General features: G+C 70.0%; 176 protein-coding genes, 2 tRNA genes and 1 riboswitch (1 of these 179 cut by a window edge). Of the genes, 67 read left to right on the forward strand and 111 right to left on the reverse strand.

Annotated features, from left to right (window positions below; all coding sequences use genetic code 11):
- Positions 1–121: 121 nt before the first annotated feature.
- Positions 122–586: a metallophosphoesterase family protein gene (locus tag ABIC63_RS14965; protein WP_294373579.1), complete on the reverse strand. Its 465-nt coding sequence runs from the start codon at positions 584–586 to the stop codon at positions 122–124.
- A gap of 141 nt (positions 587–727) precedes the next feature.
- On the opposite strand from ABIC63_RS14965, the gene ABIC63_RS14970 reads away from it, so the two are divergent.
- Genes ABIC63_RS14970 through ABIC63_RS14980 form a run of 3 tightly spaced genes read left to right on the forward strand, consistent with a single transcriptional unit; the run spans position 728 to position 3,679 of the window.
- The gene (locus tag ABIC63_RS14970; RefSeq protein ID WP_354320359.1) at positions 728–1,294 is read left to right on the forward strand and encodes a TRAP transporter small permease; all 567 of its coding nucleotides are present in this window, start codon (positions 728–730) and stop codon (positions 1,292–1,294) included.
- Positions 1,291–2,589 carry a TRAP transporter large permease gene (locus ABIC63_RS14975; RefSeq protein WP_294373584.1) on the forward strand — a complete coding sequence of 433 codons (1,299 nt, stop codon included), beginning with the start codon at positions 1,291–1,293 and terminating at the stop codon, positions 2,587–2,589. Before ABIC63_RS14970 ends, ABIC63_RS14975 begins: the two co-directional genes overlap by 4 nt.
- Positions 2,590–2,632: 43 nt before the next feature.
- A complete protein-coding gene (locus tag ABIC63_RS14980; RefSeq protein WP_294373587.1) occupies positions 2,633–3,679 on the forward strand; it encodes a DctP family TRAP transporter solute-binding subunit in 1,047 nt (348 codons plus the stop codon).
- A 6-nt stretch (positions 3,680–3,685) separates the two neighbouring features.
- Here ABIC63_RS14980 and ABIC63_RS14985 read toward each other — a convergent pair whose 3' ends face one another.
- From ABIC63_RS14985 to ABIC63_RS15015, 7 genes are all read right to left on the reverse strand, one after another.
- Positions 3,686–4,069: an HdeA/HdeB family chaperone gene (locus ABIC63_RS14985; protein WP_294373589.1), complete on the reverse strand. Its 384-nt coding sequence runs from the start codon at positions 4,067–4,069 to the stop codon at positions 3,686–3,688.
- A 159-nt stretch (positions 4,070–4,228) separates the two neighbouring features.
- Positions 4,229–4,675: a nucleoside diphosphate kinase regulator gene (gene rnk, locus ABIC63_RS14990; protein WP_354320360.1), complete on the reverse strand. Its 447-nt coding sequence runs from the start codon at positions 4,673–4,675 to the stop codon at positions 4,229–4,231.
- A gap of 221 nt (positions 4,676–4,896) precedes the next feature.
- Positions 4,897–5,634, reverse strand: coding sequence for an amino acid ABC transporter ATP-binding protein (locus ABIC63_RS14995; protein WP_017758520.1), 738 nt, complete (start codon positions 5,632–5,634; stop codon positions 4,897–4,899).
- A gap of 24 nt (positions 5,635–5,658) precedes the next feature.
- A complete protein-coding gene (locus ABIC63_RS15000; RefSeq protein ID WP_017758519.1) occupies positions 5,659–6,327 on the reverse strand; it encodes an amino acid ABC transporter permease in 669 nt (222 codons plus the stop codon).
- Position 6,328: 1 nt separating this feature from the next.
- Positions 6,329–7,084, reverse strand: coding sequence for an amino acid ABC transporter permease (locus ABIC63_RS15005; RefSeq protein WP_234193711.1), 756 nt, complete (start codon positions 7,082–7,084; stop codon positions 6,329–6,331).
- A gap of 102 nt (positions 7,085–7,186) precedes the next feature.
- Positions 7,187–8,083: an amino acid ABC transporter substrate-binding protein gene (locus tag ABIC63_RS15010; protein ID WP_294373594.1), complete on the reverse strand. Its 897-nt coding sequence runs from the start codon at positions 8,081–8,083 to the stop codon at positions 7,187–7,189.
- 321 nt (positions 8,084–8,404) lie between these two features.
- Positions 8,405–9,361 carry a LysR substrate-binding domain-containing protein gene (locus ABIC63_RS15015; protein WP_294373597.1) on the reverse strand — a complete coding sequence of 319 codons (957 nt, stop codon included), beginning with the start codon at positions 9,359–9,361 and terminating at the stop codon, positions 8,405–8,407.
- Between the two features lie 71 nt (positions 9,362–9,432).
- Here ABIC63_RS15015 and ABIC63_RS15020 point away from each other — a divergent pair, with 71 nt between their 5' ends.
- Positions 9,433–10,890: an amidase gene (locus ABIC63_RS15020; protein ID WP_354320361.1), complete on the forward strand. Its 1,458-nt coding sequence runs from the start codon at positions 9,433–9,435 to the stop codon at positions 10,888–10,890.
- A gap of 42 nt (positions 10,891–10,932) precedes the next feature.
- Here ABIC63_RS15020 and ABIC63_RS15025 read toward each other — a convergent pair whose 3' ends face one another.
- From ABIC63_RS15025 to ABIC63_RS15035, 3 genes are all read right to left on the reverse strand, one after another.
- On the reverse strand, positions 10,933–12,435 hold the full coding sequence (locus ABIC63_RS15025; protein ID WP_354320362.1) for a M81 family metallopeptidase: 1,503 nt from the start codon (positions 12,433–12,435) through the stop codon (positions 10,933–10,935).
- A 67-nt stretch (positions 12,436–12,502) separates the two neighbouring features.
- Positions 12,503–13,441, reverse strand: a complete 939-nt coding sequence (locus ABIC63_RS15030; protein WP_354320363.1) for a 2-hydroxyacid dehydrogenase — start codon at positions 13,439–13,441, stop codon at positions 12,503–12,505.
- 26 nt (positions 13,442–13,467) lie between these two features.
- Positions 13,468–15,357 carry an ABCB family ABC transporter ATP-binding protein/permease gene (locus ABIC63_RS15035; RefSeq protein WP_354320364.1) on the reverse strand — a complete coding sequence of 630 codons (1,890 nt, stop codon included), beginning with the start codon at positions 15,355–15,357 and terminating at the stop codon, positions 13,468–13,470.
- Between the two features lie 77 nt (positions 15,358–15,434).
- On the opposite strand from ABIC63_RS15035, the gene ABIC63_RS15040 reads away from it, so the two are divergent.
- On the forward strand, positions 15,435–15,857 hold the full coding sequence (locus tag ABIC63_RS15040) for an acyl-CoA thioesterase (RefSeq protein WP_234193044.1): 423 nt from the start codon (positions 15,435–15,437) through the stop codon (positions 15,855–15,857).
- Positions 15,858–15,935: 78 nt separating this feature from the next.
- Here ABIC63_RS15040 and ABIC63_RS15045 read toward each other — a convergent pair whose 3' ends face one another.
- The 15 genes from ABIC63_RS15045 to ABIC63_RS15115 all read right to left on the reverse strand — a co-directional run bounded on the left by ABIC63_RS15045 (position 15,936) and on the right by ABIC63_RS15115 (position 32,668).
- Complete coding sequence (locus ABIC63_RS15045) at positions 15,936–16,700, reverse strand: enoyl-CoA hydratase (RefSeq protein ID WP_354320365.1); 765 nt, start codon at positions 16,698–16,700, stop codon at positions 15,936–15,938.
- A gap of 25 nt (positions 16,701–16,725) precedes the next feature.
- The gene (locus tag ABIC63_RS15050) at positions 16,726–17,328 is read right to left on the reverse strand and encodes a 2-hydroxychromene-2-carboxylate isomerase (RefSeq protein WP_294373617.1); all 603 of its coding nucleotides are present in this window, start codon (positions 17,326–17,328) and stop codon (positions 16,726–16,728) included.
- 73 nt (positions 17,329–17,401) lie between these two features.
- Positions 17,402–18,145, reverse strand: a complete 744-nt coding sequence (locus tag ABIC63_RS15055) for an SDR family oxidoreductase (RefSeq protein ID WP_354320366.1) — start codon at positions 18,143–18,145, stop codon at positions 17,402–17,404.
- Positions 18,146–18,194: 49 nt separating this feature from the next.
- A complete protein-coding gene (locus tag ABIC63_RS15060) occupies positions 18,195–19,025 on the reverse strand; it encodes an acyl-CoA thioesterase (protein ID WP_294373621.1) in 831 nt (276 codons plus the stop codon).
- Positions 19,026–19,142: 117 nt separating this feature from the next.
- Positions 19,143–20,345, reverse strand: coding sequence for an acetyl-CoA C-acyltransferase (locus ABIC63_RS15065; protein WP_294373623.1), 1,203 nt, complete (start codon positions 20,343–20,345; stop codon positions 19,143–19,145).
- Positions 20,342–20,764 (reverse strand): endonuclease domain-containing protein, encoded by a 423-nt coding sequence (locus ABIC63_RS15070; RefSeq protein ID WP_354320367.1) that lies wholly within the window; start codon positions 20,762–20,764, stop codon positions 20,342–20,344. Before ABIC63_RS15070 ends, ABIC63_RS15065 begins: the two co-directional genes overlap by 4 nt.
- 64 nt (positions 20,765–20,828) lie before the next feature.
- On the reverse strand, positions 20,829–23,240 hold the full coding sequence (locus ABIC63_RS15075) for a 3-hydroxyacyl-CoA dehydrogenase/enoyl-CoA hydratase family protein (RefSeq protein WP_354320368.1): 2,412 nt from the start codon (positions 23,238–23,240) through the stop codon (positions 20,829–20,831).
- A 59-nt stretch (positions 23,241–23,299) separates the two neighbouring features.
- Complete coding sequence (locus tag ABIC63_RS15080) at positions 23,300–23,731, reverse strand: DUF2147 domain-containing protein (RefSeq protein ID WP_354320369.1); 432 nt, start codon at positions 23,729–23,731, stop codon at positions 23,300–23,302.
- Between the two features lie 40 nt (positions 23,732–23,771).
- Positions 23,772–25,568 carry an acyl-CoA dehydrogenase C-terminal domain-containing protein gene (locus ABIC63_RS15085; protein WP_354320370.1) on the reverse strand — a complete coding sequence of 599 codons (1,797 nt, stop codon included), beginning with the start codon at positions 25,566–25,568 and terminating at the stop codon, positions 23,772–23,774.
- 66 nt (positions 25,569–25,634) lie between these two features.
- Positions 25,635–26,315, reverse strand: coding sequence for a TetR/AcrR family transcriptional regulator (locus ABIC63_RS15090; protein WP_354320371.1), 681 nt, complete (start codon positions 26,313–26,315; stop codon positions 25,635–25,637).
- Between the two features lie 129 nt (positions 26,316–26,444).
- A complete protein-coding gene (locus ABIC63_RS15095; RefSeq protein WP_354320372.1) occupies positions 26,445–27,293 on the reverse strand; it encodes a fumarylacetoacetate hydrolase family protein in 849 nt (282 codons plus the stop codon).
- 120 nt (positions 27,294–27,413) lie between these two features.
- Complete coding sequence (katG, locus tag ABIC63_RS15100) at positions 27,414–29,657, reverse strand: catalase/peroxidase HPI (RefSeq protein ID WP_354320373.1); 2,244 nt, start codon at positions 29,655–29,657, stop codon at positions 27,414–27,416.
- A gap of 212 nt (positions 29,658–29,869) precedes the next feature.
- Entirely contained in the window at positions 29,870–30,547 is a 678-nt protein-coding gene (gene slmA, locus ABIC63_RS15105) for a nucleoid occlusion factor SlmA (protein WP_354320374.1), read from the reverse strand.
- Between the two features lie 80 nt (positions 30,548–30,627).
- Positions 30,628–31,521 (reverse strand): acetylglutamate kinase, encoded by an 894-nt coding sequence (gene argB / locus ABIC63_RS15110; RefSeq protein ID WP_234193059.1) that lies wholly within the window; start codon positions 31,519–31,521, stop codon positions 30,628–30,630.
- Positions 31,522–31,570: 49 nt separating this feature from the next.
- Entirely contained in the window at positions 31,571–32,668 is a 1,098-nt protein-coding gene (locus ABIC63_RS15115) for a glycosyltransferase family 4 protein (RefSeq protein ID WP_294373650.1), read from the reverse strand.
- Between the two features lie 71 nt (positions 32,669–32,739).
- Between ABIC63_RS15115 and ABIC63_RS15120 the strand changes: the two genes are divergently transcribed.
- Positions 32,740–33,513, forward strand: coding sequence for a glycosyltransferase family 2 protein (locus ABIC63_RS15120; protein WP_354320375.1), 774 nt, complete (start codon positions 32,740–32,742; stop codon positions 33,511–33,513).
- 58 nt (positions 33,514–33,571) lie between these two features.
- Here ABIC63_RS15120 and ABIC63_RS15125 read toward each other — a convergent pair whose 3' ends face one another.
- From ABIC63_RS15125 to ABIC63_RS15135, 3 genes are all read right to left on the reverse strand, one after another.
- Positions 33,572–34,537 (reverse strand): glycosyltransferase, encoded by a 966-nt coding sequence (locus ABIC63_RS15125; RefSeq protein WP_294373655.1) that lies wholly within the window; start codon positions 34,535–34,537, stop codon positions 33,572–33,574.
- A 74-nt stretch (positions 34,538–34,611) separates the two neighbouring features.
- A complete protein-coding gene (locus tag ABIC63_RS15130; RefSeq protein WP_354320465.1) occupies positions 34,612–36,438 on the reverse strand; it encodes a glycosyltransferase family 2 protein in 1,827 nt (608 codons plus the stop codon).
- 61 nt (positions 36,439–36,499) lie between these two features.
- Entirely contained in the window at positions 36,500–38,521 is a 2,022-nt protein-coding gene (locus ABIC63_RS15135; RefSeq protein WP_354320376.1) for an acyltransferase family protein, read from the reverse strand.
- Positions 38,522–38,675: 154 nt separating this feature from the next.
- On the opposite strand from ABIC63_RS15135, the gene ABIC63_RS15140 reads away from it, so the two are divergent.
- Both ABIC63_RS15140 and ABIC63_RS15145 read left to right on the forward strand, forming a co-directional pair.
- Positions 38,676–39,482 (forward strand): ABC transporter permease, encoded by an 807-nt coding sequence (locus tag ABIC63_RS15140; protein ID WP_017757218.1) that lies wholly within the window; start codon positions 38,676–38,678, stop codon positions 39,480–39,482.
- Between the two features lie 7 nt (positions 39,483–39,489).
- A complete protein-coding gene (locus ABIC63_RS15145; protein ID WP_114801380.1) occupies positions 39,490–40,221 on the forward strand; it encodes an ABC transporter ATP-binding protein in 732 nt (243 codons plus the stop codon).
- On the opposite strand, the gene ABIC63_RS15150 is transcribed toward ABIC63_RS15145, so the two are convergent.
- From ABIC63_RS15150 to rfbB, 10 genes are all read right to left on the reverse strand, one after another.
- Positions 40,218–42,149 (reverse strand): glycosyltransferase family protein, encoded by a 1,932-nt coding sequence (locus ABIC63_RS15150; protein ID WP_354320377.1) that lies wholly within the window; start codon positions 42,147–42,149, stop codon positions 40,218–40,220. The genes ABIC63_RS15145 and ABIC63_RS15150 overlap by 4 nt on opposite strands.
- 122 nt (positions 42,150–42,271) lie before the next feature.
- Positions 42,272–42,841: a D-glycero-beta-D-manno-heptose 1,7-bisphosphate 7-phosphatase gene (gene gmhB, locus ABIC63_RS15155; RefSeq protein WP_354320378.1), complete on the reverse strand. Its 570-nt coding sequence runs from the start codon at positions 42,839–42,841 to the stop codon at positions 42,272–42,274.
- The gene (locus tag ABIC63_RS15160) at positions 42,838–43,551 is read right to left on the reverse strand and encodes a nucleotidyltransferase family protein (RefSeq protein WP_354320379.1); all 714 of its coding nucleotides are present in this window, start codon (positions 43,549–43,551) and stop codon (positions 42,838–42,840) included. Before ABIC63_RS15160 ends, gmhB begins: the two co-directional genes overlap by 4 nt.
- Complete coding sequence (locus tag ABIC63_RS15165) at positions 43,551–44,147, reverse strand: D-sedoheptulose 7-phosphate isomerase (RefSeq protein WP_502935879.1); 597 nt, start codon at positions 44,145–44,147, stop codon at positions 43,551–43,553. Before ABIC63_RS15165 ends, ABIC63_RS15160 begins: the two co-directional genes overlap by 1 nt.
- Positions 44,132–45,184, reverse strand: coding sequence for a GHMP family kinase ATP-binding protein (locus ABIC63_RS15170; RefSeq protein WP_114801385.1), 1,053 nt, complete (start codon positions 45,182–45,184; stop codon positions 44,132–44,134). The genes ABIC63_RS15165 and ABIC63_RS15170 overlap by 16 nt, the downstream gene beginning before the upstream one ends.
- Positions 45,181–48,405 (reverse strand): glycosyltransferase, encoded by a 3,225-nt coding sequence (locus tag ABIC63_RS15175; protein ID WP_354320380.1) that lies wholly within the window; start codon positions 48,403–48,405, stop codon positions 45,181–45,183. Before ABIC63_RS15175 ends, ABIC63_RS15170 begins: the two co-directional genes overlap by 4 nt.
- Before the next feature lie 60 nt (positions 48,406–48,465).
- Positions 48,466–49,014, reverse strand: a complete 549-nt coding sequence (gene rfbC / locus ABIC63_RS15180) for a dTDP-4-dehydrorhamnose 3,5-epimerase (RefSeq protein ID WP_354320381.1) — start codon at positions 49,012–49,014, stop codon at positions 48,466–48,468.
- Positions 49,011–49,901 (reverse strand): glucose-1-phosphate thymidylyltransferase RfbA, encoded by an 891-nt coding sequence (gene rfbA, locus ABIC63_RS15185; protein ID WP_354320382.1) that lies wholly within the window; start codon positions 49,899–49,901, stop codon positions 49,011–49,013. The genes rfbC and rfbA overlap by 4 nt, the downstream gene beginning before the upstream one ends.
- Before the next feature lie 75 nt (positions 49,902–49,976).
- Positions 49,977–50,867 (reverse strand): dTDP-4-dehydrorhamnose reductase, encoded by an 891-nt coding sequence (rfbD, locus tag ABIC63_RS15190; protein ID WP_354320383.1) that lies wholly within the window; start codon positions 50,865–50,867, stop codon positions 49,977–49,979.
- The gene (gene rfbB, locus ABIC63_RS15195; RefSeq protein ID WP_354320384.1) at positions 50,864–51,940 is read right to left on the reverse strand and encodes a dTDP-glucose 4,6-dehydratase; all 1,077 of its coding nucleotides are present in this window, start codon (positions 51,938–51,940) and stop codon (positions 50,864–50,866) included. The genes rfbD and rfbB overlap by 4 nt, the downstream gene beginning before the upstream one ends.
- A 238-nt stretch (positions 51,941–52,178) precedes the next feature.
- On the opposite strand from rfbB, the gene ABIC63_RS15200 reads away from it, so the two are divergent.
- From ABIC63_RS15200 to ABIC63_RS15210, 3 genes are all read left to right on the forward strand, one after another.
- Positions 52,179–52,853 carry a TetR/AcrR family transcriptional regulator gene (locus ABIC63_RS15200; protein ID WP_234193074.1) on the forward strand — a complete coding sequence of 225 codons (675 nt, stop codon included), beginning with the start codon at positions 52,179–52,181 and terminating at the stop codon, positions 52,851–52,853.
- A gap of 14 nt (positions 52,854–52,867) precedes the next feature.
- On the forward strand, positions 52,868–53,674 hold the full coding sequence (locus ABIC63_RS15205; protein ID WP_294368381.1) for a tetratricopeptide repeat protein: 807 nt from the start codon (positions 52,868–52,870) through the stop codon (positions 53,672–53,674).
- A 62-nt stretch (positions 53,675–53,736) separates the two neighbouring features.
- Positions 53,737–53,997 carry an acyl-CoA-binding protein gene (locus ABIC63_RS15210; RefSeq protein ID WP_294368379.1) on the forward strand — a complete coding sequence of 87 codons (261 nt, stop codon included), beginning with the start codon at positions 53,737–53,739 and terminating at the stop codon, positions 53,995–53,997.
- A 64-nt stretch (positions 53,998–54,061) separates the two neighbouring features.
- On the opposite strand, the gene ABIC63_RS15215 is transcribed toward ABIC63_RS15210, so the two are convergent.
- The 4 genes from ABIC63_RS15215 to argE all read right to left on the reverse strand — a co-directional run bounded on the left by ABIC63_RS15215 (position 54,062) and on the right by argE (position 59,815).
- Complete coding sequence (locus ABIC63_RS15215; protein ID WP_502935880.1) at positions 54,062–55,114, reverse strand: aminopeptidase; 1,053 nt, start codon at positions 55,112–55,114, stop codon at positions 54,062–54,064.
- A gap of 104 nt (positions 55,115–55,218) precedes the next feature.
- Positions 55,219–57,273: a molybdopterin-containing oxidoreductase family protein gene (locus tag ABIC63_RS15220; RefSeq protein WP_354320386.1), complete on the reverse strand. Its 2,055-nt coding sequence runs from the start codon at positions 57,271–57,273 to the stop codon at positions 55,219–55,221.
- A gap of 96 nt (positions 57,274–57,369) precedes the next feature.
- Complete coding sequence (locus tag ABIC63_RS15225; protein ID WP_354320387.1) at positions 57,370–58,623, reverse strand: DUF445 domain-containing protein; 1,254 nt, start codon at positions 58,621–58,623, stop codon at positions 57,370–57,372.
- A gap of 10 nt (positions 58,624–58,633) precedes the next feature.
- The gene (argE, locus tag ABIC63_RS15230; protein WP_354320388.1) at positions 58,634–59,815 is read right to left on the reverse strand and encodes an acetylornithine deacetylase; all 1,182 of its coding nucleotides are present in this window, start codon (positions 59,813–59,815) and stop codon (positions 58,634–58,636) included.
- 153 nt (positions 59,816–59,968) lie between these two features.
- On the opposite strand from argE, the gene ABIC63_RS15235 reads away from it, so the two are divergent.
- The gene (locus ABIC63_RS15235; protein ID WP_354320389.1) at positions 59,969–61,174 is read left to right on the forward strand and encodes a M20 aminoacylase family protein; all 1,206 of its coding nucleotides are present in this window, start codon (positions 59,969–59,971) and stop codon (positions 61,172–61,174) included.
- The gene (locus ABIC63_RS15240; RefSeq protein WP_476348321.1) at positions 61,174–62,268 is read left to right on the forward strand and encodes a M14 family metallopeptidase; all 1,095 of its coding nucleotides are present in this window, start codon (positions 61,174–61,176) and stop codon (positions 62,266–62,268) included. Before ABIC63_RS15235 ends, ABIC63_RS15240 begins: the two co-directional genes overlap by 1 nt.
- A 79-nt stretch (positions 62,269–62,347) precedes the next feature.
- Here the strand turns inward: ABIC63_RS15240 and ABIC63_RS15245 are convergent, their stop codons facing one another.
- On the reverse strand, positions 62,348–63,142 hold the full coding sequence (locus ABIC63_RS15245; protein ID WP_294368363.1) for a type III pantothenate kinase: 795 nt from the start codon (positions 63,140–63,142) through the stop codon (positions 62,348–62,350).
- Positions 63,143–63,300: 158 nt separating this feature from the next.
- Here ABIC63_RS15245 and ABIC63_RS15250 point away from each other — a divergent pair, with 158 nt between their 5' ends.
- Positions 63,301–64,275 (forward strand): tripartite tricarboxylate transporter substrate-binding protein, encoded by a 975-nt coding sequence (locus ABIC63_RS15250; protein WP_294368361.1) that lies wholly within the window; start codon positions 63,301–63,303, stop codon positions 64,273–64,275.
- Positions 64,276–64,377: 102 nt separating this feature from the next.
- Here the strand turns inward: ABIC63_RS15250 and ABIC63_RS15255 are convergent, their stop codons facing one another.
- Positions 64,378–66,459 (reverse strand): PQQ-dependent dehydrogenase, methanol/ethanol family, encoded by a 2,082-nt coding sequence (locus ABIC63_RS15255; protein WP_354320391.1) that lies wholly within the window; start codon positions 66,457–66,459, stop codon positions 64,378–64,380.
- A 144-nt stretch (positions 66,460–66,603) separates the two neighbouring features.
- Between ABIC63_RS15255 and ABIC63_RS15260 the strand changes: the two genes are divergently transcribed.
- From ABIC63_RS15260 to ABIC63_RS15270, 3 genes are all read left to right on the forward strand, one after another.
- Positions 66,604–67,806: a helix-turn-helix domain-containing protein gene (locus tag ABIC63_RS15260; RefSeq protein WP_294368356.1), complete on the forward strand. Its 1,203-nt coding sequence runs from the start codon at positions 66,604–66,606 to the stop codon at positions 67,804–67,806.
- A gap of 189 nt (positions 67,807–67,995) precedes the next feature.
- Positions 67,996–69,012, forward strand: a complete 1,017-nt coding sequence (locus ABIC63_RS15265) for a thiamine pyrophosphate-dependent dehydrogenase E1 component subunit alpha (protein ID WP_354320467.1) — start codon at positions 67,996–67,998, stop codon at positions 69,010–69,012.
- Positions 69,003–69,995 (forward strand): alpha-ketoacid dehydrogenase subunit beta, encoded by a 993-nt coding sequence (locus tag ABIC63_RS15270; RefSeq protein ID WP_295371019.1) that lies wholly within the window; start codon positions 69,003–69,005, stop codon positions 69,993–69,995. Before ABIC63_RS15265 ends, ABIC63_RS15270 begins: the two co-directional genes overlap by 10 nt.
- Before the next feature lie 118 nt (positions 69,996–70,113).
- On the opposite strand, the gene ABIC63_RS15275 is transcribed toward ABIC63_RS15270, so the two are convergent.
- Complete coding sequence (locus ABIC63_RS15275; RefSeq protein WP_155947342.1) at positions 70,114–70,551, reverse strand: hypothetical protein; 438 nt, start codon at positions 70,549–70,551, stop codon at positions 70,114–70,116.
- 270 nt (positions 70,552–70,821) lie between these two features.
- Here ABIC63_RS15275 and ABIC63_RS15280 point away from each other — a divergent pair, with 270 nt between their 5' ends.
- Positions 70,822–71,832: a Bug family tripartite tricarboxylate transporter substrate binding protein gene (locus tag ABIC63_RS15280; protein ID WP_354320392.1), complete on the forward strand. Its 1,011-nt coding sequence runs from the start codon at positions 70,822–70,824 to the stop codon at positions 71,830–71,832.
- Positions 71,833–71,904: 72 nt separating this feature from the next.
- Here the strand turns inward: ABIC63_RS15280 and ABIC63_RS15285 are convergent, their stop codons facing one another.
- The 24 genes from ABIC63_RS15285 to recG form a co-directional block, all read right to left on the reverse strand.
- On the reverse strand, positions 71,905–72,234 hold the full coding sequence (locus tag ABIC63_RS15285; RefSeq protein WP_354320393.1) for a DUF1840 domain-containing protein: 330 nt from the start codon (positions 72,232–72,234) through the stop codon (positions 71,905–71,907).
- Positions 72,235–72,316: 82 nt separating this feature from the next.
- Positions 72,317–73,585 (reverse strand): class I SAM-dependent methyltransferase, encoded by a 1,269-nt coding sequence (locus ABIC63_RS15290; protein WP_354320394.1) that lies wholly within the window; start codon positions 73,583–73,585, stop codon positions 72,317–72,319.
- A 110-nt stretch (positions 73,586–73,695) separates the two neighbouring features.
- A tRNA-Met gene (locus ABIC63_RS15295) sits at positions 73,696–73,772 on the reverse strand.
- 19 nt (positions 73,773–73,791) lie between these two features.
- Entirely contained in the window at positions 73,792–74,190 is a 399-nt protein-coding gene (gene rplQ / locus ABIC63_RS15300) for a 50S ribosomal protein L17 (protein ID WP_294368205.1), read from the reverse strand.
- Positions 74,191–74,269: 79 nt separating this feature from the next.
- Positions 74,270–75,262 carry a DNA-directed RNA polymerase subunit alpha gene (locus tag ABIC63_RS15305; RefSeq protein WP_017758445.1) on the reverse strand — a complete coding sequence of 331 codons (993 nt, stop codon included), beginning with the start codon at positions 75,260–75,262 and terminating at the stop codon, positions 74,270–74,272.
- A gap of 140 nt (positions 75,263–75,402) precedes the next feature.
- On the reverse strand, positions 75,403–76,026 hold the full coding sequence (gene rpsD, locus ABIC63_RS15310) for a 30S ribosomal protein S4 (protein ID WP_017758444.1): 624 nt from the start codon (positions 76,024–76,026) through the stop codon (positions 75,403–75,405).
- 143 nt (positions 76,027–76,169) lie between these two features.
- Positions 76,170–76,574, reverse strand: coding sequence for a 30S ribosomal protein S11 (gene rpsK, locus ABIC63_RS15315; protein WP_017760904.1), 405 nt, complete (start codon positions 76,572–76,574; stop codon positions 76,170–76,172).
- Positions 76,575–76,586: 12 nt separating this feature from the next.
- The gene (rpsM, locus tag ABIC63_RS15320; RefSeq protein WP_017760905.1) at positions 76,587–76,952 is read right to left on the reverse strand and encodes a 30S ribosomal protein S13; all 366 of its coding nucleotides are present in this window, start codon (positions 76,950–76,952) and stop codon (positions 76,587–76,589) included.
- Positions 76,953–76,975: 23 nt separating this feature from the next.
- A complete protein-coding gene (gene rpmJ / locus ABIC63_RS15325; protein ID WP_017760906.1) occupies positions 76,976–77,089 on the reverse strand; it encodes a 50S ribosomal protein L36 in 114 nt (37 codons plus the stop codon).
- A 98-nt stretch (positions 77,090–77,187) separates the two neighbouring features.
- Entirely contained in the window at positions 77,188–78,507 is a 1,320-nt protein-coding gene (secY, locus tag ABIC63_RS15330) for a preprotein translocase subunit SecY (protein WP_017760907.1), read from the reverse strand.
- 26 nt (positions 78,508–78,533) lie between these two features.
- The gene (rplO, locus tag ABIC63_RS15335; RefSeq protein ID WP_017760908.1) at positions 78,534–78,965 is read right to left on the reverse strand and encodes a 50S ribosomal protein L15; all 432 of its coding nucleotides are present in this window, start codon (positions 78,963–78,965) and stop codon (positions 78,534–78,536) included.
- Between the two features lies 1 nt (position 78,966).
- Positions 78,967–79,152, reverse strand: coding sequence for a 50S ribosomal protein L30 (gene rpmD / locus ABIC63_RS15340; RefSeq protein ID WP_017760909.1), 186 nt, complete (start codon positions 79,150–79,152; stop codon positions 78,967–78,969).
- A 14-nt stretch (positions 79,153–79,166) separates the two neighbouring features.
- The gene (gene rpsE, locus ABIC63_RS15345; protein ID WP_017760910.1) at positions 79,167–79,685 is read right to left on the reverse strand and encodes a 30S ribosomal protein S5; all 519 of its coding nucleotides are present in this window, start codon (positions 79,683–79,685) and stop codon (positions 79,167–79,169) included.
- Between the two features lie 26 nt (positions 79,686–79,711).
- Positions 79,712–80,077, reverse strand: a complete 366-nt coding sequence (gene rplR, locus ABIC63_RS15350) for a 50S ribosomal protein L18 (protein ID WP_043117689.1) — start codon at positions 80,075–80,077, stop codon at positions 79,712–79,714.
- An 11-nt stretch (positions 80,078–80,088) separates the two neighbouring features.
- Positions 80,089–80,622 carry a 50S ribosomal protein L6 gene (rplF, locus tag ABIC63_RS15355; RefSeq protein ID WP_234193091.1) on the reverse strand — a complete coding sequence of 178 codons (534 nt, stop codon included), beginning with the start codon at positions 80,620–80,622 and terminating at the stop codon, positions 80,089–80,091.
- Positions 80,623–80,639: 17 nt separating this feature from the next.
- A complete protein-coding gene (rpsH, locus tag ABIC63_RS15360) occupies positions 80,640–81,035 on the reverse strand; it encodes a 30S ribosomal protein S8 (RefSeq protein ID WP_017760913.1) in 396 nt (131 codons plus the stop codon).
- A gap of 20 nt (positions 81,036–81,055) precedes the next feature.
- Positions 81,056–81,361: a 30S ribosomal protein S14 gene (gene rpsN, locus ABIC63_RS15365; RefSeq protein ID WP_043117682.1), complete on the reverse strand. Its 306-nt coding sequence runs from the start codon at positions 81,359–81,361 to the stop codon at positions 81,056–81,058.
- Between the two features lie 10 nt (positions 81,362–81,371).
- Positions 81,372–81,911 carry a 50S ribosomal protein L5 gene (gene rplE, locus ABIC63_RS15370; RefSeq protein ID WP_234193092.1) on the reverse strand — a complete coding sequence of 180 codons (540 nt, stop codon included), beginning with the start codon at positions 81,909–81,911 and terminating at the stop codon, positions 81,372–81,374.
- Positions 81,912–81,919: 8 nt separating this feature from the next.
- A complete protein-coding gene (rplX, locus tag ABIC63_RS15375; protein WP_017760916.1) occupies positions 81,920–82,237 on the reverse strand; it encodes a 50S ribosomal protein L24 in 318 nt (105 codons plus the stop codon).
- A 13-nt stretch (positions 82,238–82,250) separates the two neighbouring features.
- Positions 82,251–82,619 (reverse strand): 50S ribosomal protein L14, encoded by a 369-nt coding sequence (gene rplN, locus ABIC63_RS15380; protein WP_017760917.1) that lies wholly within the window; start codon positions 82,617–82,619, stop codon positions 82,251–82,253.
- Positions 82,620–82,869: 250 nt separating this feature from the next.
- On the reverse strand, positions 82,870–83,763 hold the full coding sequence (ubiA, locus tag ABIC63_RS15385; RefSeq protein ID WP_354320395.1) for a 4-hydroxybenzoate octaprenyltransferase: 894 nt from the start codon (positions 83,761–83,763) through the stop codon (positions 82,870–82,872).
- A complete protein-coding gene (locus ABIC63_RS15390) occupies positions 83,760–84,365 on the reverse strand; it encodes a Dps family protein (protein WP_354320396.1) in 606 nt (201 codons plus the stop codon). The genes ubiA and ABIC63_RS15390 overlap by 4 nt, the downstream gene beginning before the upstream one ends.
- A gap of 149 nt (positions 84,366–84,514) precedes the next feature.
- The gene (locus ABIC63_RS15395; RefSeq protein ID WP_114801399.1) at positions 84,515–85,480 is read right to left on the reverse strand and encodes a LysR substrate-binding domain-containing protein; all 966 of its coding nucleotides are present in this window, start codon (positions 85,478–85,480) and stop codon (positions 84,515–84,517) included.
- Between the two features lie 61 nt (positions 85,481–85,541).
- Entirely contained in the window at positions 85,542–87,668 is a 2,127-nt protein-coding gene (gene recG, locus ABIC63_RS15400) for an ATP-dependent DNA helicase RecG (RefSeq protein WP_354320397.1), read from the reverse strand.
- A 116-nt stretch (positions 87,669–87,784) separates the two neighbouring features.
- Between recG and queA the strand changes: the two genes are divergently transcribed.
- Genes queA through tgt form a run of 3 tightly spaced genes read left to right on the forward strand, consistent with a single transcriptional unit; the run spans position 87,785 to position 91,355 of the window.
- A complete protein-coding gene (queA, locus tag ABIC63_RS15405) occupies positions 87,785–88,867 on the forward strand; it encodes a tRNA preQ1(34) S-adenosylmethionine ribosyltransferase-isomerase QueA (protein ID WP_354320398.1) in 1,083 nt (360 codons plus the stop codon).
- Complete coding sequence (locus ABIC63_RS15410) at positions 88,864–90,180, forward strand: PQQ-dependent sugar dehydrogenase (protein ID WP_354320399.1); 1,317 nt, start codon at positions 88,864–88,866, stop codon at positions 90,178–90,180. The genes queA and ABIC63_RS15410 overlap by 4 nt, the downstream gene beginning before the upstream one ends.
- Entirely contained in the window at positions 90,177–91,355 is a 1,179-nt protein-coding gene (tgt, locus tag ABIC63_RS15415) for a tRNA guanosine(34) transglycosylase Tgt (protein ID WP_354320400.1), read from the forward strand. Before ABIC63_RS15410 ends, tgt begins: the two co-directional genes overlap by 4 nt.
- Positions 91,356–91,422: 67 nt before the next feature.
- Here the strand turns inward: tgt and ABIC63_RS15420 are convergent, their stop codons facing one another.
- The 4 genes from ABIC63_RS15420 to ABIC63_RS15435 all read right to left on the reverse strand — a co-directional run bounded on the left by ABIC63_RS15420 (position 91,423) and on the right by ABIC63_RS15435 (position 95,824).
- A complete protein-coding gene (locus ABIC63_RS15420; protein WP_354320401.1) occupies positions 91,423–91,824 on the reverse strand; it encodes a DUF3597 domain-containing protein in 402 nt (133 codons plus the stop codon).
- A gap of 88 nt (positions 91,825–91,912) precedes the next feature.
- Positions 91,913–93,037 carry a serine endopeptidase gene (locus ABIC63_RS15425; protein ID WP_294368142.1) on the reverse strand — a complete coding sequence of 375 codons (1,125 nt, stop codon included), beginning with the start codon at positions 93,035–93,037 and terminating at the stop codon, positions 91,913–91,915.
- Positions 93,038–93,216: 179 nt separating this feature from the next.
- The gene (locus ABIC63_RS15430; RefSeq protein ID WP_294368138.1) at positions 93,217–93,870 is read right to left on the reverse strand and encodes a phosphatase PAP2 family protein; all 654 of its coding nucleotides are present in this window, start codon (positions 93,868–93,870) and stop codon (positions 93,217–93,219) included.
- Positions 93,871–93,880: 10 nt separating this feature from the next.
- Complete coding sequence (locus ABIC63_RS15435) at positions 93,881–95,824, reverse strand: MFS transporter (protein ID WP_294368411.1); 1,944 nt, start codon at positions 95,822–95,824, stop codon at positions 93,881–93,883.
- A gap of 1,038 nt (positions 95,825–96,862) precedes the next feature.
- On the opposite strand from ABIC63_RS15435, the gene ABIC63_RS15440 reads away from it, so the two are divergent.
- From ABIC63_RS15440 to ABIC63_RS15475, 8 genes are all read left to right on the forward strand, one after another.
- Positions 96,863–97,594 carry a helix-turn-helix domain-containing protein gene (locus ABIC63_RS15440; RefSeq protein WP_354320402.1) on the forward strand — a complete coding sequence of 244 codons (732 nt, stop codon included), beginning with the start codon at positions 96,863–96,865 and terminating at the stop codon, positions 97,592–97,594.
- Positions 97,595–97,743: 149 nt separating this feature from the next.
- A riboswitch (glycine riboswitch) is annotated at positions 97,744–97,849 on the forward strand.
- A 95-nt stretch (positions 97,850–97,944) separates the two neighbouring features.
- Complete coding sequence (locus ABIC63_RS15445; RefSeq protein ID WP_354320403.1) at positions 97,945–99,255, forward strand: D-amino acid dehydrogenase; 1,311 nt, start codon at positions 97,945–97,947, stop codon at positions 99,253–99,255.
- Positions 99,256–99,291: 36 nt separating this feature from the next.
- Positions 99,292–99,903 (forward strand): flavin reductase family protein, encoded by a 612-nt coding sequence (locus ABIC63_RS15450; protein ID WP_294368130.1) that lies wholly within the window; start codon positions 99,292–99,294, stop codon positions 99,901–99,903.
- A gap of 107 nt (positions 99,904–100,010) precedes the next feature.
- Positions 100,011–101,042 (forward strand): ABC transporter ATP-binding protein, encoded by a 1,032-nt coding sequence (locus ABIC63_RS15455; RefSeq protein ID WP_294368127.1) that lies wholly within the window; start codon positions 100,011–100,013, stop codon positions 101,040–101,042.
- An 83-nt stretch (positions 101,043–101,125) separates the two neighbouring features.
- Positions 101,126–102,406, forward strand: a complete 1,281-nt coding sequence (locus ABIC63_RS15460; protein WP_114801404.1) for an ABC transporter substrate-binding protein — start codon at positions 101,126–101,128, stop codon at positions 102,404–102,406.
- Between the two features lie 259 nt (positions 102,407–102,665).
- Positions 102,666–103,583 (forward strand): ABC transporter permease, encoded by a 918-nt coding sequence (locus ABIC63_RS15465; RefSeq protein WP_354320404.1) that lies wholly within the window; start codon positions 102,666–102,668, stop codon positions 103,581–103,583.
- Positions 103,584–103,727: 144 nt separating this feature from the next.
- The gene (locus ABIC63_RS15470; RefSeq protein ID WP_294368117.1) at positions 103,728–104,621 is read left to right on the forward strand and encodes an ABC transporter permease; all 894 of its coding nucleotides are present in this window, start codon (positions 103,728–103,730) and stop codon (positions 104,619–104,621) included.
- Positions 104,618–105,346 carry a GntR family transcriptional regulator gene (locus ABIC63_RS15475; protein WP_294368114.1) on the forward strand — a complete coding sequence of 243 codons (729 nt, stop codon included), beginning with the start codon at positions 104,618–104,620 and terminating at the stop codon, positions 105,344–105,346. Before ABIC63_RS15470 ends, ABIC63_RS15475 begins: the two co-directional genes overlap by 4 nt.
- Before the next feature lie 99 nt (positions 105,347–105,445).
- Here ABIC63_RS15475 and ABIC63_RS15480 read toward each other — a convergent pair whose 3' ends face one another.
- Together ABIC63_RS15480 and ABIC63_RS15485 are read right to left on the reverse strand one after the other, a co-directional pair.
- The gene (locus ABIC63_RS15480) at positions 105,446–105,934 is read right to left on the reverse strand and encodes a DUF2127 domain-containing protein (protein ID WP_294368110.1); all 489 of its coding nucleotides are present in this window, start codon (positions 105,932–105,934) and stop codon (positions 105,446–105,448) included.
- 55 nt (positions 105,935–105,989) lie between these two features.
- Positions 105,990–106,610 (reverse strand): glutathione S-transferase family protein, encoded by a 621-nt coding sequence (locus ABIC63_RS15485; protein WP_354320468.1) that lies wholly within the window; start codon positions 106,608–106,610, stop codon positions 105,990–105,992.
- A gap of 133 nt (positions 106,611–106,743) precedes the next feature.
- Between ABIC63_RS15485 and ABIC63_RS15490 the strand changes: the two genes are divergently transcribed.
- Entirely contained in the window at positions 106,744–107,640 is an 897-nt protein-coding gene (locus tag ABIC63_RS15490) for a LysR substrate-binding domain-containing protein (protein WP_354320405.1), read from the forward strand.
- 28 nt (positions 107,641–107,668) lie between these two features.
- Here ABIC63_RS15490 and ABIC63_RS15495 read toward each other — a convergent pair whose 3' ends face one another.
- From ABIC63_RS15495 to ABIC63_RS15510, 4 genes are all read right to left on the reverse strand, one after another.
- Complete coding sequence (locus ABIC63_RS15495) at positions 107,669–108,958, reverse strand: FIST signal transduction protein (RefSeq protein ID WP_354320406.1); 1,290 nt, start codon at positions 108,956–108,958, stop codon at positions 107,669–107,671.
- Positions 108,955–109,743, reverse strand: coding sequence for a PhaM family polyhydroxyalkanoate granule multifunctional regulatory protein (locus ABIC63_RS15500; RefSeq protein ID WP_354320407.1), 789 nt, complete (start codon positions 109,741–109,743; stop codon positions 108,955–108,957). Before ABIC63_RS15500 ends, ABIC63_RS15495 begins: the two co-directional genes overlap by 4 nt.
- A 236-nt stretch (positions 109,744–109,979) precedes the next feature.
- Positions 109,980–110,504, reverse strand: a complete 525-nt coding sequence (locus ABIC63_RS15505; RefSeq protein ID WP_294368101.1) for a TspO/MBR family protein — start codon at positions 110,502–110,504, stop codon at positions 109,980–109,982.
- 90 nt (positions 110,505–110,594) lie between these two features.
- A complete protein-coding gene (locus tag ABIC63_RS15510) occupies positions 110,595–111,653 on the reverse strand; it encodes a fumarylacetoacetate hydrolase family protein (RefSeq protein WP_354320408.1) in 1,059 nt (352 codons plus the stop codon).
- Between the two features lie 180 nt (positions 111,654–111,833).
- Here ABIC63_RS15510 and ABIC63_RS15515 point away from each other — a divergent pair, with 180 nt between their 5' ends.
- Together ABIC63_RS15515 and ABIC63_RS15520 are read left to right on the forward strand one after the other, a co-directional pair.
- Entirely contained in the window at positions 111,834–113,027 is a 1,194-nt protein-coding gene (locus ABIC63_RS15515; RefSeq protein WP_354320409.1) for a DUF3108 domain-containing protein, read from the forward strand.
- A 176-nt stretch (positions 113,028–113,203) separates the two neighbouring features.
- Positions 113,204–113,479 (forward strand): BTH_I0359 family protein, encoded by a 276-nt coding sequence (locus ABIC63_RS15520; protein ID WP_076507731.1) that lies wholly within the window; start codon positions 113,204–113,206, stop codon positions 113,477–113,479.
- 92 nt (positions 113,480–113,571) lie between these two features.
- Here the strand turns inward: ABIC63_RS15520 and ABIC63_RS15525 are convergent, their stop codons facing one another.
- Positions 113,572–114,660 (reverse strand): AbrB family transcriptional regulator, encoded by a 1,089-nt coding sequence (locus ABIC63_RS15525; RefSeq protein ID WP_354320410.1) that lies wholly within the window; start codon positions 114,658–114,660, stop codon positions 113,572–113,574.
- Between the two features lie 85 nt (positions 114,661–114,745).
- Here ABIC63_RS15525 and ABIC63_RS15530 point away from each other — a divergent pair, with 85 nt between their 5' ends.
- Positions 114,746–115,600 (forward strand): ChaN family lipoprotein, encoded by an 855-nt coding sequence (locus ABIC63_RS15530; RefSeq protein ID WP_354320411.1) that lies wholly within the window; start codon positions 114,746–114,748, stop codon positions 115,598–115,600.
- Between the two features lie 18 nt (positions 115,601–115,618).
- On the opposite strand, the gene ABIC63_RS15535 is transcribed toward ABIC63_RS15530, so the two are convergent.
- The 3 genes from ABIC63_RS15535 to ABIC63_RS15545 form a co-directional block, all read right to left on the reverse strand.
- The gene (locus tag ABIC63_RS15535; RefSeq protein WP_354320412.1) at positions 115,619–116,395 is read right to left on the reverse strand and encodes a citryl-CoA lyase; all 777 of its coding nucleotides are present in this window, start codon (positions 116,393–116,395) and stop codon (positions 115,619–115,621) included.
- 19 nt (positions 116,396–116,414) lie between these two features.
- Positions 116,415–117,926 (reverse strand): class I adenylate-forming enzyme family protein, encoded by a 1,512-nt coding sequence (locus ABIC63_RS15540; RefSeq protein ID WP_354320413.1) that lies wholly within the window; start codon positions 117,924–117,926, stop codon positions 116,415–116,417.
- Between the two features lie 73 nt (positions 117,927–117,999).
- A complete protein-coding gene (locus ABIC63_RS15545) occupies positions 118,000–119,037 on the reverse strand; it encodes a Bug family tripartite tricarboxylate transporter substrate binding protein (protein ID WP_354320414.1) in 1,038 nt (345 codons plus the stop codon).
- A 96-nt stretch (positions 119,038–119,133) separates the two neighbouring features.
- Here ABIC63_RS15545 and ABIC63_RS15550 point away from each other — a divergent pair, with 96 nt between their 5' ends.
- The 5 genes from ABIC63_RS15550 (at position 119,134) to ABIC63_RS15570 (ending at position 123,462) form a co-directional block, all read left to right on the forward strand.
- Positions 119,134–119,940 (forward strand): IclR family transcriptional regulator, encoded by an 807-nt coding sequence (locus tag ABIC63_RS15550; protein ID WP_354320415.1) that lies wholly within the window; start codon positions 119,134–119,136, stop codon positions 119,938–119,940.
- A gap of 67 nt (positions 119,941–120,007) precedes the next feature.
- Positions 120,008–120,853, forward strand: a complete 846-nt coding sequence (gene purU / locus ABIC63_RS15555) for a formyltetrahydrofolate deformylase (protein ID WP_354320416.1) — start codon at positions 120,008–120,010, stop codon at positions 120,851–120,853.
- Between the two features lie 22 nt (positions 120,854–120,875).
- Positions 120,876–122,378: an FAD-linked oxidase C-terminal domain-containing protein gene (locus ABIC63_RS15560; RefSeq protein ID WP_354320417.1), complete on the forward strand. Its 1,503-nt coding sequence runs from the start codon at positions 120,876–120,878 to the stop codon at positions 122,376–122,378.
- A complete protein-coding gene (locus ABIC63_RS15565) occupies positions 122,378–122,734 on the forward strand; it encodes a CidA/LrgA family protein (RefSeq protein ID WP_017757071.1) in 357 nt (118 codons plus the stop codon). Before ABIC63_RS15560 ends, ABIC63_RS15565 begins: the two co-directional genes overlap by 1 nt.
- Positions 122,734–123,462, forward strand: coding sequence for an LrgB family protein (locus tag ABIC63_RS15570; protein ID WP_114801418.1), 729 nt, complete (start codon positions 122,734–122,736; stop codon positions 123,460–123,462). The genes ABIC63_RS15565 and ABIC63_RS15570 overlap by 1 nt, the downstream gene beginning before the upstream one ends.
- Before the next feature lie 141 nt (positions 123,463–123,603).
- On the opposite strand, the gene ABIC63_RS15575 is transcribed toward ABIC63_RS15570, so the two are convergent.
- From ABIC63_RS15575 to ABIC63_RS15590, 4 genes are all read right to left on the reverse strand, one after another.
- Positions 123,604–123,990: a YXWGXW repeat-containing protein gene (locus ABIC63_RS15575; protein WP_017757069.1), complete on the reverse strand. Its 387-nt coding sequence runs from the start codon at positions 123,988–123,990 to the stop codon at positions 123,604–123,606.
- A 135-nt stretch (positions 123,991–124,125) separates the two neighbouring features.
- The gene (locus ABIC63_RS15580; RefSeq protein ID WP_354320418.1) at positions 124,126–125,307 is read right to left on the reverse strand and encodes an SGNH/GDSL hydrolase family protein; all 1,182 of its coding nucleotides are present in this window, start codon (positions 125,305–125,307) and stop codon (positions 124,126–124,128) included.
- A 121-nt stretch (positions 125,308–125,428) separates the two neighbouring features.
- Positions 125,429–128,719 (reverse strand): carboxyl transferase domain-containing protein, encoded by a 3,291-nt coding sequence (locus ABIC63_RS15585; protein WP_354320419.1) that lies wholly within the window; start codon positions 128,717–128,719, stop codon positions 125,429–125,431.
- A 28-nt stretch (positions 128,720–128,747) separates the two neighbouring features.
- Complete coding sequence (locus ABIC63_RS15590; RefSeq protein ID WP_354320420.1) at positions 128,748–130,394, reverse strand: AMP-binding protein; 1,647 nt, start codon at positions 130,392–130,394, stop codon at positions 128,748–128,750.
- Positions 130,395–130,492: 98 nt separating this feature from the next.
- On the opposite strand from ABIC63_RS15590, the gene ABIC63_RS15595 reads away from it, so the two are divergent.
- The 4 genes from ABIC63_RS15595 to ABIC63_RS15610 all read left to right on the forward strand — a co-directional run bounded on the left by ABIC63_RS15595 (position 130,493) and on the right by ABIC63_RS15610 (position 134,083).
- Positions 130,493–131,203, forward strand: coding sequence for a TetR/AcrR family transcriptional regulator (locus ABIC63_RS15595; protein ID WP_354320421.1), 711 nt, complete (start codon positions 130,493–130,495; stop codon positions 131,201–131,203).
- Positions 131,204–131,239: 36 nt separating this feature from the next.
- The gene (locus ABIC63_RS15600; RefSeq protein ID WP_354320422.1) at positions 131,240–132,502 is read left to right on the forward strand and encodes a branched-chain amino acid ABC transporter substrate-binding protein; all 1,263 of its coding nucleotides are present in this window, start codon (positions 131,240–131,242) and stop codon (positions 132,500–132,502) included.
- A gap of 84 nt (positions 132,503–132,586) precedes the next feature.
- Positions 132,587–133,534, forward strand: coding sequence for an arginase (gene rocF / locus ABIC63_RS15605; protein ID WP_354320423.1), 948 nt, complete (start codon positions 132,587–132,589; stop codon positions 133,532–133,534).
- 147 nt (positions 133,535–133,681) lie between these two features.
- On the forward strand, positions 133,682–134,083 hold the full coding sequence (locus tag ABIC63_RS15610) for a response regulator (protein ID WP_294368047.1): 402 nt from the start codon (positions 133,682–133,684) through the stop codon (positions 134,081–134,083).
- Here ABIC63_RS15610 and ABIC63_RS15615 read toward each other — a convergent pair.
- From ABIC63_RS15615 to ABIC63_RS15625, 3 genes are all read right to left on the reverse strand, one after another.
- Positions 134,043–134,657, reverse strand: a complete 615-nt coding sequence (locus ABIC63_RS15615) for a DUF2242 domain-containing protein (protein ID WP_354320424.1) — start codon at positions 134,655–134,657, stop codon at positions 134,043–134,045. The genes ABIC63_RS15610 and ABIC63_RS15615 overlap by 41 nt on opposite strands.
- Before the next feature lie 291 nt (positions 134,658–134,948).
- Positions 134,949–136,229, reverse strand: coding sequence for a Glu/Leu/Phe/Val family dehydrogenase (locus ABIC63_RS15620; protein ID WP_354320425.1), 1,281 nt, complete (start codon positions 136,227–136,229; stop codon positions 134,949–134,951).
- 158 nt (positions 136,230–136,387) lie between these two features.
- Positions 136,388–137,110 (reverse strand): YggS family pyridoxal phosphate-dependent enzyme, encoded by a 723-nt coding sequence (locus ABIC63_RS15625; RefSeq protein ID WP_354320426.1) that lies wholly within the window; start codon positions 137,108–137,110, stop codon positions 136,388–136,390.
- 48 nt (positions 137,111–137,158) lie between these two features.
- Here ABIC63_RS15625 and ABIC63_RS15630 point away from each other — a divergent pair, with 48 nt between their 5' ends.
- The 3 genes from ABIC63_RS15630 to ABIC63_RS15640 all read left to right on the forward strand — a co-directional run bounded on the left by ABIC63_RS15630 (position 137,159) and on the right by ABIC63_RS15640 (position 140,393).
- Entirely contained in the window at positions 137,159–138,202 is a 1,044-nt protein-coding gene (locus ABIC63_RS15630; protein ID WP_234193132.1) for a type IV pilus twitching motility protein PilT, read from the forward strand.
- Between the two features lie 85 nt (positions 138,203–138,287).
- Entirely contained in the window at positions 138,288–139,424 is a 1,137-nt protein-coding gene (locus tag ABIC63_RS15635; RefSeq protein ID WP_234193133.1) for a PilT/PilU family type 4a pilus ATPase, read from the forward strand.
- Between the two features lie 48 nt (positions 139,425–139,472).
- Positions 139,473–140,393: an NAD(P)-dependent oxidoreductase gene (locus ABIC63_RS15640; protein ID WP_354320427.1), complete on the forward strand. Its 921-nt coding sequence runs from the start codon at positions 139,473–139,475 to the stop codon at positions 140,391–140,393.
- 249 nt (positions 140,394–140,642) lie between these two features.
- Here the strand turns inward: ABIC63_RS15640 and ABIC63_RS15645 are convergent, their stop codons facing one another.
- The 3 genes from ABIC63_RS15645 to ABIC63_RS15655 form a co-directional block, all read right to left on the reverse strand.
- Positions 140,643–141,416, reverse strand: coding sequence for a BON domain-containing protein (locus ABIC63_RS15645; RefSeq protein ID WP_294368031.1), 774 nt, complete (start codon positions 141,414–141,416; stop codon positions 140,643–140,645).
- On the reverse strand, positions 141,413–142,024 hold the full coding sequence (locus ABIC63_RS15650; RefSeq protein WP_234193136.1) for an SIS domain-containing protein: 612 nt from the start codon (positions 142,022–142,024) through the stop codon (positions 141,413–141,415). The genes ABIC63_RS15645 and ABIC63_RS15650 overlap by 4 nt, the downstream gene beginning before the upstream one ends.
- A gap of 223 nt (positions 142,025–142,247) precedes the next feature.
- Complete coding sequence (locus tag ABIC63_RS15655) at positions 142,248–142,640, reverse strand: YraN family protein (protein WP_234193137.1); 393 nt, start codon at positions 142,638–142,640, stop codon at positions 142,248–142,250.
- 1 nt (position 142,641) lies between these two features.
- Here ABIC63_RS15655 and rsmI point away from each other — a divergent pair, with 1 nt between their 5' ends.
- The 3 genes from rsmI to zigA all read left to right on the forward strand — a co-directional run bounded on the left by rsmI (position 142,642) and on the right by zigA (position 145,544).
- Entirely contained in the window at positions 142,642–143,583 is a 942-nt protein-coding gene (gene rsmI, locus ABIC63_RS15660; protein ID WP_354320428.1) for a 16S rRNA (cytidine(1402)-2'-O)-methyltransferase, read from the forward strand.
- Between the two features lie 10 nt (positions 143,584–143,593).
- On the forward strand, positions 143,594–144,148 hold the full coding sequence (locus ABIC63_RS15665) for a hypothetical protein (protein ID WP_354320429.1): 555 nt from the start codon (positions 143,594–143,596) through the stop codon (positions 144,146–144,148).
- 184 nt (positions 144,149–144,332) lie between these two features.
- Positions 144,333–145,544 carry a zinc metallochaperone GTPase ZigA gene (zigA, locus tag ABIC63_RS15670; RefSeq protein WP_354320430.1) on the forward strand — a complete coding sequence of 404 codons (1,212 nt, stop codon included), beginning with the start codon at positions 144,333–144,335 and terminating at the stop codon, positions 145,542–145,544.
- Positions 145,545–145,592: 48 nt separating this feature from the next.
- Here the strand turns inward: zigA and ABIC63_RS15675 are convergent, their stop codons facing one another.
- The 10 genes from ABIC63_RS15675 to ABIC63_RS15720 all read right to left on the reverse strand — a co-directional run bounded on the left by ABIC63_RS15675 (position 145,593) and on the right by ABIC63_RS15720 (position 204,560).
- The gene (locus ABIC63_RS15675; RefSeq protein ID WP_234193141.1) at positions 145,593–146,042 is read right to left on the reverse strand and encodes a Fur family transcriptional regulator; all 450 of its coding nucleotides are present in this window, start codon (positions 146,040–146,042) and stop codon (positions 145,593–145,595) included.
- A 74-nt stretch (positions 146,043–146,116) separates the two neighbouring features.
- Positions 146,117–146,392, reverse strand: a complete 276-nt coding sequence (locus ABIC63_RS15680; protein ID WP_017757757.1) for a hypothetical protein — start codon at positions 146,390–146,392, stop codon at positions 146,117–146,119.
- 245 nt (positions 146,393–146,637) lie between these two features.
- Positions 146,638–193,665: an LEPR-XLL domain-containing protein gene (locus ABIC63_RS15685; RefSeq protein WP_354320431.1), complete on the reverse strand. Its 47,028-nt coding sequence runs from the start codon at positions 193,663–193,665 to the stop codon at positions 146,638–146,640.
- A 171-nt stretch (positions 193,666–193,836) separates the two neighbouring features.
- A complete protein-coding gene (locus ABIC63_RS15690; protein ID WP_354320432.1) occupies positions 193,837–195,426 on the reverse strand; it encodes an Lcl C-terminal domain-containing protein in 1,590 nt (529 codons plus the stop codon).
- On the reverse strand, positions 195,410–197,365 hold the full coding sequence (locus tag ABIC63_RS15695; protein WP_354320433.1) for a preprotein translocase subunit SecA: 1,956 nt from the start codon (positions 197,363–197,365) through the stop codon (positions 195,410–195,412). The genes ABIC63_RS15690 and ABIC63_RS15695 overlap by 17 nt, the downstream gene beginning before the upstream one ends.
- Complete coding sequence (locus ABIC63_RS15700; RefSeq protein WP_354320434.1) at positions 197,362–199,509, reverse strand: biotin/lipoyl-binding protein; 2,148 nt, start codon at positions 199,507–199,509, stop codon at positions 197,362–197,364. The genes ABIC63_RS15695 and ABIC63_RS15700 overlap by 4 nt, the downstream gene beginning before the upstream one ends.
- Before the next feature lie 15 nt (positions 199,510–199,524).
- The gene (locus ABIC63_RS15705; protein WP_354320435.1) at positions 199,525–201,405 is read right to left on the reverse strand and encodes an efflux RND transporter periplasmic adaptor subunit; all 1,881 of its coding nucleotides are present in this window, start codon (positions 201,403–201,405) and stop codon (positions 199,525–199,527) included.
- Positions 201,405–202,271, reverse strand: coding sequence for an efflux RND transporter periplasmic adaptor subunit (locus ABIC63_RS15710; protein ID WP_294368002.1), 867 nt, complete (start codon positions 202,269–202,271; stop codon positions 201,405–201,407). The genes ABIC63_RS15705 and ABIC63_RS15710 overlap by 1 nt, the downstream gene beginning before the upstream one ends.
- Complete coding sequence (locus ABIC63_RS15715) at positions 202,268–203,803, reverse strand: TolC family protein (RefSeq protein WP_354320436.1); 1,536 nt, start codon at positions 203,801–203,803, stop codon at positions 202,268–202,270. The genes ABIC63_RS15710 and ABIC63_RS15715 overlap by 4 nt, the downstream gene beginning before the upstream one ends.
- A gap of 43 nt (positions 203,804–203,846) precedes the next feature.
- On the reverse strand, positions 203,847–204,560 hold the full coding sequence (locus tag ABIC63_RS15720) for a SapC family protein (RefSeq protein ID WP_114801439.1): 714 nt from the start codon (positions 204,558–204,560) through the stop codon (positions 203,847–203,849).
- A gap of 345 nt (positions 204,561–204,905) precedes the next feature.
- Between ABIC63_RS15720 and ABIC63_RS15725 the strand changes: the two genes are divergently transcribed.
- Positions 204,906–205,547 (forward strand): hypothetical protein, encoded by a 642-nt coding sequence (locus ABIC63_RS15725; RefSeq protein ID WP_294367994.1) that lies wholly within the window; start codon positions 204,906–204,908, stop codon positions 205,545–205,547.
- 49 nt (positions 205,548–205,596) lie between these two features.
- On the opposite strand, the gene ABIC63_RS15730 is transcribed toward ABIC63_RS15725, so the two are convergent.
- The 3 genes from ABIC63_RS15730 to ABIC63_RS29930 form a co-directional block, all read right to left on the reverse strand.
- Positions 205,597–206,490 carry a LysR family transcriptional regulator gene (locus ABIC63_RS15730; protein WP_294367990.1) on the reverse strand — a complete coding sequence of 298 codons (894 nt, stop codon included), beginning with the start codon at positions 206,488–206,490 and terminating at the stop codon, positions 205,597–205,599.
- A gap of 242 nt (positions 206,491–206,732) precedes the next feature.
- Positions 206,733–206,807 (reverse strand) — tRNA-Arg (locus tag ABIC63_RS15735).
- The gene (locus ABIC63_RS29930; RefSeq protein ID WP_476347109.1) at positions 206,764–207,732 is read right to left on the reverse strand and encodes a TetR family transcriptional regulator; all 969 of its coding nucleotides are present in this window, start codon (positions 207,730–207,732) and stop codon (positions 206,764–206,766) included. Before ABIC63_RS29930 ends, ABIC63_RS15735 begins: the two co-directional genes overlap by 44 nt.
- Here ABIC63_RS29930 and ABIC63_RS15745 point away from each other — a divergent pair.
- The 4 genes from ABIC63_RS15745 to ABIC63_RS15760 all read left to right on the forward strand — a co-directional run bounded on the left by ABIC63_RS15745 (position 207,723) and on the right by ABIC63_RS15760 (position 214,523).
- Entirely contained in the window at positions 207,723–209,000 is a 1,278-nt protein-coding gene (locus tag ABIC63_RS15745) for an efflux RND transporter periplasmic adaptor subunit (RefSeq protein ID WP_354320437.1), read from the forward strand. The two genes, ABIC63_RS29930 and ABIC63_RS15745, sit on opposite strands and share 10 nt — an antisense overlap.
- Positions 209,001–209,050: 50 nt before the next feature.
- Positions 209,051–212,224, forward strand: coding sequence for an efflux RND transporter permease subunit (locus ABIC63_RS15750; RefSeq protein WP_294367987.1), 3,174 nt, complete (start codon positions 209,051–209,053; stop codon positions 212,222–212,224).
- The gene (locus ABIC63_RS15755; protein ID WP_354320438.1) at positions 212,217–213,695 is read left to right on the forward strand and encodes an efflux transporter outer membrane subunit; all 1,479 of its coding nucleotides are present in this window, start codon (positions 212,217–212,219) and stop codon (positions 213,693–213,695) included. Before ABIC63_RS15750 ends, ABIC63_RS15755 begins: the two co-directional genes overlap by 8 nt.
- 192 nt (positions 213,696–213,887) lie before the next feature.
- A complete protein-coding gene (locus ABIC63_RS15760; RefSeq protein ID WP_354320439.1) occupies positions 213,888–214,523 on the forward strand; it encodes a c-type cytochrome in 636 nt (211 codons plus the stop codon).
- 141 nt (positions 214,524–214,664) lie between these two features.
- Here ABIC63_RS15760 and ABIC63_RS15765 read toward each other — a convergent pair whose 3' ends face one another.
- From ABIC63_RS15765 to ABIC63_RS15775, 3 genes are all read right to left on the reverse strand, one after another.
- Positions 214,665–215,198, reverse strand: a complete 534-nt coding sequence (locus tag ABIC63_RS15765; protein WP_354320440.1) for a DUF2946 family protein — start codon at positions 215,196–215,198, stop codon at positions 214,665–214,667.
- A 138-nt stretch (positions 215,199–215,336) separates the two neighbouring features.
- A complete protein-coding gene (locus tag ABIC63_RS15770) occupies positions 215,337–216,311 on the reverse strand; it encodes a YheT family hydrolase (RefSeq protein WP_354320441.1) in 975 nt (324 codons plus the stop codon).
- 8 nt (positions 216,312–216,319) lie between these two features.
- Positions 216,320–216,772 (reverse strand): YybH family protein, encoded by a 453-nt coding sequence (locus ABIC63_RS15775; protein ID WP_354320442.1) that lies wholly within the window; start codon positions 216,770–216,772, stop codon positions 216,320–216,322.
- 212 nt (positions 216,773–216,984) lie between these two features.
- On the opposite strand from ABIC63_RS15775, the gene rutA reads away from it, so the two are divergent.
- The 5 genes from rutA to rutF are packed head-to-tail and all read left to right on the forward strand — an operon-like array spanning position 216,985 to position 220,714.
- Complete coding sequence (gene rutA / locus ABIC63_RS15780; RefSeq protein WP_294367972.1) at positions 216,985–218,106, forward strand: pyrimidine utilization protein A; 1,122 nt, start codon at positions 216,985–216,987, stop codon at positions 218,104–218,106.
- 14 nt (positions 218,107–218,120) lie between these two features.
- On the forward strand, positions 218,121–218,912 hold the full coding sequence (gene rutB, locus ABIC63_RS15785; RefSeq protein ID WP_354320443.1) for a pyrimidine utilization protein B: 792 nt from the start codon (positions 218,121–218,123) through the stop codon (positions 218,910–218,912).
- 31 nt (positions 218,913–218,943) lie between these two features.
- The gene (rutC, locus tag ABIC63_RS15790; protein ID WP_294367964.1) at positions 218,944–219,336 is read left to right on the forward strand and encodes a pyrimidine utilization protein C; all 393 of its coding nucleotides are present in this window, start codon (positions 218,944–218,946) and stop codon (positions 219,334–219,336) included.
- An 8-nt stretch (positions 219,337–219,344) separates the two neighbouring features.
- Entirely contained in the window at positions 219,345–220,133 is a 789-nt protein-coding gene (gene rutD / locus ABIC63_RS15795) for a pyrimidine utilization protein D (protein WP_354320444.1), read from the forward strand.
- 26 nt (positions 220,134–220,159) lie between these two features.
- Positions 220,160–220,714 (forward strand): NADH-dependent FMN reductase RutF, encoded by a 555-nt coding sequence (gene rutF, locus ABIC63_RS15800; RefSeq protein WP_476347111.1) that lies wholly within the window; start codon positions 220,160–220,162, stop codon positions 220,712–220,714.
- A 12-nt stretch (positions 220,715–220,726) separates the two neighbouring features.
- Here rutF and rutR read toward each other — a convergent pair whose 3' ends face one another.
- Positions 220,727–221,476, reverse strand: coding sequence for an HTH-type transcriptional regulator RutR (rutR, locus tag ABIC63_RS15805; protein WP_354320446.1), 750 nt, complete (start codon positions 221,474–221,476; stop codon positions 220,727–220,729).
- A 282-nt stretch (positions 221,477–221,758) separates the two neighbouring features.
- On the opposite strand from rutR, the gene ABIC63_RS15810 reads away from it, so the two are divergent.
- The 9 genes from ABIC63_RS15810 to ABIC63_RS15850 form a co-directional block, all read left to right on the forward strand.
- Positions 221,759–222,751, forward strand: a complete 993-nt coding sequence (locus ABIC63_RS15810) for an isopenicillin N synthase family dioxygenase (protein ID WP_354320447.1) — start codon at positions 221,759–221,761, stop codon at positions 222,749–222,751.
- Positions 222,751–223,137: a VOC family protein gene (locus ABIC63_RS15815; protein WP_043113989.1), complete on the forward strand. Its 387-nt coding sequence runs from the start codon at positions 222,751–222,753 to the stop codon at positions 223,135–223,137. Before ABIC63_RS15810 ends, ABIC63_RS15815 begins: the two co-directional genes overlap by 1 nt.
- A 104-nt stretch (positions 223,138–223,241) precedes the next feature.
- Positions 223,242–224,339 carry a BMP family ABC transporter substrate-binding protein gene (locus tag ABIC63_RS15820; RefSeq protein ID WP_354320448.1) on the forward strand — a complete coding sequence of 366 codons (1,098 nt, stop codon included), beginning with the start codon at positions 223,242–223,244 and terminating at the stop codon, positions 224,337–224,339.
- Between the two features lie 118 nt (positions 224,340–224,457).
- Entirely contained in the window at positions 224,458–225,963 is a 1,506-nt protein-coding gene (locus tag ABIC63_RS15825; protein WP_354320449.1) for an ABC transporter ATP-binding protein, read from the forward strand.
- Positions 225,956–227,086 carry an ABC transporter permease gene (locus ABIC63_RS15830; RefSeq protein WP_354320450.1) on the forward strand — a complete coding sequence of 377 codons (1,131 nt, stop codon included), beginning with the start codon at positions 225,956–225,958 and terminating at the stop codon, positions 227,084–227,086. Before ABIC63_RS15825 ends, ABIC63_RS15830 begins: the two co-directional genes overlap by 8 nt.
- Position 227,087: 1 nt before the next feature.
- Entirely contained in the window at positions 227,088–228,032 is a 945-nt protein-coding gene (locus ABIC63_RS15835; protein ID WP_354320451.1) for an ABC transporter permease, read from the forward strand.
- Positions 228,032–228,739, forward strand: coding sequence for a cysteine hydrolase family protein (locus tag ABIC63_RS15840; protein ID WP_354320452.1), 708 nt, complete (start codon positions 228,032–228,034; stop codon positions 228,737–228,739). The genes ABIC63_RS15835 and ABIC63_RS15840 overlap by 1 nt, the downstream gene beginning before the upstream one ends.
- The gene (locus ABIC63_RS15845) at positions 228,736–229,719 is read left to right on the forward strand and encodes an isopenicillin N synthase family dioxygenase (RefSeq protein ID WP_354320453.1); all 984 of its coding nucleotides are present in this window, start codon (positions 228,736–228,738) and stop codon (positions 229,717–229,719) included. The genes ABIC63_RS15840 and ABIC63_RS15845 overlap by 4 nt, the downstream gene beginning before the upstream one ends.
- Positions 229,720–229,762: 43 nt before the next feature.
- On the forward strand, positions 229,763–230,686 hold the 5' portion of the coding sequence (locus ABIC63_RS15850; RefSeq protein WP_295523849.1) for an ABC transporter substrate-binding protein. Its footprint extends 123 nt past the window's final position; 924 of the gene's 1,047 nt are visible here — the first part of the coding sequence; it begins with the start codon at positions 229,763–229,765; the stop codon falls past the right edge of the window.

A 230,686-nucleotide genomic window follows, 5' to 3' on the forward strand; every position in this document is an offset into this window, starting at 1 on the left:
TGCGGTTATCAAATCGGGCGTGCCCTGGCAGCCTGGTTATCCACAGCACGCCACTGCATGAACTAACCATTGACTTTGAACACAGTTGCTCTCCCGCAGGGGGAGAGGGAGCACAAGACCGTCACACCTCCAACAGCATCTTCACCCGCGCCTGCACCCGGCCCTCGCGCACCTGCAGTTCGGCCGCCGACACCGGCAGCTTGAAGCGCCGCGGCCCGGCGCTGCCCGGGTTCACGTAGAGCACTGCTCCCCGCATTTCCACGTGCGGTCGGTGCGAATGGCCGGTGACCACCACCTGCGTGCCGAGGGCCGGCGGCTCGGCCACCAGGTCGGCGATGTCGTGCACCACGCACAGCCGCACGCCGTGCAGCTCGCAGTCCAGCCGCTTGGGGAGCGCCTCGGCCCAGGGGCCGATGTCGTTGTTGCCGCGCACGGCCAGCGTGGGCGCGATGGCGTCCAGCGTCTGCAGCACCTCGGCGCCGCAGATGTCGCCGGCATGCACGATGGCGTCGCTGCCATGCAGCCATTCGAGCGTCTCGGGACGCAGCAGGTTGTGGGTGTCGGAGATGAGGGCGATGCGGGGCATGGCCCGACTGTCGCCAATGTGCGTGTCGCCCGTGCCGTTCATGGAAAGCCCCCATGCGCTCCAGGGACGTCGCCCCCTACGATCCGACGTCGTTTTCCTCCCCGGTGCGGCGCGCGCAAGGCCCGGCCGCCCCCGCCTCCCATGTCCTCCGCCCCCGAGCCCGGCGCCCAGCTGGACGCTGCCAGCCCCCTCCCCCCCGACATCGCCGCTGCCGACGAGCCCGTGAAGGTGCCGCTGGCCATCGAGGACTGGGCCACCGTGGTCATCATGGCGCTGCTGGCCTGCATCACCTTCGCCAATGTGCTGGTGCGCTACTTCACCGATTCGTCCTTCGCCTGGACGGAGGAGTTCTCGGTCTTCCTGATGATCCTGCTGGCCATGGTGGGCGGCTGCGCCGCCGTGGCGCGCGACCGGCACATCCGCATCGAATACTTCAGCGAGGCCGGCTCCCTGAACCGCCGTCGGCGCCTCGCGCAGTTCGGCGCGGCCATGGTGGCACTGCTGTTCTTCCTGATCACGGCGCTGTCGGTGCGCGTAGTGTGGGACGACTGGCGCTTCGAGGAGACCTCGCCCGGCATCGGCGTGCCGCAGTGGTGGTACTCGATCTGGCTGCCCATCGTGTGCACCGGCATCGGCCTGCGTGCCGTGGGCCTGTTCATCCGCCGCGGCCGGCGCCCCGCCGATGGCGGTGAAGGGAGCGACGCATGATCGCCACCCTGCTCTTCGTCGGCTTCGTGGCCATGATGCTGATCGGCGTGCCGATCGGCGCGGCGCTGGGCCTGGCCGGCGCGGCCTGCATCGCGCTGGCCAATGCCGATGCGCAGTGGTTCGGCCTGCTGGCCGTGCCGCAGAACTTCTATGCGGGCCTGGGCAAGTACCCGCTGCTGGCCATTCCGATGTTCGTGCTGGTGGGCTCCATCTTCGACCGCTCGGGCGTCGCACTGCGGCTGGTGAACTTCGCCATCGCCATCGTGGGCCGCGGGCCCGGCATGCTGCCGCTGGTGGCCATCGTGGTGGCCATGTTCCTGGGCGGCATCTCGGGCTCGGGCCCGGCCAATGCCGCCGCCGTGGGCGCGGTGATGATCGCGGCCATGTCGCGCGCCGGCTACCCGGCGGCCTACTCGGCCAGCGTGGTCGGCGCGGCGGCCGCCACCGACATCCTGATCCCACCCTCGGTGGCTTTCATCGTGTATTCGGTGCTGGTGCCGGGCGCCTCGGTGCCGGCGCTGTTCGCGGCCGGCATGGTGCCGGGCATCCTCGCCGGGCTGGCGCTGATCGTGCCGGCGGTGTGGATGGCCCGCCGCCACAAGATGGGCGCGCTGGAGGCCACGCTGCCCCGCCCGCCCTTCTGGCAGAGCCTGCGCGAGGCGGTGTGGGGCCTGGCGGCGCCGGTGCTGATCCTGGGCGGCATGCGCGCCGGCTGGTTCACGCCCACCGAGGCGGCGGTGGTGGCCGTGTTCTACGGCCTCTTCGTGGGCATGGCAATCCATCGCACCATCAAGGTCCGCGACCTGTTCCCGATCCTGCGCGAATCGGGCGAGCTGTCGGCGGTGATCCTGATCGTGGTGTCGCTGGCGGGCATCTTTGCCTATTCGCTCTCCACGCTGGGTGTGATCGACCCGGTGGCCAAGGCCATCGTCAATTCGGGCCTGGGCGAATACGGCGTGCTGTCGCTGGTCATCCTCATGCTGATCACGGTGGGCATGTTCCTGGACGGCGTGTCGATCTTCCTGATCTTCGTTCCGCTGCTGTGGCCCATCGTGCAGCACTACAACTGGGACCCGGTGTGGTTCGGCGTGCTGCTCACGCTCAAGGTGGCGCTGGGCCAGTTCACGCCGCCGCTGGCGGTGAACCTGATGGTGTCCTGCCGCATCGCCGGCGTGCGCATGGAGTCCACCGTGCGCTGGGTGGGCTGGATGCTGTTCGCCATGTTCCTGGTGATGGTGGCCGTGATCATCTGGCCGCAGCTGGCGCTGTGGCTGCCGCGCTACCTGGGCTACTGACGACGCCGGAGCCCCCGACAAGACAACCCAAAGGAGACGAAGCATGACCCCATCCACCTTCCGCCGCAGCCTCATCGGCCTGGCCGCCGCCGCCGTGGCCCTCGCCACCTTCTCGACCGGCGCCGCCGCGCAGTCGGCCTACAAGGCCGAATACAAGATGTCCCTGGTGCTGGGCCCGCCCACGCCCTGGGGCATGGCCGGCAAGCTCTGGGCCGACATGGTCAAGGAGCGCACGCAGGGCCGCATCAACATCAAGCTCTATCCCGGCGTCTCGCTGATCCAGGGCGACCAGACGCGCGAATTCAGCGCGCTGCGCCAGGGCGTGATCGACATGGCGGTGGGCTCGACCATCAACTGGTCGCCGCAGGTGAAGGAGCTCAACCTCTTCTCCATGCCCTTCCTGATGCCCGACTACGCCGCCATCGACGCGCTGACGCAGGGCGAGGTGGGCAAGGACATCTTCGCGCGCCTGGACAAGGCAGGCGTCGTGCCGCTGGCCTGGGGCGAGAACGGCTTCCGCGAGGTGACCAATTCCAAGCGCCCCATCAAGACGCCCGAAGACCTCAAGGGCATGAAGCTGCGCGTGGTGGGTTCACCCATCTATTCCGACACCTTCAGCGCCCTGGGCGCCAACCCCACGCAGATGAGCTGGGCCGATGCGCAGCCGGCACTGGCCAGCGGCGCGGTGGACGGGCAGGAGAACCCGCTGTTCCTGTTCACCGTGCTGAAGATGCACACCGTGGGCCAGAAGTACGTGACCACCTGGGGCTACGTGGCCGACCCGCTGATCTTCGTGGTCAACAAGGAGATCTGGGCCAGCTGGACGCCCGCCGACCAGGCCATCGTGCGTCAGGCCGCCATCGATGCGGGCAAGCAGGAAATCGCCCTGGCCCGCAAGGGCCTGACCGAGGCCGACAAGCCCCTGCTCAAGGAGATCGCCGGCATGGGCGTGACGGTGACCCAGCTCACGCCGGCCGAGCGGGACGCCTTCGTGAAGGCCACGCGGCCGGTCTACGCCAAGTGGAAGGGCACCATCGGCGCCGGCCTGGTCGACAAGGCCGAGAAGGCCATCGCGGCGCGGCAGAAGTAAGGCGGCTTACTTGGCCTTTTGCATCCCGGCCCCATGCACGGGGTCGGAGGCCATGCTGCTGGCCATCACCTGCCTGTAGGCCGACTTGGTGAGGTTGATCTTGCAGAACTCGTCGAGCTGCGGCTTGATCTTCTCGACCGCCACCTCGTCGAACACCGCGTCCTTCTTGCCGTGCGTGCCGTGGCCCACGGCGTAGTAGATGAACTTGGGCTTCACGGTCTCGTCGAGCGCCACGTAGTCGGAGCAGCGCATCTTGACGATGGGCTTGGCGGTGGCCGTGGCTTGCACCGGAGCGGGAGCAGCCGGGGCAGGCGGCGGCGTCTGTGCCATCGCGGCCGAGGCGGCCAGGGTCGACAAGGTCAGGACGGAGAGGGCTGCGAGAACTTTCATGGGGACACTCCTGGGGCAAGAACATGGGTGAGGGCATGGCCGGTCACCACGGACCGGCCACGTCCACGGCCTATCGCCCGGACACCGCAGGTGTCGGAGGGCGATGGGTTCATCCTAGGAATGGGCGCTTAGAAGGTTCTTAAACAGGCACAGGCCCGGTCAGCGCAGCAACTCGCCGCTGGCCTCGGGCTGAAAGGTGATGGCCTCCACCTGCAGCACGGCCGCGCGCCCGTCGGGAGCACGCCAGCGTGCCTCCTGACCCGCCCGCAGGCCCAGCAAGGCGATGCCCACGGGCGACAGCACGGAGATGCGGCCCTGGCCCGCATCGGCCTCGTCAGGATAGACCAGCGCGATCTCGCGGGCGGTGGACGCGCCGGCCTGGGCCACACGCAGGCGCGAGCGCATCGTCACCACGTCGGGCGCCACCTGTGCGGAAGGCACCAGCTCGGCGCTGTCGAGCACATCCTGCAGCGCATCGGCCGCCGCGGACGGGGCCTGCAGCCATTTGCCGAGACGCACATGGTCCAGCTCGGTCAGCACACGCACCGGCGCGGCCGTGGCGGACGAGGACGTGGTCGGGGAAGAAGAGGAAGAAGAAAAAGACATCGCACGACTCCTGAAAAACAATCGCCGGGTGCAAGCCCGGCGATGCGATTGGCGAGGAGGATGGATGCGTGCTCGCCGGGCTCAGGAGGGTGCGGCCAGGCACTGGCCGCGCAGGCGCCGCTGGACGCCCACGCGCGTGCACGCCCGCAAGACGGGGCGGTGCGCAGCGAAGGGGCAGAAGCGGAACATGCGGGGCCGGTCGGTGCGATCGCAGACGGGACTCAGTGCTGCAGGATCTTGTTGAGGAAGTCCTTGGTGCGCGGCTGGCGGTTCTCCGGATGGCCGAAGAACTCTTCCTTGGAGCAGTCTTCCAGGATGCGGCCGCCCACGTCGATGAAGATCACGCGGCTGGCCACCTTGCGCGCGAAGCCCATCTCATGGGTCACGCACATCATGGTCATGCCTTCCTTGGCCAGGCTCACCATCACGTCCAGCACCTCGCCGACCATCTCGGGGTCCAGCGCCGAGGTGGGCTCGTCGAAGAGCATGACGATGGGGTCCATCGACAGGGCGCGGGCGATGGCCACGCGCTGCTGCTGACCACCGGAGAGCTGGCCGGGGAACTTGTCCTTGTGCGCCATCAGGCCCACGCGGTCGAGCATCTTGAGGCCGCGGGTCTTGGCCTCGTCCGCACTGCGGCCCAGCACCTTCATCTGCGCGATGGTGAGGTTCTCGGTCACCGACAGGTGCGGGAACAGCTCGAAGTGCTGGAACACCATGCCCACCTTGGAGCGCAGCTTGGGCAGGTTGGTCTTGGGGTCGTTGACCTTGATGCCGTTGACGACGATCTCGCCCTTCTGGATCGGCTCCAGCGCGTTCACCGTCTTGATCAGCGTGGACTTGCCCGAGCCCGACGGGCCGCACACCACCACCACATCGCCCTTGTCGATGCTCACCGAGCAGTCGTGCAGCACCTGGACGGGGCCGTACCACTTCGAGACGTTCTTGATTTCGATCATTTTTTCAGCCATGGCTTGAACCCTTCATCGGATGATGGCGATTTTCTTGTGCAGTCGCTTGACCATGTAGGACAGCGAATAGCAGAGGACGAAATAGACGACGGCGGCCAGCAGGTAGGCCTCCTCGGGACGGCCGAAGTTCTTGCCTGCCGTCTCGAAGCCCTTGAGCAGGTCGTAGGCGCCGATGGCATAGACCAGCGAGGTGTCCTGGAACAGGATGATGGTCTGCGTCAACAGCACCGGCAGCATGTTGCGGAAGGCCTGCGGCAGGATCACCAGTGTCATGTTCTGCTTGTAGGTCATGCCCACCGCCATGCCCGCGAACACCTGGCCGCGCGGGATCGACTGGATGCCGGCGCGCATGATCTCCGAGAAGTAGGCGGCCTCGAAGCAGATGAAGGTGACGATGGCCGAGGTCTCGGCACCGATGGGCCGGCCGATGACGAAAGGCACCAGCAGGAAGAAGCCCAGGATCACCATCACCAGCGGCACCGAACGCATGCCGTTGACGTACACCGCCGCCGGGAAGTCCAGCCACTTCTTGCCCGACAGCCGCATGAGCGCCAGCAGCGTGCCGAAGAAGATGCCGCCCAGCGTGGCGACCACGGTGAGCATCACGCTGAAGTACAGGCCCTTCAGCACATAGGTGCTGATGAGGTTCCAGCTGTAGAAGGAAAAGTCGAGGCCCAACATGTCAGTGGCCTCCCGTCCCGCCCGCGGCCACGAAGCCCGGCACGCGGATCCTGCGCTCGATGAAGGTCATGATGCGGTTGATCAGCATGGCGCTGATGACATAGAGGATGACGACCCCGACGTAGATCGGGATCTGGGCCGAGGTTTCCTCGCCGGCCTGCAGGTAGAACTGCGTGAGCTCGGGGATCGACACCGCGAAGGCGACGGAGGAGTTCTTGAAGATGTTCATCGACTCGCTGGTCAGCGGCGGCATGATGATCCGGTAGGCCATCGGCAGCAGCACGAAGCGGTAGTACTGGAAGGTGGTGAAGCCCACCGCCATGCCCGCGTAGCGCTGACCGCGCGGCAGCGCCTGGATGCCCGAGCGCAATTGCTCGGCGATCCGCGCCGAGGTGAAGAAACCGAGGGCGCACACCACCAGCACCAGCGGCGGCAGGTCACGCATCGCCGGAATCATCTTGGGCAGCACGAAGTACCAGATGAACACCTGCACCAGCAGCGGGATGTTGCGGAACAGCTCCACCCACGCATTGCCGAAGCGCACCAGCCAGGGACTGTCCGGCAGGGTACGCAAGGTGCCGATGATCGAGCCGACCACCAGCGCCAGCAGCAGGGCCGCGAGCGCGACGCTCACGGTCCAGCCCCAGGCATTGAGCATCCACTGCAGATAGGTCTGGTCGCGCCCGTGTGCAAAACAGCTGGCGACCGCCTCATTGGTGAGCGTGTCCTGGCAGAAAACCGACATATCCAGGCTCAGCATCCATCCTCCTCCGCGGGTCAGGCCCCGCGCTCATTCCATCGAAAAGCCCGCGTCGGCAGGCGTGCCGCGCGGGCTTGGCTATTGAGGTCGACAGAGACCTTACTTGTTGGCGTAGGCTTCCATCGGCTTGTCGTTCGGGTTGGCCCAGGCGTCCTTGGTGCTCTGCGACGCGGGCATGTTCAGGTTGACGTTGTTCGGCGGGATCGGCTGCATGAACCACTTGTCGTACAGCTTGGCCAGCGAGCCATCCTTGATCTGGCGGACGATGCTGTCGTCGACGGCCTTCTTCAGCTTGGCATCGCCCTTGGGCAGCATGCAGGCGATCGGCTCGACCGACAGCACTTCGCCGACGAGCTTGAAGTCCTTCGGGTTCTTCGACTTGGCGGCGTTGGCGGCCAGGATGGAGCCGTCCATCACGAAGGCGTCGGCGCGGCCCGACTCGAGCAGCAGGAAGCTGTCGGCGTGGTCCTTGCCCATGACTTCCTTGAAGTCGATGCCTTCGGCGCGCTTGTTCTTGCGCAGCGTCTGGACCGAGGTGGTGCCCGTGGTCGTGGCGACGGTCTTGCCCTTCAGGTCGGCGATGCCGTTGATGCCGGAGTCGGCCTTGGTCAGGATGCGGACTTCTTCCACGTAGGTCGTGTAGGCGAAGTCGACGTCCTTCTGACGCGCGGTGTTGTTGGTGGTGGAGCCGCACTCGAAGTCGATGGTGCCGTTCTGCACCAGCGGCACGCGGTTCTGCGAGGTGATGACCTGGTAGTTGATGGTCAGGGGCTTGCCCAGGTCCTTGCCGATGTCCTTGATGATGTTCTCGGCCATTTCGGTGTGGAAGCCGACGTACTTGCCGCCGCCCAGCGTGAAGGCCAGGCCGGACGAATCGCGCACGCCGAGGTTGACCGCGCCGCGCTCCTTGATCTTGGCCAGGGTGTCGGTGGCCTGCGCGAACGCTGCGCTGGTGGCGAGCGCCGCGATGGCGATGAGCGTGAGTTGCTTCTTCATGAATGTTCCTTGGGAGGGGTCGGGGACGGGCGAAATTCTAGACACACACCTTTTTCGGGATAACCCGAACCAAGAGGGTGCAGAACCCACCAACATTGGGCATTAAAACAGCGCGCTGCGCACCACAAAGTGAGGCGTGCGCCCTCTGTGTCAGGGCTTTGCAAGGGTTAGCAGTCTCCATGCCCAAGCTGTGGCAGGCCCATGTGCATCAGGGATGGAGGCATGCATACACGGCATCGCAAATGCATGGCTCGCAGCGACCCCCGCGCTGAAGGCGGGGACAGATGCGCTGCGCAGCGCCGCGGGAAGGCGCCGGACCGGTCAATCGGCGGCCGGTTGCGCGTTGGTCAGGTAGGCCCAGAGCAGATCGGCCGCGCGCTTGGGCGTGGAGCCGCCGTCGCCGCCGCGGGCCGGGGCCGCCGGGCGCTCGCGGTAGGCACGGATCTCCATCGTGGCCTCCAGCGGCGCCATGTCCGGTCCGTTGGCGCTGACCAGCTTGCGCGAGCGCACCTCGTTGCGCACGGCGCTCTGCGGCAGGAAGGCGATGCCATGGCCTTCGAGGGCCATGACCTTCAGGCCCTCGGCCATGTCGGTCTCGTAGACGCGGTCCAGGTGGATGGGCACGGAGGACGACTTGAGCAGTTGGTCGACCACGCCGCCCAGGTAGGCCCCCGGTGCATAGCCCAGGTAGGGCAGCGGCCAGCCGGGCTGCCCCGGCAGGCGGTGGCGCGGCTGGCCTTCCGCGTCGGGCCTCACCCACGGTGCGACCACCTCTTCGCCGAGGTGGACCATTTCGTAGCGGTGGGTGTCCAGCTGCAGCGGCTGGGAGGGATGCTGATAGGCGATCAGCAGGTCGCAGTTGCCTTCCACCAGCCGCATCATGGCGTCGTGCACGTTCAGGGCGATCAGCCGGCTCTTGAGCGGACCGAACTCCTGCCGCAGCCGCGTGACCCAGCTCGGGAAGAAGGTGAAGGCCAGCGTGTGCGGCACGGCGAACTCGATCACGTCCTGCGCCACGGCCGAATGGCCGCGCAGCATGGCCCGGGTGCTCTGCAGCGACTGCAGGATCTCCAGCGCCTGGGTGTAGAGGGTCTGGCCGGCGGCCGTGAGCCGCGTGGGATAGCTGCTGCGGTCCACCAGGTCGGTGCCGGCCCAGCTCTCGAGGGCCTGGATGCGGCGCGAGAAGGCCGGCTGGGTCACGTGCCGCAACTGGGCCGAGCGGCTGAAGCTGCGGGTTTCGGCGAGGCTCACGAAGTCCTCCAGCCATTTGGTTTCCATGGCGCGCGATTATGGTCCTGGGTACGCTCCAGGCCCGGCCTGCCTGTCCCGCATTTCCTGTCCACCTGCCCATGACCGCCTCCGACCTCCTCGACCTCGATGCCACCACCCTGTCGCGCCGCATCGCCGACCGCAGCCTCTCGTGCCGCGAGTTGATGCAGGCCACGCTGGCGCGCATCGACGCGCTCAACGCGCGCTTCAACGCCCTGGTCTCGCTGCGCGATGCCGACGCCGTGCTGGCCGAGGCCGATGCCCGCGATGCCCAGCTCGCGCGCGGCGAGCGCCTGGGCTGGATGCACGGCTTTCCACTGGCCGTGAAGGACCTGAGCCACGCCGCGGGCCTGCCCACCTCCATGGGCTCGCCGCTGGCGCCGAAGAGCCCGGCGAGGCAGGACAGCCTGCACGTGGCCCGCGCCCGGGCCGCAGGCGCCATCGTCATCGGCAAGAGCAACACGCCCGAGTTCGGCCTGGGCTCGCACACCTACAACACCGTCTTCGGCACCACCCGCAATGCCTGGGACGACGGCAAGTCCGCCGGTGGCAGCAGCGGCGGTGCGGCGGTGGCGCTGGCACTGGGCATGCTGCCGGTGGCCGACGGCAGCGACATGATGGGCTCGCTGCGCAACCCCGCGGCCTTCAACAACGTCATCGGCTTCCGGCCGTCGCGCGGACGTGTGCCGGGCTCGCCGGACGAGGACCTGTTCTTCCAGCAGTTGGGCACCGAAGGCCCCATGGCGCGAACGGTGGAGGATGCCGCCCGCCTGCTGTGCGTGCAGGCGGGCGTCGATGCGCGCGTGCCGCTCTCGCTGCCGCAGGCGCTGCCGGATGCCGATGCGCTCGACCTGCGCACCGAGGTGAAGGGCCGGCGCATCGGCTGGCTGGGCAGCCTCTGGCCCGAGCTGCCGGTGGACCCGGCCGTGATGGCCACCTGCGAGCAGGCGCTGTCCGTGTTCCGCACGCTGGGCTGCGAGGTCGAGGCCTGCCAGCTCGACGTGCCCCGCGAGCAGAACTGGCAGGCCTGGTTGCGCCTGCGCCAGCTGCTGGTGGGCGGCAAGCTGGGCGCGCTGGCGGCCGACCCGCGCAACCATGCGCGCATCAAGCCGGAGGCGCTGTGGGAGATCGAACAGGCCCGCCACCTCGACGCCGCCTCGCTCTACCAGGCCTCGATCTGGCGCTCGAACGTCTACCGCGCCTTCGTGCGGCTCTTCGAGCGCTTCGACGCGGTGGTGGCGCCGACGGCACAGGTCTTTCCCTTCGATGCCGACCTCCACTGGCCCGACGAGGTGGCCGGCGTGAAGAGCCAGACCTACCACCACTGGATGGAGATCGTCACGCCCTTCACGCTGGCCGGGCTGCCCACGCTCAATGTGCGCGCGGGCTTCGGGCCGCAAGGCCTGCCGATGGGACTGCAGCTGGCCGGGCCGGCCAACGCCGACCTCGCAGTCCTGCAGCTGGGCCATGCCTACGACCAGGCCTGCCCGTGGTCGGCGCTGCGGCCGCCTGTGCTGACGCCGCGCGAATCGCGCTGAGGCGCCTGCAACGCCCGGGGACCGTGCGATGAAGCGGCGGCGTCAGGGCCGCGGCGACATGCCTGCCGGCAGCTTCGTCCACGGCAGGTCGGCCGGGTCGGCAGCCATGGGGCCCGGCGCCTTGGCCACCAGGATGTGGCTGGCGATGGGCGCGAAGTCGGCGCGGAAGTGCACCGAGCTCTTGTTGACCAGCAGCTTCATGGCCTCGGGCGCGATGCCGAGGAAGCGGTAGAGCTCGCGGTCCAGCATCTGCGTCTTGAGCGTGCAGACACCGACCAGCACGCCCTCCACCTCCAGGCAGGCGCTGGGGCCGAGGCGGACCTCACCGCCCATGCCCATCGGCCCCTTGAGCACCACATGGCCATCCCGCAGCGCACGCACCGTGGCCCGCGCGCGCACCGGCTCATCGCTGAACTGGCCGCCCCAGGTGGGCACGCGCCGGCCGAGCTGCACCTCGATCTGCGCGCCCTCCCCCGCCGCATGGGCCGCAGCGGCCGCCTCCGGGTCGGCCAGCAGGCCCAGCGCCACCTGCCCCGGAAAGCGCCGGCCTGCGCCCGCGGCCAGCAGCGCATGGAGCATGCCGGTGGTGTTGCTGTCGCCCCCGGCGCCAGGGTTGTCCTGCGTATCGGCGATGACCACCGGTGCCGAGACGTCCGCGGCCAGCGCCAGGGCCTCGGTCACCGCGGCTTCGGGCGTCTTCAGGTCCAGCCGCCATTGGCTGCGCGGCTGGTCCACGCGCGCGAAGAGCGCGTCGACGGCCGCCTGGGCCTGCTCGCCATGGGCCCAGATCACCGGGCCGCATTCGGCGATGTCCGCCGCCGGAAAGCCCATGGCGAAGCTGAGGACCGTGCCCTGCGCGGCGTCCAGGTGCAGCAGTTCGTCGTAGACGGCGTCGGCCGGGGCGGTCATGGTGCTCTGCGCATTGAGCGGCAGCAGGAAGTCGAGCCGGCGCACGGCCAGCGGCTCGCGGCTGCCGCGGGCCAGGCGACGTGCCAGCAGCATGGCCGCCAGCGCGCCGGTGTCCTTCATGTCCACATGCGGATAGGTGCGGTAGGCCACCAGCGCATCGGCCACCGTGAGCATGGCCTGGGTCACGTTGGCATGCAGATCCAGGCTGGCGACGATGGGCACCTGCGGGCCCACCACGGCACGGATACGCGCCAGCAATTCGCCCTCGGGGTCGTCCAGATGCTGGGTGACGGCGGCGCCGTGCAGGTCGAGGTAGACCGCATCGACGCCCGGACCGGCCAGCGCGGCGCGCAGGTCGGCATCGATGTCGCCGGCGATGCGCTCGAAGGCCTCGCGCGTGACATGGGCCGAGGGATTGGCGCCGGCCCAGCCCGAGGCGGTGAGCGTCCAGCCCTGGGCTTCGGCCGCCTCGATGAAGCCGCCGATGGGAATGGCCTTGCCGCGATAGGCCTCGATGACCACCGGCCCCCGCCGGTAGGCCGGAAAGCCCGAGCCCGCCTCGAAGGCGGCCCAGTCGGCCAGGGTGGGCGCGAAGGTGTTGGTCTCGTGCTGGAAGCCGGCGATGAAGACGTTCATGGGACGATGCCGTGGGCGGCCTGGGAAAGGGAATCGGTGCCGGGTGACGGGTTCGTTCACACCTTCTTCAGATCGGCGACACCACGCCACGGCCCGCGAAATGGCCTTCGGCATTGGCCATGAAGCGGTCCACGCTGCATTGCACGGCCTCGGGCGACCAGCCGGCCATGTGGGGCGACAGCACGATGTTGGCGAGGCCCACCAGCGGCTCGGGCCGCCTGGGCTCGCTCTCGTACACGTCGAGCGCGGCGCCCGCGATGGTCTCGCTGCGCAAGGCTTCGGCCAGCGCCTCGGTATCGACCAGGCTGCCGCGGCCCACGTTGACCAGGTAGCCCTGCGGGCCCAGCGCCTGCAGCACCTGCGCATTCACCTTGTGCCGTGTGGCCGCGCCGCCCGGCGCCGCGCACACCAGCACGTCGCACCAGCGTGCGAGCTCGGCCAGATCGTCGAAGTAGCGGTGCGGCGAGCCTTTGACCGGCTTGCGGTTGTGGTAGCCCACCGGCATGTCGAAGCCGGCGGCGCGGCGCACCAGCTTGGCACCGATGGCGCCCATGCCGAAGATGCCCAGGCGCCGGCCTTCGAGCTGCGGCGGCATGGTGAGCACGTCGCGCCACACGCCCTCGCGGCACAGCCGGTCGCGCTCCGGGATGCGGCGCACGATGGCCAGGATCAGGCCGAAGGCATGGTCGGCCACCGTGCTGTCGTTGGTGCCGGCGCCGTTGGCCGTGACGATGCCGCGCGCCCGCAGCGCGTCCATCGGCAGGCCCTCGTAGCCCACGCCCATGCAGCACACCAGCTCCAGCGCCGGCATCGCCGCGACCTCCTCGGGCGTCAGGCCCACGGTGCCGATGGTGAGCACGGCGCGGAAGTCGCGGCCCCGGCTGGCGATGGCGGCGGCACGCTCTGCCGGCGTCGGTGCGTAGACGAGGTCGTAGACGGCGCCGATCTGCTGCACATGCGCGGGCGTCTGCTGGTTGAGGACGAGAAGAGGGATCTTGGCGGACATGGAAGCGAAGGGAAGCAAGAAACGGGTCAGGCGGGCTGCGCGGCGCCGTCGGGCGAGGCGATCAACGGAACAGGCGAGGCCTCGGCCGGGCGCTCGTTCTGCTGCAGCGACCACATGCGCGCGTACACGCCGCCTCGCGCCAGCAGCTCGGCATGGGTGCCGCGCTCGACCACCTGGCCGGCGTCGAGCACCAGGATCTCGTGCGCGTCGACCACCGTCGACAGGCGGTGCGCAATCACCAGCGTGGTCTTGCCGCGCGCAGCGCTGGCCAGCTCGGCCTGGATGGCGCGCTCGTTGGCGGAGTCGAGCGCCGAGGTGGCCTCGTCGAAGATCAGGATGGGTGGGTTCTTGAGCAGCGTGCGGGCGATGGCCACGCGCTGCTTCTCGCCGCCCGAGAGCTTGAGGCCGCGCTCGCCCACCGTGGTTTCGTAGCCCTTGGGCGTGGCGGCGATGAAGGCATGGATGCGGGCCGCGCGCGCCGCCGCCTCCACCTCGGCCTGGCTGGCGTCGGGCCGGCCGTAGGCGATGTTGTAGCCGATGGTGTCGTTGAAGAGCACCGTGTCCTGCGGCACGATGCCGATGGCCGCGCGCAGGCTGTGCTGGGTCACCTCGCGGATGTCCTGCCCACCGATGCGGATGGCGCCACCGCCGGTGCCGGCCGAGGCCGGATCGACGTCGTAGAAGCGGTACAGCAGCCGCGCCAGCGTGGACTTGCCCGCGCCCGAGGGGCCGACCACCGCGACCGTTTTGCCGGCCGGGATGGTGAAACTCAGGCCGCGCAGGATGGGCCGCGCCGGCTCGTAGGCGAAGTGCACGTCGTCGAACTGCACGTCGCCCTCCGGATGGCGCAGCGGCCGGGCGCCGGGTGCGTCAGCCACCTCGCGCTCGCGCTCCAGCAGGGCGAACATCTTCTCCAGGTCCACCAGGCTCTGCTTGATCTCGCGGTAGAGCACGCCCAGGAAGTTGAGCGGGATGTACAGCTGGATCATGAAGGCATTGACCATGACCAGATCGCCCAGCGTCATGCGCCCGTCCACCACGCCCTGCGTGGCACGCCACAGCATGGCCACCAGACTGAGCGCGATCAGCATCTGCTGGCCGGTGTTGAGCAGCGACAGCGTGGTCTGGCTGCGCACGGCGGCGCGGCGGTAGCGCTCCAGCTGCTCGTCGTAGCGACGGGCCTCGAAACCCTCGTTGTTGAAGTACTTGACCGTCTCGTAGTTCAGCAGCGAATCCACGGCTCGGCTCTGCGCCTTGGCGCCCAGCTCGTTCATGCTGCGCCGGAACTGCGTGCGCCATTCGGTCACCCACACGGTGAAGCCGATGTACACCACCAGCGCGGAGCCCGTGATGGCGACGAACCACCAGTCGAAGCGCACGCCCAGGATGCCGAGCACCAGCACCAGCTCGATCAGCGTGGGCACGATGCTGTAGAGCGAATAGGAGATGAGCGAATGCACCGCCTGACTGCCGCGCTCGATGTCGCGCGTCATGCCGCCCGTCTGCCGCTCCAGATGGAAGCGCAGCGACAGCCCGTGCAGGTGCCGGAACACCTCCAGCGAGATGCGCCGCGCCGCACCCTCGGTGGCGCGGGCGAAGACCAGCTCGCGCAGCTCGGTGAAGAGCGAGGTGGAAAAGCGCAGCAGCCCGTAGCCCACCAGCAGCGCAGCCGGCACCACCAGCAGCGCGCGCGGGTCGCCGGGCTGCAGCGTCATCGCATCGACGAGGTGCTTGAGCAGCACCGGCACGCTCACGTTGGCCAGCTTGGCGCCCACCATGAACAGCAGGGCCGCCAGCACCCGCCACTTGTAGGCCCACAGGTAGGGGAACAGGCGCCGCAGCGTGGCGGCATCGCTGCGCGCGGGCGCAGGCGCGCCCGGCTCGGCAGCGGGCGGCAAGGAGTGGACAGGTCTCATGGGGGCTTGTGTCGCGACAGGCGATCGGCCATGTCGCATGCGGGACAATCCGCGGCGTTGTTTTCCCGGATTGTCCAATGACCGCCCCGACCGCCGCCCCCGCCGTCCTCAAAAGCCTGCCCGCCGATATGGAGCTGGTGCTCAAGGTGATCCCGATGCCGGCCGACACCAATGGCAACGGCGACATCTTCGGCGGCTGGGTCATGGCCCAGGTCGACCTGGCCGGCTCGGTGATCCCGGCCCGCTATGCGCAGGGCCGCATGGCCACCGTGGCGGTCAACGAATTCATCTTCAAGCAGCCGGTGCGCGTGGGCGACCTGCTGTCCTTCTATGCGGCCGTCACGCGCGTGGGCCGCACCTCGGTCACGGTGAAGGTCGAGGTCTTCGCCGAGCGCATCCGCCAGCAGGGCGAGTACGTCAAGGTGACCGAGGCGTCCCTCACCTACGTGGCCATCGACGAGAACGGCCGGCCGCGCCCGGTCGTGACGCCCAAGGGCTGAGGGCCGTCGATCCCGGCCCGCTTGCCAGATGGTGCGCGGGCTCCGGGCACGCTGCGCCGCCGGCCGGGCCCTGCGGCCTCAGACCTTGCTGAAGTCCGGCCGACGCTTTTCCATGAAGGCCGTGAAGGCCTCGCGGGCCGCGGGCTCGCGCAGCATGCGGCCGAAGCTCGCGCCCTCCTCGTCCATGCGCTCGACCACGGCGGCGGACTGCGTCTTCTTGAGCAGGCGCTTGGTCTCGATCAGCGCCGACAGCGGCTTGGCCGCCAATTTGCGGGCCTGCTGCTGCGCGTAGGCATTGCACTCGGTGGGTGGCAGCACGCGGTTGACCAGGCCCACTTCGAGCGCGGCCTCGGCCATGAAGGGTTCACCCAGCAGCAGCGCCTCGGCCGCGCGGTGGTAGCCGAACATCTGGGGCACCAGCAGGCTGGACGCCGCCTCGGGGCACAGGCCGAGGTTGACGAAGGGCATCGAGAACGCCGCGTTGTCGCCGGCATAGACCAGGTCGCAGTGGAAGAGCAGCGTGGTGCCGATGCCCACCGCCGGGCCGCAGACGGCGGCGACCACGGGTTTGGGAAAGGCCGCGATACCGCGCAGGAAGCGGAACACCGGCGACTCCTGGCCCGACGGCGGCTTGTTCAGGAAGTCGCCGATGTCGTTGCCCGCCGAGAAGATGGTGGCATCGCCCTGGATCAGCACGCAGCGTACGGCCGCGTCGTCGCGCGCGGCGTCGAGCGCGTCGGCCAGCGCGGCGTACATGCTGCTGGTGATGGAGTTCTTCTTGTCGACGCGGTTGAAGGTCAGGGTGGTCACACCCGCTTCGGTGTGGACGAGGATGTCGCTCATGGTGTTGGTGAGGTGAAGAGAAAAATCAACGGGGCACGAGGGCGTCGCGCACGAAGTCCAGCCGGTCCTGGCCCCAGAACATCTGGTCGCCGACGAACATCGTCGGCGCGCCGAACACGCCGCGCTCCACAGCCTCCTGCGTGGTGGCCTTGAGCTGGTCCTTGACGTCCTGCTGGCCGGCCAGCGCCAGGCATTCAGCGGCATTGAAGCCGGCGGCCGTGAGCACGGCGGCCAGCTCGCCCGTATCGCCCAGGTTGCGCGGCTGCGCCCACATGGCGTCGAACACGGCCTGCGCGTAGCCCTGGAAGCGTTCGGGCCGATGCAGCTGCATCGCCATGGCGCCGCGCATCAGCGTCAGCGTGTTGATGGGGAAGTGCGGATTGTGCTCAAAGGGCACGCCGGCGCGGCGAGCGAAACGCTGCAGGTCATCACGCATGTAGCGGCCCTTGGCCTCGACCTCGGCCGGCGAGCGGTTGCCCGTGGCCTGGAAGACGCCGCCCAGCAGCATGGGTCGCCACACCAGCTCGGCGCCGGTGTCGGCACACACATGGGGCAGCTGCATCCAGGCCAGGTAGGCGGCGGGGCTGCCGAAGTCGAAGAAGCATTCGACGCGGGCGGGAGCGGTCATGGGGTGTCTCCTGTATTTGTCGTAGGGGTGCCGCAATGATGCCGGGCGGGCCCGCCTGACGCACAGGCCGTGCTCAGAAATTCTCGATCCACGGCCGCAGGTCCAGCTCGTGGGTCCAGGCGTCGCGCGGCTGGCGGTGCAGCATGACGTAGGCCTGGGCGATGTGATCGGGGTTCAGAATGCCGTCGTCGGCCTTGCGCGCATAGCGCTCGGGGAAATTGCTGCGGATGAATTCCGTGTCGATGGCGCCATCGATGATGGTGTGCGCCACATGGACGCCCTGCGGCCCCAGCTCGCGCGCCATGCTCTGGGCCAGCGCCCGCAGCGCCATCTTGGCGCCCGAGAAGGCCGCGAACTTCGCGCCGCCGCGCAGTGAGGCCGTGGCGCCGGTGAACAGGATCGTGCCGCGCTGGCCGCCGGCCGGCAGCGGCCGGGCCACCATGCGCTTCGCGACCTCGCGGGCGTTGAGGAAGCCGGAGAAGCAGGCCATCTCCCAGACCTTGAAGTACTTGCGCGCGGTCTCGGTGAGGATGCTCTCGGGCACGTTGGCGCCGATGTTGAACACCATCACCTCGATGGGCCCGATGGTCGATTCGATCTGCTCGACCAGCGCGACGACCTCCTCCTCCTTGCGCGCATCGCTGCCGAAGGCATGGGCCGTACCGCCGTCGGCCTGGATCTGCGCCACCAGGGGCGACAGCTTGTCGGCGCTGCGGCGGGTGACGCAGGCGGCATAGCCCTCGCGGGCGAAGGCGCGGGCGATGGCGCCGCCGGTGGCGTCACCGGCGCCGACGATCAGGGCTGCGGGCTGGGGCATGGTGGCTCCTGGCGATGAAAAGGAACGCGCGGGCTCGGAACGACACGCGTCATTCCTTGAAGTAGACGATCTGGTGGCTGGTGGCCAGCAGCAGCCCGGCCTCGCTCCACAGCTGCGCCGTCTGGTCGAAGAAGCCGTTGCGGAACTGCTGGCCGGTCGCGCGACCCAGCAGGAAGCCTTCGCCCACGGCCGCCAGCTCGGCCGCGCTGGTGTGGAAGTAGGTGGTGATGGACACGGTTCCCGCCGGCACCGGCCGGGCGCGACGGAGCCACACGCGCGGGTAGAAGACATCGCTCATCGCCGCCAGCGCCGGGAAGTCCAGCGTGCGCGGCTGGGCGTCGCGCACCCAGATCAGCGTTTCGCTGTGGTCGCCGGCATCGTTCCACTCGCGCGGAATGCCGCCGCTGATGGGCCGCATGTCGTACTGGCCGACCCATGCCACGCCCTTGGGGCCGGTGCCCATGCCGGCGACCTGGGCAGGCTCGGGTACCTGCGGCATGGCGACGTCGGTGGTGCCCCAGGTCTGCCGACGTGCTGCGGTGACGACGGTGGCCGTGGTGTTGAGCTGGGGCTTGCCGTCGTCGTCCGCCTGGCTGAGCGTGAGCGTCCAGTGCTGCGTGGAGCGGTTGGTGCGCACCGGCAGCGCCTGCACCTGCAGCGGACCTTCGGTCACGGCTGCTGCGTAGTTGACGGTGAGGGCGATGGGCTCGCCGAGCCGCTCCGGATGCTGCATCACGGCCTGCAGCAGCAATGCCGCGGTCGTGCCGCCGAAGGGCCCGACCATGTTCCAGTAGTCGGGGCTCGTAGCCCCGGTGAAGAGCCCGGACTGGATGTCGCTGTGCGACAGCGCGAGGGCACGATCGAGCGGGTGGTCGTTCATGGCGGCAGTGTGCATAAAGCGACTGGGCGCGCGAGTCGTGTACGGGACGCGCTGGCCTCCGTAGGAACCCGCAACCCGGGGCGGCCGGCCTGGGCGCCGGCCGACCAGGGTGCCGACTCAGACGCGCTCGAAGATGCCCGCGGCGCCCTGCCCCATGCCCACGCACATGGTCACCATGCCGTACTTGAGCTGCTTGCGGCGCAGCGCATGCACGACGGTGGCCGCGCGGATGGCGCCCGTGGCGCCCAGCGGGTGGCCCAGGGCGATGGCACCGCCCATCGGGTTGACCTTGGCGACGTCCAGGCCCAGCGTGTTGATCACGGCGAGCGACTGGGCCGCGAAGGCCTCGTTCAGCTCGATCCAGTCGATGTCGTCCTGCTTCAGGCCCGCATAGCGCAGCGCGGCCGGGATGGCCTCGATGGGGCCGATGCCCATGATGGCCGGCGGCACGCCCTTGCTGGCGAAGCTGACGAAGCGCGCCAGCGGCTGCAGGTCGTACTTCTGGCAGGCGGCCTCGCTCGCCAGGATCAGCGCACCGGCACCGTCCGAGGTCTGCGAGCTGTTGCCCGCCGTCACCGAGCCGCGGGCGGCGAACACCGTGCGCAGCTTGGCCAGGCCTTCCAGGCTGGTGTCGGGGCGCGGGCCCTCGTCCAGGCTGACGGTGCGCGTCTTGGCGGTGGTCTCGCCGCTGGCGGCGTCGAAGCCGCGGTCGGTCACCTCGATGGGGGTGATCTCGTCGGCGAACTCGCCGGCCTGCTGCGCGGCGACGGCGCGTCGGTGCGATTCGAGCGCGAAGGCGTCCTGCGCCTCGCGACTCACCTTCCACTGCTGCGCCACCTTCTCGGCCGTCAGACCCATGCCGTAGGCGATGCCCACGTCGCCGTCGCGCTCGAAGATCGAGGGCGACAGCGAGGGCGCGTTGCCCATCATCGGCACCATGCTCATGCTTTCGACGCCGGCGGCGATCATGACTTCGGCCTCGCCCACGCGGATCCGGTCGGCCGCCATCTGCACGGCCGACAGGCCGGAAGCGCAGAAGCGGTTGACGGTGATGCCGCCCACGCTGGTGGGCAGGCCGGCCAGCACGGCGCCGATGCGCGCCACGTTCAGGCCCTGCTGGGCCTCGGGAATGGCGCAGCCGCAGACGATGTCCTCGATGGTCTGCGGATCGAGGCGCGGCACCTGGGCCAGCGCCGCCTTCAGCGTGGTGGCCAGCAGGTCGTCGGGTCGGGTGTTGCGGAAGAAGCCGCGATGCGACTTGCCGATGGGGGTGCGCGTGGCGGCGACGATGTAGGCGTCTTGAACTTGCTTGCTGCTCATGCCGGGGCTCCTGGGTATTGGGCTCCTTCCCCCGCTGGGGGAAGGCTGGGATGGGGGCTCGCCTGCGCCGCCAACGATGCCAGTCGATGGGCAATGGCGTGCAGAACACCCTCTGGATTGATGAAGGGTTCGTTGGATGCGAAGCGCAAGACGGCGAATCCTTGCGCCTCGAAGAAGGCTTCGCGCACCGCGTCGTAGGCGCGCTGCTGCGCATGCTGCGAACCGTCGAGTTCCACGATCAGCTTCGGCGCCAGGCAGGCGAAGTCCGCGATGTACGGACCCAGCGGATGCTGCCGCCGGAACTTCACACCCAGCTGCTCGCCGCGCAGACACGACCACAGGCGACGCTCGGAGTCGGTCATCGCGGTGCGGAGGGCGCGCGCGTGGGTGCGAGCGGCGGAGGTGGATTGGTTCTGCATGAGCGGTGTTGTGGCACTGGCCCCCATCCCTGCCTTCCCCCAGAGGGGGAAGGAGCAAGGCGGGTCAGTTGCGGACCGGCTTGCCCGTCGAGAGCATCCCCATGATCCGTTCCTGCGTCTTGGGATGCTGCACCAGCGCGCAGAAGGCTTCGCGCTCCAGGCGCATCAGGTACTCCTCCGTCACCAGGGTGCCGGGGTCCACGTCGCCGCCGGTCACCACGTGGGCGATCAGGCTGGCGATGTGGAAGTCGTGCTGGCTGATGAAGCCCCCGTCGCGCATGTTGACCAGCTGGCCCTTGATGGTGGCGGCGCCGCTGCGGCCGGCCACGCGGAAGGGCTTCTTCAGCGGCGGGCGCCAGCCGGCGTCGCTCATGGCCTTGACCTGGCCGATGGCCACGTGCAGCAGCTCGTCCTTGTGCGGGACGATCACGTCGCCCTCGACCAGGTAGCCCAGCTTCTTCGATTCCAGCGCGCTCGTGCCCACCTTGGCCATGGCCGCGACGGTGAAGCCTTCGGTGAGGAAGGGCAGCAGGTCGGTGCCGGTGGAGGCGGCGGCGTTCTCGGCCGCGCGGCGGGCGATGTAGGTCAGGCCGCCGGCGCCGGGCACCAGGCCCACGCCCACTTCGACCAGGCCGATGTAGCTTTCCATCGCGGCCACGCGGCGCGCACTGTGCACGGCCAGTTCGCAGCCGCCGCCCAGGGCCATGCCGCGCACGGCGGAGACCACGGGCACATTGGCATAGCGGATGCGCAGCATCACGTCCTGCAGCGCCTGCTCGGCGCCTTCGATGGCGCCCACGCCGGCCACCACGAAGGCGGGCAGCATGGCCTGCAGGTCGGCGCCGACGGAGAACTTGTCGGACGGCGACCAGATCACCAGGCCCTGGTACTCGCGCTCCGCCAGCGCCACGGCCTCGGCCAGCGCCTCGGCCACGTCGGGGCTGATGGCATTCATCTTGGAATGGATACTGGCGATCAGCACGCCCTCATAGCCCGCGCGGTCCAGCGTCCAGACGCGCACGTCGCCCTCGTCGCTGATCGTGGTGCCGGACTCTTCGGCGGCCTTGGCGCCGCTGCCGAGAACGCTCTCGGGGAAGAGCTGGCGTGCATGCACCGGCAGGCGGCGCTCGGGCACGAAGCGCTGCTCGGCGGCGCTCCACGAGCCTTCGGGCGTGTGCACGCCGCCGGCCTCGGCCACGGGACCTTCGAACACCCACTTCGGCAGCGGCGCCTTGGCCAGCGCCTTGCCAGCGTCGATGTCCTCCTGGATCCACTGCGCCACCTGCGACCAGCCGGCCTCCTGCCACAGCTCGAAGGGGCCCTGCTTCATGCCGAAGCCCCAGCGCATGGCCAGGTCCACGTCGCGGGCGCTCTCGGCGATCTCGCCCAGGTGCAGCGCCGCGTAGTGGAAGCCGTCGCGCAGGATGGCCCACAGGAACTGGCCCTGCGGTCCTTCGCTCTCGCGCAGCAGCTTCAGGCGCTGGCCCGCCGGCTTCTTGAGCATGCGGCCGTAGACCTCGTCGGCCTTCTGGCCGGCGGGCACGTAGTCGCCCGATTCGAGGTCGAAGCGCAGGATGTCGCGGCCCGCCTTCTTGTAGAAGCCGCCCTTGGTTTTCTGTCCCAGGCGACCGAGCTCGATCAGCCTGGCCAGCACCGGCGGCGTGGCGAAGTTCGGGTAGAACGGATCGGTCGCTTCGCTCAGGTTGTCCTGCAGGGTCTTGACCACGTGGGCCATGGTGTCCAGGCCCACCACGTCGGCAGTGCGGAAGGTGCCCGAGCTGGCACGGCCCAGGCGCTTGCCCGTCAGGTCATCGACCACGTCGAAGGAGAGGCCGAACTTCTCCACCTCCTTCATCGTCGCCAGCATGCCGGCGATGCCGATGCGGTTGGCGATGAAGTTGGGCGTGTCCTTGGCGCGCACCACGCCCTTGCCCAGGGCGGTGACGGCGAACGCTTCCAGGTCGTCCAGCACCTGCGCATCGGTGGTGGGCGTCGGGATCAGCTCCACCAACGTCATGTAGCGCGGCGGGTTGAAGAAGTGGATGCCGCAGAAGCGCGGGCGGATGCTCTCGGGCACCGCTTCGGCCAGCTTGGTGATCGACAGGCCCGAGGTGTTGGAGGCCAGGATGGCATGCGGCGCGACGTGGGGCGCGATCTTCTTGTACAGATCGAGCTTCCAGTCCATGCGCTCGGCGATGGCCTCGATCACGAGATCGCATTCGCCCAGCAGGCCCAGGTGTTCCTCGTAGTTGGCGGCCTGGATCAGCGCCGCGTCCTCGGGCACGCCCAGCGGCGCGGGCTTGAGCTTCTTGAGGTTGTCGATGGCCTTGAGCACGATGCCGCTCTTGGGCCCCTCTTTGGCGGGCAGGTCGAACAGGATGACCGGCACGCGCACGTTAACGAGATGGGCCGCGATCTGCGCGCCCATCACGCCTGCGCCGAGAACGGCGACTTTCTTGACTTGGAATCTGGACATGGTGTTGGGTGTCTTGGACCGTTGGGTGTCTTGGCCAGGCGTTGAAACGGCTTGCGGCTTCACTGCGCCCGCTGCCAGGTCTGCGTCCGCCAGAACGGCCCCAGGTAGCCACGCACTTCCAGCTTCTTGCCGCCATCGACCGGCGTGTAGCTGGCGCGGTATTCCTTGCCGTTCTCGGGATCGAGGATCTTGCCGCCTTCCCACAGGTCCTTGCCGTCGGCCTTCCTGCCGCCGCGCACGATCTCCAGGCCCACGATGGGCTGGCCCTTGCGGTCGTCGGTGCACTGGTCGCAGGTGGAGGAGCCGTCTTTCTTCAGCACCTTCTCGATGCGGCCAGACAGCTGACCGCCGTTGTCGGTGATGCGGATCTCGGCCTTGGTCTCGCCCGTCTTGTCGTCGACGTTGCGCCACAGGCCCACCGGGCTCATCTGCGCCAGCGCGGCCGACGAGGCCAGCACCAGGGACATGGCGATGGATGCACGAAGAAGCATGGAAGTCTCCGGTCGTGAAGGAAGGGAAGGCGGGCGGCGATCAGGCCAGCGCGGCGTCGGTGTCCATCAGCGCCTTGCTGCCCGAACGGGCGGTGCGCATCAGCGTCGCGGTCTCGGGGAAGAGCTTGGCGAAGTAGAAGCGCGCGGTCTGCAGCTTGGCGGTGTAGAAGGGGTCAGTGCTGCCCTCGGCGATCTTGCGCAGCGCCACCTGGGCCATGCGGGCGAACATGTAGGCAAACACCAGGTGGCCGGCCACACGCAGGTAATCGACCGCGGCGGCGCCGACCTCGTCGGGGTTCTGGAAGCCCTTGAAGCCGATCTCGGTGGTGAACTTGGTCATCTGGTCGCCCAGGTAGGCCAGCGGGTTGATGAACTCGGCCATCTTTTCGTTGACGCCCTCCTCTTCCACCAGCTGGCCGATCAGCTTGCCGAACTTCTTGAGCGTGGCGCCGTTGTTGCCCAGCACCTTGCGGCCCAGCAGGTCCAGCGACTGCACGGTGTTCGTGCCTTCGTAGATCATGTTGATGCGGTTGTCCCGCACGAACTGCTCCATGCCCCATTCCTTGATGAAGCCATGGCCGCCGAAGACCTGCATGCAGGCGTTGGTGCTGATGTGGCCGTTGTCGGTGATGAAGGCCTTGACGATGGGCGTGAGCAGCGCGACCAGCTCGTCGCTGTTCTTGCGCACCTTCTCGTCGGGATGGTGGTGGGCCTTGTCCAGCAGCAGCGTGCAGAAGATCTGCAGCGCACGGCCGCCTTCGGCATAGGCCTTGGCGGTGAGCAGCATCTTGCGCACGTCGGGGTGCACGATGATCGGGTCGGCGTCCTTGTCCTTGGCCTTCACGCCCGACAGCGAGCGCATCTGGATGCGGTCCTTGGCATAGGCCAGCGCATTCTGGAAGGCGACTTCGGTCAGGCCCAGCGACTGGTTGCCCACGCCCAGCCGGGCGGCGTTCATCATCACGAACATGGCGGCCAGGCCCTTGTTGGGTTCGCCGACCAAACTGCCCACCGCACCGTCCAGCGCGATCTGCGCGGTGGCGTTGCCGTGGATGCCCATCTTGTGCTCGAGGCCCGTGCAGAAGATGGGGTTGCGCTCGCCCAGGCTGCCGTCGGCATTGACCTTGAACTTGGGCACCACGAACAGGCTGATGCCCTTGCTGCCCTTGGGCGCGTCCGGCAGGCGGGCCAGCACAAGGTGGACGATGTTCTCGGCCATGTCGTGCTCGCCGGCGGAGATGAAGATCTTGTTGCCGGTCAGCCGGTAGCTGCCGTCGGCCTGCGGTTCGGCCTTGGTGCGCAGCAGGCCCAGGTCGGTGCCGCAGTGCGGCTCGGTCAGGCACATGGTGCCGGTCCACTCGCCGCTCACCAGCTTGGGCAGGTAGGTCTTCTTCTGCTCTTCGGTGCCGTGGGCCACCAGCGCCTCGTAGGCACCATGCGACAGGCCGGGATACATGGTCCAGGCTTGGTTGGCGCTGTTGAGCATCTCGTACACGCACTGGTTGACCGTGTGCGGCAGGCCCTGGCCGCCGAACTGCGGGTCGCACGACAGCGCCGGCCAGCCGCCCTCGACGTACTGCGCATAGGCCTCCTTGAAGCCCTTGGGCGTGGTCACCGCATGGGTCTTCACGTCCAGCGTGCAGCCCTCGGTGTCGCCGCCGATGTTCAGCGGAAAGGCCACCTCGGCGGCGAACTTGCCCGCTTCTTCCAGCACGGCATTGATGGTGTCCGCGTCGGTCTCGGCATGGGCCGGCATGGCCTTGAATTCGTCGGCGACATTGAACACTTCATGCAGCACGAATTGCATGTCGCGCAGCGGAGGGGTGTAGGTGGGCATGCGGGCGTCTCCTGCTCGGGAAGAAGGTTGAAGAGGAAGGAAGAAAGAGAAGAAAAAGGGTGCCGGTCAGCGCACGGTGCGCAGCTTGCGCGTCGGTGCGGGTGGCGCGGCCGGCGGCGCATCGGGCGTGGCGCTGCGCGCGAGGATGTTGTCGAAGCCGGTGTTGGCCCGGTCCACCGAACCGTCGACGCGCAGGAAGCGCGCCTCGTAGTGCAGTGCCAGGATCAGGCCGTGGATCTCGAAGGCGATCTGCCGGGCGTCTGCCTCGGTCTGCAGATGGCCCTCTTCCTGCGACTGGCGCACGGCGCGCAGCACGGCGGCCTGCCAGATGCTGACCGACTCGACCAGCGCATCACGCACCGGGCCCGGGCGGTCGTCGAATTCGGAAGCGCCGCTGATGTAGATGCAGCCCGAGTCGATCTCGGTCGTGGTGCGCTTCATCCAGTTGGCGAACATGGCCCGCAGCCGCGGCAGGCCGCGTGGCTGGGTGAGCGCCGGATAGAACACTTCCTGCTCGAAGCGGTGGTGGTATTCGCGGACCACCGAGATCTGCAGTTCCTCGCGCGAGCCGAAATGGGCGAACACGCCCGACTTGCTCATCTGCGTGAGCTCGGCCACCGCGCCGATCGACAGGCCCTCCAGCCCCACCTGGGCGGCCAGGCTCAGGGCGGCATCGACGATGGCGGCCTTGGTCTGCTGGCCTTTGGCGGCCTGGCGGGCAGGCTTGACGGCGCTGGAAGTGCTCATGGCTCGGGATGGACAGAATAAAACGAACGGTCGTGCATTTTTATTCTGGCACCCGACGGCGTCAAGCCTGCGGAAATCCCGGCGCCGCCGGGGGTCTTGCAGCGCGCGGCGGCCGGCGCGCCGCGCGCCTCAACGCTTGAAGGCCACCACCGGCTGCATCTGCTCGCCCAGGCCCTCGATGCCCAGCGTCATGGTGTCGCCGGCCCGCAGGAAGCGCGGCGGCTTCATGCCCATGCCGACGCCGGGCGGCGTGCCGGTGGCGATCACGTCGCCGGGCATCAGCGTCATGAACTGGCTGACGTAGCTGATGATCTTGGCCACGCCGAAGACCATGGTGCGGGTGCTGCCGGTCTGCATGCGCTCGCCGTTCACGTCCAGCCACAGCGACAGGCGCTGCGGGTTGGGCACCTCGTCGCGCGTGACCAGCCAGGGACCGATGGGGCCGAAGGTGTCGCAGCCCTTGCCCTTGTCCCAGGTGCCGCCGCGCTCGATCTGGTATTCGCGCTCGCTCACGTCGTTGACCACGCAGTAGCCGGCCACATGGTCCAGCGCCTCCTTCTGCGAGACGTATCGGGCCTGCCGGCCGATGACCACGCCCAGTTCCACCTCCCAGTCGGTCTTGACCGAGCCCTTGGGCAGCATCACCGGATCGTTGGGGCCCTGGATGCAGGTGGTGGCCTTGAGGAAGATGATCGGTTCCTTGGGCACGGGCATGCCGGCCTCGGCCGCATGGTCGGCATAGTTCAGGCCGATGGCGACCAGCTTGCCCACCTGCGCCACGGGGCAGCCCAGACGCGGCTTGCCGCGCACCAGCGGCAGGGTGTCGGGCTTGAGGCGACGCAGCTTGGCCATGACCTTGTCGTCGAGCTGGGCGGCGCCCAGGTCGGGAACGACGGCGCTCAGGTCGCGCAGACGGCCTTCCGCATCGATGAGTCCGGGCTTTTCCTTGCCGGGGTTGCCGTAGCGGACGAGCTTCATGGAGGATCCTTTTTCTGTGACGTGAACGAAAGCGCCCGCCCGGCCGTAGGGACGGCGGCGGGCGGGCGCATTCTTCCACGCCCTCCCCGGCGATGCCGGCGGGCGCAAGGGCGCAGACGCTCAGGCCACGAGGTCGAAGCGGTCCAGGTTCATCACCTTGGTCCAGGCCGCCACGAAGTCACGCACGAACTTCTGCTGGCCGTCGGCGCTGCCGTACACCTCGGCGATGGCACGCAGCTGGGCATGCGAGCCAAACACCAGGTCGGCGCGGGTGCCCGTCCAGCGCACGGCACCGGTCTTGCGGTCGCGGCCTTCGTACAGGTCCTTGGCGGGCGACGTGGCCTTCCATTCGGTGGCCATGTCCAGCAGGTTGACGAAGAAGTCGTTGCTGAGCGTGCCCACGCGGTCGGTGAAGACGCCGTGTTGGCTCCCACCAGTGTTGGCCCCCAGCATGCGCAGACCGCCCACCAGCGCCGTCATCTCGGGCGCGGTCAGCGTCAGCAGTTGGGCCTTGTCGACCAGCAGCGCTTCGGCCGGCACGGCCGAGGCCGTCTTGACGTAGTTGCGGAAGCCATCCGCGAAGGGCTCCATCACGGCGAAGCCTTCGACGTCGGTCTGTTCCTGGCTGGCATCGGTGCGGCCCGGGGTGAAGGGCACGGTCACGCCCTGGCCCGCCGCCTTCTCGATGGCCGCGCCGCCGGCCAGCACGATCAGGTCGGCCAGCGAGACCTTCTTGCCGTCCTTCTGCGCGCCGTTGAACTCGGCCTGGATGCTTTCCAGCGTCTTGAGCACCTGGGCCAGTTGCTCGGGCTGGTTGACGGCCCAGTCCTTCTGCGGCGCGAGGCGGATGCGCGCGCCGTTGGCACCGCCGCGCTTGTCGCCGCCGCGGAAGGTGGAGGCCGAGGCCCAGGCCGTGGCCACCAGTTGCGGCACCGTCAGGCCCGAGGCCAGCACCTTGGCCTTGAGCGCGTCGACGTCCTGCTCGCCGATGACCGGATGGTCCACGGCGGGCAGCGGGTCCTGCCAGACGAATTCCTCGGCCGGCACGTCCTTGCCCAGGTAGCGTGCACGCGGGCCCATGTCGCGGTGGGTCAGCTTGAACCAGGCGCGGGCGAAGGCGTCGGCGAACTGGTCGGGGTTGGCCAGGAAGCGGCGCGAGATCTTCTCGTAGGCCGGATCGAAGCGCAGCGCCAGGTCGGACGTGAGCATGGTCGGCAGCAGCTTCCTGCTGGCGTCGAAGGCATGCGGAATGCTCGGCTCGGCGTTCTTGGCGACCCACTGGTGCGCGCCGGCCGGGCTCTTGGTCAGCTCCCACTCGTGGCCGAACAGGAACTCGAAGTAGTCGTTGCTCCACTGCGTGGGCGTCCGCGTCCAGGTGACTTCGAGTCCACTGGTGATGGCGTCGGCACCCTTGCCGGAGCCATGCTTGTTGTGCCAGCCGAAGCCTTGCGATGCCAGGTCTTCCGCCTCGGGTTCGGCACCCACGTTGTCGGCCGCGGCTGCGCCGTGGGTCTTGCCGAAGGTGTGGCCGCCAGCGATCAGGGCCACGGTCTCTTCGTCGTCCATGCCCATGCGGCCGAAGGTGTCGCGGATGTCGCGGGCCGAGGCAACCGGATCGGGCTTGCCGTCAGGACCTTCGGGGTTCACGTAGATCAGGCCCATCTGCACGGCGGCCAGCGGGTTCTCCAGGTCGCGGCTCTCGGGCACCTTGCTGTCGTCGTCCTTAACGAGCACGCCGCGGCCTTCGACGCCCGGCGAGCCCTGCGAATAGCGGACGTCGCCGCCCAGCCACTTGGTTTCGCGGCCCCAGTACACGTCCTGGTCGGGCTCCCAGGTGTCGGCCCGGCCGCCGCCGAAGCCCAGGGTCTTGAAGCCCATGGATTCGAGCGCGACGTTGCCCGTGAGGATCATCAGGTCGGCCCAGGAGATCTTGTTGCCGTACTTCTGCTTGATGGGCCACAGCAGGCGGCGGGCCTTGTCGAGGCTGACGTTGTCGGGCCAGCTGTTGAGCGGTGCAAAGCGCTGCTGCCCCCGGCCGCCGCCCCCACGGCCATCGGCAGTGCGGTAGGTGCCGGCGCTGTGCCAGGCCATGCGCACGAACAGGCCGCCGTAGTGGCCGAAGTCGGCCGGCCACCAGTCCTGCGAATCGGTCATGAGCGCGGTGAGGTCGCGCTTGACCGCATCGAGGTCCAGGCTCTTGAAGGCCTGGGCGTAATCGAAGTCCTCGCCCATCGGGTTCGACTTGGCCGAATGCTGGTGCAGCATGTCCAGCCGCAGCTGCTGGGGCCACCAGTCACGGTTGGTGGTGCCGCTGCTGGCGGCCTGGTGGAAGGGGCATTTGCTCTGCGAGCTCTCGTTGGCCATGGGCGCTCCTTGTGCGTTGTGGGGACTTGGGGTGGGGGAAACGGTGCCGTGGATTCTCTGCAGAAGGCCCACGCGGAGCGAGCCAACAACGCCTATCCCGGCCATAGGCGACGGAAGTCAAGCGGCGGTCATGAGCCCACTACGGACAGCGCTCGCGACCGGATTAGCCCCCAGGCACAGCGGGGGCTTGCGCAGCGCGGGACGCTGCCGACTCAGTGGCCGATGGAAGCCGGCAGTCCCGACAGCAGCAGCGCGATGCAACCGTCGAGCTGCTCCGACGGCAGGCGCCGGAAGCCCGAGCGGCTGTAGCGCTGAAGCCGGCCCATCGCGAAGGCCGCCAGGGCGGCGGCGCGCACCTGGGCATCGACAGTGGGCGTGGCCGAGCCGCCGGCCAGGGCATCCTCGCGCAGCAGTTGCCGCCACTGCGCTTCGAGCTTGTCGAAGAAGAGGTTCATGCGCTGCTGCAGCCGCTCGTGTTCGAAGACGAGGGCATCGCCCGTCATCACCCGCGCCATGCCCGGGTTCTTCTCGGCGAATTGCACCAGCATGTGCATGAGCTGCGCGGCCTGCTCGGCCGGCGGGCGATCGCGCTCGGCGATCTGCTGCACGAGGGAGAAGACGCTCTGCTCGATGAAGTCGATCAGCCCCTCGAACATCTGCGCCTTGCTGGCGAAGTGCCGGTACAGGGCCGCCTCGCTCACCGACAGCCGTGCGGCCAGCGCCGCCGTGGTGATGCGCTCGGCCCCGGGCTGCTCCAGCATGGCCGCCAGCGCCTGCAGGATCTGCACGCGGCGCTCGCCCGGCCGCGGCCGCTTGCGCGCCGGTGGGGCGGCCGGGCTGGCGGCCGGCTCCGACATGGTTTCCGAACCCAGCGGCTCCTCGTTCTCCATCGCTGCGCTGCCCCAGTTCTTGTAAAGCGCCGACTCTGCCGTCGGCGGTATGGGCCCGGCGCCAGGCCGGCCCCGGTGCCTCAGCGGGCGCGGATCATCGTGCCGAAGGCCTGCTCGGTCAGGATCTCCAGCAGCATGGCGTGCGGCACGCGTCCATCGATGATGTGCACCGCGTTGACGCCGCTCTTGGCGGCATCGAGCGCACCCTCGATCTTGGGCAGCATGCCGCCCGAGATGGTGCCGTCGGCAAAGAGATCGTCGATCTCGCGGGCGCTCAGGTCGGTGAGCAGCTTGCCGGTCTTGTCGAGCACGCCGGGCGTGTTGGTCAGCAGCACAAGCTTCTCGGCCTTGAGCACCGTGGCCAGCTTGCCGGCCACCACGTCGGCGTTGATGTTGTAGCTTTCGTTGTCCTCGCCGAAGCCGATGGGGCTGATGACGGGGATGAAGGCGTCGTCCTGAAGCGCCTGCACGACGCCCGGATCGATGGAGACGATGTCGCCCACCTGGCCCACGTCGTGGAAGAGGCTGGGGTCGTGGCGGTCGGCCATCTTGAGCTTCTGCGCGCGGATGAGCCCGCCATCGCGGCCCGTCAGGCCCACGGCCTTGCCGCCGGCCTGGTTGATCAGGCCCACGATGTCCTGCTGCACCTCGCCGGCCAGCACCCATTCGACGACTTCCATGGTCTCGGCGTCGGTCACGCGCATGCCCTGGATGAACTGGCCCGTCTTGCCCAGTCGCTTGAGGGCGGCCTCGATCTGCGGACCACCGCCGTGCACCACCACCGGGTTGATGCCCACCAGCTTGAGCAGCACCACGTCCTCGGCGAAGTCGGCCTGCAGGGCCGGATCGGTCATGGCATTGCCGCCGTACTTGATGACCATGGTCTTGCCATGGAACTTGCGGATGTAGGGCAGCGCCTGGGCCAGGATCTCGGCCTTGTCGCGCGGAGGGATGTTCAGGACGGGGTCGGTCATGGCTGGCCTCGTGACATGAAGAGGAAAAGGGAAATGGCGGGGGTGCTGACTACGGCCGTAGCCAGCGCGGCACCTTGAAGCGCACGATCATCAGGTAGGCCGCCACGTAGGTGACGGCGAACAGCAGGCAGAAGAAGGCCAGCATCAGCGTGTTGTTCCAGAACAGCACGGCCGGTACCACCGACATGGCGGCGAACATCCACAGATAGGGCGAGGTGCGGTTGTTGCGGGCCAGCAGTTGGCGCGCCTCGTTGTCCTCGAAGGCCACGCGCACGATGCGGCGGAAGATGAGCTGGTGGAAATGCAGCGCGTCCGCCGTGCCCGGCGACTGGCCGCGGGCGGCCTTGCGGTAGATGGAGAACAGCGTCTCCCACACCGGGTAGATCAGCAGCAGCACCGGGAACCAGGGCGAGACCGCCGAGTGGCGCTGCACCAGCAGCACGCACGACAGCCCCAGCACCATGCCCCAGACATAGGCCCCGCCGTCGCCGGCGAAGATCTTGCCGCGCGGGTAGTTCCACAGCAGGAAGCCCATGGTCGCGCCCACCAGGCAGACCACCATGCCGGCCAGTTGCCGGTCGCCGAGCTGCAGCGCCACGTGGGTGATGGCCAGGCCGACCAGCACCGCCACCGTGCCCGCCAGGCCGTTGTAGCCGTCGATGATGTTGAAGGCATGCGGCAGGCCGGCCAAGCCCAGCACGGCGATGAGCGCCCCCACCCATGGCGTGGCCTGCAGCCAGCCATCGAGGCCGGGAATGCCCAGCCGGTGCACGCCGATGCCCAGCAGCCCGCACAGCAGCACGCCCGACACCGTCGTCAGCGCCAGCCGGATGCGCACCGGCACGCGCTGGGTCACGTCCTCGGTGATGCCGCCCAGCACCGCCGGCAGGATGCAGGCGAAGGTGAGCAGCGCCGTTCCAAAGGGCCAGTTGAGATTGAACGGGTCGTTGCCCGTGATGCCCGAGGCGACCCAGGCCACGCCGGTGCCCACCAGGATGCCGGCGCCCCCCAGGCGCGGAATGTGGCCCTTGTGGAAGCGTTGCGGCATGTCGGCGGCATAGCGCCGCGCATGGCGCCGCGCCCGGCGCATGAGCACGAGCACGGTGAAGGCGGAAACAAGGAAGCTGATGACGATCAGGGCAATCATGGCGGGGGAGCGGGACGCGCCAGGCGCGAGGCCACGGGGCAGCCTCCTAGAATCCCGTGCGAAATTAGACCATGCCTGAGCTGACAGACCGCCCGCCGCTGACCATCTCCATCGTGAGCCACGGACAGCAGGCGCTGATCCTGCCGCTGCTGCATCAGCTCGCCCGCTTCTGCGGCCCGCTGATCGATCGCGTGGTGCTCACGGTCAACATTCCCGAGCCCGATCTCCTGGGCGACGCGCCGCCCGGCCTGCCGCTACTGCGGCTGGACAACCCGGCCCCGATGGGCTTCGGCGCCAACAACAACCAGGCCTTCGGCCACTGCGAGACGCCTTGGTTCCTGGTGCTGAACCCGGACATCCGGCTGGACCATGACGTGCTCTCGCCGCTGCTGGCCCATGCCGCGGCCGGCGCCGGCCTGCTGGCACCGCGCATCCTGGAGCCCGGCAAGACGGCGCCGGAGCAGCACCGCGCGCTGCTCACGCCGACCGAGATCCTCCAGCGCCGCAAGCCCGGCTACGGCATCCCGGCCGTGCCCGACTGGATCCCGGGCCTGTTCATGCTCTTTCGCAGCGAGGCTTACCGCCGGATCGGCGGCTTCGACGAGCGCTTCTTCATGTACGGCGAGGACTTCGACATCTGTGCGCGCCTGCGCCTGGCCGGCTGGCGCATCCAGATCGCCGAGGACCAGCAGGCGCGGCACGAGGCCCAGCGTGCCAGCCGCACGCGCCTGCGGCACCTGTGGTGGCACGTGAGCAGCCTGCTGAAGGTGTGGGGCTCGGCCGCCTTCTGGCGCTACCGGGGGCTGCTGGCCCGCGAAGCTGCGCAGGCTTCGCCGCCCGGGTGATGGGGCGGCGCGCCGGCGCGGATCGCGCGGCGCAGGCCCTGTCGCGAGACGAGCGGAATCAGCCGCGCTCCAACAGATCCTGGAGGATGGCCGGCAGGCCGCGGTCGAAGCGGGCGTAACGGCCTCGTGCCGCCTGCAGGCCCACGGGCAGCACACGGGCGGGACGCCAGCGCGGCAGTCCCGCCCGAAAGCGGAAATGGTCCAGCTTGCCCTGTGCCAGCGCCAGCGTCTCTCCGGCCACCCGCGGGCCGAGCCCCTGCAGGAAGGCCAGCAAGGCCTCGGACCGCCGCACGCGATGGACGTACTTGTCGCCCCGCTCGCCGAGCGCCTTGTCGATCTTCTGCCGCAGCGTCATGCGCTGGGCGCCGATCTGGTTGTTGCCGTGCTGGCGATAGTCCATCAACGGCTCGGCCAGCAGGTCGATGCGGCCGATGGCGGCGCCCACGGTGGCCAGCCATTCGTCGTGCACCCACAGCGGCGAGATGGGCAAGGCGGTGTCGAGCAAGGTACGGCGCAGCATGGTGGTGGCGCCGGTCACCAGGTTGCGGTGCATCAGGGCCGCGAAGGCCCGGCCGGCCGCGATGTCGGCCAGTTCGCCCGGGCGGGTCTCCAGCGCCTGCAGCAGGGTCTGGCCCAGGGGCTTGAGCTCGCCATCCACCAGCCGCGCGTCGGAATGCAGCAGCAGCAGCTCGGGCCGGCGCTCGAACTCGGCCACCATGCGTCGCAGCCGCCCTGCGTGCCACACGTCGTCCTGGTCGCACAGGGCGATCAGCTCGCCGCGGCATGCCCGGATGGCCTGCTCGAAATTGCGGGTGACGCCCAGCGGCGGGCGGTTGCGCATGACGGTGAGCGGGATGCGCGTGGCAAGTCCATGTTCGGCCAAGGTGCGCTCGACCACGGCGACGCTGTCGTCGGACGAGTCGTCGTCGGAGAGCACGATCTCGCGCGGCAGCAGGTCCTGCGTGCAGATGCTGGCCACCTGCGCGGGCAGGTAGCGCGCGCCATTGCGGGTGCACAGGGCCACGGAGACATCGGCCTGCGCGACAGATGCCGCGGGCCACGCCGGAGCGGCGGTTGACGGAATCGGCACGGCCTCGGTCATGCGTCCGTGCGGCGCGGCGGCCACGCGAGGCTGAAGTCCTCGAGCAGCAGCGTGAGGTTCGGGCTGTAGGCCGGGTCATGGTCGATCAGCGCACCCCAGCGCTGCTGCATGAAGGCCAACTCGCGCTCGAAGCGCTCGCGCTTCTCCGGCGCCACGTCTTCGCCCCGGGTGGCCGATTCGTGGTGCAGCAGCTCGGCATAGGGCGTCCACACATTGCGGTAGCCCGCCTCGCGCAGGCGCAGGCAGAAGTCCACGTCGTTGAAGGCCACGGTGAGGTTCACCTCGTCCAGCCCGCCCACCTGCGTGTAGAGCGACTTGCGCACCACCAGGCAGGCCGCCGTCACGGCGCTGAAGGACTGGATCAGCGCCGCGCGCCCCGCATAGCCGTTCAGGCCGCGCGGCAGCGCCTTGTGCGCATGCACGGCGCAGCCCCCCGGCCCCAGGATCACGCCGCCGTGCTGCAGCGTCATGTCGGGGTACCACAGCCGCGCGCCCACGGCGCCCACGCCCGGCTGCATCGCCAGGCTCACCATCTCGGAGAGCCAGCCGGGCGACATCACCTCGATGTCGTTGTTGACCAGCGCCACCAGCTCGCCGCGCCCCAGCGCCACCGCCTGGTTGTTGAGTGCCGAATAGTTGAACGGCCGGTCGTCGCGCAGCACGCGGATATTGGGCTGCTGCGCCAGTCGCTCGAAGTACGCCAGCGCGGCCGGATCGTCCGAGCCGTTGTCCACCAGGATGATTTCCCAGTTCGGGTAATCGGTGCGCTTCTGGATCGACTCGATGCACTGGCGCATCAGTGCGAGCGCATTGCGCGTCGGGATGATCAGCGACACCAGCGGCGGCGGACTGGGCAGCGCATAGCGCACGCGGTAGCCGTAGCCGAGGTACTCGGCCTTGGCCTGGATGCCCAGGCGCGCAAAGTGCTCGTCCAGCGCCCGCTCGCCGGCCACGGCCGCATAGGGCTTGGCGTCCATGGACTTGGCCGTGCTCTGCACATGGATGCGCCAGTGGTAGAGCACCCGCGGGATGTGCACGATCTGCGAGGGCGCGATGCGCTCGACGCAGCGCAGCACCAGGTCCCAGTCCTGCGAGCCTTCCAGGCCCTGGCGGAAGCCGCCCACCTCGCGCACCAGCGCCGTGCGCAGCACGCCCAGGTGGCTGAACATGTTGTGCGAGCGGAAGAGATCCAGGTTCCAGTCGGGCTTGAAGTACGGGTCCGAGCGCTGGCCCGCATCGTCGACCTTGTCCTCGTCGGAGTAGACGAGCTGCGCATCGGGATGGTCGCGCACGCATTCGGCCACGCGCAGCAGGGCGTCCTCGGGCAGCAGGTCGTCGTGGTCCATCAGGGCGATCCATTCGCCCTGCACCAGTTCCAGCGCGCTGTTGGAGGCGGCGGAGATGTGGCCGTTCTTCGGGCGGAAGACGACCTGGATGCGTGGGTCCTCGGCCTGGCAGGCTTCGAGCACCTGGCGCACCTCGGGCGCGGGCGAGGCATCGTCGGCGATGCACAGCTGCCAGCGGCCGTAGAGCTGGGCCTGCACCGAGGCGATGGCTGCGCGCAGGAACTGCGGGTCGGGGTTGTAGCAGGGCATCAGCACCGAGATCAGCGGGCCGTCGGCCAGCGCTGCGGCACGGGCGCGCAGGACTTCGCGCTGCTGCGGCGTGATCGTGTCGTGCTCGCGCACCCAGCGGCCGTAATCGTTGCCGGGCCGCAGCTTGCGGCGGAACTCCCAGTCCACCCCCCGCCAGCCGGCCTTGCGCCAGACACGCCAGGCCTGCGGCAGCCGGGTGGCGAGCCGGGGCCCCTGCGTCACGGCCATGCGGGCGAGCCGCCACCATCGATTCGTCAATTCAGGCTCCTGAAGGCGTCATGCCAGGGGTTCACCGGCTGGCCGGCGCCAGCAGCGCCGTGTCGAGGAAGGTCGCCGCTTCGCGCACATAGGCGGCGCGCAGGTGCGTCGCGTCCTTGTAGACCGGATCGCCCTGCCCGTCCGCGCGCACGCATTGGCCGTCCGGACGGCACAGGCCGGCCATCGGATCCAGCGGGATCGCGCCGTTGGCCAGTGCCAGCTGCCGCAGCCGCTCGTGCAGCGCGGCCTGCGAGGGCGGCAAGGGCGCCATCGGCGTGACGGGCGCGGCGGTCATCCGCTCCAGGCGGTTGCCGGTGAGGCGGCTGCGCGGCTCGAAGTCGGCGCCCACGGGGATGTTGAGCAGCAGGTAGGGCGTCTTGCCCATCGCCCGGATCTCGGCCAGCAGGCGGCCGAGCGCGGCGATGGACTGGTCCACGCCATCGCCGCCTCGCAGCAGGTGGCGCTGGCCCTGGGCGTCGCGGTAGTAGTAATGGTCGGGCGGCGGCGGGGCGCTGGCGGTCGGCGGGGCCTGGTCCACGTCGAAATAGCAGCCCCAGCAGCCGCCGATCACCACGGCCTTGACGGCGGGCGTGCGGGCCAGGTCGAGCGCGGCGGACAGCCGCTCCCCGCAGATCGGGTCGCGGTCCTCGATGAGGTTGGGAATCGGCGGGCAGGCGCCGCGCGTCGCGAAGAGCAGGGTCGACACCTCGTCGGGCTTGCGCTCGGCCAGCGCCAGGGCACGGGCACGGTACTGCTCCACGTGGCTGTCGCCGATCAGCAGCACCTCGCGCGGGCCGCCGTCGATGCGCTCGAAGCCCTGGCCCTCGAAGGTGAAGGGCTTGAGCGCCTCCGGGTACACCCAGTCGGCCCCGGCATTCATGATGGCCTGGATGCTCGGATCGTCGTTGCGCGGCAGCAGCCAGCGCAGCTGCGCCGCCGCGCCCACCAGCGCGAGCACCACCATGGCTCCGGCCAGGCCCGCGACCACGCCGCGGCCGCCCCGCCGCAGCGGACGCTCCACGAAGCGGAAGGTCAGCCAGGCCAGCAGCACCGACACGCCCAGGGCACCGAAGCGCAGCACCCGCGGCGGATCGAGGAAGCCTTCCTGCAGCACGCGCGCATAGGCCAGCAGCGGCCAGTGCCACAGGTACAGCGGATAGCTGATCAGGCCGAACCAGACGAAGAGCCGCGCACCGAGCAGCCGACGGTTGAACCAGGCCTGCGGCCCCGCCGCGATGCACAGGCAGGCGCCCAGCACCGGCAGCACGGCCCAGAAGCCCGGGAAGGCCTTGTACCGGTCGAGCAGGCCCAGGGCGGCCACGATGCAGGCGAGCCCGGCCGCCCCCATGAACTGGTGCCCGGGCAGCGGCGCGGCGCCGGGGCCCCGGCGCCAGGCGACCCAGGCCAGCATCGCCCCCGCGCCCAGCTCCCACACGCGCGTGAACGGCATGTAGAAGGCGGCATCCGGATGGCGCACCACCAGCCCGACGTTGAGCAGGAAGGACAGGCCCACCGCCACGCCCATCCACCGCAGCAGGTGCTGGCGCTTCCAGGCCAGCGTCAGCAGCAGCGGCCAGAAGATGTAGAACTGCTCCTCCACCGCCAGCGACCACAGATGCAGCAGCGGCTTGGTCTCGACCACGGTGTCGAAGTAGCCGGCCTCGCCCCACAGAACCAGGTTGGCCACGAAGCCCGCGCTGGCCAGCACGTGCTTGCCCAGTTGTCGGAACTCGTCCGCCAGCAGCACCCACCAGCCAAAGGCCAGCGTGGCGATCAGCATCAGAACCAGGCCCGGGAAGATGCGGCGGATGCGCCGGGCATAGAACTCGGCATAGCTGAACCCGCCGCCGGCCAGGCTGCCGAACATGATGGTGGAGATCAGGAAGCCCGAGATGACGAAGAAGATGTCCACGCCCACGAAGCCGCCGGGCAGCCAGCGCGGCGAGGCATGGAAGATGATGACCGACAGCACCGCGATCGCGCGCAGTCCGTCGATGTCGGGGCGGTAGGCCGGGTGGGAGAGTGAAGGCGCGGTGGCGGGGCTGGGCGGCATGCGGTGCGGCCGGGTGGCGCAGGGCCACACTGTGCTGAACAGGACCGCGGATTATCCATACCCGTCCGACGCCCCTGCGGCGCGGACTGCCCGGAAAACCCACCGGGAAAAGCCCCCGGATAGAATCCCGCGCTTCCCTTCAGCCCCCGACCGCATGACAACCACCGTCCACTCCAACCTGCACAGAAGCGCGTGGAAGGACTGGTGGGAAGGCACCCGCCGCATCGACATCTGGTGGACCCTGGCCTGGTTCGACATCGTGCTGCGCTACCGCCGCTCGACGCTCGGGCCGCTGTGGCTGACCCTGAGCATGGGCGCCATGATCGGCGGCATGGGGCCGCTGTATGCCTCGCTCTTCGGCACCGAGCTGTCGAAGTTCTTCCCGCACCTGGCGCTGGGCATCATCTTCTGGACCTTCTTCTCGGTGACGGTGATCGACTCGGGCGATGCCTTCATCAATGCGCAGAACTACCTCAAGCAGGGTTACTTCCCGGTGAGCATGTTCGTCTGGCGCACCCAGGCGCGCAGCGTCATCCAGTTTGCCCACCACATCATCCTGTTCGTGCCGGTGGCCCTGTGGACGGGCATCTCGCTGTCATGGCCGGCGCTGATGGTCATTCCGGCCTTCGCCCTGCTCATCGTCAATGCCCACTGCATCGGCATCGGCCTGGGCATCCTGTGCACGCGCTTCCGGGACGTGGCCCAGATCATTGCCAGCGTCATGCAGATGCTGATGTTCCTCACGCCCGTGTTCTGGCTGCCCGAGAACCTCCCCGACCGGGCCAAGTACATGCTGTGGAACCCCCTGGCGCAGATGCTGGATCTGCTGCGCACGCCGCTGATGGGCGGCGTCGCGCACTGGCACAACTGGGCGGGCATGGCCATCTGGACGGTGATCAACATCACCGTGGCCTGCATCCTCTTCGCGCGCTATCGCCGCCGCATCGTCTTCTGGCTCTGAGTCGCCCATGACCTCCCTCTCGCTCAAGAACGTCAGCCTGGGCTTTCCGATCTACGGCGCCAGCGCCACCTCGTTCAAGAAGACGCTGGCCGCCTCGGTCACCGGTGGCCGCGTGGGCAAGGAAACCGGCGTGACGGTGGTGCAGGCGCTGTCGGACATCGACCTCGAACTCAAGGCCGGCGACCGCCTGGGCATCCTGGGCCACAACGGCGCCGGCAAGTCCACCCTGCTGCGCCTGCTGGCCGGCGTCTACGAGCCCACCTCGGGCGAGTTCGCCCGCATCGGCAGCGTGGCCAGCCTGATCGACCCGTCGATGGGCATCGAGCGCGACGCGAGCGGCGTCGAGAACATCATGCTGCGGGGGCTCTCGATGGGCCTCAAGCGCCGCCAGATCGAGGCCATGACGCCCGAGATCTGCGAGTTCAGCGGCCTGGGCGAGTACGTGAACATGCCCGTGCGCACCTATTCGACCGGCATGGTGATGCGCCTGGCCTTCGCCATCTGCACCAGCATGACGGCGGACATCCTGCTGATGGACGAATGGCTCTCGGTCGGCGACGCCGACTTCCAGGCCAAGGCCGAGCAGCGCATGACCGAGATGGTGGCCAAGTCGGGCATCCTGGTGCTGGCCTCGCATTCGCCGAAGTTGCTGCTGAAGGAATGCAACCGGTTCATCCGGCTGGAGCACGGGCGGGTGGTGAGCACCGAGCCGCCGCAGCTGTCTGCACTCGATAGCTAGCGAGTACCTGCTGCCTGGCAACCTCGCTCATCGGGCAGCATCGTCATCGTCGCCAGAACGTCGCCGGACCGAGGGTCAGCGAACCGAAACTGTGTGCCCACTTTGACCCAAGGCCCTGTCTCTGCGCCGTCTGCTGCACTGCCCACTTTAAAAAGCTGGAAAGCGGCGGCGTCTCGTTGCTTGACTTTGACCTCGACGTTTGCGCCGGCGGGCAGATCCAGGAAATCCCAGGTCAGCGTCACGGCCTGAGCCCGGCAACTGCCCACCAAGGGAGGAACCACACGAACCCCGCGTTTCTCTGCAAGGGCATTCGCCTTCGCAACCTCGGCCCGAGCCTCTGCTAAGGCCGCGCACCTGTCTCTCGCATCTGCAGGCGTCACCAGCCCCGCGGAAATCACCAGATTTTTCTCGCGATCCAGATACTGCTGCACCCGCATCTCTTTCCATCCGAAACGCCGCTGCTGCTCCTCTAAACGTTGTGGCGCGTCCGCGCCAATCAGCGCCACTACAAGATCGCGGCCCGAGCAAAGCACCTGCTGGGCCGAATCGTCGATGGAAAGGACATGGTCAACACGCCCCCCTGTCAGCAACTGAAGAGGCATGAACAGTCCCCAGTCAGGAAGAACGTAGAGCGCGTTGGAGTGCAATCGGGCCGCATCATTCGAAAACTGCATGATCGCCTCCGAGTACAAAAGACGGCCGCCGGTCGCAACCAGCCGCTGCTGAATCGCAGTCTGGCCGGCGAGGGATATCCCCGCAGAGAGAAGAGCCAGCCCCGCAAACCAAGGCGCAGCACGCGGCGCAAGCTCCGAAATCCCGACTACGGTGAATGCAGCAGCCATATAGGCCAGGACAATGAACGGCGCGAAGTGATGGCCGCTCAGGCGCTCCCCGAAACACAATGCCCCTAGCCCAAAGCTCAGCATGAGGAGCCAAACTCCGCACAACCACATGGAGCCCTTGCCGCGCCAAGTAAGCATCATCGAGCCGATGCCAGTCACTGCAAACATCAATGCCGGCTTCAGATATTGGCCGAAAAACGGGACATGCTCTCCGAGCATCAGCTGAGCCTGCCATTGGCCGCTGACAACGTCGCGCAGAACGCGGATAAAAAACGACGTCACCTCGAAGAACGAATAGCTCGCCTGAAATGCTTTGAGTTCGGCGCTTCGGGCATGCAGGTAGGCAAGCAGGCCGGCCCACCCGCCCTCTTCATGGAGGATGAGGCCATAACCGACCAGATAGCCTAACGCGCCAAGAGCCAGCCCCAGAGCCAGCCCGGCGGCAATACAGGGAACACCGGCACCACGGTCAGGAGCACGATTGGCGAAGTACTGGAGACCCAGCCACGCAATCATTCCGGGCAGAAAAAACGCGTACACAAAGTAGCCATAGATGGCCAAGCCGCTGAACAGGCCCGTCAAAAGCGCAGCACTGAAATGCTGCCCCCTCGTACGAGCATCCTTTTCCCGCTGCGCAGACTGCATCGCGAGCAGCGTGAACAGCATCGGCGCCAGAGTGATGTAGAGCTGCGTCCGGAAGGCAAAGATGAAAGCCGGATCAATCGCGAGCAACAGTGGCACGGCTATGCTGATCCATGGGCCCCCACCATTTCGTCGCAGGCATGTCCAAAGCCCCAAGAGGATTGCCACGCCCCAAAGTGCATGCGACGCACGCAGAAGCTCGAGGCTGGAGCCGAAGGCTGCATAGAGCGGCAACAACGTCCATGCGTGAAGCGTGCCGTGATAGAGAGAAGTTAATACCGGCCAGCGATCCCCGAGGAGATTGCCTGGCAGCACCCATGCCGGAAGACGCCACGGCGCGTCAGCAAGCATGCGCACCACCAGATAGTCTGGATTGACAGCGTCCATGTACAGGCCCGGCAGCCCCATGTTCCAGGCGACGCCAGCCGCAAAGATGGCAATCACGACTGCAATGCCTAACCCAGCCACGCCAAGGCGAAGGAAATTTGGACGACGCCCCCCCTGCCGGTGCTCCTCTTGATCCCTCATCCCACTTTCGCGACGTCCCGCCCCTGCACTTTTCATCGTTAGCGCACCGACCCGGCCCGACCTCCAGAAGCCGGAGTCAGAGCGTCGATCACCTCCGCCAAGTCAGTGATCCTCCGCACATTTGTGCTGCGCGGCCCGACTTGTTCGCTCCCGAGCAGCAGCAATGTCCCGACACCCGCCACATCGGCCGCCTGCATGTCTGTCGCCGAGTCCCCGACCATGACAGAGGATCCAGGATCGATCCCGAGATCACGAATGGCTGCCTGGAACATTCCCGGTGCCGGCTTGCGGCAGTCGCATTGCTGGCGATAGTCACCCAGGCCATGTTCAGGATGGTGGGGGCAGAAATAGATCGCGTCGATATGCGCGCCACGGGTTTCGAACTGGGCACGCACCCAAGCCATGTAGGTGTTGAACTGCTGCTCGTCGTAGTAGCCACGCGCAATGCCCGCTTGATTGGTCACAACCACCACGAGCCAGCCGCGACGGTTGGCGGTCGCCACCAAGTCGAAGATGCCGGCAACGAAGTCTGTGGTCTCGGGCGTGTGCACGTACCCGTGATCGACGTTGATGACACCATCGCGATCAAGAAAGAGAGCAGGCCTCATGGGTGCCCAGCCAACGCCGGAATCTTGCTCTGGGCCAGCGCGTAGTCCTCCGGAACGCCAATGTCGATGAAGTCGCTGGCCATCGCGGCCACCTGAAGATGGAGCCGCGGAAGATGGGCCTCGAAGAAGTCCTGCTCGATGGAGAACTGCCTGGGGAGTTCGGCCCGCTCCAGCACCTGTCTGCGCAGCAGATAAATGCCGGCACTTATGACTCCGGGGCCTTGCCGGCCCTTGGCATGAAAGCCCACGATGCGTTGTCGATCATCCAGTTGAAGCGTCCCATACCGACTGGCATCCGCGACGGGTGCGCCGCAGAGCCATGCATCCGCTTCGGGCGTTCGATCCGCTTCATGCTGCAAACCGACCAAATCTGCAACAGCAAAAGTGTCGCCGTTCAGCACGTAGCAGCTGTCGACTCCTTTCAACGCGCGCATTGCCTGCAAGACTGCACCGCCGGTCCCGAGAGGTTCGTGCTCGACGCTGTAGTGCAGCGCCGCCTCGCCGAAACGGTCCCCAAAAGCCTTCTCCACCATTTCGGCCTTGTAGCCGGTGCACAGATGGACCTCGCGAATACCCTGCGACTCGAGCGCCCCCAGCAACCACCACAAGAAGGGCTTCCCGGCGACTGGCGCCAGAGGTTTAGGCACATCGGAAACCACGCTACGCAGCCGAGTTCCGAAGCCGCCGGCCAGGATGATTGCGGGCTTCATCAGCTGGTACGGGGAAAGATCCGGGCCTCCACCAGCCCGCAGATGATGTGGCCCAGCATGGCATGGCCTTCCTGGATGCGCGGCGTCTCGGGCGACGGCACGGCGATCTCGATGTCGCACAGGTCCGGCTCCGCCCAGCCGCGCTCGCCCGTGAAGCCGATCACCGTCAGGCCACCCTGCCGGGCCTGGCGCATGGCGCGCAGGATGTTGGGCGACTTGCCCGAGGTCGAATAGACCCAGAGCACGTCGCCGCGCACGCCCACCGCCTGCACCTGGCGCTCGAACACCCTCTCGAAGCCGTAGTCGTTGCCCACCGAGGTCAGGATCGACGTGTCCGTCGTGAGCGCGAAGGCCGGCAGGCCGGGCCGGTCGTACATGAATCGGCTGACGAACTCGCCAGCGATGTGCTGGGCGTCGGCCGCACTGCCGCCATTGCCCGCGAGCAGCAGCTTGTTGCCGCGCTGCAAGGCCTGCACGATGACCTCGACGACCCCCTCGACCCGGCCCAGCAGGGCCGTGTCTTCGCGCACGGCCCGCAGGCAGGCCAGGGTGGCGTCGATCTGCTGTTCGATGATGGATTTCAATTCTTTCTCCAGGAATGAGCGCCACGCTCGGTGAAATTGCAGGTGAAGACCTGGCCATTGAAGCGCTGCAGGCAGCGCATGACTTCAGGACGCCGCGACAGCTCTGCCACGAACATCATGAAGCCGCCGCCTCCGGCGCCGGAGACCTTGCCGGCAAGCGCCCCGGCCGCCATGGCCGCGTCATAGACCTCGTCGATGGCCGCATTGCTGATGCTGCGGGCCAGCTTCTTCTTTTCTTCCCAGCCGGTCCGCATCGACTGGGCGAAGGCCTCGAGGTTGCCGGTGAGCACGGCCTCCTTCATGGCACGGGCCTCGGCCTTGACGCGATGCATCGCCTCCAGCGGCGCGCTGTCGCGGCGGCGGATGTGGTCCGTCTGCTCCGCGATGATCGCGGCGGATTCGCGCGAGACGCCCGTGTAGAAGAGCACCACCGAGGACTCCAGCTCCGCCTTGAGTTCGGCCTTCATGCGCAGCGGATTGACGATGACGCGGTCGGCGTAGAACTCCATGAAGTTCATGCCGCCGAAGGTGGCCGCGTACTGGTCCTGCTTGCCGCCGGCCATGCCCAGGTCCACGCGCTCGATGTCGTGGGCCAGGCTGGCGATGTCGTATTCGCCCAGGGGCAGGGACAGGTACTCGCAGAAGGCCTGGAGCAGCGCCACCACCATGGTGGACGAAGAGCCCAGCCCCGAGCCGGGGGGCGCTTCCGAATGGGTGATGACGTCCACGGCGAGCGGCTGGCCGCCCATGAAGTCGCGCACGACCCGGTTGTAGACGCCAACGTGCAGGTCCAGGCCCTGCTGTCGCTGGAGCACGGGCTCGGCCACACCCTGCCACACACGTCCGCTGTCGGCCGCCGTCAGGCGGACCGTGCCGTGCTCGGCCGCGCACACCGTGGCATAGGCGTACTTGTCGATGGTGACATTGAGCACCTCGCCGCCGTATTGGTCGCAGTAGGGGGAGACATCGGTGCCCCCGCCGCCCAGGCCGAGCCGCAGCGGCGCCCTGGCGCGGGCCACGACCGTGGAAGAAGGAATGATTGCCTTCATGCAAACGTCTCCTTGATCGCAGAGCGCGTGTAGTCGGTGTAGGGCCGGGCATCGATGTCCTGCACCAGGACAGCTTCCATCGCCGCGGCCGAGAAATGCGCGGCCACGTAGGCCGGGCCCGCTGCGGCGGACTGCCGCCAGGCGGCGTCGTCCCGCAGCAGGCGCAGGATCTCGTGCGCCATCTGCTGCGGCTCGTCCGCCACGCTGGCGGCATCGCCGGTGCTGCTCAGGCCCTGCACGCCGACCGAGGTGGTCACCAGGGGCACGCCGTGGTGCATGGCCTCCACGACCTTGCCCTTGATGCCGGCGCCGAAGCGCAGCGGCACCACCGCCAGGCCGACGCGCGCATAGATCGCCTCGAGCTCAGCGTCGGTGACATAGCCCGTGACTTCGACACGTTCGCTCGCCAGCGCCTTCACCTCGGGGGAGGGATTGGAGCCGACCAGCATCAGCTGCACGTCCGGCTCGGCGGCCAGCACCAGCGGAAAAACCTGCGCCATGAACCAGACGGCGGCGTCCACGTTGGGACGGTGCGCAAAGCCGGCCACGAAGAGCAGCCGCCGCCGCTCGCGCCCTTCCAGGGGCGCCGTCGGGCGGGGCTCGAAACAGTACGGCGGCAGGGTGCGGGCCATGCCCACGCCCGGATGGGACTGGACCGCCGCCGTCTCGGTGGGCGAGGGATAGTAGATCGTGCTCACCTGCAGCCAGATGCTCAGCTCCAGCTGCCGCATGCGCTCGGCCGCCTCGGCGGCCGTGGCATCCCCGCTCAGCCGCGCGCTCGCGAGCTCACGCTCGTAGTGCAGGTCGTGGCCGTAGTAGAGCCGCTTCGCCGGGCTGTATGCACACAGCGCCGGCAGGAAGGCCGCGGCGACATCCGGCCGGCTGATCAGGACATAGTCCAGGTCCCGGCCCATCTCGCGGATCCAGGCCTCGAAACCCTGGTGATAGCGCGCGCCGTAGATGACCTCCACGCCCCGTTGCTGCAACTGGGGCCCGTACACCGGATCGGGCTGCAGGTTGTGGGGCCAGAACTTCACGCGCAGCCCCATGGACAACAGGACGTCGATGAAGGCGTTCATCGAGCGCGACCCCGCATCCCGGTCCGGCTGCGGGATGTAGTGGTCGATGATGAGGATCGTCTTGCACAGATTGGCGCGGTCCTGCGCCAGCAGGGCATGCTCGCCGTTGGCGAAATGCTCGCGCTCCAGCACCTGGGCCCATCGCTGGAGGAACTTGCGCTGATTGGCCACCTGGTAGGCCTTGACCCCCGAGCCGGTGTCGGTGCCGTGGGACAGCCCCTCGTGATGGATGACGCGCGACGCGGGTTGGTAGAGGACCTTCAGGCCCCGGGCCCGAATGCGGAAGGCCAGGTCGGAATCCTCACAGTAGGCCGGCAGGTAGTACTCATCGAAGCCGCCCAGCTCGTCGAAGAGGGTACGCTCCAGCAGGATGGAGGCGCCCGAGCAGTAGTCGACCTCCTTGACGTAGTTGTAGCGGCTGTGATCCGGGTCATCCAGCCGGCCGAGGTTCCAGGCGCTGCCGTCGCGCCAGAGGATGCCGCCCGCCTCCTGCAGGCGGCCGTCTGGATAGAGCAGCTTGGAGCCCACCATGCCGCACTTCGGGTCGCGCTCGAAGAGTTCGAGCATGGTGTCGATCCAGCCCGCCTCGACCTCGGTGTCGTTGTTGAGGAAGCAGATGTACCGGCCCCGGGCCATCTTCGCCGCCGCGTTGCAGGAGCGCAGGAAGCCGAGGTTCTGCGGATGGACGTGGAACCTCAGGCCCGGCACCTGCGCGAGCTTCAGGATGTCCTGATCGCCGGAAGCGTCCTCGACCACGAGGACCTCGATGGGCGCCTTGGGCAGGTGCTTCGCGATGGAGGCCACGCAGGCCAGCGTCATCTCGAGGTTGCCGTAGGCCGGGATGACGACCGAGACCTGTGGCTCGGACGGCGGATCAAAGCGCAATGTCGCCAACAACTCTGGCATGCGTCTTTTGCGTTGCCATGCTTGATACCGCGGGGCACCGGCAAACAGTGGCCCCCCGATGCGAAAGGCGGCGGAAACCAAGATGCTTTTGACTGACTCGGGCAGCGGCATCGCCTCGTGTGCACGATACGCAACATGCCGCAAGCGCTGCTTGATCACATGGCGGTCTGCTATGCCTCGCCCGCGAATGACATCAATGATCAGGCGCAAAGGGGCCGTCAAGCGCCAAGATGAAGAGGTGCGAAGCGCCTGAACCTCCGCTGCGAGTACGTCCGCGCGACCATCCGCGTGACGAACCCGCTGCTCCCAAATCAAGCGCTGCGTCCGCAATTCCAACTCGACCTTGGCCAGCTCAGCACGAACCTGTCGTGTTCGCTCGTCGGCCTCGGCCGCGTGCTTGGCGTGCGCTGCCCTTTCGTCATCCACCCCCGACGCCCACTGCAGGACGGCTTGCTGTCGCTGATATATGTCGAACGACGGCTCGAAAAAGGCTGACGCTTCAGGACGCGGCACCTGACTGGAGCCGGACTGCGCGCAAATCGCCACGAAATACAGGGGCTCGATCCCGGAGGCCGTGCGATCCAACGCATCGCTGCCGCTCAGCGACAAGGCCTTGTAAACCGCGCCGGCCTCAGATGCGTCCTGCGGGAGCAATGCCGACAAGGTCAGAAAGCGCTGGCCCATGTAGGAGACGCTGGAGAACTGCGTCCTCAGCAGCGCATCGAACTCGTCGAAGTACAGTTCCTTGACGTGATATTCGTTGACGTAGTTGCGGTCATCCGAGTAGGTCTTCTTGTTTGGGGACGAAATGATGAGCACGCCGTCCGGCTTCAGAACACGCCGAATCTCCGCGATCATTTCCCTCTGCGTCGAAAGATGCTCGATGGTCTCGAACGAGACGACCATGTCGAAGTGGCTGCTCTCGAACGGAATGGCGTCGGCACTGCCTTGCCGGAATTTCAGGTTCGGGATATCCGCGTACGCCACATGCGCGTGCGCCACGGCATCCTCCGAAACATCGACCCCCGTGACGGAACGCGCGTGCGCGGCGAGCAGTGCCGATCCGTACCCCTCGCCGCATGCGATATCCAATACTGCCCTGCCTGCGGCGTATTGCGCTGCCCATGCGTAGCGATGCATGTGCTCGTACCGCAATTCGCCCCCTTCGGTGGGCATGTACCGCTCCCCTGTGAATTCCATCATCGCGCTCTTCTGCTTGGTCTGATTTGACTGCACCGCTTCGACGCGCAGCAGGCGTCGGGCCGCGCTTCGGCTCTGGCAAAAAGGCTGGAGTCGTCAGCCAAAGACATCCGCCTGAGCCAAGTGCAAAGCTGCCGCATCCTTGGCAGACACCTTCGGTTCGCCCCCGAAGTCGGGCCATTCGATCCCGATGTCCGGATCGCTCCACAGGATGCTGCGCTCATGCTCCGGCGCGTAGTAGTCGCTGGCCTTGTACAGAAAGTCCGCGCTGTCGCTGGTCACCACGAAGCCGTGCGCAAAGCCGGCCGGAATCCACAGCTGCCGGTGGTTGCTCTCGCTCAGCTCCACGCCCACCCACTGCCCGAAGGTCGGCGAGCTCTTGCGGATGTCCACCGCCACGTCGAACACCGCGCCACGCGTCACCCGCACCAGCTTGCCCTGCGCCTGCTGCAACTGGTAGTGCAGGCCCCGCAGCACGCCCCGGGTCGAGCGCGAATGATTGTCCTGCACGAACTCGATGTGCCGGCCCACCGCTTCGTCGAACACGCGCTGGTTGAAGCTTTCCATGAAGAAGCCGCGCTCGTCGCCGAACACCTTCGGCTCCAGGATCAGCACGCCGTCCAGCTTGGTTTGCGTGACGTTCATCCCCGGTACTCCTCGCGCAGCAGGCGCAGCAGGTACTGGCCGTAGCCGTTCTTCTTGAGCGGTGCGGCCAGCTTCTCGACCTGGGCCGCGTCGATGAAGCCCGCCCGCCAGGCGATCTCCTCGGGGCAGGCGATCTTCAGGCCCTGGCGCTGCTCCAGCGTGGCGATGAACTGGCCGGCCTCCAGCAGGCTTTCGTGCGTGCCGGTGTCCAGCCATGCATAGCCGCGCTTCATGATCTGCACGTTCAGGGTGCCCTGCTCCAGGTAGGCCTGGTTGACGGCCGTAATCTCCAGCTCGCCGCGCGCGCTGGGCTTGACGGCCTTGGCGATGTCCACGACCTGCTGGTCGTAGAAGTACAGGCCGGTGACGGCGTAGCTGCTCTTGGGCTGGGCGGGCTTCTCTTCGATGCTCACCGCGCGGCCGGCCTTGTCGAACTCCACGACGCCGTAGCGCTCGGGGTCATGCACGTGGTAGGCGAAGACGGTGGCACCGCTGGGCTGCGCATCGGCCGCGCCCAGCAGCTGCTGCAGGTCGTGGCCGTAGAAGATGTTGTCACCCAGCACCAGCGCACTGGGAGCACCGGCCAGGAACTGCTCGCCGATGATGAAGGCCTGGGCCAGCCCGTCCGGGCTGGGCTGCACGGCGTACTGCAGGTTCATGCCCCACTGGCTGCCGTCGCCCAGCAGTTGCTGGAAGCGCGGCGTGTCCTGCGGCGTGCTGATGATGAGCACGTCGCGCATACCGCCGAGCATCAGCGTGCTCAGCGGGTAATACACCATCGGCTTGTCGTAGACCGGCAGCAGCTGCTTGCTGATGGCCAGCGTGGCCGGATGCAGGCGCGTGCCGGAGCCTCCGGCGAGGATGATGCCTTTTCTGTTTTGGGTCATCGTTGGCTTCCTGGAAAGAGGGACGGACGGTCAATCCGCGCAGGTGGCTGCGATGGATGGGTGTTCGGCCGACCGTCAGAGGGTTTCGGCCAGCATGCGGGCCACGCCCGCCTGCCAGTGCGGCAGTTCGATGCCGAAGGTGCTGCGGATGCGGGAGGTGTCCAGGCGCGAGTTGTGCGGCCGCCTGGCCGGCGTGGGGAAGGCGCTGGTGGGCACGGCTTCCACCGCGTCGGGCGTGGTCTTGAGTTCGACGCCGCGGCGCAGCGCCTCCTCGACGACGAAGCGCGCATAGCCGTTCCAGGTGGTCGTGCCGCCGGCCACCAGGTGGTACAGGCCCGACTTCGTCGGATCGCGCAACGTCTCGCGGATGGCCAGCGCCGTGACGTCGGCCAGCAGCTCGGCACCGGTGGGCGCGCCCCACTGGTCGTCGATGACCGTCAGGCGATCGCGCTCCTTGGCCAGGCGCAGCATGGTCTTGGCAAAGTTGCCACCGCGTGCCGCATAGACCCAGCTGGTGCGAAAGATCAGGTGCCGGGCGCAGTGGCCTGCCACCAACTGCTCGCCTTCGAGCTTGGTGGCGCCGTACACCGACAGCGGGCCGGTCGCGTCGTCCTCGCGCCAGGGCGTCTCGCCGCTGCCGTCGAAGACGTAGTCGGTGGAGTAGTGCACCATCAGCGCGCCCAGCTTCTGCGCGGCCTGCGCCACGACGCCGGGGGCGGTGGCGTTGAGGGCGCGGGCAAAGTCGGGCTCACTCTCGGCCTTGTCGACCGCCGTGTGGGCCGCGGCATTGACGATGACGTCGGGGCGCACGGCCTCCACCGTGGCGGCCAGCGCCTCGGGGCGGCTGAAGTCGCCGTGCAGCTCGGTGCTGTCGAAGTCCAGCGCGACCAGCTCGCCCAGCGGCGCCAGGCTGCGCTGCAGTTCCCAGCCGACCTGCCCGCCCTTGCCGAAGAGCAGGACCTTCATGCCGCCGCCTTCGGCTGCTCTCCGTACTGCTTGGCCACCCAGTCGCGGTAGCCGCCGCTTTGCACGTTGCGCACCCATTCCTGGTTGGCCAGGTACCACTCGACGGTCTTGCGGATGCCGGTGTCGAAGGTCTCGGCCGGCTTCCAGCCCAGCTCGCGCTCGAGCTTGCGCGCGTCGATGGCGTAACGGCGGTCGTGCCCGGGGCGGTCGGTGACGTAGGTGATCTGCTCGGCGTAGCCCTTGCCGTCGGCGCGGGGGTGCAGCTCGTCCAGCAGCGCGCAGACGGTCTTGACGATCTCGATGTTGGGCTTCTCGTTCCAGCCGCCCACGTTGTAGGTCTCGCCCAGCTGGCCGGCCTCCAGCACGCGGCGGATGGCGCTGCAGTGGTCCTTGACGTAGAGCCAGTCGCGCACCTGCATGCCGTCGCCATACACCGGCAGCGGCTTGCCGGCCAGGGCGTTGACGATCATGAGCGGGATCAGCTTCTCGGGAAAGTGAAACGGCCCGTAGTTGTTGGAGCAGTTGGTGGTGAGCACCGGCAGGCCGTAGGTGTGGTGCCAGGCGCGCACCAGATGGTCGCTGGCGGCCTTGCTGGCCGAATACGGGCTGTTGGGCTCGTACTTGTTCTCTTCGGTGAAGGCCGGGTCGGTGGGCGAGAGGGTGCCGTAGACCTCGTCGGTGGAGACGTGCAGGAAGCGGAAGGCCGCCTTGCGCTCGGCCGGCAGCTGGCTCCAGTAGCCGCGCACGGCTTCGAGCAGGCGGAAGGTGCCCAGCACGTTGGTCTGGATGAAGTCCTCGGGGCCGTGGATGGAGCGGTCCACATGCGACTCGGCGGCGAAGTTGACGACGGCGCGGGGCTGGTGCTCGGCCAGCAGGCGCTCGATGAGGGCGCTGTCGCCGATGTCGCCCTGCACGAAGACGTGGCGCTTGTCGCCATCGAGCGAGGCCAGCGTCTGGAGGTTGCCTGCGTAGGTCAGCTTGTCGAGGTTGACGACCGGCTCGTCGGCGCCAGCCAGCCAGTCGAGCACGAAGTTGGCGCCGATGAAGCCGGCGCCGCCTGTCACAAGGATCATGTATCTCTCGCAGGAATCGTAGAAATGGCGCACCCTGGGAGCGGTGCGCCGAGGGGGGCGATTATCCATGCGCCTCCCCGGCGTCTTTTCAACCAAACGCTACATCACGCACGTCAGACCCACTCACTGTGACACTGTGTCAACAGCCGCGCCGATGCCGCAGCGCAGCATGGACGCCCCGGACACATGGGGTAGAGTGATCCGGCACAGAACACACAAGAGACAACGGAGGCTGCCCATGACACGGAAAGCGCCGCGCCGCACCGCCCAGCGCATCCAGGAAACCGCCCTGGCGCTGTTCAACCGCTTTGGCGAGCCCAACGTCTCCACCACGCTGCTGGCCACCGAACTGCGCATCAGCCCCGGCAACCTCTACTACCACTTCCCGGCCAAGGAGGCGCTCATCAACCGCCTGCATGAGGACTTCGAGGCCAGCCTCGACGCCCTCCTCGCCCAAGCCACCGACGTGCGTGACCTGGCTGGCGCCTGGCGCTTCGTGCGCGAGCTCTTCGAGCTGATGGGCCGCTACCGCTTCCTGTACCGGGACATGAACGACCTGCTGAGCAACAACCACCACCTGGAGACCCGCCTGCGCGAGGCGCTGTCGCGCAAGGAGGCCGCCATGCAGGCCATGCTCTCGGGACTGGCAGGGGCGGGACTGCTGCGGCTGGAGCCCGCGGAGCGCGAAACCCTGGCGCGCAGCATGGTGGTGCTGGCAACCTACTGGCTCAATTACGAATTCGTGTGCAATCCTCGCGAGGCGCTGGAGCCGTGTGCCATCTGCGACGCGATGGTGCGGGGCACCCGTCACACCCTGCAGCTGTTGGTGCCCTACCTGGGAGCCGCCCAGCGTGCAGAGCTGGTGCGCCTGGCGAGCGCGCCGGCGCCCGAGGAAGACGCCCTCTCGACCTGAGAAAGCCCGCCGCCATGCCGCCTGTCCTGCGCACGCCCCCGCCGCCCGAGCAGTGGGCCACGCCCGATTGCCTGGGCCGATTTCCTTTCGATGCCGCCCGGGTGCGGACCGCGTGGACGGCCCTGCACGCCGGCCAGCCCCTGCCGCCGCCCGCCACCGAGGCGCTGGCGGATGCCTGGGCGCTGTACCACGCCGGCGATTTCGCGGCGGCGGCCCAGGCCGGCCAGCGGATCGGCGGCGCACCGGGGGCCGCAGTGGCCGACCAGGCCACGGCCATCTATGCCAACTATGTGGAGCCCGACGACGAGCGGCGCCTGGCGCTGCTGCGCCAAGTGGGCGAGCGGGCCCTGGCCCGGCACGAGGCCGACGGGGCGGACGTGCAGGCGCTGTACTGGCATGCCTATGCGCTGGGACGCCATGCGCAGGCCGTGAGCGTCGCGCGGGCCCTGGCCCAGGGCCTGGGCGGTCGCCTCAAGGAGACGCTGGAGCGGATCATCCAGTTGCAACCCGACCATGCCGATGCGCACTTCGCGCTCGGCGCCTTCCACGCCGAGGTGATCGACAAGGTGGGCGAACTCGTCGCCCGCATGACCTACGGCGTGCGCGCCGAACGCGCGATCGAACTCTTCGAACGGGGCCTGGCGCTGCACCCGGCCTCGGCCACGGGCCGGGTCGAGTACGCACGGGCGCTGGTGGCGCTGCGCGGCGACCCGACACTCGCGCAGGTGCAACAGCTGTACGAAGACGCCGCCGCCGTCGAACCCCTGGACGCCCGGCAGTTCCTGGACCGCGAGGTGGCGCTGGCCTGCATGGCGGATTGACATCAGCCAGCGTTGTCGCGATCGAAAAGCGCACAATCGTGCTTTTTTCAGACCCGCCCGCCATGTCCGACCTGCAAGCCCGTTTCGAAGCCGCCGAAGCCCGCTCCAAGCTGCTGCCTTCACGCCCCGACAACCCCACCCTGCTGAAGATCTACGGCCTCTACAAGCAGGCGACCCTCGGCGACAACGCCGAGAAGAAGCCCAGCTTCAGCGACATCGTCGCCCGCGCCAAGTGGGACGCCTGGAACACGCACAAGGGCGTGTCGGCCGACGAGGCCAAGCAGAAGTACATCGACCTGATCGACGCCCTGCACGCCGGCTGAACAGGCCAGCCCATGACCAGGCCGCTCCCCGGAGCGGCTTTTTGTTGCCCGGTCGACGGGCCGTTCAGGGCGCCGGTGCGGACGCCAGCGCCGTCACCCTGGCCTCGTGCGTCGGCAGCCGCCCGATACGCTCCACCTCGGCATGGAAGCGCGACCAGTCCCCGTTGCAGCGCGCGAACAGCTGCTCGAACTGCGGCACCAGCTGATCGTAGGCCGCCTGCGCGCCGAAGGTTGCGTTGTTGGCGCGCGCCACCCAGGCGTCGTAGGCGCCCTGGCGGCTGTCGGCCGGCCAGCCGGCCCGCAGCTGCGCGTAGTGCTCGCGGAACTCGCGCATCGCGGCCTGCTTCATCGCCTCGACCTGGGCCCAGTCCCCTGCCTTCGCTGCCGGCGAACCATAGGCGCGCGCCAGCGCCTCGCGGGTGGACAGCATCAGTGCCTGCATCTGCCGGCGGCGCTGGTCGAAGCGGGCGTAGGCCTCGCGCGCCGGCTCGTCGGCCTCGTCGCGCAGCCACTGGGCGCTGCCCAGGCGTTCGACCGCCGTGGCGTAGGACTCGTTGAACACCGTATCGCCCGAGACATAGAAGCGCTGGTGCGCCAATTCGTGGAAGACGATACGTGCCAGCTCGCCGTCCGGATAGCCGATGAAGGTCGACAGCAGCGGATCGCCGCCCAGCCAGTTGAGCCAGCCCAGCGTCGAATAGGCGGGCACCGGGTAGACGGCGGCCTCCAGGCCCTCGGCCCGCTGGCGCGCCGCCTCCGCCTGGGCCTCGGCCTCGTCGTAGTAGCCGCGGTAGCCCACGCAGCCAGCCACCGGGTAGCACCAGGTCTTGAGCTGCAGCGAATAGGCGGGGGCCGCCACCACGTTCCAGACGGCGGCGGCGCGGTGCAGGTCGGCGTAGGCCGTGTAGCTGCGGTTGTCGGGCAGCGCCAGCCGCTCGCTGGCGTAGCGTCGGATGTGCTGGGCCAGCGTGAGCTTGCGGCGCAGGCCTTCGGACAGTGTGGCGTCCTGCAATACCTCGGGCACGGGGCGCGCCGCATGCAGGATGGCCAGGTGGCCCCCCACCGATTGCGCGTAGTAGCCCAGCGGCCCGCAGCCGGCGAGCAGCAGCGCCGCCATGGCCCCGCCGGTGGCCAACAACAGGCGCCGCCGCCTCGGCCGCGCCGGTGTCCCTGCAACATCGCCCGGGGTGCGCACGCCATCCGGGCCGGCGGCGGGCCCGCTCACGCCGCCACGGCCTCCACCTGCACCAGGCAGTCGTAGAAGGTGGGCCCGCGGCCCAAGTCGGTCAGGCGCTGGCTGGTCAGCTCGTTGACGTTGGTGCCGTCCACACCCAGCTTGCGCCACCAGATGCCCAGGCCGTTGACCACGCCGGGCCGGGCGCGGCGCGAGACCTCGGCGCGGCAGCGGTGCTCGCCGCGCGCGTTGAACACCCGCACCATGGCGCCGTCGGCGATGCCGCGCGCCGCAGCGTCGTCGGCATGGATCTCCACCAGCGGCTCGCCTTCCATGGACCGCAGGCTGGTCACGTTGACGAAGGTGGAGTTGAGGAAGTTGCGCGCCGGCGGCGAGATCATGGCCAGCGGATAGTCGGCCGAGCTGCCTGCGGGCTCGTAGTTGGGCAGGTGGTCCGGCAGCCCGTCCAGACCCTGCGCCGCCAGCCGGGCGCTGAAGAATTCGCACTTGCCCGAGGGCGTGGGAAAGCCGCCCTCGGCGAAGGGCGCCTCCGGCAGCGGCAGGGTGGCGAAGCCGTCGCGCTCCAGTGCCGCCCAGTCGATGGCCTCGGGGCGGAAGGCCTGGCGGCAGAGCGTTTCGTCGTCGTCGGTGAAGCAGGGCTCGTCGAAGCCCATGCGGCGCGCCAGCTCGCGGAACACCCAGGCATTGCTGCGCGCCTGGCCGCGCGGCGCCACGGCGGGGCGGTTGAGCATGACGTCGGTGTGGCCGTAGCTGAAGTGGATGTCCCAGTGCTCCAGCTGCGTGGTGGCGGGCAGCAGGTAGTCGGCATGGTCGGCCGTGTCGGTCTGGAACTGCTCCAGCACCACGGTGAACAGGTCCTCGCGCGCAAAGCCCGCCGCCACCTTGGCCGACTCGGGCGCCACCGCCACCGGGTTGCTGTTGTAGACCACCACGGCCTTCACCGCCGGCCCGCCGGCCAGGGCCGTGGCGTCGCCGGTCAGCACATCGCCGATGCTGCTCATGTTGAGCGTGCGGGGCTGACGGCCCGCGAGCAGGTCGGGCCGGTGCAGCGTGGCGCGGTCCACCGGGAACTGGCCGGAGGCACTGAGCAGCAAGCCGCCGGCCCGATGCCGCCAGGCGCCCACCAGCGCCGGCAGGCAGGCCACGGCACGGGCTGCATTGCCCCCGCCGCGCACGCGCTGCATGCCGTAGTTGAGGCGGATCGCCGCCGGCTTCGTGGTGCCGTAATCGCGCGCCAGGGCCTCGATCTGCGCCACCGGCACACCGCACACGGCGGCGGCGCGCGCCGGTGGCCATTGCAGGGCGCGCTCGCGCAACGCTTCCCAGCCCAGCGTGTGGCGGGCGATGTAGTCGTGGTCCAGCCAGTCGTGCACGATCAACTCGTGCATCAGCGCCAGGGCCAGCGCACCGTCGGTGCCCGGCAGCAGGGCGATGTGCTCGTCGCACTTGTCCGCCGTCTCGGTGCGCCGCGGGTCGATGCAGACCAGCCGCGCGCCCGCCCGCTTGGCGGCCTGCGCATGGCGCCAGAAATGCAGGTTGCTGGCGATGGCGTTGCTGCCCCAGATGAGGATCAGCTTCGCCTGCGCGAAATGCTCGATGCGCATGCCCACTTTGCCGCCCAGCGTGTAGCCCAGGCCCTCGCCACCGGCGGTGGAGCAGATGGTGCGGTCCAGCAGCGAGGCGCCCAGCTTGTGGAAGAAGCGCCGGTCCATCGATTCGCCCTGCACCAGGCCCATGGTGCCGGCGTAGCTGTACGGGAGGATGGCCTGCGGCTCATCGGCGGCGATGGCCTTCAGGCGGGCGGCGATGTCGTCCAGCGCCTCGTCCCAGCTCACCGGCTCGAAGCGGCCCTCGCCCTTGCGGCCCACGCGGCGCAACGGCTGCGTGAGCCGTTCGGGGTGGGCATTGCGCTCCAGGTAGCGCGACACCTTGGTGCACAGCACGCCGCCGGTGTGGCGGTGCGCCGGGTTGCCCTGCAGCTTGATGGCGACGCCGTCCTGCACCGTTGTGACCAGGCCGCAGGTGTCGGGGCAGTCGTGCGGGCAGGCGCCGAGGACGGTGTGCGTGTCGGGGGTGGGCATGGCGGCAGTCATGGTCATCGCGGAGGCGTCGGTGGCGCGGGGCACGTGGAAGGGCGAGTCTAGGAGTGCGTGGCGCACCGCGCCATCGCGTTTTGTTCATCTCAGCATCAAGGTCAGCGCATGAATGGCCACGCCGACCAGCCCGCCCACCACCGTGCCGTTGATGCGGATGAACTGCAGGTCGCGGCCCACGTGCTGCTCCAGCTCGGCCACCAGCTCGTCCGTGTCCCAGTCGGCCACGCGTTGCTCGATGTAGCGGCGGATGTCCTCGCGCCAGCGTTCGATGGCGGCAGGGGCCGCCTGCTCCAGCTGCTCATTGAGCCAGGCGCGCATGCCGGCGTCCGAGGCCAGCCGCTCGCCCAGCGAAGCCGCCAGTCGGGCGATGCGCTGGCCGATGGCCGAATCGGGCCGCGCCAGGTCGGCCTGCAGCCAGTCGCGCAGCTGCTGCCACAGGCCGTCGAGGTAGTTCCGCAGGCCATCGTGGGCCAGCAACTCGTCGCGCAGCCGTTCGCCGCGGGCGACGAAGGCCGGGTCCTGCTGCAGGCGCTGGACGAAGCTTTGCATGGTGGCGTCGAAGCGCTGGCGCAGCGGATGGGCCGGGTCGGCCGCCGTCTCGCCCAGCGCCCGCGCAATGCTGGCCACCAGCTTGCGCGTGGCCAGGCGCGCCGCGACCTGGTCCAGGCCGACGTAGCGCAGGGCCTTGACCTCCTGCGCGATGGATTCGGTGAGCTGGTCCTGCAGCGCCTCGTCGTCGAGCCACTGCGCGGCGTGGCCGAGTACCGCGTCGAGCATGGCCTGGTGGCGGCCTTCGGCCGTCAGTGTCTCCAGCACCTGGCCGGCGGTGCGCGAGAAGTCCAGCTGCCGCAGGCCCGCCGCCGCGGCGCGGCCGAGGAAGTCGCGCAACCGCTGGTCGTCGACGGCCTCCATCACCTGGCCGGCAGCTGCCACGCCGAGGCGGCCCAGCCGTTCGGCCTGCGCGGGGCGCGACAGCCACGCCGCGAGACGCCCAGCCGCATCGAAGGCGCGCAGCTTGGCCAGCACCTGCGCCGTGCCCAGGAAGTTGTCGCAGAAGAAGCGCGCCAGGTTGGCGCCCAGCCGCGCCTTGCTACGCGGCAGGATGGCCGTGTGCGGAATCGGCAGGCCCAGCGGATGGCGGAACAGCGCCACCACGGCGAACCAGTCGGCGATGGCGCCCACCATGGCCGCCTCGGCGAAGGCGGCCAGCCAGCCCCAGCCGGCGTGGCCGCCGCGCGCTTCCTGCCAGGTGGCCAGGGCATACAGCAGCGCGACGCCGACCAGCAGCGCCAGCGCCATCCGCTTCATCGGGCCGGGGCCCGTCGCAGCCGCCATGGGCCGGGTGTCAGCCAATCTCGGCGCTGTCGGCCAGGCCGTGCATGAAGGCCTCGCAGCGCGCCAACTGCGCGAGCGTCACGTACTCGTCGGGTTGGTGCGCCTGCTGGATGCTGCCGGGGCCGCACACCACGGTGGGAATGCCCGCGTTCTTGAACAGACCCGCCTCGGTGCCGAAGGCGACCAGCGTGGTGCCCGCTTCGCCGGCCAGACGCTGCGCCAGACGGGTGACCGGGTCATCCCGTCCGCCGAGGAAGGACGGGATCTCGCAGATGGTCTCGAAGCGGAAGCCCGCATCGGGCGCCACGCGCTGCATGCCGGGCTCCAGGCCGCGCGCATAGTCGACCACCTGCTGCTGCATGGCGCGTGCATCGGCCGTGGGCAGGTCGCGGAATTCGTAGCGGAACTCGGCGTCGCGCGGCACCACGTTGTCGGCGATGCCGCCGTGGAACTGGCCCACGCTGGCGGTGGAGAAGGGCACGTCGAAGCCGTCGTAGCGCGGCTCCTCGCGCTCGAAGGCCTCGGCCATGTCGCGCACCTTGCCTACCACCCGCGCCGCCATCTCGATGGCATTGACAGAATGCGGCGTGAGGGAGGAATGCGCCTCCTTGCCGCGCACGCAGCAGCGGTAGCGCCACACGCCCTTGTGCGCGATGGCGGGCACCATGGACGTGGGCTCGCCCACGATGCAGGCAAGAGGCCTGACGCCAGCGTCGCGCATGTCGGCGATGAGTTCGCGCACGCCAAAGCAGCCGATCTCCTCCTCGTAGCTGAAGGCGAAGTGCACCGCGAAGGGAGCGTTGCCGGCCAGGATGCGCTCGGCATTCGCCAATGCGATGGCGATGAAGCTCTTCATGTCGGCCGAACCGCGGCCGAAGAGCGACAGCCCCTCGGGACCGTCTTGCACGACGGCGGAGAGCGGATCGACCGTCCAGGCCTGGCCCTCCCACGGCACGGTGTCGGTGTGGCCCGAGACGATCACGCCGGCCGGCTTGCCCTCGCCCAGCGTGGCGAACAGGTTGGCCTTGGTGCGCTCGGCATTCCAGGTCAGCCGGCTCTTCACGCCCAGGCTGGCCAGGTGATCGCGCGCGAACTCGATCAGTTCGAGGTTGCTGCGGTCGCTGATGGTGTTCATGCGCACCAGCGCCTGGGCGAAGGCCAGCGCGCGGTCGGAAAGCGGGAGTTGGCTCATGGGGCCGGATTGTGGCCGCGCCGCCTTGTCCCCATCCCGCCCTGCGGCAAGGCCGGAAGGCGGGCTTGCCCCTGCCGCGGGCATCCGTATTGCTTGCACCGGCATCCCGGGCGTGTCAGCCTGCGCCGGCCTGCCCCCACTAGACTGCCTTCCATGAAGCTCATCGACTCGATCGTCACCCAGGCGGCCGGGATCGCCGCCATCCGCCGCGACCTGCATGCCCATCCCGAACTGGCCTACGAGGAAGTGCGCACCGCCGATGTCGTCGCGGCCCGCCTGACCGAATGGGGCATTCCCATCCACCGCGGCCTGGGCACCACCGGCGTGGTCGGCATCGTCAAGAACGGCAGCAGCGATCGCGCCGTGGGCCTGCGCGCCGACATGGACGCCCTGCCCATCAACGAACTGAACACCTTCGACCACGCCAGCAAGCATGCCAACAAGATGCACGCCTGCGGTCACGACGGCCACACCGCCATGCTGCTGGCCGCGGCCCAGCATCTGGCGGAGAACCGCAACTTCGACGGCACGGTCTACCTGATCTTCCAGCCGGCGGAAGAAGGCGGCGGCGGCGCCAAGCGCATGATCGACGACGGCCTGTTCGAGAAATTCCCGATGGAAGCGGTCTTCGGCATGCACAACTGGCCCGGCATGGCGGCCGGCCAGTTCGCCGTCAGCCCCGGGCCGGTCATGGCCTCGGGCAACAAGTTCTACATCACCGTGCGCGGCAAGGGCGGGCACGCTGCCCTGCCCCACACCACGGTGGACCCAGTGCCCATCGCTTGCGAGATGGTGCAGGCCTTCCAGACCATCCTGACGCGCAAGATGAAGCCGCTGGACTCGGCCGTCATCTCGGTCACGACGGTGCATGCGGGCGACACCAACAATGTGATCCCGAACGACTGCGAGCTCACCGGCACGGTGCGCACCTTCTCGGTGGAGGTGCTGGACATGATCGAGGCGCGCATGCGCAAGATCGCCGAGCACATCTGCGCCGCGCACGATGCCGAGTGCGACTTCGAGTTCGTGCGCTACTACCCGCCCACCATCAACACCGCGCCCGAGGCCGACTTCGCCCGACAAGTGATGGCCGGCGTGGTGGGCGAGGCCAACGTGCTGCGCCAGGAGCCGGCCATGACCTCCGAGGACTTCGCCTTCATGCTGCAGGCCAAGCCCGGCGCCTATGCCTTCATCGGCAACGGCGACGGCAGCCACCGGCCGCATCTGCATGGCGAAGGGCCTTGCGTGCTGCACAACGCCAGCTACGACTTCAACGACGAGCTGATCCCCCTGGGCGCCAGCGTGTGGGTAAAGCTGGCGGAAGAATTCCTCGCCCAGCCCCCGGCCGCGAAGAAGTGATGGACGCCACGCAGGCCTTCTCGCCCAGCTACGCGCTGGCGCGGCAGAAATTCCTGGCGGCCTGCGTGTCGGCCGGCATCCCGGTCGAGACCCATCCCCTGCCCTTGCCCGGCGCCGACGGCGAAGCGTTGGCCCTGGACGTGGCGCGCGATGGGCCGGCCGATGCCGAGCGGGTGCTGATCGTGACCAGCGCCTGCCATGGCGTGGAGGGCCACTGCGGCAGCGGGGTGCAGGTGCATGCGCTGCACGACGTGGCCTGGCGCGCGGCGGCGCGCGATGCCGGCGTGGCGGTGGTCTACATCCATGCGCTCAATCCGCACGGCTTCTCGCACGGGCGGCGGGTGACGCAGGAGAACGTGGACCTCAACCGCAACTTCCAGGACTTCTCGGCGCCGCTGCCCGTCAACAAGCCCTATGCCAAGCTGCACGCGCTGCTGCTGCCGCCGCAGTGGCCGCCCGCGCCCCGCGACCAGGAGGCGCTGGAGCACTGGATCGCCAAGCACGGCATGGGCGAGTTCCAGGCCGCCGTCACGCAGGGCCAGTACGCCTTCGCCGGCGGCATGTTCTTCGGCGGGCAGGCGCCAACCTGGAGCCAACGCACGCTGCGGCAGGTACTGCGCCAGCATGCCGCCCGCGCAAGGCGCCTGGCCTGGATCGATCTGCACACCGGGCTGGGGCCCAGCGGCCTGGGCGAGCGCATCTTCGCGGGCCGCAACGACCCCGCCGCCTACGCGCGCGCCAGCGCCTGGTGGGGCGGCGGTGGCACGACGCCGGTCACCTCCATCTATGACGGCAGTTCGGCCTCGGCCCTGCTCACCGGGCTGATGTGGAGCTCGGCCTACGAAGAATGCCCGCAGGCCGAATTCACCGGCATCGCCATGGAATACGGCACCGAGCCGCTGATGGAGGTGCTCACCGCCATGCGCGGCGACCACTGGCTGCATCTGCATCCCGAGGTCGCGCCGGAGCTGGCCCAGTCGATCCACCAGCGCATGCGGGCGGCCTTCTACACCGACACGGATGTGTGGAAGCAGCGCATCGTGGACCAGGCGCGCGAGGCGCTGTTCCAGGCAGCCGAAGGGCTGCGCGGCTGAGCGTTGGTAACGCGGGGCGTGCAGCCCTGCACGCGGCAATGCCGAGGGGTTGGGATGGGAGAGACAGGACGCCGGTGGCTCAGCCGGCGATGCGCGCGGCGCGGTCGCCGGCAATGACCAGCAGGCCGTCCATGATGAGCGACTCCACCAGTTCGAACTCCACCGACATCGACGGCGCCATCTTCCAGCCCGCGCCGCCGGTCATGTAGCAGGCGGGCTCGGCCCCGCAGTGACGGCGGACGTGCTGCACCATGCGCTCGACGGCGCCGGCGATGGCATAGGTGCCGCCGCTGGTGAGGGCATCGCTGGTGTTGGTCGGAAACTCGCGCACCTCGCCGGTGGGCACATGCAGGCCGGCGGTGCCCGACTCCAGCGCGCGCAGCATGATGCCGTGGCCGGGCAGGATCAGGCCGCCGAGGAACTTGCCTTCGGCATCGATGGCCTCGACCGTGACCGCGGTGCCCACCATCACCACCACCATCGGCCGCGGCCGGCCGCCGGCCACCTGCGCCAGCATGCGATGGCGGGCGCCGATCATGGCCACCCAGCGATCGGCACCCAGACGCGTCGGATGGTCGTAGCCGTTGACCATGCCGCACTCGGCCGCACTCGACACCACCCAGCGCGGCTCGAAATCGAAGCTCTCCTCCACCTGCTCCTCGGTGCGGCGGCGCACCGCGTCGCCCGCGACCACGCAGCCGATCATGGCATCGGGCCGCACGGGCAGCGAGGCCCAGGGCCCTTCGGACAGGCGGTCGATGTGGTCCAGGAACTCGGCCCCCGAGGCCAGCGGCACGCTGCCTGGCTGGGCCTGGGCGTAGAGCGCCCACTTGAGCCGCGTGTTGCCGATGTCGAGTGCGAGGAGGGAAGGCATGGGCGGGCATTATTGCCCCGCCGCCTGACCGCGCCCCGGCTTGCGCCGGATCAGGAGGACCGCACTGCAGCCGTCCTACTAGGGAAATCCGGAATTTCCCGGACAAGGCCGGTCCCTACCATTCAGGTCCTTTTCACCCTCTGTCGGAGCAGTTTCGAATGAAGAAGACCATCGCCCTGGCCGCCCTTGCCGCCCTCACCTTCGGCGCGCAGGCTGCCGACTTCCCCGATGGCAAGACCATCACCTTCGTCGTGCCCTTCGCGGCGGGTGGCCCGACCGACAAGGTGGCACGCGACCTGGCCGAGGCCATGCAGAAGGCCCTGGGCGCCACCATCGTGGTGGACAACACCGCCGGCGCCGGCAGCACCATCGGCAATGCCAAGGTGGCCCGCGCCAAGAACGACGGCTACACCCTGCTGGTCACCCACGTCGGCATGGCCACCACCCCGGTGCTCTACCGCAAGCTCAGCTACAACTGGGAGACCGACTTCGAGTACCTGGGCATGATCAACGACGTGCCCATGACGCTGATCGGCAAGCCGCAGCTCGAAGCCAACAACTTCAAGGAGCTGCAGACCTGGATCGCCGCCCACAAGGGCAAGGTCAACCTGGGCAACGCCGGCATCGGCTCGGCCTCGCACCTGTGCGGCCTGCTGTTCCAGAGTGCGCTGAAGGCCGAGATGACGACCGTGCCCTACAAGGGCACCGCGCCGGCCATCGCCGACCTGATGGGCGGGCAGATCGACCTGCTGTGCGACCAGACCACCAACACCACCGGCCAGATCGAGGCCAAGAAGGTCAAGGCCTATGGCGTGACCACGCTCAAGCGGGTGAACACCCCAGCGCTCAAGGACATCCCGACGCTGGACGAGCAGGGCCTGAAGAACTTCCAGGTGACGATCTGGCACGGCCTGTACGCGCCCAAGGGCACGCCGGCACCGGTGCTCAAGAAGCTCAACGACGCGCTCAAGACCGCGCTGAAGGACCCGGACTTCATCCGCCGCGAGGAAGCCCTGGGCGCCGTGGTGGTGAGCGACAAGCGCAGCGACCCGGCCGAGCACAAGAAGTTCGTGCAGTCCGAAGTGGCCCGTTTCGGCCCCGTGATCAAGGAAGCCGGCGTGTACGCCGACTGATCACAGGCCCGCACCAACGACAAAGGCCCGCCAGCGATGGCGGGCCTTTGTCGTTCAAGACACGCCTCCTCTTGTGGAAGCGCGCAGCCTGGGGGAGGCTCCTTACTTCGGTCGGATGGCGTCGGCGGTGCCTTGAATGAACGCCTTGATCGCCTCCACATCCTCCATGCTCAGCTTGCCCGTGAAGTCCGGCATGCCCCGCGACATGGCCGGCCCCTTGAAGACAAACTTGTCCAGGTTCTCGATGTAAGGCGCCCCGAGGTAGCCCAGGTTGGGAATGTTGCCGCCGCGGTCCACGCCCGGCACGCCATGGCAGAAGACGCAGTTGCTCACGTACAGCCCCGTGCCGGCCTGCACCTTGGCGGGGTCGTACTTCACGCCCTGCAGCAGCTTGTCCATGCGGTACTGCACGAACTCCGGCATCTTGGCGGTGCCGCCCACCGCGAAGGTGTAGACGGTGCCAGGGCCCTGCCGCTCGCTGGCGCGCTGGGCCAGTCCGTACACGCCGCCCCAACCCACGGCCACCGACACATACTGCTTGCCGTCGACCATGTAGGTGGACGGCGCCGCCACCACGCCGGTGCCGGTGGGCGTCTCCCACAGCTTCTTGCCGTCGCGGGCGTCATACGCCACCAGCCGGCCGTCGGCCGTGCCCTGGAAGACCAGGTTGCCGGCGGTGGTCAGCGTGCCGCCGTTCCAGGGCGAGACATGCTCGACGCCCCAGGCCTCCTTCTGCTTGACCGGGTCCCAGGCCACCAGGCGGCCCATGGGCTTGCTCTTGGGCGGCTCGGCATTGGCGAACTTGGCGAGGTTCCAGCCCAGGTCCGAATGCGGACGCAATGGCGCGTTCTCGTTGAACTTCCAGTCCTTGTCGTCCATGAGCGTGATCGGCACATGCTGCGCAGGCAGGTAGACCAGTCCCGTCTTGGGGTTGAAGGACATCGGATGCCAGTTGTGCGCACCGAAGGGACCGGGGATCGAATCGTTGGGCTTGGTGCCGTCCCGGGCGGCGGCGACCTCGATCGGCCGGCCGCTCTTGTCGTAGCCCGTGGCCCAGTTCACCTCGACGAAGTTCTTGGCCGAGATGAATTTGCCGTTGGTGCGGTCGATGACGAAGAAGAAGCCGTTCTTGGGCGCATGCAGGATCACCTTGCGCGGCTTGCCGTCCAGCTTGATGTCGGCCAGGATCATCGGCTGGGTGGAGGTGTAGTCCCAGTTGTCGCCGGGCGTCTCCTGGTAGTGCCACTTGTACTTCCCGGTGTCCGGGTCCAGCGCCACGATGGACGCCAGGTACAGGTTGTCGCCGCCGGCCGGGCTGCGCTTGCTGCGCGCCCACGGCGAGCCGTTGCCGGTGCCGATGTACATGGTGTTGAGCTCGGGGTCGAAGGCCATGGTGTCCCACACCGTGCCGCCGCCGCCGCTTTCCCACCACTTGCCGGCCGGGTCCCAGGTCTTGGCGGCCCGGGCCTGGGCCTCGTCCTCGAAGGGCTTGGACGGGTCGCCCGGCACGGTGAACCAGCGCCACTTCTGGTCGCCCGTCTCGGCGTCGTAGGCGGTGATGTAGCCGCGCACGCCGTATTCGGCGCCGCCGTTGCCGATGATGACCTTGCCCTTGAACACCCGCGGCGCGCCGGTGATGGTGTAGCTGCGGGCATGGTCGATGAGCGTGTCCTTCTCCCACAGCTTGTTGCCCGTGGCGGCGTCGAGCGCGATCAGCCTGCCATCGAAGGCACCGACGTAGACCTTGCCCTTCCACAGCGCCACGCCGCGGTTGACCACGTCGCAGCAGCCACGGTAGCCCTTGGCGCGGTCGACCTGCGGGTCGAAGCTCCACAGCCGCTGGCCGGTGCGCACGTCGATGGCATGCACCACGCTCCAGGAGGCCGTCACATACATCACGCCGTCGACCACCAGCGGCGTGGCCTCGACGCCGCGCGTGGATTCGAGGTTGTACGACCAGACCAGGCCCAGTTGGCCCACATTGCCGGTGTTGAGCTGGTCGAGCCGGCTGTAGCGGGTCTCCGCGTAGTCCAGGCCCACGCTGGGCCATTCGGGCGTTTTCTGGGCATTGGCCCGGATGAAGTTGCCGTCGACCTTGGCGGCCGGTGCCGCCTTGGGAGCGGTGTTCTGGGCCTGGACCAGGCAGGCCCAGGCAGCCAGCGCCGCGAGCGCAAGAAGCCTCATCGTGTGTCTCCTTCTCGGTTCTTGGTTGAAGCGAACGCCTTCGAGGATGCCGCCGCGCAGGGGGCCCTTTCACCCTCGGGAATTCCCGGGTGCTGGCCTGTTCCATTGCGGAACACAGTCGGCCGCAGCCGAAGGAGGTTCCGCTTGCCGACTGCCACACTCACCGGTGCCCACACGCCGCGCCAGCTGTTCGCCACCACGCCCGAAGAGCGGACTGCACAGGCACGCACGCGCTTTTTCGACGAAGGTGACCGTCCCTCGGGTCTGGTGGCGGAGGAGGTGCTGCAGTCCTGGATGCGTTGCCGCCGTCGGCACGAGAACCCCGGCCGCACCATCGCCTTCGATCCGGTCACGCCCAGCCGGCTGCACGGCGCACTGTCGCGCAACCGAGCGTTGCTCGACGCCGCGGCCACCGAGATCGCCGCCATGGAGGGCGCCCTGTCGGGCACGGACTGTCGCGTCATCCTCACTGATCGCGAGGGCGTGCTGCTGCATGTCACGCACCATCCCATGGCACCGCAGCAACCGGTGCTGGGCCGTACGGCCCGGCTGGGGGTCAACCTGGCCGAGTCGGTGGTGGGCACCACGGCACCGGGTATCGTGCTGTGCACCGGGCAGGCCAGCACGGTCGAAGGGGGCGAACACTACTTCGACACGCTCCGCCAGGTGCACTGCGCCGCCGCGCCGATCCGCGGGGTGGACGGCCGCCTGGCGGGCGTGCTGGACCTGTCGGTGGAGTCGCGCCGCTTCGGCTTCGATGCCGGCTCGATGGTGGGTCTGTATGCCACCGTCATCGAGAACCGGCTGCTTGCCCGCCAGTCCGGCGAGCATCTCGTGCTGCGCTTCCAGGCCAGCCCTGCGCTGCTGGGCACGCCGCTGGAAGCCATGGCCGGCGTGTCGCAGGATGGGCGCGTGGCTTGGCTGAACACGGCAGCCTCGCGCCTGCTCGGGCCCTTGCCGCGCGATCCTCTGGCGCGCTCGGCCGTGCGCTTCTTCGGCCGCGACCTGCACGGGTTGCTGCGGCTCGGGGGCGGCGACGGGGCCAGGCCACTGCGCCTGACGAGCGGCCTGGGTGTGTGGGCACAGGTGCGTCTGCCCGGCAGCGATGGCCTCAACCTGCGTCATGGCGTCGCCTTGTCGAGCCCGACACGCACGCCGCCTCCGGCGCCCCTGCCCGATGCGGGAGGCATAGAGCCTGCACCTGCCACGCTGCGCGGCCTGCAGCAGGACCTGATCGAACGCACGCTGCAGGAAAGCGGCGGCAACATCGCCCGCGCCGCGCGCCAGCTCGGGGTGTCGCGTGGCACGCTGTACCGCCGACTGCGCCAGCGGCCCCAGCCCGGCTGACAGGGAGCCCGGCAGCGGCCGACCCAGCGGGCAGGCTCATGCCGCCCCCATGCGGGTCTCACCCAGGCTGTCGCCGCAGCGTCCTCGCCCCGCCGGGCACGCGCGCTAGCATCACCCGACCGGCCGCTCGAGCCGGATCCGCAGAAGCAAGAGGAGACAAGCCCCGTGACATCCACGACCAGCGGCCCCATGGCCCTGGCGCTGTACCGCACCATGCAGCGCATCCGTGCCTTCGAGAACGCGGCCGAGACGGCCAGCCAGGGCGGCGTGAGCGCCTATGGCCAGCAGGCCGGCGGCGCCGCCCGCGTGCGCGGCCCGCTGCACCTCTCCACCGGCCAGGAAGCCGTGCCCGCCGGCGTCTGTGCCCATCTGCGGCCCAGCGACTACCTCACCTCCACCCACCGCGGCCACGGCCACACGCTGGCCAAAGGCGCCGATCTGGCGCGGATGATGGCCGAGCTCTTCGGCAAGGCCACCGGCTTCAATGGCGGCAAAGGCGGCTCCATGCACATCGCCGATTTCTCGGTGGGCATGCTGGGCGCCAACGGCGTGGTGGCGGCCGGCCTGCCCGTCGCGGTGGGTGCGGCGCATGCGCAGAAGCTGCGCAGCCTGCTGCCCGGCGGCGGCGCCAGCGACGACATCACCGTGTGCTTCTTCGGTGACGGCGCGATCAACCGGGGACCTTTCCTCGAAGCGCTCAACTGGGCGCAGGTGTACGGCCTGCCGGTGCTCTTCGTCTGCGAGGACAACCGCTGGAGCGCCACGACCGCCAGCGGGCCGATGACGGCCGGCGACGGCGCCTCGGCCCGCGCCGTGGCGCTGGGCATTCCCGCCACGCCGGTGGACGGCAACGACGTCTTCGCCGTGCACGAGGCCGCCGGCCGGCTGGTGGCAGAGGTGCGCGCCGGCCAGGGTCCACGACTGCTGCATGCCCTCACCTACCGTGTGAAGGGCCACGTGTCGGTGGACGTGGCCGCCTACCGCGACCCCGCCGAACTGGCCGCCGCGCTGGAGACCGATCCCATCGCCCGTGCACGCGCCCGCCTGCGGGCCGATGGCATCGAAGAGGCCCGGCTCGTGCAGATCGAACGCGAGTCCCTGGACGAGGTGCAGGCGGCCCTTGACGCCGCCGATGCCGCGCCCTGGCCCGAGGTTGCCGCCGCCTTCACCGATGTGCAGACCACGGGAGCCGGCCAATGGCGATGACGACGGACGATTCGACGGTCCACGCGGTGCACGACTGGAGCTACGCCCAGGCCGCCGCGCAGGCACTGGGCCAGGCGATGGCCGAGGACGCACGCGTGGTGGTGCTCGGCGAGGACGTGGGCCGGGGCGGCATCTTCGGCCAGTACCAGGGGCTGCAGCAGCGCTTCGGCCCGCAGCGCGTGATCGACACACCGATCAGCGAGGCGGCCATCATGGGCGCCGGCGTCGGCATGGCACTGGCGGGTTTGAAGCCGGTGGTCGAGATGCGGGTGGTCGACTTCGCGCTCTGCGGCATGGACGAGCTGGTCAACCAGGCGGCCAAGAACCGCTTCATGTTCGGCGGCCAGGGCCGCGTGCCAATGGTGGCGCGCATGCCGGGCGGCATCTGGGACGCCTCGGCCGCGCAGCATTCGCAGTCGCTGGAAGCCTGGTTCGCGCATCTGCCGGGGGTGGTGGTGGTCAGCCCCTCCACGCCGCAGGACAACCATGCATTGCTGCGGGCCGCGCTGGACTGCGGCGACCCGGTGGTCTACATCGAGCACAAGACGCTGTGGGGCCAGCGCGGCACCGTCGATCCGCAATTGGCCGTTCCGCTGGGGCGCGCGGCGCACCGGCGCCATGGGGATGCCCTCACGATGGTGAGCTGGAGCCGACAGGTCCAGGTGTGCGAAGCGGCCTGCGCGCGACTGGCGGCCGCCGGCATCGCCGTCGACCTGATCGATCTGCGCACGCTCTGGCCCTGGGACCGGGAGACGGTGCTGGACAGTTGCGGCCGCACCGGCCGGCTGCTGGTCGTGCACGAGGCGGTGCAGGCCGCCGGATTCGGGGCGGAAATCGCGGCCACGGCGGCCGAGGCGACGGGCTGCCGCATCGCGCGCCTCGGGGCACCGCGCATTCCGGTGGGCTATGCGCCGGTGCTGGAGGCGCAGTCCCGGGTAGGGGTGGAGGCGATCGAGGCGGCGGCGCTTCGGCTGGTGGGCTGAATCGATGGCGGCATGCCGACTCGCGGCGGCACGGGCAGGCCGGCTGCGCGGCGGCAGCGACGATGCGCGCCGCGCCTGGACGCGGCGGGCCGCCGACTCATTCGCCGCTCCCTCGCGCTCAGGCGTCGGCCTGTGCCATGCACAGATGCTGCAACTGCTGGAGATGCGAACGGAAGGCGACCGCCGCCACCCAGTCCCTGACCTCGAAGGCCGTGCGGGGCGGCTGACCCGCCTGTTCGGCCACCAGCACGAGATAGCGCCCGGTGTCGGGGTCGGTGTCGAAGCGTACCGAGATCGCCGGCAGCGCCAACGAGGCGGGTTCCGACGCGCCCTGCCATTGCAGCCGGCAGTCGGCACCCATCGCCACACGCATCGGAGGGCCGCCACCCTCCCCCAGGCGCCGGTTGAGGGCCTGCACATGTTCGGCAGGCCCCATGGCGTCGAGGGCCATCACATCCTCGGTCGGATAACCGTCCATGCACCCTGCCGCCAACAGACAAAAAGCGGCGGCCGGCAGGCAGGCGGCGGCTGCGCGAAGGCGGGAGGCGACGGTCATCGAGCGGGAGGTCGAAAGCGATTTCGCGGCAGCGTGCGGGCAGCCGGAAGGGAGGCGCATGCGAAAGGCAGAGATTGTGCCGACTCCCCACGCGCCACCGCGTATTCACGGCGTGGACGAGAGGGGTTTTCACCCATCGAGGCGCTGTCTCGCCCAGGTAAAACCAGGCCTTGGCCTTTTCCCCGGATGGCGCCTTCGCACGAAGGCGCGCCGCCGCGGCCCTTCGCGCAGGCGGCTCCGGGCCTTCCCCCTCGTCAGGAGACTTCCCTCATGCATTCCATCCCGCGTCGCCGCCTCGTGGCCGTGGCCTCCCTCGCTGCCGTGCTGCTTGGCGCCGGCGGCATCGCCCAGGCGCAGGACACATGGCCCACCAAGACGGTGCGCATCGTCGTGCCCTTCGCGCCGGGCGGCACCACGGACATCCTGGCCCGCGCCGTGGCCCCGGAACTCTCCAAGGCCTTCGGCCAGCAGTTCATCGTGGACAACCGCGCCGGGGCCGGCGGCAACGTCGGCGCCGAGATCGTGGCGCGCTCCGCACCCGATGGCTACACGCTGCTGATGGGCACCGTGGGCACGCACGGCATCAACCGTGCGCTGTATCCCAAGCTGCCCTATGACCCGATCAAGGACTTCGTGCCCATCACGCTGGTGGCCTCGGTGCCCAATGTGATGGAGATGAACGCCGACAAGGCCAGGCAGTACGGCATCCAGAACGTCCAGGACTTCATCCGCTATGTGCGTTCGCATCCGGGCCAGCTCAACATGGCCTCGAGCGGCAGCGGCACCTCCATCCACCTCGCAGGCGAACTGTTCAAGAGCATGACCGGCACCTTCATGACGCACATCCCGTACAAGGGCTCCGGGCCCGCGCTGCTCGACATGGTGGCCGGCAATGCCGACGTGATGTTCGACAACCTGCCTTCTTCCATGCAGCAGATCAAGGCCGGCAAGCTCAAGGCGCTGGCCGTGACCAGCAGCCAGCGCTCGGCCGCCCTGCCCGACGTGCCGACCGTGGAGGAGGCTGGCGGACCCTCGCTCAAGGGCTATGAAGCCAGCTCCTGGTTCGGCCTGCTGGCGCCGGCTGGCACTTCGCCTGAGATCGTGCAGCGCATCCAGCAGGAAGTGGCCAAGTCGCTGGCCACCGCTGCCGTCAAGGAGAAGATGCTGGCCCAGGGTGCCATCCCTGGCGGCAACACGCCTGCGGCCTTCGCGCAGCACATCGAGCGCGAGCATGTGAAGTGGGCCCAGGTGGTGAAGGCCTCGGGCGCCAAGGTCGACTGACCGCGCCGCCATGAAAAAGGCCGCATGCGATGCATGCGGCCTGATTTTCTCGGGGTGAGGGATCGAACGGGCTCAAGCGCCCCAGACGATGTCCTTGCCCTCGCCGTGCGACTCCTTGAGCATGTGCAGCAGCGGCGTGATCCGCTGATGCAGCGACACATGTTCCTGCTCGGCACGTGCGTCGTGGTCCTCGACGGCATGGGTGTCGTGGTTGCCATGACTGGCCATCTTGGCTTCATTGGCAACCGCGGCCTCCAGCGCCGAGATGGCGGCGGGCATCTGGTCCACCGTGATGACGCCGGGCGCGCCGGGCGTCTTGCCGATGATCTCGAGAAGATGGCGGGCGCTCGGTTCGAGCATCACCACGTCGGCCGAAGCCTGGGACTTGAAGCGGTACAGCATGCGGGTACTCCTTTTCGCACTTGTTTGTTGTTGTGACCTGCGCCCATGGCCGCGGTTCCCGGGCCACGCATTTACGCCGTTCCTACCGCGGCGCGTACATGTAATCGCGCGAGAAAGGGTATAGCGACTGGGCGCCGCGCATGGCGTGGGACGAAATCTTGCCGTCGGGTCGGGCCGACAGCATTTGATGCAAGGCGATCCATCCCTGTTCGAAGCTCATCGCGCAACCCGCAAGGTAGAGGCGATAGGCCCGCAGGATGCGCCCGCCACGCTCGGCACCTGCGGTGACTTCAAGCACTTCGCGCGCCTTGTCGAGTTGAGCCTCAAGGGCGTCGGACCAGGCCCAAAGCGTGCGGGCGTAATGCGGCCGCAGATTCTCGGTATCGACCATCTCCAGACCTGCGTGCGCCGTCTCGCGCAGCACGGTCGTCACGTGCAACAACTCTCCGCCCGGGAAGATGTACTTTTCGATGAAGTCCCCCATGCCCGCGCCCAGTTGACGGTAGTCGAGCTGGCCCGAGGTGATGCCATGCTGCAGCGTCAGGCCTCCAGGCGCGAGCAGCTTACGCACATCCTGGAAATAGGTTCCCATGTTGGCACTGCCCACATGCTCGAACATTCCCACGGACGAGATCTTGTCGAAAGGCTGCTCGGCTGAGAGTTCACGATAGTCCATGAGGCGGACGCGCACCCGGCTCTCCAGGCCCCGCAGCGCAATCAGCTTCTCCACATGCGCATGCTGGTTCTTCGACAGGGTGATGCCGGTGGCATCCACGCCGTAGTGCTCCGCCGCCCACAGCAGCAGTCCGCCCCAGCCCGAGCCGATGTCGAGGTAGCGCTCGCCCGGCTTCAGGCGCAGCTTGCGGCAGATGTGGTCGAGCTTGGCCTCCTGCGCCTGGGCCAGCGTCATCGCCTCGTCGCGGAAGTACGCGCACGAATACACGCGGCGCGGATCGAGCCAGAGGGCGTAGAAGTCGTCGGAAACGTCGTAGTGAAACTGGATCTGCTCGGCGTCGCGTCGCAGCGTGTGCGAGCCACGGGACTTGGCGTTGCGCAGCAGGCGCGTCCACCAGCCGGTGTCGCTTTCCACCGGGTTGTCGGGCATGAGCGCGGCGGCAGCGGCCATCAGATCGCGCATGGAGCCTTCGATCTCCACGCGGCCTTCGACATAGTCCTCGCCCACACTGCCGATCTGCCGCGCAGCGAGCTTGGCCAATCCGGTCCAGCTCGAGAAACCCAGCCGCACCTTGGCGCCAGGGGTGTCGATGCGGTGGCCGTCGGGCAAGCGCAGCGATACAGGAATCGGGAGAGAAACGAGTTGAGACTCGATCTTCTGAACCAGGCTCTGCATGGCGAGCCATTGTGCAGAAAGTTTCCGAATTGTGCAGACGCGCACGCGCCCCGCGCGCTCTCGGCTGCAAACGGACAAAAAAAGGGCCTTCCGAAGAAGGCCCTTGAATTTGGTTGCGCGAGGAGGATTTGAACCTCCGACCTTTGGGTTATGAGCCCAACGAGCTACCAGACTGCTCCATCGCGCGTCGAAGAATAGATTATATGTCAGTCTTGCGAAGTTTGCACGTCTTGTTCGTCAGAAATTTCCGGACGATCGACGAGCTCGACCAGCGCCATGGGTGCGTTGTCGCCAACACGGAAGCCCATCTTCAGGATGCGCGTGTAGCCACCCGGGCGAGCCTGGTAGCGCGGGCCCAGTTCGTTGAAGAGCTTGACCACGTTGTCGCGGTTGCGCAGGCGGTCGAACGCCAGGCGCTTGTTGGCGACGGTGGGGTTCTTGGCCAGCGTGATCAGCGGCTCCACGACGCGGCGCAGTTCCTTCGCCTTGGGCACGGTCGTCTTGATGGCTTCGTGCTCGATCAGCGAGTTGGACATGTTGCGCAGCATCGCGAGGCGGTGCGAGCTGGTGCGGTTGAGTTTGCGAAGACCGAGGCCGTGACGCATGGTGATTTCCTTTTGACTTTAGTTGATCGGGGCAGCCGGATCAGGTACTGCCCCGTGGAGCGAGAAGCCCGAGGACTTCTCAGCGCTTGTCGAGGCCGGCCGGTGGCCAGCTTTCGAGCTTCATGCCAAGGGTCAGACCGCGCGAAGCGAGGACTTCCTTGATTTCGTTGAGCGACTTTCGACCCAGGTTCGGGGTCTTGAGCAACTCGTTCTCGGTGCGCTGGATCAGATCGCCGATGTAGTAGATGTTCTCGGCCTTCAGGCAGTTGGCCGAGCGCACGGTCAGTTCCAGCTCATCGACAGGGCGCAGCAGGATCGGGTCGAACTGCTGAGCACTGCGCTGGGCAGGCTGCTCGAACATGCCGGTCAGCTCGCCGCCTTCCAGCTGCGCGAAGACGGCCAGTTGCTCGACCAGGATCTTGGCCGAGGCGCGCACGGCATCTTCGGCGGTGATCGCACCGTTGGTCTCGATCTCGACCAGCAGCTTGTCCAGGTCGGTGCGCTGCTCGACGCGGGCGCTCTCGACGGTGTAGCTCACCCGCTTGACGGGCGAGAACGACGCGTCGAGCACGATGCGGCCGATCGACTTGGTCGGCTCGTCCGCATAACGGCGCATGGTGCCGGGCACGTAGCCGCGGCCCTTCTCGACCTTGATCTGCATGTCCAGCTTGCCGCCTTGCGACAGGTGGGCGATGACATGCTCGGGATTGATGATCTCGACGTCGTGCGGCGTCTGGATGTCGGCGGCCGTGACCGGACCTTCGCCTTCCTTACGCAGGCTCAGCGTGACCTCGTCGCGGTTGTGCAGCTTGAACACCACGCCCTTGAGGTTGAGCAGGATGTTCACGACGTCTTCCTGGACGCCGTCGATCGACGAGTACTCGTGCAGCACGCCGGCGATCGTTACTTCCGTGGCTGCATACCCCACCATCGACGACAGCAGAACGCGGCGCAGCGCGTTGCCGAGCGTGTGGCCATAGCCGCGCTCGAAAGGCTCGAGCGTGACCTTCGCCTTGTTGGCAGCCAGTTGCTCGACCTGGATGGTCTTGGGTTTCAGCAGGGTGGTTTGCATGCGGACTTCCTCTCAATACCCCCGGCTCGTTACACCGGTAAGGCTGGTGAAGTGCCCGCCTCGAATGCCTTCGAGGGGGTACAAAAACATTCAAGGGTGGCGCTGCGCGGCAGCGCCACCGGTCGCCTCTGGGTCTCGCTTTAACGCGAGTAGAGTTCGACGATCAGCGATTCGTTGATGTCAGCGCCGAATTCGTCACGGTCCGGGGCCTTCTTGAAGGTGCCTTCGGCCTTGTCGATGCTCACTTCGACCCAGCCCGGAATGCCGACCTGCTGGGCCAGTTGCAGCGCCTCGATGATGCGGGCCTGCTTCTTGGACTTCTCGCGAACGGCCACGACGTCACCGGCCTTCACCAGGTAGGACGGGATGTTGACCGACTGGCCGTTCACCGTGATCGCCTTGTGCGATACCAGCTGGCGCGCTTCGGCACGGGTCGAACCGAAGCCCATGCGATAGACGACGTTGTCCAGACGGCACTCGAGCAGCGACAGCAAGTTGGCGCCGGTGTTGCCCTTGCGGCGATCGGCTTCGGCGAAGTAGCGGCGGAATTGCTTTTCCAGCACGCCATACATGCGCTTGACCTTCTGTTTCTCGCGCAGTTGCAGACCGAAGTCGGAGGTGCGCTGACCCGAGGTACGGCCGTGCTGGCCGGGCTTGGAGTCGAACTTGGCCTTGTCCGCGATGGAGCGGCGGGCACTCTTCAGGAACAGGTCGGTGCCTTCACGGCGGGAGAGTTTGGCCTTGGGGCCGAGGTAACGTGCCACGGTATTTTCCTTGTGGTTTCTGCCGCGAGCATTGCTGCCGCGGGAGCCATCAGTCGTTTCGGTCGATGGCGGTGGGCTTGTGAAAAGCGAGAACGCAAAAACGCGCAGACCGCCCGGAGGCGGACTGCGCAGGCGGCCTCACCTCAGATGCGACGACGCTTCTGGGGACGGCAGCCGTTGTGGGGCACCGGGGTCACGTCGGAGATCGACGTGATGCGGATGCCCAACGCAGCCAGTGCGCGCACCGAGGATTCGCGACCCGGGCCGGGGCCCTTGATCTCGACGTCCAGGTTCTTGATGCCTTGCTCGACAGCGGCGCGGCCGGCCACTTCGGAAGCCACCTGGGCAGCGAAGGGCGTCGACTTGCGCGAACCCTTGAAGCCTTGGCCACCCGAGGAAGCCCAGGACAGCGCGTTGCCCTGGCGGTCGGTAATGGTGATGATCGTGTTGTTGAACGACGCATGCACGTGCGCAATGCCGTCCGCAACGTTCTTGCGGACCTTCTTGCGCACACGCTGTGCGGCGTTGTTGGCAGGAGCTTTAGCCATGCTGTTCTCTCTTTACTTCTTCAGGGCCTGGGCAGCCTTGCGCGGACCCTTGCGGGTACGGGCGTTGGTGCGCGTGCGCTGACCACGCATCGGCAGACCGCGACGATGGCGGAAGCCGCGGTAGCAGCCGATGTCCATCAGGCGCTTGATGTTCATCGTGGTTTCACGACGCAGGTCACCCTCGATCGTGAATTGGGCGATCTGGTCGCGGATCTTTTCGAGATCGGCGTCCGTCAGGTCCTTGATCTTCTTGGCGTAGTCGATGCCGCAGGCTTCGCAGATCTTGCGAGCGCGGGTACGGCCGATGCCGAAGATTGCCGTCAGGCCGATCTCGGCGTGCTTGTGCGGCGGGATGTTGATGCCAGCAATACGTGCCATGTGCGTCCTCTAGAACTCTCGAATCAACCCTGGCGCTGCTTGTGGCGCGGGTCGGTGCAGATCACGCGCACCACACCCTTGCGGCGGATGACCTTGCAATTGCGGCAGATGGGCTTGACCGATGCCGAAACTCTCATTTCATTTCTCCTAACTCTTACTGTGGCGACCCTAGGACGCCCGAAACACGATGTGCGTGCCCGGCTCGTCGCGGCAGGGCGTTCACTCGACCTTGCGTTCAACCACCCAACGTCGTCTTGAAGTTGGCCTTCTTGAGCAGCGATTCGTACTGCTGCGACATCAGGTAGTTCTGCACCTGGGCCATGAAGTCCATCGTCACGACCACCAGGATCAGCAACGAGGTACCGCCGAAATAGAACGGCACGTTGTACTTCAGGATCAGGAACTCCGGCAGCAGGCAGACGAAGGTGATGTACACCGCGCCAGCCAGCGTCAGACGCAGCAAGATCTTGTCGATGTAGCGGGCGGTCTGGTCACCAGGACGGATCCCGGGGATGAACGCACCGCTCTTCTTCAGGTTGTCGGCGGTCTCGCGGCTGTTGAACACGAGCGCCGTGTAGAAGAAGCAGAAGAACACGATCGCTGCTGCGTACAGCAGCGTGTAGATCGGCTGTCCCGGGGCCAGCGCAGAAGCGATGTCCTTGAGCCAGCGCATGCTGTCGCCAGTGCTGAACCAACCCACCACCGTTGCGGGCAGCAGGATGATGGACGAGGCGAAGATCGGGGGGATCACGCCAGCCATATTCAGCTTCAGCGGCAGGTGCGAAGCCTGTCCACCATAGACCTTGTTGCCCACCTGACGGCGCGCATAGTTCACCAGGATCTTGCGCTGTCCGCGTTCGACGAACACCACGAAGTAGGTGACCAGCACGACCAACGCCACGATGAACAGGGCCACGATCACGCTCATGGCGCCGGTACGCACCAGCTCCAGCAACCCGCCGATCGCATTGGGCAAGCCCGCAGCGATACCGGCGAAGATGATGATCGAGATGCCGTTGCCCAGGCCCCGCTCCGTGATCTGCTCACCCAGCCACATGAGGAACATGGAACCGGCCGTCAGGCTCACCATCGCGGTGAACCGGAAGCCGAAACCAGGTGCCACCACCAGGCCGGGAGACGCCTCCAGCGCCACAGCGATGCTGAAAGACTGGAAAAGAGCCAAACCCAGCGCGCCATAACGGGTGTACTGCGTGATCTTGCGGCGGCCGGCCTCGCCTTCCTTCTTCAATTGCTCGAAGGAGGGAAGGACATAGGTCATCAGCTGCATGATGATCGATGCCGAGATGTACGGCATGATCCCCAGCGCGAAGACCGTGAAGCGCGACAGCGCACCACCCGAGAACATGTTGAACAGGCTCAGGATGCCGCCCTGCTGACCCTGGAACAGCTGAGCCAGCTGGTCCGGGTTGATGCCGGGAACGGGGATGTGCGCGCCGATACGGTACACCACGAGGGCGAGCAGCAGAAAGACCAGCCGGCGACGCAGGTCGCCGAACTTGCCGGTCTTCGCGAGCGTTGCCGCGTTGGTTGCCACTGTGCTGCCTTGCTTTCGCGTCTGGATCAGGCGACGGAGCCGCCGGCAGCCTCGATGGCGGCCTTGGCACCCGCGGTCGCACCGACACCCGTCAGCTTGACGGCCTTCGTCAGTTCACCAGCCTTGATGACCTTCACCACCTTGGCCAGCTGACCCACCAGGCCGGCTTGCTTCAGTGCCAGGACATCGACTTCGGCCAGGCCCAGCTGCTCCAGCGCGGCGAGGGTGACCTCGGCGTTGAACTTCAGCGAAGCCGACTTGAAGCCACGCTTGGGCAGGCGGCGCTGCAGCGGCATCTGGCCGCCTTCGAAACCAACCTTGTGGAAGCCACCGGCACGCGACTTCTGGCCCTTGTGGCCACGACCTGCGGTCTTGCCAAGGCCAGAGCCGATGCCACGGCCCACACGGCGCTTGGCGTGCTTCGCGCCCGCTGCGGGCTTGATGCTGTTGAGTTCCATGTCAGAGCACCTTCACCAGGTAGGCGATCTTGTTGATCATGCCGCGCACGGCGGGCGTGTCCTGCAGCTCGCTCACGCTGTTGAGCTTGCGCAGGCCCAGGCCGCGCACGGTGGCGCGGTGCGACTGCTTCGTGCCGATGGGGCTGCGAACCAGCTGGACCTTCACGGTCTGTTGTTGCGTCGTCATTGCGTCTCTCCTGCTCAGGCGAAGATCTCTTCGACCGTCAGGCCGCGCTTGGCAGCGACTTCCGAGGCGGTGGTCGAGTTCTTCAGCGCGTCGAGCGTGGCGCGAACCATGTTGTAGGGGTTCGACGAGCCATGGCTCTTGGCCACGACGTCGGTGATGCCCATGACTTCGAACACGGCACGCATCGGGCCGCCGGCGATGATGCCGGTACCCTTGGGAGCCGGGGACATCATCACGGTGGAGGCGCCATGGTGGCCGGTCACTTCATGGTGCAGGGTGCCATTCTTGATCGACACCTTCATGAGGTTGCGGCGGGCTTCTTCCATCGCCTTCTGCACGGCGGCGGGCACTTCCTTCGACTTGCCCTTGCCCATGCCGACGCGACCGTCGCCGTCACCCACCACGGTGAGTGCCGCGAAACCCAGGATACGACCACCCTTCACCACCTTGGTGACGCGGTTGATCGCGATCATCTTCTCGCGCAGACCGTCCTCGGGACCTTCGTTCTGCGTTCTTGCCTGAATCTTTGCCATCTTGAATTCCTGTTCTGCGCGGGCGCTTAGAACTGCAGGCCGGCCTCGCGGGCGGCTTCGGCGAGAGCCTTGACACGGCCGTGGTAGGCGAAGCCTGCACGGTCGAAGGCCACCTTCTCGACGCCGGCGGCCTTGGCCTTCTCGGCGATGCGCTTGCCAATGATGGTGGCGGCGGCGGCATTGCCACCCTTGCCAGCACCACCCAGCGAGGCGCGCACTTCGGCTTCGGCCGTGGAGGCCGTGGCCAGCACCTTGGCGCCGTCGCCAGAGATGACGGTGGCGTAGATGTGCAGGTTGGTGCGGTTCACCATCAGACGCGCGACGCCCTGCGTGGCAATGCGGATGCGGGTCTGGCGGGCGCGGCGCAGGCGCTGTTCCTTTTTGGTCAACATCATGCGGCCTCTTACTTCTTCTTCGTTTCCTTGATCACGATCTTCTCGTCCGCATAGCGGATGCCCTTGCCCTTGTAGGGCTCGGGAGAGCGGACCGCGCGGATCTCGGCAGCCACCTGGCCGACGCGTTGGCGATCGGCACCCTTGATCACGATTTCCGTGGGGGTCGGGGTGGCGACGGTGATGCCGGCAGGCATCTCGATGTTGACCGGGTGCGAGTAGCCCACGGCCAAGTTGAGCTTGGTGCCTTGGGCAGCAGCCTTGTAGCCCACGCCCACAAGCGTCAGCTTCTTCTCGAAGCCCTTGCTCACACCCAGCACCATGTTGTTGACCAACTGGCGCACCGTGCCGCTCATCGCGTTCGATTCACGCGACTCGTCGGCGGGCACGAAGGTCAGCTTGCCATCATTGGCCGACACCTTCACCAGCGCGTTGGCCGGGATGGACAGTTGGCCACCAGCGCCCTTGACGCTGATCTGGTCGCCCTTGATCTGCACGTCCACGCCTGCGGGGACGGTGATCGGCATTTTTCCGACTCGGGACATTGTTCAGCTCCTCCGTCTTAGGCCACGTAGCACAGCACTTCGCCGCCGACGCCGTTTGCACGGGCCTTGCGGTCGGTCATCACGCCTTGCGGGGTAGTGACGATGGCCACGCCCAGACCATTCTGGACCTTGGGTATCGCGCCGGCACCCTTATAGACGCGCAGGCCGGGGCGGCTCACACGCTCGATGCGCTCGATCACCGGACGACCGGCGTAGTACTTCAGCGAAATCTCGAGGTTCGTCTTGCCGTCTTCCGTCTTGACCTGGAAGCCGTCGATATAGCCCTCGTCCTTCAGCACCTGTGCGATCGCGATCTTCACCTTGGAAGACGGGACCGACACGGTGGGCTTCGCGACCATCTGCGCATTGCGGATGCGCGTCAGCAGGTCGGCGATGGGATCACTCATGCTCATGTTTCTTGCTCCTGCCTGGCTTACCAGCTGGCCTTGGTGACGCCGGGGATCTCGCCGTCGAAGGCGAGTTCGCGGACCTTGGCACGGGCCAGACCGAACTGGCGGAAGGTGCCACGGGGGCGGCCAGTGATTTCGCAACGGTTGCGCTGGCGGGTGGGGTTCGCGTTGCGCGGCAGCTTCTGCAGCGCCAGGCGGGCGGCGGCACGCTCTTCGTCGCTCTTCTTCGCGTCGTTGGCGGTCGCCTTCAGTTCATCGTACTTCTTGGCGTACTTGGCGGCCAGCTTGTCGCGCTTCAGTTCGCGCTGGATCAAAGCAACTTTTGCCACAGGGTCACCTTTAGTTCTTGAAGGGGAAGCGGAAGCCCTGCAGCAGCGCCTTGGCTTCTTCGTCGGTCTTGGCGGTCGTCGTGATGCTGATGTTCAGACCACGCAGCGCATCCACCTTGTCGTACTCGATCTCGGGGAAGATGATCTGTTCCTTGACGCCGATGTTGTAGTTGCCGCGGCCGTCGAAGGCCCGGCCGGAGATACCGCGGAAGTCACGCACGCGGGGCAGGGCCACGGTGACGAAACGGTCCAGGAACTCGTACATCTTCACGCCGCGCAGGGTGACCATGCAGCCGATGGCCTGGCCTTCGCGGATCTTGAAGCCGGCGATGGCCTTCTTGGCCTTGGTCACGACGGGCTTCTGGCCGGCGATCTTGGTCAGATCGGCAACGGCGTGGTCCATGACCTTCTTGTCCGCCACGGCTTCGCTCACGCCCATGTTCAGCGTGATCTTGGTCAGGCGGGGGACCTGCATCGGCGACTTGTAGCCGAACTTCTCGGTCAGTTCTTTCGCGATCTTTTCGCGGTAGTGTTGTTGCAGACGGGCCATGGTGTACCTCAGGCAGCCTTGATTTCTTCGCCGCTGGACTTGAAGACGCGCACGCGCTTGCCGTCCACCAGCTTGATGCCGACGCGGTCGGCCTTGCCGGTCGCGGCATTGAAGATGGCCACGTTGGATTGATGGATGGGCATGGCCTTCTCGACGATGCCGCCGGTCGTGCCCTTCATGGGGTTCGGCTTGGCGTGCTTCTTGACGAGGTTCACGCCCTCGACGACCACGTGTTCTTCACCGGCGCGCAGGCTGACGGTGCCTTGCTTGCCCTTGTCGCGGCCGGCGATCACGATGATCTTGTCGCCCTTGCGAATCTTGTTCATGGCGTTGTCCTTCTTACAGAACTTCGGGGGCCAGCGAGACGATCTTCATGAACTTCTCGGTACGCAGCTCGCGCGTCACGGGTCCGAAGATGCGGGTGCCGATCGGCTCCAGCTTGGCATTGAGCAGGACGGCGGCGTTGCCGTCGAACTTGACGAGCGAACCGTCGCCACGACGGATGCCCTTGGCGGTGCGCACCACGACGGCGTTGTAGATCTCGCCCTTCTTGACGCGACCACGCGGCGCAGCCTCCTTGACGCTCACCTTGATGACGTCGCCGACGCTGGCGTAGCGACGCTTGGAGCCGCCGAGCACCTTGATGCACAGGACGGACTTCGCGCCCGTGTTGTCGGCCACTTCGAGCCGGGATTCAGTCTGGATCATTGCTAGTAGTTCCCAACTTGTACCGTTGAGGCCAGACGTCCGGCAGTGCACCGGCGCGAAAAACCTGTTCGGTCAGTCTTGGGCCCGTCGTCGGCGCACACAAAAAAGCCGTAAGGCGCTTCTGCTGATTGCACGCGTCCGTCTGGGCGGAAAGAGTTCGCTTTTTAGGGCGAAGCCGGCTATTGTGCGTTGCAGGCGGATTGCTGTCAAGCGCCTGGTTTGGCGCCGTCCTTACGCCCGTGTTGCGGGATCACGGGCGAAGGGCATAGCCGGCGACGATGCCGGCGAAGACGGCGAAGCCCAGCCAGTGGTTGTGGCGGAAGGCCCGGAAGCATCCCTCCCGGGTGCGGTCGCGGATCAGTCGCCAATGCCAGAACGCCTGGCCCAGCGCCGCTGCCATCCCCAGAGCGAATGCTCCGCCCAGCCCGGCACGCAGGCCCAGCACGCCCCAGATCGCCAGGAACAGCGCATACGAAGCCATCACCGCCGCCACATCGAAGCGGCCGAAGGTGATCGCGGAAGTCTTGATGCCGATGCGCAGATCGTCGTCACGGTCGACCATTGCGTACTCGGTGTCGTAGGCCAGGACCCAGCCCAGGTTGCCCAGGAGCAGCCAGGCGGCCGTCGCCGACACGGCGCCGTCGCGCACCGCGCTGAAGGCCATCGGAATGCCGACACTGAAAGCCACACCGAGCACCGCCTGCGGCAGCGAGACGAAACGCTTGGCGAAGGGATAGGCCAGCGTGATGGCCAACGCGCCAAAGGACCAGGCGACCGTCGGCCCGTTGGTCGTCAGCACCAGGGCGAAGGCGACCAGCGCCAGGGCAGCGCCAAGGGCCAGCGCCTCCTTGACCGACACGGCGCCGCTGGTGACGGGACGTTGGGCGGTGCGCTTGACGTGGCGGTCGAAGTCGCGATCGGCGACGTCATTGACGCAGCAGCCGGCGCTGCGCATGAGGATCGTGCCGAGCACGAAGACGGCCAGGAGGTGCCAGCCCGGGAAACCGTCTGCGGCGAACCACAGCGCGCCCAGCGTCGGCCAGAGCAGCAGCAGCCAGCCCGCGGGCCGGTCCCAGCGGATCAGGTCCAGATAAAGAGAAAGCCGCCCGCGGCGGGCGGGCGGCTGGGTGGCACTGGCGCTCACTCTTCCAGGAGCGAACGCAGCATCCAGGCGGTCTGGTCGTGCACGGTGCAGCGCGCCGTGAGCATGTCGGCGGTCGGATCGTCGCCCGCCTCTTCGGCCACTGGGATGAACTCGCGCGCGATGCGCGACACCGTCTCGTGGCCCTTGACCAGGATGCGCACCATCTCCATGGCACGCGGCGGCTGCAGCGGCACATCCGGCACGGTGGCGATCTTGCTGAACTCGGCATACGAGCCCGGCGCATAGTGGCCCAGGGCACGGATGCGCTCGGCGATCACGTCGGTGGCATTCCACAACTCGGTGTACTGGGCCATGAACATGGCATGCAGCGAGTTGAAATGCGGCCCGGTCACGTTCCAGTGGAAGTTGTGGGTCGTGAGATAGAGCGTGTACGTGTCGGCCAGTACGCGAGAAAGGCCTTCGGCGATGGCGGCGCGGTCCTGGCGGTCGATGCCGATGTTGATGATGGGCGCGTTGCGGCCACCGGATTCGGGGGCCACGCGGTCACCGCCCTTGTCGGGCACGGCACCGGCAGATGCCGCGGGCGCAGCAGCCACGACGGGGTTCTTGTCCTTCTTGGGCGACTTGGGGATCTTGGCCATGCTGGTTTCCTTTGGAGGGAGGTCGGGAACGAGGTGAACCTCGGAGAGCGAGGCGGCGAGGCCTCTACCTTAGGCGCCGGGGCCTGCCGGAGGCAACACCCCGCACTCTATCGAAGACATAGCCGGCCGCGATGCAGGCCGGCACCGCGTCAGGACAAACGTTTGACGCCCGGCAACTCGCAGGCATAGATCGCGTTGCGCAGCGCCGCGATCGCTTCGTAGCGGGTGAAGCTGCGCCGCCACGCCAGCACCACCCGGCGCGAGGGCGGCGCACCGCCTTCGCCATCGCGCACGGGCACATAGCGAACAATGGGCTCCAGATCCTTGCGCGCCTTGCTGCGGGGCTTGAGCGCCTCGGGCGGCACCGACAGGCGCGGCACCAATGTGACGCCCATGCCTGCGGCCACCATGTGCTTGATGGTCTCCAGCGAGGAGCCTTCGAAGCTCTTGCGAATGCCCTCGGCGTTGCTGGAGAAGCGGGCGAACTCCGGGCAGACCTCCAGCACATGGTCGCGGAAGCAGTGGCCAGTGCCCAGCAGCAGCATGGTCTCGTTCTTGAGCTCGTCGGAGCTGACCCATTCGCGGCTGGCCAGCGGGTGCTGGGCCGGCACGGCGGCCAGGAAAGGCTCGTCGTAGAGCTGGGCCATGGCCAGGCCGGAGTCGGGAAAGGGCTCGGCCATGATGGCGCAGTCGATCTCGCCGGCGCGCAGCATCTCCAGCAGCTTGGCGGTGAAGTTTTCCTGCAGCATCAGCGGCATCTGCGGCGTGCGCGCGATGTTCTGGCGCACCAGGTCGGGCAGCAGGTAGGGGCCGATGGTGTAGATGACGCCCAGGTTCAGTGGGCCGGCCAGCGGATCCTTGCCGCGCTTGGCGATTTCCTTGATGGTGGCGGCCTGGTCGAGCACCGACTGGGCCTGCTGCACGATCTGCTCGCCCAGCGGCGTGACCGTCACCTCGCCGGCGCTGCGCTCGAAGAGCTTGACTTCGAGTTCGTCCTCCAGCTTCTTGATCGCCACCGACAGGGTGGGCTGGGAGACGTAACAGGCCTCGGCCGCCTTGCCGAAATGCCGCTCGCGCGCCACCGCGACGATGTATTTGAGTTCGGTCAGGGTCATAGCTTGCGTCAATTATGCGCGCCGGTCCCGGGCGGGCGAAGCCCTGCCGACAGGCAGCCCTTCAGGCCTTCAGGAACTCCGCCCTCGTCCCCAGCCACCGGTCCACATGCCGGTGGGCCTGGTCCGGATGGCGGTCCAGCAGTTGGGGCGCCAGGTCGCGCGCCCATTCGAGCAGGCGCTGGTCCGTGCCCAGGTCGGCGAAGCGCAGCAGCGGCGCGCCGGACTGGCGCGCACCCAGGAATTCGCCGGGGCCGCGGATCTCCAGGTCGCGCCGAGCGATCTCGAAGCCGTCCGCCGTCTCGACCATGGCGGTGAGCCGGGCCTTGGCCGCCTGCCCCACGCGGCCGCTGTCGCCCGGCGCATAGAGCAGCACGCAGGCCGAGGCCGCCGCGCCGCGGCCCACCCGGCCGCGCAGCTGGTGCAGCTGCGACAGCCCGAAGCGCTCGGAATGCTCGATCACCATCAGCGAGGCGTTGGGCACGTCCACGCCCACCTCGATGACCGTGGTGCTGACCAGCACCTGCAGCGTGCCGGCGCTGAAGTCGGCCATCACGGCCTGCTTCTCGGCGGTGGGCATGCGCGAATGCAGCAGGCCGACGCGCACCGTCTCGCCCAGGGCGTCGGCCAGTTCGTCGCGGGTGGCGGTGGCGTTGCGCAGGTCCACCGCCTCGCTTTCCTCGATCAGCGGGCAGACCCAGTAGACCTGCCGGCCCTGCTGGATCTGGCCGTGGATGCGGGCGATGACCTCGTCGCGCCGGTGCTCGGCCAGCAGCTTGGTGACGACCGGCGTGCGGCCCGGCGGCAGCTCGTCGAGCGTGGAGACGTCCAGGTCGGCGTAGTAGCTCATGGCCAGGGTGCGCGGGATGGGCGTGGCGCTCATCATCAGCAGGTGGGGCTCCAGCGCCTGCATGCCGTCGTTGCCTTCCGAAGCCTTGCCGCGCAGCGCCAGGCGCTGGGCCACGCCGAAGCGGTGCTGCTCGTCCACGATGGCCAGCGCCAGCCGCTGGAAGCGCACCTTCTCCGAGATGACCGCATGCGTGCCCACCACCAGCGCGGCCTCGCCGCTTTCGACCGCCGCCGCCATGGCGTCGCGCTCGCGCTTCTTCTGGCTGCCGGTCAGCCAGGCCACGCGGCGGCCCTGGGCGGCCAGCAGCGGATCGAGCCAGCCGACCAGCTTGCCGAAATGCTGCGAGGCCAGGATCTCGGTGGGCGCCATCAGGGCGCACTGGAAGCCGGCGTCGATGCAGCGGGCCGCGGCCAATGCGGCGACCAGCGTCTTGCCCGAGCCCACGTCGCCCTGCAGCAGCCGGTGCATGGGCTGGCGGTGGGCCAGGTCGGCGGCGATCTCGCGGTCGGCGCGCGCCTGGGCGCCGGTGGGCGAGAAGGGCAGCGCCGCCAGCAGGCGGGCATGCAGACTGCCTTCGCCGGTGCCCGCGCGCAGCACGGGCGCGCGCTGGGCCTCGCGGGCGCGGCGGGCCTCCAGCTGAGAGAGCTGCTGGGCCAGCAACTCGTCCGCCTTCAGCCGCTGCCAAGCGGGATGGCTGCGGTCCTCCAGCGCGGCCAGGGCCACGTCGGGCGTCGGGTGGTGCAGGAATTCGAGCGCGGCGCGCAGCGTCCAGGCGTTGTGGGGCAGCAACTCGGGGGGGATCAACTCCTCCAACGGCGCCCGCGCCAGACCGGCCTGCACGGCGCGGCGGAGCACGGGCTGAGCGAGGCCAGCCGTCGTGGCATAGACGGGCGTCAGCGCCAGCGGCAGCGCCGTGCCGGCCGCCTTGATGACCGGGTGCAGCATGGTGCGGCCCACGAATCCGCCGCGCACCTCGCCACGCGCCCGCACCCGGCTGCCGGGCGCGAGTTGCTTCTGCTGCGAGGGGTAGAAGTTGAAGAAGCGCAGCTGGCAGGTGTCGGTGCCGTCGTCCAGCGTGGCGATGAGCTGGCGGCGGGGGCGGAACACGACTTCGCTGTCCACGATCGTGCCCTCGACCTGCGCATGCTCGCCATCGCGCACGTGGGCCAGCTGCACGATGCGGGTCTCGTCCTCGTAGCGCAGCGGCAGGTAGAGCGCGAAGTCGATGTCGCGCAACAGGCCCAGTTTTTTCAGCGCGCGCTGCACCTGGCTTTCGCCGCTGCCGGGCGCGCGGGCGGCGCTGGGCGCAGGGGCAGGCGAAGCGAGGGGGCGCGCGGACATGGGACAATTCTGCCTCCCCGCCCTCCTCCGCCCCGTGCGGAACGCTGCCGCCCCGCGATGGCCTGCACGGAGGGCTTCCGCTTCTTTCTTGGAACGGGCCCGTCCGGCCCTCAAGCATGTCCCGCACCGACTTCACGCTCTCGGATTTCGACTTCGCGCTGCCGCCCGAACTGATCGCGCAGCAGCCCGCCCCCGAACGCAGCTCCTCGCGCCTGCTCGACGGGACCGGCCCCGAACCCGCCGACCGCATCTTCCGCGACCTGCCCACGCTGCTGCGCGACGGCGACCTGCTCGTCTTCAACGACACGCAGGTGGTCAAGGCCCGTCTCTTCGGCGAAAAGCCCACCGGCGGCCGGCTGGAGCTGCTGATCGAACGCGTGCTCGAAGGCCAAGTCGTGGCGGCCCACATGAAGGTCAGCAAGAAGCCCGCTGTCGGCACCGTGCTGCGCATGGACGCCGGCCCCGGCCAGCCGGCCTTCCGCGCCACACTGCTGGGCCGCTGGCCCGAGGAAGGCGGCCCGCTGTTCCGCTTCGCGCTGGAGAGCGACGACGGCGCCGACCCCTACACGCTGATGGAGCGCCACGGCCACGTGCCCCTGCCGCCCTACATCGAGCGCCAGCAGGCACACGAAAGCGTCAGCGAAGCCGCCGAGGACGCCCGCCGCTACCAGACCGTCTTCGCGCGCGTGCCCGGCGCCGTGGCCGCGCCCACCGCGGCGCTGCATTTCGACGAGGCCCTGCTTGCGAAGCTGGAGGCGCGAGGGGTGCGCCGCGCCAACGTCACGCTGCACGTGGGCGCCGGCACCTTCCAGCCCGTCAAGACCGAGAACATCGCCGAGCATGTGATGCATGCCGAGCGCTACGACGTGCCACCCGCCACGCAGCAGGCGATTGCCGACTGCCGCGCCCGCGGCGGCCGCGTGGTGGCGGTGGGCACCACCACCGTGCGCACACTCGAATCCTGGGCCGCCAGCGGGCAGGCGCAGGGCGACACGCAGATCTTCATCACACCGGGCTTCCGCTTCCAACACGTGGACCTGCTCGTCACCAACTTCCACCTGCCCAAGAGCACGCTGATGATGCTGGTCAGCGCCCTGGCGGGCTACGAGCGCGTGATGGCGCTCTATGCCCACGCCATCCGCGAGCGCTACCGTTTCTTCAGCTACGGGGACGCGATGCTGCTGGAGCGCGCGGCATGAACGCCCGCCCGTCTGCGCCGCGGGGCGCACGCAACCTCGGCGAAGCCGCAGCTTGCCCGGCGAGGCGACTGCTGCACACGGCCCTCCTGTGTGCGCTGGGGTTGCCGCTGCTCGCCGCCGCGCGCGGCTACACGCCCGCCGGCCGCTGCGGCGACTTCGCGCGGCTGGACATCGCCAGCCCCGCCGGCACCTGCGTCGCGCTGCTGGCCGACGAGGCCGAAGGCCTGCGTGCGCCGCGCCGCATCCTGGAGGTGGCGCCCGGCCGCTACTGGATCGCCGACATGGGCTCGTGGGAGCCGAAGCGCGGCCGCCTGCTAGAGATGACGCTGCCCGCCGATGGCCTCGCCCCGCGCCGAGCGCGCATTGCCGTGCTGGCCAGCGGCCTCGACCGGCCGTCCGGCCTGGCGCTGGGCCCCGACGGCAAGGTCTACGTCGGCGAGGCCGGCCGGATCTGGCGAACGCCCGTCGGCGCCGCCGGCGCCGAGCCGCAACGCGAGACCGTGATCGACCAGCTGCCCGATGACGGCACCCATCCGCTCAAGGAGATCGCCTTCGGCCCCGGCGACCGGCTCTACGTCAACGTCGGCTCCAGCAGCGACAACTGCCGCAGCGGCAAGGACGCGCCCGCCCTGCCCTGCCCCGATGGCGAAGGGGGCAAGCCCCGCGCCGCCGTGTACGAGGCGCAACTCGGCGGCCCGCAGCGCACCGTGCAGCGCTTCGCGCCCTTCGCCACCGGCCTGCGCAACAGCATGGCGCTGGCCGTGCTGCCCGCCACGCCGGCGGCGCCCGAAGGCCGCGTGCTGCAGGGCGAGAACAGCATCGACTACCGCGACGCGCAGAGCCCGCCCGAGGAGCTGAACCTGCTGCAGCGCGGCCGCTTCTACGGCTGGCCCTACTGCGTCGGCCCGCGCAAGAACGCCCAGGGCTATGAAGGCCGCTACGACTGCAGCAAGAGCGAGGCGCCGCTGGCCCTGTGGCCAGCGCATGCCGCGCCGCTGCAGATGACGCTCGGCCCCGCCGGCACGCCCTTCGCCGGCCAGCTGCTCGTCGCCTGGCGCGGCCCGCAGGCCAGCGGCCACCGCGTGGTCGGCTTCAAGCTCGATGCCAAGACCGGCCTGCCCGCCGGCCCCGCCATCGACTGGCTCGCCGGCTGGCAGGCCAGGGACGGCGTGCGGCCCATGGGCCGCCCCACCGGCCTCACCATCGACCGCGCCGGCCGCCTGCTGGTGGTGGAAGACTTCAACCGCACCGTGCTGATGCTGCTGCCCCTGCAGCCCTCCGCCGCCCCTTCTTCTTCGTCCGCCAAACCATGACCGCCCTCCAGTTCGACCTGCTGGCCACCGACCCCGACAGCCATGCGCGCCGGGGCACGCTGACCCTCAACCACGGCGTGGTGCAGACGCCGATCTTCATGCCCGTGGGCACCTACGGCACCGTCAAGGGCGTCATGCCGCGGAGCCTGGAGGAGATGGGCGCGCAGATCATCCTGGGCAACACCTTCCACCTCTGGATGCGCCCCGGCCTGGACGTGATGGGCGCCTTCGGCGGCCTGCATGCCTTCGAGCAGTGGAACAAGCCCATCCTCACCGACTCGGGCGGCTTCCAGGTCTGGAGCCTGGGCGCCATGCGCAAGATCAGCGAGGAAGGCGTCAAGTTCGCCTCGCCGGTCAACGGCGACAAGCTGCTGCTCACGCCCGAGGTGTCGATGCAGATCCAGACGGTGCTGAACAGCGACATCGTCATGCAGTTCGACGAATGCACGCCCTACGAGACCCAGGGCCGCATCACCACCGAGGCCGAGGCGCGGCGGTCGATGGAGCTGAGCCTGCGCTGGGCCAAGCGCTGCCAGGCCGAGTTCGCGCGGCTGCAGAACCCCAACGCGCTGTTCGGCATCGTGCAGGGCGGCATGTTCGAGCACCTGCGCGAGGAATCGCTGGCTGCGCTGGTGGAGATGGACTTCCCCGGCTACGCCGTCGGCGGCGTGAGTGTGGGCGAGCCCAAGGAGGACATGCGCCGCATCACCGCCCACACGCCGCACCGTCTGCCGGCCCACAAGCCGCGCTACCTGATGGGCGTGGGCACGCCGGAGGACCTGGTCGAGGGCGTGGCCCAGGGCGTGGACATGTTCGACTGCGTGATGCCCACGCGCAATGCGCGCAACGGCACCATCTTCACCCGCTACGGCGACCTGAAGCTGCGCAACGCCCGCCATCGCAACGACCCGCAGCCGCTTGACCCGAGCTGCACCTGCCATGCCTGCGCCGGCACCACCGGCGTGAGCTGGGCCGACGGTGGCCGCGGCGGCTTCTCGCGCGCCTACCTGCACCACCTGGACCGCTGCGGCGAGATGCTGGGGCCGATGCTCACCACCATCCACAACCTGCACTATTACCTGAACCTGATGCGGGAGATCCGCGAGGCGCTGGATGCGGGGCGCTTCGGCGAATTCCGGCGGCAGTTCGCGAGCGACCGGGCGCGGGGCGTTTGAGAAGGTCCTCTGCCACAACGACAAAGCGGCCCGCAGGCCGCTTTTCTTTTTTTGGGGCGCGACGCGCTCAGCGCATCTCTGGCGGCAGCGTGCCGCCGTTGGCCGCGATGCGGGTCATCACCTGCTTGTGCAGCCAGATGTTCCATTCGGCGGAGCCCGGCTCGGCATTGCCCGTGTAGATGAACTCGTTGGCCAGTTCCTTGCGGGCGGCCAGGCTGCTGTCGAGGCCGAGCAGCTTGAGCAGGTCCACGATGGAGGTGCGCCAGTTGAGCTGGGCCGCGCCCGGCTTGGCGTCGAGGATGGGCGCCACCTCGCCCAGCGGGATGGACGGCGGTGGCGCGGGCACGGCTGGCGCCGCCGCCGGAGCCGGCGCAGCGGTCGCCGACGGTGCGGCGGGCGCGGGGGCCGGGGCGGGCGCAGCCTGGGCGCCGGGGAAGATCTTGGAAAGGATGCTGCTGAAGATGCTCACGGGCATGACTCCTGGGTCGGATGGGGAGGAACCGTCACCGCTCGGCGGCGGGTGTCCGGTTCTAGCACCCGTGCGGGGTGGCCCTGCGTCAGCGGCGGCCGTGTTCGTGATCTTCTGCCGGCTTCTGCGAAGAAATGTTGCTTAACTCTGTATCTGGACCGGGAGTGACGGTCGGCCGGGTCTCCGCCGCCTTGCCACAGCCGTGGCAGAAGCGCGCGAAGGCGCTCTTGCGGCTGCCGCAGCCCCCGCAGCGGTCGAACAGGCCGATGCCGCAGTGCGGGCAGAAGTCGATGGCCGCGTTCTTCAGGTCCACCGGCCGCTCGCAGCCCGGGCAGACGCCCTTGGCCAGGCGCGCCAGCGCCACGTCGTAGTCCAGGGCCTGGCGCCGTGCCGGCTCGGGCCGGGCCTCGGCCGCCTGCTGCCGCGCCAGGTAGCGCTGAAGCGCAGCGATGGCCCAGCGGCCCGCCAGCAGCGTCAGCAGCACGCCCACGCCGTAGCGCACATAGCCGCCATAGCTGGGCAGGTAGGGCACCAACTCCACGAAGAAGGTGAAGAGGGCGAAGAAGACGAAGCCCCAGACGAAGGGCCACCCGTTGCCCTTGCGGTGCCGCACGAAGAGCCAGCCGGCGACGGCCAGCAGCGGCAGCGTGAGGGCGAGGCGGTAGCCGAAGACGCGCAGCTCCTGCCGCCGCTCGGCCGCCTGCAGGCGCGCGGCGGCGGCGGCTTCCAGTTCATCCAGCTGGCGCTGGCTGCGTGCAGCGGCCTGGCGGGCGTCGAGTGCCCGCTGCTCCTGGCGCTCGGCCGCCGCCTGGGCCTGCCGCTGGGCGGCACGCAGTTCGTCGAGGGCGCGCGTGCGCTCGATCAGGGCCGGGTCCTGCTCGGGCCGGGCGGTGGCGCTGCGCGTGGCCAGCCAGTCGCCGAGGCTGGCCTGGGCCGAACGGGTGTTGGCCTGGGCCGTCCGGGCGCGCAGTTGCGCCTGCGCCAGGGCCTCGTCGGCCTCGGTCTGGGCCTGTTGCGCGCGGGCCAGGGCGTCGCGCTGGGCCTGAGCGGCCGGCCGGTCGATGAAGTCGTCCAGCTGCAACTGGCGCTCCACCCGCGGCAGGTCGCCCACCACCGTGCCGCCCAGGCCGATCAGGAAGCTGGCGAACACCAGGGACAACAGCCACAGGCCACGACGGAACCAGGCTTCGGACAGGCGCAGGGAGGTCTTCATGGGCGATTTCCTTTCAGGCTCGGCCGTTGGACAGCGCTTGGGGGATCCAGCCGCTCGCCCGCCGCCCGAGATGAATCGCATCGTGCCCGGGCTTTGATCTCACGGAAGTGTCGGGCTGTACCTCGCTCGGAATTTGCGGCTTCAGGTATCGCCAGGCGATACCACCGCGCAGCGCCCGTTCAGCCGGCCGCCCGCCGCGACGGTCGCGTGCCGGCATGCAGGTCGGCCCGTACGAAGGGGCGCTCGTTGCCAGCCATCCAGGCCGCAGTGCGACCGATCAGTTCGTGCGTCGGCGCGCGCGTGCCGGGCTGAATCACCAGCGCGGGCAGTACCAGCGTGAGCAGCACCGGCAGCAGGCGCAGCCTGGGATGCGGCTTGCTCCGCTGGCGCCACAGAAAGAAGCCGCTGGCCGACAGCCCCAGCAGGAAGCCCGACACCACCTCCGACACCGAATGCGCGTCCAGGGCCAGACGCGAATAGCCGATGGCCATGCCCAGGGCCCAGCCCGCGAAGGCGGCCGCCACACGCCAGCGATGCGCGAAGCTGGAAACCGCCAGCCATAGCGCCACCGGCCAGAGGGTGGTCGACAGCGTCGTGTGGCCGCTGAATCCCGTGAAGTCGATGGCGGCGACGCCAAGCCCCCAGCCCATGAACGCCAGCTTGCCCGCCACCACCGTCGCGCCCGCCGCGCCCACGCACAGCAGCCACAGCCACATCACGGGCCGCGTCCGCCGCGCCCAGCCCAGCCAGGCGGTGATGGCCAGCGCCATCGGCATCATCAGGCTGCTGTCGCCCAGCCAGGTCAGGGCATGCCAGTTCAGGAAAGCGTTCATCGACAAGGCGTCAGGGCTGGGCGAGCAGGCCGGCGACCCGCTCCTGCAACAGTTCGGGCTGCACCGCCGAAGCCGGCAGGGGCGCGCCCACGTTCAGGCCCACGCGGCTCCAGAAGCCGCGGCGGAAGGGCCGCACCATGGCCACCGGCTCGCCGCCGCGCAGCTCGATGCGGCTGAAGTACGAGCCCCACAGATTCGTCAGCGCCATCGGCACCACCGGCACGGCCAGGCCGTCCTCCTGCGCGCGGGCCAGGATCTTCATCACGCCGCCCTTGAAGGGTTGCAGCGTGCCGTCGCGCGTGATGCCGCCTTCGGGAAAGATGCCCAGCAGGTCGCCCTCGCGCAGCACCTGGGCCGCCTCGTCGAAGGCGCGCTCGTAGGCGGCCGGGTCTTCCTTCTGTGGCGCGATCGGGATCGCCTTGGCCAGCCGGAACAGCCAGCCGAGCACCGGCACGCGGAAGATGCGGTGGTCCATCAGGAAGCGGATCGGCCGCGGGCTGGCCGCCATCAGCAGCACGGCGTCGACGAAGCTCACGTGGTTGCACACCAGCACGGCCGGGCCCTGGTCGGGGATCTGCTCGTCGCCACGCACCTTGAAGCGGTAGACCAAGCGCGACGCCACCCAGGCGATGAAGCGCAGCAGGTACTCCGGCACCAGCAGGAAGATGTAGCCCGCCACCAGCGCATTGGCAATGCCGGTGAAGAGGAAGACCTGCGGGATGCTGAAGCCGGCGCCGATCAGCGCCCCGGCGATCACGGCGCTGGCGATCATGAACAGCGCATTGAGGATGTTGTTGGCCGCGATGATCCGCGCCCGGTGCGTGGGCTGGCTGCGCAGTTGGATCAGCGCATACATCGGCACGCTGTAGAGGCCCGCGAACAGCGACAGCAGCGCCAGGTCGGCCATCACCCGCCAGTGCGCCGGCTGGGCCAGGAAGGCGGCGAGGCCCATCTCGGCCGAGGGCGGCAGCCCGCGCGAGCCGAAGTACAGGTCGATGGCGAACACGCTCATGCCGATGGCACCCAGCGGCACCAGGCCGATTTCGACCTGGCGGCGCGACAGCGTCTCGCACAGCAGCGAGCCCGCGCCGATGCCCACCGAGAACACCACCAGCAGCAGCGAGGCGACCTGTGCGTCGCCGTGCAGCACCTCCTTGGCGAAGCTCGGGAACTGCGACAGGAAGATGGCGCCGAAGAACCACATCCACGAAATGCCCAGCAGCGAGCGGAACACCACCGTGTTGCCATGCGCGAGCTTGAGGTTGCGCCAGGTCTCGGTCACCGGGTTCCAGTTGACGGCCAGGCCCGGGTCGGTAGCCGGCGCCGCGGGCACGGCCTGCGCCGTCAGCCGGCCGATGCCGGCCACCGCCACGCAGGCCGCCGCCACGGTGCCGTGGCCGATGCCAGGCAGCGCCACCAGCAGGCCGCCCGCCACCTGACCCAGCAGGATGGCGACGAAGGTGCCCATCTCCACCATGCCGTTGCCACCCGTCAGCTCATGCGCGTCGAGCGCCTGCGGCAGGTAGGCGAACTTGACCGGGCCGAACAGCGTGGAATGCAGCCCCATCAGGAAGACGCAGCCCAGCAGCACCGGCACGTTGGCAGCCACGAAGCCCCAGCCGGCCAGCGCCATGATCGCGATCTCCAGCGTCTTGACCAGCCGGATGATGCGGGCCTTGTCGTACTTGTCGGTGAGCTGCCCCGCCGTGGCCGAGAACAGCAGGAAGGGCAGGATGAACAGCGCCCCGATCGCCAGCCCCGCCAGCGAGGGCGGCAGCCACGCCACCTGCAGCTGGTAGGTCACCATCACCGTGAAGGCGAACTTGAACAGGTTGTCGTTGGCGGCCCCGGCGAACTGCGTCCAGAAGAAGGGTGCGAAGCGGCGCTGGCGCAGCAGGGCGAACTGGTTGGCGTGCGCCGGAGAAGCGGCGGCCGGTGGGGCGTCGGTGCGCATGGTCTGGTCCTGAAGTCCGGCCCGCGCCCATGGCCGATGGGCACGCGGGGTGCCGGCGCCCGCCGCATTCTGCCGCAGCGGGGCCCGCCCCACGGCGGCCAGCACGGGCAGCGCCGCCAGCGCCGCCGCCAGGTGCTTGAGGCTGTGGCCCGACACCGCCTGCCCGGTCGCCTCGAAGAGGGCAAAGTCATTCATCTCCAGCAGCTTGGCGAACAGGTAGGCCGCCAGCACGGCCCCGATGCGCAGGCCCAGTGCACCGGCCGCCATGGGGCGACGCCAGGCCCCGACGATGAAACCGATGCCGCCGTACTGCACCACGGCCCAGGGCAGCACGTTGCCGTCCACCTGGGGCCACGCCGCCGACACCGCTCCCAGCAACAGCACACCCCACAGCACGGGCCGCACCGCCGCCAGCGTCAACCGCTCGGCCACGACCAACGCCCAGACCCCCGCGAAGGCGACCGCCATGCCCAGCCGGTCGCCCGCCAGCCGGCCGGCATCGGGCGCCCAGTGGTACCACGCAGAGCCGAGCGACGTCAGCAGCAGGCCGGCGAAGAACACCTGCGCCGCACGGCGCGTGGCCGCCGGCAAAGTTCGCGCCCGCAGTCGCGCCAGGCCCCACAGGCCGGCCAGGGCGAAAGGCAGGTTGCTCAGCACGTCGAAGGCATTGGGGATGCCCCAGCGTGGTCGCACGTCGGCGAAGGGTGCGGCCACGGCCGGCGCATTTGCCTGCAAGTGGCCGTGCGCATCCAGGGGCAGGCCGAGCGCCGCCAGCAAGGCCGGCCCGGCCAGCCAAACGGCGAGCCAGAGCAGCAGCAGGCCGGCCAACGACAGCCCGAGGCCGCGTGGCAGAAGGGCAGCCTCGGTGTTGGTAGAAGCGGGGTCGGCAGCGGAGGCGGTGGATGAAGACATGGCCAGCAGGAGGACTTGAAGAAGGTGGCGCAGTCTCCCGGCCCACCCTCGCCGCCGAGGCTCATATTCCAATACAGTGGCAGACAAAACCACTCCAGGTATCGCCTGCCGATACCGCCTCGCCCCGTGAGCACCACCCAGGACCTCGTCAGCGCCATCAAGCGCGAACTCAAGGCGGCGCAGATGACCTACGCCGATCTGGCCGCGGCGCTTGGCCTGGCCGAATCCAGCGTCAAGCGCATGCTGGCCCGGGGCGACATGCCGCTGGCGCGCATCGACGCCATCTGCCGCGCCCTGCGCATCGACTTCGCCGACCTGGCGCGGCGCGTGGCCGACAGCCAGCCGCTGCTGCGCGAGCTGACGCAGGAGCAGGAGCAGGCCGTGGTGCGCGACCGCAAGCTGCTGCTGGTCGCCATCAACGTGCTGAGCCAGTGGACGCTGGAGCAGATCGTCGGCACCTACCGGATCACCGAGGCCGAATGCATCGGCTACCTGGCGCAGCTGGACCGCATCGGCATCATCGAGCTGCGGCCGCTCAACCGCTACCGCCTCAAGGTGGCCAAGACCTTCCGCTGGCGGCCGCATGGGCCGGTGATGCAGTTCTTCCGTGAGGAGGTGGTGCTCGACTACTATGCCGGCGGCTTCGACGGCCCGGCCGAGGGACTGCTGCTGGTGCACGGCTCCATCTCGCGGGCACTGGCGCCGGCCTTCCTGGAGCGGCTGCAGCGCGTGGCGCAGGACTTCGCCCAGCAGCACCAGACCGACCAGAAGCTGCCCGCTGGCGAGCTGGAGGGCTACACCCTTCTGTTGGCCATGCGGGAGTGGGAGTTCGCCCAGTTCACCCAGCTGCGGCGATGAAGGGCTTTGGCGCCAGCGCATCCGCCCCTAGAATCGCGCCCCGCAGGAGAACGCACCGCCCACCGGCACCGGCCGGGCGGCGCTACCGAAGGCGCAAACTCCCATAAACGCTCAGGTCGGTCCGGCAACGGGCCCGTACTGCAACATCCATCACGCCGTCTGGAGAGCCGCCACGCGATGTGGCGCACCGAAGGAGCAAACCCGCCGCGCGCGCTGCGGGTGAAACTCTCAGGTACCAAGGACAGGGGGAGCGGCAACCTGAACGCGTCATGCGGCGGTTGCTCCTTTGTGTTCCAAGGACGAGTCCCCGCTGCCGCGTTCATGCGCTGCAACCTGAAAGGGGTTCTTCCATGCGCGTGATCGTCCTCGGCGCCGGCCTGCTCGGCACCACCTCCGCCTACTTCCTCTCCCAGCTCGGCCACGACGTGACCGTCGTCGACCGCCAGGCCACGCCCGGCGCCGAGACCAGCTTCGCCAACGGCGGGCAGATCTCCGTCAGCCATGCCGAACCCTGGGCCAACCCCGGCGCGCCGCTCAAGCTACTGAAGTGGCTGGGCCGCGAGGACGCGCCGCTGCTCTTCCGCCTGCGGCCCGACCTGCGGCAGTGGCTCTGGGGCCTCGCCTTCCTGCGCGAATGCACGCCCGCGCGCACCCGCCACAACATCGAACAGATCGTGCGCCTGGGCACCTACAGCCGCGACGTGCTGCAGCAGCTGCGCCGCGACACCGGCATCGCCTACGACCAGCGCACGCAGGGCATCCTGCACTTCTATACCTCGCAGAAGGAATTCGACGCCGCCCAGGCACCGGCCGAGCAGATGCGCCAGCTCGGCTGCGAGCGGCAGGTGATCGACGCCGACCATGCCGTGCGCCTGGAACCCGCCCTCGCCCACATCCGTCCGCAACTCGCCGGCGCCACCTACACGGCCGAGGACGAGTCGGGCGACGCCAACCGCTTCACCCGCGAACTGGCCAGGAAGGCCGAGGCCGCCGGCGTGCGCTTCCTGATGGGCCACACCATCACCGCGCTGCGCGAGGTGGCCGGCGAGATCGACCACGTGGAAGCCACCGACGCCGAAGGCCGCTACCAGCGCCTGCGCGCCGACGCCTACGTGCTGGCCATGGGTTCGTTCAGCCCGCTGCTGGCGGCGCCGCTGGGCATCCGGCTGCCGATCTACCCGGCCAAGGGCTATTCCGTGACCATGCCGGTCAAGGACGCCAGCCGCGCGCACCAGGTCTCGCTGACGGACGACGAATTCAAGCTGGTGTTCTCGCGCCTGACCGGGCCGCAGGGCGACCGCCTGCGCATCGCGGGCACGGCCGAGCTCAATGGCTACGACCGCGACCTGAACACCGTGCGCTGCGAGGCCATCGTGCGCCGCGTGGAGCAGCTCTTTCCCGGTGCGGGCGACACGGCGCGGGCCCAGTTCTGGAGCGGCCTGCGTCCGGCCACGCCGAGCAACGTGCCGATCATCGGCGCCAGCCGCATCGGCCGGCTGTTCCTCAACACCGGCCACGGCACGCTGGGCTGGACGCATGCCTGCGGCTCGGGCCAGTCCATCGCGCGCATTGTGAGCGGACTGGCGCCGGAGGTGGAATTCGCCTTCACCGCCGCGACCCGCGTGGGCAACGTGCCCGGACCGCTCGCTAGCGCTGCCTGATCGGCTCCGACACACGGGCGCGCTATCGTCGGCCGCATGACCACCGCCCACCACCGCCGCCCCGTCGACCTGGCCAAGGCCTACCGCCTGCTCAACCACGGCCCCACCGTGCTGGTGAGCGCGGCGGCGGGCGGACGCCGCAACATCATGGCGGCCGCCTGGGCGATGCCCCTGGACTTCGACCCGCCCAAGGTGGCCGTGGTGCTGGACAAGAGCACCTTCACCCGCGAACTGCTGGAAGCCAGCGGCGAATTCGCGCTGCAGGTGCCGGTGCGGGCGCAACTGGACCTGTGCAACGCCCTGGGCAGCGTCTCGGGCCGGGATGCCGATGCGTTGGGCGGCCTCGACAAGTTCGCGGCCTATGGCCTGGCCACCTTTGCCGGCAGCGCGACGGACGCGCCGCTGCTGGACGGCTGCGCCGCCTGGCTGGAATGCCGGCTGCTGCCCGAGCCGCCGATCCAGCAGCGCTACGACCTGTTCCTGGGCGAGGTGGTGGCCGCCCAGGCCGATGCGCGCGTCTTCTCGGACGGCCGCTGGCATTTCGACGGCCACGACGCGCTGCGCACCCTGCACCACGTGGCGGGCGGGCACTTCCTGATCGACGGCGACGCGGCGGACGCGCAGCCGCTGGCACCGCTTCGGCGCTGAACCGGCCCGCCGCGCACTGCGGCGGTGCTTTTTGTACGCAATTTTTGGCGGCGATTGCGTGCAAACAATGAGCGCACGCTGGCACACGCCTTGCGTAGGCCATCGGCATGGACGCCATCGCCACGCCATCGCCCGCCGCCATCGAGCTCGTCGCGCTGACCAAGCGCTATGCGCAGGGCGCGCCAGCCGTGGACGCCATCGACCTGCGCATTGCCAGCGGCAGCTACTGCTGCCTGCTCGGCCCCTCGGGCTGCGGCAAGAGCACCACGCTGCGCATGATCGCGGGGCACGAGTCGGTGACCAGCGGCGACATCCTGCTGGAGAACCGCAACATCACCGACCTGCCCGCCGCCGCGCGCGGCACGGCCATGATGTTCCAGAGCTTCGCCCTCTTCCCGCACCTGTCGGCGCTGGACAACGTCGCCTTCAGCCTCAAGATGAAAGGCGTGGCCAGGGCCGAGCGCCAGGCCCGCGCGCAGGACCTGCTGGAGCGCGTCTCGCTCGGCCACCTGGCGCAGCGCAAGCCGGGTGAGCTGTCCGGCGGCCAGCAGCAGCGCGTGGCGCTGGCCCGGGCCCTCATCACCCAGCCGCGCGTGCTGCTGCTGGACGAGCCGCTCTCCGCCCTCGACCCCTTCCTGCGCGTGCAGATGCGCGCCGAGCTGCGCCGCTGGCAGAAGGAGCTGGGCCTGACCTTCATTCACGTCACGCATTCGCAGGAAGAGGCGATGGCGCTGGCCGACACCATGGTGGTGATGAACCACGGCCGCATCGAGCAGGTCGGCTCGCCGCATGCGGTCTACAACGCCCCGGCCACCGAGTTCGTGGCGCGCTTCATGGGCGGCCACAACGTGATCCAGACCGGCACGGGCAAGGTGGCCGTGCGCAACGACCACCTGCAGATCCGGCCGGCCGCGGGCGACGCCGCCGTCGTGGCAGTGCCTGGCATGGGCGCCACCGTCACCGACGTCGAATACCAGGGCACCTACGTGCTGCTCGGCCTGCAGGCGCAGGACGCGGCTGGCGCCAACGGCGTGTCGGTGATGCTGCCCGAAGCCCGCTTCGCCGAACGGCCCTATGCCCTGGGCGAAGACGTGCACCTGTTCTGGGCGCCGCACCAGGCACATGCACTGCCGGCCTGAGCCGCACGCCCAAGCCGTCGCCTCTGCCCTTTCTTTTTTCCAACCGCGCTCGCGCTTCCTCATCCCCCAACAAGGAGTCCTCGATGTCCGACACGCTCGATCCCCGCACCCCCGGCCTTTCGCGCCGCAGCCTGCTGCAAGGCGGCGCCGGCATGGCCGGCATCCTGGCCACGGGGGCGGCGCCCTTCGTCCATGCGCAGGAGAAGATGGTGCTGCGCTACCTGGGCACCGCGGTGAACCAGGACAAGGCCATCGCCGAGAAGTTCAAGGCCGACACCGGCATCGAGATCCAGTACGTGGCCGTGACCACCGACGACGTGACCAAGCGCGCCGTCACCGCGCCCAACAGCTTCGACCTGATCGACACCGAGTTCTTCTCGCTCAAGAAGATCGTGCCCACCGGCAACCTGAAGGGCATCGACGTCAAGCGCGTGAAGAACGCCGACAAGATCACCTCGCTCTTCACCAAGGGCGAAGTCGCCGGCAAGGCCGTGGGTGACCAGGGCACGGCGCCCAAGAAAGTGATCTTCCTCGAAGGCGAGAAGAGCAAGGTCTTCGCCAAGGCGCCCACGCAGTGGATGACGCTGATCCCCACCACCTACAACGCCGACACGCTGGGCATCCGTCCCGACCTGATCAAGCGCCCGATCGAGAGCTGGGCCGAGCTGCTCAACCCCGAGTTCAAAGGCAAGGCCGCGATCCTGAACATCCCTTCCATCGGCATCATGGACGCGGCGATGGTGGTGGAGGCCAAGGGCATCCACAAGTACAAGGACAAGGGCAACATGAGCAAGGCCGAGATCGACCTGACGATCAAGACGCTCATCGAAGCCAAGAAGGCCGGGCAGTTCCGCGCACTGTGGAAGGACTTCAACGAGTCGGTGAACCTGATGGCTTCGGGCGAGGTGGTGATCCAGTCGATGTGGAGCCCCGCCGTGACCGCGGTGCGCAGCAAGGGCATCGACTGCGTGTTCCAGCCGCTGAAGGAAGGCTATCGCGCCTGGGCATCCGGCTTCGGCCTGCCGGCCACGCTGTCGGGCAAGAAGCTGGACGCCGCCTACGAGTTCATCAACTGGTTCCTCGACGGCTGGGCCGGCGCGTACCTCAACCGCCAGGGCTACTACAGCGCCGTGCTGGAGACGGCCAAGGCCAAGATGGAACCCTACGAGTGGGCCTACTGGATGGAAGGCAAGCCGGCCACGCAGGACATCAAGAGCCCGCAGGGCGTGGTGATCGCCAAGGCGGGCAGCGTGCGCGACGGCGGCAGCTACGAGCAGCGCATGGGCGGCATCGCGTGCTGGAACGCGGTGATGGATGAGAACGAATACATGGTGAGGAAGTGGAACGAATTCGTGGCCGCCTGACGGCGGCCGCGAATTCGACCCCCAGGCTGCGCTTCGCTCCGCCCACCCCCTACAAGGGGGCGCACCCAGCGGCCCGGCAAAGCCGGTTCCGCGGGTGCTCCCGCGGCGGCTCGCTGCGCTTGCCGGGTTGATCGTTCTGGTCGATTGAAGCGAGCGCGTCGGGGTTGAGGTTCATGCCTGCGCGGCTTCTTCCGCCTCGTTGCATTGCTCCCGCTTTATCTTTCCGCGCTTCGGTGCTTCCTTCACATCCTCGACTGCCATGAGTGCTCCCGCATCCAGCGTCCATGCTTCTGCGCCGATGGAGGGCGGGGTCAAGCCGTGGTGGCAGGCGGCGCCGTTCGCGCTGGTGTTCCTGCTGTTCTTCGTGGTGCCTCTGGTGCTGATCGGCATGGTCAGCCTGTGGGACTTCAACGAGTACGAGCTGATTCCCGCGGTCTCGCTGCGCAACTACCTCGCGATCTTCGAGGGCTGCTCGCACCTCACGGACAACGGCGATCTGTGCGTGACGCTGTCGACGTATCTGTCGACCTTCAAGTTCTGCCTGCTGGTGTGGGCGATCACGCTGGTGCTGGGCTTCGCGGTGGCGTACTTCCTGGCCTTCCACGTGCGCTCGCCGGGCATGCAGACGCTGCTGTTCGTGCTGTGCACGGTGCCCTTCTGGACCAGCAACGTGATCCGCATGATCTCGTGGGTGCCGCTGCTGGGCCGCAACGGCCTGGTCAACCAGACGCTGATGGGCCTGGGGCTGGTGCACGAGCCGGTGGAGTGGCTGCTGTTCTCCGACTTCTCGGTGGTGCTGGCCTTCGTGCACCTCTACACCATGTTCATGATCGTGCCGATCTTCAACAGCATGATGCGCATCGACCGCAGCCTGCTCGAAGCGGCCGACGACTGCGGCGCCTCGGGCTGGCAGACGCTGTGGAACGTGATCGTGCCGCTGTCGCGCACCGGCATCCTGATCGGCTCCATCTTCGTCATCACCATCGTGATGGGCGACTTCGTGACCATCGGCGTGATGGGCGGCCAGCAGATCGCTTCGGTGGGCAAGATCATCCAGGTGCAGACCAGCTACCTGCAGTTCCCGCTGGCGGCGGCCAATGCGGTGATCCTGCTGGCGGTGGTGCTGATGATCATCTGGGCCTTGACGCGGGTGGTCGACATCCGGAAAGAGTTGTAGCCAGCACTTGGGCCCACCCCCGTGGCGCCTTCGGCGCCTCCCCCTCAAGGGGGCGGCACCAGCGGCCCGGCGGAGCCGGTTCCGCGGTGCCACCCGCGAAGACCGGCGGCGACAGCAACGATAGCAACGACAGGAGTGACTTTCATGCAGGCTCGGGTTTCTGAGGCGCGTGCGCCGGGGTTCTGGCCGCTGGCGGCGGTGTTCGTGCTGTTCGTGCTGTTTCTGTACGGGCCGATGTTCACCATCTTCGTGCTGTCCTTCCAAGGGCCGGAGGGTGGGCTGACCTTTCCGATGCGGGGGGTGTCGCTGCACTGGTTCCGGCAGCTCGCGGAAGGGCTGGGCACGGTGGATATCGGTGCAGCCTTCCGGCGCTCGCTGGCGCTGGGCACGGCGGTGATGGCCCTCACGGTGGGGCTGTCGGTGCTGGCGGGGCTGGCCTTCCGCAAGCGGCTGGCGGGCGGCGGGGCGCTGTTCTACGTGAGCATCGCCAGCCTGATCATGCCGTCCATCATCGTGTCGCTGGGCATCGGCCTGCAGTTCCGGCTGATCGACACCGGCCTCAAGTCGGCCCTGGCCGCGCTGGGCGCGGACGGCATGCTCGAAAATTACGGCACTGCGCTCGGCCTGTTCACCTCGGCCCTGGGCGCCCACCTCACCTGGACGCTGCCTTTCGGCCTGCTCATCATGTTCGCCGTGTTCAACCGCTTCAATCCCGCCTACGAGGAGGCCGCCCGCGACCTGGGCGCCACGCCATGGCAGAGCTTCCGCCATGTGGTGCTGCCGCTGATCGGCCCCTCCATCGTCGGCATCGGCATGTTCGGCTTCACGCTGAGCTGGGACGAGATCGCCCGCACCTCGCAGGCCATCGGCGACGTCAACACCCTGCCGCTGGAGTTGCAGGGCCTGACCTCCACCGTCACCACGCCGGCCATCTATGCGCTGGGCACGGTCACCACCGTGGTGTCGCTGGGCGTGATGGGCCTCACCGTGGGCCTGGCGCTGCTGCTGCGCCGCCGCCAGACGCCGGGCCGCCGATGACGTCGGGGGACAGCGGCCCCGCCGCCGCCACCACGGCGCTGACCGAGGCGCAGATGTACGAGCGCATCGTCTCGGCCATCCTCGACCACAAGCTGCCGCCCGGCACCAAGCTGGTGGAGGACAAGCTGGCCAGCGCCTTCGGCGTCTCGCGCACCCGCATCCGGCCGGTGCTGGTGCGCCTGGCCAACGAGCAGGTGGTCACGCTGACGCCCAACCGCGGCGCCACCATCGCCGAGCCCACTCAGGAAGAAGCGCGCGAGGTCTTCGGCGCGCGGCGGCTGATCGAGCCGACGCTGGTCGAGCTGTTCGTGGCCCGCGCCAGCGATGCCGACGTGCAGCGCCTGCGCGCCTCGGCCGAAGCCGAGGAGACCGCCCGCACCAGCGGCGACATGCGCCGCGCGATCCGGCTGGCGGGCGACTTCCACCTCGCCATCGCCGAGCGCTCGGGCAACCAGACGCTGGGCCGCATCCTGCGCGAGCTGATCTCGCGCACCTCGCTGATCCTGATGACCTACAGCTCGGCCCATGCCGACGAGCGCGAGGAGGCCACGGCCTGCGGCTGCCGCGAGCACCGGGCGCTGATCGACGCCATCCGCCTGCGCGATGCGCCGGAGGCGGCCAGGCGCATGCACGAGCACCTGACGCGGCTGGAGTCGCAGCTGGCCTTCGATTCGCGGCCGGAGACAGCCGGCGACCTGGCGCGGCTGCTGGGCGTGGTGGGCTGAGACAGCCTGGCGGCCCTGTGCCTGGCCTGTCCGGGTTTTGTCGAAGGGTCGAAGGGAGAGTGCCCAGCCGTCGACCTGCTCAACCCGAACGGTGTCGGGTCAGTTGACCCGCATCGGGAGGCCCGGCGCAGCCGCACGCCGCCGTAACCAGAGCGCCCGCACCATGACGCCCACCACCGTCAGGTTGGCCGTCAGCGTGACCACATCCAGCCAGTGCATGTGCCGCACCAGCGCCAGCACCTCGAAGGGCAGGTAGATGCCCCCGCTGAGGGCGCCCAGCCACTCGGCCCAGGCCCGTTCGCGGAACAGGCCATAGGCTTCGGTGAAGCGCACCAGCGCATAGGCCGCAGCCCCCGCCGACAGCAGCGCCAGCCGGCCGTTCTGCAGATGGGCCGCGAAGTCGATGAAGACCTGCGGCTCGTGCGAGGCCGGGTTCAGGTGCAGGTGGTGCACCAGGTGCTCGGCCACCGTGCGCAGGTCCTTGTGCAGCAGCAGGAGCAGCCCTGACGCCGCAGCGACGGCGAGCACGCCCTTGAAGGCTTCGATGAGGGCGACCAGCCGGATGGCGCGGGCGGAGCGGGAGTGCATCGCGGGATGATCGCACGGCCCGCCGACGCCGCCGGGTCGGCGCGGGCCGGCTCTTTCAGGCGTGCGGCCAGCGGGTGAAGGCCGGCAGCGCCTCGGCCTCGGCCGAGAAAGCCGTCTGCATCGGAAAGTCCGCGGGCGCCAGCACGCCCGGCAGCGACTGCTGCGTGAAATGCCAGCTGACGGCAATGGCGATGCCGGCATGACCGATGGCCCCGGCGCGGGCGCCGCCGGGCACGGTCGCGCGGCGCATCTCGGCCTCCAGCAACTGCCAGGCCGTGCGCATCTGGCCCGTCACGCGCTCCGACCAGGGCGCATGTTGCCGCTCGGCCGGGCGCAGTTCGCGCTCATAGACGGCCTGCACCGCCTTCTCGCAGGCGGCCAGGGCCAGGCCGGTCAGGCGCAGGGCCCGCACACGGTCGGCGGCATCGGTCGGCCACAGGCTGCGGCCCGGGCCGGCCAGTTGCTCCGCATGCATCAGGATCAGGGTCGAATCCATCAGCGCCTGGCCGTCGTCCAGCACCAGCGTGGGCGCCTTCACCACCGGGTTGTGGCGGCGGAATTCCTCCATCTGCCGGAAGACCGAGAGGGGCTTCGATTCGAAGGGCAGGCCCAGCAAGTCCAGGGCAATGGCGGTGCGCCGGACGTAGGGCGAGTCCAGCATGCCGATCAGTTGCATCATTTCAGTTCCACTTCAGCAAGTCAGGCGGGCATCAGTGCCGCCCCTTTCAATCTACCCTGCGGCAGAGGCAGGCACCATCGACTTGTTCTGCGCCAATCCGTTAGTTCTTCTTCAACGACCCCCGCCTTCCATGAGCGACCTGCCGCCCCTGCAAGCCCTGCGATGCTTCGAAGCCGTGGCCCGGCTGGGCAGCGTCACCCGCGCGGCCGAGACGCTGCACGTCACCCATTCGGCCGTGAGCCAGCAACTGCGGCACCTCGAATCGCTGCTGGGCCTGGCGCTGTTCGAGCGCGAGGGCCGCGGCCTGCGGCTGTCCGAGAACGGCCGGCTCTATGCGCTGCAGGTGCGCGCCGCCCTCTCGGACATCGGCGATGCCACCCGCAGCCTGCGCGTGCGCCCGCGCGAAGGCGAGCTCGTGGTGTCGGTGATTCCCTCTTTCGGCCTGCACTGGCTGCTTCCCCGGCTGCCGCGCTTTGCCGAGCGCCATCCGCATGAGCGCATCCGCCTGCAGGCCGGCCTGGACGTGCAGGACCTGTGCCAGGGCGCGGCGGATGTCGCCATCCGCATGGGCCATGGCCCCTGGGAAGGCCTGAGCCAGCAGCCCCTGTTCGAGGACGAGCTGCTGATGGTGGCGGCGCCGCATTTCCGCGGCGGCCGGCTGCCGGCCACGCCGGCCGAGGTGCTGGCCTGCCCGCCGGTGCGCTCGGCCGAATCCTGGTCGAGCTGGTGCGAGTCCGTGGGCCTGCCCGAACCGCCGCCGCTCGCGGGCCTGTGGATCAACGACTCCAACCTCACGATCGAGGCCGTGCGCCTGGGCCAGGGCGTGGCGCTGGAGCGGCGGAGCATCGTGCACGGCCTGCTGCAGCGCGGCGAGCTGGTGGCGCTGACCGATGTGCGCGTGCCCTATCCCTATCCGTACTGGCTGGTGTGGCCGACCACGGGCGGGCGGCGAGGGCCGCCAACGGCCTTCGGCCACTGGCTCGCCGAGGAAGTGACGGCCTACCTGGCCGAGCTGGCGGAAGCCTGAGGCCGCCGTTCGGCCCCGTCCGAGCGCGTCACTCCGCGGTGAACACCGTGAGCACGCCGGTGTAGCCGTACAGGTGGTGCCCGGCGATCTCGCCGCCGGCGAAGAAGCCGGTCAGCGGCACATCACCCAGCGCATGCCGCAGGATCTGCAGCTCGGCATTGGGCGCACCAAAATGCGGCCCGCCGCGGCCCACGCAGCTGATGTAGACCGCGCCGGCGATGCGCCGCGCCGGGTGCGGCGAGGCATCGGTCTCCGACAGCGCCAGCGCCTGCGCGGTGACCAGGCTCTGCTCCTGCGGCTCCAGGCTTTCGCGGATCTCGGCGCAGATGCGCATCAGGTCGGCCCGCGCGGCCTGGGCGTTGCGGCGGCAGAAGCTCATGCGCATGCCGGCCTCGGCCCGGTCGGCGATGGCGACGGCGCGGCGCTTGGGGTCCAGGCCGATGATGTGGCGCACCCGCGCCTGCGGGCCCAGGTCGCCGGTGATGCGCACGCCGTCGGTGCCGGCGGCCGACAGGCCCACCAGCGTGGCCCGCACGGTGTCGATGGCCTGCTGCGGGTCTTTCTCCAGCGAAATGCCCAGGTCTTCGAGCAGCACGTCCAGGGCGGGTCGGCCGTCGAGCGTGAGCAGCAGGTTCTCGTCGGCCCCGGTGATCTCGCGCTGCCGCGAGACAGGCTGGCAGCCCTGCGTGACCTGCGTGGCGAGGCCCACCTCGGGGCCGAAGGCGACGCCCGACAGCCCGCCCTCGAACACACCGCGCGTGGCGCCCTGGCCCGCCATGGTGCCGTTGCCGCCCAGCGCGAACTGCAGCGCGCCGGCACGTCCCGACGCCAGCCCGCCGAAGAGCAGGCCGTCGTCGGTGCGTCCGGCGACCTCGGCAATCAGTTCGGGCAGTTCGGGGGTCTCGGGGTCGGCATGCACCAGCGCACAGCGGGCGCTGAAGCCGGCGTTGGGCCCGTCGCCCGGCGCATGGCCGGAGGCGGCCAGCGGCGCAACGCCCGAGAACACCCGGTACTGGTCGGCCGGCACACCCAGCAGCATCACGCCGATGGCGGGCTCGTCGATGTACTCGGCGGCATTGGCCACGATGCCGGCCGCCACGGCGCCGGCCCAGTCGCTCACCTCGGGCAGCTCGGCCGCCAGCAGGTCGAGGATGTCGGCCGCCTCGGCCGTGTAGTGGTCGGTGACGTAGAGCAGGCCCAGCGAAGGCGCGGCTTCGTAGTCGGGCAGCGCCATCTGGGCGCGCAACTGCGCCAGCACCAGGCCGGCGGCCATGCGCCAGTCGGGATGGGTGGCGTGGCCAGTGGGAAAGAGCTTCATCCGGTGCTCCGGTTGCCGCCGGTGCGGCGGGCACTGGCGGCGGTGGAGGCGGTGGCCGGCTTCTTGCCGGCGGTGGATTTGGAGGCCGCCGGCTTCTTGCGCGCCGCCGTCTTGCGGGACGCGGCCTTCTTGGCCGGCGCCTTGCGGCCGGCCGACTTGGCTGCAGCGGCCGGCGCCTCGGGCATCGCACCGACCGCGGCCATCGGCATCTGCATGGCCGAGGCCTCCTTGAGGGCCTGGCTGGCGATCTGCTGGAACTGCTGGGTGAGCGAGCCCCACCACTGCAGCGGGTCGATGACGCCGGGCGCGGCGGCAGGGGCGTCGGCCTCATCTTCCGCCGGGGCCTCGGCCGAGGGCGCCGGGGCGGGCGCGGGCTCTGGCGCTGCATCGCGCGCCGCAGGTGCCGCCGTGGCCGCCGCTGTGGCCTCGCGAACGGCCTCGGCCGCGCGGGTCGTCGAATCGGCGAAGGCCTGGGCCAGGTCCTCCATGCGCACGTTCATGCCGCGCAGGGTCGACAACGTCATGCGCTGCACTTCGAGCGCCTGGATGGTGGCCTTGAGCGCATGGCCGTTCTGCTCCAGCCAGTACTGCACGGCCTTGAGCTCCTGGATGCGCTTGTCGATCTCCTCCACGCTGAGCGTCGGCGCGACCCAGCTCGACATGCCGCCCAGTCCGGGCATGGCGCTGGCCGTCGCGGCGCCGCCGGCCGCGAGGTTGCGCAGGAAGTCGAAGCCCGGCACGAACTGGGCAAAGCTGCTGAAGGGGGGCGGGCTGGCATCGGACATGGGGCGTCTCCTGTCGGGCATTCGAAGGCGGATCGGGCGCGCACGGCGGCGGCATCGTGGGCTCGCCGCTGGGGCGGGCGGCCGGCGTGCCAGCTTACCCGAGCGGGCGACGTGCGCGGCGTCGGCCATCGGCCCACCGTGCGCGGCGCCACTTTCTCGCGACGGCCCGCCTGGCACGGCCGGCGTTCACGGGACGCGCATGCCCCTCGTCGGCGTGCGCCATCGGGCGCCTGCGATCAACCCAGCTGCGCCGGATTGAGCTGCCAGATCACGGTCATCAACACGCCGGCAAAGCCCAGCCACGCGACATAGGGCAGCAGCAGCGCACCGGCCAGCGCCGAGCGCCGCCAGAAGGCGACCAGCGTCGCCAGTACCAGCAGCACCAGCACGACCTGCACCGCCAGCGATGCGGCGCCCAGGTGCCACACGAAGAAGAACCAGCTCCACGAAGCATTGACCGCGAGTTGGACCACGAACAAGCCGAGCGCGCCCGGCGCAGCCGCCCAGCCGCCGCGGCGCCAGACCAGCCAGGCCGAGATCGCCATCAGCGTGTAGAGCGCGCTCCACACCGGGCCGAAGAGCCAGGCCGGCGGCGCCCAGTCGGGCCGTATGAGTTCCCCGTAGAAGCCGGCCGCGTTGGCCGAGGCCAGTCCGCCCACACCGGCCGCCGCAAAACACAGCAGCAGCCAGCCGACCAGGCCCAGCACCTGGCGGGCGCGGGACGAGGCAGGCGGGTTCATCGAAAGAGAAGGAGCATTCATGGGCAGGACCTCCGGGGCAATGCTGGCGCGACATCCGCCACCGGCGGGTGGGACGCCGCCCTCTCCTTACGCCAGCGCCGCCGCGCCGGATCAGTCGCCGCCGTCGCCCCCGGCGGGCTGCGCCTCGGCGCGTGGCCGGCCGCCGGGCGGCACGACCTCCTGATCGATGGCGCCGAAGACAGAGCGGCCGTCCAGGCCCTTCATCTCGATGCGCACCGTATCGCCGAACTGCATGAAGCCGGTGCGCGGGGCGCCGTCCTGCAGCGTCTCCATGCAGCGCTTCTCGGCGATGCAGGCATAGCCGCGCGGCCAGTCGAGCCGGCCCGCCGCGTCTTCCACGCCCGGGTTGCTGACCGTGCCGCTGCCGACGATGCTGCCGGCGCGCACGCGGCGGGTGGCCGCCAGATGCGAGATCAACTGGCCGAAGTGGAAATGCATGTCCGGGCCGGCCTCGCACAGGCCCACGGTGCGGCCGTTCCAGGCCACCTGCAGCGTGAGGTGAACCCGGCCCTCGCGCCAGGCCTCGCCCAGTTCGTCGGGCGTCACGGCCACGGGGCTGAAGGCGGTGGCGGGCTTGCCCTGCACGAAGCCGAAGCCCTTGGCCAGCTCGGCCGGGATCAGGTTGCGCAGCGAGACGTCGTTGGCCAGCATGAGCAGGCGCACACCATCCAGCGCCTGCTCGGGCGAGGCGCCCATGCGCACATCTCCGGTGATGACCGCCACCTCGCCCTCGAAGTCGATGCCCATGGCCTCGCTGGGCACCACGATGTCGTCGCAGGGACCCAGCAGGTCGTCGCTGGCGCCCTGGTACATCAACGGGTCGCTGCGCAGGCTGGCCGGCATCTCGGCCCCCCGGGCGCGGCGCACGAGTTCCACATGGTTCACGTAGGCCGAGCCATCGGCCCACTGGTAGGCGCGTGGCAGCGGCGCCATGCACTGGGCCGGATCGAAGGGAAAGGCATGCCGCGCCCGGCCGCTGTTGAGCAGGTCGTACAGGTCCTGCAGCTGCGGGCTCATGAAGCCCCAGTCGTCCAGCACCTGCTGCAGGCGGTGGGCGATGCCGGTGGCGTAGTGGGCCTGCGTCAGGTCGCGCGAGACCACGACCAGCTGGCCGTCGCGCGAGCCGTCCTTGAGGGTGGCGAGTTTCATGGAGGCGTGAAGGGGATGCGGCACGCGGCCGGAGGTGGGCCGCACGCGCTGACTAAACTCATCGGGATGCCGTTTCCCATCGCCGCGCCGTGTGCCTTCTGCCCACGGGCTGCGCGATCGGCGAGGGCCATCCCCCAGGACGGGGCAGTGTAGCCAGCCGCTGTTCCGCCGAAGCCGCCGATGACGCCGAGCGCCTCTTCCACCGACCTCCCCGCCCCCCGCCGCAGGCCTTGGCGCGCACTGGCCCTGCTGGCCGCGGCGGTGGCGCTCGCGCACGTGCTGCTGCTGGGCCTGCTGCCGCTGGGCAGCGAGCCGCCGCCCCTGCCGCTGGCCCACAGCTTCAGCACGCGCGAGGTGGTGATCGCTCCCCCCGCACCGGCAGCGGCCGCGGCTGCGCCTGCACGCGCCGCGCCGCATGCGGCGCCCCGGCACCCCGTTCACCGGCCCGCGCCGGTGGCGGCGCCGCGCCCGCTGGCCGAGCCTGAACCGCCAGCGCCCACCCTGCCCGCCGTCGAGGTGGCCACCGCGCCGGAGCCGGCCCCCTCGGCGCCCGCCCCGCAGGCCGCGGCGTCCGCGCCCGCCGAGGTGGTGTCGGCCGACACCGACAACGGCGGCGGATCGCAACGCGGCGGACTGCTCGGGCCGGGCGGCGGCGATGGCACCGGCGGCAGTGGCGACGCTCCCTCGGGCCCGACAGCCGGCACGCCCACGGCCGGCGCCACCGTGCCGCTGCAGCTGCCGGGCTCGGTGAAGCTCGACTTCGACGCCACCGGCCAGCAGGGCATGCAGCCCATGTCGGGCGTGTTCGGCGAACTCACCTGGCTGCAGGACGGTGACCGCTACAACGCGCGGCTTTCGCTCAAGGTGCTGTTCCGCACCATCCGGGCGCAGACCAGCGAGGGCCGCATCGGCCCGCAAGGCATCGCGCCGGAGCGCTTCTCGGACCGCCGCCGCAGCGAGGTGGCCACGCATTTCGTGCGCGACACGGGCGAGATCGTCTTCAGCAGCGCCAACACGCGCGTGCCGCTGCAGCCGGGCGCGCAGGACCGCCTGAGCATCCTGATGCAGCTGACGGCGCTGGTGGGCGGCGACCCGGCGTGCTACACGTCCGGCCGCACGATCAGCCTGCAGGTGGCGGGGCCGCGCGATGCCGATGTGTGGACCTTCCGCGTCGAAGGCGACGAGACCGTCGCCACGCCCTCCGGTGAGCACCTGGCCCGCCGCCTGGTTCGCCTGCCGCGGCGCGAGTACGACCAGAAGATCGAGGTCTGGCTCGCGGCCGACCTCGGCTGGCTGCCGGTGCGCATCCGCCAGACCGAGGCCAACGGCGACTTCGCCGACCTGCAGTTGCGCAGCGCCGACAAGGCCCAGTGAGATGCGCCGCCGCAACAGCGGCGCCCCGCGGGAGACCCTTTGCGGACGGCCCCGCGATGCGCCGCGTACATTAGGGCGGCGCATTGGCCCACACGAGATCGGCAGCTCTTGAATCTGGCGCATTGATTGCTAAATACATGACCATGTCCCTCATCGACTCTCTGAAGCACCCAGCCATGCACATGCTTTACGACTCCGACAGCTTTGTCGTCGTCCACGTGCAGCCGGAGGAAGGCAGCCGCCCCGCCGGCAGCCATCCGATGCTGTCGCGCGACGGCTTCGAGATCGTGGACAAGCGCTCCGGCAAGGAGGTCTACCTCGACGGCTCCTGGGCCGAGCTGTTCCAGCAGCAGATCGCCGCCTGGCAGGAAAACACCCCCACCCAGGAAGAGGTGGAAGACACGCTCGAAGGCTATGCCGAGCTGGCACAGAACCCGGTGCTGATGCACTGAGATGCGCAACTCCAGGTTCTGCCGGCCGAAGCCGGCAGCGCCAGCATGACAAAGGCCCGCATCGCGGGCCTTTTGCTTTTGCAGCGCCGGCCTCAACGCCGTGCGTAGATCCGCTCGAACAGCGGCCCCGTCAACAGCAGCACAGCCACCAGCCGGCAGACCTGGAAGGCCGTCACCACCGGCACCCCCAGCTGCAGCACCTTGGCCGTGATCGACATCTCGGCGATGCCGCCCGGCGAAGTGCCCAGCAGCAGCGTGGTCCAGCGCAGGCCGGTGGCCCAGGCCAGCACCTCGGCAAAGAGGGCACAGGCGCCGATCATGGCCAGGGTGCCGGCGGCTACGGAGGCCAGCCAGCGCGGCGCGGTGTGCACGAACTCCCGCGAGAAGCGCACACCCAGGCTCACGGCGATCACCAGCTGCGCCGCATTCGACAGCCACTGCGGCACGGCCGAGGGTGTCACGCCGTTCATCGAGATGCCCGCGGTGACCAGCAGCGGGCCCAGGAACCACGGATTGGCCCGCCCCAGCCGCCGCATCAGCCAGGCACCCGCGGCCGTGGCCCCCGCCATCAGCGCGAAGCCGCCCCAGCGCACCTCGCGCAGGGCGGCAGGCACGCTGTCCAGCCCGTGCAGACCCGCCCATTGCAGGCCGAAGGGAATGCTGACCGTCACGATCACCAGCCGCAGGCTGTGGGCGGCGGCCACCAGATCGGTGCGCGCACCCGCCCGTTCGGACAGCAGCGTCATCTCCGACGCGCCACCGATGGCACCCGCAAAGTAAGTGGTGGCTCTCAGCGTGCGCGGCGGCAGCTGGGGCATGTGGCGCGCGTGAACCCGGTCCAGGCAGAGCCCGAAGACGGTGCCGAGCGCCAGCGCCCAGGCGATGGCCAGCACGATGGCCCACCACAGGCTGGCCACCAGCGCCGTCACCTCGGGCGTGAAGTACAGGCCCAGAGCCGCGCCGATGGTCCACTGCCCGCCGTTGCGCAGCGGCGCCCAGCTGGCGGTGGGCAGGCCGGCCATCGAGGCAAAGGACACGGCCAGGATGGGCCCGATCATCCAGGGCAACGGGGTGTGCAGAAGAAGGCACAGACCGGCGGCCGCCAGGGCCAGCAGCAGCGTGCCCAGCACGCGCAACACATAGGGAGGGGGGCGCCAAGCAGCGGCAGCGGAGGACGGCACGGGAGGCGAGGGACTGGAATGAAGCGGAAAGAAAGCGAATCGCACGGACAGGCAGGCCGCCGACGGTGCACCTAGTATCCGCGGCATGCTGTCTCCCCTGCCCCTGCTTTGCCGCTGTGCGGCTCTGTCGATGGCGGCCCTGCTCGCCACGGGCTGCGCGGGCCTGGCCGGTTCCGCGGCGGATGCCCCCGACGCCCCGCTCTCCCGCCGCCTGGACGCACTGCTGCCCGCGCAGGTGCTGATCCTTGGCGAGCAGCACGATGCCGACGCCCACCATGCGCTGGAGCGTGAGACGGTGCGGCAGCTCGCCGCCCGCCAGCGTCTGGCGGCCGTCGCGCTGGAGATGGCCGACAGCGGCCGCAGCACCGCCGCGCTTCCGACGACCGCCACCGAGGCGCAAGCCCGCGCCGCCCTGGCCTGGAACGACCGCGCCTGGCCCTGGTCTGCCTACGGCCCGGTGGTGATGGCCGCCGTGGGCGCCGGCGTGCCGGTGCTCGGCGCCAACCTGCCCCGCGCCCGCATGAAGGACGCCATGGCCGACGTCTCGCTCGACGCCCAGCTGCCGCCGCCCGCCTGGCAGGCCCAGGTGGCCGCGGTGCGCGAGGGCCACTGCGGCCTGCTGCCCGAATCCCAACTGCAGCCCATGACGCGGATCCAGGTCGCCCGCGACCGCGAGATGGCGCGCACTGTGGCGCAGGCCACGCAGGCGGCGGCGCCCAGCCGGGTGGTGCTGCTGATCACCGGCGCCGGCCATGCCGACCCGGCGCTGGGCGTGCCCCAGCACCTGCCGACCGACCTGAAGGTGCGCAGCGTGCGCATGGCCGCAGGCGGCGCGGGTGCCGACCGCCAGCGCTTCGACGCACTCTGGGCCACATCCGCCATGCCGCCCAAAGACTATTGCGCCGAGCTGCGCAAGCCCGCCGCGCCGGCCAGACCCTGAGGGCGGCGCCGGGGCCGCTCAGCGCCCGCCCTCGCCCACATAGGGAATGGCGTGCTCCACCGTGTCCCAGATGAAGCGGCCCGAGGGGCTCTGCTGCTCCTCGACGATGTGCGCCACCAGCCCGGCCGCGCGGGAGATGACGGCGAAGCCGCGCATCACGCCCGTGGGCACGCCGATCTCGCCCAGCAGTGCAGCCACTGCGCCCGTGGCGTTGATGGTGATGGGCCGGCCCGCGGCGGCGTCGACGGCGGCCGAGAGCATCTCCAGCGCGCGGATGTGGCGGCCGGCCAGCTCGGGCTCGGCACGGCCGAGTTCCAGCAGCTTGTAGGCGCGCGGGTCCACCGGCTTGTGCAGGTGGTGGCCGAAGCCGGGTACGGCGCTCTTCTGCGCCCTGTGGTGCTGGGCGATCGCGTCGGCTTCGGCCTGCGGATCCTCGGCCGCCATGATGCGGTCGAGCAGGCGCGAGCAGTTCTCCATGGTGCCCACGAAGGAGCTGCCCACAGCCAGCAGGCCGGCGCTGACGGCGCCCTGCAGGTTCTCGGGCGCGCTCATGTAGATCAGCCGCGTGGCGATGGCGCTGGGCGTGAGGCCGTGCTCCATCAGCACGATCAGCACCACGTCGGTGATGCGCATGTCCACCGGGCGCGGCGTGCGGCCGAGGATCTGCATCAGCATCACCTCGGTGAAGGTCTTCTGGCCCATCAGGTCCTGCACCAGGTCCGCGTCGCGGTAGTGCAGGCTGGTGAGGGTGTGGGTGCACAGGCGGGTGACGGGGGTGGCGTTCTTGTCGGTCATCGGTGTCTCCGTGGAGGGGTCAGTTGGCGGCCAGGGCGGCGTCGCGCACGGCGGTCTTGAGCACCTTGCCCACCGGCGAGCGCGGCAGGCTGGCATGGAAGTGGATGCGCTTGGGCGTCTGCACCGGCCCCAGGCGCTCGCGCACGAAGGCGATCAGCTCGGCCTCGCCCACATCGGCGCCGGGGCGCAGCTGGACCGCGGCCTGCACCGTCTCGCCCCACTTGTCGTCGGGCAGGCCGAACACGGCGCATTCGTGCACCGCCGGGTGCTGGCCCAGGGCGTTCTCCACGTCCACCGGGTAGACGTTGAAGCCGCCGGTGATGACCATGTCCTTGAGCCGGTCCTTCAGGAAGAGGTAGCCGCGCTCGTCGATCAGGCCGCGGTCACCGGTGTGCAGCCAGCCGTCCACCAGCGTCTCGTCGGTCTTGTCGGGCAGGCGCCAGTAGCCGGTCATCAGCAGGTCGCCGCGGGCCACCACCTCGCCCACCTCGCCGGGCGGCAGCAGGCGGCCGTCGGGCGCCATGATGGCCACGTCGCTGAACCAGGTGGTGCGACCGACGGCGGGCCAGTTGCGCGGGTCGTCGAAGTCCTCGGGCCGCATCACGGTGAGGATCTGCGGCGCCTCGGTCTGGCCGTAGGTGGTGCCCAGCACCGGGCCGAAGAAGTCGCGCACCTGGCGGATCTTCTCGGGCGGCATCGGGGCGCCGCCGTAGATCAGACGGCGCAGCTGGGGAAAGTCGTCGCGGCTCGCCTCCGGCAGCGCCATCAGCATGTAGACCAGCGTGGGCGGCATGAAGCAGGCGGTGCCGCCGCGCTCGCGGAAGGCGGTGCGCACGGCCTCGGCGCCGGCGCCCGCCAGCAGCACATGGCAGCCGCCCTGCGCCAGGATGGGCAGCAGGTAGGTCGAGGTGCCATGGGTGATGGGCGCCGCCACCACGTACCGCTCGTGCTCGTCGAAGCCCCAGGCATGGATCTGGTTGGCGATGGTGGCCATCCACGCGCGGTAGGGCTGCATCACGCCCTTGGGCAGACCGGTGGTGCCGCCGGTGAACTTGATGGCCTGCGTGGCGTCGCCGGGCAGCGCCAGGCGCGGCGGCAGCGCGCCCGCATGGGCCTGTTCCAGCGCCTGCAGCGTGGTGGCGCGGGCGGGTGGCACCGCATCGCCCGTCAGCACGCGGGCACCCGGCGCGCCGTCCAGCAGGTCGGCATGGGCCTCGTCCAGCACCAGGATGGAGGGCTTGGTGGCATCGACGATGCGGCGGATCTCCGGCCGCGTGCTCTTTGGGTTGAGCGGCACCCACACCTTGCCGCAGGCCAGCACGGCCAGCAGCGCGGCGATGTGATCCGTGCTGTTGGCGGCGCAGAGGCCCACGCGGCTCTGGGGCGCCGGATCCAGCGCCATCAGGCCGGCCGCCAGGGCGGCGACGCGGGCGGCCAGCGCGTCGTAGCGCACGAGGCCCTCGGGCGCGTCGATGGCGGTGCGCGCAGGCCAGCGCTGGGCGGCCCGCCAGAAGAAGTCGATGGGGTACATGGTCAGGAAGGAAAACGGCCCGCTCGGGCGTGATGCAGGGCGCGGCGGCGGGATGCGCGCGCCACGCCTGCGCTTACTGGGCGCTGGCGCCCGAGGCCTTGACGACCTCGCGCCAGCGCTGGATCTCGGCCGCGGCGAAGGCGCGCGCCTGCTCCGGCGTGCCGCCGGCGGGCGTGGCCGCCAGGTCCTGCAGCCGCTGGCGCACATCGGGCGCGGCCAGCACCTTGGCCAGGGCGGCGTTGAGGCGGTCGATCACCGGCCGCGGCGTGCCGGCCGGCGCGGCCAGGGCGAACCAGGACTGCACGTCGAAGCCGGCGTAGCCCGACTCCGCCAGCGTGGGCACGTCGGGCAGCTGCGGCAGGCGCTGGGCGCTGGTGACCGCAATGGCGCGCAACTTGCCGGCCTGCACATGCGGCAGCGACGAGGGCGCGTTGTCGAACATCGAGTCGACCTGGCCGCCCATCAGGTCGGTGATGGCGGGCGCGCTGCCCTTGTAGGGCACATGCAGCATGTTGAGGCCCGACTGCATCTTGAACATCTCGCCCGACAGGTGGATGGACGAGCCGGCGCCAGACGAGGCGAAGGTGAGGCCCTCCTTCGACGCCTTGGCGTGACGCACATAGTCGGCCACCGAGCGGATCGGCAGCTTGGGATTGACCACCAGGATGTTGGGGATCTTGGCCATCAGGCCCGCCAGCTCGAAGTCCTTCACCGGGTCGTAGCCCAGCCTGGGATAGAGCGAGGCATTGATGGTGTTGGCGATGGTGTAGACGTAGAGCGTGTAGCCGTCGGGCGCGGCGCGGGCCACGATCTCGGCGCCGAGGTTGCTGTTGGCCCCCGCGCGGTTGTCCACCAGCATGGGCTGGCCCAGCTGCTCGCTCATCTTCACGGCCACCAGGCGCGCAACGACGTCGGTGGCGCCACCGGCGGCATAGCCGACGACGAGCCGGATCGGCTTGGTGGGCCAGGCCTCCGGCTGGGCGGCGGCTGGCGCCGTCGCGCTGCCGAGCACCACGGCAGCGGCCAGGGCGGCCAAGGTGAACAGGCGGCGGCCGGCGCGTTGCGGGCGCAGGGCGGGCCAGGGCGAGGGACGGGGCGAGGATGCAGGCATGGTCGGTGTCTCCGTGATGTTCGAATGCCGGAGCCCGTCGGCGCAGCGCGCGATGCGCGGCACACTGCAGGCTTTTGGATGGGCGGATTCTTGGAGATGGCCTCCCGAAACACGAACGAAAACGTCCGGCAGCCGGACGATCCCGCCGAGGCCACGGAAGACCCCGGCAGCCGCACCCTGCGCCGCGGCCTGCAGATCCTGGACGCCGTGATGGCCCGGCCCGAGGGCCTGCGCGTGGTCGACCTGTGCCGCGCCACCGGCCTGGAGCGGGCGCCGGTCTACCGGCTGCTCGCCACGCTCAAGGAAGGCGGCCATGTGGCGCAACGCGGCCGCTTCCTCTACGTGCCGGGCCCGCGCTGGGGCGCGATGCAGCCTGCGGCCCGGCAGCCCAACATGGCGGTGCAGTTGCAGCCGGTGCTCGAACGCGTGAGCCGCGCCTGCGGCGATGCGGCCTTCGCCATCGTGCGCGAGGGTGCGGCCTCGCACTGCATCGCGCGGCAGGTGGGCACGCACCCGGTGCAGGTGCTGGTGATCCAGGTGGGCACGCGCCAGCCGCTGGGCGTGGGCGCGGCCGGGCTGGCGCTGCTGGCCGCCCTGCCCGATGCGCAGGTGGACGAGGTGATCGCCGCCAACGCCGCGCAGCTGCCGCGCTACGGCGGCATGACGCCCGAACGTCTGCGGATCCTTGTGCGGGCCACGCGCGAGCGCGGCTGGTCGGTCATCGGCAACCATGCCACGCGCAACGTGCTGGCCGTGGGCATGGCGGTGCGCAACGCGCGCGGCGAGGCGGTGGCGGGCATCAGCGTCGCCTCCACGCTGGAGCGCATGCCGCGCCAGCGGCAGGAACTCATCGCCCGCAACTGCCGGGCCGCGCTGGCGGCGCTCTCGCCGGGCGAGCTCTGAGCCCCGCCGACCGCGCCGCTGCGCCCGCCGACGCCCCGCTGCCGGCGCTGCGACAATCCGCCCCCTCATGAGCGCGTACATCCTGACCCTTTCCTGCCCGGACCGCCGCGGCATCGTGCATGCCGTCTCGGGCTTCCTGATGGAGCGGGGCGGCAACATCGAAGAGGCCGCCCAGTACAACGACCATGGCACGGGCCTGTTCTTCATGCGCGTGCGCTTCGCCTGCGAGGGCGTGCCGGAGGCCGAGCTGCGCAGTCAGCTGGCCTCGCTGGCCGACGGCTTCGGCATGGCCTGGAAGCTGCACCCGGCCCAGCAGCCGATGAAGACCGTGCTGCTGGTCAGCAAGGAAGGCCACTGCCTCAACGACCTGCTGTTCCGCTGGAAGAGCGGCCTGCTGCCGGTGGACATCCGCGCCATCATCAGCAACCACCGCGACTTCTACCAGCTGGCCGCCAGCTACAACGTGCCCTTCCACCACATCCCGGTGACCGCCGCCACCAAGGCCCAGGCCGAGGCGAAGCAGCTGGAGATCATCGAGGCCGAGGGCGCGGACCTGGTGGTGCTGGCGCGCTACATGCAGATCCTGTCGAACGAGATGTGCGGCCGGCTGGCCGGCCGGGCCATCAACATCCACCACAGCTTCCTGCCCAGCTTCAAGGGCGCCAAGCCCTACTACCAGGCGCACGACCGCGGCGTGAAGCTGATCGGCGCCACCGCCCACTACGTGACGGCCGACCTGGACGAAGGCCCCATCATCGAGCAGGACGTGGCCCGCGCCGACCACACCGACACCGTCGAGGACCTCACGGCCCGCGGCCGCGACACCGAAAGCCTGGTGCTGGCCCGCGCCGTCAAGTGGCACAGCGAGCACCGCGTGCTGCTCAACGGCCACCGCACGGTGATCTTCCGTTAGCCCTCCTCCTCGCGACCCCGCCATGAACGCTCCCACCACCTCCGCCCGGCAATCGAACTTCCAGCGCGCGGAACGACAGGCCCAGGTGGTGCGGGCCCTGGGCGCCCTGCTGCCCGCGCATGCCCTGCTGTGGCAGGACGAGGACACCACGCCCTACGAATGCGATGGCCTCACCGCCTACCGCCAGCGCCCGCTGGTGGTGGCCCTGCCCGAGACCGAGGCCCAGGTGCAGGCGGTGCTGCGCACCTGCCATGGCCTGGGCGTGCCGGTGGTGGCGCGCGGCGCGGGCACGGGCCTCTCGGGCGGCGCGATGCCGCACGGCGAGGGCGTGACGCTGTCGCTCGCCCGCTTCAACCAGATCCTGAAGGTCGACCCTGTCGCCCGCACAGCCACCGTGCAGTGCGGCGTGCGCAACCTGGCCATCAGCGAGGCCGCCGCGCCCTACGGCCTGTATTACGCGCCCGACCCCTCCAGCCAGATCGCCTGCACCATCGGCGGCAACGTGGCCGAGAACTCCGGCGGCGTGCACTGCCTCAAGTACGGCCTGACGCTGCACAACGTGCTGCGGGTGCGCGGCTTCCTGGCCGATGGCGAGCAGGTGGAGTTCGGCGGCGAGGCGCTGGACGCGCCGGGCCTGGACCTGCTGCCGCTGGTCGTGGGCAGCGAAGGCATGCTGGCTGTCACCCTTGAAGTCACCGTCAAGCTCGTGCCCAAGCCGCAGCTCGCACGCTGCATCATGGCCAGCTTCGACGATGTGCAGAAGGCCGGTGACGCCGTGGCGGCGGTGATCGCCGCCGGCATCATCCCGGCAGGTCTGGAGATGATGGACAAGCCCATGACGGCCGCCGTCGAGGACTTCGTGCATGCCGGCTACGACCTCACGGCCGCGGCCATCCTGCTGTGCGAATCCGACGGCACGCCCGAGGAGGTCGATGAGGAGATCGGCCGCATGAGCGAAGTGCTGCGCGGCTGCGGCGCCACGGCCATCGCCGTGAGCCAGAGCGAGGAAGAGCGGCTGCGCTTCTGGAGCGGCCGCAAGAACGCCTTCCCCGCCTCGGGCCGCATCAGCCCGGACTACATGTGCCTGGACTCGACCATCCCGCGCAAGCGCCTGGCCGACATCCTGCTCGCCATCGCGGAGATGGAGAAGAAGTACGGCCTGCGCTGCTGCAACGTCTTCCACGCCGGCGACGGCAACCTGCATCCGCTGGTGCTGTTCGATGCCAACGACCCCGACGAGCTGCACCGCTGCGAGCTGTTCGGCGCCGACATCCTGGAGACCAGCGTCGCCATGGGCGGCACCGTCTCGGGCGAGCATGGCGTGGGCGTGGAAAAGCTCAGCAGCATGTGCGTGCAGTTCACCGCCGAGGAGAACGCGCAGATGTTCGCGGTGAAGGCCGCCTTCGACCCTGCCGGCCTGCTCAACCCCGGCAAGGTTATCCCGACGCTGGCGCGCTGCGCCGAATACGGCAAGCAGGTGGTGCGCGGCGGGCGGCTGCCGCATCCCGAGCTGCCGCGGTTCTGATGCAGGGCTTGCGCGGCCTGGCCTGGCTGCTGGTCTTCCAGTCGCTGGGCGAGCTGATCTCTCGCGGCCTTCATCTGCCGCTGCCCGGCCCCGTGCTGGGCCTCTTGATGCTGCTGCCGGCGCTGCGCGTGGCCGCCATCCGCGAGGCAGTGGCCGTGTGCGCGCAGTTTTTGCTGTCGCACCTGTCGCTGCTCTTCGTGCCGGTGGGCGTGGGCGTGATGACGCACCTGGGCCTGTTCGCGGACTATGGGCTGCGCATCCTGCTGGTCGTCGCCCTTTCCACCTGGATCGGCTTGGCGGTCACCGCACTGGTGCTGCATGCCGGCCGCCCGAAGGAAGAACAGGAGAAGCGCTGATGCCCCACTTCGTCGAACTCTGGGTCTACCTCTCGGCCACGCCGCTGTTCGGCCTGACGGCCACGCTGGTCGTCTACCTGCTGGCGCAGGCCTTCTATGGCCGCATGCAGGGTGCGCCCTGGGCCAATCCGGTGCTGTGGTCGGTGGTGGTGCTGGCGCTGCTGCTGACGGCGACCGGGGTGAAGTACCCGACCTATTTTTCGGGGGCGCAGTTCATCCACTTCCTGCTCGGCCCCGCCGTGGTGGCGTTGGCCTGGCCCTTGTGGGAACGCCGGGCCGAACTGCGCGCGCGCGGTCCTCGCCTGCTGCTGGCCGCGCTGCTGGGCGGCGGCGCCGCGGGCGCATCGGCCGTGCTGCTGGCGTGGCTCTTCGGCCTGCCCAAGGATGTGGTGCTGTCGATGGCGCCCAAGTCGGTGACGGCGCCCGTGGCCATGGGCATCGCCGAGAAAATCGGCGGCGTGCCGGCGCTCTCCGCGGTCTTTGCCGTGCTGACGGGCATGGTGGGCGCGCTGACCGGCAAGTACCTGTTTGATCTTCTGCGCGTGCCTGCAGCCGGCTCGGGCTGGACCGCCCGCGGCTTTGCGCTGGGCACCGCCGCGCACGGCATCGGCGCCGCGCGGGCCCTGCAGGTGAACGCCGACGCGGGTGCCTATGCCGGGCTGGCGCTGGGCCTGCAGGTGGTGCTGGCTGCCCTGCTCATGCCGCTGATCTTCCGGCTCTTGGGTTGACGCACTACCCACAGATCGAAGCGCCGCGGAGCAGGCGACGCAAGTGCACCCGAGGAACTGGCTTCGCCAGGCCTCCGGGTGCGCCCCCTCCGAGCCGAAGGCGCCAGGGAGGGGGAGCCGCGAAGCGGCATGGGGGTGTCGTCAATACCGATTCGGGTTGTTCGGCCGGCGGTCGTGGCGATTCGGCACGCCGTCGCCGTCGCGGTCCCAACGGCCCCGGTTGTATTCCCAGCGGCCACCGCGCTCACGCCACTCCGGCGCGCGATAGGCGTAGCCCGGACGCGCCTTGACCCAGTGGCCCGGCGCCCAGACGTACTGGCCGCGACGGGCTTCCCAGTGCCCAGGCGCCCACACGAAGCCGCGACGCGGCGGGGGCATGCGCTCGGCGCGGGGCGGCGGGGGGGGCTGGCCGATCTGCACATTGATGACCGGCTGGGCCTGGGCGGAAGCCGGGACGGCGATGGCGCCCAGCGAAAGAAGGGTGGCGGTGCCCAGGGAGAGGGCGACGGCGGTGATGCTCTTTTTCATGGGTTGCTTCCTCATGAAGTGTTGGAGCCTCGATGGTGCGCCGCGGGTGTCAACGGCGCGTCAGCGCAAGGCAAATGCTTGTGTGAAGCTGTATCCCGCGCGAAAGGCAGCGCGAAGGCCGCACGGCTCGGCCCCTCATTCCCGCAGCAGCGGCACGTCGGCCACCTGCGCCATGGCCGCCGTGCCTGCCGCGTTGGGATGCAGGTGATCGCCGCTGTCGTAGCGCGCGGCAAGCCGGCGCCCATCGGCCGGGTCGCGCAATGCGGCGTCGAAGTCGACGACGGCCACGTCCTGCCGGCCGCGGATCCAGCGGTTGACCGCCTCGCGCTTCGCCTCGTTCGCCTCGCTCCAGTAGCCCGAGCCCTCGAAAGGCAGCAGTGTGCCCAGCAGCACCTTCAGGCCGCGCCCGCGGGCACGGTCGACCAATTGCTGGAGCCCGTCTGTGAGCGCCTGCGCGGTGGGCGGGTTGAAGCCCGGCAGCAGCTTGCCCTGGAAGGTGCCGAAACCGATGTCGTTGATGCCGATGAGCACCAGGACATGCGTCGCCCCGCTCTGCCGCAGGACGTCGGCGTCGAATCGCGAAATGCCGCTGGGCCCGGTGAAATCCGCCAGCAGGCGGTTGCCACCGATGCCGGCGTTGATCACGGCGACGGGCGTGTGCCCGGCGACACCCTGCAACCGCACACCCAGGCGCTGCGGATAGCGGGCCGCGTCGGCACCACTTTCCGCGCCGGAGCCCTCGGTGATCGAGTCGCCGAAAGCCACAAGGACATTCGCCGGCGTGGGCGGCGTGACGTCGAGGCCGGTGACGAACAGGTTCCACGGCTTGCGCTGGACGTCCTTCAGTTGCGCCGCGTCGGTCTGGTTGCCGGACGCCAGCCAGGCCCCATCCGGCGGCAGGCGATGCACCACGGTGGCGGGCACGGACTCGGCCAGCGCAAAGCTCACCACCAGGATTTGTCCAGCGCGCACCGCCAGGTCCGCGCCGTCCGTCCAGCGCTCCTGCCCGGCTGGCACCTCGAATGCGGCGCGGCCGCCAATCGCGAGGGGCTGCCGCGTGCCGGGCGACAGGTTGCCGCCCCCGGTGCCCAGGGCGACGGTGGCAGCCGCGATGCGCAGTGGCCTTTGGCCGAAGCGGTTGGAGAAGCGTACCCGCACCTGCTTGCCGTCCAGCGCCACGGTGAGTTGCTGGCGCACGGTGCCCTGCACCATCCACTTGGGTGCAGCCGGTACGCCGGGCAACTGCGGCAGGGCGTCGAAATTCTGGGGCGCGGCCGCCCAGGCGGCGGTCCAGCCCGGCGCGGCATGCGCACCCATTGCGGCCAGACCAAGGACGAGCGCGGCAGCAAGGCCCCGACAACGGAAGAGGAACATCGTGCAAGCCGCAGTGAAGAGCCCCGCACGATAGGCGCAGGCGCGGCGTCGCGCCTGCCAGGGCTCACCACGTGTCGACGTAGGGCTTGGGCGACTCCTGCACCCGACCGGCCGAGGCCAGGCCGCGCACCAGCCAGGCGCGGGTGTCCGCCGGATCGATCACGGCGTCGATCTCCAGCGTCTGCGCCATGTTGACGGCCTGGCCGTCGGCGTACTGCCGGTCGACCAGTTGCTTGAAGAGCGCATCGCGTTCGGCGCCTTCGGGCACCGCTTCCAGCTCCTTGCGAAAGCCCAGGCGCACGGCGCCTTCCAGGCCCATGGCGCCGAACTCGCCCGTGGGCCACGCGACGGTGAACACCGGCGCATCGAAGCCGCCCGCCGCCATGGCCTGCGCCCCCAGGCCGTAGCCCTTGCGCAGCACCACGGTGAAGTAGGGCACGCGCAGGTGCGAGGCCACCATGAACATCCGGGACACATGCCGCACCTGGGCCTGGGCCTCGACGTCCGGCCCCACCATGAAGCCCGGCGTGTCGCACAGCGCCACCAGCGGCAGGCCATGGGCATTGCACAGCTGCATGAAGCGCGCGGCCTTGTCGGCCGCTTCGACGTCGATGGCGCCGCCCAGGTGGCGCGGGTTGTTGGCCAGCACGCCCACAGGGCGCCCCTCGATGCGGGCCAGCGCCGTCACCATGCCGGCGCCGAAGCCGGCGCGCAGTTCCAGCAGCGAGCCGGTGTCCACCAGGCCGCGCATGACGGCACGCACGTCGTACACGCGCAGCCGGTTCTCGGGCACGGCCTGGCGCAGCAGGCGCGCGTCGCCGGCTTCCCATGTCGCCGTGCGGCCCTGGAAGTACGACAGGTACTGCCGCGCCGCGGCCGTGGCCTCGGCTTCGTCCTCCACCAGGATGTCGATCACGCCGTTGCGCGACTGCACCGCGCTGGGCCCGATCTGCTCGGGCGCGAAGCGACCCAGGCCGCCGCCTTCGATCATGGCGGGGCCGCTCATGCCGATGTTGCTGTTCTTGGTGGCGATGATCACGTCGCTGCAGCCCAGCAGCGCCGCATTGCCCGCAAAGCAGCGGCCGTGGGCGATGCCCACCACCGGCACCACGCCCGAGAGCGCGGCGTACTGGCTGAAGGTGTGGTTGTTGAGGCCGGCGACGATGGGCATGTCCACGTCGCCCGGCCGGCCGCCGCCGCCTTCGGCGAACAGCACCACCGGCAGCTTGAGCTGGTGCGCCAGCGCCAGCATGCGGTCCTTCTTGTGGTGGTTGCGCATGCCCTGGGTGCCGGCCAGCACGGTGTAGTCGTAGGCCATGACCACGCAGCGCGAGGCCTCGGCGCCGAAGAGCTCGGCATTGACGCTGCCGATGCCCGTCACCATGCCATCGGCCGGCGTGTTGGCGACCAGGTCCTCCAGGCTGCGGCGGCGGGTCTGCGCGGCGATGGCGAGCTGGCCGTATTCGATGAAATTGCCCGGATCCGCGTCCAGCGCGCACAGGTCGGCGATGTTCTCGCGCGCAGTGCGCCCACCCTGCGCATGGCGCTTGGCGACGGCCTGCGGGCGGTTGGCGTCCAGCGTGGGCGCATGGCGGTCGATCACACGCTGCAGGTCGGGGCGGATGTGGCCAGGGTCGACGGCAGCGCCCTGCTGCTCGCCGGCCTGCTGGGCGTCGACGGGCTCCAGCCGCACCAGCGGCTGTCCCTCCGCCAGATAGTCGCCGGCAGCGGCCAGCAGTGCGACCACGCGGCCGGGCTCGGCGGCGTGCAGCAGGTGCTCCATCTTCATGGCCTCCAGCACGCCAAGCTGCGCGCCGGCCGGCACCACGTCGCCGATGGCCACGTCGAACTGCACCAGTCGGGCGGGCATGGGGGCGCGGATGTGGACGAAGCCATCGTCCGGCTCGTCCTGGGTCCCGGCGACGGTCTTCTCAGCGGACGGCACAGGCGCGACCGCCATCGCCTCGGCCGCCGTCAGCAGCTCGCCCAGGTGCGCCTCGACGAAGCGCGTGTGCACGTCCTGCTGTCCGAACTCCGGCCGATCGCCGATGGCGCGCAACAGCGGCAGGTTGGTGGCCATGCCCTCGATGCGGCATTCGGCCAGCGCGCGCAGGCTGCGCCGCCGCACGTCGGCAAAGTCGCGGCTGCGGCTGGCGACGATCAGCTTGGCCAGCAGCGTGTCGTAGTGCGGCGAGGGCGCCAGACCGGCATAGCCGTGGGTGTCCACCCGCACGCCGGGGCCCGAGGGCAGGTCGAAGCGCGCCAGCCGCCCAGCCGACGGGCGGGCGTTGCCCTGGGCATCCAGCGTCTCGGCATTGATGCGCCACTGGATGGCGTAGCCCTGCTGCGCGGCGGTGCGCCCGGTGTCGATGCCGAGCGTGCCCAGCCGCTGACCGGCCAGCACGGCCAGTTGCAGTTGCACCAGGTCGAGCCCGGTGACGGCCTCGGTCACCGTGTGCTCCACCTGCAGACGCGGGTTGGCCTCGATGAAGACCCAGGGCAGCATGGCCGAGCCCTCGTCCACCAGAAACTCGAAGGTGCCCAGGCCCAGGTAGCCCACGGCCTGCGCCATGCGCAGCGCCGCCTGTGTGAGGGCGGCACGCAGGGGCTCGGACAAGGTCGGGCTGGGCGCGATCTCCACCAGCTTCTGGAAGCGGCGCTGCAGGGTGCATTCGCGCTCGCCCAGGCTGGCGACCGATTCACCGTCGCCCAGCACCTGGATCTCGATGTGGCGTGCGCGTGGCATCAGGCGCTCGACGTACACGCCGTCCACACCGAAGGCCGCGCGGGCCTCGGAGACGCAACGGGCATGGGCGTCGGCCACGTCCTCCGCACGCAGCACGGCGCGCATGCCCCGGCCGCCGCCACCGCCGATGGCCTTGATCATCACGCCCGCGCCGTCCTTCGCCTGCTCGGCGAAGAAGGTCTGGGCTTCCTGCAGTGTGACCGCGCCGGCACTGCCCGGCATGACCGGCACATCGCATTGCTGGGCCAGGGCGCGGGCGCGCGCCTTGTCGCCGAACAGCGCCAGCTGCTCCGGCGTCGGCCCGATGAAGACCAGCCCGGCCTTCGCACAGGCCTGCGCGAAGTCGGCCCGCTCGCTCAGGAAGCCATAGCCGGGATGCACCGCATCGCAGCCCTGCGCGTGGGCGATGGCCAGAAGCGCGTCGATGTCGAGATAGGCGGATGGCCCGGTGGCCGCCAGTGGCACGGCGACATCGGCCAGCTGCGCATGCAGGGCCTGTGCATCGTCCTGCGCATGCACGGCCACGCTGGCGATGCCCAGGTCCTGCAGGGCGCGCACCAGACGCACGGCGATCTCGCCGCGGTTGGCGATCAGAACTTTCTTGAACACGGGGAGGACCTCAGAAGGGGTGAGTGACTCAGTCGATGTCTTTCAGCAGGCGCCGCAGCACCTTGCCCGCGCCGGTGGCCGGCAATGCGTCGATGAAGCGCACCTGCCGCGGCACCTTGTAAGGCGCCATGTTGTCGCGCGCCCAGGCCACGATGGCCTCGGGCGTGGCCTCGGCGCCCGGCTTGCGCACGATGAAGGCCTTGACCACCTCGCCCTTCTCGGCATCGGGCTGGGCGATGACCGCGGCCTGGGCCACGGCCGGATGCTTGATGAGGATGGTCTCGACCTCCTCGGGGAAGACGCTGTAGCCCGAGACCTTGATCATCTCCTTGAAGCGGCCGATGAAGCAGAGGTAGCCATCGGCATCCAGCTTGCCCATGTCGCCCGTGTGCACCCAGCCGTTGCGCAGTGTGGCGGCGGTGGCCTCGGGCTTGTTCCAGTAGCCCTTGAAGGTGCCTTCGCTGGTCAGCACGATCTCGCCCACCTCGCCCGCAGGCAGGTCGCGGCCGGTCTCGGGATCGAGGATGCGGATGGTCACGCCCGGCGCCGGCACGCCCTGCGTGCCCCAGCGCGGCGCATGGCGCGGCGTGTAGGTGTCGCAGGTGTGGGTCTCCGACAGGCCGTAGGCGGCTTCGTGCGAGGTGCAGTGGGGGGCGAAGCCCTGCCACTGCTTCGCCAGCGGCTCGGTGAAGGCGATGCCGAAGCTGGTGACCGGGTTGACCTTGAGGCTGGACAGGTCGAAATCGCGCGCATCCGGCAGCTGCATGCAGGCCACGTTCATGGGCGCGATGCTGTACCACCAGGTGACCTTGTGGCGGTCGATGGCCTGCAGCACCGCATGCGGGTCGAAACGGTGCAGCAGCACCTGCGTGGCGCCCACCAGCACCGGCACGTTCACGGCCATCAGCATGCCGGCGATGTGGTACAGCGGCGCCACCGACAACAGCACGTCGTCGGCCTGCACGCCGTTGCAGTCGGCCGCGATGCGCGTCTTGAACAGGGCGTTGCCGTAGCTCAGCATCGCGCCCTTGGGCAGGCCGGTGGTGCCCGAGGTGTAGGTCATGAGGGCCACATCGTCCAGCGACAGCGCGACCGGGGCAGGCTTCGCATCGCCAGCGCTGGCCTCTCGGAAGTCCTCGCAGCCGGCAGGCACGGTGCGCGACTCCTTCATCGCGGCCTGCAGTTCGGCGGGCAGGTCCAGCACCGGCTCGGTGGGCAGCAGGTCGGCATAGTGCACGACGAAGACATGGGCCAGGTGTGGCGCCTCGGCCTGCACCTGCTGCACCACGGGCAGCAGCGGCGCGGCGGCCACGATGACGCGCGCCTTGAGGTCGCCCACCTGGTAGGCCAACTCATGGGCCTTGTTGAGCGGACCGCTGGGGCAGACGATGGCGCCGATCTTCTGGATGCCATAGTGGGCCACCAGGTACTGCGGACAGTTGTTGAGGAAGAGCACCACCGGCTCGCCCTTGGCCACGCCCAGCGCCTGCAGCCGGGCGGCGAAGGCGTCGCTCGCGCGGTCGAGCTCGGCATAGCGCATGCGGTGGCCGTACCAGTGGCAGGCGACATGGTCGCCGCGCTCGCGCGCATGGGTGCGCAGGTACTCGTGCAGGGGCTGGCGGGGGCGTTCGGGCAGTGCGTCGGCCGCAGTGCCGGGGTGGGTATCGAGGCTCATGGGTGTCTCCGTGGCGTCTGCCGATCAGGGTTAGCGATAGCGCATCGAACCCTGTCGGCCCTTGTCTTGCGATGCATGGTGCACGAACAATCCTACCGATGGGTAGAACATCGGAGACACCGCACAAACCCAAAGCCGCAGCGCCGCGCGGGCCGGCCGGCCGCCTGCCCGCGGAAGGGGCGACGCGCACGCACGGCAATGGGCGGCAGCGTTCGGCGACGGCCGGCACCGACGTGCAGCGCGAGCGCATCCTGCAGGCCGCCACGCGGCTCTTCGCGACCCAGGGCTACGCCAACACCACGCTGGCGCAGGTGGCGCAGGCGCTGCAGGTGACCAAGCCCTTCATCTACTACTACTTCCGCGACAAGCAGGAGCTGTTCGAGGTGCTGTCGTGGCGGCCCACGGTGGACTGCTTCACCGCGCTGGACTTCGCCGACGACGACCCGCGCCCGGCGGCGCAGAAGGTGCAGGAAGGCCTGCGGCGGCTGATCCGCGCCACCGTCATGCACTACCCGGCGGCCTTCTTTCCCTACCGCGAGCCGCAGGTCTACCGGCCCGAATACAACGCCGCGATGAAGAAGCTGGCCCATCACTTCTACGACAAGCTCACGCCGCTGCTGGAGCAGGGCCGGCGCGACGGCGACCTCGACTTCAACGAGACGCGCATCACCGCGCTGGCGGCCTGCAGCCTGCCGGGCTTTCTGTACAGCTGGTACCAGCCGGGCGGCCGGCTCGGCCCCGAGCAGATCGTGGACGAGCTGACCGTGCTTGCCACGCGCGTGATCGGCTTGCGCACGCGCGCCGCCTGATCCTTCCATGCCAACGACAACGAACGGAGACACACCATGACATTCCGCGCCCGGCTTGCGCCGCTGGCCACTGCCCTTCTTCTTGCCGCCGGGACTGCCTCGGCGCAGGACGGCAAGGTCTACAAGATCGCCTACATCGACCCACTCTCCGGGCCCTTCGCCAACGTCGGCGAGCTGATGCTGGCCCATGTGCAGTACGCCGTGGACGACATCAATGCCAAGGGCGGCGTGCTCAAGGGCCAGGCCAAGCTGCAGCTGCTGCAGTTCGACAGCAAGCTCTCCGCGCAGGAGAGCCAGAGCGCCCTTCAGGCCGCCATCGACCAGGGCGCACGCGCCATCGTCACCGGCGGCTCGGGCTCCTCGGTGGTGACGGCGCTGGTGCAGGCCGTCAACCGCTGGAACCAGCGCAACCCGGGCAAGGAGATCCTGGTCCTCAACCATTCCTCCATCGACCCCGAGCTCACAGGAAAGGCCTGCAGCTTCTGGCACTTCCAGACCGAGGCCAACACGGCGATGAAGATGAAGGCCCTGGCCAACTTCATCAAGAAGACGCCCGACGTGAAGAAGGTCTACCTGCTCAACCAGGACTATGCCCACGGCAAGCAATGGGCCAGCTACGGCAAGCAGCTGGTGGGGCTGGCCCGGCCCGACGTGCAGTTCGTGGGCGAGGCGCTGCATCCCATCGGCCGGGTGAAGGACTTCGCGCCCTACGTGGCCAACATCAAGGCCTCGGGCGCCGACTCGGTCATCACTGGCAACTGGGGCCAGGACATGACGCTGCTGCTCAAGGCCGCGGGCGATGCCGGCTACAACCTCCGCTACTTCAACCACAGCGCCGGCTCGGTGCCGGGTACGGTGCTGGCCGTGTCGCAGGCCAAGCTGGGGCAGCTCACGTGGGTGGCCGAATGGCACCCGGGCCAGGCCGACAGCCCGCGCGTGGATGCGCTGGCCAAGGCCTACAAGGCCAGGATGGGCAAGGACTTCCTGGCGCCGCGCATCGACATGACGCCGCGCCTGCTCGCCGCCGCCATCGACAAGGCCGGCAGCACCGAGACGGTGGCCGTGGCCCGCGCGCTGGAAGACCTGAGCTTCGACTCGGTGGTCGGCCCGGTGCGCATGCGCGGCGAAGACCATCAGCTGCTGCTGCCACAGGTGGTCAACACCATCGCGCCGGTGGACGGCAAGACGGTCAAGACGGGCTGGGAGGGCACGAACTACGGCTTCCGCACCGAGGCGGTCTACACCGGCAACGAGCTGGCGCAGGGCACCGACTGCAAGATGGTGCGGCCGGGCGGCTGAGCCCGGCGTGTCCCGGCGGCCTGTGCCACCGTTGTCGGCATTGGCTGGCATGCGGTCTTCACTGTCCGTGCCTAGACTGGGCCGATGCAAGCCACCTTCGACCCCAGTGCCAGCCCCGCAGCCACCAGCGTGGCCCTGATCGGCGCACCCACCGACGTGGGTGCCAGCGTGCGCGGCTGCGGCATGGGACCGGATGCCCTGCGCGTCGCAGGCCTGGCCGAGTGCGTGGCCCGCATGGGCCTGACGGTGGTCGACCGGGGCAATCTGGCTGGCCCCGCCACGCCCTGGCGCGCGCCCGAAGGCGGGCTGCGCCACCTCAAGGAGGCGGTGGCGTGGAACCGCAGCGTGTACGACGCGGTCGACGCAGCGCTGGGCGCGGGCCATCTGCCTCTGCTGATGGGGGGCGACCATTGCCTGGCCATCGGCTCCATCAGCGCCGTCGCCTGGCATGCGCGCCGCCGTGGCAAGACGCTGCGCGTGCTGTGGCTCGACGCCCACACCGACGTCAACACCGAGGCCACCTCGCCCAGCGGCAATCTGCACGGCATGCCGGTCGCCTGCCTGCTGGGCCATGGCCCGTCCGCCCTCACCGGCTGGAGCGGCTTGCCGAGCGCATTGCAGGCCGATGCCCTGCGCTTCATCGGCATCCGCAGCGTGGATGCGCCCGAGCGCGACGCCATCCGGGCCCTGGGCCTGACGGTCTTCGACATGCGCCACATCGACGAGCACGGCATGCGCACCACCATGACCGAGGCCCTGCACGGCATGGACGAGGACACCCACCTCCACGTGAGCTTCGACATCGACTGCCTGGACCCGGACGTCGCGCCCGGCGTGGGCACCGGCGTGCGCGGCGGCCCCGGCTATCGCGAGATGCAGCTGTGCATGGAGATGATCGCGGACACGGGCCGCCTGGGCTCGCTGGATGTGGTGGAGCTCAACCCTGCGCTGGACGTGCGCAACCGCAGTGCGGAGATCGCGGTGGAACTCATCGAAAGCCTGCTGGGCAAGTCCACTTTGGCGCGCGGCTGAGCCACTGGGCGATTGGGCGCTCGGGCGTCTGCGTCACGTCTGCTGACAAAGGGCGTTGTTCCTACACGCTTCGTCGACCGCTCGGGCGACAGTGAATGTCGCGGGTAGCCCATAGTCGTATCACCCCTGCTGCGCCCGCTCTCACCCATGCCCGAATCCGCCTCTCCCCCTGGTTCTGCCCTGCGCGTCCTGGTTGTCGAAGACGATCCCGACGTGCTGCAGACCACGCTGGAGATGCTGAAGCTTCTGGGCCATTGGGCGACCGGGGTGAGCAGCGCCGAGACCGCGCGCGACCGCTACCTCGACGGCGCCTTCGATGTGGTGATGATCGATGTGGGGCTGCCGGCGCTGTCGGGGCTGGAGCTGGCCGAGGCGCTGGGCGTGCGCGATCCGGTGCGCATCATCTTTGCCACCGGCCGGCCGTCTCCACGCGAGCTGCCGGCCAACACGCAATGGCTGCGCAAGCCCTTCGGCATCGATGCGCTGGCCGATGCCCTGGCCACGCCGGCTAGCGGGGGGATGGCGTCGGCTTCGCCGCCCCCTCGGTGACGGGCGTGGCCACCGCCGGTTCGGTGCGGGCCAGGTAGCGCTCCAGCAGCGCATAGAAGCCTTCGTAGAAGCGGTCGTCGGTGAGCGTCTGGCTGGCCACCTTGACCATGGCGTCGTTGCTGGAGGTGAAGGGCAGCGACAGCGACCCGAAGGCCCCGACGCCCACGCTCGCCGAGTTGTTGACCTTCTTGAGCCCGTAGCGGTCCTGCACCGCGGTGGCGAAGGCGATGGCGGCAGGCTGGCCGTTGTCGCCCTGCTCCTGGGCGCAGACCACGCGGAACTCGACCTCCACATGCACCTCGCCCTCGGGCTGGAAGCTCTTGCGCCCCGTCACCTGCTCGGCGGCCGCCGCGGTGATCATGTAGCCCTGGCTCAGCAATGCCCGCCGCGCCGCCTCGCAGGTCTGGCCCACCGTGGCATCGTAGATGCGGGTGTGGGTGTTGGTCGCCTCGAAGTCCTCGGTCGCCAGGTCCTTGGCACCTTTGCCCTTCGGCGCGCTGCCGCAACCGGTCAGCAAGGCGGCCAGCACCACCATCCCCACGGCGCTCCAGCCGCGCCCCGCTTTAGTTCGCATCGTCGTCATCCCGCAAGTGTCGCCCGGCCGACGGCCGGGGCGTGGCTTGGATGCCGCGAGATGGGCCCGGTTCCCCGTAGCAGCCCCGTCCCGCTGCCGTGCTGGACCCAAGCGCGCCACACCGCACCGCGCGACTTCCACCGCCGGTCTGGCCCGCGCTCCCTCGTGCCGGGAGGGCCTCGGAGCAGGCCACGCCAGTGCACCCTGGGAACCGGCTTTGCCGGGCCCGCGGGTGCGCCCCTTGAGGGGGATGGGTTTTCTACACGCAGTGAGAAAACCAAACGGGGTGGGTCATGGATACAGCCCGCGTTCCTGGCGCGCGGCCAGGATGCGCTCGCACGCCACCGCGAAGGTCGCAGTGCGCAGTGCGATGTGGTGCTCGTCGGCCTTGTTCCAGATGTGCTCCAGCGCGCCGACCATGATCCGGTCCAGCCGCTGGTTGATCTCGTCCTCGGTCCAGAAGAAGCTGGAGAAGTCCTGCACCCATTCGAAGTACGAGACCGTCACGCCGCCGGCATTGCAGATGACGTCGGGCACCACGAGCACGCCACGCTCGGCCAGGATGTCGTCGGCCTGCGGCACCGTCGGGCCGTTCGCGCCTTCGAGCACCAGGCGGGCCGTGATGCGACGGGCGCGCTCGGCGCTGATCTGGCCTTCCAGCGCGGCCGGGATCAGGATGTCGGTGGGCACGTCCCAGAAGGCCTCGTTGTCCACCTGCTCGCCAGCACCGAATCCCGCGATGCCGCCGGTGCGGCGCGAATGGGCCATCAGCGCCGGCATGTCGAAGCCGCCTTCGTTCACCAGGGTGCCGGTGTGGTCCTGCACGGCCACCACCCTGGCGCCCGCCTCGGCGAACAGTTCGGCCGCCACCGAACCCACGTTGCCGAAGCCCTGAACGGCCACGCGCGCGCCCTGCAGCGGCAGGCCCAGGCGGCGCGCCGCTTCGCGGCCGGTCACGTACACGCCCCGGCCGGTGGCCTTGACCCGGCCCAGCGAGCCGCCCAGGTGGATCGGCTTGCCGGTGACCACGCCCGTGGCGGTCGAGCCGGTGTTCATCGAGTAGGTGTCCATCATCCAGGCCATGATCTGGCCGTTGGTGTTGACGTCCGGCGCCGGAATGTCCGAATGCGGGCCGATGATGAGGCCGATCTCGCTGGTGTAGCGGCGGGTCATCTTCTCCAGCTCGTTCTGCGACAGCTTCTTGGGATCGACGCGGATCCCGCCCTTGGCGCCGCCGTAGGGCAGGTTGACGGCCGCGCACTTGACGGTCATCCAGGCCGACAGGGCCATCACCTCTTCCAGCGTGACGTCGGGGTGGAAGCGCACGCCGCCCTTGCCCGGGCCGCGCGACAGGTTGTGCTGCACGCGGAAGCCCTCGAAGTGGGCGATGGTGCCGTCGTCCATCTCGATCGGCACGTCCACGATCAGCGCACGCTTCGGACGCTTGAGGGTCTCGGCCCAGCGGCCCAGGTGGCCGAGGTAGGGCACCACCCGGTCGACCTGCGACAGGTAGGTGCCCCAGGGGCTGGTGGAGGACGGGTGGACGTACGAGAGTTCGCTGGACTGCTGCATGGTGAGGAGGCCTCGGTGGTGCGGATGGCCGCGACGATAGGCCGGCCGCCCGCGCCGCGCCAGTGGCCATGCAGCCGGCGGCGGACCTTATGCGCGAGCGGCAAGGCGGGGCGCCCGGGCGCTCGATCAGTCCGGCCGCCTCGCCGCCGGGCCCTGCATCAGGCGGCCGGCGCGGCGGCGGCCCCGGCGCGCGGCCGGCCGCCGAAGATGGCCGTGCCCACCCGCACCATCGTGCTGCCGGCGGCGATGGCCGATTCCAGGTCGGCACTCATGCCCATCGACAGGGTGTCCAGCGGCAGGCCGAGCGCGTCGCGCAGCCGGACGGCCAGATCGGCCACCTCGGCGAAGACCGCCCGCTCGGCCGCGGCATCGGGCTGCGGCTCGGGAATGGCCATCAGCCCCCGCAGCGCCAGCTGCGGCAGCGCCGCCACCTCGCGTGCCAGCGCCACCGCCTCCTCGGGCGCCACGCCCGACTTGTTGGCCCCGCCGTCGATGTTGACCTGCAGGCACACCTGCAGCGGCGGCAGACCGGCCGGCCGCTGCTGCGACAGCCGCTGGGCGATCTTGAGCCGGTCCACGCTGTGCACCCAGTCGAACTGCTCGGCCACCGGCCGCGTCTTGTTGCTCTGCAGCGGGCCGATGCAGTGCCATTCGAGCTGCGGGCGCAGGTCGCCGAGGGCGGCGATCTTGTCCAGGCCTTCCTGCACGTAGTTCTCGCCGAAGGCCCGCTGTCCGGCGGCAAAGGCGTCGCGCACCGCCTCGGGGCCGAAGGTCTTGGAGACGGCCAGCAGCCGCACGCCGGCCGGATCGCGGCCGGTCGCCTCGCAGGCGCGCACGATCCGTGCATGAACCTGCTGGAGCTGCTCACTCGTCGTAGTCATAATTGCTGAAACCGTTTCAAAACGTCACGAAGTCTAGAGAGGTCGCGCGTGGACATCACCCAGTTGCTGGCATTCAGCGTCAAGAACAAGGCCTCGGACCTGCACCTCTCGGCCGGCCTGCCGCCGCTGATCCGCGTGCATGGCGATGTGCGCCGCATCAACCTCGACCCCATGGAGCACAAGGAGGTGCATGCCATGGTGTACGACATCATGAACGACGCGCAGCGCAAGCATTACGAGGAGTTCCTGGAGATCGACTTCTCGTTCGAGATCGAGGGCCTGGCGCGCTTCCGGGTCAATGCCTTCAACCAGCAGCGCGGCTGCGCGGCGGTGTTCCGGACGATTCCGTCGAAGGTACTGACGCTGGAGCAGCTGAATGCGCCGCGGATTTTCGGCGAGCTGGCGCTCAAGCCGCGCGGGCTGGTGCTGGTAACGGGGCCGACCGGCTCGGGCAAGTCGACCACGCTGGCGGCGATGGTCAACCACCTCAACGAGACCGAGTACGGCCACATCCTGACGGTGGAGGACCCGATCGAGTTCGTGCACGAGTCCAAGAAGTGCCTGATCAACCAGCGCGAGGTCGGGCCGATGACCCTGAGCTTCGCCAACGCCCTGCGCTCGGCGCTGCGCGAGGACCCGGACGCGATCCTGGTGGGCGAGCTGCGCGACCTGGAGACCATCCGCCTGGCGCTCACGGCGGCCGAGACGGGCCACCTGGTGTTCGGCACGCTGCACACCTCCAGCGCCGCCAAGACCATCGACCGGATCATCGACGTCTTCCCAGGCGAGGAGAAGGAGATGGTGCGGGCGATGCTGTCCGAATCGCTGCAGGCGGTGATCTCGCAGACGCTGTGCAAGACCAAGGACGGCGCCGGCCGCGTGGCGGCGCACGAGATCATGCTGGGCACGCCGGCCATCCGCAACCTGATCCGCGAGGCCAAGGTGGCGCAGATGTACTCGAGCATCCAGACCGGCCAGAGCATGGGCATGCAGACGCTGGACCAGTGCCTGGTCGACCTCGTGCGGCGCGGGGTCATCAGCGCGGCCGAGGCCCGCGGCAAGGCCAAGACGCCCGAGAATTTCCCAGGCTGACCCGGGGCGGCGCCCTTCCTCCATTCCCTGGGGCGCCCCCTCTGCCGTCCCGCCCGTCCCCCATTCCCACCTTTCTGGAGCCACCATGGAACGCGATCAGGCCAGCCAGTTCATCACCGACCTGTTGAAACTCATGGTCAGCCGCGGGGGCAGCGATCTGTTCATCACGGCCGACTTCCCGCCGGCCGTGAAGATCGACGGCAAGGTGGTCAAGATCTCGCAGCAGCCGCTGTCGCCGCAGCACACGCTGGCCCTGACGCGGGCGCTGATGAACGACCGGCAGACCTCGGAGTTCGAGCGCACGCGCGAATGCAACTTCGCCATCTCGCCCGCCGGCTACGGCCGCTTCCGCGTCAACGCCTTCGTGCAGCAGGGCCGCGTGGGCATGGTGCTGCGGACCATCCCGACCACGCCACCCACCATCGACGGGCTGAACCTGCCGCAGGTGCTCAAGGAAGTCACCATGACCAAGCGCGGCCTGGTGATCGTGGTGGGCGCCACCGGCTCCGGCAAGTCGACCACGCTGGCCGGCATGCTGGACTGGCGCAACGAGAACACCCAGGGCCACATCGTCACCGTCGAAGACCCGATCGAGTTCGTGCATGCGCACAAGAACTGCGTGGTCACGCAGCGCGAGATCGGCATCGACACCGACAGCTGGGAGACGGCGCTCAAGAACGCCCTGCGCCAGGCGCCCGACGTGATCCTGATGGGCGAGATCCGCGACCGCACGGCCATGGAGAACGCGATCATCTTCTCCGAGACCGGCCACCTGTGCCTGGCCACGCTGCACGCCAACAACGCCAACCAGGCGCTGGACCGCATCATCAACTTCTTCCCCGACGACCGGCGCGAGCAGCTGCTCATGGACCTGTCGCTCAACCTGCGCTCGATGATCTCCCAGCGGCTGGTGCCCACCGAAGACGGCCGCGGCCGCGTGGCGGCGGTGGAGATCATGCTCAACACGCCGCTGATCGCCGACATGATCTTCAAGGGCCAGGTCGGCGAGATGAAGGAAGTGATGCGCAAGAGCCGCAACCTGGGCATGCAGACCTTCGACCAGGCGCTGTTCGACCTGTTCGAGCAGTACGCCATCTCGTACGAGGATGCCGTGCGCAACGCCGACTCCACCAACGACCTGCGCCTGCAGATCAAGCTGCACAGCCAGCGCGCGCGCAGCCGGGACCTGAGTTCGGGCACCGAGCACCTGTCGGTGGTCTGACGAGGCCGGCGGCACCGCAGGCCGCGCAGCGCCGCTAAGCTCGGGGGGATGAGCACACCCTCCCCCTCCTTCCACCCCAAGTCCTACGCCGCCGTCCCGGCCCGCTCCGTCGCCTTCCTCGGCCTCGGCGTGATGGGCTATCCCATGGCGGCCCACCTCGCCGCCGCGGGCCACCGCGTCACCGTCTACAACCGCAATGCCGCCAAGTCGGCCGCCTGGGTGCAGGAATTCGGCGCCGCGCACGCCTCGGCGCCCTCCCCGCGCGAGGCGGCGGCCGGCGCCGACATCGTGTTCTGCTGCGTGGGCAACGACGACGATCTGCGCTCCGTGGTGCTGGGCGAGACGGGCGCCTTCGCCGGCATGAAGCCCGGCGCGGTCTTCGTGGACCACACCACGGCCTCGGCCGAGGTGGCGCGCGAGCTTTCCGCCGCCGCGAGCGCCCAGGGCCTGCATTTCATCGACGCCCCGGTCTCCGGTGGCCAGGCCGGCGCGCAGAACGGCATGCTCACGGTGATGTGCGGCGGCGACGCGACGGTGTTCGCGCAGGTGGAGCCCGCGATCGGTGCCTTCGCCCGCGCCGTCACGCTGCTGGGCGACAGCGGCGCCGGCCAGCTCGCCAAGATGGTCAACCAGATCTGCATCGCCGGGCTGGTGCAGGGCCTGTCCGAGGCCATCGCCTTCGGCCAGCGTGCCGGCCTGGACATGGAGAAGGTGCTGGAGGTGATCGGCAAGGGCGCCGCCCAGAGCTGGCAGATGGACAACCGCGGCAAGACCATGGTGGCCGGCCGCTTCGACTTCGGCTTTGCCGTGGACTGGATGCGCAAGGACCTGGGCCTGGTGCTGGACGAGGCCAAGCGCAACGGCGCGCGCCTGCCGGTGACGGCGCTGGTGGACCAGTTCTATGCCGACGTGCAGCAGGCCGGCGGCGCCCGGTGGGACACCTCCAGCCTCATCACGCGACTGAAATAGAGAGCACCCCCCATGCCGCTTCGCGGCTCCCCCCTCTCTGACGCCTTCGGCTTGGAGGGGGGCGCACCCGCAGGCCTGGCAAAGCCAGTTCCTGGGATGCACTGGCGTGGCCTGCTCCGCGGCCTCTCGAGTCAGTCGAGCACCAGCGCGGCTGGCGTTGCGAACGCCTTGGCGCATCCGCCTGTTGCCGGCCCGACAGTGCGCACGCGCTCAAGTGGTCTGCGCGGACAGTCGGTTTGCAGGAACCGATCAGCGCACGGGCGAAGTGACCACGCCCGGCACTGGTGCGGGTGCGGCCGCTGGGGCAGCGGGCGCTGGCAGCGGCGCCATGGGCGGCAGCGGCACCCGCGAGCCGTCGGTGCCGGGCACGGTCTGCGAGGGGCCGACGCCGCCGGGCAGGGACTGGCCGTCGTCGCCGACGAATTCGAAGACCCGCACCACCTTCTCGACGCCGGAGATGCCGCGCGTGATGTCGGTCGCGCGGTCGGCCTCGCGGCGGGTGACCAGGCCCATCAGGTAGACCACCCCGCCCTCGGTCACCACCTTGATCGAGTTGGCGGGCACGTCGGACGCGTCCAGCAGCGAGGCCTTGACCTTGGTAGTCAGGTAGGTGTCGTTGGAACGGCGGGCGATGTTGAGGGCCGGCCCCACCACCACCTCGTTGACGACTGCGCGCACATTGGGCGCGGTGCGCACCACCTCGCCGGCGCGCTGCTTGTCGGCCTCGCTGCCCACGGTGCCGGTCAGCAGGGCCGTGCGGTTGAAGCTGATCACCGTGACGTTCATGTCGTCGTTGGCGATCTCGCGGATGCGGGCGGCGGCGCGCAACTCGATGGCCTGGTCGTCGAGCTGCGCCCCGGAGCTGCGACGGTCCAGCGCCAGGGTGCCGATGCCCGCGGCCGCGGCACCGCCCACCACCAGCGGAACGCAACCCGCCAGGCTGCCGCCCAGTGCGGCAACGGCCAGGCAGGCGCAGGCCAGGCGCTGGCCACGCCGGAAGATCGTCGTCGGGGAGGTGGTCATGCGGAAAGCTCCTGTTCACCAAGTAGTTGGGCATCCACGGCATCGCACAGGCAGTGCAGCAGCACCAGGTGGACTTCGTGGATGCGGGAAAGGCGGTCATGCGGCACGCAGACCTGCACATCGGTTTCTCTCAGGGCCCGGCCCAGCGCACCGCCCGCGCCGCTGCCGACGCCGCCGGTCAGGGCGATGACGCACATGTCGCGCTCGTGCGCCGCCCCCACGGCGGCCAGCACGGCGGCCGACTCGCCGCGCGGACTGATGGCCAGCAGCACGTCGCCGGCCTCGCCCAGCGCCCGCACCTGCCGGGCCAAGCCGGCCGCATCGGCGCACTGGCGCGTGTCGGCCAGCGGATCGTCGGGGATGCAGGGCAGCGCCAGGGCCGCGAGGGAAGGCCGCTCGCGTTCGAAGCGGCCGACAAACTGGGCCGCGAACTGGGCGGCCAGGAGACCGGAGACGCCGGCGCCGCAGGCCAGCACCTTGCGGCCGCTGGTCACGCCCGCCAGCAGGGCCTGGACGGCCAGCCCGAGCGGCTTGCTGAGCACGGGCCCGGCCTGGTATTTGAGATCGGCGCTGTCGATGAAATGTTGTTGTAGACGTTGTTCAACCATGCTGTCCGGAATCATAGACGTGCGCTTTTCGGGCCAAGGGGCCCAGCCTGCGACTGCCGCGGCCGTGTCAGGTTCCCGCCAGTTGGCAACAAGGCGTCGCGGCAACACCCGCAAGACTTCCACGACCGATGCACCCAATGCCGGAGCGGGCCATTTCGCAAGACGCGCCTCCTGGCCCCTTGCAAAAGCAGGCGGCGGAACGCGAAGCGCGCCGCCTGGGCGGTTATTCCACGGTGAACGCGCCCCGCAACCACCGGATCTCGTCCTCCACCAGCACCGCGTCGAAGCGGCAGGGCGGCGGCGAAGGCAGGCGCATCAGGTAGTGCCGCGCCGCGAAGATGATGCGCCGCTGCTTGGCGAAGGTGATGCTGGCGCCTGCGCCGCCATGGCTGGCGCGGGAGCGGCTGCGCACCTCGACGAAGACCAGCGTGCCGCCGGGCTCGCGCATGATCAGGTCCACCTCGCCGCCGCCGCGGCCCGGGGTTCGATAATTGCGCGCCACCAGCCCCAGCCCGGCCTTGCGCAGGTGGGCCAGTGCGGCGTCCTCGGCGGCATCGCCCAGGCGCTTGGTGGTCGGGGGCGCCACCGGCCCCCGCTTGAACGGAAGAAGACCCATCTTGAACACCCTCCCCACGGCTGCTTCTTTCGGCGCCGCTGTCCAGGCCGCCCGCGACGCGGCCGGCGGCCAGCATTATCCGCAGGGCACCCTCTACGTCGTGGCCACGCCCATCGGCAACCTGGCCGACCTGTCGCTGCGGGCGCTGCATGTGCTGCAACTGGTCGATGCCATCGCCTGCGAGGACACGCGCCACACCCACCAGCTGTTGCGCGCCTGCGGCATCGACCGGCCCGGCAGCCAGCTGCTGGCGGTGCACCAGCACAACGAGGCCGAGGCGGCGCAGGCCGTGATCGCGCGCCTGGCCGAGGGCCAGCGCATCGCCTACGTCAGCGACGCCGGCACGCCGGGCGTGAGCGACCCGGGCGCGCGGCTGGCCGCCGCCGTGCAGGCCGCGGGCCAGCGCGTGCTGCCCCTTCCCGGACCGTCCAGCGTGACCACGCTGCTCAGCGCCGCCGGCGCGCATGACGACGCACGCGGCGGCGCCTTCGTCTTCGCGGGCTTCCTGCCGGCCAAGGCCGGCGAGCGCGATGCCGCGGTGCAGGCCCTGGCCGGCGAGACGCGCGCCGTGGTGCTGCTGGAGGCCCCGCACCGCATCGAGGCGCTGGCGCGCGCGCTGGCCGTGCTGGGCACGCGGCCGGTGACCGTGGGCCGCGAGCTGACCAAGCAGTTCGAGGAGATCGCCACTGTGCCCGCCCAGGCCCTGGCGGACTGGCTGGCCGCCGGCGCGCAGCGCACGCGCGGCGAGTTCGCGCTGCTGCTGCATCCGCAGCCCGCCCAGGTCGACGGCGACGGCATCGGCGCCGAGGCCGAGCGTGTGCTGCGCCTGCTGCTGGCCGAGCTGCCGCTCAAGAGCGCGGCGCGCCTGGCCGCGGACATCACGGGCGCGCCGCGCAACGCCCTCTATGCCCAGGCCCTGGCCTGGCGCAATGCGGATGAATGAGTCCCCCACCGTGACGTCCCTCGCTGCGTCCGATACCGCCGAGACGGCCGCCCGGCTGGCACGCTGGCCGCATCCCGGCACGCCCGTGCTGGCCACGCTGGACGACACCCGGCTCCTGCTGGCCTGGGTGCACGACGGCGCGCTGCAGGCCCATGCCCTGCCGCTCGGCCTGCACACGCTGGGCGACGCGCATTTCCGCCACCGGCCTGCGCGGCCCGTGGAACTCGAAGCCGCCATCGACACCGTCGAGGACGCCCTGATGCGCCCGCACCCGCCCCTGCCGGCCGGCCGCGTGCTGTGGCCGGCCGGTGCCTTCGGATGTGTGCTGCCGCTCGTCGGGGGCGCCACCCGCGAGGACGTGGAGGCGCTCTTCCAGCAGTTCGCCGCGGTCTCCCTCGGCCGGCCCGGCGCCGGCCTGCCGCAGGATGCGGCCTCCACCGCCGCCATCCTGGTGCTGCGCGAGCTGATGCATCACCTGGATTTCGCCCGGTGGGCGGCGGGCCCACCAGATTCCTCCCAGATCGGGCCGCACACTGCGTCCGCAGCCCGACTTCCTGACTCTTGATTCCCCCCTCGAGGGCTGCCTTCACCCGCTTCGGCGGGTTTCTTTTTGCCCGCACGGCGGCAGCGGCGCCGCACACTTCGGCAATCGGGTCCTTGATGCAATCGCGTTGCATCTCCATAAAATGCAATTCCGTTGCATTAAAGGCCTCCATTCCTAAGGAGGCCGACCGACCTGGAGCCCTCACATGTCCGACTCCCTGGCGACCACCCCGCCGCGCCTGCCCGTCACCGTCCTGTCCGGCTTCCTGGGCGCGGGCAAGACCACGCTGCTCAACCACATCCTCCACAACCGCGAGGGCCGTCGCGTGGCCGTCATCGTCAACGACATGTCCGAGGTGAACATCGACGCCCAGCTGGTGCGCCAGGGCGGCGCCAGCCTCGCCCGCACCGAGGAGAAGTTGGTCGAGATGAGCAACGGCTGCATCTGCTGCACGCTGCGCGAGGATCTGCTGATCGAGGTCGAACGCCTGGCGCGCGAAGGCCGCTTCGACCAGCTCGTCATCGAGTCCACCGGCATCTCCGAGCCGCTGCCCGTGGCCGAGACCTTCACCTTCGCCGGCGAGGACGGCCGCCGGCTGGACGACGTCGCCCGGCTGGACACGCTGGTCACCGTGGTCGATGCCTGCAACTTCCTGCGCGACTACGGCTCGCGCGACAGCCTGGCCGCGCGCGGCGAATCGATGGGCGAGGAAGACGCGCGCACGGTGGTCGACCTGCTGGTCGAGCAGGTGGAGTTCTGCGACGTGCTGGTCGTCAACAAGACCGACCTGGTGAGCGCCGGGGAGCGCGAGCGGCTGCTGGCCATCCTGCGTGGCCTCAACCCGCGCGCCCGCATCGTGCTGAGCCAGTTCGGCCGGGTGCCGCTGGCGCAGGTGCTGGACACCGGCCTGTTCGACTTCGAGCAGGCGGCGCAGGCGCCCGGCTGGCTGCAGGAGCTGCGCGGCACGCATGTGCCCGAGACCGAGGCCTACGGCATCGCCAGCTTCTGCTGGCGCGCGCGCCGGCCGCTGCATCCGCGGCGCTTCTTCGACTGGGTGGAAAGCGAATGGCCCGGCGTGGTGCGCTCCAAGGGCTTCTTCTGGCTGGCCAGCCGGCCGACCTTGGCCGGGTCGTGGTCGCAGGCCGGGGCCGTGGCCCGCCACGGTGCGGGCGGCTACTGGTGGGCCGCCGTGCCGCGCGAGCACTGGCCCGAGGACCCCGAGGCCCTGGCCGCCATCGAGCGGCACTGGCTGCCCGAGGTGGGCGATGCCCGGCAGGAGTTGGTGCTCATCGGCATGGACATGGACGAAGCCGCCTTGCGCGCCCGCCTCGACGCCTGCCTGCTCACCGACGCCGAGATGGCCCGGGGCCCCGAAGCCTGGCTGCGCTACGACGACCCCTTCCCCGCCTGGGAGTAAAGATGCGCCGTCGGCCGCCGCGAAGCGGCATGGGGGTGACTTCTCGCTTTACCTGCAGTCGGCGCAGGTGCCCCGGATGCGCAGCGCGCTCTCGCTGGGCTGCATGCCGCGCCGCTTGAGCGAGCGGTTCAGCCGCTCCAGCACGGCCTGCAGCTGCGCATCCTGCGGCAGGCTCACCAGCCGGTGGCAGGCCTGGCATTCGAAGAGCTGGCTCGAATGCGCATCGTGCAGCATGAAGCGCGCGACGCCGTCCGACCCCATCAGCCGGTCCGCCAAGCCGGCCTGCGTCAGGCGGTCCAGCACGCGGTAGACCGTCACGCGGTCGAAGGGCTGCTCGGCGTCCTGCATGCAGACCTGCAGCACCTCGTCATGGGACAGCGCCGAGGCCGTGGCCGACAGCACCCGCAGCACCGCGACGGACGCCCGCGTCACGCGCAGGCCGTGCTCGCGCAGCACGTGTTCCCAGTCGGGCGAACGGGCGTCGGCGGTGGAATGCATGGGCTCGGAATGCAACAGCGGGGCGTGAAGCCCCGCAGTTTAGTCAGCGCCGCCGGGCGGCGCCGAAGGTGCGCTCAGCGCCAGCCGCGCCGGTAGCGGAAGGCCAGGCTGCGGTGCTCGCCGCGCCGCACGTCCACCCACAGCGTCCGGCCGCCGACGATCAGCAGCACGATGCACAGCGCCACCGAACCCACCACGGCCAGGATGAGTCCGTTGCCGTTCAGCAGGCCGGCGAAGAGCAGCGACAGGCTCAGAACCGCCGGCAGCACGGCCCAGCCGAGGATGATGAGTCCCCGCTTGGCACCGAAGCGATAGGCGGCTCTTTCGGGCCAGAAAAAGACGTCGAACATTTGATCCATTTCGCAAGCGTCGAGTGATCGGGCACTCCCTTTTTTGGAGCGCCAGTTCCTTGATGGTTGCGGGCTTTCTGCGATTGCAGCTGCCCATCTCCTTTACGTAGCCCCCACTGAGGATGCTAGGGATATAGGCTATTCGGGCTAGGATTTTTCTTACAGCAAGTGTCAAAAGGTTTACAAATCCTGACGATGCCGACCCGTGGTAGCGCCACGGGCCGGTTTGTGGCACCCAAATGGGGTCACAGCGCCAGCACTTCGTCCTCCCAGAAGTCGAAGGATTGCGCCTGCACCGTCGCGGTGCCTGCGGCATCGGGCTGCGCCGCCGCGGTGCCCAGCACATGCGACTGCGCCAGCGCGGTGCCCAGCGCGCCAGTTGCGTCGCCCGCGTCCAGTTGGGCCACAGCCACGGCGACGCTGCCGCCGGCCAGCCCGTCCAGGTAGGCCTGCGTCGCGCTGTCCGCGTCGGCCGGGGCCAGCGACAGCGTCGGCGACAGCGAGACGGCCGCCAGGCTGCTGGCCGAGAAGGCCTGTCGCAGCGGCGTGTCCAGCTGCAACGCGAAGGCACCCAGCGGGCCCGCCTCGGCCGGGTCCATTGGCGAGGTCGTGCGCACGGGCTGGCCCACCGCCAGCAGCTGGCGGTAGCTCTGGCCGCCAGCCAGCAGGTTGAAGGCCGAGACACTGCCGTCGCTGTCGCGCACCACCAGGCCGTCGGGCGCGTCCACGTCGATGCGGCTGGCCTGCACCACCAGCGCGGGCAGCGTGGGCTGGCCGCCCTGCATCAGCGAGCCGCGGCCGCGCATGACGAAGTCGCCCGCCACCACGTTGACGGCGCCGCCCGCGGACGCCGCACGCACGGTGCCGCGGCTGCTGCTGACGGCCACCACGCCGGTGCCGGCATCGACCCGGCCCAGCACCACGTCGCCGCCGGCCGCGAAGGCCGCGCCCGCTCCGTGCAGCACCAGGGCCGTCGCCGCCTCCATGCGGATGGCGCCGGTGGCATCGACCTGGAACACGCCGGTGATGTCCAGCGCGCCGGCCCCGCGCAGGCTGACGTCGCGGCCGTGCACGCTGAGCTCGCCGGTGGTCAGCAACGACAGGGTCTCCAGCGCCAGCAGCGCATCGCCCGAGGCCGGCACCTCGCCCGCAGCCGCCGACTGGCCGAGGTCCACGCGGGCGAAGCCCTGCAGCGCCTCCAGCGTCTCGCCGCTGATGAGCAGCCCGCCACCAGCGCCGGCCGCGCTGCCGGCGCTGTCCACGCGGATGCCGCCGCCCGCCGTGGCGGTGGTCAGCGTCGCGGTGGCATCGCCGGCGCCGTGCACGATGCCGTCGAAGCGCAGGCTGTCGGCGGCGATCAGCAGGTCGCCGCCGGTGCCCACGTCCACGTCGGCCAGCGCCACCGAGGCGGCGCCCACGATGCGCAGCGTGCCGCCATCGAGCGTCACGGCCTCCTTGAAGGCCACGCTGCCCGTGGCCTCAACCACGAGTTCGCCCGACACGTGCACCGAGCGCTCGAACACCACGTCGGCCGCATCGCTCACGCGCAGCACATCCAGCGGCGTGCTCTGGCCGACCGGGCCGGTCACGCTCACCGAGCCGCCCGAGGCCGCCAGGATCAGCGAATCGGCCGCGCCGCCCTGGCCGTCCACCGCCCGGTGCAGCACGATGTCGCCGGCACCGCCCACGCCCGACTCCAGGTGCACCTCGCCGGCCACGACCAGCAGGTCGTCGACGTCGATGCCGCCCTGCACCAGGATGCTGGCGTCCTTCGCCGTCGTGCCCGCGCCCGAGCCCTGCACCGCCAGCGAGGCGGCCGAGATGGCGCCCTGCAGCAGCGTCTGGCCACCGTTGCCCGTGGTCTGCAGCACCAGCGCGTCGGCCAGGTGCACCGCCTCGTCGCGGCCAGAGATCTGCACCTGCTGGCCGGCGGCGTCGCTGCCGATCACGATGCGCGAGAAGCCCGGCACCAGGAAGGACAGGTCGTCCACGCCCAGGTAGAGCGCGTCGGGCTGGGCCGCGTGCAGGCCGGCGTCGCCGATGGCGATGGCATGGCCCGCGCTCGCGCCGTGGATGGCCAGCACGCCGCCCGCGCTGGCGATGGCCGCCGACAGCTCCATGCGGTCGGCCGCCAGCGTCACGTTGCCGCCGCCGCCTGCGACGCTGCGCGTCACGCGCAGCTCGCCCGCATCGGACTGCAGCAGGATGCCTGCACTGGCCGTCAGCGCGGCCGCGTCGATGTCGCCCGAGGCCTGCAGCGTGATCGCGCCGGTGGCGGCCACGATGTCGCCGCCCGCCGCGCCGGCGATGCCACCGCCGCTGGTCAGGATGCGCACCGCGCCGCCACCCACGGCGGCGATGGCGCCATCGCCCGCGGACGACTGGCCGTCGGTGAGCCGCACATCGCCATGCGCCGTCAGCACCACGTCGCCGCCCGCGCTGGTGCGCAGGTCGGACTGGGCCAGGCCCAGCACCGTGGTGGCGCCGGCCGCGTCCACGCGCCGCACCGAGACGCCGACCTCGCCCACGGTCAGGCCGTCGGCCTCGTCCAGATGCAGGCCGCCGGCACCCGCGCGGGCGCTGAGCGTGCCGACCTCGATGGCGAAGACGTCGTCGGCCCGGCCCACGGACTGGGCCTGCAGCGCCAGGCCCGCGGCCTGCACGTGCACGCCCGCATCGCCGTTGTCCAGCACCGCGCCCTGGTCGGACAGCAGGGCCACCTGGCCGGCCGTCTGGATGCGGGCGATGCGCAGGTCGCCCTGCGCCTGCACGCGGATGTCCGCGGCACCCTGCAGCAGGCTGCCGGCGCCCATGGCGATGCCGCCGGCGCTGGCACGCAGGTCCAGCGTGCCGCTGCCGCCGGTGACCACGGTGACGCCCGCGCCTGTGCGCAGGTCGCCGGCGGCCAGCAGGCTGACGGCGCCGCCGTCGCTGCGCACGTCCGACAGCAGCGCCAGTTCGCCCGCCGCCTGCAGGCGCATCACGCCCTGGGCGCTGCGGGCGCCGGCGCTGCCGGCCTCCAGCGTCAGGTCGCCGCTGCCGTTGCCCAGCACGACGGCGCCGCTGCCGGTGGCCTGCAAGCCATCGGCCGTGGCCGCCCCCAGGGCGGTGGCCGTGCCGCCGGCCGCCACGCGCGAGACGGTGACGCCGACCGGGCCGGCCGCCAGGCCGTCGCGCTCCTGCACGAACAGGCCACCGTCGCCGGCCGTGGCGGCCAGGCGCTGCACCTGCGTGTCGATGGCGCGCGCCGCGCTGCCGATGGCCTGGCCGGCCGACAGCAGCAGGGCCCGGGCCTGCACCGTGGCCTGCGCCCCGTTGCCGCCGTCGACCAGGCTGCCGCCGGCGATCGCCGCCACGTCGGCGTCGGTCACGATGCGGCCCAGCGTCAGCTGCTGCCCGGCCGCCACGCGGATGTTGGCCTGCGCGCTCAGCACGCTGTCGGCCGACTGCGTCAGGTTGCCGCCCGCGTCCACGTCCACCGTGCCGGCGCCGCCCGTGCGGATATCCGCCCCGGCGTCGAAGCCGATGGCGCCACCCGCACGCAGGCTGATCGCGCCGCTCGTGCTCAGCACGTCGGCCTGCACCGTCACGTTGCCCGTCAGCGCCTGCACCAGCACGTTGCCGCTGCCATGGGCCGACACGCTCGCGCCCGCGCCGTTGGCCGTGCCGTCGCCCAGCACCAGGTCGCCCGTCGTGCTCTGCAGCACCACCGCGCCGTTGCCGCCCAGCGTGCGCAGGTCCGACTGCGCCGCATCGGCCACCACCGTCGTGGTGCCATCGGCGCCCACGCGGTTGATGCTGGCCGCCACGTCGCCCACGGTCAGGCCGTCGGCCTCCAGCAGGTAGACGCCGCCATTGCCGGCGCTCGCGCTCAGCGTGGTGACCTTCGTCTCCAGCGCGTTGGTGGCGCTGCCGATGGCCGTGCCCGCCTGCAGACGCAGGCTGGCCGCCTCGATGTTGACCGTGCTGTCGCCCGCCGCGTCCGCATCCACGATGGCCGTGCCGGCCACGATGGAGACCGTGCCGCCGGTCGTGATGCGGCCGATGGTGGCCGTGGTGCCCGCGTTCACGCGCACCGTGCCCGTGCCGCTGGTCAGCAGGCTGCCGGCGTTCATCGCCAGGGCACCTGCCGCATCCACGTCCACCGTGCCGGCGCCGCCCGTGCGGATATCCGCCCCGGCGTCGAAGCCGATGGCGCCACCCGCGCGCACGCTGATCGCACCGCTGCCGCTCAGCACGTCGGCCTGCACCGTCACGTTGCCCGCCAGCGCCTGCACCAGCACGTTGCCGCTGCCGTGGGCCGACACGCTCGCGCCCGCGCCGTTGGCCGTGCCGTCGCCCAGCACCAGGTCGCCCGTCGTGCTCTGCAGCACCACCGCGCCGTTGCCGCCCAGCGTGCGCAGGTCCGACTGCGCCGCATCGGCCACCACCGTCGTGGTGCCGTCGGCGCCCACGCGGTTGATGCTGGCCGACACGTCGCCCACCGTCAGGCCGTCGGCCTCCAGCACGAACAGGCCGCCGTTGCCGGCGCTCGCACTCAGCGTGGTGACCTTGGTCTCCAGCGCGTTGGTGGCGCTGCCGATGGCCGTGCCCGCCTGCAGGCGCAGGCTTCCTGCCTCGATGTTGACCGTGCTGTCGCCCGCCGCGTCCGCATCCACGATGGCCGTGCCGGCCACGAGGGAGACGGTGCCGCCGGTCGTGATGCGGCCGATGGTGGCCGTGGTGCCCGCGTTCACGCGCACCGTGCCCGTGCCGCTGGTCAGCAGGCTGCCGGCGTTCATCGCCAGGGCGCCCGCCGCGTCCACGTCCACCGTGCCGGCGCCGCCCGTGCGGAGGTCCGCCCCGGCGTCGAAGCCGATGGCGCCGCCCGCACGCAGGCTGATCGCGCCACTCGTGCTCAGCACGTCGGCCTGCACCGTCACGTTGCCGGCCAGTGCCTGCACCAGCACGTTGCCGCTGCCGTGGGCCGACACGCTCGCGCCCGCGCCGTTGGCCGTGCCGTCGCCCAGCACCAGGTCGCCGGTCGTGCTCTGCAGCACCACCGCGCCGTTGCCGCCCAGCGTGCGCAGGTCCGACTGCGCCGCATCGGCCACCACCGTCGTGGTGCCGTCGGCGCCCACGCGGTTGATGCTGGCCGACACGTCGCCCACCGTCAGGCCGTCGGCCTCCAGCACGAACAGGCCGCCGTTGCCGGCGCTCGCGCTGAGCGTGCTCACCTTGGTCTCCAGCGCGTTGGCCGCGCTGCCGATGGTGGTACCCGCCTGCAGGCGCAGGCTGGCCGCCTCGATGTTGACCGTGCTGTCGCCCGCCGCGTCCGCATCCACGATGGCCGTGCCGGCCACGAGGGAGACGGTGCCGCCGGTCGTGATGCGGCCGATGGTGGCCGTGGTGCCCGCGTTCACGCGCACCGTGCCCGTGCCGCTGGTCAGCAGGCTGCCGGCGTTCATCGCCAGGGCACCCGCCGCGTCCACGTCCACCGTGCCGGCGCCGCCCGTGCGGATGTCCGCCCCGGCGTCGAAGCCGATGGCGCCGCCCGCACGCAGGCTGATCGCACCGCTGGCGCTCAGCACGTCGGCATTGGCCGCGGCGCTGATCGCCCCGCCGCTCTGCAGCAGCACATTGCCGCTGCCGTTCGCCGAGACGGCCGCACCGTCCAGCGAGCCGGGCTGGCCGTCGGTCAGCGTCAGCGTGCCGCTGCCGCCGGTGCGCAGCACGATGCTGCCGTTGCCGCCGGTGGTGCGCAGGTCCGACTGGGCCGCGTCCACGGTGGCGGCGTCCAGCGTGCCGGCCGCATTCACCTTCTGCACCGCCACCGAGACGGTGGTCACGGTCACGCCGTCGGCCTCGCTCAGGAACAGGCCGCCGCCGGCCGCCTGGGCACTGAGGTTGACGGTGGCCGTCTCCAGGTGGTTGCCCGCGGCGCCGATGCCGGTGCCGGCCGCCAGGCGCAGGCCGCCCGAGACATTGCCGGTGGTGATGTTGACGCTGCTGTCGCCGTCCGCGTCGGCATCGAGGATGCTGCCCGCGGTGGCGGTGACCGAGACGCCGCCGGTGGCCGAGGTGAGCGCGATCACGCCCACCACCACGTCCTGCGCCGCGAGCAGGCGCACCGTGCCGCCGGCCGTGATGGTGTTGCCGGCCGCCTGGACGATGCTGCCCAGGGCCGATTCCACGTCCACGCCGCCCACCAGGCCGGTGGCGATGCCCACCGCGCCGTTGAAGCGCACGCCCGTCTGGCCCAGCACCGTGACGAAGCCGCCGGTGCTGCCGCTGGTGGTGATGGCCGCGTCGGCGATCACCCGGCCCGCCAGCGCCTCGATGCGCACATGGCCGCCCGCGCCGCTGCCGTTGCCGGCCGCCACGGCCACGCCGTCGGCGTTGCCGCCGTCGCCGAGCACGAGGTCGCCGGTGGTGCTGCGCAGCACCACGCCGGTGTTGCCGGTGGTGACGATGTCGGACTGCGCGGCATCGGCCAGGGCCGAGAGGCTGCCGTCCGCCGCCACGCGCTGCACGCTCGCCGCCACCGCGCCGACGGCCAGGCCGTCGGATTCGAGCAGGAACATGCCCGTGGCCCCGGCGCGCGCCGAGAGCGTGGCCACCGTGGTCTCCAGCGCGTTGGCGCCGGTGCCGATGCTGCCGCCCGCATCCAGCCGCAGGCCCGCGGCCTGGATGTTGACCGTGCTGTCGCCCGCGGCGTCGGCGTCGAGGATCGCGCCGCCCGCCGTCACCGACACATTGCCGGTGGTGCCGACGCGCGCCAGGGTGGCCGCACCACCCGCCTGCAGGCGGATGTCGCCGCTGCCGGTGGCGAAGCTGCTGCCCACCGCCTGCGTCAGCGCGCCGCTGCCGGCCTGCACGTCCAGGCTGCCGGCGCCGCTGCTGCGGATGTCGGCATTGGCCGTGACCGCGGTGCCGGCCCGCACGCTGATCGCGCCGCCCTGCGACACCACCGCCCCGTCGAGGGTGATGGCGCCGGCCAGGGCCTGCAGCAGCACCGGGCCGCTGCCGGCGCTCACGCCGCCGCTGCCAGCCGTGCCGGCGCGCAGCACCAGGTCGCCGGTGGCGCTGGTGAGCACGATGGCGCCAACGCCAGTGGCGGCCAGGTCCTCCTGCGCCGCGCTCTGGGTGGCCACGGCACTGCCGTCGGCCTGCACACGCTGCACGTCCACCGTGACGGCATCCACCGCCAGGCCATCGCTTTCGGCGATGAACAGGCCGCCCGCACCGGCGCTCGCGCTCAGCGTGGCGACGGTGGTCTCCAGCGCGTTGGCGCCGCTGCCGATGGCCGTGCCCGCGTCGAGGCGCAGGGCGCTGGCGCGCACGTCCACGTCGGTGTCGCCGGCCGCGTCGCCGTCGACGATGCGGCCCGACGCGCTCAGCGCCACGCGGCCGCTGCCGGCGTCCACCGACTCCAGCGTCAGGTCGCCGCCCAGCGCACTCAGCAGCACGTTGCCGTCCACCGTCGCGATGGTGCCGCTGCCCTGCGCCTGCACCAGGTCGCGGCCGGCGGTGGCGCCGACCGTGGCGCCGCCGCCCAGCGTGGCGACAGCGGCGTTCTGCCGCAGGTCCTGCGCGGCGGCCAGCGTGATGTGGCCGGCCGTGGCCGTGAGGGCCGCGTCGATCACCAGGTCGGCCCCGGTGCCGCCGGCCTGCAGCCGCAGGTTGCCGCCGGCAGTGCCGGCCGTCCGCACGGTGAGCGTGCCCGCCGCGGTGCCCAGCACCAGCGCGCCGCCCGCCGTGAAGGCCGCCTGCGCGACATCGGCGCGCGACGCGGTGCTGCCACCGTCGAGCCCGACGCGCACCACCGCGATCTCGCCGACCGCGCCCACGGTCAGGGCCGTGGATTCGGCGACGAAGAGGCCGGCGCCGGCCGAGGCGCTCAGCACCGCCGCTTCCGTCTCCAGCGCATTGGCGCCGCTGCCGATGGCGCCGCCCGCCGACAGGCGCAGCTGGGAGGCCTGCACGTCGACGGCGCCCGCCGTGGCCTCGCTGGCGTTGTCCAGGATCGCGCCGCCGGCCACCAGGCTCACGGCGCCCCAGCCGGACTGGCCGGCCAGGCTGCCGGCTGCACGGTCGGCCGCGGTGCGCGCATCGACCAGGCCGACCGTCAGGTCGCCGGTGGTCGCTTCCACGCGGATGTTGCCGCCGCCGGTGCGCAGCACGCTGCCGTCGGCGGTGGCGACGCTGCCCTGCGCCTGCAGGTCCAGCGTGCCGCTGCCGCCGGTGGAAAGCACCACGCCCGCCGACACGGCGAGGCTGCCGCCGGTCGAAAGCACGCTCACGCTGCCGCTGTCCGAGCCCACGCCCGCCGCGAGGGTCACGTCGCCCGCGGCCTGCAGCCGCACGGCGCCGCTGGCCGCGCCCACGCCCGCGGTGCCGGCCGTGCCGGCGCCCACGGTCAGGCTGCCCGCCTGCACCTGCAGCACGATGGCGCCCGCGCCGGTGGCCGAGAGGTCCTCCTGCGCGGTGCCGGCCACGGTGCCGGCCAGCCCGGTGGCGGCAACGCGGCTCGCGTCGACCGTCACGCTGCCCACCACCAGGCCGTCGGCCTCGCTGACGAACAGCCCGCCCGCACCCGCCGCGGCACTGAGCGTGCCCACCGAGGTGTCGAGCGAATTGCCACCGCTGCCAATGGCCGTGCCGGCCGTCAGGCGCAGCGCCGTGGCGCTCACGTCCAGGTCGCTGCCGCCATCCACGTCCAGGATGCTGCCGGCCGTGGCCGCGATGGCCACGCTGCCGCTGCCGGCGTCGACCAACTCCAGCCCCACGTCGCGCGCCGCGGTGAAGACCACGTTGCCGCCCGCCGTGCGGGTCTGGCCGCTGCCGGCCGTCTGCAGCAGGTCGCGTCCGGCGACCTGCTCCACGCTGGCGCCAGTGCCGCTGCTGGCCACCGTGGCCGCCTGCAGCAGGTCGCGCCCGGCGATCAGGCTGGCCGCGCCGCCCGCACCGATGCGGGCATTGAGCGCGAGGTCGGTGCCGGCCTCCAGCCGCAGGGTGCCCGCGGCGTCGATGCCGCGGTCGTTGGCCGTGCCCTCGTCCACGGTCAGGCTGCCCGCGGCCGTGAGCACCACGCTGCCGCCGCTGACCACATCGGAGATGCGGCCGGCGGAGGTGCCGGTGCTGACGCCGTCCACGGCCACCCGGTTCACCACGATGACGCTCATGTTGTCCACCGTGAGGTCGCTGGCGTCCGCCACGAACACGCCGCCCGTGCCGGTGGCCGCGGCGCCCATCACGGCCGCCTCGATCTCCAGCGCGTTGCTGCCGCTGCCGATGCCGTTGCCTGCGGCACTGCCCGCCAGCAGGCGCAGGTTGCGCGCATACACGTCCACCGACGGCACGGTCTCGCCCTCGTCGTCGAGGATGGAGGCGCCCGCCTGCACGCTCACCGAGCCCCAGCCGGACTGGCCGCTCAGACTGCCGGCCGTGCGGTCGGCAGCGCTGCGCGCGTCCAGCAGGCCCAGCGTGGCCGAGCCGGTGGTGGCCATCACCTGGATGTTGCCGCCGTCGGTCTGGGCCACGGCACCCGCCCCCATGGTGAAGCTGGTGCCGGCCAGCACGGCGATGTGGCCGCCGCCCGTGGTCAGGGCAATGCCCGCGGCCTGGGCGATGGCGCCGCCCGCGCTCAGCGTCAGGTCGCCGCTGCCGGAGCCCACGGCCGCGCGGATCTGCAGGCTGCCCGGCGTGGCGCCGGTCCAGGCATTGGCGAGCAGCACGTTGCCGCTGCCGCCGGCCGTCACGGCCGCGTCCACGATCAGGTCGCCGGCTCGGGACAGGCCGTTGGTCACCACGATGGCGCCGCCGTCGCCGCTGAGCAGGCCCACCAGGGTACTGCCGCTGGCGGACGAGACGCTGCTGCCGTCGGCGCCGATGCGGTTGACCGCCACGGCCGCCACGCTGCCGATCGTCAGGCCGTTCTCCTCGCCCACGAAGAGCCCGCCGCCGCCCGCGCTGGCGGCCAGGGTGCTCACCGAGGTCTCGATGCGGTTGGCCGCCGTGCCGATGCTGCCGCCCGCCACCAGGCGCACCGCGCCCGCCGTCAGGTTGACCAACTGCGGCGAGGCGCCGTCGGCATCCGCGTCCAGGATCGAGCCCGAGGCGCCGATGGCGATCAGGCCCGCGCTGCTGCTGCCGGTGCCCACGGTGCCGATCACCGCGTCGCCGCCGGCGGCATCGATGCGGATGTTGCCGCCCGCGCTCAGCACGCGGGCCGCGGCGTCCAGCGCGATGCCGGCGTCGGCCGCCAGCTCCACGGTGGCGCCGCTGCCCAGGGCCTGCGCCTTGAAGGCGCTGCTGCCGACGATGCCGTCGGCCGACAGCAGCGAGAGGCTGCCGCCACCGGCGGCGCTCACGTCGGCACGCAGCTCCAGCGTGGCATCGGTGCCTTCGGCCGCCTCGCCGCTGCGCAGGCGGATGTGGCCGCTGCCAGTCTGGCGCACCGTGCCTTCCACCACCAGCCGTCCGTCGGTGGTCTGGATCACGATGGCACCGCTGCCGGCGTTGTCGATGGCGGTCATGCCCGAGGCCACCAGGCGCAAGGCCGTGGCCTCCTGCACGTACACGCCGCCCGTGGCGCCGTTGGTGGCGCTCAGCTGGGCCACGCGGGTCTGCAGCGCGGCCGAGGCGGCGCCGATGCCGGCCGCGGCGCTCATGCGCAGCGCGGCGGTGTCGCCGTCGATGTTGGGCCCGTCGCCGCTCAGGTTGTCGCGGATCGCGCCGCCGGTGGCCGTGAGCGTCACCAGCCCGCCCGCCAGGATGCGGCTGAGCGAGAGGTCGCCGCTGTCGGCGGTCAGCGTCACGGCGCCGGTGTTGCCGGCGTTGAGCGAGCCGATGGTCGTGCCGTCGGCCATGGCGATGCCGGCACTGGCGCGCACGTCCACCAGGCCGCCGGCGGCGGCGATGTCGCCGCCCAGCGAGGCGCTGCCGCCATTGGCGCGCAGCGTCACGCTGCCGCCGGTGGTGGCGATGCGCCCGTCGTGCGTGGTGTCGTCCAGCAGCACGATGCCGCCGCTGGCCGTGAGCGACACGGCGCCGGTGGTGCTGGCGATGGCCTGGTGCACCACCAGGCTGCCGCCGTCGGCTGTCAGCGACACGCTGCCGCTGCCGGCCTGCAGCACGCCGGTGCCCAAAGCCGCCACCGTGAGCTGGCCGGCCGTGGTGGCCACGCCGATGTTGCCGCTGGCGCCCGCCTGCGTCTGGGCCACGCCCAGCACCGTGAGGTCGCCGCCGGCCGCGGTCTCGCGGATGGTGATGTCGCCCAGGGTGCCCGTGTGCGTGGCGCTGACGCTGTCGAGCTGGGTGGCGCCCAGGTTGATGCCCGAGGCCGCGGTCACCGTCAGGTGGCCGCCGATCAGCGCCTCGCCCGTGGCGCCGTCGGTGGCGGCGTCGAACTGCTGCACCGAGCCCGTGGCCGAGTACAGGACGATGTCCTGCACGCCGGCGGCGGTGCGCGCCTCCATGGTGTTGCCGATGCGGATGTTGCCGATCGCGTCGAGCTTGACCGTGCCTTCCACCAGCAGCGTCTGGTTGGCGAGGTTGGCATCCTCCACCGTGATGTTCTGGCCGTAGACCTCCAGGTTGTCGCGCAGCAGCGGCTGGCCCGCCGTGGTCAGCGCCGCGATGCGCACGGTGCCGGTGCCAGTGGCCTGGCCGGTGCTGCTGTCGTAGCCGCCGATCACGATGGTGCTGAAGCCGTCGGCCAGCTTGCGCACCTCCTGGTCGTTGATGTTGAGCGTGGCGTTGGTCACGCTGTTGATCGGCGAACCCACCTCGATGTTGAGGCTGGTGGTGGTGGGCCGCAGCCAGAGCGTGCCGGTGCCCACGATGGACTCGTCGCCGCCCTGGAAGTCGATCTCGTCGCCCTGCAGCACGATGTCGCCACCGCCCTGCACCACCACGCCGCCCTTGAAGATCACCTGGCTCGCGCCCTGGATCACCAGCTTGCCCGAGGTGAGCACCACGTCGCTGTAGAAGGTGACCACGCCGCTGGCGGTGATCTGCAGGTCGCCGTTGACGGTGACCGGGCCGTAGAAGGTGACGTTGTTGGGCAGGTTGACCTCGCTGCCCACCGTCACGCCGCCGATGGTCAGGCCTTCGAGCGCATCGTCGCCGCCCACGGTGCCGCTGATGACGATGTTGTCGGCCGCCTCCAGGCGCAGGTAGTCGGGCGTGGCGTCCTGGTTGCCGTTGAGCATGTGCGAGGGCAGGCTGCCCAGCTGCAGGCTGCCCGTGCCGTCGGTGCCGGCGCGCAGGGTGATCGGCGCGCTGGCGGTGCCGCCGTTGATGCGCACCGAGTCGTTGATGGTGATGTCCGAGTCCGAGGACGCGTTGGCCGAGACCGTGGTGGTGTTACCCGAGCCGCTGATGGTCAGCGAGGCGTCGTGCGTCAGCACCAGCTCCTGGTTGATGTAGACCTCGCCGCCCAGGTTGGGGTTGAGGATGACCAGGTCGTCCTTGACCTGGATCGTGCCGCCGGACACGCCCTCGCCGCCCAGGTAGACCTTGAGCGCGGTGTCGGTGCCGCCGATGACGATCTGGCCGAAGCCGTCCTGCAGGTGCGACAGCGAGTCGTTGTTCAGCTGCATGCCGCCGCCGGTGCTGCCGGCATCGCCCAGCACCACGGTGCCGGTCGGGTCCGAGGGCTTGAAGGTGAGCGTGGCCCCGGCGCTGCGCACGTCGGCGGCGATGCTCACCTGGTCGGAGCGGATGGTGATGTCCTGCCCGCCCGCGTCCACGTCGCTCACGAACTTCTGCTCGCCCTGCAGCGCCGCCACGTCGGTCTGGCCGCCGCGCGAGCCGGCCGCCGCGGCGTCCGAGTGCACGACGATGGAGCCGGTGGCGAACACCACCACGTCCTGCCGGCTGGTGCTGGAGACGGTAAGCGACTGCGCGTCCACCACGATGGCCTGCGGGCTGAAGGTGAAGTCCTCGTAGCGCTGGCCCACCGAGCCCTTGGCCGTGATGGTGATGCCGCCGCCGGCGGCCGACAGCATGGGGCCGCCGGCGCTGCGCAGCACCGTGCCGTTGGCCGCGTGCGAGGCGGCGTTGTAGTCCTCCAGGTTCGCCACGGTGATCAGGCCGGTGGCCTGGTCCATGGTGAACTTGTTGCGCGAGAGCATCCAGTCGATGTCGGCGTCGAAGCCGCTGCCGTCGCGCAGCCAGCCCAGCGCGGCGCTGTCGTTGACCACCGACCCGGTGATCGCACGCACCCCGATGTTGCCGCTGCCGCCGGCCTTGACGGTGGCGCCCAGCGAGATGTCGCCGCCCTCGGCCGTGAGGGCGATGCTGCCGCCCGTGGTGTCGACCGCCTGGCCGATGTGCAGGCTGCCGCCCGCATACAGCGCCAGGTCGCCGCCGGCGCTGTGCACGCCGGTGCCGTCCGCCAGCACGTCGATGTCGCCATGGCGCGCCAGGATCGAGACGCGGCCCGCGGCCTGCTGGTCCACGCCCACCAGCTGCAGGCCGTCCACCTCCTCGATGAACACGTCGCCGTGGCCGGTGTTGACGAAGTCCAGCGCCCGCACCTGCACCTCCAGCGCATTGCCGTCCTCGCCGATGCCGCCGCTGGAGCGGATGTACAGCAGCGCGTCGGCCGCGATGACGTCGGTGCTGCCCTCGGCCACATCCAGCACGCCGCCGGCCACGATGCGCAGCTCGCCGTCGTGGGTGGTGCGCAGCTTGCCCAGCAGGATGGCGCCGCCCGCATCGAGCGAGATGGCGCCGCTGCCGGCATTGACGGTGGTGTCGCCTTCCATCGACAGGCTGCCGGTGCCGGCGTCCAGCGTCACCGCGCCCGACACGCTGGTGATGTCGCCCTGGCCGCTCATGGCCAGGCCGCCCTGGCCGCGTACCGTCACGTCGCCCGAGGCGCTGGACAGCGCCTGGTTCAGCGTCAGCACGCCGGCCGTGGTGACCAGCGAGATGCCGGCGCTGCCGGTGGTGGCGATGGCGCCGTCGACGGTCATGGCGCCGCCGGACTGCAGATGCACCGCGGCATGGCTGGTGCTCAGCGCCTGGGTGACGGTCATGCCGTCCTTCTCGTAGATGTCGATGGCCGAGCCGGCGGTCACCGTCAGCGTGTCGGCCTCGATGGTGCCGACCACCGCGCCGTTGACCAGCCGGCCCGCCGACACCGCGCCGGCCGCCGTCAGCGTCACCGCGCCGGCCGAGGCCATGCTGTCGATGGCGATGGCGCCGGTGCGCGAGGTGATGCTCACGTCGCCCGCGGTGCCGGTGATGGCACCGATGCGCACGTCGCCGTCGGCCACGATGGTGATGTTGCCGCCGGCCATCTGGATGCCGGTGATCTCCAGCGCACCGGTCTGGATCACCGTGAGGTTGCCGTCGCCGGTCATGGTGACCTGCAGCGTGCCGACCTCGGTGGTGAGCGTCAGGTCGTGGCCGGCCGACACCGTGAGCGCGCCCGCGCTGAGCGTGCCGCCCAGCGTGAGCGAGGCGCCGGCGCTGAGCGTGACCGTGCCGCCGCTGCCCACGTCGATGTCGGAGACGACCACCAGGTCGCGGCCCGCGCCGAGCGTGAGGTTGTCGCCGTCGTAGGTGGGCAGGTTGACCACCGTCAGGCTGCCGCTGACCAGCAGGCTGGCATCTCCGGCACTGCGGTCGGGGACGATCAGCACATAGTCGCCGCTCTTGGTGAGCGCCTGGGTGGCGGCGGCATCGCGCACGCTGCCCTTGAGCTCGAAGGCCGCATTGGCCTGCAGCGCCGTGAGCGTGAGAGTGCTGCCCTGCACGCTGGCAGAGACCACGCCGTCCTGCTCGATGCGCTGCTCCAGCGCGCCCAGCACCGAGGCCCAGTCGGCCGTGACGGCCTGGCCGCCCACGGTGTCGCCCACATGCACGGTGTAGCTGCGCGCGCCCACCTGCACGGTGTAGTCCACGCCCGCCTGCGGCGTGCCGCTGAAGCTGAGGCGGCTGGCCTGCGTGGCGTCCTGGCCGGCTGCGGCCAGCACGCTGCCCGCGTCGATCACGCCGCCGGCCACCGCCGTCTGCGACAGGCGCTGCACCGTCACGTCATCGACGGTGAAGGCCTGGTTGGCATCGTTGGCCGTCAGCACCAGCTGGCGCGTGGCGGCATCGAAGCCCACGTCCAGCAGCGCATGGCCGCCGTCCACCTCGCCCGCCTCGATGGCGGTGGCCAGGGCGCCCAGCACCGAGGCCCAGCTGGCGGTCACGCCGCCGCTGCCCACGGTGGCGCTGTAAGCGTGGCCGTTGATCTGCACCGTGAAGACGCTGCCCGTGGCCAGCGTGTAGCCGGCCGTCGCCGGATCGGCGAAGACCACATGGCTCTTCTGCTGCACCTGCGTGCCCGCGTCCATGTCGGTGTCGAAGGTGGCGGCAACCGCGCCCGCCTGGCCCAGGGCCGCGGTGCCGAAGGCGTCGTTGACCACCTCGGCCGCGAGGCCGACCACGCTGCGCTGCGCCACGCTGGCGCCGAAGCTGGTGGAGGCGGAGGCGATGGTCGAGGTGCTGAGCACCGTCAGCAGGCCGCCGGCGCCCGATTGCGGATCGGCGAAGTCGCTGCTGACCTTGTAGCCGCCGTCCTGGATCAGCGTCAGCAGCTGGGCCGTGACGGCCTGGGCGCTGTCGCCGTCCTGCGCGGTGTAGCTGTAGGCCGTGCCGTCGAGCGTGATGGTGTAGGCCGTGCCGGCCGCGACCGTCAGGCTGCGCAGGTCGAGCACGCGGCCGTCGTAGGCCGTGGCGTCGATGGCCTCGCCGCGCTCGATCTGAGCCGCCAGCGCCGTGCGCAGCGAAGCCCAGTCGGTCACGCTCGCCACCGTGGCGGTGGCGCCGTAGCTGGCATGGGCGTCGACCGCCGCCGCCAGCCCCTGCACCACGGCCGCCAGGCCGTCGCCGCTGGCCGCGGTGTAGCTGAAGCTCTGGCCGCCCACGGTGAACACGTAGCGCCAGCCCTGCTGCACCTGCAGGCTGCTCAGGTCGAAGTGGCGGCCGCCCTCGGTGGTGCCGTCCTGCAGCAGGCCCGCCTGGCCGGCCTGCACGCTCTGCATCGAGCTGCCGCCGACCTGGGTGGCCGCGAGCGTGGCGCCCGCGCTGAAGGTGATGACGGTGCCCGAGGCCTGGGCCGCGATGGTGGCGTCGGCATCGGCCAGCGCCGCCAGCTTGCCGGCGATGCTGGCGCGGGTGTCGCCGTCGGCGGCGATCACGTCGAAGCGCTTGCCGTCGGCCACCGTGAGCGTGTAGTGCGCGCCCGCGACGATGCCGGACAGGCCCGTCAGGTCGACCGTGACGTCGTTGCCCGAGGCGGTGCCGCTGGCCGTGCCCAGGCGGCTGTCGGCCTGCAGCGCCAGCACGTCCAGGCTGCCGCTGCCGTTGCCCAGGCCGGTGACGTCGATGAAGGCATTGGTGCCCAGGCGCACGAGGTAGTCGTGCCCGTCCAGGGTGAGGCCGTAGAGCTTGCCGGACTGCGGCGCGGTGCCGCTGTCGAACAGCACGTTGGTGTGCTGCGCCTGGTCGAAGCCCGGCGCCACGTCGCCGGCGCCGGTGTCGAGGCTGCTGCCGTCCTTGGCCACGCCGCCGGTGACGGCATCGAGCGTGGGCAGCGTCAGCGACACGCCGGCCAGGGTGAAGGGCGTGTTGCCCTGCTCGGCGCTGAGCACCAGCCGCAGGTTGTCCGTATCCACCGTGACGGCGATGGCCTCGCCCTGCTCGATGCGCGTCTTGAGCGCGCCGAGCACCTGGGCGGCGGTGTCGCCCTGGGCCGCAGTCACGCTGTAGGCATGGCCGTTGACGGTGACGGCATAGATCTGCCCCTGCGCCGGCTGCACGCCGAAGGCCAGCGTGCTGACCTGCGCCACCGACACGCCGGCCGGCGTGAGCGTCTGGCCCTGCAGGTTGACGATGGCGCCGCCGGCCTCCAGCAGCGAATGCTCGGTGACGGTGCTCTGCGGGTCGTAGCCGAAGCCGCCGGCCGCGATGGTGCGCACCTCGACGTCGTCGCCATTGCCCTGCTTGCCGGGGTCGGTGAGCTGCGTGATCTGCGCCGCGCCGCGCACCGTCACCTCGTAGCCGTAGAGGTCGGCGGTGCGCTCGTCGTAGGCATCGGTCACCACCGTGGTGGTGCCGTCGGGCTGCAGCGTGGCGACCGACAGGGCCTTCCACTCCTTCACGCCGTGCAGCGCGTCGGCGGTGATGCGGCCGGAGGTCTTCTCGGCGCCCAGGTCGGTCGCGGCCTCCACCAGGTCGACGTACATGACGCCGGCCGCGCGCAGGTCGATGTCGCTGCCGCCGGCGAAGTTGCGCACCTCGCGCAGGTACAGGTCGCCGCCGGCGGCGATGTCGATCAGGCCGTCGCGCGCGCTGGCCAGCTCCACCACCAGGCCGGTGGCCTCGTTGATGCGGATGGCGCCGTGCACGGTCGAGCGCACCTTGAGCGTGTCCACCAGCGTGTTGAGCTGGGCGTCGCCCGCGGTCTGCACTTCCAGGCGGTCGGAGATGAACACCGAGGCGCCGTCGCTCGTGACGGCCTGCGCCGTGAGGCTGAGCACGCCGCCGGGGGTGGCCGCGGCCACGATGCCGCTCTGCACGGCCAGCGTGCCGTCCACGATCAGCGTCACGTTGCGGGCCGGGTCGAAGCCCTGCAGCCCACCGACGAAGCCGCTGAGCGTCAGGTCGTGCTGCACGTGGACGAAGATGTCCTGCCGCGCGCGCAGGTCGAAGCGCAGCGCGGGCAGCTGGTCCACCTGCAGGTTGATGAAGCCCGTCTCCTGCGCCGGCGCGTTGACCGAGGTGCTGCCGCTGGCGTTGACGTCCACCGACTGCTGCACGGCCGTGGCGCCATCGGCGCGCACGATCACCTGCTCGATGGCATCGAGCGCGGCGCTGCCGTCGTAGTGCTGCGCCTTGACGGCGATGGTGCCGCTCAGGTTGACGTTCTGGCCCGCCACCAGTTCCAGGTGGCGGTTGACGCTGAGCGTCACGTCCTTGAGGTTCAGGCTCTCGCCCGTCTGCAGGATCAGCGTGTCGGCGCTGAGCGTGGTGGGCAGCAGCTTGGTGACCGGCTCGCCGCCCGAGGCCTCGGTGCCGAACACGAAGTACTTGCCCGCGCGGTATTCCATCCACTCGGGCGCCTCGAAGAAGCGGTAGAGCTCCACCGTCTGCGCCGCGTCGAAGACCACGCCGCGGCTGTAGGCCAGCGAATCGCCGGCCTTGGGCGTCTTGACGACGACGCTGCCCTGGTGGCTGGTGAGCGACACGGTGTCGCCCGCCATGCGGCCGTCCACGTCCACCAGCAGGCTGCCTTCGCTCTCGATGGCCACGCGCGTGTTGCCGGTGCCGGCGGTCACGCTGCTCAGGGCCTGGACCACGGTGAGGCCGGCGTACTTCTCGCCCACGCCGTCGAAGTCGTGCAGCGCGATGTCGCCACCCGTGGTGGTCGCATCGAGTTCGTTGACGGCGATCTCCAGCCCGGCGATGCCGGTGGCGGCGCGCACCGTCAGGCGCTGCGCCACCACGTCCACCGCCGCGTCGGCGAAGGACTCGGCCACGGCGCCCTGGCGCGAGATCAGCGTCACCAGGCCGGCCGAGCTCAGGCTCTGCTGGGCCTGGCCGTCCACCACCGGCAGGTCGGCCGCGGTGGCGGCATGGACGCCCGCCGAGACATGGCGCACCAGCAGGTCCTGCAGCGCATCCACCTTGACGTCGTTGCCGGCCTTGTTGGTGCGCAGCACCACCTCGACCAGTTCGACCACGCCTTCGCCGGTGAGGGTGAAGCTGCCATCGGCGATCTGCACGTCCTGCACCGTCAGGCGGCGCTCGCCCTGCGCCACAGTGGCGCTGGCGGTGTCCTGCACCGCCAGGCGCAGGCTGTTGACGTTGGTGGCGATGTCCACCGCGCCGGTGCTCGTCAGCACCAGCTCGTCGGCCACCACGCGGGTGTCGTCGTCGTGCCAGACCTGACCCTGGGCGCTGAGCGTGACGTCGCCGCGTGCGTCGTTGCGCACGTCGCCCAGCACCAGGTCGCCCGTCAGGCCGGCGGCACTGAGGGTGGAGAGGCTGATGTCGTTGCGGTCGCTCGTGCCGAGCGTGAGCACGCGGATGGCCTTGAGCAGGCCGGTGTTGCTCACGGTGATGCCGCCGTCGGCGGTCTGGGCGTCCAGCGTCAGCGGGCCGGCGTTGACGAGGTCGATGTTGCCCACGCCGGTGAGCGCCAGTTGCGCCTCGGACACGCGGGTTCCCAGGGTCAGGCCGGTCTCGGCCGAGGCCTCCAGGCGGCGGGCGGCGATGGTGCCCACGGCCACCCAGACCTTGTTCTCGTCGCCCGTGGTGTTCGGCAGCTGCACGAGGTCGCGGCGCTGTTCGATGAAGCCGGCCTGCGCCTGCAGGTGCAGCACGCCCTGCGTGGCGCTGGCCTCCAGCGTCGCATGGTCGAGCACGATGTCGCCGCCGAAGCGGCCCGCGGTGAGCGACAGTCCGCCCTCCGTGGCCTTGAGCACCGTCTGTGCGTCGGCCTCGATGCCGCCGTCGCGCGCCGTTGCGGCGGCGGCCGAGCCGGCCTCCAGGTCGATGCTGCCGGCGGTCACGGCGCCGCTGAGGAAGAGGTCGCGGCCCGCATCCACCGTCACGCTCGCCAGGCTGTCGCCGGCGGCGGCGCCGGCATGGGTGGCGCCGCCCAGCGTCAGGTCCTGCGCGGCCAGCAGCGTCACGGTGGCGCCGCTGCCGGTGCCCAGCAGGGTGGCGTTGTCCGCCACCTCCAGGCTGGTGCCGGCGGCCAGGCTCAGGCTGTGGGCCTGCAGCGTGGTCTGCACGGCCTGGCCCAGCGCATCGGCCACGCCCTGCACCTGCACCAGCGTGCGGGCGCTCACGTCCAGCCGCTCGCTGGCGCTGACCACGCCCGACAGGCGCACCGAGGCACCGGCGTCGATGACGATGTTCTTCGCGCCCAGCGCGGCGGCATCGCCGAAGTTGCCGTAGCTGCTGCCCACCGTCTCGGTGTGCGCCTCGGGGACGAGCTGCGTGACCTTCTGGATGATCGGCACCGACTTCCAGACGGTCACGTCCTTCGGCGTGGTGACCATCACCTCCTTGGTGGTGGTCTGGTAGACCGGCCGGTAGTCATCGATGTCCTGCGCCACCGTGGCCAGCTGGTACTTGAGCTGCACCCGCTGGTCGTAGACGTTCTCGGTCTTGGCCGTCCACTGGTAGGTGTAGTTCCAGTAGTTCTCGTAGCGGTAGCCCCAGACCTTGATGGCCGTGATCTCGTCGTTGTGGCCGCCGAAGTTCTGCTTGCTGCTCGTGAGCTTCTCTTCCCAGCCGCCGTAGTTCTTGTGCTGGAAGACCTGCACCGCATAGGTGGCCGAGCTGAACCGCACGGCCTGGATGTCGTCGTTCCAGTCGTCGCCGCCGCGCGAGCCGTTGTAGTTGCCCACGAGGTTGCTGGTGTCGTTCTTGACCTCCAGCGCATAGCCCACGTAGTTGGCCCACCAGTAGAAGACGGGGCCGGCATAGCCCGACTGGATGCCCGGCGCCACGCCGACCTGCCGCGTGCTGTCGAAGGCCGAGGACTGCAGCACCAGCGAGGCGGTGCCCGAGGCCAGTGTGGCGCGGTAGTCCTCGTTCGCCAGGATGGCGCTGATGCCGAAGGCGGCATTGTTGGCGCGCACCTTGGCGCCCTCGCTGTCGAACCAGGACCACTTGGGCGCGTAGCTGATCGTCGCGTCGTGGTCGTCGGCCATGTCCAGGTACTGGCGGGTGCCGGTGCCGTCCATGTAGCTGACCTTCCAGCGGCCGATGTCATGGTCGAAGTCCAGCGACTGGTTGGACCAGTCGAAGTTGCTGGCCGTTCCCGTGAAGCTGGAGCTGACCTGCGTGTAGAAGACCTTGCTCCTGTCGATGTAGCTGCCCACCAGCTCGCCGCTGTGCGACACCGTGTCCGTCACCCAGTGGCCGCCGGCGTTGCTGCCGTCGGCGCTGGTGTCGCCGTCGAGGTAGAGCGCACTGCCCTGGCTGACCACGCGCAGCACGTCTTCCTGCGCGCCCACGGGCATCAGCACGTACTTGTCGCGCCAGCCGGCCACGTTGACGTAGAAGACCTGCAGCGCGTTGTTCTTCCAGTCCGGCGCCCAGGCCGACTCGGTGGTGTTGCCGTTGAGCGTCTGGTGCGTGACGGCGTTGTCGTAGCCGAAGTCGTACAGCGGCATGTAGCCGAGCGTGTTGAGCACGGCCCAGCGCTGCGCATCGGTGAGCTGCGAGAAGCTCTTGTAGTCCGAGCTCTTGTAGTCGCCGCTGGGTGCGGTGGTCGTGCGGCCGGGGTTCTGCTCGTCGCCGGCGCGCGTCCAGTCGATCACCGGGATGGCCGCCTTGTTGGGCAGCGTGCTCAGCGCCTTCTCCTCGGCCGTGTTGAAGTAGTCCACGCCCTCGATGAAGAACTCGCGGAACTGCTGGTCGGCCGCGGCGGAGGGGTTGTAGTAGCCGGTCTGCGACAGCGTCACGTCCATCGTGTGATAGCTGCTGCCCACCTTGACCAGCTCGGTGCCCACCTGCTCGGTGACCTGCGTCGTCTGCCAGCTCACCTCGGGCACCTGGATGGTGCCGTCGGCCACCTGCTGGTAGCCGGTGACCACGTCCACCGTCTGCTCGGTGGTGGTGTAGCTGGTGACCTCCACGGCCTGCACGGCCTTGAGCTGCTGCGCGGACTTGAGCACCACGTCGCCGCCGGCCTGCACGACCAGCGTGCCCTCGGCATTGACCTTGCCCTGCTCCAGCACCAGGATGTTGCCGCCCGCCAGCTGCGCGCGCGCGATGTCGGATTCCAGCCGCTCGCGGCTCCAGCCCAGGTCCACGCCCGCGTTGAGGTGCACGTCGTGCCGGGAGCCCAGAAAGCCGCCCAGCGTGAGCGAGGTGCCTGCGTTGACCAGCAGCAGGCCATGCTCGGCGTCCTGGTCGACCTGCACGTTGCCGTTGATGACCACCGTGGGCGCCGCCAGGTGCACCAGCGAGCCGGCCTTGACGATGGGCGAGTCGCTGCCCGCCGCGGAGGCGCTGGACAGCACCAGGCGCGTGCGCGCCTGCATGTAGATGGACGAGTCCTCGCCGAAGGCGAAGACATGGCTGCCGGCCGTCATGTTGATGCTGGCGCCGGTGATGGCCACGCTCTCCTGCACCTCGATGTTGCGCATCACGTTGACGTCGCCGGAGGTGGAGGCGATCACCACGTCCTTCACGTGGGCGCGGGTGGGGCTGCTGCCGTCCACGCGTTCGCCGATCACGTGCGAGATGGTGATGCCGTCGGCCGCGCGCACGGTGACCGTGCCGCCCTCGCCGGTGTCGAGCACGCCGCCGGAGATCTGCTTGCCGTCGGCGTCGAGCACCAGGGTGTCGATGAGCACGCCGATGCGCGTGGCGGCGTCGGTGCCGCCTTCGACGCGCACCTGGTCGTCCCCGCGCACCCGGGCCGAGACCACCACCTGCGAGCGCGAGCTCAGGGTGATGTCCGCGCCCTCGCCCTCGGCGACCACGTTGCCGCGCAGGATGAGGTCGCCATCGGCCGAGACCACGATCTGGCCGTCGGCGTCGCCCACGCCCAGCCGGCCGGCCGAGCTCACCGTGAGGCCGTTGCCGGCCGTGTCGGTGCCCGCCAGAACCTGCAGGCTGCCGCTGGCGTAGAGGTGCGCCGCGATCACCATGTCCAGCGCCGCGCGCAGCTGCATCTGGGCCCCGGCGCCGTCCAGCTGACGGCCGCCGGCATAGGCCTCACCTGCCAGCTCGATGCGTGCGCCCGCGTCCAGGCGCAGCACGCTGGCCGCGGCCAGCGTCACCAGCTGGCCATCGGCGGCCGAACGGATGCTGCCGCCGGCGCGCAGTTCGAGCAGCCGGTCGGCCGTGATCACCGCGCCGCCGCTGGCGGCACCGACCGAGCCGACGGCGATGTCCCCCGCCGCCTGCACCAGCACGCCCTGGCGCGCGGCCCCTGCCGTGATGGGCGAGCCGTACAGCGCCACGTTGCCGCCCGCCACCACGCGCAGCGAACCGGCCAGCTGCATGTCGGCATGCAGCTGCACGCCCTGCGCGGCCGCGATGTCGACCTCGTAGTCGTAGGTGGCCGGCGTGGCCGCCGTGCTGCGCACGGTGCCGGCCAGGTCCACGTTGCGGCCCGACAGCACGATCTGCCCGCCGGTCTCGATCCAGCCGGCCTCGTGCTGCAGCGTCAGCGTGCCCTGGCTGGAGACGATCTGCACCAGGCCCGTGCCGCCGCTGTCGCGGCCCAGCGCGCTGTTGATGGAGACGTCGTTGACGCCGCTGAAGAGGATGCGGCCGTTGGCGTCCAGCGTGTTGAAGTGGGCCGAGTTGGTGGTGACCAGGCTCAGCTCGCCGGCACGCACCTGGCTGCCGACGCTGACGATGATGTCGCGCTGGGCCGTCAGGTCGCCACGCAGCTCCAGGGTGTTGCGCGCCTCGATGACGATGTCGGCATTGGCGCCGCGCGCCACCAGGTCGCCGCGGATGATGGCGTTGCCCGCCGGGGCCAGGTACATGCCGCCCGAGAGGGTCTCCAGCAGGCCGGTCTCGGTGAGCTCCACCGTCTGGTTGCCCAGGGCGTTGGTGCCGGCATAGAGGTTGATGGCGCCGTAGGCGCGGATGGACCCGGCGATGGTGATCTCGCCGCCCGGCGCATTGGCGCGGCCCAGGTTGACCACCGAGCCGCGGGCGCTGGCGTCCAGCGCCCAGCCGCGGTCGGAATCGGCCGGGACCGACACGGCCTGCGTGAAGCCGAGCAGGCCGGCGCCGCCGCCGGCATCGGCCAGCGTGAAGGCGTAGTCGCCGGTGATCATCAGGCGCCCATCGGTCAGGCGCACCGTCAGGCCGTAGCCCGACAGTTCGGGCGCGGCGTCGATGGCCGCCTGCAGGTCCTGCACCAGCGAGGCCAGCCCGGCATTGCCTGCGGTGGCCGACGCCGACACGGTGAGGGTGGCACTGCGCAGGTAGCTGCCATCCTTGACGGTGAGCACCAGGCTCGCGTCGCGGCTCAGGTGGCCATCGGCGTACTCGGCAAAGCCCGCCGCCGTCAGCTCCTGCGTCCAGGCCGGCGTGAGCACCGAGACGTCGCCCGCGGCCGACAGGGTGATCGCGCTGTCCTCGGACCAGGTCTTCAGGTGCACGTTGCCGCCGAGCACGACGCCCTGGTCGGCCCAGGGGTTGGCGCTGGTGGGCGTGCCGGCGCCGATGCCGCCACGCACCTCGATGGCCCTGCCGGCCATCAGGTCGCGGCCCAGGCGCACCTGCTGGCCCGCCGTGATGCTGATGGTGGAGTCGCCGCCGAAGGTGTGGACGGTGCTGCCCAGCGTCATGCCGGCCGGGTCGAAGTGGTCCACCACCTCGCCACCGGCCACCAGCAGGCCGTCGAGCTGCGCGTCCTGCGAGGCGCTCACCACGATGCGGCCGTCCGCGTCGTGCACCGCCACGCGCGCGCTGCCGGGCATGCGCACGCCGATGCCTTCGCTGCTGTAGCCGCCGGCCAGTTCCACGCTCTCGCTGGCGCGGATGGTGGCGCCCACCTCCACGGTGGCGCCCGAGGCGCCGGTGGTCTGGGCGCCCAGGTAGAGCTGGCCTGCCGAGCGCAGCACCACGCGCGAGGCCTCGGTCGACCAGTCGATGGTCTCCGTGCGTTCGCCGCCGGTGCCCGGCGCGCCGCTCTGCTGCAGCGTGCCGCCCGACAGGATGCTGCCGCCGATGGTGATGCCGCCGTAGGCGTCCACCGAGACCAGCCCGCCCGAGCCGTCGCTGGTGATGCCCGCCGCATTGAGGCCGGCCGCGCTGCCGATGACCACGCCCCAGCCATCGTCGTCCGCGCCGGTCAGGCCGGTGGTCTGGATCTGCACCGCGCGCGTGGCCTGCAGGGCCGTGTCCACCAGCACCTGTTCGCCGGCCTGCACACGGATGGAAGAGTCCGCCCCGCTCCACTGGATGCCGCTGCTGCCGATGATGCCGCCGGCCACCAGCGCGCCATGCAGTTCGACGTCGCGGCTGCCGATGACGGTGATGCTGCTGCCCGCGGCCGTGGTGTTGAGCACCGAGGAGGCGTTGACGTAGACGCTGGTGCCGTCGGCATTGGCGCCGTGCAGGTCGGTGCCGTCCAGCGACATGCCGCCCACCAGCGTGATGCTGCCGTTGATGCGGGCCTGGCCTTCCCAGTAGACCCAGCTGTCCGACTGCAGCACCAGGTCCGAGCTCTGGCCCAGCAGGTTGATGTTGCCGCGCACGATGACGTCGTCGGCGGTGGAGACCACGAAGTCCGCATCGTCCTGCAGCGTGGTGACGGTGCCCGTCAGCAGGAAGCCGAAACCGCGCTGGCCCAGCAGCGGATGGGGCTCCAGCACGCGGATCTCGTCGACCACGCCGTCGTTGTTGGCGTCGTAGGCCTGCACCACGTAGGTATGGCTGCCATCGCGCACCACCCAGCGGTCGGTGCCGGCCGCCCCGCTGGTGTCGTTGCGGTAGTCCACGCCCTCGGTGAAGCCGGTCATGACCTGCTTGCCGTCCACGGCCGCCGCGTTGTAGTACACGGTGCCGGCGTAGGACTTGAAGCCGCTCTGGTCGACGATGCGGAAGAGCTGGTCGCCTGAAAGCTGGGCGAAGGCCGTGCCGTCTGCGGGGCGCGCCACGTCGCTCCATTGCAGGGTCTCGGCGTGGTAGTCCACCCCGGCCTCGAAGCTCAGGCGGTACTGCGCATCGGCCGACGCATTGGCGTTGTAGTAGACGGTGCCGTCCCAGCGGGCATAGCCCAGCTGGCGCAGCACCGCGTCCTGCTGCTCCAGGCTCAGGCGGTCGAAGGTGGTGCCGGGCGCCGGCACGGTGAGTGCACGGCCGTCGGCCGCCGTCCACACGATGTCGGCATTGCGGTAGTCGCGGCCCTCGCCTTCGACCAGCAGGCCCACGGTGCGGCCGGTGGCGGCGTTGTGGAACACCTCGCGGTCCACCTGCGCATAGCCCAGGGCGTCCAGCACCACGGCACGCTGCGAGGGGTCGAGGTCCTCGAAGGTCGCGCCGGCGGCCGGGGCAGCGGCACCGCCCCAGTCGATGGCGTCCAGGTTGTAGTCGGCGGCCTGGCCCTGCGCGAAGCCGTCGACGATGCGCACGGTGCGGTCGGCGTCGGCCTTGATGAAGTGCAGGCCATCGAGCACCTCGTAGCCCAGTGCACGGGCCACCACCTTCTTCTGCGCATCGGTGAGCTGGTCGAAGCCCGCGTCGGCCGCGGGCTGGCCCGCGCTGCCCCAGTAGATGCTGGCGTTGCTGTAGTCGGTGGCAGGGCCTTCGCTGAAGGTGGTCAGCACCTTCTTGCCGGGTGCGGCGCTGTAGTTGAAGAAGTTCTTCTCGCCGCTGCCGTGCTCCAGGTAGTCCACCACGATCTGGCGCTGCAGCGCGGTGAGCTCGCTCCAGCCGGCGTCCACCGCGGGCAGCGGCGAGATCGGCGTGGCGTCCAGGCCCGTGCCGTTCCACAGGTCGCCGGGCATGGCGTAGTAGTCGAAGGTGTAGCCCAGGGCCTGGGCCACCGCCAGCTTCTGCGCGCCCGAGAGCTGGTCGAAGGCCGTGCCGGCCGCCGGCGCGGGCACGCCCGCGGCGGCCCAGTCGATGTGGCCGTTGTCGTAGTCGTGCGCCACGCCCTGCGTAAAGCCGGTGGCCACGGTGAGGCTGCCGTCCGGTGCGGTATGGGTGAACACCAGCCCGTCGTAGGTGGCATAGCCCAGCGAGGCGGCCACGGCCTTCTTCTGCGCCAGCGTGAGCTGGTCGAAGCCGGCGTCCTTGGCCGGCGCGCCGGCGCTGCCCCAGTCGATGTCGGCGTTGCGGTAGGCCACCAGCTCGCCTTCGGTCAGCGCGGTGCGGAAGCTGTGCGTCTGCGCGTTCCAGTAGCCGCCGTCCTCGTAGGTGGTGTAGCCCAGCGAGGCGACCAGCGCCGCCTTGGCGTCGTCGGGCAGTTCGGCGAAGGGCGTGTAGTTGGCCAGGGCCGTGGCCGAGGCCAGCGCGGCCAGCGGCGTGTCGGCGCCGCCGAAGAGCTGTCGCAGGTCGACGTGGATGTCGCCGCGGTTCAGCGCCTCGATGATGGCGGCGAACTTCTGCGCGTCGCCCAGCGTGGCGAGCGTGCGGCCGGGCAGCGTGTCGAAGTAGTCGGCATGCGGATCGCTGACGGCGCCGGCATCGATGTGCAGCGCGCCGGCGGCGGTGAGCGAGCCCGCGAGCATCAGCTCGCCGGCTGTCTGGATCGACACGCTGGCATCCGCGCCGGTGAGTTCCGGCGTAAGGCCGTCGGCGCCGAAGCGGGCACCCGAGAGCACCGCGCTGCCCGAGAGCAGGCCCAGCGCGCCGGTGGCGCTCAGCGCGATGACGGAGCGTGCGCCTTCGGCCGAGACGGTGGCGCCTTCGAGCACGCGCAGCGAGGCGCCGGCGGCGATCTGCAGTTGCACGTCGTCGCCATGGGCCCACACGCCGGCGGCGATCACCACCGAACCCGAGCCGCCCAGGAACAGGTGGCTGCCCGCCTTCATCGTCTCGATGGCGGCGCCCTTGTCGGCGGTGATGCTGTTGACCTCGGTGCCGTAGCCCACCAGCGCGCCGGCGCCGGTGCTGCCCACGACCTGCACGTCCAGCAGGTCGTCGGCGCGCAGCCAGCCGCTCACGACCAGCTGCTCGGTCAGGCGCAGCACGGTCTCGCGGGCGTGGATGCCCGCGTCGGGCACGCCCATGGGGGCACGCACGTTCTGGCGCTGGATCTCCATCAGCCGCCCGGCGAAGCTCAGGCGTTCGGTGGACTGCACGTCGCCCTGCACGGTGATGCGGTCGGCGATGAGCGTGGCGTCGTCGCGCAGCAGGGCCGAGTAGAACTGCGTGCCCACCACGGCGTCCTCGACGTCGCCCACGTACATGCGCACGCCGGTCGCGGCGTGGCCGATGGCGATGGACGAGAAGCCGTCGCGCAGCGCGGCCAGGTCGCGCATGCCGAGTTCCATGAAGCCCGTCTCGTTGCCCAGCGAGTAGTCGCCGCCATAGGTGCCCTGGGCCGCGCCGCCCACGCGGTAGCCCTGGTCGGCCGAGAAGCTGCGCAGGCTGAAGCTGCCGGTGCCGCTGACGCGGTCGTCGCCCGAGGCGAAGTCCACGTCGTCGGCCACGATGGCGATGGCGCCGCCGCCGGTGCCGGCGGAGATCTGGCCGCCGTCCAGCGACAGCAGCGCCTCGTGGCTGCCCAGTTGCAGGTCGATGCGGCCGGCGGGCGTGGTCAGGCCGCCGGCTGCATCGCCGTCGGTCACCACGCTCAGGCTGTCGGCCTCGCGCACCACGATGTCGGCATAGGCCGCGCCGGCCGTGCCGCGGTTGACCACGTTCAGCTGCGACACCTGCGTGGCGAGCGTGCCGTCGATGCCGGCGGCGCTGATGCTCAGCAGGGCATCCGGCGCCTTGTAGAGCGCGGTCTGGCGCACGTCGAGGATGCCGGCCGTCTCCAGGTGCAGCGAGGTGCGGCCCCAGCTGGCGCCGTCGGTCATCTTCAGCACCGTGCGGCCGGTGCTGGTGTCGCTGAGCTCCAGGCGCTCCAGGGCGTCGTCGAAGTTGATGACGCGGTCGGCGCCGTCGATGGCCACCTTCAGGCTGTGGTCGCCCAGCAGCAGCGTGCCGGTGCTGGAGAAGGGCGAGATCACCAGGCGGTCGGTGCCGGTGCCGCTCTTGAGGTTGAGCGTGCCCGCACCGCTCACGTAGATGAGGTCGTCGCCGCCACCCGCGTCCACGGTGTTGACGCCCGCGCCCACGTAGATGACGTCGTTGCCGCCACCACTCGAGATGGTGTTGACGCCCTCGCCCATGTCCACGATGTCGGCCGCGTCGCCGCCGGTGAAGCGGTCCTTGCCGGCGCCGCCCTCGAAGCGCAGGCCGCTGACCTCGCCGCTGAGGAATTCGTCGTCGCCCGCGCCGCCGCGGATCACGCTGCCCGCGGCACCGCCGAGGATGACGAAGCTGTCGTTGCCCTCGCCGCCGTCGAAGTCCAGCGCCGCGGTGACGTACTTGCCGACGTAGACCGAGTCGTTGCCCTTGCCGCCCACGCCCACGATGCGGTTGACGCCGGTGAAGCTGGCCGTCTCGCCCAGCGAATGCACCACCACGGTGTCGCTGCCGCGCTCCTGCTCGATCGAGTAGGACTCGTTGGTGATGTCGTCGTACACCGTGTCGCCGTAGCGGCCCGAGGCGTCGCCCATGTTCAGGTAGAGCGTGTCGCCCACCTGGTGGGCGATCTGCGGCGGATCGGCCCACGACCACTTGAAGCTGCCCGAGACGGTGATGCCCATCACCGTCACCCGCGCGGCCAGGTAGGCGCTGGCGGCGTTGATGTCGATCTCGCCGCGGAAGCCCGCCAGCGTGATGTCGATGGAGAACAGGCCCAGGTCGATCTCGAAGTCCAGCGAGCCCCACACCGCCGCCGCGAAGCGCGGCTGGCTCGACAGCACCAGCGAGGCCCCCGCGTTGAGGTGCAGCGGGCCCAGCCAGATGTCGATCTCGGCCTTGCCGCGGATCTCGAAGTTGCCCTCGGAATCCACATAGCCACCCACGTCGATGGTCAGCGCGTTGAAGAAGTTCAGGCTGCCGTCGAAGGACAGCTTGAACACGTTGTCGATCACGCTGATGCCGCCCTTGAAGTCGACATCGAAGAGGAAGAGGCTGAGCTCGCCCTTCATCTGCATGTCGAACAGCGTGTTGGCCTTGATCACGTTGCCGTGCAGGTCGGTGTAGTCGCTGTGGCCGGTGTTGATGCGGATGTCCGCATCGGCGCTGATGCCGATGATGTCCACGCCCATGTTGACGTGGGTGTGGATGTTGAGCGCGAAGACGGGCGCATCGCCGTCCATCAGGAAGGCGGCCGAGCCGCCCACGGCCACGCGGCCGAAGCCGCCCAGCTCCAGCGCCACGTCCAGCGCGGCCTGCACGCCGCGCTTGTCGATCAGCAGGTCGATGGCGCCGGTCATCTCCACCGGGCCCACGGCCACGGCGCCCGAGCCCGAGATGCGCAGCATCTGCGGATCGAGCCACACGGTGCCCAGGGGATTGCCGGCGGCGTCCACCGCCAGCGTGCGCACCTCCTGCTTGGCGGCGGTGGTGTTGATCTGCAGCAGGAAGCGGCCGGAGACAGTGAACACGCCGCCGCCGTCGATGATGATGGAGTCGGCACCGCTGCCGCCCACCTCGAAGGCGCCGTAGATGCCGGTGTTGCCGCCATCGACCACGATGCCCAGCGTGCCGGTGACCGACAGCGGCTCCAGCAGCGGCAGATCCAGCGTGGCGGTGGCGCCCAGCTCGGCGCGCACCGCGCCGTCGATCTCGGCGACGATGACGCTGAAGTCGCCCTGGAGGGTGAGCGCGCCGTCCAGCAGGTCCAGCGTGCCGTGGCCCACCACGGCCGCGTACACGCCCACCCAGTCGGGCTTGCCCGGAGGCGCGGCGCCGATGGTGAAGGTGTCGAAGTCCACCTTGTCGCGGAACTGCTCGGGCACCACGTAGACCACGTCGCGGCCGAAGGTGTTGAGCGACAGGTCCAGGTCGGCATGGATCTGCACCACCGAGCCGATGGCCAGGTCGGCGTCCAGCGAAAGGCGCAGGGCCACGCCCGGATCGCTGCCGCCGCGCACCACCACCAGGCCGGTGCCGTGGCGGCTGAGGTTCAGGCCCTCGGGCCCGATGGAGACGGTGACGTCGGCAAAGGCCGTCAGGCCTTCGCTCTCGCTGAAGCGGAAGTCCAGCACGCCGGTCATGCTGACCAGGCCGAAGAGCTTGAGCTGCGCCTCGCCGAAGACGCGCAGCAGCTGCTCGTTGTACATGAGCACCACCGGCTCGTCGGCATTGCCCGTGGGAATGCCGTAGCCCTGGTGCGAGGCACCGTTCGAGTCCAGCCAGGTCGACTTGCTGAAGTCGATGGTGGTGAAGCTGAAGGACAGGCTCAGGTCCGGATCGAAGGACACGGCACCCGAGGCCGCGTCGCGCACCACATGGCCGAGGCCCACCGAGGCGCGCACGCCGGTGTTGATCTCGATGACCATGCCCTCGGCGTTGATCTCGGCGCCGGGCACGCCCACCAGGCCGATGTAGTCCACGCTGGCCCGGCCGGCCAGGTACACGCCCACGTCCACCGAGTTCAGGCCGATCACCAGCTCCTTGGCCACCACGAGGCCCAGGTCCAGGTTCTTGACGGCCAGGCCGACGGCGCTGTCATTGGGCGTGTCGTTCTCGTCGATGCGGCCGTCGCCGTTGCTGTCGCGCCAGTAGCCGCCCACGCCGATGAAGCCGTAGGCGTCGTTGATGCCGATGGCCAGGCTGGTCACCTGCGTCTGCTGCCCGTTGTTGAGGGTGACGGTCTCGGAGCCCTTCTTGGTCAGCGCCATCGAGGCCGACAGCTGCAGGAAGCCGGCCACGTTGATCTGCGCGTAGCCGATGGCGGCCTGGATGATCTCCTGGTCGAAGTCGATGATGACCGCATGGTCGCCGCCGGCCGGCAGCGCATAGCCGCGGGTGGCGAGCTTGCCGTTGCCGTCGAGGTCCTCGCCGGCGTCCAGCACGCCGTTGTTGTTCTTGTCCTCGGGCGACTTGTCGTAGGTCGCTGCCCAGTCGATGGAGGGCGGCCCGAAGAGCTGCAGCAGCGGGTTGAGGTTGCCCGTCGGGTCGTTGGTGAGGACGAAGGTGTTGATGTTGACCGACACGTCCTGCGCCTGCACGGCCAGGATGTCCGGGTCCACGCCGACCAGGCCGGCATAACCGACGTCGGCCTTGAGCGTCAGGAAGTACGGGGAGGCGGCCTCCAGCCCCGGGATGCTGGTGAGCAGCGCGGGCTTGGCGATCACCAGGCCGAAGTCCACGTTGCCGATGGCCACGCCGACCGCGCCGTCGTTGATGGGGTCGTCGTTGTCGATGCGGTCGTTGTCGTCGGTGGCACTGTCGTAGCGGTAGGGGCCACCCACGCCAGCAAAGCCCTGCAGGTTGTAGCCGCCCAGGGTGAGCGTCTCCATGTCCATGGCCAGGTGCGTGCCGGTGTTGCCGGTGGCCTGGTTGACCAGCGTCTGCAGCCCGCCCAGGTCGACCTGGGCGCCGACGATGCGCTCGCCCTTGCGGAAGGCCAGCGAGCCGCTGAGGCTCAGGAACTGCGACACCTGGATCTCGGCATAGCCGATGTCCAGGCCCATGAGCTGCGTGCCGCGCTGCTGCATGTAGACCGGCGTGCCGCCGGTGCGCACCTCGAAGCCGGCGGGCCGGCCCGCCTGGTCGTCGGCCGGGAAGCTGTCCACGAAGTCGGCCGTGCCGTGCAGCAGGCCGCCGAACATCTCGCCGCCGCGGTTGAGCTCGATGGTGAGGTCTTCGGCGCGCACCTTGAGCACGTCGCCCATACCGTAGGTGCGGGCGCTGTCGGCATGCGCATAGAGCGAGAAGAAATCCTGCGCCTTGAACACGCTCGGCAGCTGGGCCTTGAACATGGTCAGGCCCACGTCCAGGCCTTCCATGCTGAAGCCGAAGAGATCGTCGCCGTTGGCGATCTGCAGCTTGCCGTTGCCGCCCGGCACCTCCTCGTAGTCCGGGTTGCCCAGGCCGACGAAGGCATAGACGTTGCTCGCGCCGAAGCTCAGGCCCTTGAAGCTGACGTCCTGGATGGTCGAATAGTCGTCCGCCACGCCGCCCAGCGCCTTCAGCGCGCCCAGGATGGACTGCGCCTGGTCACCCAGCAGCGTCTCGATGAGCGACACCTCGGAGGGCAGGCCGGTGTAGAGGGTGCCGGTGAAGGTCCCGCCGATGTTGAGCTGGAAGTCGCCGCGCAGGTGCACGAAGTCGCCCAGGTCCAGCGACAGGTCGGGCAACGACAACGAGCCGAAGAGCGTCAGACCCAGGTTCGGATCGAAGCCGATGGACAGGTCGATGTCGCGCACGAAGTCGAGCGCGCCCTTGAGGAAGTCCAGGTCGGGCGAGAACTTGGGCAGCAGGTCGCCCAGTCCCGAGAGCTTGATCGACGGGAACAGGTGGCTGGTGTCGGGCAGCTCGAACTCGAAGTGGAAGCCGCCGTCGATGTCGATCAGGTCGAACAGGCCCAGGTGCGCCTGCATGCCGATGCCCAGCGAGTTGCTGTCGAAGTCGAGCGTGAGGTGCTCGCCCTGGGTGCCGATGGGGATCTGCAGGCCCTGGCCGCCGTCGATGGCGCTGAAGTCCACATAGGCGCCGGGCACCGGTGCGGAGCCCAGGAAGGCGCCGTTGAAGGACAGCAGCAGGTCCGTGGCGTTGAGCGTGAGGAAGGGATCGGTGCCGACGATGCCGGCCATGCCGGCGGTGGCCGACAGGCCGAAGAACTTGCCCGGCAGCGGCACGCCGGCCGCCAGCGTGGGCGTCATCATCGCCAGCGCAAAGTCCAGGTCGTCGATGGCCAGGCCGATGGCGTCGTCGTTGGGCGGGTCCTGGTCGTCGATGACGCCGTCGCCGTTGGTGTCGCGGCGGTAGGGGCCGTTGATGCCGGCGAAGGCGTAGATGTCCTTGCCCGCCACCACCAGCGCCTCGGCCGAGGTGGTCAGCTTGCCGCCGGGCAGGTGGAACTCCACGTCCTCCACGGTCCGCTTCTGGAAGGTGAAGCCCCCCTGCAGCGACAGGATGCCGGCGACGGAGGCGGTGGCGTGCGCCACCGTGGCCTCGATGAGCGCATTGCTGAAGTCCAGCACCACGGGCTCGCCGCCGGTGGCGATGGCCAGGCCTTCGCGGGTGCCGCCGTTGGTGAAGTCGGCCACCAGGTCCTGCCGGCTGCTGGCGTTGACCGCCACCTCGATGTCCTGCAGGTTGAACTGGATGAAGTCGCTGCCGAAGCCGACGAAGCCGATCTGCTCGCCATGGCCCTTCAGGCCGACGAACTTGGTGTTGGCGGGCACCAGCGGGTTGAGGGCGTCGAACTGGGTGGTCAGCACCGTCATGCCCAGGTCGAAGTCGTCGATCACCAGGCCGATGGCCTCGTCGTTGACCGGGTCCAGGCTGTCGACCACGCCGTCGCCGTTGCTGTCCTGCCGGTAGGGGCCGTTGATGCCCACGAAGGCCTGCACGTTGTTCGCGCCGAACTCGATGGCATTGGCCTTGACGGTGGTGGCGCCCAGCACGGTCTTGACCGTGAGGTCGGTGGCCGAGCCCATGCGGAAGGCGAAATCGCCGCGGAAGTAGACGAACTCCGAGACCGCCAGCAGCGCGCCCTGCACCTGCGCCTGGATGAAGGCGCCGGCCGCGAAGTCGATGGTCAGCAGCTGGTCGCCCGCGCGCACCTGCAGCGGCCGGCCGGTGGCCTCGGAGAAGTCGATGGAGGCATGCACCTTCGGATCGGCCTTCCAGCCGTCGCTCCAGTTCATCTGCAGCTCGATGCGGCCGCTGGACAGCTCGAACAGGCCCTCACCGCCGGCGACGACGAACTCGTCGGCCGAACCGTTCAGGGCCGTGAACTTGGGCAGCAGCTTGGCCAGTGCGCCGGTGGGCGTGAGGATGGCCAGGGCGAGGTCGACGTTGGAGAGGGCCAGGCCGAACAGGTCGCTCTGCTCGCGCAGGGGCACGGTGCTGTCGAAGTCGGGATTGCCGTAGCCGATGAAGACATCGACGTCGCTGAGTCCGATGGTCATCAGCTGGAACTCGACGCCGTCGATCCGGCCGAGGTCCTCGGACACCTGCGCCCCCGCGGCGCCCGCGGCCAGCAGCGCGGCCGACAGCGGCAGGTTGCCCGCGGTGGCGCCGGTGTCGACCGAGAAGCGCTCGCGGCGGCCCTGCTCGAAGCTGAAGCCGCCCTGGATGTGGATGAAGTTCTCCAGCGTGAGGGTGGCACGCGCCACGTCCACGCCGATGTAGCTGGTGCTGAACTTCAGCGCCACCGGCGTGCCGCCGGTGCGCACCTCCAGCCCGTCGCTGCCGAAGCTGGAGAGGTAGTCGACGAAGGGCCGGATCTGCGTACCCGACCAGGCGGTGCCCTGGTTGGCGCGCACCTCGGCGCCTTCGGCGCTGAGCGTGAGGAAGTCCAGGCCCACGAAGGCGATCTGGTCGACGCTGGCCTCCAGCGACCACAGGCGGCCGACCTTGTGCTGGGGGTCGGTGAAGATCGCCATGCCCAGGTCGAGGTTGTCCACCACCAGGCCCACGGCGTCGGGGTCGCGCGTGGCGTCGATGACGCCGTCGCCGTCCTCGTCCACGAAGTAGGGGCCCGCGCCCACGAACAGCTTCACGTCGGACAGGCCGATCGTGACCATGTTCATGGCGTAGTTCTCGATCCGGTCGTAGTGGCCCGGGGTGGCGAGGGTGCCCACGGCCGCGGCGGCCGTGGGGTCATAGGCGCCGAAGCCGGTGACGATGTCCACCGCCACGCCCTTGCCCTTGCCCAGCGAGAAGCCGCCCTCGATGTGGAAGAAGTCGCCGATGGCGATCAACGCATGGCCGACCTCGACGCCGAAGTAGGCCTGCCGGAAGTCCAGGTACACGTCGTCGCCGCCGGTGGCCACGCGCATGCCCTGCGTGCCGAAGCTGGAGACGAAGTCCACGGTGGGCGAGACCGTGAGGCCGCGCCAGCTGGAGCCCTGGTTGAGCTGCACCTGCAGGTCCTGCACCTGCAGCTGCATGAAGCCCCAGTCCACGTCCAGCGGGTTGGCCCACGACGCCTTCATGGCGTACATGAGCGGGATCACGCCGTTGGCGTCCACGCTCTTGCTGGCACGGAAGGTGGCGAAGGCCACGTCGATGTGGTCGAGCGTGAAGAACGGGTCGTCCGGGTCGCCGATGGTGATGCGCACATCGGCGGCGCCGATGGTGATGCTGTCCACCGCCAGGTGCGTGAAGCGGCTGTTGTCGGCCGACAGCAGCCCGGCCGCCTTGAAGCGCGCCAGGTCGGTGCCCAGGGCGCCGAAGCTGTCGGCGGCCGACAGGCCCGTGGCCACGTCCACCTGCGTGGTGGTGCGCTCGAAGGCGAAGCTGCCTTCGATCTGGAAGAAGTCGCCGATGTTCAGCAGCGCATGGGCCAGGCTGACGGCGATGGTGGCGCGGTCGTAGTCCAGCACGATGGGCGTGCCGGTGGCCGTGGGCACCTTCAGGCCGCCCTCGAAGCCGCTGGCGAAGTCGACGTAGGGCGCCACGCTGCCCGCGGGCTGGCCGGCCCACTGGCCGCCCTGGTTGACGTCGATGGTCAGGCCCTGGGTCTGGAACTTGAAGATGCCGCCCAGGTCGATGTCGATGCCCTGGCCCCAGCTCACCTTGAGCGCATACAGGTCGGGGATGACCGAGTCCGGGTCGGCCGCCAGAGTGGAGTCGAACATCACCAGCCCGACATCGATGCCGTCGAGCTTGACGCCGAAGGCGTCGGGGTTCTGCGCCTCGCCGGCATCGCGGATGCCGTTGCCGTTGCTGTCGATGAAGTACGGGCCCAGGCCCGCGAAGATCTCCAGGTCGGTGCCGCTGAGCAGCAGCGCCGAGACTTCCAGGTCGTCGATCAGCCGGTCGTCGGCCGACAGGCCCTGCACCTTGGCCAGGCTGGCACGCAGCGCGGGCGACAGGCCGGCGCCGTTGGCGGCCAGGCCCGTGACCACGTCCACATGCGTGGTGGCCAGTTGCTCCAGGTGGAAGCCGCCGCTGATGTAGATGTAGTCGGAGATGGCGAGCGTGGCGCGGCCGATGTTCACGGCCGTGGTGCTGCCGCTCTGGCCGTCCAGGTCGAAGGCCAGCGATTCGCCGCCGCCCAGGTTCACCGTGAGCGGCTCGGCCATGTGGGCGAAGTCCACCACCGGCTGGCCGGTGCCCGAGGCGCGGTTGATGGCGATGCCCACATCGGTCGCCGCCAGGGTGATGGCGTCGATGCCGACGAAGGCCGCCTGATCGGCACTGGCCTGCACGGCGGTCCAGCGGCGGGCCGGGTCGGCCTGGCTGGTCATCAGGGCGATGGCCAGGTCCACGCCGTCGAGTTCGATGCCCAGCGCGTCGCTGGTGCCGCCGTTGACGCCGGCGAAGGCATGCACGTTGTGGGCGCCGATGGCCAGCAGGTCCACGGCCACGGGCTGGGCGCCCTCGTCCACGTCGGGCGTGGAGGCCAGGTCCTGCAGGCGCACCTCGGCCGTGCGGGTCTCGATGGCGAAGTCGCCCTCGACCTGCACGAAGCCGTACAGGTCCACCACCAGGTGGGCGCTGGCCTGCAGCAGCGCGCCGTCGGCGCCGTCCATGCTCAGCTGCAGGTCGGTGCCGCTGCCGGTGACCACCGCCAGCTGGGTCGCGCCTGCCGCGTAGTCGACCACGGCGCCGCCCGGGGTGCCGGCCTTGTTGATGGCGACGGCCACGTCCGAGGCCGTGAGCGTGAGATCGCCCGTGCCCACCATGCCTGCGCTGCCGGCCGTGGCCTGCAGGCTGGTCCAGGTGCGTGCGGCGCTGCCCTGGGCCGGCGCGGCCTCGGTCATCAGCGCCAGCCCGAAGGTGACCTGGTGCAGCGCCAGGCCCAGCGCATCGGCCTGGCCGCCGTGCAGGCCGGTGAAGGCATCCACGTCGTGGCCGCCGATGGTCAGCACGTCCGCCTTCACCTGGCTCGCGGGCGTCTGCTCGGTGCCGTCGGCCAGGGTGACGGTGCGGGTGCTGGTCTGGATCGCGAAGTCGCCTTCGACCTGGAAGAAGCCGTCGACGTCCAGCTTGAGGTGGCTGCTGACCTGCAGCAGCTCGCCCAGGTTGCCGGCCATGTCGAAGGCGAGGTCGCCATCGCCGGTGGCCACGGCCAATTCGGTGGCGCCGCTGGCGTAGTCGACCACCGCATCGCCGGCGCGGCCGGCCTGGTTGATCAGCACACGCGTGTCGGTGGCGTCCAGCTGCAGGTTGCCCAGACCCTGCACCGAGGCGCTGCCGGCGGTGGCCTGCAGCGTGGTCCAGGTGCGGCCGGGCACCGACTGCTGCGTCATCAGCGCCAGGCCGAAGTCCACGTCCTGCAACTGCAGGCCTGCATTGCCCGTGCCGGCGAAGGCATCGACCCCGGCGCCGCCGATGGTCAGCACGTCCACGGCGACCGTCTCGGGCTGGGCCGTGCCCTTGGCGGCCAGCTGCACGTCGGCCGTGCTCTTCTCGACCGCGAAGTCGCCGCTGACGCGGAAGAAGCCGAAGATGTCCAGCGCGATATGGCCGGCGGCCTGGGTCATCTCGCCCTTGCTGCCCGCCATGTCCAGCGCCAGCGGCGTGTCGGCGCCCACGTCGATCTTCAGGTCGGTGGCGCCGTCGGCATAGTCGACCACGGCGTCGCCCTGCAGGCCGGCACGGTTGATGCGCACCGTCAGGTCCGTGGCGGAAGCGGACACGTCGTCGCCCAGGCCGACGAAGGCCACGGAGGCGGCGGAGGCCTGCAGGCTGGTCCAGGTGCGTGCAGGCGTGGTGCTGCCTGCCGCCATCTGCTGGCTCATCAGGGCCAGGCCGAACTCGACGTCCGTGAGCGCCAGGCCCATGGCGTTGGCCTTGCCGCCGTTGACGCCGGCAAAGGCATCGATGCCGCTGCCGCCGATGGTCAGCAGATCGACCTCGACCTTCTCGGCCTCGGTCTGGTTCTTGGCCTTCGCCAGCGTGACCTCCGCCGAGCTCTTCTCGATGGCGAAGTCGCCATCGACGCGGAAGAAGCCGAACACATCGACGGTCAGGTGGCCGCTGGCCTGCAGCAGCTCGCCCTTGCTGCCGTCGAGGGCAAGCTCCAGATCGCTGCCGGTTCCGGTGCCGACCTTCAATTCGGTCTTGCCGGCGCCGTAGTCGACCACTTGGTCGCCGGCCTTGCCGGCTTGGTTCACCGCCACAGCGATGGCGCCCGCGGACAACTCCAGGCCGTCCACGCCCTGGAACTCGGCGCTCGTGGCCGTTGCCTGCAAGCTCGTCCACGTCCGTGCGGGCGTGGTGCTGCCTGCGGCCATCTGCTGGCTCATCAAAGCCAGGCCGAACTCGACGCCAGTCAGCTCCAGTCCCATCGCGCTACTGGTGCCGCCATTGATGCCGGCAAATGCGTCGACGCCCGTGCCGCCAATCGTGAGCAGGTCGACCTCGACCTTCTCCGCTTCGGCCTGGTCCTTGGCCTTCGCCAGCGTGACCTCCGCCGAACTCTTCTCGATGGCGAAGTCGCCCTCCGCACGGAAGAAACCGAAGACGTCGACGGTCAGGTGACCGCTTGCCTGAAGCAACTCGCCCTTGCTGCCGTCCAGCGTCAGTTCGAGGTCGCTGCCGGTTCCGGTGCCGACTGTCAGTTCGGTCTTGCCAGTGCCGTAGTCGACCACCTGGTCGCCGGCCTTGCCGGCCTGGTTCACCGCCACAGCGATGGCGCCGGCAGAGAGTTCCAGGCCGTCCACGCCCTTGAACTCGGCGCTCGTGGCCGTCGCCTGCAGGCTCGTCCACGTCCGCGCAGGCGTGGTGCTGCCTGCCGCCATCTGCTGGCTCATCAGCGCCAGGCCGAATTCGACGCCGGTCAGTTCCAGGCCCATCGCGCTGGACGTGCCACCGTTGACGCCGGCAAAGGCATCGATGCCGCTGCCGCCGATGGTCAGCAAGTCGACCTCGACCTTCTCCGCTTCGGTCTGGTTCTTGGCCTTCGCCAGCGTGACTTCGGCGCTGCTCTTCTCGATCGCGAAATCGCCTTCGACGCGGAAGAAGCCGAACACGTCGACGGTGAGGTGGCCGCTGGCCTGCAGCAGTTCACCCTGGTCGCCATCGAGCGCCAGCGCCAGTTCGGTCGCCGGTCCCGTGGCGATGCTCAACGCCGTGGCGCCGTCGCCGTAGTCCACCACGGCGTCGCCGTCGCGGCTGGCCTGGTTGATGGCCACGCTGATGCCGGTGGCGGCGAGGGTCAGGCCATCGGTGCCCACCCATTCGGCCTGGGCCGCGGTGGCCTGCAGGCTGGTCCAGTGGCGCTCGGCGTCCAGCTTGTCGGTGACGAGCGCCAGCGCGAAGTCCACGCCGTCCAGCACCAGCCCGGTGCGGTCGTCGGCACGCCCGCCGTCCAGGCCGGCGAAGGCGTGGGCGTCATGCGCGCCCAGGGTGAGCAGGTCGACGGCCACATCGCTGCCGTCGGCCAGCGTCACCTGGCTGCTGCTGCGGTCGATGGCGAAGTCGCCGCCGACCTGGAAAAAGCCGTACAGGTCCACCTCCAGGTGGCCCCGCACGCGGGTGAGCTCGCCCAGCGCACCGTCCATGTCCAGGGTCATGGCCTGGCCGCCGGGCCCCGTGGCCACGTCCACGGACTGCGCCGCGAAGTCGATGACCAGCGTGCCGGCCGGCTCGGCCGGCATATGGTGGGTGAAGCCGTCCTGCAACTGCGACAGCACGGGCTGCTGCACCTCGGCCGTGGCCTGCACCTGCAGCGCCGCGACGTCCTCGCCGGCCAGGCTGCCGCCGAAGCGCACCACCAAGTCCTGCCCGTTCCAGAAGGTGGCCTCGATCAGGGCACCGTCGATGTGGGCACCGAAGGCCGCAGCCAGCGCCGCATTGATCTCGGCGCGGCTGCTGTCGAAGGCCAGCGGCCCGGTGGTCCAGGTCTGGCCGCCGTGGCTGAAGGACAGCGTGAAGCCGCCGCTGGTCGCCTGGGTGTCGAAATGCACGCGCTGCGACTCGGCGCCCGCGGCATGGCCCTGCACGAGGTTGAAGGGCGCGGCGCTGGCATGGTCCAGGTCGCCGAAATGCGTGGTGAAGTCGCCGATGTCCTGGTCGGCGCGGGCGCCGGTGAAGACCACGTCGTAGCTGGCGAAGCGGCTGCCCGAGGCATTGGCGTTGTAGGCCACATGCAGGTCGCCGGGCGCGAAGGCGTCCAGGGCGAGCAGCGCGGCCTCGATGGCCGCGGCCTGGGTGGCCGGGTCGTCGCTGTAGGCGATGGGGCCGGTGCGCACGCCGGCGTATTCGATGGTGAAGCTGCCCGAGGGGCGCGTCTCGTCCACGCTCACCTGGCTGCGCAGGGTCGCCACGTCCTGGCCGACGAAGACGCCGCCGAACTGCACCAGCAGCGCGCCGCCGGCCGTGGTGCTGACGCTCACCTCGCCGCCGATGGCGGCGAAGGCGGCGTTGAGGGCGGCCTCCACCGCCTGCGCATCGGCGTCGAAGGCCAGCGCCGCGGTGGTGTAGGTGCGGTCGCCGAAGGCCAGCGACAGCGTGTAGTGGCCGGTGGCCGCGGTGTCGACGGCGATGCGCTGCACCTCGCCCGTGCCGCCGCCACCCTGGCGGATGTTCAGCGGCACCACGTCGCCCGACATGGCCTCGGTGACGATCAGGTCGCCGATGTCGGTGCCGGCCAGTGCGCCGAGGAAGCGGATGTTGTAGCGGTGGCCGCCCTGGCTCTGGGTGTCGAAGCGCACCTGCACGTCGCCGTCGGCGGCGCCCAGCAGGCCGACCAGCGCATCGTGGATGTAGCGCGCGTTGTTGGTGACGTCGTTGCCCACGAAGGTCAGCGTGCGCGAGCCGGCGACGCCGTCGATTTCGAGGGTGTAGGTGCCCCGCGACGAGTAGGGCGTGGTGAAGAGCAGCTGCTTGACCTCGTCGGCCCCGGCGGTGGCCGCCACCACCTGCGCGATGCCGATGCCGACCGGCGGCGCGGGCACGCGCTCGGCCTCGATGACGATCTGCTTGACCTCGCTGGCGCCGGCCGTGGCCTCGGCCGCGGTGCCCACCGTGACCGTGACCGGCGCGGCATGGGCCTGCACCGTCAACGCCTGGGCCTCGGCCCCCGCCAGGGCGCCGACGAGTTCGATGGTGAAGCCTTCGGCCCGTGAGCCGCTGACCTTCACGTTGCCCTGGCCGATGCCCGTGAGCCCTTCGAGCGCGCCGGTGAGCAGGGCGATGAGGGCGCTGCTGCTTTCGCGGCCGTCCAGCGCGAGCTGCGCCTGGTGGCCGCCGTAGTCCAGGTCCAGCGTGCCGGCGGTGCCGGCGGCCAGTTGCAGGTGCCACTGCGCGTTCTGCGTCTCGGTGCCGGCATCGACCGCGGGGATGGGCATGCCGCGGTTGATCTGCACCTGCAGGTCGGAGCCGGCGATGGTCACGCCGTCGAGCCCCACGAAGTCGGCCAGCTCGGCGCTGGCCTGCAGGCTGGTGAAGTGGCGGGCCGGCGCATCGCGGTCGGTGGCCAGCAGCAGGCCGAAGTCGGCCTGGCCCAGCCGCAGGCCCAGCGCGTCGTCGCTGCCGCCATGCAGGCCGGCGAAGGCGGACAGGCCGGCGCCGCCCAGCGTGAGCGTGTCGGCATGGATGACGCTGCCGTCGGACAGGGTCAGGTCCTGGCGCTTGCTCTGCAGCGCGAAGTCGCCTTCGACGGCGAAGAAGTCGAAGACGTTGAGTTCGATGTGGGCCGCGGCTTCGAGCAGCTCGCCGGCGCTGCCGGCGAAGTCCAGCGTGCGCGTGCTGCCGGGGCCGGTGGCCACGGGCAGCGGCTGCGCCGCCCAGTCGACTACCACGCCATCGGCGTCGGCGCGGTTGATGCGCAGTTCGACCTGGCTGACGGTGGCCACCAGCCCGTCGACGCCGATGAAGGCGGCGCTGCCGGCGCTGGCCTCCAGTGCGCTCCAGTGGCGGGCCGTGCCGCCCGCCGCCTGCAGCTGCTCGGTGGCCAGCACCAGGCCGAAGCCGACGTCGTCGAAGCGCAGGCCGATGGCGTCGCTGCTGCCGCCGGCCAGGCCGGCAAAGCCGCGCGCATGGGCCGCGCCCACGGTGAGCAGGTCGACGTCGACCTGGGTGTGGTCCTCGTCGGCCAGGGTGACGGTGCCGCTGCTGCGGTTGAAGGCGAAGTCGCCTTCGAGTTGCACGAAGCCGAAGAGGTCGAGGGTGAGGTGGCCCGCAGCGCGGGTGACGGCGCCTTCGCTGCCGTCCAGGGCCAGGGTGAATTCGGTGTCGGCGCCGGTGTCCACGGCCAGGCCGTGGCTGCCCGAGAAGTCCAGCACCACGCCGTCGGCGGCGGCGCGGTTGATGGCCACGGACAGGTCCTGCCCGCTGGCGCTGAAGCCGTCGAGCCCGGTGAAGCCGGCCGTGCCCGCACTGGCCTGCAGCACGCTCCACTGGCGCGCCGGTGCGCTCTGGCCGGTGGCGGTCTTCTCGGTGGCCAGGGCCAGCGCCAGGTCCACGCCCGACAGGCCGAAGCCGGTGTCGCCGACGCCAGCGAAGGCCTCCAGGTCGTGCGCGCCCAGCGTCAGCAGGCGCACCTGCACATCGCCCGACTCGTCGGCGGCGGTGCCGGCCAGGTCGGCCGTGTGCAAGGTCGTGTCGTAGCTCTCCAGCGCGAAGCTGCCGCTGCCCTGGAAGAAACCGAAGGCGTCCAGCCGCAGCGTGCCGGCGGCGCGGGTGATGGCGCCCTCGGCGCCGTCCATGTCGAAGGCCAGGCGGCCGGCGCCGGTGTCGAGCGCGAGTGCCGTGGCGCCGGCGGAGAAGTCGACCACCGGGCCGGAGGAGGCGCGGTTGATGGCCAGGCGCAGGTCCTCGCCGGCGGCCACGAGTCCGTCCACGCCGGTGAGCGCGGCACCGTCGGCGCGGGCCTGCAGGCTGGTCCAGCTGCGTGCCGGCTGGCCGGCCGCCACCTGCTCGGTGGACAGGGCCAGCGCGAAGTCCACGCCCGACAGCTGCAGCCCCAGCGCCTGGGCGGTGCCGCCGCCGGTGCCGGCGAAGGCCTGCAGGTCGTGCCCACCCAGGGTGAGCAGGTCGGCCCGCACCTGGCTGTGGTCGGCCAGCGTGAGCGTCTGGGTGGACTTGGCCAGGGCGAAGGCGCCTTCGAGCTGCAGGAAGCCGAAGGCGTCCACGCGCAGGTGGCCACTGGCGCGCAGCAGTTCGCCTTCGCTGCCGTCCATGGCCAGGGCCACCGTGGTGCCGGTGGCCACGGGCACGGCCAGCTGGGTGCGGCCGCTGGCGTAGTCCACCAGGCTGCCGTCGGCGGCGGCGCGGTTGATCTCGATGGACAGCCCGCTGCCGGACAGCGCGAAGCCGTCGATGCCCACCCAGGCGGCCTCGCCCACACGGGCCTGCAGGCTGCTCCAGTGGCGCGCCTGCGCGCCGGCGCCCGCCTCGCTCAGCAGCGCCAGCGCGAAGTCCACGTCCGACAGGCGCAGGCCGAAGGCGTCGGTCTGGCCGTCGCGCACACCCGCGAAGGCGGCGATGCCGCGGCCGCCCAGGCTGAGCATGTCCACCTGCACCGGCGTGGCCGATTCGTCCACGTCGGCCGTGGCGGCCACGTCGGCCAGCACCACGGTCTGGCTGCTCTTGCGCAGGGCGAAGTCGCCCTCGGCGCTGAAGAAGCCGAAGGCCTGCAGGTCGAGATGACCGCTGACCTGCAGCAGGGTGCCGTCGCGCCCGTCCATGTCCAGCGCCACGGCATCGGCGCCCTCGCCCACCGTCAGGCCATAGGCCAGGTAGTCCACCACGGCGTCGCCCTGGCGGCCGGCCTGGTTGATCGTCAGGCCCAGGTCGCTGCCGGACAGCGACAGGCCATCGATGCCGCTCAGGCTGGCCGTGCCCAGCGTGGCCTGGGCGCTGACCCAGGTGCGGCTGGCATCGGCCGAGTCGGCCAGCAGCGCCAGGCCCAGGTCGGCGCCGGCCAGGTCGAAGCCCACGCCGCCGATGCCCACATGGCCGCCCGCGTCCTGCAGGCCGATGGCCAGCAGCTGCGCATCGACCACGCTGCCGTCGGCCAGCACCACCGATTCGCTGCGCCGGTCCACCGAGACGGTGCCCTGCGCCTGCACGAAGCCGAAGAGCGACAGGTCCAGCGTGCCCTGCGCATGCAGCAGCTCGCCGGCGGCGCCGTCCATGTCGAGCACGATCTCGCCGCCGTCGGCGCCGGTGGCCACGCGCAGCGGACTGCGGGCCAGGTCGGCCACGGGGTCGCCGGCCCGGCCGGCGCGGTTGATGGTGATGCCGAACTGGCTGCCGCTGGCCGAGACGCCCGGCACGCCCTGCAGCGAGACGGTCTCGGCCGAGGCCTTGAGGCCGGTCCAGGTGCGGCTCGCATCGCTGCGGGCACTCATGAGGGCGAGCGCGAACTCCACGCCCGTCATCTGCAGGCCGAAGGCGGTGCCCAGCAGGCCGGCGCTGGCGTCCAGGTGGCTGGCGCCCAGGGTGAGCACGTCGGCCAGCACCGGGGTGTCGGGATCGCCGGCCAGCACGATCTGCGCCGTGCCCTTGTGCAGCGCGAAGTCGCCGGTGGCACTGAAGAAGCCGGCGACTTCGAGCAGGCCCTGGCTGACGGCCACTTCCTGCACGCCGGCCAGCAGGCCGTCGCCGAAGGTGTGGCTGCCGCCCGCGGCGTCGACCACGGTGCCGCTGGCGTCGGCGGCGGTGCTGTTCCAGCGCACGCTGGCCACGGCCGCGGCCAGGGTCACGTCCGCGCCCAGGGCGACGTCGATGCCGCCGGTGGCCTCCAGCACGGTGCCGCCACCGCCGGCCAGCACGAGCAGGCCCACGTCGGCATCGGTCACGCCGGCATCGAAGGCGCCGCTGCGCAGCGCGACCGAGGCCTTGCTGGCCACGATGGCCATGGCGCCGTCGGCCCCGGGCTGGAAGAAGAAGTCGCCGTGGATGGCGATGCTGCCGCCCACCACGGCCTGCAGGCCGTAGATGCCCACCGTGGCCGCGCTGTGGCCCGGCAGGTCGGAGAAGGTGTAGGCGAAGTCGCCGAAGGCCAGCGAATGGCCGGTGAGCGCCTGCGCCTGCTGGTTGAAGCGCAGCGTGGCCGAGTCGGCGCTGACCGAGGCGAAGTCGCCGCCCTGCAGGAAGGCGCGGCCCGAGGCCTCCAGCGCGATCAGCCCGTCGCCGTCGACCACCAGGCCGAAGGCGCCGTGGTCGATGCCCACCGCCATGCCGCCGGCCTGCAGCCGCGCGCTGATGTCCTGGCCCGCGGCCTGGAGCGTGCCGTCGGCCACCGAGAAGCCCATGTCGCCTTCCAGCCGCAGGTCGCTCGCCACGGTCAGGCTGGCATGGCCGGCGAGGGTGGCGGCGTTGCTGTCCGAGCCCGTGCCGTCGAAGGTGTAGAGCACCTGCTGCTGCGCGTCGGTGATGTGCAGCGGCGTGTTGTGCAGGTCCAGGCTGCCGCTGTTGCCGGCGCCCAGCCCCAGGCTGAATTCCAGCGTGAGCTGCGTCGCGTCCAGCTGCATGGCCACGCCCTGCAGGCTGGCGCCGCTGGCCTGGCCCTGCGCCATCACCCAGCCGCGGTCGCTGCCGTCGGTGGCGGCGATGAAGACGATGCCCACGTCGGCGCCGCTGAACGCGAGGCCGGGCGCCTGGCTGTCGGTCGCGTCCAGGCCCAGGTAGCCGCTGCCGCCGGCCAGCGACAGCGTGAAGACGTCGTAGTAGCCCTGGTCGGCGCCCTCGCCCAGCAGCAGATGCGCGGTGTGGCCCAGCTGAAAGTCGCCGGACAGGCTCAGGCCCTGGCCCAGGTCCACCGCGCCGCTGAAGGCCACGCTCTGGTTGTCGGCGAAGTAGGAATGGTTGAGGAACTCGCCGATGCGGTCGGTGCCCGTGGTGCCCGCGGCGCTCTGGGCCAGCGCGTCCACCAGGAAGGCCGCGGCCCCGTCGAGCTGGTGGGCCACCAGCACCAGTGCGCCGCCACCGTTGTCGCCGGCACGCTGCTCGATGGTGAAGTACAGGTCGTCGTCGGCCTGCACGAAGCCCGTGCCGTGGGCGAAGCTGCCACTGAGCTGGCCGTAGGTGAGGAAGGTGAACTCCTGCCCCTCGGTGGGCCGGAAGCCGTCGATCAGGCTGACGCTGAGCTTGCCGTCCAGCGTGGCCAGCTGGCTGACGTTGAGCTGGTCGTAATGGCCGCTGCCGGTGCCGGCGTCGCTGCCGCCCAGCTGGATCTCCAGCGTGCCGCCGGCCGACTGGGTGTACGACAGCACGTTCTGCACGCCGGGCGAATGCCCCGGGCTCACGGTGCCGCTGTTGAGCAGCGCCACGTTGAGCGAGCCCGAGCCGTACAGCGTCTCGTTGGCCGCCACGGCAAGCGTGCTGTCGAAGTAGCCCTGGCTGGCGAGGTTGCCGACGTCGAAGACCTGGCTGTCGACGGAGAAGGTGGTGGGCACGGCCGTCAGGCGCGGCTGCTCGACCAGCGCCTGGTAGGCCTCGGGCGAGATCAGCGGCGAGGCCGGCGCCTGGCTGTCGGCGGCGTCGAAGTCGTAGGCGCCGTGCAGGGCCTGGGCATGGCCCTGGTCGTCCGGCATGACCACGGGCAGCACGCCCAGCACCGGGTCCGCCGACAGCAGCACGCGCGGCTCCAGGGCTTCCAGGCGCCAGGCGTCCCGCACCATGCGCGCCACCGTCTTCTTGAGTGCCTTCTTCATGATCTTCTCCGTCTCTCTCGTTTCCGATCGGGCCCCTCGCCGGCCCGTCTCGCCATCACGCCGCGGCTGGCCGCGGCATGCCCTGTGGTTGCGTCATCGGCCCGCCTGCAAGCGCGAAGCGCCCCCGTGCGCGATCGGCACGGGGGCGCGGCGCCAGCCGGCAGCCGGTTGTCATTGGCCCGCCCGCACCAGCCTCAGCCGGCGGTTGCCCGCCATGTCCGCGATGGCCACGTCGCCATCGACGAAGTCCACGTACCAGGCGCTGCCCGCACTGGGCACCGCCGGCGAGCTGCTCCAGTAGCTGGCGCCTGCGCTGTTGGGGAAGTACGCGCGGTTGAAGGCGGGCGCCCGGCAGTTGCGCTCCACCAGCGAGGCCAGCTCATTGCGGTTGGGCAGGCGCCAGTCGCTGTAGCCCAGCCAGCCCGCGGCATTGGCGGCCGCCACCTGCGCCAGCGCGCCGCTCCAGCTGAAGCTGGCGGCGCTGCCCGACTCGCAGCTGCCGCCGCTCTGGCCCTGCGGGCACTGCGCCCACATGAGCTGGGTGCGCCGGTCGGTGACTGTGCCGTCGCCGGGTGTGCTGTAGCGGTCGGACGCCGACTTGGCCGAGTCGGCGGTGCACGGCGCCGCCGACGACAGGGCCGGCGCGCTGCCGCCGCTGACCAGCCGCAGCGACACGGCATTGCCGGGCGAATCGGCCTTGTTGCGCGGGCCCACGATGCCCAGCGAGAAGTCCACCACCCAGGCGGTCTGCGCGTCGTCGGGATAGGTGGTGTTGCTCCAGAACACCGAGCGCGCCTGGTTGCCCAGGCCGGCCAGGTCGGAGAACCACTCGGTGGTGGCGGCGACGCCGCTGCTGCGGCCGGCGTTGACCAGGCTGTCCAGCTCGCCGACCTCGGGCAGGCGCCAGTCGCTGGCGCCGCACAGGCGGGCGGTATTGGCGGCGTCGATCTGCGCCTGCACGTCGGCGAAGGCGGTGGCGGCCGGCTGGCTCACGCCCTGCTGCACCTGCCACATCAGGCCGGTGACCGCATCGCGCACGCAGGCCCAGCCGCTGGCCCCGGAGGCCATGGCTTGGCCGCTGGCCGAGACCTTGGCATAGCTGAAGCCGGCCGGGCCGTCGCTGCCGCCGCCGGTCAGGGCCCGGCTGTCGCGGCCGTATTCGGCATCCTGGCCCGCGAGGCCGCTGGCCGGGCAGGCCACCGCCGCGCCCGCCGCCGTGTAGCACTGGGCGATGCCGGTGTCGTTGAGGCCGCCCGCATCGTCGTTGAGGATGGTGCCGTAGGCCACCGGCGAATTGGAGGCGCCGCCGATGCTCACGCGGAAGCGCTTGTTGGCCTGGAAGGTGCCGTCGTCGCACAGCGGGATGGCGAAGGTCACGCTGGAGGCGCCGGCCGGCACCCGCAGCGAGGTGCCGTTGGCGGCCACGTAGTCGCCGCCGGCGGGGCAGTTGGCCCCGCCGCGGGCATAGCCCGCCACCGGCTTGGCGGCCAGGTTGGGTGCCAGGTCGGCCGTGGTGAAGGTGATGGTCTTGTCCACGTTAGGGCCGGACTCGACCTTGACCGTGAAGATGATGCCGTTGCCGGACTCCAGCGCGACGCTGTCGGCCATGCTGAGCACCAGCGGCGTCTCGGGCACCGGCAGGAAGAAGCCGCCGCCACCACCGCCGCCGCCGCCTCCGCCGCAGCCGGCAAGGGCCAGCACGAGCAGCGGCCAGGGGCGCGCGCGGCGCAGGGCGCGCATCGGTTCAAGGAAGGGGGGCATGCAGTTCACCTCGCAGGACAGGGGCTTCGCCGCGGGCGGCGAAGGAGAGTTGGAGCACGAGCTGCTGCTCGTGCAGGAAGAGCTGGCGCCGCTGGCGGCGCGCCTGGCGCGCGGCAACGGCGCGCTGCAGGCGCAAGCCGGTGCGCAGCAGCACCAGCGCCAGGGGATCGGCCAGGCGCGCCGGCAGGGCCGACTCCAGCCGCGCGACGGCGGCCGCCAGCGGCGTGCCGGCGGGGGCGGACCACAGCCGAAGGCCGCGGCGCGGCGCCGGCAGCCGCTGGCCACGGGCATGGAAGAGCGCCTCGGTGCGGGCCGAATCCAGCGGCTCGGGCAGCAGCAGCTGCAGCGGCGTGGCGGCCGGCAATACGCGCACATCCAGGCCGGCCAGCAGCGGCTCGGGCACCAGCACGACCTCGCCGGGACGCAGCAGCCCGTCGTCGGGGCCCGGGGCGGCGGCGCCCAGCACGGCGGGGCTGAGGCCATGGGCGCGCAGCGCGGGCACCAGCAGGCGGAAGCTCTCCATGCGGCGCAGACCCACCAGCACGGCGGCGCCCTGCCGCACGGCCTCGGCCACGGCCTCGGCGGCCTGGCGGGCACGCACCTCGTCATCGGTCGCCGCCAGGGCATGCCGCAGGGCGAGCGGCGGGGCCGTGCGCGGCTGGCGCAGCACCACGGCGCCGTAGATGCGCCACAGCTCGGACTCCAGCCCGCGCAGCGACAAGGCGATGCCGCCCAACAGCCGGTAGCCGCCGAAGAGCTCCTGGTGCGACAGCCGGCCGCGGGTGGCGGGCGGATGCGACAGGGGCAGGCCCTCGCGCGCCTCCAGCGCCTGCAGCAGACCGGTGTGCAGGCTGCGCTCGGGCACCAGCTGCGCCAGCGGCAGCTCGCCGCCCAGCACGATGCGCGCGCCGCCGGCCGGGCCTGGCTGCACGTCGTAGTGGCGGCCGCGCACCAGCCGGTCGCGCACCACCAGCGCCTGCATCAGCAGCTCGTCGCGCCGGCGCGGCGCGCGCCAGAAGGGCGGCAGCCGCGCCTCCACCTCGGCCAGCAGCGCCTGGCCCGCGGGGGTGAAGCGCAGCAGCCGGCCGCGATCGTGGTAGTGCTCGCCGGCACGGAAGCCCTCGGCCAGCCCCTGCGCACAGGCGATGGCCTCCAGCAGCAGCGGGTTGTGGCCGGGCTCGCTGGCCACATGGGGATGCGCCGCGTCGTCGATGAGCACGCGGTCGGCGTCGTCCACCAGGGCCCAGCAGGGCGTGGCGCGCGGCCACAGCGCGGGATCGCGCAGCCGGTCGGCCAGCAGGCGGCGGGCGGTGACGAGCAGCACCTGTGCGCCGTAGGCCTGCGGGGCCGCCTCGGGCGCGGCCTGCGGCGGCAGCACGGCGCAGGGCACGCCGCAGCGCAGGTACAGCGGCCCGAAGGCGGCGGCATGGCGCGCGGCCAGCAGTTCGTTGCCGCTCACCACGTGGCAGCGGCGGCCGGCCCAGGCGCCCAGCACGGCGGCCAGCGCGATGGCGAGGCTCTTGCCGCTGCAGGGGCCGGCCTCGACCAGCCGGCCCTGCGCCATGGCCAGGGCGGCCTGCAGCTGGGCCGGCGCGGGCCGCTGGCCCAGGCTGCGCGAGGCCAGTTCGGCCGCCGCCGCGGCAGCCGCGCCCCACGCGGGCACGGTGGCGCTCGTGGCGGCCTCGCCGGCGCGCAGGACGGCGGCGCGCAGGGCGTGGCGGGCCTGGCGCGCGCATGCCGCCAGCGCCTCGTCGTCCAGCCGCTGCAACGGCGGCTCGGCGGCGCGGGCCGCCTGCAGCAGGGCGGCCAGCATCGCCTGCCGGCGCCAGGCCTGCAGGCGCCACCAGCCCGGCAGCGTGCTGCGTCCGGCCCAGGGCGAGCGCAGCGCGGGCGCGGCCGGCGTGCTGTCGTGGGAGGCATCGGCGCCGGGCAGGATCACAGCGCGTACCTCTTCTGCAGCAGTTGCAGGAAGCCCTTGTGGAAGCGATCCCACAGCGGCTGCGCGGGCAGGGCCACCCGCAGCACGCCGGACATGCCGGCATAGGTGGTGGCCGGCGCGCCGGCGGGCAGCGGTGCACGCAGCTCGAAGAAGGATTCGGCCGCCAGCGTGCCGGTGCTGTCGTCCGGCCGCACGGCCACCTCGCCGCCGCCGGGCAGGCCCAGGGCCGGCGAGGCCAGGCGCTCGCGCTGGTAGGGGATCACCTCCAGCCGCTGCACGGCGATGCCCCGCCCCGCCTGGCCGGCCAGCCGCAGCTCGCCGGCCACCGGCGGCGCGCCGAACAGGTCGGCCGCGTCGCCCTGCGCCAGCACGGCGCTGAAGCGGTAGTGGCCGGCATCGACCACCTCGCCCAGCAACTGGCCGCGCTCGATCCAGGCCTGGCGGCGCTCGTGCAGCTGGGGCGCCACCCATTCGCCGTCCTGCGGGGCGCGCACGGTGAGGCGCTCGCGCAGGGCGCGCAGTTCGTCCAGCTGCTGACGGGTGGCGTCGATGCGCACCTGCAGCGGCGCGGCGTCGGCGGGCGTGCGCTGCAGGGACTGCAGTTGCAGGGTGCGCAGCTCATCCAGCTGCAGGGCGGCCAGGTCGATGTTGAGGTCGAGGTCGGGATTGCGCAGCTCGGCCAGCACCTCGCCGCGGCGCACGCTCTGGCCGTGGCGCACGCGAAGCTCGGTGAGCACGCCGGGCGATTCGACGAAGAGCAGCGCGCGGCGCTGCGCCTCCAGCACGCCGGGCACGCGCACCGCATGGGGCAGCGGCACCCAGGCGGCCAGCACGTAGGCCACCAGCACCAGGCCCGCCACGGTGCCCACGGCGCGCGTGCGGCGCCCGGCCACGGCCGGGCCGGCCAGGTAGGCGGCGAACTTGCGCCCCGGCAGCACCAGCAGCGTGACGACGGTGGTGGCCAGCAGCGCCAGGCCGACGCCGAACCACTTGTCCAGCGTGGTCAGCAGGATGGTCGCGCTCAGCAGCAGGCGGTAGGCGAAGCTGGCCCAGCCGTAGGCGGTGAACCACAGGCGCTCGGTCGCATCGGTGGCGGGGCCGGCAGCGGCGCGGTTGCCCAGCAGCACGCGGTCGCACCAGGCCAGCACCTGCTGCTGGCCCTTCTGGTAGAGGTTGGGCATCTCCACCAGGTCGGTGAGCACGTAGTAGGCGTCGAAGCGCAGCAGCGGGTTGCCGTTGAACAGCAGCGCCGAGACCGAGCCGATGAACATGATGTTGAAGGCCAGCCCGTTGAGCGGCCCCTCGGCCGTGTGGGCCCACAGCAGCGTGGCCAGGGCGGCGAAGAACAGCTCGGTGGCCACGCCCGCCAGCCCCACGTAGGCGCGCCGCCAGCGGCTGCCGAAGCCCCAGGTGGCGGTGGCGTCCACGTAGGGCAGCGGCGTGAAGATGAGGAACATCACGCCGAAGGTGTGGACCTGCCCGCCGTAGCGCTTGACCACGAAGGCATGCGCCGTCTCGTGCAGCACCTTCAGCAGCGTCATGCCCAGGTAGAGCCAGGGCAGGTTGGACAGCGAGAGCACGCCGTCGGCATGGCGGCCCAGGCGCTCGGAATGCTCCACCGCCGTCCACACGCCGGCCAGCACGGCCAGCAGCCACACCACGCCCGCGGCGCGGCCGGTGCAGGCCATGACGAGCGGACGCAGGCGGTCGAGCAGCCGGTTGGGGTTGAACACCGGCACCCGCACGTACAGGAAGGACAGCAGCTTGCCCTGCAGCTCGCGGTCCTTCTGGCGGCGGCTGCGCTCGTCGATGGCATGGCTGTCGGGCGAGCCGGCCGTCACGAGCATGTTGGACACGTGCAGCTGCGACAGCAGGCGCACCACCTCGTCCTGCCCCGGCGCGGCGGCGCCGTGCACGCGCACGTACTCGCGCCAGACCTCGTCGACGGTGCGGCCGGTGTCGAGCGCGCGGGCGAAGTCGTAGGCCTGCGGCGTGACGCGGAAGAAGCGGTGGGCGTAGACGTCCTCCAGCACGAACCACAGCTGGCCGCGGTAGCGCTGGGCCCGCGCCTGCACGGCCGGCTGCAGCGCCACGCGCTGGCCGGCCACGCGGTACCAGGTGTCACTGAAGGCGGCGCCGGGCATGTCGTGTGCGCTCCGCTACCACCACAGCCACAGGCGCAGCTTGTCCACCAGCCGGTGGGTCAGGATCCACGCCACGTTGCGTTCGCCCGCGTCGATGCGCACGGCGCCACTCATGCCCGGCCGCCACCAGTCGGCGGCGGGCTGCTGCATCTCGGCGCGCAGCAGGAACTGGTTGCCGTCCTGGCCCTTGGTCTGGGCCACGGGGATCACCGCCGTCACCCGCAGCGGGATGCGGCGGTCGGGGTCGCTGACCAGCACCAGCTCGCCGCTGGCCTGCGCGGGCACCAGGGGCATGTCGCCCTCGGGCACGGTGGCCACCACGTACAGGCCTTCGACGCGGGCGATGCGAAAGAGCTTGTCGCCCTTCTTGACCGGGGCGCCGAGCAGGTCCTTGCGCTCGCCCTCGACGATCACGCCGTCGAAGGGCGCACGCACTTCGGCCTGGGACAGCGCCTCGCGCACGCGGGCCAGGCGCGCCTGGGCCTGGCGCTGGCGGGCGCTGGCCACTTCCATCTCGGCCCAGGCGGCGGCGGCGCGGGCCTTGTCGGCCTCGGCGCCGAAGCGGCGCATCTCGGCATCGGCATCGTTCTCCTGCTGGCGCAGCTCGCGCGTGTCGAGCGTGGCCAGCAGCTGGCCGCCCTGCACACGCTCGCCGGCACTGGCCTCGGCGCTGTCGACGCGGCCGTCGTAGCCGGCCGCCAGCAACCGCGTGCTGTCGGTGGCGAGCTGGCCGGTGCCGTGCACGCGGTAATCCCAGGTGCCGAAGGCGGCATACAGCACGAACAGACCGGCCGCGACGGCCACGGCCTTGGGCCACACATGGCGCGGCCCCAGCCAGGACGCCAGGCGCAAGCGCAGGGCGTCGCGCGCACGCAGGCCCCACCAGCGCTCGCGCTGGCGCAGCTCGGCCAGGCGCGGCAGCACCAGCGCGGCCATGCCACGCACCCGGGCCAGGCCGGGCTCGTCCACGCCGCGGCCTTCGGGCAGCGCAAAGAGCAGCACGGCCTCGGGCGGGCCGTCCTCGGGGCCGATGGCCATGGCGCACGCCGCGGGCAGGCCCAGGGCCTCGCCCAGGCGCTGCAGCACGGGCGCCTGGTCGGCCTGCAGCACGCCCTCGTGCGCCAGGCTCTCGTCCATGGCGGCCTCGACCAGGGCGACCAGGTCGGTGCCGGCCTCGAAGCGATCCAGGTGGCTGATGGCGGCCAGCTGCGCACGGCCCTCGTCGACCCAGCCCAGGGCCACGTGCGAGGCGCCGCAGAGGGCGGCCAGGCCGTTGACCAGGGCCAGCCGGGCGGCACTGCCGTGGGCCTCGCGCTGCACCTCGGTGGCCAGCGCCAGCAGCGCGGGCAGCGTGGGCGAGGCGGCCGGGACGCCCTCACCCACCGGCGCGCCGGCCGGGGCGCCGACGCCCGGCATGTCGGCCACGAGCTGGGCGCGCAGGGCCAGTTCGTTGAGGCTGGCGCGCTCGCGCTGGGGAATCTCGATGAGGGCCAGCACCGGCCGCTCGCCGGCCTGCCGCACGGCCAGGTGGAACAACGCGACGCCCTCGTGCGTGACGGGCATCAGCGCAAAGCCCTTGTCGGCCGCACGCGGCGCCAGGGCCTGCAGGCTGGCGAGCGTGGCGGCATCGAGCGCACCCGCCACGGGCAGGGCCGCCTCGGCGGCGGCGCCCAGCCACTGCCAGCCGCTGCCGTCGGCCAGCACGGGATCGGCGGTGGCATCGACGCGGCCGGCGATCCACACGCGGCGGGCGCGGCACAGGTGACGCAGGCCCGCGGCGTACTCGTCCCAGAAGCCGGGCTCGCCACTGGAGCGGCGGCGCAGCGCCTGCAGGGCCTGCACCAGCCCCAGCGCGTCCGGCGCGCCGAGCGTGTGGGGATGGTCGGCCGCGCCCATCAGCGGCTCCCTTCCTGAAGGTCCACGATGCCCTTGATGCCCGCGGGCACCGCGCCCTTCGGGTTGGCGAAGCCCAGCCGCACCTCGACCAGGCCGCTCGCGGCGTCGATGACGGGCGCGATGTAGCTGACACGGGCGCGCACCGGTGCCACGCCCGTGGCCGGGTCGAAGCGCACCGGCAGCTCGGCGCCGGCCTTGAGCGGCAGCGCGGCGGCCGGCGGCAGGTTGAGCTTGAGGTAGCAGTTGTCGGCGTCCACCAGCTGGATCAGCGCGTCGCCGGGCTTGGCCCATTCGCCCACGTCGGTGTCCACGCGCGTGACCACGCCGGCCACGGGGGCGCTCAGGCGGCGCAACTCGCGCTCCTGCTCGGCCGCAGCCAGCTCGACACGCTCGCGCACCTTCTGCGCCTGCAACTGGGCGACGCGGCCGCGCGCGGTGACCAGGTCCAGCTCCAGCCGCGCGACCTCGTCGCGGCTGACCGCGCCGCGGGCGTTGAGCAGCTTGCGCGTGTCCTCGTACAGCGGCGCGAGGGTGCGCACGCGCTCCTCGGTGGCACGCAGCTCGGAGAGGTCGTCCAGCATCACCCGGCGCCGCTGAACCTCGGTGGCCTGGATGCGCTCGTCGATGTAGAGCAGCGGCGTGCGTGCCTCCACCCGCTGGCCCACGGCCACGGGCACGCGGGCCACGACGCCGGGCACGCTCACGCTCAGCAGCAGGTCGTGCCGCGCATGGACCAGGCCGGTGAATTCGCGCGCATGCAGCGCGGCGCTGGCGGCCAGCAGCAGCAGGCCGAAGGCCGCGGCGCGCACATCGAGGGCGGCGGCGTGCCGACCCCGCAGGCGATCGGTGCCGGGGCGTCGTTTCATTGCCATGTGACGTCCACGCCGTAGGCGGTGAGCAGCAGCCCTTCGGACTGCTGGAACAGGGTGAGGGCCGTCCACAGCCGGGCCTCGCCCTCGATCAGGCGCAGCTCGCTTTCCAGCGTCTCGGCCTCGCGGCGCAGCACGCGGGCGCGCGGCACCAGCTGGTCGCGCAGGCCCGACTCGTCGGCGCGCAGCAGGCGGCCGCGGCTGTCGAGGTCGGCGCGCAGCTGCTCGACGTCGCGCCGGGCCAGCTGCAGCGCCTCGGACCGGCTGCGCCAGTCGTTGGCGAAGCCGATGCGGGCGTTGCGTGCCTCCAGCTCGGCCTGCTCCAGCTTGAGCTGCTGGCCCTGGTACTGGGCCTCGGGGCGCGTGGTACCGCCCAGCGGCTGCTCGTAGTACAGGCCCACGTACCAGTCGGGGTAGCGGTTGTGGGGCACGGGGTTCATGGCCGAATGGGGATTGCGGCCCAGGCCGTGCGAGCCCCAGTTGGCCTGCAGGTCCAGCTGTGGTTGGGCCTGGTTGCGCGCGAAATCCAGCCGGTGCTGGTTCTGGCGCACGCGCAGGCTGGCGATCTGGAAGGGCGGCCACTGGTCGAGGCGGCGCTCCCAGGCCCCGGCGGCTGCGGCCTCGTCGCCGGGCACCGGCGCCAGCGCCGGCAGGGCCCAGGCGCCGTCCTCGGGCGGCAGGTCCAGCAGCGTGCGGATGCGGGCCTCGGCCTCGACGATGGCCTGGCTGCTGCGTAACAACTCGCTCTCGCGCATCGACAGCAGGGCGCGGGCCTCGTCCTCGACGGTGACGGCCACACGGCCGGCGGCCGCGCGCTCGCGCGCATCGGCCAGGGCCTCGCGGGCGTTGTCCAGCAGGCGCTGGCGCAGCGGGTGCGAGCGATACGCACGCTGCAGTTGCCAGTAGGCGGACAGGGCCTCGCTGCCCATCTTGAGCAGCTGCTGGCGGAAGGTCCAGTAGCCCACCTCGCGCTCGAGTTCGGCCACGCGCAGGTCGGCCTCGACGGCATCGGTGCCGCGGCCCTTGAGCAGCGGCTGGCGCACGGTGACCACCAGTTGCGCCGTGGCCTCGCGGTCGCTGCCATCGTTGTAGAGGGCCTCGATGAGGTTGTTGCGGCGCAGGGAGCGCTGCAGGCTGGTGCTGATCTCCGCGCCGGTGGAGGCGCGCATGCGCAGCCCGGCCTCGGCGGTGTTCACCATCTCGTCCAGCACCGAGGTGCGGGCGGCCAGGGACGAGAGCTGCTCCTCGGCCGTGCGCTGGCGGCGCCGGCTTTCGTGGCGCACCGAGCCGAAGGCCGTCGGCTGATAGAGCGAGGCCTCGGCCGCCAGGCCGCGGTCGGCGATGCGGGCCTGCAGGCGTGCATAGGCGATCTCGGCATTGCGGTCCACCACCAGCTGGATGAAGCGGCGGGGCGTGAGCGTGCGTGCATCGGCCGCCGAAGCGGCGGCCGACTGCGCCGCCGCGCCCGGCAGCGCGAGCGCGCAGGCGCCCGCGGCCAGCATCACGACCCAGCCTGCGCGCGGCTTCATGCCGCGCCTTGTCGACGCCCGCCTGCGCACGGCCCGCGTCTTCTTACTTGCCGGCGCGCTTGTCGGCCAGCGTGACCAGCCGCTCGATCTGGGCCAGCGAGATCAGCTGCGCATAGATCGCAGGCAGGTAGCGCTTGGCACGGATTTCCAGGAAGCGCTCGTCCGAGAGGTTGTTCAGGCGCTCTTCGTTGATCACGTAGCAGCCGGCGATGTTCTTGATGCCGGCCGACTCGCGCACGCGCATGTTCAGTGGCGTGAGCATGTTGTGCGCGGCCAGGAACTTGGCGAACTCGCGGGTCAGCGCGTCCATCTGCTGCAGCTCGGACAGGTAGCGCTTGACGTTCTCGATGACCTGCGTGGGCTCGCCCTTGTCGTCGAACAGCGGGCTGCCTTCGGTGCTGCTCACCAGTTCGCTGCCCTCGTCGATGCAGATGGTGAACTGGCCTTCCTTGTCGGACGAGGCCAGCGCGAAGGGATAGCGGCGGATGATCGCCGGCACATAGGAGGCGTCCCATTTGCCGTCGGCACCAACGAAGAGGTTGGTGCCCGCATCGAGGCCCAGCAGGGCCACGGGCCGGAACTCGTCCTTCTCCTTGTCTTCGAGGAAGACGATGGGATAGATCGCCGCGGCACGGGCGAACTCGTGCATGGTGACGTAGGCGATGTGGAACTTGGAGGCGAAGGAAAAGCCCGTGATTTCCTTGATGCGCGTTTGCGCATGGCGCTCTTTGTTGACGGGCACGACCTTTTCAAACAACTGACGTTCTCCTTGGACAGATTCAAGCCGGATTGCCATCGGCTTGGCGGCCAGGAGCCCAAGGCACGGCACGCCGGCGCCGGGCATTGCTTGCATGCATGCCCTGCGTCGGCCACCCACCTCCTCAGCCCTTCCAGATCCCCGCTCTCCTGATGGCGGCACGAGTATTGGGCGGCGCCTCTTTCACCGCGATGGTGCATCGCGCATCAGGTGTTAACTGGCTGACATATCTCTGACTGGGCGCCGCGGCGCCTTCGACGGGCGCGGTGGGCAGATGTCAGCGACTTGTCATTTCGAAGCCGTTTCCGCTCGGCAGCGACCTGGGGGCTTCCTACATTGACAGCCATGCTGGAAGCCCTGCCATTGCTGCGAACAGGCACCGACGAGCGCGTCGCGGGGCGGCGCTGCCTGTTCCCGCCGGTGCCGGCGCGGTATGGGAGCGCCACTGCGCGGGCGGACGGCGCGCGCCCGGGCGGCGAGCTGTCGGGCTCGCGCGCGGCGCTGGTGACGCTGCCGGACCTGTGGGCCATCCGCGCCGCCTATGGCGAGGACGTGGCGACCGGCGCGAGCCGGGAATTGCTGCGCCGCCTGCGCCAGGCCGTGACGGACCCCCGCCGCGTGGCCGTGCTGGCCGAGGACTGTTTCGTGGCCTGGCCCTGCACGCCGGACGCCCACCAGGAACGCCAACGGCTCGCCGATCTGGTGCGTGCGCTCGGCCGCCCCATGTGGCCCGAGGGCATCGGCTGCGTGGCGGCCGTGGATGCCGAATGGGTGGACCTGGCCGGCAGCGAGGGCGAGGAACTCGACCCATGGGACGCGGGCCATCTGCGCACCATCGCGGCCCTGCGCGCACCGGCACGGCCCACGGTCGATGCAGACTGGCTGCGCCGCTACCGCTGCGGCATGGACGGCGCGGTGCGCGCCGGCTCCCACCCGCGGGCCGCGGCGCAGCGGCCGCCCGTCACGGCCGTCGCGCACGCAGACTGAACCCTGACCTTCGGCATCCTTCGAAACCCGGAGCGCGGTCCCGCCACGCTCACTGGACATCCAGGCCGAAGCGATCCAGGAGGCGCAGCATCGCCGACAGCGCCGCACTCTTGTGGCGTCGCTCGGAATAGGCCGCATAGACCCAGAGGTCCTTGGGCATGTGCTCGTCCAGGGCCTGTACCAGTTCCCCATTCGCCAGGAAGGACGCCACGGCGGGCTTGGGAGCGACCGCGATGCCGACGCCCCGCAACGCCAGTTGGACCACGGCCACCGGGTCGTTGACCTCGATGACGCCAAGCCGATGGGCGACCGGCGCGTCCGGCCGACGCGCCGGCGCCAGGCTCGCCGCCGCCCAGGCGCTGTACTGCAGCACGTTGTGGTGTGTCAGTTCCTCGAGCGTGGCCGGTCTGCCGAAACGCTCCCAATAGGCCGGCGCAGCGCACAGCACCAGGTCGAACTTCATCACGCGGCGCGCGATGAGGTGCTGGTCGGCGATGGTGCCGCTGCCGAAGTGCAGGTCCACGCCCTCGCGGATGAGATCGATCGGTTCGTTGGTGAAGCGCAGGGTGAGCCGCACGTCCGGGTAGCTGCGCACATAGGTGGCGATGATGTCGCTGAAGCCGCCGAACATCAGGCCGTAGGGTGCGCTCAGCGTGAGCCCTCCCTTGGGCAGCGATCCGAATTCGCGCAGTTCGTCCATCATTTCCTCTGCGTAGGAAACGAGGTAGGTGCTGCGCTCGAGCAGACGCTGCCCGGCATCGGTCAGGCTGATCGCGCGGGTGGAGCGGTGCAGCAGCCGCACGCCGAGCCGCCGCTCGAGTTCCGCCACGTACTTGCTGGCCGTTGCCTTGGACAGCTGCAGCGAGACGGCCGCCTTCGAGAAGCTGCCACGGCTGGCAACTTCATGGAAGGTCTTGATCAGGTCGAGGCTGTCGACCGACATGCGGCTTCATCAACGGCCGAAGCCGATGCCTGTGCATCCGGTTGAAATCGGCCCGCCGCACGAACGGGCTCCGGGGCTCGGGAACGCATGAACATCCGCATCGCCGAAGCATAAATGAACTTGTTGGTTCATTTATCTTCGAGAAGCCGCATGTCGGCCCCGGGGCCGGGGCGCGGTCCTTCGCATCGGCGAGAACAAAAGAAAAACCCGGCTACGTCAGAAACGTAGCCGGGCTTTGTGTCTGGTCCCGCCGCCAGGAATCGAACCTGGATCTCAGCCTTCGGAGGGCCGAATTCTATCCGTTGAAATACGGCGAGAAAGTCGCGCCGAGTTCGGCCGCGAACCCGGCATTATGACCGATCTTCTGCGCTTGGCGTGCTCGGCGCGCCCCGCCGGCAGGACGGGCGCCGCCGCATCGGCCGCCTCCCCACCGCGGGGAAGGCCGAGGCCGGCGAGATAGACACCGAAGAGCCGACGGCCCGCGGGCACGAGGTCGAAGGCGGCCGGTTCCAGCAGCCAGTCGTCGATCAGGCCCGACATCAGGGCATGCAGGCCGTGCGCCGCGGTGCGGGCCGGCACCGGCAGCCGCAGCCCGCGCATGCGCGCAGCCAGCCGCAGGGCCTTCTCGAAGTCCATGACGCACGCATCGCGCGCGCCCAGGTGCCGCTGCTGCACCGAGGCCATCTCGTCCGTGTACTCGACCTTGTGCACCGCGATCTGGAAAACGCGGCGCACCTGCGGGTCGTCGGCGATGAGCGCCAGCGCCTGCGTCATGCCCTGCTCGATCAGGTCCAGCGGATCGACCCCGGCCGGCGCCGCCGCCTGGCGCACGCCCTTCTCCATCGGCAGCGTGACCCGCTCCATCATGGCGTTGAAGAGGTCGGCCTTGTCCTTGAAATGCCAGTAGACGGCGCCGCGGGTGGCCCCCGCTTCCTCGGCGATCTGCTGCAATGACGTGCGCGACACGCCCTGGGCCTGGAACAGCCGCTCGGCCGCATCGAGCAGGCGATGGCGAGTGGCCAGGGCTTCTTCCTTCGTGCGCCGTACCACGGCATCTCCTTGGCAAGAAAACGAAATAAACCGAAACGTGAGGGCCGCGACTATACATTCAAGAATGTATGTAAACTTGCTGCCCCGGCAAGCTTCTGGCGCCCCGATCTGCCTGCACGCATGATCGATCCGCGGCGCGTCCGCTTCCTCCGCTTTTTCAATCCCACTCCAAGAGGATTCGCATGCCTGCATCGCATGTTGTTGCAAGTCGTTCGATGTTTCGTCCCGGTTCGCCCCTGACCCTCGCCGCCACCGCGGTCCTTCTGAGCCTGGCCCTGGTGGCCTGCGGCAAGAAGGACGCCGCGGCACCGGCCGGCGGTCCTCCGGGCGGCGGCATGCCGGCCCCCGAGGTCGGGGTGGTGGTCGCCACCCCGGGCGAAGTCGGACTGGTGACCGAACTGCCCGGCCGGCTCGAGGCCACGCGCGTCGCCCAAGTGCGCGCCCGTGCCGCCGGCATCCTGCAGAAGCGCCTGTTCGTGGAGGGCAGCGACGTGAAGGCCGGCCAGCCGCTGTTCAGGATCGACGCCTCGCCCTACGAGGCCACGCTGCGCAGCGCCGAGGCGACGCTCGCGCGCGCCGAGGCCAATGCGGCCCAGGCCAAGGCGCTGGCCGATCGCTACAAGCCCCTGGTCGAGGCCAACGCGGTGAGCAAGCAGGACTATGCCAACGCCATCGCCTCGCAGAAGGCCGCCGAGGCCGACGTGCTGGCCGGCCGCGCCTCCGTGACCACGGCCCGCATCAACCTGGGCTATGCCACCGTCACAGCCCCCATCTCGGGCCGCATCGGCCGCGCGCTGGTGACCGAGGGCGCGCTGGTGGGCCAGGGCGAGGCGACCCAGCTCGCCACCATCCAGCAGATCGATCCGCTCTACGTCAACTTCACGCAGTCGGCGACCGAGGTGATGCGCATGCGCCGCGCGATGGCGCAGGGCAAGCTGCAGCGCGCCAGCGGCCCGGACGCCGCCGACGTGCGCATCGTGCTGGAAGACGGCACCGAGTTCGCCCAGCGCGGCCGCCTGCTCTTCTCCGACCTGACGGTGGATGCGAGCACCGGCCAGATCACCCTGCGCGCCGAGGTGCCCAATCCGAAGGGCGAGCTGCTGCCGGGCATGTACGTGCGCGTGCGCACCGAGCAGGCGCAGGTCGACAAGGCCATCAGCGTGCCCCAGCAGGCCGTCACGCGCACCGACCAGGGCGACACCGTGACCATCGTGGGCCAGGACGGCAAGCTGTCCAAGCGCAACGTGAAGATCACCGCCGGCAGGAACAACCGCTGGATCGTGACCGAGGGCCTCAAGGAAGGCGAGCAGGTGATGGTCGACGGCTTCCAGAAGCTGCAGATGCTGCCGCCCGGCACGCCGGTGAAGGCCGTGCCCTGGCAGCCGCCGACGACCGCCGCCGCAGCCCCGGCCGCTGGCGCATCGGCCCCCGCGGCAGCGGCCGCACCGGCCAAGCAATGACGCCGGCACGCAACCCCGACTGATCACGAAGAAGGAACGCGAGCACTTCTATGGCCAAGTTCTTCATCGATCGCCCCATCTTTGCGTGGGTGATCGCTCTGTTCATCCTGGTGATGGGCGGCGTGGCGATCACGCAGCTGCCGATCGCCCAGTACCCGCCGGTGGCCCCGCCGGCCATCGTCATCAACGCCGCCTATCCCGGCGCCTCGGCCCAGACGCTGGAAGACAGCGTGTTGTCGGTCATCGAGCGCGAGATGAACGGCTCGCCCGGCCTGATCTACATGGAGTCGGTGGCGCAGGCCGACGGCACCGGTTCGATCACCGTGACCTTCGAGCCCGGCACCAATGCCGACCTGGCGCAGGTGGACGTTCAGAACCGGCTGTCGCGCGCGACGCCACGCCTGCCCTCGGCCGTGACGCAGCAGGGCGTGCGCGTGGACAAGTCGCGCAACAACTTCCTGCTGTTCACGATGCTGTCGTCGACCAACCCGGCCGTGGACACCACGCAGCTGGGCGACTACGCCGCGCGCAACATCCAGCCCGAACTGCAGCGCGTGCCCGGCATCGGCCAGGTGCAGCTCTTCGGCAGCGAGACGGCGATGCGCGTGTGGATCGACCCGGCCAAGCTGCAAGGCCTGAACCTGAGCGCGGGCGACGTCAACACCGCCATCCGCAACCAGAACGCCCAGGTCGCCTCCGGCACCATCGGCGACCTGCCCAACGTCACCGGCCAGGCCATCGCGGCCACGGTGGTGGTCAAGGGCCAGCTGTCGTCGGTGGAGCAGTTCGGCAACATCGTGCTGCGCGCCAATGCCGACGGCTCGACCGTGCGGCTCAAGGACGTGGCCCGCATCGAGATCGGCGGCCAGAGCTATGCCACCTCGGCCCGCCTGAACGGCAAGCCGGCCGTGGGCCTGGGCGTGCAGCTGTCGCCATCGGGCAATGCGCTGCAGGCCGCCAAGGCGGTGCGCGCCAAGATGGACGAGCTCAAGCGCTTCTTCCCGCAGGGCGTGAGCTACTCCATTCCCTACGACAGCTCGGCCTTCATCAGCATCTCCATCAGCCAGGTGGTCGAGACCCTGGTCGAGGCCGTGGTGCTGGTGTTCCTGGTGATGTTCCTGTTCCTGCAGAACTGGCGCTACACGCTCATCCCGACGCTGGTGGTGCCGGTGGCACTGCTGGGAACATTCGGCACGCTGCTGGCCCTGGGCTTCTCGATCAACGTGCTGACCATGTTCGGCATGGTGCTGGTGATCGGCATCGTGGTGGACGATGCCATCGTGGTGGTGGAGAACGTCGAGCGCATCATGAGCGAGGAAGGCCTGCCACCCTTGCAGGCCACGCGCAAGGCAATGCAGCAGATCTCCGGCGCCATCATCGGCGTGACGGTGGTGCTGATCTCGGTGTTCGTGCCGCTGGCCTTCTTCGCCGGCTCAACGGGCAACATCTACCGCCAGTTCTCGGCGGTGATGGTGGCCTCGATCGCCTTCTCGGCCTTCATGGCACTGTCGCTCACGCCGGCGCTGTGCGCCACGCTGCTCAAGCCGGTCGAAGCGGGCCACCACCACGAGAAGCGCGGCTTCTTCGGCTGGTTCAACCGCGGCTTCTCGCGCACGGCCAAGGGCTATGAAGGCTTCGTGTCGCGCCTGCTGCGCCGCGCGGCGCGCTACCTGATCATCTACCTGGCCATCATCGGCGGGGTGGTGTTCGTCTACTCGCGCCTGCCCACCTCCTTCCTGCCGCAGGAAGACCAGGGCAACATCCTGGTGAACGTGCAACTGCCGCCAGGCGCCACGCTGGAGCGCACCGAGGCGGTGATGGAGAAGGTCGAGAACTTCATGCTCAAGCAGCCGCAGGTGCAGAGCATCGTGGGCGTGCTGGGCTTCAGCTTCTCGGGCCAGGGCCAGAACGCGGGCATCGCCTTCGTCACGCTCAAGGACTGGAAGGAGCGCGACGGCGAGGCGAACTCGGCCTCCGCGCTGGCCGGCCGGGCCTTCGGTGCGCTGTCGGGTGTGCGCGACGCCTTCATCTACCCGCTCAACCCGCCGCCGATTCCCGAACTGGGCTCGGCCAGCGGCTTCAGCTTCCGGCTGCAGGACCGGTCGGGCCAGGGCCATGACGCGCTGGTCAACGCCCGCAACCAGCTGCTGGGCATGGCCATGAAGAGCCCGGTGTTGACCGCGATGCGCCCCGACGGCCTGGAGGATGCGCCGCAGCTGCAGATCGACATCGACCGCGACAAGGCACAGGCCCTGGGCGTGGGCTTCGATGCCATCAACACCGCGCTGTCGACCGCGCTCGGGTCGAGCTACATCAACGACTTCCCGAACCGCGGCCGCCTGCAGCGCGTGGTGGTGCAGGCCGATGCCCCGGCCCGCATGCAGCCCGAGGACCTGCTGCGGCTGAACGCGTCCAACACGCAAGGCCAGCCGGTGCCCTTCGCCTCCTTCGCGACCACGCGCTGGATCAAGGGCGCGCAGCAGACGGTGCGCTACAACGGCTACCCCGCGATGCGCATCAGCGGCGAGGCCGCGCCCGGCTACAGCTCGGGCGCTGCCATGGCCGAGATGGAGAAGCTGGCCGGCCAGCTGCCCGCGGGCTTCGGCTTCGAATGGACGGGCCAGTCGCGCGAAGAAAAGCTCGCCGGCTCGCAGGCCATCATCCTGTATGGCTTCGCCATCCTGGCGGTGTTCCTGTGCCTGGCGGCGCTGTACGAAAGCTGGTCGATCCCGCTATCGGTGATCCTGGTGGTGCCCCTGGGTGTGCTGGGGGTGCTGCTGGCCACGCTGCTGCGCGGCTACTCGAACGACGTGTACTTCCAGGTGGGCCTGATCACCATCATCGGCCTGTCGGCGAAGAACGCCATCCTGATCATCGAGTTCGCCAAGGACCTGCAGGCGCAGGGCAAGAGTGCCATCGCCGCCGCGCTGGAAGCCGCCCACCTGCGCTTCCGCCCGATCGTGATGACCTCGCTGGCCTTCGGCCTGGGCGTGGTGCCGCTGGTGCTGGCCTCGGGCGCGGGCTCGGCCAGCCAGCGCGCCATCGGCACTGGCGTGCTGGGCGGCATGCTCACGGGCACGGCGCTGGCCGTTTTCTTCGTGCCCATCTTCTTCGTGGTGGTGCGCACGATCTTCAAGGGCAGCAAGCGCCAGCAGGACATGAACAAGCGCCATGCCCAGGAAGCGGGCATTCAGGAAGAATCCGGAGCCGACAACCATGGCTGAGTCCAAGACGATGATGACGCTGCCCTTCGGGCCCCTGGCGCCGCTGGCGCTGGCCGCCGCGCTGCTGATGAGCGGCTGCTCGCTGATCCCCACCTATGAGCGGCCGGCCGCGCCGGTGCCCACCACCTTCCCGGGCGACCCGGCCCAGCCGGGCGGCGCCAAGGCGGCGGTGGACGTGCCCTGGCAGGCCTTCTTCTCCGACCCGCGGCTGGCGGGGCTGATCCAGACGGCCCTCGACAACAACCGCGACCTGCGCGTGGCCGTGCTCAACATCGAGCAGGCTCGCGCCCAGTTCGACGTGCAACGCGCGGCCCTCTTCCCGACCGTGGGGCTGACCACCTCGGGATCGCGCTCCGAGCCGAATTCGGCCCGCGCCTACAGCTCGTCCGCCCCCAAGGTGTCGTCGAGCTATTCGTTGGGCCTGGGCGTGACGGCCTGGGAGATCGATTTCTTCGGCCGCATCCAGAGCCTGAGCGCCGCGGCGCAGGCCCGTGCGCTGGCCACCGAGGAGTCGCGCCGCGCCACCCAGATCAGCCTGGTCGCCCAGGTGGCCAACGGCTGGCTCACGCTGGCCGCCGACGAAGAGTTGCTGGCCATCACCCGCCAGACGCTGGCCACGCGCGAGGAGACGCTCAAGCTGACCAGGCTGCGCTTCGACAACGGCGTGGCGTCCGAGCTGGACTACCAGTCGGCCGTCTCGCTGGCCGAGAGCGCGCGCGCCACCTATGCGCAGCAGATCCGCCTGCGCCGCCAGGACGAGAACGCCCTGGCGCTGCTGCTGGGTGCCCCTGTGCCTGCGAGTGCACTGGAAGGCCTGGCCGGCGACAACGGCGGCCTGGCCAGCGTGCGCGCCATGCCCGACGTGCCGGCCGGCCTGCCCTCGGACCTGTTGACCGAACGGCCGGACATCCGGGCGGCCGAGCAGCAGCTGATCGCGGCCAACGCCAACATCGGCGCGGCGCGGGCCGCCTTCTTCCCGCGCATCGCGCTGACCACCTCCATCGGCACGGTGAGCTCCGACTTCTCGAACCTCTGGAACGGCGACGGCACGCGGGCCTGGAGCTTCGCGCCCAGCCTGACGCTGCCGATCTTCACGGCCGGCGCCAACTCGGCCAACCTCGCTTCGGCGCGCGTCAGCCGCGACATTGCCGTCGCCCAGTACGAGAAGACGATCCAGACGGCCTTCCGCGAGGTGGCCGATGCCCTTGCGGGCCGCGAGACGCTGGGCGAGCAGGCCCGCGCCGCGCGTGCCCAGGCCGACGCCGAGGGCACCCGCCTGCGCCTGTCGGACCTGCGCTACCGCAACGGCGTGGCCAGCGCGCTCGACCTGCTGGATGCGCAGCGCTCGCAGTTCACGGCCCGCCAGACGGCCGTGCAGACCCAGCTGACGCTGCTGCAGAACCAGGTCACGCTCTACAAGACGCTGGGCGGCGGCTGGACCAGCAGCACGCAGCAGGCCGGCGCCCAGTAGGCCGGCTGGCGCATCGCGGACCAAAACGACCGGTTCGGCAGCGGCCTCCGGGCCGATCGCTGATCTGCATCAGGAGTCCTTCTTTCGGGGAGTGTGCGGGGGTTATCCCGGGTCAGCCGGGGCCTGTCCGCACACCCCCCGTCCCTATAATCGAACGCTGTTTTCCAATAGCCCCCGATACCGAGGACAGCGATGAGCGAGAGCGCGCAAAACCCGGCTCCGGCCACCGAAGAGGCGCATACGGGCCCGATCAAGAATCCCAAGCAGCTGATGCTCGCGGTCCTCTTCGGCTTCGTGGCCCCCATCCTCATCATTGCGGGGCTGGTCTTCTTCGTGGTGTCCGGGCTCAAGCCCTCCGGTGCGGCCACCGGCGACAACATGAACCTCTACGGCGTCAGCCAGGACGCCCGCGACCGCGATGTCGCCGAGCGCATCCGCAAAGTGGGCATGGTCGAGATCCGCGACGCCAACCGCCCGCTCGCCAACGGCGAGACCGTCTTCAAGACCCAATGCGCCGCCTGCCACGGCAGCCCCGGCATTCCTGGCGCGCCGCACTTCGGCGATGCCGCGGCCTGGGCCCCTCGCATCGGCCAGGGCCTGGCCACGCTGACCGAGCATGCGCTCAAGGGCAAGGGCGCCATGCCGCCCCAGGGTGGCGGCGACTTCAGCGATGTGGAGATCAGCCGTGCGGCGGCCTACATGGCCAACTCGGGCGGCGCCAAGTTCGAGGAGCCTGCTGCGCCGGCCGCCGCTGCGCCGGTGGGCGATGCATCGGCCACGTCGGCCGCAGCCCCTGCGGCAGCGGGCGCGATGCCGGCCAAGCAATAAAGAGCGCAGACCCCCAGGCCTTCGGGCCTCCTCGAAAGCCGGCATCCGCCGGCTTTTTCGTTGGTGGCGCTGCAGCAGCGGCGATGTGCCCGCGCTTCGGCTTAGCGCAAGGCGCGTCTCGCGGCGCCTGCTCGCCGCGCGTCAAGCCTTGCTTCGGGCCGCTGCCGGACTGCGGACGAAGCCGAAACGCGTCGGCAGTTCGGAGGCCGACACTTCCTCGGGCGCCGGCCAGACGCCCTGCTCGAGCGCGTCGGCCGCCAGGCCCATGTCCTGCGAATGGACGATGCCCAGGCCGACCGGTGCTGCGACATAGAGGCGCCCTTCCGCATCCAGCAGCACGCGCTGCAATTCGCCCGCCAGTCCGGTGTGCGCCTGGAGCGAAAAGTCGTCCATCACGCGCCACACCAGCGGCACGGCCTCCAGTTCCACGTACACCCGCTGCGGCCCGTTCTGGAAGAACCACTGGCCCGTGGCGTCCGGCTCGTAGTTGCGCTGGATGAAATCGATCAGCTTGTCATGCCGCAGCAGCGATCCCTTGCTTTGGGGGAAGGGGCCGGCCGCCTGCGTGGGGTCATCGCGCATGTACCACTGGCCGCGTGCATCGAGGCCCAGCCAACCGTAGCAGTGGGGCACGTTGGGCCACTTGGCCAGTGCCTGTTTGACGATGTCATCCATGGCGGCATTCTCCGCGCCGAAGTTGCCATGCGGTGTCGCCCATGCCGCCATCGCGGGTGAGCCGAGGCCGACAGCGCTATCGAGGCTGAAGGTCGGACTGGCAGCCGACGGGAGCCGGCCTCGTGCACCCGCGAGAGGTCAGCGATGCGCCAGCAGCCAGTCCACCACGGCCTGCGGCATCGTCTGCACATGACCCGGCCACCCCCCCTGCGGAAAACCGACATGGCCGCCGTGGAGCGGCTGCCAGAGAGTCACCCGCGGATTGGTCACCCGCGCCGGCACCGGGAGGCTCTCGCCGGGCACGAACGGGTCGTTGCGGGCATTGAGCACCAGCGCCGGAATGCGGATGTCGCCCAGCCGCGGCCCGGCCGCCGCGCGGGCGTAGTAGTCCGCCGCGTCCTTGAAGCCGTGAAGGGGCGCGGTGAACAGATCGTCGAACTCGCGCAGACGACGCGCGGCGCGCAGCCGGTGGGCATCAAACAGGCCCGGATGCTGCACCAGCTTGGCCAGCGCCTTGGGCTTCATGGTCGAGAGGAACATGCGCTCATACACCAGCCGGTTGAAGCCGCGTCCGATGGCATCGGCGCCGGCGGCCAGGTCCAGCGGCGCGCTCACGCCGGCCACGGCCTGCGCCACGGCCGCCGCGCTGTCGCCGGCCTCCTCGGCCCAGCGTAGCAGCGCATTGCCGCCCAACGAGACGCCCACGGCCAGCACGCCGGCCGGGCTGCGTTCGCGCAGACGCGCCAGCACCCAGCCCACCTCTTCATGGTCGCCCGAGTGGTAGGCCCGCGGTCCGAGGTTCAGCTCACCGCTGCAGCCGCGGAAATGCGGCACCGCGAAGCCGAGTCCACGCTCGCGCGCCACCGCCGCCAGCGCCTCGGCATAGTGGCTGCGCGACGAGCCTTCGAGGCCGTGGAAGAGCACAAGCAGCGGCGCCATGGCCGGATCGGCCGCGTCCTGGAAGTCCACATCGACGAAGTCGCCGTCCGGCGCGTTCCAGCGCTCGCGCCGGTACACCGGGGCGGCGCCCGTGTAGCGGCGGCCGAAGAGGGCCGGCCAGATGGTCTGCGCATTGCCGCCCGGCAGCCAGCGGGGCGCGACGAAGGCCTGCATCCGAAGGGTCAGTGCAGCAGGCCCGGGACTTCCACCGCGTCGTCGGGCTCGCGCGAGGTGCCAGGGCTGGCATGGTGCGCCACCAGTCGCCAGCCCATCTCGGTCTTGAGGTACACGTTGGTCGCCAGCACGAACGCATGGCGCGGGCCTTCGGCGGTGAGCACCTCGATGCGCTCGAGCACGTTGTGCACGCTGGCGCCCAGGGCTTCGACGCGGCGCACATGCGAAGGCCGCGCATGCACGGCACCGCCGTTGGCGAACATCTGCTCGAAGGCGCTGCGGATGGCGGCCACGCCCACCAGGCGCGGCCCGCCGGGGTGGACGCAGAACACGTCTTCCTCATCCGCCCAGCAGGCCATCAATGCATCGGCGTCGCCGCGCTGCAGCGCGTCATAGAAGGCGGCCTCCAGGTCGTCGGCGGTGCCGCCCAGGGCGGCGGGGTATCGGGTTTTGCTGGGCATGGCAGCCGCGATTCTGCCGCTGCGCACGCACCACGGCCCGGCATGCGGCGCACCACCTTGCCGCGCACTCGCCCAGCGCGGCGAACCGTTTTGGACCATTTGGTCAAAACATGCACCGCCTTTTTCGATCAAGTCCTTGATGTGGAACAGGAAAACGGCATTGGCACAGCGCATGCAAACCCGCCGGCAATCCCATCCTGGAGTCCACCCACATGAAAGTCGGCGTCTTCATCCCCATCGGCAACAACGGCTGGCTGCTGTCGCAGAACGCGCCGCAGTACAAGCCCAGCTTCGAGCTGAACAAGACCATCACCCTCAAGGCCGAGCACTACGGCCTGGACTTCGCGCTGTCCATGATCAAGCTGCGCGGCTTCGGCGGAAAGACGGAGTTCTGGGACCACAACCTGGAGTCCTTCACGCTGATGTCGGGCCTGGCGGCCGTGACGACGAAGATCAAGCTCTTCGCCACCGCCGCCTCGCTGGTGATGCCGCCGGCCATCGTGGCACGCATGGCCTCGACCATCGACAGCATCTCCAATGGCCGCTTCGGCCTGAACCTGGTGACCGGCTGGCAGCGGCCCGAGTACTCGCAGATGGGCATGTGGCCCGGCGACGAGTTCTTCGCCACCCGCTACGAATACCTGTCCGAATACATCCAGGTGCTGCGCGACCTGTGGGGCAAGGGGCAGTCGGACTTCAAGGGCGCCCACTTCAAGATGGACGACTGCCGCCTGAGCCCGCAGCCGCAGGCGCCCATGAAGGTGATCTGCGCCGGCCAGAGCGATGCCGGCATGGCCTTCTCGGCCAAGTACGCCGACTACAACTTCTGCTTCGGCAAGGGCGTGAACACGCCCAAGGCCTTCGCGCCGGCGGCGCAGAAGCTGATCGAGGCCACCGCCAAGACCGGTCGCCACGTGACGACCTACGTGCTCATCATGGTGATCGCCGCCGAGACCGACGAAGCCGCCTTCGCCAAGTGGGAGCACTACAAGGCCGGCGCCGACACCGACGCCATCGCCTGGATGGCGCAGCAGGGCGCGGCCGACACCAAGTCCGGCGGTGACACCAACGTGCGCCAGATGACCGATGCCACCTCGCCCTCGGCAGTGAACATCAACATGGGCACGCTGGTGGGCTCCTACGCCAGCGTGGCCCGCATGCTCGACGAGATGGCCGAGGTGCCGGGCACCGAGGGCGTGCTGCTGACCTTCGACGACTTCGTGCAGGGCGTGGAGGACTTTGGCGAGCGCATCCAGCCGCTGATGAAGAGCCGTGTGGACGTCGACACGCCCGTGCCCTCGCAGGTGGGCGCGCCCGAGGCCCTGGCGGCTTGACGGAAGGCGGCACCATGAGCAGCACCAAGACCAATGCCACCCTGCGCTCGACCACGCCGGTCGGGCCGCCCCAGGCGCCGGGCGCACCGGCACCGACGGTGATTCCTTCGCGCCCCGAGCCCCTGGCCCTCGTGCCCACCCAGACTGCGCTGATCGTGGTCGACATGCAGAACGCCTACGCCTCGCTGGGCGGCTACGTGGACTCGGCCGGCTTCGACATCTCGGGCGCGCAGGGCACCATCGCCGGGATCGTGCGTGCCATCGAGGCGGCGCGCACCGCGGGCATGCTCATCGTCTTCCTGCAGAACGGCTGGGACGCGAAGTATGTGGAAGCCGGCGGCCCCGGCTCGCCCAACTGGCACAAGTCCAACGCGCTCAAGACCATGCGCGCCAAGCCCGAACTGCAGGGCCGCTTCCTGGCCAAGGGCGGCTGGGACTACGAACTCATCGACGCGATGAAGCCGCAGCCCGGCGACATCGTGATTCCCAAGACGCGCTACAGCGGCTTCTTCAACAGCACGCTGGACAGCAGCCTGCGCGCCCGCGGCATCCGCAGCCTGGTGTTCACCGGCATCGCCACCAACGTGTGCGTGGAGTCGTCGCTGCGCGACGCCTTCCACCTGGAGTACTTCTCGCTGATGCTGGAAGACGCCACCCACGAGCTGGGCGGCGCCGCGATCCAGCAGGCCACGGTCTACAACGTCGAGACCTTCTTCGGCTGGGTGTCGACGGTGGACGCGTTCTGCCAGGCCCTCACTCCCGCCACCGCCGCCGCACCTGCCAAGCCCGAGACGGCCGCGGCCTGATCCCTCGTTCATCCCACTCTGGAGTCCCTTCATGCCCAAGGAAGCCATCATCCCTCCCGGCACCAGCACCCCCATCGCGCCCTTCGTGCCCGGCACGCTGGCCGACGGGGTCGTCTATGTCTCGGGCACCCTGCCCTTCGACAAGGACAACAACGTGGTGCACGTCGGCGATGCCACCGCCCAGACGCGCCATGTGCTGGAGACCATCAAGGGCGTCATCGAGGCCGCTGGCGGCACGATGGACGACGTCACCTTCAACATGATCTTCGTCACCGACTGGGCCAACTATGCCAAGGTCAACGCGGTGTATGCCGAGTACTTCCCGGGCACCAAGCCCGCGCGCTACTGCATTCAGTGCGGGCTGGTGAAGCCCGACGCGCTGGTGGAGATCGCCTCCATCGCCCACGTCGGCAAGAAGGCCTGAGCCGCGCCATGGCGCTGTACCACGAGGTGCACGGCGAAGGCCGCCCCGGCGCGCCCAGCGTGCTGCTGTCCTCGGGCCTGGGTGGCTCGGCCGGTTTCTGGAAGCCGCAGATCCCGGCGCTGGTCGAGGCCGGCTGGCGCGTGGTGGCCTACGACCAGCGCGGCACCGGTCGCAGCCCGGCCGACCTGCCCGCCGACTACGCCATCGCCGACATGGCCCGCGACGTGGCCGAGGTGATGGACGCCACCGGCACCGAACGCTGCCATCTCGTGGGCCATGCCCTGGGCGGCCTGGTGGGCCTGCAACTGGCGCTGGATGCGCCGACCCGCGTGGCCAGCCTGGTGCTGATCAACGCCTGGTCGCGGCCCAACCCGCATTCGGCGCGCTGCTTCGACGCCCGCCTTGCGCTGCTGGGCGCCTGCGGGCCTCGCGCCTATGTGGAGGCGCAGCCCATCTTCCTGTACCCCGCCGACTGGGCTGCGGCCCACGCGGCCGACGTGCAGGCCGAGGTGGACCATGCCTTCGCACACTTCCCCGGCGAGGCCAACATGCGCGCCCGCATCGGCGCGCTGCGCGCCTTCGACGTGGATGCACGCCTGTCCGAGATCGCCGTGCCCGCGCTGGTCGCCTGCGCGCAGGACGACGTGCTGGTGCCGTGGACGATGTCCCAGCGCCTGGCCGAGGGCCTGCCTCAGGCCCTGCTCGATCACAGCCCGCACGGCGGCCATGCGCACAGCGTGACCGCTCCTGCCGCGTTCAACGCGGCCCTGCTCGGCTTCCTGTCGCGTCAGCACTGACCCTTCTTCTCTTCCGGCTTCCGATGATGATGTCCACCGCCCCCGCTCCTACCGCTGCCGCGGCCCTGCAGGCCCTGGCCGCCACGCCACCCGAACGCGGCGACTACCGCAACGCCATGGCCCGCCTGGGCGCGGCCGTGAACGTCATCACCACCGATGGTCCCGCGGGGCGTGCGGGCTTCACCGCCTCGGCCGTGTGCAGCGTGACCGACGAGCCGCCCACGCTGCTCGTCTGCCTGAACCGCAGCGCCTCGGTGTATCCCATCTTCCAGGCCAACGGCGTGCTGTGCGTGAACGTGCTGGGCGCCGGTCAGCAGCAGCTGTCCAACCTGTTCGGTGGCAAGACGCCCATGGACGAGCGATTCGCCGCGGCCGAGTGGCAGATGAGCCGAAGCGGCGTGCCGGTGCTGGCCGAAGCGGCAGCCGCCTTCGAGTGCCGCGTGGTCAATCGCACCGAGGTGGGCACGCATGACGTGCTGTTCTGCGAAGTGGATGCGGTGCGCCTGGGCAACGCCGCCCATGGCCTGGTGTACTTCGACCGGCGCTACCACGACCTGCTGCCGCAAGCCGCCGCGCACTGAGCAGACTCGGCCTCAAGCGGCCAGCGGCGCCGCCATGGCCTCGGCTGGGGGCGCACTGATTCCATCCAGCACCAGGCGCTGAACGTTCTCTACCGTCTCCTCGAAGAAGGCCGCGTCCTGCAGCGTGCGGCCGGCGATGGCCTGCACCTGCACGGCGAAGTCGGCGTAGTGCTGCGTCAGCGCCCAGAGGCCGAAGATCAGGTGATGCGGCGCCACCGGCCGCAGCCGGCCCGAGCGCACCCATTCGGCGATCACTTCGGACTTGCGTTCCACCAGCGTGCGCAGCTCCAGCGCCAGTTCTTCGTGCAGCAGCGGCGCGCCCTGGATCATCTCCAGGCAGAACAGACGTGAGGCATCGGGCTGGTCGCGCGAGATCACCAGCTTGCGGCGGATGTAGCTGGCAATGGCTTCGCGCGGATCCTGCTCAGCGCTGAAGCCGCGCAGCGGCTCCAGCCACACCTGCAGCAGCTCGCGCAGCACGCTCACATAGAGCTCTTCCTTGTTGGCGAAGTAATAGAGCAGGTTGCTTTTGGAGACATCGGCGCGTGCGGCCACCTGGTCGACGCTGGTGCCGTGTAGGCCATAACGCGAGAACAGGCCGAGCGCGGCCGACAGGATCACGCTGCGCTTGTCCTCGGCCTGCCGCGGCCGGCGTGCGGCCCGCTTGCCGGCTGCGGGCGCCACCTTCGTGCCCACGGGTTCTGCTTTGCGCTTGCGCACCTCGGCCGGCGCCTTCTTCTTCGCCGCGGGTGGTCTGGCCATCGGGCTTCCCTTTCCTTTCGTTGTTGTGGGCGTGTGTCGTTGGGGTCGGCAACGGCCCGCCTGTACCGGCCATTGCGAATCGCGTACCAGCCTGCACGCACCAGCAACGGGCTTCGCGCACCGCTCATTTGTCTTGACCTGCACCAAGACACCGCAGCGCGGCCGAATGGCGTGCATACGGCGCATCGTACGCAGCCCGGCCGGCGTTTGTCCATTTGGTCCAACTGGCACGGTCGTTGCAAACGGGCCCTGCAGTACCTCTTCCGTGCATCGAGACGCCCCATGACCCTGATGACCGTTCCCATCATCGACCTCGCGCCCTACTTCTCGGGCACGGCCGCGGAGAAGGCCGCGCTGGCCCGCCAGGTGGACGAGGCCTGCCGCAGCATCGGCTTCCTGGTGATCACGCACCATGGCATCGACCCGGCACTCATCGCCCGCGTCTCATCCCTCTCGCGGCAGTTCTTCGACATGCCGCTGGGGGAAAAGCGCAAGGTGGACCGCCCGCGCGACGACGCCGTGCGCGGCTACAGCGCGGTGGGCGAAGAAGGCCTGTCGTACAGCCTCGAAGAGGCCTCGCCCGGCGACCTGAAGGAATCCTTCTCCATCGGCCCCTCCAACGTGCCCGATGACGAGTACCACCGGGGCCCCGCCGCCGGCCCGCACTTCGAGCCCAACAGCTGGCCCCCCATCGACGGCTTCCGCGAAGCCTACGAGCAGTACTTCGCGGCCATGAGCGATCTCTCGCGCTCGCTCATGCGCATCTTCGCGCTGGCGCTCGAACTGCCCGAGACCTACTTCGACGACAAGATCGACAAGCACATCAGCATGTTCCGCGTGCTGTCGTACCCGCCCCAGCGCGAGGCGCCGCTGCCCGGCCAGCTGCGCGCCGGCGCGCACAGCGACTACGGCAGCCTGACCATCGTGCTGCCCGACGACAAGGGCCTGCAGGTGCAGAACAAGGCGGGCGAGTGGGTGGACGTGCCGCTGGTCGAAGGCGGCCTGGTGGTCAACATCGCCGACCTGATGATGCAGTGGACCAACGACCAGTGGGTCTCCACCATGCACCGCGTGGTCAACCCGCCCTTCGAGGTGGCGCAGACCAACCGCCGGCAGTCGCTGGTGTTCTTCCACCAGCCCAACTACGACGCCATGGTCGAGTGCCTGCCCACCTGCCTGGCGCCGGGCGAGAAGGCCAAGTACGCGCCGATTTCCTCCGGCGATCACCTCACGTCCAAGTTCGTGAAGCAAACCACCTTCGGTGGCACCAAGTAATGGCACACCTGTCTTACGTCAACGTCTTCGCCAAGGACGTGGTCGCCTTGAGCGGCTTCTATCAGCGCGTGTTCGGCTTCCCGGAGATCGAGGCCATCCGCTCGCCCATCTTCCGCGGGCTGGACACGGGCAAGAGCAGCCTGGGCTTCAACGCCCTCGATGCCTACGAGTTGCTGCATCTGGCCGAGTTCTCGGACACGAAGGGCGTCAAGTTCCTGCTCAACATCGACGTCGACAGCCGCGAGGACGTGGACCGCATGGTGCCCGTCGCGCTGGAGGCCGGCGCCACGCTCATCAAGCCACCGTACGTCACCTACTACAACTGGTACCAGTCGGTGCTGCTCGACCCCGAGGGCAACGTCTTTCGCATCAACTTCATGATGTGACGCGCCCGCCGCCCGACCGGCCGGCGCCGGGGCGGCACTGTTCGTGCTTTTTCACCCTTTCCGTTTCCCATCCTCTCCCCTCTTCCTTCCTCCTGGAGGTCTCCATGTTGTCCAAGCGCTTTCCCCGCATGAGCGTGGCCCTGGCCGGCGCCGCCGTGCTGCTGTCGACGGGCACCGCCTACGCGCAGGCCGGCTTCAGCCTGAGCGGCAAGCCGGTCATCGCGATGCTGTACTACGGCCCCAAGAACGACGGCGGCTGGACGCAGGCCTTCGACGAGGCCCGCGTGAAGATCGAGGCCGCCCTCGGCCAGAAGATCCAGTTCGTGGAGAACGTGGGCGAGGACGCCTCGGTCATCAAGCCGGCGGCCGAGCGCTTCATCTCGCGCGGCGCCAACATCGTGATCGGCACCGCCTTCGGCCAGTCCGACGCCATGAAGGACCTGGCCGCCAAGTACCCCAAGGTGGCCTTCCTCAACGGCTCGGGCACCACCAACGGGCCGAACCTCGAATCCTTCTACGGCCGCACCTACGAGAGCCAGTACCTGTGCGGCATGGCCGCCGGCGCGGCCAGCAAGACGGGCAAGCTGGGCTTCGTGGCCGCCAACCCCTTCGGCGTGGTGAACTGGACCATCAACGCCTTCGCGCTGGGTGCGCAGAAGATGAACCCCAACGCCACGGTGAACGTGATCTACACCGGCACCTGGAACGATCCGGTCAAGGAACGCGCCGCCGCCACCGCGCTGATCGACCAGGGCGCCGACGTGATCGGCCAGCACGTCGATTCGCCCACGCCGCAGATCGTCGCGCAGGAGCGCGGCGTGTACGGCACCGGCCACCACCGCGACCTGCGGCAGTTCGCGCCCAAGGCCACGCTGTGCTCGTCGGTGTGGGTGTGGGACCGCTTTCTGGTGCCCGAGCTCAAGAAGATCATCGCGGGCAACTGGAAGCCCGAACCCTATGGCGCCTTCATCCCGATGAGTGGTGGCGGCACTGACATCGCCGGCTTCGGCCCGGCGGTGCCGGCCGACAAAGTCAAGGTCATCCAGGCCGAGCGCGAAGCCATCCTGAAGGGCAAGCAGGTCTACGCCGGCCCGCTGAAGGACCGCGACGGCAAGGAGCGCGTGGCCGCAGGCGCCGTGCTGTCGGATGCGGACCTCTGGAAGATGGACTGGTTCGTCAAGGGCGTGGTCACGCAGAAGTGACTCTCCCCCAGGCTCCGCGCTTTGCGCTCCGCCAACCCCCATCCGGGGGCGCCGCCTGCGGCCTGGCGAAGCCAGTTCCGCGGCGGCTGCCGGCGGTCCCTTTTCTCTTCATACGCTGATGACTGTTGACGCTCTGCGCCTTGTCGGCATTCACAAGTCCTTCGATGGGTTCAAGGCCCTGACGGACGCGTCATTTGCTGCGCGCTGGGGTGAGGTGCATGCGCTTTTGGGGGAGAACGGCGCGGGCAAGTCCTCGCTGATGAACATCGCCGCCGGGCTGTATGCGCCCGAGCAGGGCGAGCTGCTGGTGGACGACAACCCGGTGCGGCTGGCAGGGCCGCGCGCGGCGGCGGCGCTGCACATCGGCATGGTGCACCAGCACTTCAAGCTGGTGCGGCCGTTCACGGTGGCCGAGAACATCCTGCTGGGGCATCCGCTCGCGCACGCCGAGGGCAGCCACCGGCGGCGCATGGCGCAGCTGGAGCAAGAGATCGCCGCACGGGCCGCCGAGCTGGGCTTCGCCATCGACCCGCGCGCGCGCGTGGAGCGCCTTTCCATCGCCGAGCAGCAGCGCGTGGAGATCCTCAAGGTGCTGCTGGCGGGCGCGCGCATCCTGATCCTGGACGAGCCCACGGCCGTGCTCACCGACCAGGAGGCCGAGCGCCTGCTGGCCACGGTGCATGCGCTGTCGCGCCAGGGCGCCGCGGTGGCGCTGGTGACGCACAAGATGTCCGACGTGAAGACCTGGGCCGACCGCGTGACGGTGATGCGCGGCGGCCGTACGGTGGCCACGGTGGACCCCAAGGCCACACCCATCGAAGAGCTGGTGCGCCTAACCGTCGGCCAGTCGGTCGCGGCCAGCACGGCGGCCACGGAGCCCGCGATGGGCGGCGCGCCGCTGCTGACCGTCCGCGGCCTGCGCCTGCACGCCAACGGCCGGCAGGCTTTGGACGGCGTGGACCTGACCCTGCGCGCCGGCCAGATCTACGGCCTGGCCGGCGTCGGCGGCAATGGCCAGGGCGAACTGGCCGAGGCGCTGATGGGCATGGCCGAGGGGCTGGAAGGCACGATTGCGCTGGCAGGCGAAGGCGGGGCCGCGACTGGCCGCCTGCCGCACTTCGCCGCCATCCCGGCGGACCGCTACGGCCTCGCGCTCGCGGGCGGCCTGTCGGTGGTGGAGAACTTCGGCATCGGCCAGGTGCAGGCCGGCCGCTACGGCCCCGCCTGGCGGCTGGACCGGGCCCGCATGGCCGCCGACGCGCGCGAGGCCGTGAAGGCCTTCGACGTGCAGGGCGTGCGGCACCTTAACCAGAAGGCCGCGTTGCTGTCGGGTGGCAATGCGCAGAAGCTGGTGCTGGCGCGCGAGTTCGGCCGCGCGCCGCGGCTGGTGCTGGCCCACAGCCCCAGCCGCGGCCTGGATGTGCGCGCGGGGGCCGAGGTGCATGCGCGCCTGCGCGCCGCGCGCGACGCTGGCGCGGCCGTGCTGCTCATCAGCGAGGACCTGGACGAGGTGCTCGCGCTGGCCGACCGCGTGGGCGTGATGGCGCGCGGACGCATCGTGGCCGCGTTCGATCAACCCGCCGACCGCCAGGCGGTCGGCCAAGCCATGGTGAACCATGACTGATGCCGCGCTCGACGCTGCCGCCCCGGAAGCACGCGCGCGGCACGTGCCGCTCTTCGCACGCCGCTACACGCTGGAGTTGCGCCAGCAGATGGGCCTGCCCCGGCAGGCGCTGATCCTCGCGTTGGCGGTGGTCGTCGGGCTGGCCATCTCGGCCGCGATCCTGGTGGCCGCGGGCGTACCGGCCGACGAGCTGCTCAACGAGTTCATCATGCAGACGCTGGTGGATCGGCAGAGCCTGCTGGCCGTGCTCTTCCAGGCCGCGCCCATGGTCCTGGTGGGCATCGGCGCCGCCATCGCCTTCCGCGCCCGCTTCTGGAACCTGGGGCTGGAAGGCCAGATGATCTTCGGCGCCATCGGCGCGACGGCGGTGTCGATGTTCGACATCGGTCCGGCCGCGCTGCGGCTGCCGCTGATGGGCGCCGTGGCCATGGCGATGGGCATGCTCTGGGCGCTGGCGCCGGCGCTGCTCAAGCTGCGGCTGGCCGTGAACGAGATCATCGCCTCGCTGATGCTCAACTACGTGGCGGGCAACTTCCTGCTGCACCTGGTCTACGGCGCCTGGAAGGATCCGAAGGATTCCTTTCCCTACTCGCCGCAGTTCCGCGCCTTCGAGCGCTTGCCCGAATGGTTCGGCAACGTCAGCACCGCGGCCATCGGCCTGGCCGTGCTGGCGGCGCTGGTGGCGACCTGGTTCACGGGCCTGAGCCGCGCCGGCCTGTACCTGCGCTTCGTCGACGCCAACCCGCGCGTGGCGCGGGCCCTGGGTGTGCCGGTGGCGCGCATGGTGCTCACGGCGGTGCTGCTGTCGGGTGCGCTGGCAGGGCTGGCCGGCTTCGTCGTGGTGACGGGGCAGGAAGGCCGGCTCACGCAGGCCTTCTACGTGGGCTACGGCTTCTCGGGCATCCTGATCGCCTTCCTGGCGCGCAACAACCCGCTCGCGGCCAGCGTGGTGGCGGTGCTGATCGCCATGCTCTTCGTGGCGGGCCGCAACCTGCAGGTCTTCTACCAGATCCCCTTCGCGATGGTGCAGCTGATCCAGGCCATCCTGGTCATCTGCGTCGCCTCGTCGGACTTCTTCATCCGCCATCGCCTGCGGCGGATCGCATCCGCAAAAGGCAGCTGACATGGACCTGCTCGCCATCGCCACCAACTGGCTGGGCAATGCGCCCGACTTCGCGGTGCCCTATGCGCTGGCCGCGCTGGGGCTGATCCTCAGCGAGCGCGCGGGCGTGCTGTCGCTGGGCGCCGAGGGGCTGATGCTGGTCGGCGCGCTGGCCGGCATCGGCGCCATGCTGGCCTTCCACGACGCGGCCATCGCGCTGCCGCTGGCCATGCTGGCGGCGGCCGTCGTGTCGCTGCTCTTCGCCTTCATGGTGATCGTGCTGCGCATCCAGCAGGTGATCGCCGGGCTGGCGCTGGTCTTCTTCTGCCAGGGCCTGACCAGCCTGCTGGGCACGGTGTTCGACTGGACCAACAAGCCGGTGAGCAGCTTCGGGGCACTGCCGATCCCGCTGCTGTCCGAGCTGCCGCTGGTGGGGCGCCTCTTCAACCAGAACCTGATCGTGTACCTGGTGCCGCTGCTGTTCTGGGCCGCGGTGCACTGGCTCAATCGCAGCACGCCCGGCCTGCGGCTGCGCGCGGTGGGCGAGAACCCGCAGGCCGCCGATGCGGCCGGCATCCCGGTACCGCTGTGGCGCTTCGGCGCGGTGGTGGCGGGCTCGGCGCTGGTGGGGCTGGCGGGGGCCTACATCTCGGTGGTGGGCACCAAGCTGTGGATCGCGGGCATGACGGGCGGGCGCGGCTGGATCGCGGTGGCGCTGGTGATCTTCGCGCGCTGGTCGCCCTGGCGGGCGCTGGCGGGTGCGCTGCTCTTCGGCTGCATCGAGGCGCTGATTCCGCAGCTGGCCGCCGCCGGCGTGCAGCTGCCGCAGTACTTCGTGCTGATGACGCCCTACGTCGTCACGCTGGGCGTGATGGTGTGGGTGGCGCTGGCGCGCCGCGGCGGCCAGGCCGTGCACGACGAGCCCGGCGCCCTGGGCCAACCCTATCTGCGAGAGGAGCGGCGCTGATGCGTGCCTATGTCTACAACCAGCCGCGCGAGCTGGACCCGGCCCAGTTCGCCGACTACCTGGACCTGTCCCGCACCGCCGTGCTCTCGATCGACATGCACCGCGGCCACCTGGACGATTCGCCCGACTGCCCCTGCCCGGCCCCGCGGGCGCGCGACGTGGTGGCGCCCATCGATGCCTTCCACGACCAGGTGCGCGCGCTGGGCGGGCGCATCGTGCACGTCAAGTCGGTGCTGCGCGAGGGCGGCGCCGACGACATCGACGGCATCCCGGCCGCATGGCGGCGCACCTTTCCCTTGCATGTCGGTCCCATTCCCAATGCCGACGCGCATGCCATCGAGGGCTCGCCCTGGACCGAGTGGGTCACGCGCGTCGAGCCCGGTGACCTGAAGGTGGAGAACAAGCGCCGCCTGTCGGCCTTCTATCCCACCGACCTGGACTTCCTGCTGCGCAACCAGCGCATCGAGACCGTGGTGCTCGACGGCGGCTTCACCGACTGCTGCGTGCTCAACACCGCCTTCGACGCCAACAACCGCAACTACCGCGTGATCGTGCTGCAGGACCTGGTGCGGGGCACCGACGAGCCGCTGGAGCAGGCCGCGCTGGCCATGGTGTCGCTGCACCTGGGGCTGGTGATGACTTCGGCCGACCTGCTGGCCGTGTGGCGCCAGCGCGCCCTCAACCCTTCGAACAAGACCCTGTCATGAAGCACATTCCCATCGTCGACCTGCAGGGCAGTCTCGACGCCGATACCCCCGCTGCGCAGCGCAGCGCACGCGAACTGTTCGAGGCCCTGAGCCGGATCGGCTTCGCCTACATCGCCGGTCACAACGTGGCACCGGCCACGCGCGAGGCCGCCTTCGCCGCGTCGCGCGACTTCCATGCCTCCACGCTGGCGCAGAAGCAGTCGCTGGCCATCAACGCCTTCCACCGCGGCTACATGGGCATGGCCAGCTCCACCATCGTCACCTCCACCGTGGCCAAGGTGACGCGGCCCAACATGAGCGAGTCGCTGATGCTCATGCACGAGCTGCCGCCCGATGACCCGGGCCTGCTCGCCGGCCTGCCCATGCAGGGTCCCAACCAGTGGCCCGACTGGCTGCCGGGCTTCAAGCCCGCCATGCTGGCCTATGTCCGCGAGGTGGATGCGCTGGGCCGCCACATCGTGCGCCTGATCGCGCTGGCACTGGGCCTGCCGGCCACGGCGCTGGACCACCACTTCGACCATCCCACCACCTTCCTGCGCGCGCTGCACTATCCGCCGCAGCCGCCTGCGGAGGACGAGCAGATCGGCTCCGCCCCGCACACCGACTACGGAATCATCACGCTGCTGGCCCAGGACGACTCCGGCGGCCTGCAGGTGCGCCCGCGCGGCGGCGACTGGATCGAGGCGCCGCCCATCCCCGACACCTACGTGCTCAACGTGGGCGACATGCTGCAGCGCTGGACCAACGGCCGCCTGGTCTCCACGCCGCACCGCGTCATCAACCGCTCGGGCGGCGACCGCTACTCGCTGCCCTACTTCCTCGATCCGTCGATGGACACGCTCATCGAATGCCTGCCGACCTGCACCGATGCGGACCATCCGCCGCAGCACCCGCCGGTGCGCTACGGCGACTACCTGCTCGAGCGGCTCAACCGCAACTACGACTACCGCAAGCCCGCCGAGCCTGCGACCGCGGCCTGAACACCGCACGTCTGTGCCTATCTCAACTTTCCGGAGTGCTGTCATGACCTTTCCGCTCAACCGCCGCGACCTGCTGGCCCGTGGCCTGGGCACCGCCGCCGCCCTCGGCCTGCCCGCATTTCCCTCACTCGCGGCCGCGCCGCTGGTGATCAACACCTACGGTGGCCGCTGGGAGAAGTTCTGGCGCACCGACCTGATGCCGGCCTTCGAGAAGATCAGCGGCGTCAAGCCCACGCTGGATGTGGGCCTGGGCAAGAACTTCATCGCCAACCTGCGCGCCGCCGGCATCGAGAAGCCGCCCTACAGCGTGCTGATGGTCAACGAGAACATCGCCAGCGTGGTGCGCGGCGAGGGCTACTTCGAGCCCATCCCCGCCGCCAAGGTGCCCAACCTGGCCCATGTCTACCCCAACCTGCGCAACCCGGGCGACAACGGCGTGCGCGGCATCGTCTCGACCATCGGCATCGGCTACCGCAAGGACCTGGTCAAGACGCCGCCCAAGTCCTGGGCCGATCTGTGGAACAACCCCGAGTTCAAGGGCAAGATCGGCCTCTACCAGATCGGCAACACGGCGGCCATGCTGTTCCTGCTGATGACCGCCAAGATCTATGGGGGCTCGCAGGACGCCATCGACCGCGCCTTCGTCGAGATCAAGAAGCTGCTGCCCTTCCAGCAGGCCGACTGGAGCGGCACCCTGTCGACCATGCTCACGCGCGGCGACGTGACGGTGGCGGTGATCGACTTCCCCGAGATCGTGGCGCTCAAGAAGAAGGGCGTGCCGGTCGAGATGGTGGTGCCCAGCGAAGGCGTGGTGGCCTTCGAGCAGTCCTTCAACATCCTCAAGCACGCGCCCGACAAGGAAGCGGCCTACCAGTACCTCAACTTCATCCTGCGGCCCGAGGTGCAGGAGTCGATGGCCAAGGAGTTCTTCACCTCGCCCACCAACACACAGGTGAAGCTGGAGCCG

It is taken from the genome of Pseudacidovorax sp. 1753 (assembly GCF_040544975.1).
GTDB lineage: Bacteria > Pseudomonadota > Gammaproteobacteria > Burkholderiales > Burkholderiaceae_C > Xenophilus.

Excerpts from the sequence above, each read along its gene's own strand:
- rocF (WP_354320423.1), top strand. The coding sequence starts at position 132,587 with ATGCAAGCCACCTTCGACCCCAGTGCCAGCCCCGCAGCCACCAGCGTG.
- rpsM (WP_017760905.1), bottom strand. The coding sequence starts at position 76,952 with ATGGCACGTATTGCTGGCATCAACATCCCGCCGCACAAGCACGCCGAG.
- ABIC63_RS15825 (WP_354320449.1), top strand. The coding sequence starts at position 224,458 with ATGACTGTTGACGCTCTGCGCCTTGTCGGCATTCACAAGTCCTTCGAT.
- rpsK (WP_017760904.1), bottom strand. The coding sequence starts at position 76,574 with ATGGCTAAAGCTCCTGCCAACAACGCCGCACAGCGTGTGCGCAAGAAG.
- ABIC63_RS15095 (WP_354320372.1), bottom strand. The coding sequence starts at position 27,293 with ATGAAGCTCGTCCGCTACGGCAACCCCGGCAAGGAAAAGCCCGGACTC.
- rplE (WP_234193092.1), bottom strand. The coding sequence starts at position 81,911 with ATGGCCCGTCTGCAACAACACTACCGCGAAAAGATCGCGAAAGAACTG.
- ABIC63_RS15565 (WP_017757071.1), top strand. The coding sequence starts at position 122,378 with ATGCAGGGCTTGCGCGGCCTGGCCTGGCTGCTGGTCTTCCAGTCGCTG.
- ABIC63_RS15240 (WP_476348321.1), top strand. The coding sequence starts at position 61,174 with ATGGACGCCACGCAGGCCTTCTCGCCCAGCTACGCGCTGGCGCGGCAG.
- ABIC63_RS15845 (WP_354320453.1), top strand. The coding sequence starts at position 228,736 with ATGAAGCACATTCCCATCGTCGACCTGCAGGGCAGTCTCGACGCCGAT.
- ABIC63_RS15540 (WP_354320413.1), bottom strand. The coding sequence starts at position 117,926 with ATGTACCCCATCGACTTCTTCTGGCGGGCCGCCCAGCGCTGGCCTGCG.
- ABIC63_RS15305 (WP_017758445.1), bottom strand. The coding sequence starts at position 75,262 with ATGCAAACCACCCTGCTGAAACCCAAGACCATCCAGGTCGAGCAACTG.
- gmhB (WP_354320378.1), bottom strand. The coding sequence starts at position 42,841 with ATGAGGCCTGCTCTCTTTCTTGATCGCGATGGTGTCATCAACGTCGAT.
- ABIC63_RS15015 (WP_294373597.1), bottom strand. The coding sequence starts at position 9,361 with ATGGAAACCAAATGGCTGGAGGACTTCGTGAGCCTCGCCGAAACCCGC.
- ABIC63_RS15755 (WP_354320438.1), top strand. The coding sequence starts at position 212,217 with ATGGCTGAGTCCAAGACGATGATGACGCTGCCCTTCGGGCCCCTGGCG.
- ABIC63_RS15590 (WP_354320420.1), bottom strand. The coding sequence starts at position 130,394 with ATGAGCCTCGATACCCACCCCGGCACTGCGGCCGACGCACTGCCCGAA.
- ABIC63_RS14985 (WP_294373589.1), bottom strand. The coding sequence starts at position 4,069 with ATGAAAGTTCTCGCAGCCCTCTCCGTCCTGACCTTGTCGACCCTGGCC.
- ABIC63_RS15510 (WP_354320408.1), bottom strand. The coding sequence starts at position 111,653 with ATGAAACTCGCCACCCTCAAGGACGGCTCGCGCGACGGCCAGCTGGTC.
- ABIC63_RS15650 (WP_234193136.1), bottom strand. The coding sequence starts at position 142,024 with ATGGTTGAACAACGTCTACAACAACATTTCATCGACAGCGCCGATCTC.
- ABIC63_RS15050 (WP_294373617.1), bottom strand. The coding sequence starts at position 17,328 with ATGACCGCTCCCGCCCGCGTCGAATGCTTCTTCGACTTCGGCAGCCCC.
- ABIC63_RS15835 (WP_354320451.1), top strand. The coding sequence starts at position 227,088 with ATGGACCTGCTCGCCATCGCCACCAACTGGCTGGGCAATGCGCCCGAC.
- ABIC63_RS15480 (WP_294368110.1), bottom strand. The coding sequence starts at position 105,934 with ATGCACTCCCGCTCCGCCCGCGCCATCCGGCTGGTCGCCCTCATCGAA.
- ABIC63_RS15205 (WP_294368381.1), top strand. The coding sequence starts at position 52,868 with ATGCCGCCTGTCCTGCGCACGCCCCCGCCGCCCGAGCAGTGGGCCACG.
- ABIC63_RS15115 (WP_294373650.1), bottom strand. The coding sequence starts at position 32,668 with ATGATTGCCCTGATCGTCATCAGCTTCCTTGTTTCCGCCTTCACCGTG.
- ABIC63_RS15715 (WP_354320436.1), bottom strand. The coding sequence starts at position 203,803 with ATGAAGCCGCGCGCAGGCTGGGTCGTGATGCTGGCCGCGGGCGCCTGC.
- ABIC63_RS15745 (WP_354320437.1), top strand. The coding sequence starts at position 207,723 with ATGCCTGCATCGCATGTTGTTGCAAGTCGTTCGATGTTTCGTCCCGGT.
- ABIC63_RS15075 (WP_354320368.1), bottom strand. The coding sequence starts at position 23,240 with ATGTCCAGATTCCAAGTCAAGAAAGTCGCCGTTCTCGGCGCAGGCGTG.
- ABIC63_RS15045 (WP_354320365.1), bottom strand. The coding sequence starts at position 16,700 with ATGAGCGACATCCTCGTCCACACCGAAGCGGGTGTGACCACCCTGACC.
- ABIC63_RS15810 (WP_354320447.1), top strand. The coding sequence starts at position 221,759 with ATGACCCTGATGACCGTTCCCATCATCGACCTCGCGCCCTACTTCTCG.
- ABIC63_RS15675 (WP_234193141.1), bottom strand. The coding sequence starts at position 146,042 with ATGCATTCCACCGCCGACGCCCGTTCGCCCGACTGGGAACACGTGCTG.
- ABIC63_RS15725 (WP_294367994.1), top strand. The coding sequence starts at position 204,906 with ATGCTGGAAGCCCTGCCATTGCTGCGAACAGGCACCGACGAGCGCGTC.
- ABIC63_RS15020 (WP_354320361.1), top strand. The coding sequence starts at position 9,433 with ATGACCGCCTCCGACCTCCTCGACCTCGATGCCACCACCCTGTCGCGC.
- rpmJ (WP_017760906.1), bottom strand. The coding sequence starts at position 77,089 with ATGAGAGTTTCGGCATCGGTCAAGCCCATCTGCCGCAATTGCAAGGTC.
- rutR (WP_354320446.1), bottom strand. The coding sequence starts at position 221,476 with ATGGCCAGACCACCCGCGGCGAAGAAGAAGGCGCCGGCCGAGGTGCGC.
- slmA (WP_354320374.1), bottom strand. The coding sequence starts at position 30,547 with ATGGAGAACGAGGAGCCGCTGGGTTCGGAAACCATGTCGGAGCCGGCC.
- ABIC63_RS15580 (WP_354320418.1), bottom strand. The coding sequence starts at position 125,307 with ATGGGTGCGCATGCCGCGCCGGGCTGGACCGCCGCCTGGGCGGCCGCG.
- ABIC63_RS15520 (WP_076507731.1), top strand. The coding sequence starts at position 113,204 with ATGCACATGCTTTACGACTCCGACAGCTTTGTCGTCGTCCACGTGCAG.
- ABIC63_RS14975 (WP_294373584.1), top strand. The coding sequence starts at position 1,291 with ATGATCGCCACCCTGCTCTTCGTCGGCTTCGTGGCCATGATGCTGATC.
- ABIC63_RS15600 (WP_354320422.1), top strand. The coding sequence starts at position 131,240 with ATGACATTCCGCGCCCGGCTTGCGCCGCTGGCCACTGCCCTTCTTCTT.
- rplF (WP_234193091.1), bottom strand. The coding sequence starts at position 80,622 with ATGTCCCGAGTCGGAAAAATGCCGATCACCGTCCCCGCAGGCGTGGAC.
- ABIC63_RS15750 (WP_294367987.1), top strand. The coding sequence starts at position 209,051 with ATGGCCAAGTTCTTCATCGATCGCCCCATCTTTGCGTGGGTGATCGCT.
- ABIC63_RS15820 (WP_354320448.1), top strand. The coding sequence starts at position 223,242 with ATGTTGTCCAAGCGCTTTCCCCGCATGAGCGTGGCCCTGGCCGGCGCC.
- ABIC63_RS15250 (WP_294368361.1), top strand. The coding sequence starts at position 63,301 with ATGAAGAAGACCATCGCCCTGGCCGCCCTTGCCGCCCTCACCTTCGGC.
- ABIC63_RS15410 (WP_354320399.1), top strand. The coding sequence starts at position 88,864 with ATGAACGCCCGCCCGTCTGCGCCGCGGGGCGCACGCAACCTCGGCGAA.
- recG (WP_354320397.1), bottom strand. The coding sequence starts at position 87,668 with ATGTCCGCGCGCCCCCTCGCTTCGCCTGCCCCTGCGCCCAGCGCCGCC.
- purU (WP_354320416.1), top strand. The coding sequence starts at position 120,008 with ATGAGCGCGTACATCCTGACCCTTTCCTGCCCGGACCGCCGCGGCATC.
- rutB (WP_354320443.1), top strand. The coding sequence starts at position 218,121 with ATGAGCAGCACCAAGACCAATGCCACCCTGCGCTCGACCACGCCGGTC.
- ABIC63_RS15655 (WP_234193137.1), bottom strand. The coding sequence starts at position 142,640 with ATGGGTCTTCTTCCGTTCAAGCGGGGGCCGGTGGCGCCCCCGACCACC.
- ABIC63_RS15235 (WP_354320389.1), top strand. The coding sequence starts at position 59,969 with ATGAAGCTCATCGACTCGATCGTCACCCAGGCGGCCGGGATCGCCGCC.
- ABIC63_RS15485 (WP_354320468.1), bottom strand. The coding sequence starts at position 106,610 with ATGCAACTGATCGGCATGCTGGACTCGCCCTACGTCCGGCGCACCGCC.
- ABIC63_RS15145 (WP_114801380.1), top strand. The coding sequence starts at position 39,490 with ATGACCTCCCTCTCGCTCAAGAACGTCAGCCTGGGCTTTCCGATCTAC.
- rutA (WP_294367972.1), top strand. The coding sequence starts at position 216,985 with ATGAAAGTCGGCGTCTTCATCCCCATCGGCAACAACGGCTGGCTGCTG.
- ABIC63_RS15070 (WP_354320367.1), bottom strand. The coding sequence starts at position 20,764 with ATGCAGAACCAATCCACCTCCGCCGCTCGCACCCACGCGCGCGCCCTC.
- ABIC63_RS14965 (WP_294373579.1), bottom strand. The coding sequence starts at position 586 with ATGCCCCGCATCGCCCTCATCTCCGACACCCACAACCTGCTGCGTCCC.
- ABIC63_RS15620 (WP_354320425.1), bottom strand. The coding sequence starts at position 136,229 with ATGCAGCAGTCCAGCGAACTCTCGTACGTCCACCCGTCCTCCACCAGC.
- ABIC63_RS15290 (WP_354320394.1), bottom strand. The coding sequence starts at position 73,585 with ATGCAGAGCCTGGTTCAGAAGATCGAGTCTCAACTCGTTTCTCTCCCG.
- argB (WP_234193059.1), bottom strand. The coding sequence starts at position 31,521 with ATGACCGACCCCGTCCTGAACATCCCTCCGCGCGACAAGGCCGAGATC.
- ABIC63_RS15035 (WP_354320364.1), bottom strand. The coding sequence starts at position 15,357 with ATGAGACCTGTCCACTCCTTGCCGCCCGCTGCCGAGCCGGGCGCGCCT.
- ABIC63_RS15680 (WP_017757757.1), bottom strand. The coding sequence starts at position 146,392 with ATGTTCGACGTCTTTTTCTGGCCCGAAAGAGCCGCCTATCGCTTCGGT.
- ABIC63_RS15570 (WP_114801418.1), top strand. The coding sequence starts at position 122,734 with ATGCCCCACTTCGTCGAACTCTGGGTCTACCTCTCGGCCACGCCGCTG.
- ABIC63_RS14980 (WP_294373587.1), top strand. The coding sequence starts at position 2,633 with ATGACCCCATCCACCTTCCGCCGCAGCCTCATCGGCCTGGCCGCCGCC.
- ABIC63_RS15065 (WP_294373623.1), bottom strand. The coding sequence starts at position 20,345 with ATGAGCAGCAAGCAAGTTCAAGACGCCTACATCGTCGCCGCCACGCGC.
- ABIC63_RS15140 (WP_017757218.1), top strand. The coding sequence starts at position 38,676 with ATGACAACCACCGTCCACTCCAACCTGCACAGAAGCGCGTGGAAGGAC.
- ABIC63_RS15550 (WP_354320415.1), top strand. The coding sequence starts at position 119,134 with ATGGCCTCCCGAAACACGAACGAAAACGTCCGGCAGCCGGACGATCCC.
- ABIC63_RS15460 (WP_114801404.1), top strand. The coding sequence starts at position 101,126 with ATGTCCGACACGCTCGATCCCCGCACCCCCGGCCTTTCGCGCCGCAGC.
- queA (WP_354320398.1), top strand. The coding sequence starts at position 87,785 with ATGTCCCGCACCGACTTCACGCTCTCGGATTTCGACTTCGCGCTGCCG.
- rfbB (WP_354320384.1), bottom strand. The coding sequence starts at position 51,940 with ATGATCCTTGTGACAGGCGGCGCCGGCTTCATCGGCGCCAACTTCGTG.
- ABIC63_RS15200 (WP_234193074.1), top strand. The coding sequence starts at position 52,179 with ATGACACGGAAAGCGCCGCGCCGCACCGCCCAGCGCATCCAGGAAACC.
- ABIC63_RS15505 (WP_294368101.1), bottom strand. The coding sequence starts at position 110,504 with ATGAATGCTCCTTCTCTTTCGATGAACCCGCCTGCCTCGTCCCGCGCC.
- ABIC63_RS15610 (WP_294368047.1), top strand. The coding sequence starts at position 133,682 with ATGCCCGAATCCGCCTCTCCCCCTGGTTCTGCCCTGCGCGTCCTGGTT.
- rplN (WP_017760917.1), bottom strand. The coding sequence starts at position 82,619 with ATGATCCAGACTGAATCCCGGCTCGAAGTGGCCGACAACACGGGCGCG.
- ABIC63_RS15445 (WP_354320403.1), top strand. The coding sequence starts at position 97,945 with ATGCGCGTGATCGTCCTCGGCGCCGGCCTGCTCGGCACCACCTCCGCC.
- ABIC63_RS15135 (WP_354320376.1), bottom strand. The coding sequence starts at position 38,521 with ATGCCGCCCAGCCCCGCCACCGCGCCTTCACTCTCCCACCCGGCCTAC.
- ABIC63_RS15775 (WP_354320442.1), bottom strand. The coding sequence starts at position 216,772 with ATGCCCAGCAAAACCCGATACCCCGCCGCCCTGGGCGGCACCGCCGAC.
- ABIC63_RS29930 (WP_476347109.1), bottom strand. The coding sequence starts at position 207,732 with ATGCAGGCATGCGAATCCTCTTGGAGTGGGATTGAAAAAGCGGAGGAA.
- ABIC63_RS15120 (WP_354320375.1), top strand. The coding sequence starts at position 32,740 with ATGCCTGAGCTGACAGACCGCCCGCCGCTGACCATCTCCATCGTGAGC.
- ABIC63_RS15545 (WP_354320414.1), bottom strand. The coding sequence starts at position 119,037 with ATGCCTGCATCCTCGCCCCGTCCCTCGCCCTGGCCCGCCCTGCGCCCG.
- ABIC63_RS15495 (WP_354320406.1), bottom strand. The coding sequence starts at position 108,958 with ATGAAGCTCTTTCCCACTGGCCACGCCACCCATCCCGACTGGCGCATG.
- ABIC63_RS15840 (WP_354320452.1), top strand. The coding sequence starts at position 228,032 with ATGCGTGCCTATGTCTACAACCAGCCGCGCGAGCTGGACCCGGCCCAG.
- ABIC63_RS15690 (WP_354320432.1), bottom strand. The coding sequence starts at position 195,426 with ATGCCCCCCTTCCTTGAACCGATGCGCGCCCTGCGCCGCGCGCGCCCC.
- ABIC63_RS15130 (WP_354320465.1), bottom strand. The coding sequence starts at position 36,438 with ATGGCCGTGACGCAGGGGCCCCGGCTCGCCACCCGGCTGCCGCAGGCC.
- ABIC63_RS15575 (WP_017757069.1), bottom strand. The coding sequence starts at position 123,990 with ATGAAAAAGAGCATCACCGCCGTCGCCCTCTCCCTGGGCACCGCCACC.
- ABIC63_RS15450 (WP_294368130.1), top strand. The coding sequence starts at position 99,292 with ATGACCACCGCCCACCACCGCCGCCCCGTCGACCTGGCCAAGGCCTAC.
- ABIC63_RS14995 (WP_017758520.1), bottom strand. The coding sequence starts at position 5,634 with ATGATCGAAATCAAGAACGTCTCGAAGTGGTACGGCCCCGTCCAGGTG.
- ABIC63_RS15280 (WP_354320392.1), top strand. The coding sequence starts at position 70,822 with ATGCATTCCATCCCGCGTCGCCGCCTCGTGGCCGTGGCCTCCCTCGCT.
- ABIC63_RS15615 (WP_354320424.1), bottom strand. The coding sequence starts at position 134,657 with ATGCGAACTAAAGCGGGGCGCGGCTGGAGCGCCGTGGGGATGGTGGTG.
- ABIC63_RS15030 (WP_354320363.1), bottom strand. The coding sequence starts at position 13,441 with ATGTCCGCCAAGATCCCTCTTCTCGTCCTCAACCAGCAGACGCCCGCG.
- rutD (WP_354320444.1), top strand. The coding sequence starts at position 219,345 with ATGGCGCTGTACCACGAGGTGCACGGCGAAGGCCGCCCCGGCGCGCCC.
- ABIC63_RS15500 (WP_354320407.1), bottom strand. The coding sequence starts at position 109,743 with ATGTCCGATGCCAGCCCGCCCCCCTTCAGCAGCTTTGCCCAGTTCGTG.
- ABIC63_RS15475 (WP_294368114.1), top strand. The coding sequence starts at position 104,618 with ATGACGTCGGGGGACAGCGGCCCCGCCGCCGCCACCACGGCGCTGACC.
- rplQ (WP_294368205.1), bottom strand. The coding sequence starts at position 74,190 with ATGCGTCACGGCCTCGGTCTTCGCAAACTCAACCGCACCAGCTCGCAC.
- tgt (WP_354320400.1), top strand. The coding sequence starts at position 90,177 with ATGACCGCCCTCCAGTTCGACCTGCTGGCCACCGACCCCGACAGCCAT.
- ABIC63_RS15395 (WP_114801399.1), bottom strand. The coding sequence starts at position 85,480 with ATGACCCTGACCGAACTCAAATACATCGTCGCGGTGGCGCGCGAGCGG.
- ABIC63_RS15010 (WP_294373594.1), bottom strand. The coding sequence starts at position 8,083 with ATGAAGAAGCAACTCACGCTCATCGCCATCGCGGCGCTCGCCACCAGC.
- rnk (WP_354320360.1), bottom strand. The coding sequence starts at position 4,675 with ATGTCTTTTTCTTCTTCCTCTTCTTCCCCGACCACGTCCTCGTCCGCC.
- rpmD (WP_017760909.1), bottom strand. The coding sequence starts at position 79,152 with ATGACGACGCAACAACAGACCGTGAAGGTCCAGCTGGTTCGCAGCCCC.
- ABIC63_RS15085 (WP_354320370.1), bottom strand. The coding sequence starts at position 25,568 with ATGCCCACCTACACCCCTCCGCTGCGCGACATGCAATTCGTGCTGCAT.
- ABIC63_RS14970 (WP_354320359.1), top strand. The coding sequence starts at position 728 with ATGTCCTCCGCCCCCGAGCCCGGCGCCCAGCTGGACGCTGCCAGCCCC.
- ABIC63_RS15455 (WP_294368127.1), top strand. The coding sequence starts at position 100,011 with ATGGACGCCATCGCCACGCCATCGCCCGCCGCCATCGAGCTCGTCGCG.
- ABIC63_RS15060 (WP_294373621.1), bottom strand. The coding sequence starts at position 19,025 with ATGAACGACCACCCGCTCGATCGTGCCCTCGCGCTGTCGCACAGCGAC.
- ABIC63_RS15220 (WP_354320386.1), bottom strand. The coding sequence starts at position 57,273 with ATGCCCACCCCCGACACGCACACCGTCCTCGGCGCCTGCCCGCACGAC.
- ABIC63_RS15815 (WP_043113989.1), top strand. The coding sequence starts at position 222,751 with ATGGCACACCTGTCTTACGTCAACGTCTTCGCCAAGGACGTGGTCGCC.
- katG (WP_354320373.1), bottom strand. The coding sequence starts at position 29,657 with ATGGCCAACGAGAGCTCGCAGAGCAAATGCCCCTTCCACCAGGCCGCC.
- rfbC (WP_354320381.1), bottom strand. The coding sequence starts at position 49,014 with ATGAACGTCACGCAAACCAAGCTGGACGGCGTGCTGATCCTGGAGCCG.
- ABIC63_RS15830 (WP_354320450.1), top strand. The coding sequence starts at position 225,956 with ATGACTGATGCCGCGCTCGACGCTGCCGCCCCGGAAGCACGCGCGCGG.
- ABIC63_RS15025 (WP_354320362.1), bottom strand. The coding sequence starts at position 12,435 with ATGAACGTCTTCATCGCCGGCTTCCAGCACGAGACCAACACCTTCGCG.
- rpsE (WP_017760910.1), bottom strand. The coding sequence starts at position 79,685 with ATGGCAAAGATTCAGGCAAGAACGCAGAACGAAGGTCCCGAGGACGGT.
- ABIC63_RS15210 (WP_294368379.1), top strand. The coding sequence starts at position 53,737 with ATGTCCGACCTGCAAGCCCGTTTCGAAGCCGCCGAAGCCCGCTCCAAG.
- ABIC63_RS15625 (WP_354320426.1), bottom strand. The coding sequence starts at position 137,110 with ATGACTACGACGAGTGAGCAGCTCCAGCAGGTTCATGCACGGATCGTG.
- ABIC63_RS15470 (WP_294368117.1), top strand. The coding sequence starts at position 103,728 with ATGCAGGCTCGGGTTTCTGAGGCGCGTGCGCCGGGGTTCTGGCCGCTG.
- ABIC63_RS15285 (WP_354320393.1), bottom strand. The coding sequence starts at position 72,234 with ATGCTGTACCGCTTCAAGTCCCAGGCTTCGGCCGACGTGGTGATGCTC.
- ABIC63_RS15685 (WP_354320431.1), bottom strand. The coding sequence starts at position 193,665 with ATGAAGAAGGCACTCAAGAAGACGGTGGCGCGCATGGTGCGGGACGCC.
- ABIC63_RS15255 (WP_354320391.1), bottom strand. The coding sequence starts at position 66,459 with ATGAGGCTTCTTGCGCTCGCGGCGCTGGCTGCCTGGGCCTGCCTGGTC.
- ABIC63_RS15000 (WP_017758519.1), bottom strand. The coding sequence starts at position 6,327 with ATGTTGGGCCTCGACTTTTCCTTCTACAGCTGGAACCTCATCAGCACC.
- rutC (WP_294367964.1), top strand. The coding sequence starts at position 218,944 with ATGCCCAAGGAAGCCATCATCCCTCCCGGCACCAGCACCCCCATCGCG.
- ABIC63_RS15560 (WP_354320417.1), top strand. The coding sequence starts at position 120,876 with ATGAACGCTCCCACCACCTCCGCCCGGCAATCGAACTTCCAGCGCGCG.
- rplX (WP_017760916.1), bottom strand. The coding sequence starts at position 82,237 with ATGAACAAGATTCGCAAGGGCGACAAGATCATCGTGATCGCCGGCCGC.
- ABIC63_RS15080 (WP_354320369.1), bottom strand. The coding sequence starts at position 23,731 with ATGCTTCTTCGTGCATCCATCGCCATGTCCCTGGTGCTGGCCTCGTCG.
- zigA (WP_354320430.1), top strand. The coding sequence starts at position 144,333 with ATGTCCGACTCCCTGGCGACCACCCCGCCGCGCCTGCCCGTCACCGTC.
- rplR (WP_043117689.1), bottom strand. The coding sequence starts at position 80,077 with ATGTTGACCAAAAAGGAACAGCGCCTGCGCCGCGCCCGCCAGACCCGC.
- rpsH (WP_017760913.1), bottom strand. The coding sequence starts at position 81,035 with ATGAGCATGAGTGATCCCATCGCCGACCTGCTGACGCGCATCCGCAAT.
- argE (WP_354320388.1), bottom strand. The coding sequence starts at position 59,815 with ATGAGCCAACTCCCGCTTTCCGACCGCGCGCTGGCCTTCGCCCAGGCG.
- ABIC63_RS15465 (WP_354320404.1), top strand. The coding sequence starts at position 102,666 with ATGAGTGCTCCCGCATCCAGCGTCCATGCTTCTGCGCCGATGGAGGGC.
- ABIC63_RS15645 (WP_294368031.1), bottom strand. The coding sequence starts at position 141,416 with ATGACCACCTCCCCGACGACGATCTTCCGGCGTGGCCAGCGCCTGGCC.
- ABIC63_RS15170 (WP_114801385.1), bottom strand. The coding sequence starts at position 45,184 with ATGAAGGCAATCATTCCTTCTTCCACGGTCGTGGCCCGCGCCAGGGCG.
- ABIC63_RS15265 (WP_354320467.1), top strand. The coding sequence starts at position 67,996 with ATGGCCCTGGCGCTGTACCGCACCATGCAGCGCATCCGTGCCTTCGAG.
- ABIC63_RS15730 (WP_294367990.1), bottom strand. The coding sequence starts at position 206,490 with ATGTCGGTCGACAGCCTCGACCTGATCAAGACCTTCCATGAAGTTGCC.
- ABIC63_RS15390 (WP_354320396.1), bottom strand. The coding sequence starts at position 84,365 with ATGGCCAAGATCCCCAAGTCGCCCAAGAAGGACAAGAACCCCGTCGTG.
- rplO (WP_017760908.1), bottom strand. The coding sequence starts at position 78,965 with ATGGAACTCAACAGCATCAAGCCCGCAGCGGGCGCGAAGCACGCCAAG.
- ABIC63_RS15705 (WP_354320435.1), bottom strand. The coding sequence starts at position 201,405 with ATGGGCGCGGCCGACCATCCCCACACGCTCGGCGCGCCGGACGCGCTG.
- ABIC63_RS15270 (WP_295371019.1), top strand. The coding sequence starts at position 69,003 with ATGGCGATGACGACGGACGATTCGACGGTCCACGCGGTGCACGACTGG.
- ABIC63_RS15595 (WP_354320421.1), top strand. The coding sequence starts at position 130,493 with ATGGGTAGAACATCGGAGACACCGCACAAACCCAAAGCCGCAGCGCCG.
- ABIC63_RS15225 (WP_354320387.1), bottom strand. The coding sequence starts at position 58,623 with ATGGCGGCTGCGACGGGCCCCGGCCCGATGAAGCGGATGGCGCTGGCG.
- ABIC63_RS15710 (WP_294368002.1), bottom strand. The coding sequence starts at position 202,271 with ATGAAACGACGCCCCGGCACCGATCGCCTGCGGGGTCGGCACGCCGCC.
- rfbA (WP_354320382.1), bottom strand. The coding sequence starts at position 49,901 with ATGACCCAAAACAGAAAAGGCATCATCCTCGCCGGAGGCTCCGGCACG.
- ABIC63_RS15640 (WP_354320427.1), top strand. The coding sequence starts at position 139,473 with ATGAGCACACCCTCCCCCTCCTTCCACCCCAAGTCCTACGCCGCCGTC.
- ABIC63_RS15435 (WP_294368411.1), bottom strand. The coding sequence starts at position 95,824 with ATGCGCACCGACGCCCCACCGGCCGCCGCTTCTCCGGCGCACGCCAAC.
- ABIC63_RS15275 (WP_155947342.1), bottom strand. The coding sequence starts at position 70,551 with ATGACCGTCGCCTCCCGCCTTCGCGCAGCCGCCGCCTGCCTGCCGGCC.
- ABIC63_RS15770 (WP_354320441.1), bottom strand. The coding sequence starts at position 216,311 with ATGCAGGCCTTCGTCGCGCCCCGCTGGCTGCCGGGCGGCAATGCGCAG.
- rutF (WP_476347111.1), top strand. The coding sequence starts at position 220,160 with ATGATGTCCACCGCCCCCGCTCCTACCGCTGCCGCGGCCCTGCAGGCC.
- ABIC63_RS15245 (WP_294368363.1), bottom strand. The coding sequence starts at position 63,142 with ATGCCTTCCCTCCTCGCACTCGACATCGGCAACACGCGGCTCAAGTGG.
- ABIC63_RS15635 (WP_234193133.1), top strand. The coding sequence starts at position 138,288 with ATGGAACGCGATCAGGCCAGCCAGTTCATCACCGACCTGTTGAAACTC.
- ABIC63_RS15530 (WP_354320411.1), top strand. The coding sequence starts at position 114,746 with ATGCTGTCTCCCCTGCCCCTGCTTTGCCGCTGTGCGGCTCTGTCGATG.
- ABIC63_RS15160 (WP_354320379.1), bottom strand. The coding sequence starts at position 43,551 with ATGAAGCCCGCAATCATCCTGGCCGGCGGCTTCGGAACTCGGCTGCGT.
- ABIC63_RS15490 (WP_354320405.1), top strand. The coding sequence starts at position 106,744 with ATGAGCGACCTGCCGCCCCTGCAAGCCCTGCGATGCTTCGAAGCCGTG.
- ABIC63_RS15765 (WP_354320440.1), bottom strand. The coding sequence starts at position 215,198 with ATGGATGACATCGTCAAACAGGCACTGGCCAAGTGGCCCAACGTGCCC.
- ABIC63_RS15040 (WP_234193044.1), top strand. The coding sequence starts at position 15,435 with ATGACCGCCCCGACCGCCGCCCCCGCCGTCCTCAAAAGCCTGCCCGCC.
- ABIC63_RS15535 (WP_354320412.1), bottom strand. The coding sequence starts at position 116,395 with ATGACCGACAAGAACGCCACCCCCGTCACCCGCCTGTGCACCCACACC.
- ABIC63_RS15215 (WP_502935880.1), bottom strand. The coding sequence starts at position 55,114 with ATGGCGGCGCTGCTGCTCGCCGGCTGCGGGCCGCTGGGCTACTACGCG.
- ABIC63_RS15430 (WP_294368138.1), bottom strand. The coding sequence starts at position 93,870 with ATGAACGCTTTCCTGAACTGGCATGCCCTGACCTGGCTGGGCGACAGC.
- ABIC63_RS15090 (WP_354320371.1), bottom strand. The coding sequence starts at position 26,315 with ATGAGCACTTCCAGCGCCGTCAAGCCTGCCCGCCAGGCCGCCAAAGGC.
- ABIC63_RS15515 (WP_354320409.1), top strand. The coding sequence starts at position 111,834 with ATGACGCCGAGCGCCTCTTCCACCGACCTCCCCGCCCCCCGCCGCAGG.
- ABIC63_RS15700 (WP_354320434.1), bottom strand. The coding sequence starts at position 199,509 with ATGCCCGGCGCCGCCTTCAGTGACACCTGGTACCGCGTGGCCGGCCAG.
- ABIC63_RS15425 (WP_294368142.1), bottom strand. The coding sequence starts at position 93,037 with ATGAAGACCTCCCTGCGCCTGTCCGAAGCCTGGTTCCGTCGTGGCCTG.
- ABIC63_RS15055 (WP_354320366.1), bottom strand. The coding sequence starts at position 18,145 with ATGCCCCAGCCCGCAGCCCTGATCGTCGGCGCCGGTGACGCCACCGGC.
- ABIC63_RS15760 (WP_354320439.1), top strand. The coding sequence starts at position 213,888 with ATGAGCGAGAGCGCGCAAAACCCGGCTCCGGCCACCGAAGAGGCGCAT.
- rfbD (WP_354320383.1), bottom strand. The coding sequence starts at position 50,867 with ATGAAGGTCCTGCTCTTCGGCAAGGGCGGGCAGGTCGGCTGGGAACTG.